The 230,686-nt window shown below is 72.7% G+C and carries 183 protein-coding genes and 6 pseudogenes (2 of these 189 cut by a window edge); 79 read left to right on the plus strand and 110 right to left on the minus strand.

Annotated features, from left to right (window positions below; translation table 11 throughout):
- From BLR33_RS00805 to BLR33_RS00815, 3 genes are all read left to right on the plus strand, one after another.
- A protein-coding gene (locus tag BLR33_RS00805; protein ID WP_093782259.1) for an IclR family transcriptional regulator domain-containing protein crosses the window boundary here: on the plus strand, positions 1-1,251 show its 3' portion. The gene continues 399 nt to the left of window position 1, outside the view; 1,251 of the gene's 1,650 nt are visible here — the last part of the coding sequence; the start codon falls outside the window, past its left edge; it ends in the stop codon at positions 1,249-1,251.
- A gap of 150 nt (positions 1,252-1,401) precedes the next feature.
- Entirely contained in the window at positions 1,402-2,049 is a 648-nt protein-coding gene (locus BLR33_RS00810) for a TetR/AcrR family transcriptional regulator (protein WP_093782260.1), read from the plus strand.
- A gap of 19 nt (positions 2,050-2,068) precedes the next feature.
- Positions 2,069-3,352: an MFS transporter gene (locus BLR33_RS00815; protein ID WP_093782261.1), complete on the plus strand. Its 1,284-nt coding sequence runs from the start codon at positions 2,069-2,071 to the stop codon at positions 3,350-3,352.
- A 102-nt stretch (positions 3,353-3,454) separates the two neighbouring features.
- Here the strand turns inward: BLR33_RS00815 and BLR33_RS00820 are convergent, their stop codons facing one another.
- Positions 3,455-4,381: a TolB family protein gene (locus tag BLR33_RS00820; protein WP_218136584.1), complete on the minus strand. Its 927-nt coding sequence runs from the start codon at positions 4,379-4,381 to the stop codon at positions 3,455-3,457.
- Positions 4,382-4,482: 101 nt separating this feature from the next.
- Positions 4,483-5,562 (minus strand): glycoside hydrolase family 19 protein, encoded by a 1,080-nt coding sequence (locus tag BLR33_RS00825; RefSeq protein ID WP_245771057.1) that lies wholly within the window; start codon positions 5,560-5,562, stop codon positions 4,483-4,485.
- Between the two features lie 209 nt (positions 5,563-5,771).
- Between BLR33_RS00825 and BLR33_RS00830 the strand changes: the two genes are divergently transcribed.
- Positions 5,772-6,338, plus strand: coding sequence for a DJ-1/PfpI/YhbO family deglycase/protease (locus tag BLR33_RS00830; protein ID WP_093782263.1), 567 nt, complete (start codon positions 5,772-5,774; stop codon positions 6,336-6,338).
- A 109-nt stretch (positions 6,339-6,447) separates the two neighbouring features.
- On the opposite strand, the gene BLR33_RS34935 is transcribed toward BLR33_RS00830, so the two are convergent.
- Both BLR33_RS34935 and BLR33_RS00835 read right to left on the minus strand, forming a co-directional pair.
- On the minus strand, positions 6,448-6,618 hold the full coding sequence (locus tag BLR33_RS34935; protein ID WP_176930059.1) for a hypothetical protein: 171 nt from the start codon (positions 6,616-6,618) through the stop codon (positions 6,448-6,450).
- Positions 6,619-6,730: 112 nt separating this feature from the next.
- On the minus strand, positions 6,731-7,696 hold the full coding sequence (locus tag BLR33_RS00835) for a GlxA family transcriptional regulator (protein ID WP_093782264.1): 966 nt from the start codon (positions 7,694-7,696) through the stop codon (positions 6,731-6,733).
- Positions 7,697-7,893: 197 nt separating this feature from the next.
- Here BLR33_RS00835 and BLR33_RS00840 point away from each other — a divergent pair, with 197 nt between their 5' ends.
- On the plus strand, positions 7,894-8,361 hold the full coding sequence (locus BLR33_RS00840) for a DUF2269 family protein (protein ID WP_093782265.1): 468 nt from the start codon (positions 7,894-7,896) through the stop codon (positions 8,359-8,361).
- Between the two features lie 66 nt (positions 8,362-8,427).
- On the opposite strand, the gene BLR33_RS00845 is transcribed toward BLR33_RS00840, so the two are convergent.
- The 7 genes from BLR33_RS00845 to BLR33_RS00875 form a co-directional block, all read right to left on the minus strand.
- A complete protein-coding gene (locus tag BLR33_RS00845) occupies positions 8,428-11,046 on the minus strand; it encodes a glycosyl hydrolase (protein ID WP_093782266.1) in 2,619 nt (872 codons plus the stop codon).
- 285 nt (positions 11,047-11,331) lie between these two features.
- Positions 11,332-13,776, minus strand: a complete 2,445-nt coding sequence (locus BLR33_RS00850) for an ATP-binding SpoIIE family protein phosphatase (protein ID WP_093782267.1) — start codon at positions 13,774-13,776, stop codon at positions 11,332-11,334.
- A gap of 174 nt (positions 13,777-13,950) precedes the next feature.
- On the minus strand, positions 13,951-15,171 hold the full coding sequence (locus BLR33_RS00855; protein ID WP_093782268.1) for a sensor histidine kinase: 1,221 nt from the start codon (positions 15,169-15,171) through the stop codon (positions 13,951-13,953).
- Positions 15,168-15,824 (minus strand): response regulator transcription factor, encoded by a 657-nt coding sequence (locus tag BLR33_RS00860; RefSeq protein WP_093782269.1) that lies wholly within the window; start codon positions 15,822-15,824, stop codon positions 15,168-15,170. Before BLR33_RS00860 ends, BLR33_RS00855 begins: the two co-directional genes overlap by 4 nt.
- 113 nt (positions 15,825-15,937) lie before the next feature.
- Complete coding sequence (locus BLR33_RS00865; RefSeq protein ID WP_143031602.1) at positions 15,938-16,720, minus strand: FAD:protein FMN transferase; 783 nt, start codon at positions 16,718-16,720, stop codon at positions 15,938-15,940.
- Positions 16,721-16,725: 5 nt separating this feature from the next.
- On the minus strand, positions 16,726-17,235 hold the full coding sequence (locus tag BLR33_RS00870) for an FMN-binding protein (RefSeq protein WP_245771058.1): 510 nt from the start codon (positions 17,233-17,235) through the stop codon (positions 16,726-16,728).
- A 28-nt stretch (positions 17,236-17,263) separates the two neighbouring features.
- Complete coding sequence (locus tag BLR33_RS00875) at positions 17,264-18,673, minus strand: ferredoxin reductase family protein (RefSeq protein WP_093782271.1); 1,410 nt, start codon at positions 18,671-18,673, stop codon at positions 17,264-17,266.
- Positions 18,674-19,035: 362 nt separating this feature from the next.
- Between BLR33_RS00875 and BLR33_RS00880 the strand changes: the two genes are divergently transcribed.
- A complete protein-coding gene (locus tag BLR33_RS00880) occupies positions 19,036-19,278 on the plus strand; it encodes a DUF6480 family protein (RefSeq protein WP_093782272.1) in 243 nt (80 codons plus the stop codon).
- A 45-nt stretch (positions 19,279-19,323) separates the two neighbouring features.
- Here BLR33_RS00880 and BLR33_RS00885 read toward each other — a convergent pair whose 3' ends face one another.
- The 5 genes from BLR33_RS00885 to BLR33_RS00905 all read right to left on the minus strand — a co-directional run bounded on the left by BLR33_RS00885 (position 19,324) and on the right by BLR33_RS00905 (position 24,216).
- Positions 19,324-20,082: a hypothetical protein gene (locus BLR33_RS00885; protein ID WP_093782273.1), complete on the minus strand. Its 759-nt coding sequence runs from the start codon at positions 20,080-20,082 to the stop codon at positions 19,324-19,326.
- A gap of 76 nt (positions 20,083-20,158) precedes the next feature.
- Complete coding sequence (locus BLR33_RS00890) at positions 20,159-20,671, minus strand: hypothetical protein (RefSeq protein ID WP_093782274.1); 513 nt, start codon at positions 20,669-20,671, stop codon at positions 20,159-20,161.
- 188 nt (positions 20,672-20,859) lie between these two features.
- The gene (locus BLR33_RS00895) at positions 20,860-22,293 is read right to left on the minus strand and encodes a glycoside hydrolase family 76 protein (RefSeq protein ID WP_093782695.1); all 1,434 of its coding nucleotides are present in this window, start codon (positions 22,291-22,293) and stop codon (positions 20,860-20,862) included.
- A 380-nt stretch (positions 22,294-22,673) separates the two neighbouring features.
- A complete protein-coding gene (locus BLR33_RS00900; RefSeq protein ID WP_093782275.1) occupies positions 22,674-23,264 on the minus strand; it encodes a GNAT family N-acetyltransferase in 591 nt (196 codons plus the stop codon).
- 76 nt (positions 23,265-23,340) lie between these two features.
- Positions 23,341-24,216 carry a sigma-70 family RNA polymerase sigma factor gene (locus tag BLR33_RS00905; protein ID WP_093782276.1) on the minus strand — a complete coding sequence of 292 codons (876 nt, stop codon included), beginning with the start codon at positions 24,214-24,216 and terminating at the stop codon, positions 23,341-23,343.
- 82 nt (positions 24,217-24,298) lie between these two features.
- Here BLR33_RS00905 and BLR33_RS00910 point away from each other — a divergent pair, with 82 nt between their 5' ends.
- Complete coding sequence (locus BLR33_RS00910) at positions 24,299-24,748, plus strand: carboxymuconolactone decarboxylase family protein (RefSeq protein ID WP_093782277.1); 450 nt, start codon at positions 24,299-24,301, stop codon at positions 24,746-24,748.
- A 144-nt stretch (positions 24,749-24,892) separates the two neighbouring features.
- Here the strand turns inward: BLR33_RS00910 and BLR33_RS00915 are convergent, their stop codons facing one another.
- Together BLR33_RS00915 and BLR33_RS00920 are read right to left on the minus strand one after the other, a co-directional pair.
- Positions 24,893-26,254, minus strand: a complete 1,362-nt coding sequence (locus BLR33_RS00915; RefSeq protein WP_093782278.1) for an amidase — start codon at positions 26,252-26,254, stop codon at positions 24,893-24,895.
- Positions 26,255-26,413: 159 nt separating this feature from the next.
- Positions 26,414-29,770: a GH92 family glycosyl hydrolase gene (locus tag BLR33_RS00920; protein WP_245771059.1), complete on the minus strand. Its 3,357-nt coding sequence runs from the start codon at positions 29,768-29,770 to the stop codon at positions 26,414-26,416.
- Positions 29,771-30,436: 666 nt separating this feature from the next.
- Here BLR33_RS00920 and pyrE point away from each other — a divergent pair.
- Both pyrE and BLR33_RS00935 read left to right on the plus strand, forming a co-directional pair.
- Entirely contained in the window at positions 30,437-30,997 is a 561-nt protein-coding gene (pyrE, locus tag BLR33_RS00930) for an orotate phosphoribosyltransferase (RefSeq protein ID WP_093782280.1), read from the plus strand.
- Positions 30,998-31,094: 97 nt separating this feature from the next.
- A pseudogene (locus BLR33_RS00935) lies at positions 31,095-31,494 on the plus strand (transposase); the annotation flags it as partial.
- Positions 31,495-31,510: 16 nt separating this feature from the next.
- Here the strand turns inward: BLR33_RS00935 and BLR33_RS34940 are convergent.
- Positions 31,511-32,233, minus strand: coding sequence for a DUF6924 domain-containing protein (locus BLR33_RS34940; protein ID WP_176930046.1), 723 nt, complete (start codon positions 32,231-32,233; stop codon positions 31,511-31,513).
- 107 nt (positions 32,234-32,340) lie between these two features.
- Here BLR33_RS34940 and BLR33_RS37260 point away from each other — a divergent pair.
- Positions 32,341-32,976: pseudogene (locus BLR33_RS37260) on the plus strand (helix-turn-helix domain-containing protein); the annotation flags it as partial.
- Between the two features lie 68 nt (positions 32,977-33,044).
- Positions 33,045-33,749 carry a hypothetical protein gene (locus BLR33_RS35740; RefSeq protein ID WP_245771130.1) on the plus strand — a complete coding sequence of 235 codons (705 nt, stop codon included), beginning with the start codon at positions 33,045-33,047 and terminating at the stop codon, positions 33,747-33,749.
- A 34-nt stretch (positions 33,750-33,783) separates the two neighbouring features.
- On the opposite strand, the gene BLR33_RS00960 is transcribed toward BLR33_RS35740, so the two are convergent.
- From BLR33_RS00960 to BLR33_RS00975, 4 genes and pseudogenes are all read right to left on the minus strand, one after another.
- Positions 33,784-34,257, minus strand: a complete 474-nt coding sequence (locus BLR33_RS00960; protein WP_093782697.1) for a hypothetical protein — start codon at positions 34,255-34,257, stop codon at positions 33,784-33,786.
- A 334-nt stretch (positions 34,258-34,591) separates the two neighbouring features.
- Entirely contained in the window at positions 34,592-35,242 is a 651-nt protein-coding gene (locus BLR33_RS00965; protein WP_093782283.1) for a uracil-DNA glycosylase, read from the minus strand.
- Between the two features lie 103 nt (positions 35,243-35,345).
- Positions 35,346-35,941: pseudogene (locus BLR33_RS00970) on the minus strand (DUF4291 domain-containing protein).
- Between the two features lie 70 nt (positions 35,942-36,011).
- Positions 36,012-36,431 (minus strand): PPOX class F420-dependent oxidoreductase, encoded by a 420-nt coding sequence (locus BLR33_RS00975; protein ID WP_093782285.1) that lies wholly within the window; start codon positions 36,429-36,431, stop codon positions 36,012-36,014.
- Between the two features lie 336 nt (positions 36,432-36,767).
- On the opposite strand from BLR33_RS00975, the gene BLR33_RS00980 reads away from it, so the two are divergent.
- Positions 36,768-37,688, plus strand: a complete 921-nt coding sequence (locus BLR33_RS00980) for a carbohydrate kinase family protein (RefSeq protein ID WP_093782286.1) — start codon at positions 36,768-36,770, stop codon at positions 37,686-37,688.
- A gap of 138 nt (positions 37,689-37,826) precedes the next feature.
- On the opposite strand, the gene BLR33_RS00985 is transcribed toward BLR33_RS00980, so the two are convergent.
- The 3 genes from BLR33_RS00985 to BLR33_RS00995 form a co-directional block, all read right to left on the minus strand.
- Positions 37,827-39,224, minus strand: a complete 1,398-nt coding sequence (locus BLR33_RS00985; protein WP_176930060.1) for an MFS transporter — start codon at positions 39,222-39,224, stop codon at positions 37,827-37,829.
- Entirely contained in the window at positions 39,221-39,751 is a 531-nt protein-coding gene (locus BLR33_RS00990) for a MarR family winged helix-turn-helix transcriptional regulator (RefSeq protein ID WP_093782288.1), read from the minus strand. Before BLR33_RS00990 ends, BLR33_RS00985 begins: the two co-directional genes overlap by 4 nt.
- Before the next feature lie 138 nt (positions 39,752-39,889).
- Positions 39,890-42,004: a SpoIIE family protein phosphatase gene (locus BLR33_RS00995; RefSeq protein WP_176930061.1), complete on the minus strand. Its 2,115-nt coding sequence runs from the start codon at positions 42,002-42,004 to the stop codon at positions 39,890-39,892.
- Positions 42,005-42,226: 222 nt separating this feature from the next.
- Here BLR33_RS00995 and BLR33_RS01000 point away from each other — a divergent pair, with 222 nt between their 5' ends.
- Positions 42,227-43,258, plus strand: coding sequence for a zinc-binding alcohol dehydrogenase family protein (locus BLR33_RS01000; protein WP_245771061.1), 1,032 nt, complete (start codon positions 42,227-42,229; stop codon positions 43,256-43,258).
- A gap of 297 nt (positions 43,259-43,555) precedes the next feature.
- On the plus strand, positions 43,556-44,107 hold the full coding sequence (locus tag BLR33_RS34945) for an Rv1733c family protein (protein WP_093782291.1): 552 nt from the start codon (positions 43,556-43,558) through the stop codon (positions 44,105-44,107).
- Positions 44,108-44,191: 84 nt separating this feature from the next.
- Here the strand turns inward: BLR33_RS34945 and BLR33_RS01010 are convergent, their stop codons facing one another.
- From BLR33_RS01010 to BLR33_RS01030, 5 genes are all read right to left on the minus strand, one after another.
- Positions 44,192-45,163 (minus strand): phosphatase PAP2 family protein, encoded by a 972-nt coding sequence (locus BLR33_RS01010; RefSeq protein ID WP_093782698.1) that lies wholly within the window; start codon positions 45,161-45,163, stop codon positions 44,192-44,194.
- Between the two features lie 363 nt (positions 45,164-45,526).
- A complete protein-coding gene (locus BLR33_RS01015) occupies positions 45,527-46,510 on the minus strand; it encodes a pyridoxal-phosphate dependent enzyme (protein WP_093782292.1) in 984 nt (327 codons plus the stop codon).
- A 253-nt stretch (positions 46,511-46,763) separates the two neighbouring features.
- The gene (locus BLR33_RS01020) at positions 46,764-47,624 is read right to left on the minus strand and encodes a transglycosylase SLT domain-containing protein (protein ID WP_093782293.1); all 861 of its coding nucleotides are present in this window, start codon (positions 47,622-47,624) and stop codon (positions 46,764-46,766) included.
- Between the two features lie 428 nt (positions 47,625-48,052).
- Complete coding sequence (locus tag BLR33_RS01025; RefSeq protein WP_093782294.1) at positions 48,053-48,271, minus strand: DUF6191 domain-containing protein; 219 nt, start codon at positions 48,269-48,271, stop codon at positions 48,053-48,055.
- A 123-nt stretch (positions 48,272-48,394) separates the two neighbouring features.
- Positions 48,395-48,670: a hypothetical protein gene (locus tag BLR33_RS01030; protein WP_093782295.1), complete on the minus strand. Its 276-nt coding sequence runs from the start codon at positions 48,668-48,670 to the stop codon at positions 48,395-48,397.
- A 397-nt stretch (positions 48,671-49,067) separates the two neighbouring features.
- On the opposite strand from BLR33_RS01030, the gene BLR33_RS01035 reads away from it, so the two are divergent.
- Positions 49,068-49,562, plus strand: a complete 495-nt coding sequence (locus BLR33_RS01035) for an FBP domain-containing protein (protein WP_093782296.1) — start codon at positions 49,068-49,070, stop codon at positions 49,560-49,562.
- Positions 49,563-49,596: 34 nt separating this feature from the next.
- Here BLR33_RS01035 and BLR33_RS01040 read toward each other — a convergent pair whose 3' ends face one another.
- From BLR33_RS01040 to BLR33_RS01060, 5 genes are read right to left on the minus strand one after another with little or no spacing between them, the layout of a single operon-like run.
- Positions 49,597-50,475: a Gfo/Idh/MocA family protein gene (locus BLR33_RS01040; protein ID WP_093782297.1), complete on the minus strand. Its 879-nt coding sequence runs from the start codon at positions 50,473-50,475 to the stop codon at positions 49,597-49,599.
- 25 nt (positions 50,476-50,500) lie between these two features.
- A complete protein-coding gene (locus BLR33_RS01045; RefSeq protein WP_093782699.1) occupies positions 50,501-51,703 on the minus strand; it encodes an ROK family transcriptional regulator in 1,203 nt (400 codons plus the stop codon).
- A gap of 31 nt (positions 51,704-51,734) precedes the next feature.
- Entirely contained in the window at positions 51,735-52,601 is an 867-nt protein-coding gene (locus tag BLR33_RS01050) for a carbohydrate ABC transporter permease (protein WP_093782298.1), read from the minus strand.
- Entirely contained in the window at positions 52,598-53,569 is a 972-nt protein-coding gene (locus BLR33_RS01055; protein ID WP_093782299.1) for a carbohydrate ABC transporter permease, read from the minus strand. Before BLR33_RS01055 ends, BLR33_RS01050 begins: the two co-directional genes overlap by 4 nt.
- A 32-nt stretch (positions 53,570-53,601) precedes the next feature.
- Positions 53,602-55,005: an ABC transporter substrate-binding protein gene (locus BLR33_RS01060; protein WP_093782300.1), complete on the minus strand. Its 1,404-nt coding sequence runs from the start codon at positions 55,003-55,005 to the stop codon at positions 53,602-53,604.
- A gap of 152 nt (positions 55,006-55,157) precedes the next feature.
- On the opposite strand from BLR33_RS01060, the gene BLR33_RS01065 reads away from it, so the two are divergent.
- The 6 genes from BLR33_RS01065 (at position 55,158) to BLR33_RS01090 (ending at position 63,311) form a co-directional block, all read left to right on the plus strand.
- Positions 55,158-56,204 carry a zinc-dependent alcohol dehydrogenase gene (locus BLR33_RS01065; RefSeq protein WP_093782301.1) on the plus strand — a complete coding sequence of 349 codons (1,047 nt, stop codon included), beginning with the start codon at positions 55,158-55,160 and terminating at the stop codon, positions 56,202-56,204.
- A 29-nt stretch (positions 56,205-56,233) separates the two neighbouring features.
- Positions 56,234-57,034, plus strand: coding sequence for a sugar phosphate isomerase/epimerase family protein (locus tag BLR33_RS01070; RefSeq protein ID WP_093782302.1), 801 nt, complete (start codon positions 56,234-56,236; stop codon positions 57,032-57,034).
- Positions 57,031-58,389, plus strand: coding sequence for an MGH1-like glycoside hydrolase domain-containing protein (locus BLR33_RS01075; RefSeq protein WP_093782303.1), 1,359 nt, complete (start codon positions 57,031-57,033; stop codon positions 58,387-58,389). Before BLR33_RS01070 ends, BLR33_RS01075 begins: the two co-directional genes overlap by 4 nt.
- Complete coding sequence (locus BLR33_RS01080) at positions 58,386-60,368, plus strand: amylo-alpha-1,6-glucosidase (protein WP_093782304.1); 1,983 nt, start codon at positions 58,386-58,388, stop codon at positions 60,366-60,368. The genes BLR33_RS01075 and BLR33_RS01080 overlap by 4 nt, the downstream gene beginning before the upstream one ends.
- A gap of 213 nt (positions 60,369-60,581) precedes the next feature.
- A complete protein-coding gene (locus tag BLR33_RS01085) occupies positions 60,582-62,294 on the plus strand; it encodes a glycoside hydrolase family 9 protein (protein WP_093782305.1) in 1,713 nt (570 codons plus the stop codon).
- Positions 62,295-62,324: 30 nt separating this feature from the next.
- Positions 62,325-63,311, plus strand: a complete 987-nt coding sequence (locus BLR33_RS01090; protein WP_176930063.1) for a BadF/BadG/BcrA/BcrD ATPase family protein — start codon at positions 62,325-62,327, stop codon at positions 63,309-63,311.
- Positions 63,312-63,403: 92 nt separating this feature from the next.
- Here BLR33_RS01090 and BLR33_RS01095 read toward each other — a convergent pair.
- The 16 genes and pseudogenes from BLR33_RS01095 to BLR33_RS01165 all read right to left on the minus strand — a co-directional run bounded on the left by BLR33_RS01095 (position 63,404) and on the right by BLR33_RS01165 (position 80,803).
- Positions 63,404-64,096, minus strand: a pseudogene (locus tag BLR33_RS01095) (SDR family NAD(P)-dependent oxidoreductase).
- A gap of 149 nt (positions 64,097-64,245) precedes the next feature.
- Positions 64,246-65,088 carry a helix-turn-helix domain-containing protein gene (locus tag BLR33_RS01100; protein ID WP_245771062.1) on the minus strand — a complete coding sequence of 281 codons (843 nt, stop codon included), beginning with the start codon at positions 65,086-65,088 and terminating at the stop codon, positions 64,246-64,248.
- A 426-nt stretch (positions 65,089-65,514) separates the two neighbouring features.
- Entirely contained in the window at positions 65,515-66,519 is a 1,005-nt protein-coding gene (locus BLR33_RS01105) for an SIS domain-containing protein (RefSeq protein WP_093782307.1), read from the minus strand.
- Complete coding sequence (locus tag BLR33_RS01110) at positions 66,516-67,664, minus strand: Gfo/Idh/MocA family protein (protein WP_093782308.1); 1,149 nt, start codon at positions 67,662-67,664, stop codon at positions 66,516-66,518. Before BLR33_RS01110 ends, BLR33_RS01105 begins: the two co-directional genes overlap by 4 nt.
- Positions 67,661-68,407 carry a sugar phosphate isomerase/epimerase family protein gene (locus BLR33_RS01115; RefSeq protein WP_093782309.1) on the minus strand — a complete coding sequence of 249 codons (747 nt, stop codon included), beginning with the start codon at positions 68,405-68,407 and terminating at the stop codon, positions 67,661-67,663. The genes BLR33_RS01110 and BLR33_RS01115 overlap by 4 nt, the downstream gene beginning before the upstream one ends.
- Entirely contained in the window at positions 68,404-70,488 is a 2,085-nt protein-coding gene (locus BLR33_RS01120; RefSeq protein WP_245771063.1) for a primary-amine oxidase, read from the minus strand. Before BLR33_RS01120 ends, BLR33_RS01115 begins: the two co-directional genes overlap by 4 nt.
- 38 nt (positions 70,489-70,526) lie before the next feature.
- Positions 70,527-71,312 (minus strand): GntR family transcriptional regulator, encoded by a 786-nt coding sequence (locus BLR33_RS01125; RefSeq protein ID WP_093782310.1) that lies wholly within the window; start codon positions 71,310-71,312, stop codon positions 70,527-70,529.
- Complete coding sequence (locus BLR33_RS01130) at positions 71,285-72,325, minus strand: Gfo/Idh/MocA family protein (RefSeq protein WP_093782311.1); 1,041 nt, start codon at positions 72,323-72,325, stop codon at positions 71,285-71,287. Before BLR33_RS01130 ends, BLR33_RS01125 begins: the two co-directional genes overlap by 28 nt.
- A complete protein-coding gene (locus BLR33_RS01135; RefSeq protein ID WP_093782312.1) occupies positions 72,322-73,302 on the minus strand; it encodes an NAD-dependent epimerase/dehydratase family protein in 981 nt (326 codons plus the stop codon). Before BLR33_RS01135 ends, BLR33_RS01130 begins: the two co-directional genes overlap by 4 nt.
- On the minus strand, positions 73,299-74,114 hold the full coding sequence (locus BLR33_RS01140; RefSeq protein ID WP_218136585.1) for a sugar phosphate isomerase/epimerase family protein: 816 nt from the start codon (positions 74,112-74,114) through the stop codon (positions 73,299-73,301). The genes BLR33_RS01135 and BLR33_RS01140 overlap by 4 nt, the downstream gene beginning before the upstream one ends.
- Positions 74,107-74,781 (minus strand): ThuA domain-containing protein, encoded by a 675-nt coding sequence (locus BLR33_RS01145; RefSeq protein WP_218136586.1) that lies wholly within the window; start codon positions 74,779-74,781, stop codon positions 74,107-74,109. Before BLR33_RS01145 ends, BLR33_RS01140 begins: the two co-directional genes overlap by 8 nt.
- 47 nt (positions 74,782-74,828) lie before the next feature.
- Positions 74,829-76,505: an ABC transporter substrate-binding protein gene (locus tag BLR33_RS01150; protein ID WP_218136587.1), complete on the minus strand. Its 1,677-nt coding sequence runs from the start codon at positions 76,503-76,505 to the stop codon at positions 74,829-74,831.
- A gap of 120 nt (positions 76,506-76,625) precedes the next feature.
- Positions 76,626-77,753 (minus strand): ABC transporter ATP-binding protein, encoded by a 1,128-nt coding sequence (locus BLR33_RS01155; protein WP_245771064.1) that lies wholly within the window; start codon positions 77,751-77,753, stop codon positions 76,626-76,628.
- On the minus strand, positions 77,750-78,850 hold the full coding sequence (locus BLR33_RS35745) for an ABC transporter ATP-binding protein (RefSeq protein ID WP_245771119.1): 1,101 nt from the start codon (positions 78,848-78,850) through the stop codon (positions 77,750-77,752). Before BLR33_RS35745 ends, BLR33_RS01155 begins: the two co-directional genes overlap by 4 nt.
- A 144-nt stretch (positions 78,851-78,994) precedes the next feature.
- Positions 78,995-79,822: pseudogene (locus tag BLR33_RS35750) on the minus strand (ABC transporter permease); the annotation flags it as partial.
- Between the two features lie 3 nt (positions 79,823-79,825).
- Positions 79,826-80,803 carry an ABC transporter permease gene (locus BLR33_RS01165; RefSeq protein ID WP_093782316.1) on the minus strand — a complete coding sequence of 326 codons (978 nt, stop codon included), beginning with the start codon at positions 80,801-80,803 and terminating at the stop codon, positions 79,826-79,828.
- Positions 80,804-81,232: 429 nt separating this feature from the next.
- On the opposite strand from BLR33_RS01165, the gene BLR33_RS01170 reads away from it, so the two are divergent.
- Both BLR33_RS01170 and BLR33_RS01175 read left to right on the plus strand, forming a co-directional pair.
- Entirely contained in the window at positions 81,233-82,177 is a 945-nt protein-coding gene (locus tag BLR33_RS01170; protein ID WP_093782317.1) for a zinc-dependent alcohol dehydrogenase, read from the plus strand.
- Between the two features lie 61 nt (positions 82,178-82,238).
- Entirely contained in the window at positions 82,239-83,084 is an 846-nt protein-coding gene (locus tag BLR33_RS01175; protein WP_245771065.1) for a GntR family transcriptional regulator, read from the plus strand.
- 105 nt (positions 83,085-83,189) lie between these two features.
- Here BLR33_RS01175 and htpG read toward each other — a convergent pair whose 3' ends face one another.
- Both htpG and BLR33_RS01185 read right to left on the minus strand, forming a co-directional pair.
- Positions 83,190-85,112: a molecular chaperone HtpG gene (gene htpG, locus BLR33_RS01180; RefSeq protein ID WP_093782318.1), complete on the minus strand. Its 1,923-nt coding sequence runs from the start codon at positions 85,110-85,112 to the stop codon at positions 83,190-83,192.
- A 179-nt stretch (positions 85,113-85,291) separates the two neighbouring features.
- Complete coding sequence (locus tag BLR33_RS01185; RefSeq protein ID WP_093782319.1) at positions 85,292-86,698, minus strand: glucose-6-phosphate dehydrogenase; 1,407 nt, start codon at positions 86,696-86,698, stop codon at positions 85,292-85,294.
- A 601-nt stretch (positions 86,699-87,299) separates the two neighbouring features.
- Between BLR33_RS01185 and BLR33_RS01190 the strand changes: the two genes are divergently transcribed.
- Complete coding sequence (locus tag BLR33_RS01190; protein ID WP_245771066.1) at positions 87,300-88,565, plus strand: MFS transporter; 1,266 nt, start codon at positions 87,300-87,302, stop codon at positions 88,563-88,565.
- A gap of 109 nt (positions 88,566-88,674) precedes the next feature.
- On the opposite strand, the gene BLR33_RS01195 is transcribed toward BLR33_RS01190, so the two are convergent.
- Positions 88,675-89,106: a DUF4259 domain-containing protein gene (locus BLR33_RS01195; RefSeq protein ID WP_176930064.1), complete on the minus strand. Its 432-nt coding sequence runs from the start codon at positions 89,104-89,106 to the stop codon at positions 88,675-88,677.
- 130 nt (positions 89,107-89,236) lie between these two features.
- Complete coding sequence (locus BLR33_RS01200) at positions 89,237-89,719, minus strand: VOC family protein (protein WP_093782322.1); 483 nt, start codon at positions 89,717-89,719, stop codon at positions 89,237-89,239.
- Positions 89,720-89,745: 26 nt separating this feature from the next.
- On the opposite strand from BLR33_RS01200, the gene BLR33_RS01205 reads away from it, so the two are divergent.
- On the plus strand, positions 89,746-90,180 hold the full coding sequence (locus BLR33_RS01205) for a MarR family winged helix-turn-helix transcriptional regulator (RefSeq protein ID WP_093782323.1): 435 nt from the start codon (positions 89,746-89,748) through the stop codon (positions 90,178-90,180).
- 229 nt (positions 90,181-90,409) lie between these two features.
- Here the strand turns inward: BLR33_RS01205 and BLR33_RS01210 are convergent, their stop codons facing one another.
- Positions 90,410-91,174, minus strand: coding sequence for an SDR family oxidoreductase (locus BLR33_RS01210; protein WP_093782324.1), 765 nt, complete (start codon positions 91,172-91,174; stop codon positions 90,410-90,412).
- A 100-nt stretch (positions 91,175-91,274) separates the two neighbouring features.
- Here BLR33_RS01210 and BLR33_RS01215 point away from each other — a divergent pair, with 100 nt between their 5' ends.
- The gene (locus tag BLR33_RS01215; RefSeq protein ID WP_093782325.1) at positions 91,275-92,123 is read left to right on the plus strand and encodes a helix-turn-helix transcriptional regulator; all 849 of its coding nucleotides are present in this window, start codon (positions 91,275-91,277) and stop codon (positions 92,121-92,123) included.
- A 99-nt stretch (positions 92,124-92,222) separates the two neighbouring features.
- Here BLR33_RS01215 and BLR33_RS01220 read toward each other — a convergent pair whose 3' ends face one another.
- The gene (locus tag BLR33_RS01220; protein ID WP_093782326.1) at positions 92,223-92,549 is read right to left on the minus strand and encodes a hypothetical protein; all 327 of its coding nucleotides are present in this window, start codon (positions 92,547-92,549) and stop codon (positions 92,223-92,225) included.
- 80 nt (positions 92,550-92,629) lie between these two features.
- Between BLR33_RS01220 and BLR33_RS01225 the strand changes: the two genes are divergently transcribed.
- Together BLR33_RS01225 and BLR33_RS01230 are read left to right on the plus strand one after the other, a co-directional pair.
- Positions 92,630-93,106, plus strand: a complete 477-nt coding sequence (locus tag BLR33_RS01225; protein ID WP_093782327.1) for a DUF6233 domain-containing protein — start codon at positions 92,630-92,632, stop codon at positions 93,104-93,106.
- Between the two features lie 387 nt (positions 93,107-93,493).
- Positions 93,494-94,411: a PfkB family carbohydrate kinase gene (locus BLR33_RS01230; RefSeq protein ID WP_093782328.1), complete on the plus strand. Its 918-nt coding sequence runs from the start codon at positions 93,494-93,496 to the stop codon at positions 94,409-94,411.
- A gap of 238 nt (positions 94,412-94,649) precedes the next feature.
- Here BLR33_RS01230 and BLR33_RS01235 read toward each other — a convergent pair whose 3' ends face one another.
- From BLR33_RS01235 to BLR33_RS01245, 3 genes are all read right to left on the minus strand, one after another.
- Positions 94,650-95,165, minus strand: coding sequence for a DinB family protein (locus BLR33_RS01235; RefSeq protein ID WP_093782329.1), 516 nt, complete (start codon positions 95,163-95,165; stop codon positions 94,650-94,652).
- A gap of 203 nt (positions 95,166-95,368) precedes the next feature.
- On the minus strand, positions 95,369-96,640 hold the full coding sequence (locus BLR33_RS01240) for a PP2C family protein-serine/threonine phosphatase (RefSeq protein WP_245771067.1): 1,272 nt from the start codon (positions 96,638-96,640) through the stop codon (positions 95,369-95,371).
- 226 nt (positions 96,641-96,866) lie between these two features.
- Complete coding sequence (locus BLR33_RS01245) at positions 96,867-99,254, minus strand: chitobiase/beta-hexosaminidase C-terminal domain-containing protein (protein ID WP_093782330.1); 2,388 nt, start codon at positions 99,252-99,254, stop codon at positions 96,867-96,869.
- A 316-nt stretch (positions 99,255-99,570) separates the two neighbouring features.
- On the opposite strand from BLR33_RS01245, the gene BLR33_RS01250 reads away from it, so the two are divergent.
- Positions 99,571-100,440, plus strand: a complete 870-nt coding sequence (locus BLR33_RS01250; protein WP_176930065.1) for an NAD(P)-dependent oxidoreductase — start codon at positions 99,571-99,573, stop codon at positions 100,438-100,440.
- A gap of 105 nt (positions 100,441-100,545) precedes the next feature.
- Here the strand turns inward: BLR33_RS01250 and BLR33_RS01255 are convergent, their stop codons facing one another.
- From BLR33_RS01255 to BLR33_RS01275, 4 genes are all read right to left on the minus strand, one after another.
- Complete coding sequence (locus BLR33_RS01255) at positions 100,546-102,003, minus strand: MFS transporter (RefSeq protein WP_093782706.1); 1,458 nt, start codon at positions 102,001-102,003, stop codon at positions 100,546-100,548.
- A gap of 258 nt (positions 102,004-102,261) precedes the next feature.
- A complete protein-coding gene (locus BLR33_RS01260; RefSeq protein ID WP_093782332.1) occupies positions 102,262-103,374 on the minus strand; it encodes an ABC transporter ATP-binding protein in 1,113 nt (370 codons plus the stop codon).
- A gap of 30 nt (positions 103,375-103,404) precedes the next feature.
- Positions 103,405-105,183, minus strand: coding sequence for an ABC transporter permease (locus tag BLR33_RS01265; protein ID WP_093782333.1), 1,779 nt, complete (start codon positions 105,181-105,183; stop codon positions 103,405-103,407).
- Positions 105,184-105,328: 145 nt separating this feature from the next.
- Entirely contained in the window at positions 105,329-106,429 is a 1,101-nt protein-coding gene (locus BLR33_RS01275) for an ABC transporter substrate-binding protein (RefSeq protein ID WP_176930066.1), read from the minus strand.
- A 286-nt stretch (positions 106,430-106,715) separates the two neighbouring features.
- Between BLR33_RS01275 and BLR33_RS01280 the strand changes: the two genes are divergently transcribed.
- Positions 106,716-107,510 (plus strand): FadR/GntR family transcriptional regulator, encoded by a 795-nt coding sequence (locus tag BLR33_RS01280; RefSeq protein WP_093782336.1) that lies wholly within the window; start codon positions 106,716-106,718, stop codon positions 107,508-107,510.
- A 188-nt stretch (positions 107,511-107,698) separates the two neighbouring features.
- Here the strand turns inward: BLR33_RS01280 and BLR33_RS01285 are convergent, their stop codons facing one another.
- Positions 107,699-108,394 carry a class I SAM-dependent methyltransferase gene (locus tag BLR33_RS01285; RefSeq protein ID WP_093782337.1) on the minus strand — a complete coding sequence of 232 codons (696 nt, stop codon included), beginning with the start codon at positions 108,392-108,394 and terminating at the stop codon, positions 107,699-107,701.
- Positions 108,395-108,475: 81 nt separating this feature from the next.
- Entirely contained in the window at positions 108,476-109,480 is a 1,005-nt protein-coding gene (locus tag BLR33_RS01290) for a cupin domain-containing protein (RefSeq protein ID WP_093782338.1), read from the minus strand.
- A gap of 163 nt (positions 109,481-109,643) precedes the next feature.
- On the opposite strand from BLR33_RS01290, the gene BLR33_RS01295 reads away from it, so the two are divergent.
- The 4 genes from BLR33_RS01295 (at position 109,644) to BLR33_RS01310 (ending at position 114,612) form a co-directional block, all read left to right on the plus strand.
- Positions 109,644-110,924 (plus strand): NAD(P)/FAD-dependent oxidoreductase, encoded by a 1,281-nt coding sequence (locus tag BLR33_RS01295; protein WP_093782339.1) that lies wholly within the window; start codon positions 109,644-109,646, stop codon positions 110,922-110,924.
- A gap of 349 nt (positions 110,925-111,273) precedes the next feature.
- Positions 111,274-112,335: a Bug family tripartite tricarboxylate transporter substrate binding protein gene (locus tag BLR33_RS01300; protein ID WP_093782340.1), complete on the plus strand. Its 1,062-nt coding sequence runs from the start codon at positions 111,274-111,276 to the stop codon at positions 112,333-112,335.
- Between the two features lie 34 nt (positions 112,336-112,369).
- Positions 112,370-114,070 carry a tripartite tricarboxylate transporter permease gene (locus tag BLR33_RS01305; RefSeq protein WP_093782341.1) on the plus strand — a complete coding sequence of 567 codons (1,701 nt, stop codon included), beginning with the start codon at positions 112,370-112,372 and terminating at the stop codon, positions 114,068-114,070.
- The gene (locus tag BLR33_RS01310) at positions 114,067-114,612 is read left to right on the plus strand and encodes a tripartite tricarboxylate transporter TctB family protein (RefSeq protein WP_093782342.1); all 546 of its coding nucleotides are present in this window, start codon (positions 114,067-114,069) and stop codon (positions 114,610-114,612) included. The genes BLR33_RS01305 and BLR33_RS01310 overlap by 4 nt, the downstream gene beginning before the upstream one ends.
- A 71-nt stretch (positions 114,613-114,683) precedes the next feature.
- Here BLR33_RS01310 and BLR33_RS01315 read toward each other — a convergent pair whose 3' ends face one another.
- Positions 114,684-116,369 (minus strand): ethanolamine ammonia-lyase reactivating factor EutA, encoded by a 1,686-nt coding sequence (locus BLR33_RS01315; RefSeq protein WP_093782343.1) that lies wholly within the window; start codon positions 116,367-116,369, stop codon positions 114,684-114,686.
- Complete coding sequence (locus tag BLR33_RS01320) at positions 116,366-117,481, minus strand: cupin domain-containing protein (RefSeq protein WP_093782344.1); 1,116 nt, start codon at positions 117,479-117,481, stop codon at positions 116,366-116,368. The genes BLR33_RS01315 and BLR33_RS01320 overlap by 4 nt, the downstream gene beginning before the upstream one ends.
- A 301-nt stretch (positions 117,482-117,782) precedes the next feature.
- Between BLR33_RS01320 and BLR33_RS01325 the strand changes: the two genes are divergently transcribed.
- The 5 genes from BLR33_RS01325 (at position 117,783) to BLR33_RS01345 (ending at position 121,843) form a co-directional block, all read left to right on the plus strand.
- Positions 117,783-118,097: a 2Fe-2S iron-sulfur cluster-binding protein gene (locus BLR33_RS01325; protein ID WP_322987086.1), complete on the plus strand. Its 315-nt coding sequence runs from the start codon at positions 117,783-117,785 to the stop codon at positions 118,095-118,097.
- A gap of 53 nt (positions 118,098-118,150) precedes the next feature.
- A complete protein-coding gene (locus BLR33_RS01330) occupies positions 118,151-119,437 on the plus strand; it encodes an aromatic ring-hydroxylating dioxygenase subunit alpha (RefSeq protein WP_093782346.1) in 1,287 nt (428 codons plus the stop codon).
- Between the two features lies 1 nt (position 119,438).
- Positions 119,439-119,987 carry a 3-methyl-2-oxobutanoate hydroxymethyltransferase gene (locus BLR33_RS01335; protein ID WP_093782347.1) on the plus strand — a complete coding sequence of 183 codons (549 nt, stop codon included), beginning with the start codon at positions 119,439-119,441 and terminating at the stop codon, positions 119,985-119,987.
- Positions 119,988-120,102: 115 nt separating this feature from the next.
- Positions 120,103-120,939, plus strand: a complete 837-nt coding sequence (locus BLR33_RS01340) for a 3-methyl-2-oxobutanoate hydroxymethyltransferase (RefSeq protein ID WP_093782348.1) — start codon at positions 120,103-120,105, stop codon at positions 120,937-120,939.
- Positions 120,940-120,994: 55 nt separating this feature from the next.
- On the plus strand, positions 120,995-121,843 hold the full coding sequence (locus BLR33_RS01345; RefSeq protein ID WP_093782349.1) for an alpha/beta fold hydrolase: 849 nt from the start codon (positions 120,995-120,997) through the stop codon (positions 121,841-121,843).
- Between the two features lie 228 nt (positions 121,844-122,071).
- Here the strand turns inward: BLR33_RS01345 and BLR33_RS01350 are convergent, their stop codons facing one another.
- Complete coding sequence (locus tag BLR33_RS01350) at positions 122,072-123,019, minus strand: ABC transporter substrate-binding protein (protein WP_093782350.1); 948 nt, start codon at positions 123,017-123,019, stop codon at positions 122,072-122,074.
- Between the two features lie 85 nt (positions 123,020-123,104).
- Between BLR33_RS01350 and BLR33_RS01355 the strand changes: the two genes are divergently transcribed.
- Genes BLR33_RS01355 through BLR33_RS01370 form a run of 4 tightly spaced genes read left to right on the plus strand, consistent with a single transcriptional unit; the run spans position 123,105 to position 126,972 of the window.
- The gene (locus BLR33_RS01355; protein ID WP_093782351.1) at positions 123,105-124,223 is read left to right on the plus strand and encodes a zinc-dependent alcohol dehydrogenase; all 1,119 of its coding nucleotides are present in this window, start codon (positions 123,105-123,107) and stop codon (positions 124,221-124,223) included.
- Positions 124,220-124,951 (plus strand): 4-carboxy-4-hydroxy-2-oxoadipate aldolase/oxaloacetate decarboxylase, encoded by a 732-nt coding sequence (locus BLR33_RS01360; protein ID WP_093782352.1) that lies wholly within the window; start codon positions 124,220-124,222, stop codon positions 124,949-124,951. The genes BLR33_RS01355 and BLR33_RS01360 overlap by 4 nt, the downstream gene beginning before the upstream one ends.
- Positions 124,948-125,973, plus strand: coding sequence for an amidohydrolase family protein (locus BLR33_RS01365; protein ID WP_093782353.1), 1,026 nt, complete (start codon positions 124,948-124,950; stop codon positions 125,971-125,973). The genes BLR33_RS01360 and BLR33_RS01365 overlap by 4 nt, the downstream gene beginning before the upstream one ends.
- Positions 125,974-125,979: 6 nt before the next feature.
- Positions 125,980-126,972 (plus strand): substrate-binding domain-containing protein, encoded by a 993-nt coding sequence (locus BLR33_RS01370; RefSeq protein WP_093782354.1) that lies wholly within the window; start codon positions 125,980-125,982, stop codon positions 126,970-126,972.
- Positions 126,973-127,054: 82 nt separating this feature from the next.
- Here the strand turns inward: BLR33_RS01370 and BLR33_RS01375 are convergent, their stop codons facing one another.
- Both BLR33_RS01375 and BLR33_RS01380 read right to left on the minus strand, forming a co-directional pair.
- Entirely contained in the window at positions 127,055-130,195 is a 3,141-nt protein-coding gene (locus BLR33_RS01375) for a GH92 family glycosyl hydrolase (protein ID WP_245771068.1), read from the minus strand.
- Between the two features lie 812 nt (positions 130,196-131,007).
- Positions 131,008-131,577 carry a DUF3885 domain-containing protein gene (locus tag BLR33_RS01380; RefSeq protein WP_093782356.1) on the minus strand — a complete coding sequence of 190 codons (570 nt, stop codon included), beginning with the start codon at positions 131,575-131,577 and terminating at the stop codon, positions 131,008-131,010.
- Between the two features lie 532 nt (positions 131,578-132,109).
- Between BLR33_RS01380 and BLR33_RS01385 the strand changes: the two genes are divergently transcribed.
- Positions 132,110-132,577 carry a hypothetical protein gene (locus BLR33_RS01385; protein WP_093782357.1) on the plus strand — a complete coding sequence of 156 codons (468 nt, stop codon included), beginning with the start codon at positions 132,110-132,112 and terminating at the stop codon, positions 132,575-132,577.
- Between the two features lie 109 nt (positions 132,578-132,686).
- On the opposite strand, the gene BLR33_RS01390 is transcribed toward BLR33_RS01385, so the two are convergent.
- From BLR33_RS01390 to BLR33_RS01400, 3 genes are all read right to left on the minus strand, one after another.
- Positions 132,687-133,007, minus strand: a complete 321-nt coding sequence (locus tag BLR33_RS01390) for a hypothetical protein (protein ID WP_093782358.1) — start codon at positions 133,005-133,007, stop codon at positions 132,687-132,689.
- Positions 133,008-133,064: 57 nt separating this feature from the next.
- Entirely contained in the window at positions 133,065-133,754 is a 690-nt protein-coding gene (locus tag BLR33_RS01395) for a DJ-1/PfpI family protein (protein WP_093782359.1), read from the minus strand.
- Between the two features lie 427 nt (positions 133,755-134,181).
- The gene (locus BLR33_RS01400) at positions 134,182-135,456 is read right to left on the minus strand and encodes a TolB-like translocation protein (RefSeq protein WP_245771069.1); all 1,275 of its coding nucleotides are present in this window, start codon (positions 135,454-135,456) and stop codon (positions 134,182-134,184) included.
- Between the two features lie 1,427 nt (positions 135,457-136,883).
- Here BLR33_RS01400 and BLR33_RS01405 point away from each other — a divergent pair.
- From BLR33_RS01405 to BLR33_RS01420, 4 genes are all read left to right on the plus strand, one after another.
- The gene (locus BLR33_RS01405) at positions 136,884-137,639 is read left to right on the plus strand and encodes a hypothetical protein (RefSeq protein ID WP_093782360.1); all 756 of its coding nucleotides are present in this window, start codon (positions 136,884-136,886) and stop codon (positions 137,637-137,639) included.
- 137 nt (positions 137,640-137,776) lie between these two features.
- Positions 137,777-138,160 carry a hypothetical protein gene (locus BLR33_RS01410; RefSeq protein WP_143031604.1) on the plus strand — a complete coding sequence of 128 codons (384 nt, stop codon included), beginning with the start codon at positions 137,777-137,779 and terminating at the stop codon, positions 138,158-138,160.
- 569 nt (positions 138,161-138,729) lie between these two features.
- Positions 138,730-139,707 (plus strand): hydroxymethylbilane synthase, encoded by a 978-nt coding sequence (hemC, locus tag BLR33_RS01415; protein ID WP_093782362.1) that lies wholly within the window; start codon positions 138,730-138,732, stop codon positions 139,705-139,707.
- A 53-nt stretch (positions 139,708-139,760) separates the two neighbouring features.
- Positions 139,761-140,168, plus strand: a complete 408-nt coding sequence (locus tag BLR33_RS01420) for a cytidine deaminase family protein (RefSeq protein ID WP_093782363.1) — start codon at positions 139,761-139,763, stop codon at positions 140,166-140,168.
- Between the two features lie 63 nt (positions 140,169-140,231).
- Here BLR33_RS01420 and BLR33_RS01425 read toward each other — a convergent pair whose 3' ends face one another.
- The 4 genes from BLR33_RS01425 to BLR33_RS01440 all read right to left on the minus strand — a co-directional run bounded on the left by BLR33_RS01425 (position 140,232) and on the right by BLR33_RS01440 (position 145,637).
- The gene (locus BLR33_RS01425) at positions 140,232-141,587 is read right to left on the minus strand and encodes a galactose-binding domain-containing protein (protein WP_093782364.1); all 1,356 of its coding nucleotides are present in this window, start codon (positions 141,585-141,587) and stop codon (positions 140,232-140,234) included.
- 139 nt (positions 141,588-141,726) lie between these two features.
- Positions 141,727-142,104, minus strand: coding sequence for a VOC family protein (locus BLR33_RS01430; RefSeq protein ID WP_093782365.1), 378 nt, complete (start codon positions 142,102-142,104; stop codon positions 141,727-141,729).
- A 27-nt stretch (positions 142,105-142,131) separates the two neighbouring features.
- Entirely contained in the window at positions 142,132-144,723 is a 2,592-nt protein-coding gene (locus tag BLR33_RS01435; protein ID WP_093782366.1) for a polysaccharide lyase family 8 super-sandwich domain-containing protein, read from the minus strand.
- 467 nt (positions 144,724-145,190) lie between these two features.
- Positions 145,191-145,637 (minus strand): cupin domain-containing protein, encoded by a 447-nt coding sequence (locus BLR33_RS01440; RefSeq protein WP_093782367.1) that lies wholly within the window; start codon positions 145,635-145,637, stop codon positions 145,191-145,193.
- Positions 145,638-146,183: 546 nt separating this feature from the next.
- Here BLR33_RS01440 and BLR33_RS01445 point away from each other — a divergent pair.
- Complete coding sequence (locus BLR33_RS01445) at positions 146,184-146,669, plus strand: hypothetical protein (protein WP_093782368.1); 486 nt, start codon at positions 146,184-146,186, stop codon at positions 146,667-146,669.
- On the opposite strand, the gene BLR33_RS01450 is transcribed toward BLR33_RS01445, so the two are convergent.
- From BLR33_RS01450 to BLR33_RS01465, 4 genes are all read right to left on the minus strand, one after another.
- Positions 146,656-149,157 carry an FUSC family protein gene (locus BLR33_RS01450; protein ID WP_245771070.1) on the minus strand — a complete coding sequence of 834 codons (2,502 nt, stop codon included), beginning with the start codon at positions 149,155-149,157 and terminating at the stop codon, positions 146,656-146,658. The two genes, BLR33_RS01445 and BLR33_RS01450, sit on opposite strands and share 14 nt — an antisense overlap.
- A gap of 138 nt (positions 149,158-149,295) precedes the next feature.
- Positions 149,296-150,168 carry a DMT family transporter gene (locus BLR33_RS01455; RefSeq protein WP_093782709.1) on the minus strand — a complete coding sequence of 291 codons (873 nt, stop codon included), beginning with the start codon at positions 150,166-150,168 and terminating at the stop codon, positions 149,296-149,298.
- Positions 150,169-151,114: 946 nt separating this feature from the next.
- Entirely contained in the window at positions 151,115-151,702 is a 588-nt protein-coding gene (locus BLR33_RS01460; protein ID WP_143031605.1) for a hypothetical protein, read from the minus strand.
- A 437-nt stretch (positions 151,703-152,139) separates the two neighbouring features.
- Positions 152,140-153,132: a LysR family transcriptional regulator gene (locus tag BLR33_RS01465; protein ID WP_093782370.1), complete on the minus strand. Its 993-nt coding sequence runs from the start codon at positions 153,130-153,132 to the stop codon at positions 152,140-152,142.
- A 95-nt stretch (positions 153,133-153,227) separates the two neighbouring features.
- Between BLR33_RS01465 and BLR33_RS01470 the strand changes: the two genes are divergently transcribed.
- The 3 genes from BLR33_RS01470 (at position 153,228) to BLR33_RS37065 (ending at position 155,760) form a co-directional block, all read left to right on the plus strand.
- Positions 153,228-154,652 (plus strand): MFS transporter, encoded by a 1,425-nt coding sequence (locus BLR33_RS01470; RefSeq protein ID WP_093782371.1) that lies wholly within the window; start codon positions 153,228-153,230, stop codon positions 154,650-154,652.
- Positions 154,653-154,753: 101 nt separating this feature from the next.
- Entirely contained in the window at positions 154,754-155,284 is a 531-nt protein-coding gene (locus BLR33_RS01475; RefSeq protein ID WP_093782710.1) for a GNAT family N-acetyltransferase, read from the plus strand.
- Positions 155,285-155,586: 302 nt separating this feature from the next.
- Positions 155,587-155,760, plus strand: a complete 174-nt coding sequence (locus BLR33_RS37065; RefSeq protein ID WP_245771071.1) for a hypothetical protein — start codon at positions 155,587-155,589, stop codon at positions 155,758-155,760.
- 104 nt (positions 155,761-155,864) lie between these two features.
- On the opposite strand, the gene BLR33_RS37070 is transcribed toward BLR33_RS37065, so the two are convergent.
- A complete protein-coding gene (locus tag BLR33_RS37070) occupies positions 155,865-156,356 on the minus strand; it encodes a transposase (RefSeq protein WP_245771072.1) in 492 nt (163 codons plus the stop codon).
- A 467-nt stretch (positions 156,357-156,823) separates the two neighbouring features.
- Here BLR33_RS37070 and BLR33_RS35765 point away from each other — a divergent pair, with 467 nt between their 5' ends.
- Entirely contained in the window at positions 156,824-157,672 is an 849-nt protein-coding gene (locus tag BLR33_RS35765) for a transposase (RefSeq protein ID WP_245771073.1), read from the plus strand.
- Positions 157,669-158,052, plus strand: a complete 384-nt coding sequence (locus BLR33_RS35770) for a transposase (RefSeq protein WP_245771074.1) — start codon at positions 157,669-157,671, stop codon at positions 158,050-158,052. The genes BLR33_RS35765 and BLR33_RS35770 overlap by 4 nt, the downstream gene beginning before the upstream one ends.
- 116 nt (positions 158,053-158,168) lie before the next feature.
- On the opposite strand, the gene BLR33_RS01490 is transcribed toward BLR33_RS35770, so the two are convergent.
- Complete coding sequence (locus BLR33_RS01490) at positions 158,169-158,672, minus strand: NUDIX hydrolase (RefSeq protein WP_245771075.1); 504 nt, start codon at positions 158,670-158,672, stop codon at positions 158,169-158,171.
- A gap of 198 nt (positions 158,673-158,870) precedes the next feature.
- Between BLR33_RS01490 and BLR33_RS01495 the strand changes: the two genes are divergently transcribed.
- The gene (locus BLR33_RS01495) at positions 158,871-159,413 is read left to right on the plus strand and encodes a GNAT family N-acetyltransferase (protein WP_093782372.1); all 543 of its coding nucleotides are present in this window, start codon (positions 158,871-158,873) and stop codon (positions 159,411-159,413) included.
- A 233-nt stretch (positions 159,414-159,646) separates the two neighbouring features.
- A pseudogene (locus tag BLR33_RS01500) lies at positions 159,647-161,123 on the plus strand (NF041680 family putative transposase).
- A gap of 11 nt (positions 161,124-161,134) precedes the next feature.
- On the opposite strand, the gene BLR33_RS01505 reads toward BLR33_RS01500, so the two are convergent.
- Complete coding sequence (locus tag BLR33_RS01505) at positions 161,135-161,557, minus strand: hypothetical protein (RefSeq protein WP_093782373.1); 423 nt, start codon at positions 161,555-161,557, stop codon at positions 161,135-161,137.
- A gap of 401 nt (positions 161,558-161,958) precedes the next feature.
- Positions 161,959-164,073 (minus strand): elongation factor G, encoded by a 2,115-nt coding sequence (fusA, locus tag BLR33_RS01510; RefSeq protein WP_093782712.1) that lies wholly within the window; start codon positions 164,071-164,073, stop codon positions 161,959-161,961.
- Between the two features lie 555 nt (positions 164,074-164,628).
- Between fusA and BLR33_RS01515 the strand changes: the two genes are divergently transcribed.
- The 3 genes from BLR33_RS01515 to BLR33_RS01525 all read left to right on the plus strand — a co-directional run bounded on the left by BLR33_RS01515 (position 164,629) and on the right by BLR33_RS01525 (position 167,552).
- Entirely contained in the window at positions 164,629-165,723 is a 1,095-nt protein-coding gene (locus tag BLR33_RS01515) for a Dyp-type peroxidase (protein WP_093782713.1), read from the plus strand.
- Entirely contained in the window at positions 165,720-166,529 is an 810-nt protein-coding gene (locus BLR33_RS01520; RefSeq protein ID WP_093782374.1) for a family 1 encapsulin nanocompartment shell protein, read from the plus strand. Before BLR33_RS01515 ends, BLR33_RS01520 begins: the two co-directional genes overlap by 4 nt.
- Positions 166,530-166,691: 162 nt before the next feature.
- Positions 166,692-167,552: an SAM-dependent methyltransferase gene (locus BLR33_RS01525; RefSeq protein ID WP_218136602.1), complete on the plus strand. Its 861-nt coding sequence runs from the start codon at positions 166,692-166,694 to the stop codon at positions 167,550-167,552.
- 34 nt (positions 167,553-167,586) lie between these two features.
- On the opposite strand, the gene BLR33_RS01530 is transcribed toward BLR33_RS01525, so the two are convergent.
- The 4 genes from BLR33_RS01530 to BLR33_RS01545 form a co-directional block, all read right to left on the minus strand.
- Positions 167,587-168,414: a helix-turn-helix domain-containing protein gene (locus tag BLR33_RS01530; RefSeq protein WP_093782376.1), complete on the minus strand. Its 828-nt coding sequence runs from the start codon at positions 168,412-168,414 to the stop codon at positions 167,587-167,589.
- Between the two features lie 190 nt (positions 168,415-168,604).
- Positions 168,605-168,859: a DUF397 domain-containing protein gene (locus BLR33_RS01535; protein ID WP_093782377.1), complete on the minus strand. Its 255-nt coding sequence runs from the start codon at positions 168,857-168,859 to the stop codon at positions 168,605-168,607.
- Between the two features lie 258 nt (positions 168,860-169,117).
- Positions 169,118-170,203 (minus strand): chitinase, encoded by a 1,086-nt coding sequence (locus tag BLR33_RS01540; RefSeq protein ID WP_093782378.1) that lies wholly within the window; start codon positions 170,201-170,203, stop codon positions 169,118-169,120.
- A gap of 373 nt (positions 170,204-170,576) precedes the next feature.
- Positions 170,577-171,293, minus strand: coding sequence for a LamG domain-containing protein (locus tag BLR33_RS01545; protein WP_107408823.1), 717 nt, complete (start codon positions 171,291-171,293; stop codon positions 170,577-170,579).
- A gap of 266 nt (positions 171,294-171,559) precedes the next feature.
- Here BLR33_RS01545 and BLR33_RS01550 point away from each other — a divergent pair, with 266 nt between their 5' ends.
- The gene (locus BLR33_RS01550; protein ID WP_093782379.1) at positions 171,560-173,533 is read left to right on the plus strand and encodes an ATP-binding SpoIIE family protein phosphatase; all 1,974 of its coding nucleotides are present in this window, start codon (positions 171,560-171,562) and stop codon (positions 173,531-173,533) included.
- A gap of 79 nt (positions 173,534-173,612) precedes the next feature.
- On the opposite strand, the gene BLR33_RS01555 is transcribed toward BLR33_RS01550, so the two are convergent.
- The 3 genes from BLR33_RS01555 to BLR33_RS01565 form a co-directional block, all read right to left on the minus strand.
- Positions 173,613-175,649 (minus strand): NPCBM/NEW2 domain-containing protein, encoded by a 2,037-nt coding sequence (locus tag BLR33_RS01555; protein ID WP_093782380.1) that lies wholly within the window; start codon positions 175,647-175,649, stop codon positions 173,613-173,615.
- 244 nt (positions 175,650-175,893) lie between these two features.
- Positions 175,894-176,715: a hypothetical protein gene (locus BLR33_RS01560; protein WP_176930067.1), complete on the minus strand. Its 822-nt coding sequence runs from the start codon at positions 176,713-176,715 to the stop codon at positions 175,894-175,896.
- A gap of 598 nt (positions 176,716-177,313) precedes the next feature.
- On the minus strand, positions 177,314-178,333 hold the full coding sequence (locus BLR33_RS01565; protein ID WP_093782382.1) for a LacI family DNA-binding transcriptional regulator: 1,020 nt from the start codon (positions 178,331-178,333) through the stop codon (positions 177,314-177,316).
- A 139-nt stretch (positions 178,334-178,472) separates the two neighbouring features.
- Here BLR33_RS01565 and BLR33_RS01570 point away from each other — a divergent pair, with 139 nt between their 5' ends.
- From BLR33_RS01570 to BLR33_RS01585, 4 genes are read left to right on the plus strand one after another with little or no spacing between them, the layout of a single operon-like run.
- Positions 178,473-179,774 carry an ABC transporter substrate-binding protein gene (locus BLR33_RS01570; RefSeq protein ID WP_093782383.1) on the plus strand — a complete coding sequence of 434 codons (1,302 nt, stop codon included), beginning with the start codon at positions 178,473-178,475 and terminating at the stop codon, positions 179,772-179,774.
- A gap of 13 nt (positions 179,775-179,787) precedes the next feature.
- Positions 179,788-180,726 (plus strand): carbohydrate ABC transporter permease, encoded by a 939-nt coding sequence (locus BLR33_RS01575; RefSeq protein ID WP_093782384.1) that lies wholly within the window; start codon positions 179,788-179,790, stop codon positions 180,724-180,726.
- Positions 180,726-181,544 carry a carbohydrate ABC transporter permease gene (locus tag BLR33_RS01580; RefSeq protein WP_093782385.1) on the plus strand — a complete coding sequence of 273 codons (819 nt, stop codon included), beginning with the start codon at positions 180,726-180,728 and terminating at the stop codon, positions 181,542-181,544. The genes BLR33_RS01575 and BLR33_RS01580 overlap by 1 nt, the downstream gene beginning before the upstream one ends.
- Complete coding sequence (locus tag BLR33_RS01585) at positions 181,541-183,919, plus strand: beta-xylosidase/alpha-l-arabinosidase (protein ID WP_456049194.1); 2,379 nt, start codon at positions 181,541-181,543, stop codon at positions 183,917-183,919. The genes BLR33_RS01580 and BLR33_RS01585 overlap by 4 nt, the downstream gene beginning before the upstream one ends.
- A gap of 229 nt (positions 183,920-184,148) precedes the next feature.
- Here BLR33_RS01585 and BLR33_RS01590 read toward each other — a convergent pair whose 3' ends face one another.
- Both BLR33_RS01590 and araB read right to left on the minus strand, forming a co-directional pair.
- Positions 184,149-185,333 carry a cation diffusion facilitator family transporter gene (locus BLR33_RS01590; protein ID WP_245771076.1) on the minus strand — a complete coding sequence of 395 codons (1,185 nt, stop codon included), beginning with the start codon at positions 185,331-185,333 and terminating at the stop codon, positions 184,149-184,151.
- A gap of 98 nt (positions 185,334-185,431) precedes the next feature.
- On the minus strand, positions 185,432-187,087 hold the full coding sequence (gene araB / locus BLR33_RS01595) for a ribulokinase (RefSeq protein ID WP_245771077.1): 1,656 nt from the start codon (positions 187,085-187,087) through the stop codon (positions 185,432-185,434).
- Positions 187,088-187,349: 262 nt separating this feature from the next.
- Here araB and BLR33_RS37075 point away from each other — a divergent pair, with 262 nt between their 5' ends.
- On the plus strand, positions 187,350-190,916 hold the full coding sequence (locus BLR33_RS37075; protein ID WP_107408825.1) for a discoidin domain-containing protein: 3,567 nt from the start codon (positions 187,350-187,352) through the stop codon (positions 190,914-190,916).
- Between the two features lie 257 nt (positions 190,917-191,173).
- A complete protein-coding gene (locus BLR33_RS01610; RefSeq protein WP_093782386.1) occupies positions 191,174-192,814 on the plus strand; it encodes an N-6 DNA methylase in 1,641 nt (546 codons plus the stop codon).
- Positions 192,815-192,823: 9 nt separating this feature from the next.
- Here the strand turns inward: BLR33_RS01610 and BLR33_RS01615 are convergent, their stop codons facing one another.
- The 3 genes from BLR33_RS01615 to BLR33_RS01625 form a co-directional block, all read right to left on the minus strand.
- Positions 192,824-193,795 (minus strand): acetylxylan esterase, encoded by a 972-nt coding sequence (locus BLR33_RS01615; protein WP_093782387.1) that lies wholly within the window; start codon positions 193,793-193,795, stop codon positions 192,824-192,826.
- Between the two features lie 245 nt (positions 193,796-194,040).
- Positions 194,041-196,218: a glycoside hydrolase family 3 N-terminal domain-containing protein gene (locus BLR33_RS01620; RefSeq protein WP_093782388.1), complete on the minus strand. Its 2,178-nt coding sequence runs from the start codon at positions 196,216-196,218 to the stop codon at positions 194,041-194,043.
- A 168-nt stretch (positions 196,219-196,386) separates the two neighbouring features.
- Positions 196,387-197,559 carry a LacI family DNA-binding transcriptional regulator gene (locus BLR33_RS01625; protein ID WP_093782389.1) on the minus strand — a complete coding sequence of 391 codons (1,173 nt, stop codon included), beginning with the start codon at positions 197,557-197,559 and terminating at the stop codon, positions 196,387-196,389.
- A 731-nt stretch (positions 197,560-198,290) separates the two neighbouring features.
- Between BLR33_RS01625 and BLR33_RS01630 the strand changes: the two genes are divergently transcribed.
- From BLR33_RS01630 to BLR33_RS01665, 8 genes are all read left to right on the plus strand, one after another.
- Positions 198,291-199,928, plus strand: coding sequence for an FAD-dependent oxidoreductase (locus BLR33_RS01630; protein ID WP_093782390.1), 1,638 nt, complete (start codon positions 198,291-198,293; stop codon positions 199,926-199,928).
- Between the two features lie 159 nt (positions 199,929-200,087).
- Positions 200,088-201,710, plus strand: a complete 1,623-nt coding sequence (locus BLR33_RS01635; RefSeq protein WP_176930069.1) for an extracellular solute-binding protein — start codon at positions 200,088-200,090, stop codon at positions 201,708-201,710.
- A 105-nt stretch (positions 201,711-201,815) separates the two neighbouring features.
- On the plus strand, positions 201,816-202,823 hold the full coding sequence (locus BLR33_RS01640) for an ABC transporter permease (protein ID WP_093782392.1): 1,008 nt from the start codon (positions 201,816-201,818) through the stop codon (positions 202,821-202,823).
- A complete protein-coding gene (locus BLR33_RS01645; RefSeq protein ID WP_093782393.1) occupies positions 202,820-203,800 on the plus strand; it encodes a carbohydrate ABC transporter permease in 981 nt (326 codons plus the stop codon). Before BLR33_RS01640 ends, BLR33_RS01645 begins: the two co-directional genes overlap by 4 nt.
- 86 nt (positions 203,801-203,886) lie before the next feature.
- Positions 203,887-205,566 (plus strand): right-handed parallel beta-helix repeat-containing protein, encoded by a 1,680-nt coding sequence (locus BLR33_RS01650; protein ID WP_093782394.1) that lies wholly within the window; start codon positions 203,887-203,889, stop codon positions 205,564-205,566.
- 152 nt (positions 205,567-205,718) lie between these two features.
- On the plus strand, positions 205,719-207,755 hold the full coding sequence (locus tag BLR33_RS01655) for a beta-galactosidase (protein WP_093782395.1): 2,037 nt from the start codon (positions 205,719-205,721) through the stop codon (positions 207,753-207,755).
- Positions 207,756-207,813: 58 nt separating this feature from the next.
- Complete coding sequence (locus BLR33_RS01660) at positions 207,814-208,305, plus strand: DUF1203 domain-containing protein (RefSeq protein WP_093782396.1); 492 nt, start codon at positions 207,814-207,816, stop codon at positions 208,303-208,305.
- 173 nt (positions 208,306-208,478) lie between these two features.
- Complete coding sequence (locus BLR33_RS01665; protein ID WP_093782397.1) at positions 208,479-209,498, plus strand: LacI family DNA-binding transcriptional regulator; 1,020 nt, start codon at positions 208,479-208,481, stop codon at positions 209,496-209,498.
- A 39-nt stretch (positions 209,499-209,537) separates the two neighbouring features.
- Here BLR33_RS01665 and BLR33_RS01670 read toward each other — a convergent pair whose 3' ends face one another.
- From BLR33_RS01670 to BLR33_RS01695, 6 genes are all read right to left on the minus strand, one after another.
- Complete coding sequence (locus tag BLR33_RS01670; protein ID WP_093782398.1) at positions 209,538-210,104, minus strand: sugar O-acetyltransferase; 567 nt, start codon at positions 210,102-210,104, stop codon at positions 209,538-209,540.
- 75 nt (positions 210,105-210,179) lie between these two features.
- A complete protein-coding gene (locus tag BLR33_RS01675) occupies positions 210,180-210,557 on the minus strand; it encodes a DUF427 domain-containing protein (protein ID WP_093782399.1) in 378 nt (125 codons plus the stop codon).
- 34 nt (positions 210,558-210,591) lie between these two features.
- The gene (locus BLR33_RS01680; RefSeq protein ID WP_093782400.1) at positions 210,592-212,610 is read right to left on the minus strand and encodes an elongation factor G; all 2,019 of its coding nucleotides are present in this window, start codon (positions 212,608-212,610) and stop codon (positions 210,592-210,594) included.
- A 213-nt stretch (positions 212,611-212,823) separates the two neighbouring features.
- Entirely contained in the window at positions 212,824-213,573 is a 750-nt protein-coding gene (locus BLR33_RS01685; RefSeq protein ID WP_093782401.1) for a succinate dehydrogenase/fumarate reductase iron-sulfur subunit, read from the minus strand.
- A complete protein-coding gene (locus tag BLR33_RS01690) occupies positions 213,570-215,519 on the minus strand; it encodes a fumarate reductase/succinate dehydrogenase flavoprotein subunit (RefSeq protein ID WP_093782402.1) in 1,950 nt (649 codons plus the stop codon). Before BLR33_RS01690 ends, BLR33_RS01685 begins: the two co-directional genes overlap by 4 nt.
- 10 nt (positions 215,520-215,529) lie before the next feature.
- Complete coding sequence (locus BLR33_RS01695) at positions 215,530-216,234, minus strand: succinate dehydrogenase cytochrome b subunit (protein WP_093782403.1); 705 nt, start codon at positions 216,232-216,234, stop codon at positions 215,530-215,532.
- Between the two features lie 94 nt (positions 216,235-216,328).
- Here BLR33_RS01695 and BLR33_RS01700 point away from each other — a divergent pair, with 94 nt between their 5' ends.
- Together BLR33_RS01700 and BLR33_RS01705 are read left to right on the plus strand one after the other, a co-directional pair.
- Positions 216,329-217,291, plus strand: a complete 963-nt coding sequence (locus BLR33_RS01700) for a LysR family transcriptional regulator (RefSeq protein ID WP_093782404.1) — start codon at positions 216,329-216,331, stop codon at positions 217,289-217,291.
- A gap of 444 nt (positions 217,292-217,735) precedes the next feature.
- Entirely contained in the window at positions 217,736-218,560 is an 825-nt protein-coding gene (locus BLR33_RS01705) for a helix-turn-helix transcriptional regulator (RefSeq protein ID WP_093782405.1), read from the plus strand.
- A gap of 375 nt (positions 218,561-218,935) precedes the next feature.
- Here the strand turns inward: BLR33_RS01705 and BLR33_RS01710 are convergent, their stop codons facing one another.
- A complete protein-coding gene (locus tag BLR33_RS01710; protein ID WP_093782406.1) occupies positions 218,936-220,990 on the minus strand; it encodes a phosphocholine-specific phospholipase C in 2,055 nt (684 codons plus the stop codon).
- 338 nt (positions 220,991-221,328) lie between these two features.
- Between BLR33_RS01710 and BLR33_RS01715 the strand changes: the two genes are divergently transcribed.
- The 3 genes from BLR33_RS01715 to BLR33_RS01730 all read left to right on the plus strand — a co-directional run bounded on the left by BLR33_RS01715 (position 221,329) and on the right by BLR33_RS01730 (position 225,931).
- Positions 221,329-222,954 carry a purple acid phosphatase family protein gene (locus BLR33_RS01715; RefSeq protein WP_093782407.1) on the plus strand — a complete coding sequence of 542 codons (1,626 nt, stop codon included), beginning with the start codon at positions 221,329-221,331 and terminating at the stop codon, positions 222,952-222,954.
- A 411-nt stretch (positions 222,955-223,365) separates the two neighbouring features.
- On the plus strand, positions 223,366-225,540 hold the full coding sequence (locus BLR33_RS01725; protein WP_093782409.1) for an MMPL family transporter: 2,175 nt from the start codon (positions 223,366-223,368) through the stop codon (positions 225,538-225,540).
- A gap of 124 nt (positions 225,541-225,664) precedes the next feature.
- Positions 225,665-225,931 (plus strand): metal-sensitive transcriptional regulator, encoded by a 267-nt coding sequence (locus BLR33_RS01730; RefSeq protein WP_093782410.1) that lies wholly within the window; start codon positions 225,665-225,667, stop codon positions 225,929-225,931.
- Between the two features lie 14 nt (positions 225,932-225,945).
- Here BLR33_RS01730 and BLR33_RS01735 read toward each other — a convergent pair whose 3' ends face one another.
- The 4 genes from BLR33_RS01735 to BLR33_RS01750 all read right to left on the minus strand — a co-directional run.
- Entirely contained in the window at positions 225,946-227,553 is a 1,608-nt protein-coding gene (locus BLR33_RS01735; RefSeq protein WP_093782411.1) for a DUF5010 domain-containing protein, read from the minus strand.
- A gap of 226 nt (positions 227,554-227,779) precedes the next feature.
- A complete protein-coding gene (locus BLR33_RS01740) occupies positions 227,780-228,520 on the minus strand; it encodes a class I SAM-dependent methyltransferase (protein WP_093782718.1) in 741 nt (246 codons plus the stop codon).
- A 140-nt stretch (positions 228,521-228,660) separates the two neighbouring features.
- Positions 228,661-229,875 (minus strand): lytic polysaccharide monooxygenase, encoded by a 1,215-nt coding sequence (locus BLR33_RS01745; protein ID WP_093782412.1) that lies wholly within the window; start codon positions 229,873-229,875, stop codon positions 228,661-228,663.
- A gap of 156 nt (positions 229,876-230,031) precedes the next feature.
- Positions 230,032-230,686, minus strand: the 3' portion of a protein-coding gene (locus tag BLR33_RS01750) for a GlxA family transcriptional regulator (protein ID WP_093782413.1). It continues 335 nt past the right edge of the window; 655 of the gene's 990 nt are visible here — the last part of the coding sequence; its start codon lies beyond the right edge, outside the window; its stop codon occupies positions 230,032-230,034.

Below are 230,686 nucleotides of genomic sequence, written 5' to 3' on the forward strand. Positions count from 1 at the left end.
CCCGCGGAGCGCTCCGCGGCCGGGACGCTCGCCGCGGTGGGCTGGAGCGAGGCGGACTTCGTCCGGTGGCGGGCGCGCCGGGAAGCCGACCCGGAGGACGCCGGGTTCCCGGCCGTGCCGCGCCCGCGTGGCGGGCGGGGCGACGAGGCGGAGTTCCGGGCCCGTGTCGCCGAGGCGGCCGCGCGCGGCTGGGCGGTGGACGACCAGCTGGTCGAGCCGGGGCTCATCGCGGTGGCCGTGCCGGTGACCGACGCGGCGGGCGCGTTCGTGTGCGCGCTCAGCGCGGTGAGCCACACGAGCCGGCACGACACGCCCGGCCTGGTGGCCGTCGCGCTGGAGCCGTTGCGGCGCGCCGCCCACGAGATGTCGGCCGCCCTGGGCGCCCGGCCGGCCCCGAACCGTAGTCCCGCCGAGCGCCGGGACCCGTCCAAAGCGGCCAAAAGCGAACTCGGCCCGGAGTACCTGCAGTCGCTCGCCCGCGGCCTCGCGGTTCTGCGCGCGCTCGGCGACACGCCGGGGGGCGGCGCCGGCGGACGGGACGACACGCCCGGTGGGATGACGCTGTCGGCCGCCGCCGAGGCCACGGGATTGCCGCGTGCGACCGCCCGCCGCTCCCTGCTCACGCTGGAGCAGCTCGGGTACGTGGCCGCCCGCGACGGCCGTTTCCGCCTGCTGCCGCGCGTGCTCGACTTGGGCTACCCCCTGCTCTCCGGGCTCACCCTCGGCGAGCTGGCCCAGCCGCACCTGTCCGCGCTGGCCGCGCGGCTGCACCACTCGGCGTCCATGGCGGTGCTCGACGGCACCGGCATCCGCTACGTGGCGCGGGCGTCGGCGGGCCGCATCATGCGCGTGTCGATCTCGGTGGGCACCCGCTTCCCCGCCCACGCCACCTCGATGGGCCGTGTGCTGCTCGCCGGGCTCGCGCCCGAGGAGCGCGCGGCCCGCCTCGCCGCCGCCGACCTCGCGCCGCTCACCGACCATACGGTCACGGACCCCTCCCACCTCGCCGCGATCCTCGACCGGGTCGCCCGGGACGGATACGCCCATGTCACCGAGGAGCTGGAGAACGGCCTGCAGTCCCTCGCGGTCCCGGTCCACGACCGCGACGGCCACGTGGTCGCCGCCGTCAACGTGGCTCTGCACGCCTCCCCTTCCGAGCCCCCTCCGGCGACCGTCCTGCCCGCCCTCCGCGACACCGCCACCCGCATCACCGCGGACACCACCGCCTCCTTCACCCCGCCCCCGGCCTGACCACCGGGCTGTCCCGGCGAAGGCGGCCCGCGGTGCCGCACGAGCGCCGCGCGGCGGCTCCGTGGCGCGTCTTCTCGCGGGCCGACCTATAATGAACGGGACGTTCAGGAATGTGACCCCTTGGGCGCCGGAGCGGGAAGCAGGGGTGCTATGGCGAGCGGGAGCGCTGCGGGGGTGCGGGTGGGGCGGCCGCGCAGCCAGGAGCGGCGGGCGGCGATCCTGGCCGCGGCGGGCGACCTGATGATGGAGGGCGGGCTGAAGGCCGCCACCATGGAGGCGATCGCCGCCCGGGCGGGCGTCGGCAAGGCCACCCTCTACAAGTGGTGGCCCTCGCGCGGCGCCGTCGCGCTCGAAGGGTTCATGCTGCGGGCGGCCGACTCGTGGACCCTGCCCGAGGACGTCTCGGCCCAGGAGGGCCTGCGGGTCCTCGCGGTCGCCGCCGTGCGGCTGTTCACCCGCACCCCGGCCGGGCCGCTGATGCGGGCCCTGGCCGCCGACGCCCAGTCCGACCCGGAGATCGCCCAGGCGCTGCGCGAGCAGTGGATGAGCCCGCGCCGGGCCGTGGCCGCCGAGGTGCTGCGCCAGGGCATGGCCAGCGGCGAACTGCGGGCCGACCTCGATGTCGAGGCGACCCTGGACCTGGTCTTCGCGCCCGTCTACTACCGGCTGCTCTTCAGCCACGAGCCGCTCGACGAGAGCTTCGCCGAGGCGTGCGTGGCGCAGGTCATGACCGGCGTGGCCGCCCCCGGGAACAACCCGGCGCCGCCGCATGCTCATACTGAACGCAATGTTCAGTAACCCGAGGCACGGAGACCCGATGACACGGCAGACCGCTCCCGGCGCCGCCCCCTCCGACCAGCCGGAAGCCGATGCCCCCGACGGCGGTCCGGGCGGTGCCCGGCAGGCGGACGTCCCCCAGCCACCCGCCCGCGCCCTGCGCTGGGTGATCCTCACCCTCGCCTTCGCGTGCGGCGCGAGCGTGGCGAACCTCTACTACGCCCAGCCCCTGCTCGGCCTGCTCAGCCGCAGCTTCGGGGTCAGCCAGAGCACCTCCACGATCGTCGTCACCGCCACCCAGATCGGCTACGCCCTGGGCCTGGCCTTCCTGCTCCCGCTCGGCGACCTCCTGGAGAACCGCCGGCTCGCCTCGCGCACTCTGCTGCTGACCGCGGCCGCGCTCGCCGTCGCCGCCTTGTCCCCCGACTTCTGGGTGTTCCTGGCCGTCTCGGCGCTGATAGGCATCACCTCGGTCGTCGCCCAGATCCTCATCCCGCTCGCCGCGCACCTGGCGCCGGCCGAGTCCCGCGGCCGGCTGGTCGGCCAGGTGATGAGCGGACTGCTGCTGGGCATCATGCTGGCGCGGTCGGTGGCGAGTTTCGCCGCCGCGGCCTGGGGCTGGCGCAGCATCTACGCGATCTCCGCCGTCGTCATGCTGCTCACCTCGCTGGCACTGCTGCGGATGCTGCCGGTGCGGCAGCCGCAGCACACCGCGCGCTACTCCTCGCTGCTCGCCTCGGTCGGCCGGCTGGCCCGCACCGAGCCGGTGCTGATCCGGCGCGCCCTGACCCAGGCCGCGATGTTCGGCGCCTTCACCGCCTACTGGACCGCGGTGCCCTACGAGTTGGTCGACCGGCACCACATGTCGCAGACCGGCGTGGCCGTCTTCGCGCTCGTGGGTGCCGCGGGCGCGGCCGCCGCTCCGGTGGCCGGGCGGCTCGGCGACCTCGGGCACGGCAAGGCGGCCCGCGCGGCCGCGCTCTGCGTCGGCCTGGTCGCGATCCTGGTCGCGGGCACCGGCATCGGCAACGTGCTGGTGCTCGCGCTCGGCGGTGTGCTGCTGGACTTCGCCGTCCAGGGCCACCAAGTGCTCAGCCAGCGCGACATCTACGCCCTGCGGCCCGAGGCGCGTGCCCGCGTCAACTCCGTCTACATGACGAGCGTGTTCCTGGGCGGCGCGGCCTCCTCGGCGGCCACCGGCAGTGTCCGCGCCGCCTGGGGCTGGACGGGCACGATGGTGATGGCCGCGGCCCTGGTGGCGGTGGCCCTCACCCTGTGGGCGGTCGAGCTGCCGGGCAAGGGGCTGAGCCGGGCGGCGGATTGACGCCGGTCCCGCGGGCGGCGGTCCACCGCCGGGGTCGAGGGTCCGCCCGCGCGCCCCGACTCGCCCCCCCCGGAAGGCGGTTCGGCCGGCTCCGCCCGCGGCCTACTCGCCCACCGGGTACTCCACATACGCGAAGTGCCTGCTGTCCGGGGCCCAGCTGTTGACGTTCAGGCTGCCCTGGCCGCCGAAGAGGGCGAGCACGTCGCGGTGGCCGCCGCCTTCGGGCGTGGTGAGCCGCAGGAGGACGTCGCGGTCGGCGGGGTGGCCCTGCGTGCCGGGCGGGAAGCTGACGTAGAGGACGTGGCGGCCGTCCGGCGACAGGTGCGGGAACCAGTTGACCCGCTCGTCAAAGGTGACCTGGGTCAGCCCGCTGCCGTCCGGCCGCATCCGGAACAGCTGGGCGTGGCCCGGGGTGGCGGCGCCGTGCTCGGAGTTGAACCAGATCCACTCGCCGTCCGGGCTGAACTCGGGCCCGTCGGCGGGGGCCGGGCTGTCGGTGAGGCGGGTGTCGGGGCCGCCGGCCGCGGGGAGGGTGAAGACGTTGCGGTAGCCCCACTCGTCGCCGTTCCACGGCTCCACACCGACGTAGGCGAGGGTGGCGCCGTCCGGCGAGACGCCGTGCAGGAAGTGCCGGAAGGGCCCGGGCCGGCGGGTGTTGGTGACGCGCCGGGCCGGGCCGCCGGCGAACGGCACGGCGTGGATGTGGCCGTCGCCCGCCGACAGGTAGAGAGTGGCGCCGTCCGGGGAGAGCACGTGGTCGTTGTTGGCGTCGGTGATCCCGCCGGTGTCGATCGGTTCGGGGCCGCGGCCGTCGCCCGGGGAGGCGTCGGCGGGGATGCGGAAGAGCAACCCGTCGTGGTTGTAGACCAGCCAGCGCCCGTCCGGTGACCAGTTGGGCGCCTCCAGCGCGCTGCCGGAGGTCTCGTGCACGAGCCGGGGCGTGCCGCCGTCGATGTCCGCCACCATCAGACGGGCCCGCTGGCCGGGGGCGAGCGGTCGGATGGCGGTGCCCTTCGCAGTGATCGTCACCAGCGCAGCCTAAGTCGTGAGGAGGCCGCGGACCAGGGGCGATCCCGACGTATGCGGCGGCGCCCCGCCCCTGCCCGGACGGGGCGCCGCACGCGGGCCGTTCAGCAGGACAGGTTCCCGCCCGGGCTGACGCCCAGGATGGCCGCGTAGCTCTCGTACTTGTTGACGCGGTCCTGGACTTCGGCGGGGTTGCCGCCGTTGCACTCGATGCTGCCGTTGATGCTGCGGATGGTCTCGCCGAAGCCGGCACCGTTGACCATCGCGTTGTGCGGGGTCATCGTGCCGGGGCCGGTCTGGGTGTTCCAGTACCACAGGCCGGTCTTCCAGGAGATCGCCGGATCGGTCTCCACCAGGCCCGGGTTGTCCAGCAGGTCCACGCCGAGGGAGTCGCCGGCCGCCTTGTAGTTGAAGTTCCAGCTCAGCTGCATCGGGCCGCGCCCGTAGTACGAGTAGGTGCCCGCCGGGCACCCGTACGGCTCGGCCGCGCAGTAGTTGCCCGACTTGTCGATCTCGGTCACGTAGACCAGACCCCCCGTCTCGTGGCTGACGTTCGCCAGGAACGCCGCCGCCTCCTGCTTCTTCACCGTGTCGCTGCCCGTGGTGGCGAAAGCCGGGTAGGCACTCAGCGCCGCGGTCAGGCCGCTGTAGGTGTAGAAGGAGTTCCGGCTCGGGAACATCTGGTCGAACTGCGCCTCACTCACGACGAACCCGCCGCTCGGGTTCGTGCCGCCCGTGCCGCCGCCGGAGCCGGAGCAGGTGTAGGGGCTCCAGTACCAGGTGCTGATGGTCGGGTCGTAGCCGGGATTGTCGTGCGTGGCGATGTACAGCAGTCCGTTGGTGTAGGTGACGACGTCGCCGGTGACGTACGAGCGGCCGGCCACCCACGACGGGTAGGAGCAGCCGCTGCCACCGGTGGTGCCGCCGCTGCCGCCGCCGGAGCCGCAGGCGCCGGAGTCGGCCCAGACGTCGGCGGCGCCGGGCGTCTCGCCCTCGGTCCACCACTTCGCCGTCCAGTTGTGCCCGTTGTAGGAGGCGCTCTGGCCGCCGGTGTAGACGGAGGACGCGTTCCAGGCCGCCGCGCAGTCCGCCGCCGAGGCGGTGGACGACAGGGGGACGAGGACCGCGAGCCCGACGGCGACGGCGAGCGCGGTGAGGAAGGCGATCAAGCGCTGTCTCGACACAGGCCACTCCTTGTGGGGGGTGGGAGAAGTGGGATCGGGAGTGCAGCCGATCATATTGGTCTGAACCTGTCAAGGTCTATACCAATACCGGCCAGTGCGGATGCCGCGGCGCACCGGGGGTACCCGACGAAGGAGAACGAAGCGCCGGGCGGTGCGCACCGCACCGGACCCGGCACAGCAAGGCACAGCACCTGGCAAGGAGGGCGACCATGGCACAAGGCGACCTGGCCGGACGGAGCGTTCTGGCGATGGTGACCAATTACGGGGTCGAGCAGGACGAGCTGGTGGTCCCCGTCGAGCACCTGCGGCGCAACGGGGCCACCGTGGACATCGCGGCGGTCTCCGGCGAGCCGGTGGTCACGCTCGTCGGCGACAAGGACCCCGGCGAGAAGGTGCAGCCCACCACGACCCTGGACCAGGTGGACACCTCCACCTACGACCTGCTGCTGGTGCCCGGCGGCACCCTGAACGCGGACACGCTGCGGCAGAACCCGATCGCGGTGGAGAACGTGCAGGCGTTCGCGAACTCCGGGCGGCCGGTGGCGGCGATCTGCCACGGCCCGTGGGCGCTCGTGGAGGCCGACGCGGTGCGCGGCAAGACGCTCACCTCGTACCCCTCGCTGCGCACGGACGTGCGCAACGCGGGCGGCAACTGGGTGGACGAGCCCGTGGTCGCCGACTCCGGCAACGGCTGGACGCTGATCACCTCGCGCACCCCGAAGGACCTCGACGACTTCCTGCGGGAGACCGAGGCGGCGCTCACCACCTCACCGTGAGCAGCGGCGCGGGAACGCTCCTCGTCCCGCGGTAGAAGCGCGCGGACCCCGTGCGGCGGCGTGGCCGTCGCACGGGGTCCGCGCGTGAAGGGCTGAGGCTGCCGGCCGGCTACTCCTCGCGCTCGAACTCGGCGTCGGCCCGCTGGACGTCCAGGTCCTTCTGGGCCGTCTCATACACCTCGTGCACCAGTTCCCTGACCTCCATGTCCCCCGAGGGGTCCCCGGAGGCGCCGTGGATCCTCCTGATGCGCTCCACCCAGATCTCGGTCGTCTCGGCCATGGCACGCTCCCAGTCGCGGCGGGAGGCCGCCGGGGCCCGTCCTCATGCCAGTGGCGGACCAGCCGCGCCGCGAACGGTGCGGCCGCATCTGCCGACGGCCTCACCTGCCAGGTTACGCCGCGTCCGGCCCGGACGCCGCGCCGCGGAAGGCGGCCCGGTACGCCTGCGGGGTGGTGCCGGCGACGCGGCGGAAGCGCTCGCGGAAGGCGGTGGGCGACCCGAAGCCGGCCTGCCGGGCGATCCGCTCCACCGAGTGGTCGCTGTTCTCCAGCAGGTACTGGGCCCGCCGGACCCGGGCCCGGAGCAGCCACTGCAGCGGCGTGGTGCCGGTCTGCTCGCGGAAGCGGCGGCTGAAGGTGCGCCCGCTGGTCCCGTAGCGGGCCGCCATGTCGGCGAGCGTCAGGTCCTGCGCGAGGTTGTCGTCGATCCACTCCAGCACCGGCTGGAGCGCCGAGCCCTGCGGCACCGGCGGCTGCCGGTGGACGATGAACTGGGCCTGGCCGCCCTCGCGTTCCAGTGGCATCACCGACATGCGGGCGCAGTCGGCGGCGACCGCGGAGCCGTAGTCGCGGCGGACCATGTGCAGGCACAGGTCGAGCCCGGCGGCCGCGCCGGCCGAGGTGAGGATCTGGCCGTTGTCGACGTAGAGGACGTCGGGCCGCACGTCGACCAGGGGGTGGCGGCGGGCGAGTTCCTCGGCGGCGGCCCAGTGCGTGGTGGCCCGCAGCCCGTCGAGCAGCCCGGCGGCGGCCAGGATGAAGGCGCCCGAGCAGACCGAGGCGATCCGGGTGCCGGCCGCGGCCGCCGCCCGCAGCGCCTCCAGCGCCTCGGCGGGCGGCGGCGGGGCGGACTCGGCGCAGCCGGGCACGACGACGGTGTCGGCGTCGGCGAGCCCTTCCAGGCCCCAGGGCGCGCGGACCGCGAAGGTCTCGCCGGCCGCCTCGGAGCCCGGCGAGCAGACCCGCAGCCGGTAGCCGGGCCTGCCGTCCGGCAGCCGGGTGCGGCCGAAGACGTCGACGGGCGCGGCGAGGTCGAGGGGCACGACGTGGTCGAGGGCGAGGACGGCGACGGTGTGCACGAAGTGGAGAATAGCCCGTGTTCGCGCCAGCCCCGTATGGGGGCCCGACAGCACCCGCTCTCACAGACGACCAGGTCAGGGGCGTTGGCGAGAATCCGTTGGAGGTTGGCATCAATGCGCATGAGGGCGGCCGCGGAGGTGGGTCTAACGTGAACGGCGATCACCCGGCCGTCCGTACGAAAGACCCGCACCCTGCGATGACGAAGCTCCTGCTGTCCCTCCATGTCCTGGCCGCGCTCATGGCCGTCGGGCCCGTCGCTGTGGCGGCGAGCATGTTCCCCGCCGCTGTCCGGCGCGCCCACGCCGAGGGGCCGGACGCCGCCGGCCGCGCCACGGTCCGGGTGCTGCACCGGGTGTGCCGCGTATACGGGGCCGTCGCGATCGCCGTGCCGGTGTTCGGCTTCGCCACCGCCGACCGGATGGGCGTGCTGGGCAGCGCCTGGCTGGTGACCTCGATCGCGCTCACCGGCGTGGCCGCCGTGCTGCTGGTGCTGCTGATCCTGCCGGCGCAGGACGACCTGGTGGACCTGCTCGACGGTGACACGGGCGCCCTGGAGCGCTCCCGTACGGCGCGGCTGGCGATGCTCACCGGCGTCTTCAACCTGCTGTGGGCGGCGGTGACGGTGCTGATGATCGTCCGCCCGGGCTCCACCACCGGGGCCTGAACAGCACGCAGGGCCCGGCCGCCAGGCGGCCGGGCCCGCGTCGTGCCTTCGTCGTGCCCTCGGGGGCTAGTGGAGCGTGATCGCGTACAGGCCGCGGCCGTGGGTGGCGGCGTAGACGCGGCCGTCGGGGCCGAGCTTGACCTGGAGGACGGCGACGGCCGGCAGGCGGCCGAGACGGCTCCAGGTGGTGCGGTGCGGGGCCCGGTAGAGGACGCCCAGGTCGGTGGCGGCGACCAGGCCGCCGTTCGGCAGGGCCAGCAGCGAGTCGGCGGGCACGTCGGGAAGGTTCGTGGAGATGTCCTTCCAGGTGGCGCCGGCGTCGTAGGACTCGAAGATGTGGCCGGTGCCGGCGCCGGGGCCCGCGGTCCAGTGCCGGGAGAAGCCGTTCACCGCGAGGTAGACGTGGTCGGCGTCGGCCGGGTCGATGGCGAAGCCGGACAGGTAGCGGTTGGGCACGGTGCCGGTGGTGGGCAGCGAGATCTGGTGCCACCCGGTGCCGTCGGCGTTCCCCACGGCGATGCCGCGGGCGAAGCCCTGGCTGTCGCAGGGGCCGCACCAGGCCGCGTAGACCTTGCCGCCCTCGGCGGCGACCGCGGTGGCCACGTGGCCGGTGCCGAGGTCGAAGGCGTCCGTCCACTCGTCGCCGCTGCGGATCGCGTAGCCGTGGGTCTGCACCCACACGTGCTGGCCGCCGGCCACCCAGGTGTCGGCGTTCTCGGTGTCGGCCGTCAGGGGCGCGGTGAAGCGGGCGGCGCCGGTCTCGTTGTCCGGCGGTGCCACGTCGTAGCTGGTGGCCTTGGACGGGTCGTCGACCCAGGAGCCGTCGTTGACCGCGCAGTTCTGCGTGACGTTGACCGCGAGGTAGACGTACTCCTGGGCGATGTCGCAGCCGTCGGCGGGGTCGGTGAGCGTGTCGCCGCCGTCGCCGCCGAAGTTGGAACCCATCACCTTGTCGCCGGAGCGCAGCACCGACTGGCCGTTGTCCTGCAGGCCGCCGCCGACCGCCAGGCCGTGGCCGGAGGGGTCGCGGCCGACGCCCACCGAGTAGTACTGCAGGGTGTCGATGGTGCCGTCGTTGGTGGACGTCCAGTCGGTGGCGTGACCGGAGGCGTCCGTCCGCCCGTTCAGCGGGCGCTTGTAGACGCCGCCGTCGTCGCCGACGTAGAGGAAGCTCTTGCCGTGCGAGCTGCCCACGGCGACCGCGTGCTGGTCGGCGTGGGTGGTGGGGCTGCAGTCGCCGGTCTGCTTGGACGGGTCGATGCTCCAGCACGGGAAGTCGAAGTTCCAGTACGGGCCGACGGCCGACCACGTGGTGCCGGCGTCCTTGGTCTCGAAGACCTCCTCCAGGCCCGCGTAGACGTGGTCGGCGTTGTTCGGGTCGACCTGGAGGAACTCGTTGTACCAGGCCTGCACGCCCGGCATGAAGCCCGGCTCGTCCAGCGCGGAACCGGCGTCGGCGAGCTTCTCGGTGTCGGCGATGCGGGTCCAGCTGCCGAACGGGTCACCGCTCTTGGAGACGTAGATCCCGTCGAGGTTGCTGTCGGGGTCGGTGTTCAGCGCGGTCGGCGACTGGTCGATGGCGTAGTAGCGCGAGCCGTCGGCGGAGCGGGCGAAGGTGATGTTGCCGATCGAGCCCGCGTCCGTGGGCAGTTGGCCGAGCGAGGTGACCCGGGTCCAGCCGCTGCCGCTCTTGCGGTACAGGCCGTTGTAGCTGTCGCCGCTGCGCCAGCCGACCGCGAGCAGCACCTTGGACGGGTCGTGGGGGTCGATCGCGACGTCGTTGGCGATGTTCTTGTACGGCGCCGCCGGGTCGTTCGCCAGCTTCCCGCCGGGCAGGTAGTCGGGGTTGGGCGCGAACTGCAGCGTCCAGGGCCCGCGCAGGTCGGTGGTGGAGTGCGACCACACGCCCCGGCTGGTGGAGGCCCACACGGTGTTCCCGCCGAACCGCAGGGTGTGGATCGTGGTGGAGTCCAGCTCGCTGCCGCCGACCCGGTCGCGGGTGGTGAAGGTGCCGTGGTGCGGGTGGGCGAGGACGTAGACGCCGCTGCCGAGGTAGGCGTCGGCGTTCGTGGTGGCCTCGCCGGTGCCGAGCCAGAGCCGGCCCTTGCCGTCCAGGGCGAGGGAGCCGGTGGCCTGGGTGGGCAGGGAGTCGCTGATCGGCTGCCAGTGGCCGCCGCCGGTGGCCGAGCGCCACACACCGCCGCCGGCGCTGCCCTCGTAGACGTAGCCCTGGTCGTCGGCGGCCAGGGCCGCGGTCCGGCCGGTCACCAGGCCGGCGCCGCCGCTGGAGTTGGAGTCGATGTCGCGGTAGCGCGGGTCGTCGGAGTTGTAGGGCAGCGTGGTCAGCGACGTCCACGAACCGCCGGTCTGCGGCAGCTTGTTCAGCTGGTCCCAGGCCGCCGAGAAGGCGCCGGGCGCGACCGTGCCGGGCGAGGTCCGCGCCTCGGCGAACTGCGCGGCGCCCTCGGCGATCTCGTGCGACTCGTCGCCGCCGTCACCGTCGCCCCCGTCGCCGTCTCCCCCGTCGTCGGCGGCCTGTGCGGCCTGGGCGTGCAGGGCGGTGACGAGGCGGGGCTTGGCGGCAGGGTGCCCTGGCGCGGCGCCCGCGGGCAGGGCGAAGAGCGCGGCCAGGGCGGTGACGGCTGAGATCGTCAGCCAGTGTCTCCTGCGGACGTGTGCGTGCACGGGGCCTCCCGGAACGGGCGCGAACAGGCGCGGAACATGCGCGGATGCGAGCAGTTCGCAGGCCAATCGATCACGTGGGCGGGCCCAACAGGGCCCGGGCACAGGAGATTTGACGGAGATTTTGACAAGATCCTGCCAATTGGGTGGTGGTGCGGGCGGGTTTGGTCGGAGGTTTGCAGCCGCGGTCGCGGGCGTGCTAAGGGGGGCGGCCCGCTCGTGGCCGATACAGGTGGCGCGTGGCCGATGCAGCCGGGCGTGGCCGGCGCAGCCGTCAGGTCGGGCCGGTCAGGAGGGCTGCGCCGTGGGGGCCGGGAACGGCTGGCCGCCGTCGGCGCCCTCGCCGCCCTCCAGCCGCTGCTCGCACCAGACCGTCTTGCCCGCGCGGGAGTGCCGCGTGCCCCACCGCCGGGTGAGCTGCGCGACGAGCAGGAGTCCGCGTCCCCCCTCGTCGGACTGGCGGGCCCGGCGCATGTGCGGCGCGGTGCTGCTGCCGTCCGACACCTCGCAGATGAGCGCCTTGTCGTTGATGAGCCGCAGTTGCAGGGGCGGGCGCCCGTATCTGATGGCGTTGGTCACCAGTTCGCTGACGACGAGTTCGGTGACGAACCCGGCATCGGCCAGGCCCCACTCGGCCAGGCGCTCGGCCGCCCAGGAACGGGCCCGGCCCACGAAGGCGTCCTCCGGCAACACGTCGAGCACGGCCGCCTGCCGCGCGTCCAGCGCGCGGGTCCGCGCCAGCAGCAGGGCCGCATCGTCCGTGGGCCTGCTGGGCAGCAGCCGGTCCAGGACGGTGTCGCACAGCTCGCCGAGCGACCGTCCGGTGGTGCGCAGCGCCTCCTCCACCTGCTGCTGCGCCCGGTCGGGGTGGCGGTGCCGGAGGTCGATCAGCCCGTCGGTGTACAGGGCTATCAGCGAGCCCTCCGGGAGGGTCAGCTCGGTGCTCTCGAACGGCAGGCCGCTGACGCCCAGCGGCGGGCCGGTGGAGAGCCGGGGGGTGGCCGCCGTGCCGTCGGGCAGGACCACCACCGGCGTCGGGTGGCCCGCCGACGCGAGGACGCACGTGCGGGAGATCGGGTCGTACACGGCGTACGCGCAGGTGGCGCCGAGGTCTCCGCCGCCGTGCGGGTCCTGCTCCTCCGCGCCCATCCGGGTCAGCATGTCGTCCAGGTGCGTCAGCAACTCGTCCGAGGGCAGGTCCACGTCCGCGAGGGTGCGTACCGCGGTGCGCAGTCTGCCCATGGTGGCCGCGGCGTTGATGCCGTGCCCGACGACGTCGCCCACCACGAGTGCGACGCGCGTGCCGGACAGGGGGATCACGTCGTACCAGTCGCCGCCGACGCCCGCGCCCGAGTCGGCGGGCAGGTAGCGGCCCGCGGTGTCGACCGCCGACTGCCGCCGGGGAGTCTGCGGCAGCAGACTGCGCTGCAGCGCGAGCGCGGTGCCGCGTTCGCGCGCGTACCGCCGGGCGTTGTCCAGGCACACCGCGGCGCGGGAGACCAGTTCCTCGGTCAGGAGCAGGTCGTCCTCGTCGAAGGGGTCCGGCCTGCTCCGCAGCAGGACGGCCCCGCCCAGGACGGTGCCGCGGGCGACGAGGGGCACCACCAGCACCGAGTGGTAGCCGTACGCGCGGAACTGCCGGGCCCGCGCCGGATCGGCCGCCAGCCAGGCCCGGATCTCCTCGCTGTCGGCCGCCAGGAGCATGGAGCTGCCGGTGGCCATGGACCGGATCGGTGGCGAGTCCGCGGGGAACAGGTCGACGCCGCCGGGTTCCCTGATCCTCTCCGGCGCCCCCTCGCGGAAGGACTTGTGTGCCGCGCGGTACAGGGCGACGCTGCCGGTGTAGAAGCCGGGCTCCTCGCCGTGCAGCACGCTCTCCAGCAGGTCGACGTGGGTCCAGTCGGCCAGCCTCGGGCACAGCACGTCGGTCAGTTCGCGGGCGGTCGCCCGCAGGTCGAGCGTGGTGCCGATGCTCGTGCTCGCCTCGTTCAGCAGCGTGAGCCGCTCCCGGGCCCGGCGGTATCCGGTGACGTCCCGGAGAGTGGAGCACAGGCCGATCCTGCGGCCCGCGGAATCGGTCAGCGGGTGGACGCCGGCGACGAACACGCTGTCGCGGTCCGGCGTCGCGGCGACCCGGCCGTGCACCTCCTGACGCTGCACCTCGGCGCCGCCGGCCAGCACCTCGCGCTGCCGCCGGCGCCACGCGGTGCTCCCCGGGCCCGTCACGGCGTCCACGGGGTCACGGCAGCCGCCCTCGCCGCTCGGCGTCCCCGTCAGCCGGGTCATGCCCCTGCTCTGACGCAGGCAGTCCAGGTCGGGCCCGTAGACGGCCAGGGCGATCGGGGACTCGTCGAGCAGCCACCGCAGCAGCGCCGTGTCGAACTCCTCCTCCTGCGGGGGCGGCAGCAGCGAGAGGACCGTTCCGGGCACGCGGTCGCCGCGGACATCGGCCGGGCAGGTCTGCACGCGCAGCGGCACCTGCGCCCCCTGCCGGGTCCGGAAGACGAGGACGCCGTTCCAGCCCGCTGCCTGCGGGGACGGCGACCGCGGCAGACCGGGAGGCGCGAGGAGGTCGTCCAGCGGCCGGCCCATGACCTCCTCGGGCCGGTGGCCCAGCAGAGCCTGCGCGAGGGAACTCCACAGGACGACGCGGCCGTCGCCGTCGGCGGCGAGCAGACCGGCGGCAGCGGGCTGCGCACCAGGACAGGCGCCGTTGTCGTTTCCCGGCTGCACGACGGAATCGTCCCTTCCCGAAGCGTGGCCCCACCATCCAGTCTGCGCCCGTGCCCGCGGAGGAGCCAGGACGCCTGCCGGCAGGTCCGCCGCTCCCCCGCGGGGCCCCGCGGGGCCGGCCGGACGGGGCCGGGGGCTCGGCGGCCGAGCCGGTACGGCACCTGCTCCCAGGGCCTACGCGGGCAGCCGCAGCGTGACCGTCAGGCCGCCTTCCGGGCGGGCCTCGGCGGTCACCTGGCCGCCGTGGGCGCGGGCGACCGCCCGCACGATGGACAGGCCCAGGCCGCTGCCCTCGGGGGCGCCCTGCGCTCTCGCCCCACGGCGGGTGTGCACGCCGCGGTGGAAGGGCTCGAAGAGGTCGCCGACGTGTCGCGGGTCCAGTACGGGGCCGTCGTTGGCGACGGTGAGCACGGCCTGCTCGCCCTCCCGCGCAGCCGCCGTCGCCACCCGCAGCAGGCCGCCGTCGCGGTTGTGGCGGACGGCGTTCTCCAGCAGGTTCGCCGCCGCGATGCCGAGCAGGGCGACGTTCGCCCGCACCGGCGCGGGGTCCAGCTCGACCCGCAGCCGCAGCCGGCGGGCCCGTACGGCGGCGGCGATCCCGTCCAGCGCTTCGGCGGCGATGTCGGCGAGGTCGTCCTCGACCGGGTCGGTGACGCGCTGCTCGGAGCGGGCGAGCACCAGCAGCGCGGCGATCAGGTGCTGGGCGCGCTCGGTGGAGTCGGCGACGTCCGCGGCCATGGCCCGCCACTGGGCCTCGGTGACGGCCGGTTTGGCGACGGTGACCTCCACCGCCGCCCGGGTCAGCGCGAGCGGGGTGCGCAGCTCGTGGCTGGCGTTGGCAACGAACCGGCGCTGGGCGGCGAAGGCGGCGTCCAGCCGCTCCAGCATGGCGTCGAAGGTGTCGCCCAGTTCCTTGAGCTCGTCGTCGGGCCCGGGCAGGCGGAGCCGCTCGTGCAGCGTGGTGTCGCCGGCCCTGCGGGCGGCCGCCGTGATCGCCGCGAGCGGGCGCAGCATCCGGCCCGCCACCCACCAGCCGGCCAGCGCGGACAGGGCCACCACGACCGCGAGCAGCACCAGCGAGATGACCAGCAGCCGGGAGGCGGCGGCGTCGCGGATCTGGTCGGACAGGCCGACGATGTGGTCGTGGTCGGGGTCGAGCCGGCTGGGCACCTCGTGGGCCGGCAGCGGCCGGAAGATCTCGTGGTAGAAGGCGGTGGTCATGGCGAGCACCAGGACGCAGCCGCCGAGGGTGAAGAGCACGGCGTAGGTGAGGGTCAGGCGGGTGCGCAGGGTCATGGCGGGCAGCCGCGGCCGCAGCCGGCGCAGGCGGGAGGACCGCGGGGTGCCGTCCTCGATGCTTCCGCGGGCTGCGCGGGGCCCGCTCCCGTCGCTCATCGCACGATCCGGTATCCGGCGCCGACCAGCGTCTCGATCACCTCGGGCGGCCCGAGCTTGCGGCGCAGCCGGTTGACGGTGACGCGGACGGTGTTGGTGAAGGGGTCGGCGTTCTCGTCCCAGGCCCGCTCCAGCAGCTCCTCGTGGCTGAGCACGGCGCCGTCCGCGGCCAGCAGCAGCCGCAGCACGGCGAACTCCTTGGCGGTCAGCGCGATCGGACGCCCGCCGCGGTGCACGGTGTGCCGCAGCGTGTCCATGCTGACGCCGCCGCCGGTGAGCGTGACGCCGTGGGCGCCCCTGCGGCGGCCGAGGGCCTGGATGCGCAGGGTCAGCTCGGCGAAGGAGAAGGGTTTGCCCAGGTAGTCGTCGGCGCCCAGGCTCAGCCCGTCGACCCGGTCGTCGGTGCCGGACAGCGCGGTGAGCATCAGGACCATGGGGCCGCCCTCGCGGCCCGCCAGCTCCGCGCACACCTCGTCGCCGGAGCGGCCGGGCAGGTCGCGGTCGAGGACGAGGACGTCATAGCCGTTGAGCGCGGCTTTCTCCAGGGCGTCCTCGCCGTCGTGGCTGACGTCGACCGCCATGCCCTGGTCGCGCAGGCCCTCCGCGATGCGGGCGGCCAGCCGCTGCTCGTCCTCGACCACCAGTACGCGCATGTCCTCATCCTCTCGCTCAGCAGCCCGTCGCGGCGTGCGACGCCCGGAACCTGTCCGCGACGTCGCCTCCGGTAACGCCCCGCGGGTGGGCGCCGCGGCTTCGCGGGCAGGCCCTAGCCGAGCAGGCCCGGCCCGCCCGTGGTGCGCACCCTGCCCGCGGGGTCCACCGTCACCGCCCGGTAGCCGCGGCCGGCCTGCCGCTCCAGCCAGGCATGGGCGGCCGCGGCCGTGCCGTGGGCCATGGCCGCGGTGGCGTAGCCGTCGGCCAGGGCCAGGTCGGGACCGGTGACGGTGACCTGGACCAGGGCGCCGGCCGGGCGGCCGGTCGCGGGCTCCCAGATGTGGGCGCCGCGTTCGGCGGTGCCGGAGGTGGCCACGGCCCCCTCGCCGACCTCGACGGCGCCCAGCAGATGCCCGGGCCGGTGCGGGTCGGCGATCCCGACCCGCCAGGGCGGTGCGGGGTCCGCGCCGGGCGGCCCGGACCGCAACCGTACGTCGCCGCCGGCGTTGAGCGCGTGCCGGGGCAGGCCGTGGACGGCGAGCAGGGCGCTCGCGCGCTCGGCGGCCCAGCCCTTCACGGCGCCGGAGGGGTCGAAGCGCGGCGGGTCGCCCACCGCCCAGGCGTCGAAGGCGCCGCCGCTGTCGCGGTGCAGGCCATCGCACAGCGCCAGCACCTCGCGCAGTTCCCGGGCGTCCGGGTGGCCGTCGAGCCGGGCCGGGTCGAGGGCGCCGTCGCGGATGCGGCTGACGGGGCTGTCCGGCCGGAAGGGCGAGAACGTCCGGTCCACATGGCGCAGGAAGGCGAAGGCCGCGTCGGCGGCGGCCTGGAAGCGGGCGCTGTCGGGAGCGGCCAGGGAGATCACGGTGCCCATGGTCTCCAGGACGGCGCTCCTCATCGCGCTCACCGGCCCGCCCGGTCCAGGGCGGCCTGCAGGGAGCGGGCGTAGCCGGTGGAGGTGTAGGTGGCGCCGGAGACGACGTCGACGTTCGCGCTCTGCTTCTTCAGCGCCTCGGACTTCAGCACCGGCAGCGCGTAGGCGTCGATGGCGGCGCTGCGGCCGCCGTCGGTCTGCTGGAGCACGACGACGTCGGTGAGCCGGCCGCCGGAGAGGACCGCCTGGACCTGCACGGTGCCGTAGGGGGTGTCCTCGGGGTCGCCGGTGAAGCGGCCGCTGGCGGGGGCGTGGGCCGTGCCCTTGGCGCCGGGCGCGCTACCGGAGCCGCCCCCGCCGGCCGTGCTCCCCGTGCTGCCGGTGGACGGCGTGCCGCTGCCGCCGCCGGTGGGGCCGGGGCGGGCCGGGGAGCTGACGCCCAGGGCGGAGCGCGGCGGCCCGGCGGACTGCGCCTTGACCCCGAGCAGCAGGGCGATGCAGCCGGCGGTTGCGGCCAGCGCCATGACGACTTTGCGCACGGTGTCCTCCTCGTGGTCCCAGCGCGGTTCAGAACGCGAACGACTCGGCGTGGATACGGCGCCGGGCCACGCCCGCGCGACGCAGCTCGCGCCGGGCGGCGGCCGTCATCCCGGCGGGGCCGCAGACGAACACCTCCCGCTCGGCGAGGTCGGGCACGGCCTGCCGCAGCCGGGCCGCCGTCAGCGGGTCGTCGCGGCCGCGCGACCCGAGCAGCGGCAGCAGCCCGAAGCCGCGCCGGGCCGCGATGGCCTGCAACTCGTGGTAGAGCACCAGGTCGGCCGGGGTGGAGGCGCGGTAGAGCAGCACGACGTCGGAGCCGCGCCCGGGCAGCGTCTCGTAGAGCGCGCGGATCGGGGTGATGCCCGCGCCGCCGGCGATCAGCAGCACCGGGCGGGGGCGGGCGCGGTCGCGGCGGCGGGCGGTGAAGGCGCCGTAGGGGCCCTCGAACCACACACGGGTGCCGGGCCTCAGCGCGGCCAGCGAGGCGCTGCCGTCGCCGAGGTCCTTCACGGTGATCCGCAGCGCGCCGCCCGCCGCCGGGGCCGACAGCGAGTAGGGGTGCGACTGCCACCAGTGGCCGCGGGCCAGGAACCGCCAGCGGGCGAACTGCCCCGGCTCGGCCCGCAGCGCGTCCAGGTCCCGCCCGGCCATGTAGAGCGAGACGACACCGGGCCCCTCGGGCACCACGTGGGTCAGGCGGAGTCCGTGCCGCAGCGAGCGCCAGGCGGGCATCAGCAGCCGGAAGACCACCACGGCGGCGCCGACGGCGATGTGCGCGGCCGACCAGATCAGGCGGTTGCGCGCGGAGGTGGAGAAGTCGGTGCCGACGGCGAACTCGTGCGCGAAGGCCAGGCCCATGGCCACGTAGACCAGCAGATGGATGTGGTACCAGGACTCGTAGGCCATGCGGCTGCGCACCGCGCGGGCCGAGACCAGGCCGACCAGCACGAGCAGCGCCAGGGCGATCGCGGCGAGCCACACATCGGCGTAGGAGGTGAGCAGGGTGCCGGTCTGGGAGACAGGGTTGGTGTGGGCCTGCCAGGCGTAGCCGAGGGTGATCAGCACCGCGTGGGCGCAGACCAGGACGACCGTGTACTCGCCGAGGGCACGGTGGTAGCGGGTGGTGACGTCGGAGCCGATGCGGTTCTCCAGCCACGGCACCCGGGCCATCAGGGCGACCAGCACGAGCAGCAGGTAGGCGGCGAGCAGGCCGGTGATGCGGCCGGCGGCCGTGACGGCGGCCGCGCCGCTGTTCAGGGAGCCGGGGATGGTGCTCTGCCACCACAGGAACAGCACGGCGGGCCCGCCGGCGCAGATCACGGCGAGCAGGCCGTGCGAGCGCCAGGTGCCCGGCGGCTTCTCCGCGACGGCAGCCGCGCGGGCGGGACCGCCGCGGTGCCGGGCCCGGCGGGCCGTGGAGGTGTCGGCCGTCGGCATGGGCCGCTCCTTTCCGCCCCCGGGGCCCGCCCTTCGGGGCCCTCGGGGTGCTGCGTACTCCGGTCGCGGGCGGCCCTTGTTCTCGCCGGGCCGCCCGGATACGCCTCACTCTCCCCGCAGGGACCTAACGCCCTCGTAACAGCAGGTCCCGGGCCCACAGGCAACGCACGGACGCCCCCGGACGACCCGGCGACCCGGGGCACCCGTGCTCGCCGGCGCCCTCCCGCGTCCTCCCCCGTCCTGCCGCCGGATCGCCGCGCTCTCCCCCGCACCCGGCATCGGCGGGCGCGGATCGGGTACCCGCAGGCTGGACGCGACCGGTAAGCGACCGGTGCACGAGCCCGACGATCGGAGCCACCCTCATGGCGACCACCCACCCTGCCGCGAACCCGCACCTTGCGGACGAGGGGCTGAGCGTCCCCGAGGACGCCGTCCAGCGGGCCGGCCAGACCCCGCCCGCCGAGTCGGGCGTCTCGGACCTCGGCGGCCCCGAGCGCGGCCCTCTCTCCCGCGGCTGGGCGGCGGCTCCCCTGACCGTGATCCTCTTCTTCGCCGCGCTCTTCGCTGCTGGGCTGCTGGGTTACGCGATCGAGCTGATGGTCTGAGCGGGGACGCCGGGCCCCCGGCGGAAGGCCGCGGCCGCCGGCGGGTCAGGAGCGGTGCTGGCCCGCCATGACCTTGCGCATCGCCCGCACCAGCGCGTCCTGGTAGCCGTCGAAGTCCGCGGGCGCCGTGGCGGCGCCGCGGGGGACGGCCGGGGCGCCGGGAGCCGTGGAGAGCGCGTTGTAGCCGGTGAGGGTGAGAGTGAAGACGGCCCCGCCGTGCCGCACCTTCAGCTCCTCGCTCTGCGCGCCCAGGGTGAGCAGGTACGCCTCGTCGCCGAGGCCGGGGACGGGCCGGGTGGCGGCGGCCGGGGTGAGGGTGTCGGAGTCGAGGCCGCGCTGGTCGTCGAACTCCGCGCGCGGGTCGGTCGTCCGGTGCAGGTCCACGGTGACGAAGATCTCGTAGCGGGCGGTGCCGGCCGGGCGGCTGGGCGCCGAGACGGCCAGGGTGCAGCGCAGCTGGTCCAGGGCGTGGCCGAGGCGGGCGGTGGCGGGCGAGACGGAGGAGACGTCGGTGGCGCCGAGCGCGGTGGTGAGCGGGGCGAGGGTCGTGCCCGCGCAGGGGCTGTCGCCGAGGACGTAGCCGTGCAGGTCGGGGCCGCCGTGGTGGTAGTGGCCGTACGCGCGCAGCGCCCCCGCCCAGACGGCGGAGGCGAGGACCGCGCCCGCCGCGCCCCAGGCCAGGGCCCGCCGCCGGCCGGCCCGGCCGCGTCCGGGGCCGGGATCGTCCTCGGGGTCGCCGCTGCCGGCGATCACGTCAGGGCCGGGGGTGTCGAAACCGCCCGTCATCTCCGGTTCGGATATCACGGCTGCACCTCCGTCGCGTCCGCCGCCCCATCCCTCCCCCGTCCGCGGCCCGCGGACGCCTCCGCGGGCCGGCGGTTCAGCCGGAGGAGACGATCGCCGAGACGTGGACCAGGCGCGCGACGCCGAACTGCAGGAAGAGCGGGAGCGTGTGGGCGGCGGTGATGCCGTGCACGGCGGTCAGCCGGATGCTGGGCCCGGTGCCGCCGAAGGTGACCGTGCTGCCCGCCGGGAGCAGGATGCCGCCGTCGGTCATGGCCCCGTTGTCGCCCTTGGCGGCGCCGGACAGGGCTCCGCGGCCGGCGTCGGGGGTCGCCACCATGTCCAGGTGCTCGGGGACGGCGGCCCCGTTGTGGACGGTCATGGTGAGCGTGCCGGTGCCGGCCGGGTCGAGGTGGGCGACGGCCTTGGTGATGGTCAGGTCGCTGCCGCCGGCCTGGACGTCGGCCCGGCCGGGCACGTCGGGCGCCGAGGTGGTGGGGGCGGGCGGCCCGGAGGCGGCGGAGTGCGAGGAGCAGCCCGCGAGGAGGGCGGCCGCGGCCAGGGCGGTGCCTGCGGCCCGCGCGCCCCGCGCGGTGGGGTTTCGGCTCATACCCGGATCATTCCAAAGCCGCGGTCCCGCCCGGTGGGCGCCCCCCTCGCGGACGCCGGCGCCCGGGCACGGCGGGGGCCGCCGCCCGGCTCGGACGGCGGCCCCGTGCGGGCACGGCCGGGGTTTTGCTGCGCGTCCCCTCACGGGTGCGTGCGGTCCCGCCCGCGGCCGCGCGGCGAACTTCCCTGTCAGCCGGCCGCGTTGAGCAGGTCGAGCGCGCTCTGCTGGCAGCCGTAGTCGCTGCTGCCGGCGCCGCCGGCCCAGTGTGGGCCGTACTGGTCGAGGGCGTTGCGGTCGTGCGCGTAGGCGGAGTTCGCCCAAGTGGTGAGGACGCTGCTGTAGGGGTGGTCGGAGAGCTGGGCGTTGAGGTGGCCGAGGCCGCGGACGTAGGCGCCCTTGAAGCTGGGGCCGTCGCCGGTGCACGAGTCGCCCTCGCCGGGCTCGCGCAGCACGCCGTTGCTCGACAGGTTGACGGTGGAGGCGTCGGCGAGGGTGCGGGCGGTGGTGAGCAGGCTCTGGTCGCCGGTGGCCTTGGACAGCTCGGTGAGCCCGGCGAGGACGACGCCCTGGTTGTAGGTCCAGGTGGGCTGGCCGTTGTTGGCGCACGAGTCGTTGAGGCCGTCGTTGATCATGTGGCTGCTGTTGATCATGCCGCTGCTCTGGAACCAGCTCCACTCCGCCTTCGCCCGGTTCAGGTAGGCGGTGTCGCCGGAGATGCGGTTGTGCAGGGCCGCGTTGAGGTAGAGGAACAGCTCGTTGGTGATGGCGTTCTTGTAGGTGCTGGTCTCGTTCCACACCACGCCGCCGCCGCAGGTGCCGTTCCAGTACGCCTGCATGTGGTCGGCGTCCGCGCGGGCGGTGTTGAGGTAGCGGCTGTCGCCGGTGATGTCGTAGGCGTCCACCCAGGCCAGACCCCACCACCCGGTGTCGTCGAGGTAGTTGTTCTCGAAGTTGCCCTCCTGGGCGTTGATGTTCTTGTCGTACGTGGAGCTGATCGCGTACTCGTAGCTCGGCATGCCGCTGGTGCGGGCGTTGTCGATGATCGCGGTGAGCGCGTTGGCGGCCGTCCACCAGCCGTTGCCGCCGAACAGGCCGGTGCCGCGGTCGAAGGACATCATCAGCGCGGTGGCGGCTGCGGTGCTGCGGCTCCAGGCGTTCCAGGTGGTGCGGGCCCAGGCGGTGCAGGCGATGTCGGGGCGGTCGCCGGCCTTGCCGCAGGCGCGCACCGCGCCGACGCCGTCGTTGTTCCAGTCGTCGACGTTCTGCATCAGGGTGCGCCAGCCGCGCTGCCCGGTGGGCGTGGTGGTGTCGCCGAGCTTGCTACCCGAGCCCCAGGTCCTGCCGCCGTCGAAGGAGCGGTCGATCCAGACCTCGTCGCCGGGGTTGCCGTTGTCGATCGAGGCCCAGGCCATCGCGTCGGCGTCGTCGAAGTGCAGCACGATCGAGCGGGAGAAGATGCTCGCGGTCACCGGCTGGCGGTCGCCGCCGCTGAGCGCGGGGTCGCGGCCGTCGCAGTACTTGTTGCAGATGGTCGCGTTGGCGGCGGGCGCGACCGTCGCCGGGGCCGTGGTGGCGTGGGCGGTGGAGGAGTCGGTGAGGCCGAGGGCCAGGAGTGCTGACATCGTTATCAGAGCGGCGAAGGCCGCGGAGAGGCGGCGGCGCAGCGAGCGGGGGTACGGCGGGGTGGGCCGTGGGAGCGGGGTGGGGGGCATCGGGGCTCCTGGTGGGGGCGCGAGTGGGGGGCGGCCTCCGGTGGGCGCGGCGGTTCGCCCGGGGCGTGGACGGCGGAGCGGTGCTCAAGGGGCGCGGGTGCGCAGGATGTGTCCTCAGGTGAAGCTAGCCACGGCCTGACACGGGGTCAATGGTCCGGACAAATGGTCGGATCATCACGCACCGGATTTCGCCGCACCGCCTCGGTGTACGGGGACGCTCGCGCGGAGGCGTCCGCTGGGCGGCGGGCCCCGGGTGCGGTGGCGGCCGCCGGGCCTACGGCGAGGTGGCGTCAGGGGCGGCGGTCGGGGCCGGGTCCGCTTCCCGGGTCCGTTGCCGCGCTCGTCCTCGCATGGGTTGCCGCACTCGTCGTCTCTGTTGCCGCGTCCGTTGCCGGAGGCGCTGTCAGCGCGAGGTGATACGTCAGGGCCGGGGTGCCGGAGAGGAGGACCGTGCCCGTCGGGGTGAAGCCGGTGCGGGTCAGGACCGCGCGGGAGGCCGCGTTGTCCACTTTGGCCCGGGCGCGCAGGGAGGTGAGGGCGTAGCGGGTGGCGGCCAGGGCGCAGACGCGGTGGACGGCCCAGGTGGCGAGGCCCCGGCCGGCGGCCCGTTCGGCGATGCGGTAGCCCAGTTCGGCGGAACCCTCGGCGATGTCCACCAGGTTGATCCGGCCCAGCACCTCGCCCTCCTCGCCCAGCACGACGTGGAAGCGGCAGACGCCGGCGTCCTGTTCGGCGAGCAGCGCGCGGTGCCGCTCGTCGAAGCGGGCGAAGTAGTCGTCCCCGCGGTCGGGGATGGTCGCGGCGAAGTACGCCCGGTTCTCGCGTTCGAAGGCGAGGACGGCGGGCCCGTGGTCGGCACGCAGCAACTCCAGTTCCGGCACGGGGAGGACTCTAGGCCCGCGCGGCGCTCCGCGCCCCTGGATTTCGCGCGGGCGGCGCCGCGCGCCCGTACACCCCTCATTCCGGCGGCGGAAGCCGGGTCGCCGCCAGCCGCGCCGGGTCCGAGAGCGCCTCGATCGCCGTGATGCGGGTGCCGGTCACCGTGAAGGCGATCAGTGCGGCCGGGGTGCCGTCCGCGCGCCAGGTGAGCACACCGGGACGGCCGTTCACCCGTACCGCGCGGGCCCGCAGCGCGGCGGCCGCCCCCAGCCGGGCGCCCGCGGCGACAGCGGTGGCGCCGAGGGTGACGACCACACCGCCGGGCGTGTCCGACGTCAGCCGCACCTCGGGGTCGAGGACGCGCAGCAGCCCCTCGAAGTCACCGTGCCGGGCCGCCGTCAGGAAGGCGTCGACCACCGCGCGCTGCTCGCGCCCGGCGGCGGCCGGCCGCTCCCCCGCCTGCACCTTCCGGCGGGCGCGGCTGGCGAGCATCTTGGTGGCGTCGGCGGACCGGCCGAGGATGCGGCCGATCTCCTCGAAGGGCACCGCGAACAGGTCGTGCAGCACGAAGGCGAGCCGCTCGCTGGGCCGCAGCGAGTCCAGGACGACCAGCAGGGCGATCCCGACCGCGTCGGCGAGCGCCGCGTCCTCCTCGGGTGCGGCGGCGTCGTCGGCGGTGACGACGAGTTCGGGCACGTCGTCGTAGGACGCCTCGGGGTGGGCCCGGCGGGAGCGCAGGACGTCCAGGCTGATCCGGCCGACCACGGTGGTCAGCCAGCCGGCGAGGTTGCGGATCCCGGCGGGGTCCTGGCGGGACAGCCGCAGCCATGCCTCCTGGACGGCGTCCTCGGCGTCGGCGTGCGAGCCGAGCAGGCGGTGGGCGACCGCGCGCAGCCGGTCCCGCTCGGCTTCGAACGCCTCGGCCAGGGGGTCCGTCGGGGTGGTCTCGGACATGCTGTTACCTTCCTCGGCTCTGCTCCGTCACAGGGATGACGGGCCCGGACGGGCACAGGTAACCGATGAGGGAGCAGGACCGATGGAAGCACGGCTGAAGAACGCGGCGAACCCCGAGGTGATCGCGGCGATCCAGCAGCTGAACAAGGCGATCTACGGCAGCGGGGCCGACCCGCTGGTGCTGGAGCTGGTCCACCTGCGGGCGAGCCAGATCAACGGCTGCAGCCCGTGCGTGTACGCCGGGGTGCGCTCGGCGAAGCAGCGCGGGGAGAGCGAGGAGCGGCTGCACAACGTGGTCACCTGGCGCGAGACGCCCTTCTTCAGCGAGGCGGAGCGGGCGGCGCTGGCGCTGACCGAGGCGGCCACCCGGCTGCAGGACGGCGCGCCGGGCGTGACGGACGAGATCTGGGCGGAGGCCGCCGAGCACTTCGACGACGAGCAGCTCTCCGGGATCGTCCTGAACATCGCGATCACCAACTTCTTCAACCGGATCAACCGCACGATCCGCGAGCAGGCCGGCAAGACCTGGTGATCCGCCCGCGGCCCGCCGGCCCGCCCGGGCGGCGACCGCTTGCCGCGTACGGCCCCGTCCAACGGCCGTACGCGGCGCCGAACGGCCGTACGGAGCACTCAACCGCTGTACACAGCAAGCGCGTTGGCAGGGCTTCCGGGCGGTTCAGGCCGCCCTGTACGCCGGGGCGTGCCGCAACCAGGGCCGGGCCTGCTCCAGTTGGGCCGCCAGTTCCAGGAGCAGCTTCTCCCGGCCGGGGCGGGCGACGAGCTGGACGCCGATCGGGGTGCCGTCGGGGCGCGGGACGGCGGGGATGCTCATCGCGGGCCAGCCCGCGATGTTCCAGGCCGCGAAGAGCCCGTAGGTCCGCACGCTGAGCACGGTGTTGCGTACCGCGCCGCGCTCGCTCCAGCGTTCGGCCCGCGGCGGCGGCGTGGTGAGGGCGGGCAGGGCGAGGACGTCGAGGTCGCCGAAGAACTCCGCGGCCCCGGTGTGCCGCCAGCGGGCCCTGCTGCCCGCGGCTCCCAGGTGCGCGGCCTCCAGCGCCCGCCCGACGGCGACCAGTCCGCGGGTGTTGCGCTGCAGGCGGGAGGCGTCCACCCGCTCGGCCGACATCCGGGCGCTGGCGTACCAGGTCCGCAGCGCGCCCAGGCCCAGCCAGTTGGGGTAGGGGCGGTCGTGCACGACCGCTTCGTGCCCGAGCCGGGTGAGCAGCGGTGCCAGGTCGTGCACGGCGGCGGCCGCGCGGCGGTCGACGGGGAGCCCGGCGAGCAGCGGCCGTACGCTCATGCCGACCCGCAGCGGGGCCGGTTCGCCGAGCCGGGCGAGGTCCGGGTCGCCGGCCATCACGGCGAGGCCGGTCGCGGCGTCCTGGACGGTGGCGGCCAGGGGTCCGTTCTCCGACAGGCCGAACCACGTCGGCTCGGTCGCGGGCACCACGTCGGTGCCGGGCTTGAAGCCCACCAGGCCGCAGCAGGCGGCGGGGATGCGCAGGGAGCCGAAGCCGTCGTTGCCGTGTGCGAGGGGCACCAGCGCGCTCGCGACGGCGGCCGCGCTGCCGCCGGAGGAGCCACCGGGGGTGAGAGCGAGGTCCCACGGGTTGCGGGCGATGCCGTAGGGGCTGTCGCAGACGCCGGTCAGGCACAGCTCCGGCACGTTGGTGAGCCCGACGACGATCGCGCCGGCCGCCCGCAGCCGGGCGACGACCTCGGCGTCGGCGTCGTTCAGTTCCTCGCCGGAGCCGGCGGAGCCGTTGCGGGTCTGCTCGCCGGCGACGTCCACGTTGTCCTTGACCGCCACCGGCACGCCGGCCAGCGGCAGTTCGGCGAGGTCGGGGCGCGCGGCCAGCTCCTCGGCCTCGGCCAGCGCCTCGTGCCCGCGCACCCGCCGGAAGGCGCCGAGCGGCCCGGCCAGCTCCTGGATGCGTTCGATGTGTTCGGCGACGACCTCGCGCGGGTCCGCCGTACCGCCGCGGACGGCTTCGGCGATCTCCACGGCACTGCGCCCGGTCCACTTCGCGCCACTCATACCGCGGATTGAAGCCCAGCCGCCCCTCGGCGGGCAACCCCGCCTGCGTGCACGGACGTTGGCGAACGGCGCACCGCCCCGGGCCTGTTCCGCTCGGCCCGGGGCGGCGCTGGTGCCAATTGCGCGGCGTGCTCGCCGCCTTGATGTGCCCGGCGCGTCCTACGCCGTGGCGATGGCGAACAGGTGCATGTCGCCGCCCTGGACCGTGGCCGGCAGGGTGACGGACTTCAGCTGCTTGCCGGACTGCAGGGTGATCGGCGCGGTGGCGAACACGTCGGTGCCCACCGGGTCGACGCCGCCGCCCATGACATCGCGGTAGGGGGTGTGCACCGCGATGGTGTTGCCGAAGGACGGGGTGCCCCCGCCGCCGCCCAGGGTCCAGTCGCTGAAGCCGACGGTGGCCTGCTGGGTGCTGCCGTCGGTGTAGGTGAGGGTGACGGTGCCGCTGGTGTCGCCGAAGGCGGCGCTGCCCAGCAGGCTCAGCTCGGTGGCGCCGGCGGACGTCTTCGACACGTCGAGGACCTGGTCGCCGCCGCCGACGACGATGTTGTCGGGGGCGCCGGGCGCGACGTCGGGCCAGGTGAAGTCGAAGCCGTTCACCGAGACCGTGCCGCCCGGGGTGACCCCGGCGTCGGCGAGTGCCTTGCCCGAGTAACTCCAGCCACCGCCGTCGAAGTTGGCGGTGGGGTTGTCGTCGTCGTAGGAGATGCCGTTGCTGTTGACGTACCAGGTGACGCTGCCGTTGACGCCGACGGTGACGCTCAGCCACACCGTCGGGACCTTCGTGCCGTGGTCGGCGGTGAGCGTCAGCGGCACGCTGTAGACACCGGACTTGGTGCCGGCGGCGACGTCGACGTCGAGCTTCGCGGTGGCCGCGCCGTCCTTGGGGACGGTGACGGTGCCGTGCGACGGCGACAGGGTGATCCCGGCCGGCGCGTCGGCGCTCCAGGAGACCTTCGTCTTCTTGTCCGCGATGGTGGACAGCTTCAGCGAGGTGGTCGCGGAGCTGCCGGGCTCGATCTTCACCGACGCCGGGGAGGCGGCGGCGAAGAACGGTGCCTCGCCGTCACGGAAGGACGGCGGGGCGTCCTTGGCGGCGCTGCCCCAGCGGGTGTCGGCGGTGGCGCCCAGGGTGTAGTCCAGGGTGCCGCCGTGGGTGGTGAAGGAGGCGGGCACCCAGGGCTTGTCGGAGCTGTGGCCGTCGACCTTCAGGCCCTGGATGTAGATGTTGCCGGCCGACGCCTTGGGGGCGTTGACGGTGATGGTGCGGCCGAGGCCGGTGTGGATGACGGCCTTGGGGAAGATCGGCGCGCTGAGCACGAGGTCGGCGCGGCTGGGCACCTGCGGGTAGAGGCCGAGCGCGGAGAAGACATACCAGGAGGACATGGTGCCGGCGTCGTCGTTGCCGGGGATGCCGCCGGGGGTGTTCGTCCACAGCTGGTCGGTCTCGGCCCGCACGGTTGCCTGCGTCTTGTAGGGGGCGCCGAAGTAGTCGTACAGGTAGGGCGCGTTGATGTCGGGCTCGTTCGTCGGGTCGTACTTGGTCTGGTCGTTCGCCGAGAAGTCGAAGCTGCCGTCGGGGGCGTGGAAGAAGGCGTCGAGCCGGTCGACGGCGGTCTGGTCGCCGCCCATCGCCTGGGCGAGGCCGGCGGCGTCGGAGTAGACCATCCACGTGTAGCGGGCGCTGCTGCCCTCGACGAAGCCGTTGCCTGTGCTGGGGCTGAACGTGGCCCCGGCCCACGACCCGTTGGAGTTCCGGTCGCGCATGTAGCCGCCCTGCGCGGTGGCGTTGGGGTCGAAGACGTTCGTCCAGTTGCCGCTGCGGTCGGCGAAGGTCTTCTGGACGGACTTCTGGCCCGCGTCACCGGCGAGTTCGGACAGGCCGAAGTCGGCCGCCGCGTCCTCCAGGGTCTCGGCGGCGCCGCCCCAGCAGTGGCAGTTGTCCGAGGGGACGTAGCCGTTCTTCAGGTACTGGTCCAGGGCGGGCCGCTGGCCGACGCACTCGACGTTGCAGCCGGCGCTGGAGGAGTCGTCGGCGGTGGGCACGGTGGCCGCTTTGACCAGCGAGGCAAGGGCGCCCTTGACGTCGAAGTCGTGGCCGCCGAAGGCGTAGATGCCGGCGAGGGCCGCGTCGGAGGGGTCGCCGGACATGATGCTGGTCTTGCCGTTCTCCAGCAGCCAGCGGTCCCATTCGCCGCCGCGCTGGGTGGCGTAGTTGAACAGGGACTGGGCGTAGTCGCTGCCGATCCTCGGTTGCAGGAGCGTCAGCAGCTGGACCTGGGCGCGGTACTGGTCCCAGCCGGAGAAGGTGCCGTACTGCGCCTGCTGGCCCTTGGCGAGCTGGTGGACGGCCCGGTCGCCGCCGAGGTAGCGCCCGTCCACGTCGCTGGTGAGGGTGGGCTCCAGCATCGAGTGGTAGAGCGCGGTGTAGAAGGTGCTCAGCTGGTCGGCGCTGCCGCCGGAGACCGCGATGCGGCGCAGGGCGGTGTTCCAGGCGGACTTCGCGGCCGCGCGCACGGAGTCGAAGGAACGCGACGGCGGGTTCTCGGCGCGCAGGTTCGCCTCGGCGCCGGCCGCGCCGACGTAGGAGACGGCGACCTTGACCTGCACCTGGTCGGTGCCGGCAGGGAAGGTGACGTAGGCGCCGGAGCCCTTGCCCGCGGCCGCGTTGCCGTTGGCGTCGTAGCCGGTGCCGCCGGTGGCGGAGGTGGAGCCGGGCGCCACGGTGCCGTCGGTCCAGGTGCCGACCTTGGCGAACGGCGTGTCGAAGTGGGCCGTGAAGTGCAGGGTGTAGACGTCGTGCCGGTTGTTGGCGCTCTGCGGGCCGCAGAAGTTGCCGGCGTCCACCGAGCCGGTGACGGTGCGGGTGGCCGCGTCCACGTTCACCGTGGCGCCGGTGCTGCCGCTCTCGGAGTTGGAGGTGCGCAGCAGCATGGTGGCGGGCTTGTCGGCCGGGAAGCCGAACTCGCCGGTGCCGGTGCGGGCGGTGGTGGTCAGTTGCGCGGTGGCGCCGCTGTCGAGGGCGACCTTGTAGTAACCGGCCTCGGCGGTCTCGTTGGCGTGCGAGAAGGTGCTCGCGTAGACCGCGTCCTTGGTGTCGGAGCTGGGCGAGGTGGTCACGTCGCCGACGTACGGCATGATCGGGATGTCGCCGTTCGCGCCCGAACAGCCCACGCCGTTCAGGTGGGTGAGGCTGAAGCCGCGGATCTTGGTGGCGTCGTAGCGGTAGCCGCCCGGGGCCGGGGTGGAGAACTGGTTGCCCGTCGAGTTCTGCGGGCTCCAGGCGAGCATGCCGAACGGGGTGACGGCACCGGGGTAGGTGTTGCCGGCGTTCGAGCTGCCGATCAGCGGGTTGACGTAGGAGGCCGGGTCGGCGGTGGCCGTGCCGGGGGCCGCGGCCGCTGCGGACTGCGCGCCCAGGCCGAGGCCCAGCAGGGCGGCTGCCGCGGTGACGGCGACAACGGCGCGGTGCCGCAGGCGCGTTCTGCCGCCGGAGTGGGTGGGTCTGGCTGACACTTTCCTGCCCTTCGGGTGTGCGGGGAGGAGACCGGCAGGGGCGCGGGCGGCCCCGCCGGTCGGACGGGGACGGCCGGCGCCCCGCGAGGTGGGGTCGGGGAGCCGCCGAGGTGGACAACGTTGTCATGAAGTCGGAAAGTGATGTTCCTCTGGGCTTCACGAGGTGTCAAGGGCGCCCCGCTCCGCGGGGGTTGGCGGGGTTCCTGACGGGGACGGGACAAGTCCGCACAAGCTTCCGCGAGTCGCGTGGGGCGGGTGGGGTGGGCTTCTGGCTGGGGTGCGGGTTGTGCGGCTGCCGCTGCGGCGGGGTGGGGTGCGGGTTGTGCGGCTGCCGCTGCCGCGGGGTGGGGCGGAATGGCGAGGTACGCGACGACTGAGGTTGTCACGAGGACGGGCCCCGCGTCGGCTCTGCCGCGTGCCGGGGCCGGTTGTCATGCCGACGGGGTGCGCCCCGTCTCCTGTCGGGGGTCTGCGAGCCCTCTGCGCTGCCGGCTGTCGAGCGGTCCCGGAATCGCCAGGGCCCCTCCGGGCCGTCGTTTCCCGGAGAGCCGGTGTGCCGGGCGGCTGGCGGCTGGCGACCGGCGGCTGGCGGCTGGCGGCTGGCGGCTGGCGGCTGGCGGCTGGCGGCTGGCGGCTGGCGGCTGGCGGCTGGGAGACTAGTTGCCTGTGACCCACTCCGATCTCGCTCTCCGCATCCATGCCGCCTCTCACCTGACGGGGCAGTTCACGCTCCGGTCGGGACGTACGGCCACGGAGTACTTCGACAAGTACCGGTTCGAGGCGGACCCCGTCCTGCTGGATGAGATCGCCCGGCGGATGGTCCCTCTGGTGCCCGCCGGCACGCAGGTGCTGGCCGGCCTGGAAATGGGCGGCATCCCAGTGGTGACCGCACTCGGCCGGCACACCGGCCTTCCGTGCGCGTTCGTCCGCAAGCAGGCCAAGCCGTACGGCACCTGCCGGCAGGCCGAGGGCGCAGAGGTGGCGGGCCGGAAAGTGCTGGTCGTCGAGGACGTGGTGACCAGTGGCGGACAGATCGCGCTGTCGGCCGCGGACCTGCGAAACCTGGGCGCGCAGGTCGATGAGGCGCTGTGCGTGATCGACCGGGAGCAAGGCGGTGGCGAAGCCCTCAAGGCAGCGGGCATCAGCCTGTTGTCACTGCTGACGGCCGAAGACCTGCGGGCCGCTGCCGCCGGGCCGACCGGGACATCTCGGTGGACTCCGCGGTGACGCGGGCTCCCCTGCACGCCGCCGGAGCAGGTCGGAGGCGCCTTCGTCTGATCATGTGCTCCGGCCAAGGTGCACGTGACCACGATGAAGGCTGACGATGAGTTTGCTGCCTGATGCTGTCCGGAGGGAGGCGCTCGCGGAAGCGTCACGCTTCCGGGGCGAGTCCCATGAGTGTCTGGGCGCTCGGCGCGACGAGTTGTTCGAACTGCTCGGGGCCGTGTGCGGACGGTGCGGTGAAGTCCCTGGTGGATCTGATGTTGCTGCCGGAGCATCGTCGTGGGCTCGGAGCGATGTGCGGCGGTCTGAATCACGGCTGGATCGACGTCGGTCGGCTGCGTACCGTGCTGGCGGGATTATCGCTGCCGCGGTCCGACGGCGGGCGCCTGGTGCCGGCTGTGGATGTGTCGCCGTGGCTCCGCTCGGACGCGCCGTGCCCGGCGGACCGTCCGTACTGCCACGTCCAAGGACGGCCGAAGACAGCCGCGCAGGTGCCGGGGCCCCGACAGCCGGGGGTCAGCCAGCGGTCGAGGAGAAGGAGCGGAAAACTCCGTCCGAGTCCTCGTGCGCCCTCGACGAGAAGTCCTGGAAGTCCATGTTGGCCAGTTCAAGATTGGCATGGATCGAGTGGACCTCCCTCGGCAGCGTGCGGAATTCACGTCCGAACTCGACCATGGCCTCGTACTCATCATCCTCCTCGTCGTCGTCAAAGTCCTCCCGAGTCATGGTGGTGACCGCAAGCAGGGCGTGGTGGTCGGCACGCATCGTCGTGCTGTCGGCGACGAACACCACAGGAAGCTGGTCCCACAGCTCCTCGTGGGCCGATATCGCCGCCAGGATCGCGTCTGTGTCCGCGCCGTCCAGCTCCGGCGCGTCGACCACGTCATAGGATTCCGCGGGGTCGCCGTCGTAGTGGGAGGACCTCTCCAGCTCCGCCGTCATCTCCCGCCACGCAGCCTCGTCCGTAAAGTCGGTCCTGATGATCAGGGCTGAGAACGCGTTGCGCTCCGACAGTCCGGACAACGCCACCATCATCACCACTCCTCGAACAACCCTGTACTCCTGATCAAGGACCAGAAGACAGCGAACGGCACCGACATCGCCTCCGGCACACACAATCCCTCGGGAGGACAGGAAAGCCGTGAGGGAAGGTGACACAGCGACGCATGATGCCGTCGAGTGTAAGTACCTCGTCTTCTCGCATCCGCTCCAGCCGGCGAGAACTGCCTTGGCGGGCACAAACGGCAGTTCCGAAGGGCAACCCATCATTGCGCTACTGAACTTGATCGGGTGATGTCGGGGCTGTTCGCCAGAAAACGACCGGACGGCTCCGGTAGCTCTGTGGCGTGAGATACGCGCAGGGCGGTCGGCTGAACGAGGCCGAGAGGGCCGTCCGGGAGCGGATCCGGATGCAGGCCGTGGACCGCTTCCAATGTGGGGACAACAACCGCGAGATCGCTGCCGCGCTGCGGGTGAGCGAGCGGTCGGTGGAGCGCCGGCGTCGGGCCTGGCGCGCGAGCGCTGCGGATCCGGTGTCCTGTCGAAGGGCTCGCCAGGTCGGCCTCGGCTCAGCGAAGCCGAGATCACCACGCCGGAAGGAGAGTTGGAGCGTGGCCCGCTGGCCCACGGCTGGGTGGACCAGCGATGGACGCTGTCGAGGATCAGGACGCTGATCGGTCGGCTTTCCCACGTCTCCTACACCGTCGAGGGCACCTGGCGGCTGCTGAAGCGGCACGGCTGGAGCCGGCAGCAGCCCGACCGGAGGGCCATCGAGCGCAACGACGATGCGGTCGAGGTGTGGAAGAAGGAGACCCGGCCGCGGGTAAGAGCACGGCGGCGGACCTCGGCGCCTGGATCCCCTTCGAGGACGAGGCGGGTCAGTCGATGACTCCGCCACGCGCCAGAACCTGGGGCCGAATCGGCCGGACCCCGGTCGTCCGAGAGGCCGGGGCTCCGGACGGGTGTCGATGGCAGGCTGGCCGAACCAAGCCGGTATCGTCACGCTGCTTGCCGTCCAGGCTGAAGTGCTCAACTGACCGGAGGTTGATCGGTGGCAACGGACGTCTGGGTCGTGCTGGACGAGAGGCAACGCCTGCGATGGATGTTCGCGCCGTTCGAATGCGTGGGACCTCTGGAATTCGGCATGACGCACGAGCAGGCAGAGGCGGCAGTCGATGGCATGCTGCAGGCCGCTCTTCGTGAGGGTCCTTCCGGAAACGAGGTACGGGCTGACTACTGGCTGGCGCAGCGCCCTGATGCAGGGTTCTCCGGGCCGGCGGTAACCGTCTACTACGACCGGGCGATCGGCTTGGCAGGCATCGCGGTCAACGCGCTGCGGGGTCCGCAGGTGACCCTGGACGGGATGGGCCTCGTGGGTCAGGTGCCATCACGCCTGGAGGATCAGTTCACCGACTACCTCGAGACGCACAACAAGGACCTCCGGTACTCGCAGTGCGCCGATCCGTGCTCGGCCCAGCTTGGTTTGGTACTCCGGGCCCAGCGGGCCGGCGACCTCGTATTGAGCCGCCCGGTGATGGTGGCCGAAGGATGGGCCGACCGTTGCTGGGACACCACGGGGGCTGCATCCCCCAACAGGAGTGGAAGACCTTCGAGTGGTGAGTGCCAGCCGATACCGTCGGACTGTCTGGCCAGAGGCTCGCCTCTCTGCCCACAGCGGCCCTCCATTTCTTCGATATCACCCTTTCAATTTCACTGGTGCCGTATCCCGACGACGTTCGCCTGCTGGGGGCGATGAGGTTGCGCTGCTGGTCGTAGCAGGAGGGTTGGTGTCAGGTGAGGTTGTCTTGGGCCCAACGGGCGAAGCCGGCGAGCTTGGCAGCGGCGGCTTCGATGTCGCCGACCGCGATGGGCTGTTCGGTTTGCCCGTCGAAGCCTTCGAGCCCGGTTGCTTCCTCGACTATGCCTGCGACGCGGTACGCCTCCGCGATGATCGGCAATGCCGCCTTTCCCGGGTAGCGGTAAGGGATCTCGATGTCGGCCGAGTCCCCGGCGTAGTCCAGCTGGAGGTGGCCGGCAGGGCCGTCCCGCCACAAGGTCAGGCTGTAGAGGTACTCCTGTGACGTAACGGGCCCGACCTCCGCAGTGACCCGCCGCAGGATCAGCTCCCATGCGGCGCGCTGGGCCGTGGTCAAAAGGAGAGGTACCGGTTCGGCGTCCGGGTCGTGCTCCGCTGCGCGATCCTCCAATGTCTCCAGGAGGGTGAGGCCAGGACGCCGGCGCGCGAAGATGATGTCGTAGGTCACCGTCCCCAAAGTAGAGCCCTCACCTCGATGGCCTCCAAGCCGTGGCCGAGCGAGCTTCCCCACCTGGAGCCTGGCCGAGCCGACCGACTTCCTGGTCGCCGAGGGGTGGTCGACAACATCAGCCTCGGGACCTGCGCATCCTGCTCCGCGAGGAAGGCGGCACCTTTCAACGCGTGAGGCCTGGAAGACTTCCAACGACCCGAGTACGCGACCAGGAAAGCCCGCCACCCTGCCGTCGTACGCGCGTCGGTGACGTGCCGTCGGCTGCCCGCACGCGCATCTCGACCGCCGCCCGGCTGACAATCGAGCGGCTGGGCTACGAGATTGGGCCGCTTCAGCTCGGACGAGGGTGCTGCTGGGCCTCGTTCAGAGCTGCCAGCTGGGTGGTGAAGATGCGGGCGCCGCCTTGGGCGGGGTGGCGGATCGGGGTGGCCGGGATGCCGTTGCGGGACAGGGCGGCCTCGGCTTTGCGGCCCACCGCCGCGAAGGTCGTGATGCCGAAGGCCTCGGCCAGGGCGAGGGCCACCGGGGTGCCCGCGGCGATCTCCGCGGCGCGCGGGGTGCGGTTGGTGGCGGGGCGGCCCGGCTCGTGGGGGTGCAGCGGATAGACCCCCCAGAACAGGGGCAGCGGTCCGCGCCAGTCGGCCATCGCGCTCCATACGGTGTCCGAGGACGACTCCCAGGTCGCCGCCGGGGCCTCCGGCGGCGTGAAGCCGTCGCCCTCGGGCCGCCCGGTGATCAGGCCCGGCCGGGCGCCCACTTGCCGCATGCTCATGAAGGGCACCCCGGTCACGGTGTGGCCGCGGTACCCGGGGGCCTCGCCGACGAGCATCACCCGCGGCCCGATGTCCGCCAGCAGCTCTAAGTAGTGCCGCAGGTTCGCCTCCCGCAGCCGCCCGTGCGGGTCGTCCCCGTAGAGGTACTCCGCGTCCTGCGGCACGGGCAGCGCCCGCAGCAGCTCCCAGAACCGCCCGGTGTCGACCACGGCTCTCCTTCCGTCGAGGGCCCAGCCTGCCACGCTTGCGGGCCGGTGCCGGACAGCGCCGTTCCGCACCGCGACGTCCCTTCGGGCCCTGACGGGCCGCTGCTCAGGCCCGCAGGTGCGCGAGGTCCGCGTCGGGGACGGGGTAGGGTCGCTCGTCGGGCAGCAGGGCGCGGGCGCCGTCCAGGTCGCCGGCCCGGACCCGGGCGTGCACCGCGTGCGCCAGCGGGGTGACGTCCGTGATGCCCGTGATCCACTCGTCGGCGTACGCGCGGGCCGCCTCGCCCGCGAGGCCGAGTTGCAGCGAGCGGTAGGGCAACGGGCGCAGGTGCAGGTCGCGTTCGGGGTCCCATTGGACGCGGGCCGGGGAGCGCTTCATCTGCTCCTTCCAGGCCGCATGGTCGCCGTGCAGCGCCGGCTCGTAGTGGGCGAGGCAGGCGTGCGCGAGGGCCCACGCCAGTCCCTCGCGGGTGATCTCCACCGCGACCACGGTCTCCTGGCCCGGCTTGGTCGCCCAGCCGCAGCGGTACATCATCCACAGGAACGACGGCTTGATCCACGTCATACGGTCCCGCTGCCACGTGCCCGGGAATCGGCCCGCCCTCGCCGCGGGCAGCCCGATACCGGGGCTGTACGCCTGGTAGACCGTCACGGTGGTGTGGCGGTGTGGGCCGCGCGGATGCGGTGCTCCGGTTCTTCCACGCGGCCAGGGTGGCGCGGCGGCGGTGGGGCGGGCCAGCGGTTTTCCGTGGGGCGCGGGCGGGATGGCGGCTCAGCCCGGCTGGTCGTTGTCCTTCATGGCGCCCCAGCCGTGCCAGCGGTCGATCTCGATCCAGGCGCTGAAGCGCTGGCGGTCGCGGACGGGGTACGGCTTGCCGATGTAGTGCTGGGCGATGCGGTCGATGTCGACGAGCCCGGCGTCCTCCTGGATGGCGCCGATGTGGCCGACGATGCTGACGTGGGTGTACCAGTCGTCGCCCGCGAGCACGGTCAGGGAGACCCGGGGGTCGTTGCGCATGTGCTTGAGGCGGGCGCGGACATGGTCCAGGTTCACCAGCACGCGGCCCTCGTCCCACAGGTACCAGGTCGCGGTCGACACGGGCTGGCCGTCGGGCCGCAGGGTGGTGATGACGGCGGGGTTCGCCTTCTTGAGCAGTTCGACGGCCTCTGCGGTGAGCGGGGGTTTCGACATGTCACGCCTTTCCTGGGTCACGGCTTGAGTCACGGTTCCCGAAGATCACTCTTCCACACCGCGCGGGATCTTCGCGGGGGCCCACCGGGCGTCCGCCGAAAACGCACCGAGCCGGCTGCTCGGGGGCGGGCGAAGCGTACGGGGGTCACCGTGTGGGCGAGGGAGCGTCCGCGACCGCCGGGGGTTCGGCGCGGACCCGATCGGCCCCCTTCGGCCCGGGGGCGCCCCGCGGCGCCGTAGCGGGAGAGTGCGCACCAGGCGCCCCTGGCGATCCCGCAGGGCCGGCTGCGGTGGGGCGCCGCGTACAGGGTGGGGGCGATCCGGGAAACTGAGGGGATGACGGAATTTCTGGTGATCGGCGAGTGCGTCGCCGATATCGTCCGCGTACCGGGGCGGCCGGACGTGCCCCATCCCGGCGGGAGCCCCGCGAACGTGGCGTACGGGCTGGCACGGCTGGAGCGGCGGACCGCGCTGCTGACGCAACTGGGCGAGGACGCGGCCGGCGAGCTGATCGGGGACCACCTGCGCAAGGCCGGCGTGGACCTGCTGGACGACGGGCAGCGCGGGGTCGCCACCCCGACCGCCGTGGTCACGCTGGACGGCGACGGCAGCGCCTCGTACGACTTCTCGGTCGGCTGGACGCTGCGGCCCGTGCTGCTGCCGGTCGCGCCCCGGCATGTGCACCTCGGTTCGATCGGTGCCGTGTGCGCCCCCGGCGCGGCCGCGGTGCTCGCGATGGCCGAGCGCCTGCGGCCGTACGCCACCGTCAGCTACGACCCGAACGTGCGCCCCGCGCTGTTCGGCGAGCACGACGACGCCGTCGCCCGCGTCGAGGAGTGCGTGGCGCTGGCCGATGTCGTCAAGGCGAGCGACGAGGACCTGGCCTGGCTCTACCCGCACGCCTCCGTCGCGGACGTCGCCGCGCGCTGGCTGGAGATGGGACCCGCCGCGGTGTTCGTGACCCTCGGCGCCAAGGGGGCCGTCGCCCACACCCGCACCCACGCGGTCACGGGCACGCCCGTCGCCACCCAGGTGGCCGATACGGTGGGCGCGGGCGATTCCTTCATGTCCGCCGCCCTGGACGCGCTCGCCGACCTCGGCCTGACCGGCGGCGACGCCCGTACCGCACTGGGCGAACTGGACGAGGCGGCCCTCGCCCGTGTCCTGCGCCAGGCGGGCACCGCAGCCGCGCTCACTGTCTCCCGCCCGGGCGCGAACCCGCCGGACCGCGCCGAGTTGGCCGTCGCCTTGGCCTGACCGACCACCGGGCCCGCCCTCACCGACGGGCCCGCTCCTCCCCCGCTTGCCAACCCGGGGCGCCGGGCTCGACCGCCGCCGCGTGGACCTCGCTCGACCAACAGCCCGGCGCCTCCCCACAGGTGAGAGACCGCCGTCTCAACTGCCGTGGGGCGTACGCGCATCCGCCGGCGCCGGCGGCACCTCCGCAGCCGCCGCCTCCGGCCGCGTCGGCTCAACGGCAGCCGTGGCACCCGTCGTCGGGCTGCCGGAGGCGGACGCGGGCTCGGAGGTGCTCCCCCGCTCGGAAGTGACTTCATCGGGTGGCGGCACTGTCCGGCGCATCACCGGGTACATCAGCAGGCCCAGCGCCAGCGTGGGTGCGCCGCCGGCGATCAGGGACCAGCGGCTGCCGAAGGTCTGGCCGATCCAGCCGACCAGGGGGCCGCCGACGACCGTGGTGCCGCCCCACGCCATCGCCCACAGGGCCATGACACGTCCCCGCATCGAGGGGGCGGCGGCGAGCTGCATGGCCGTCTTGGACAGGGAGTTGAAGGTGATGCTGCCGTAGCCGACGAAGGGCAGGACGGCCAGCTCGACGGCGAGGTCGGGCGCGAGGGCGGCGGCGAGGATGGCCAGGCCCCAGCCGATGCCCGCGACGGCCAGCGCTCCCGGGCGCCTCGGGGCGCCCCTCGCGGCGACGATGAGCCCGCCGACAACCGCGCCGACCGCCATCACGGTGACCATCGCGCCGAAGGTGCCCGCCCCGCCGTGGAAGGCGCCGCGGGCGACCAGCGGGAGAGTGAGGGGGAACTCGTAGGCGAGCATGCCGGTGACGGTGAGCATCAGCAGCGGCAGGAGCAGCGCGGGGGTGCGGCGGGTGTAGCGCAGGCCGTCGCGGATCTGGCCCTTCTGCCGCGGCGGACGGTCCACCGGGGCCATCTCGGAGCGCCGCATCCGGGCGAGGCTGACGATCACGGCGCCGAAGGAGACCGCGTTGAGCGCGAAGCACGTGGTGAGCCCCAAGGCGGCGACGATCGCGCCGCCCGCCGCCGAGCCGATCACCCGCGCCATGTTCACCGACACGGAGTTGAGGGTGACGGCGTTGGCGAGCCGCTCGCGCGGGACGAGTTCGCCGATCAGGCTCTGCCGGGCGGGGTTGTCGAAGACGGTGAGCGAGCCGAGCAGCAGCGAAAGGCCGATCACCAGGCCGACATTGATGGCGTCCAGGGCGGTGAGCACGGCGAAGAGGACCGCGATGCCGGCCGAGGCGGACTGCGTCAGGTAGAGCAGCCGGCGCTTGTCGTAGCGGTCGGCGACGAGTCCGCCGACCGGGCCGAGGACGACAAACGGCAGGAAGCGGGCGGCGGTCGCGATGCCGAGGTCGCTGCCGCTGCCGGTCAGGCGCAGCACGAGCAGGGCGAGCGCGAGCGACTGCATCCATGTGCCGGCCACCGATACCGAGTAACCCCAGAAGTACAGCCGGTAGTTGCGCACGGACAGTGAGGACAGGGCGCGGGCGAGGGGGCCGGGGGCGGCCGCGGCACCGGCCGTCACGAGGCCCGCCCGCCGGTCCCGGTCCCGCCGGTGGATGCGGCCGGTGTTCCCGCGGCCGGCACCGCGGCAGGGCTGCCGGAAAGTGCCGGCGCGGGCTCCGGCTCGAACTCCGCGAGCCGCTGCATCAGTTCGCCCGCCGCCAGCAGCAGCCGCTGCTCCCGCGGGTCGAGCAGGGTCTCCACCGCGCGGCCGAGCCAGCTGTCCCGGTCGTTGCGCACCCCGGCGACCACGGCCTCGCCCTGCTCGGTGGCGAGCACGAGCACCCGCCGGGCGTCCGCGGCGTCCTTGCGCCGCCGCACATGCCCGGCCGCCTCCAACTCGCGCAGCGCGGCGGCCACGTTGGAGCTGGTCATCATCAGCTCCTCGGCCAAGTGCCGGGGTTGCGGGGTGCCGGGGAAGCGCACGGTGGCGGCGAGCACCTGCAGGGCGGTGCGCGACAACCCGTGCTCGGGGAAGGTCTCGCGCCGCAGCCGCCGCTGGAGCAGCTTGATCTGCGTACGGAGCCGGCGCACTTCTTCTTCGTCCACATAGCTATCTTACATAGCTATTCGACATAGCCACATATCGAGGGGCACGCAGGCACGAGGCGCCGCCGCACAGGCACGAGGTGCAGCCGCGCAGGCACGGGGCATCGCCGATCAGCACCGGATACCCGGCCATGCCCCTCAGGGCGTCGGCAGCCGCAGCGCGTTCCGCGTGGCCGCCTCCTCCGCGCCCAGCACTCGCGTACGGGCCAGCAGCAGCGCGATGTCGTCCTCCGGCCGGAGGATCGGCAGGCGCGAGCCCGGCGGGCGCTGCGGGCGGTGGGCGACGTTCGGCGCCATCGCGCCGATGATGTGCGTGCACAGGTCGTCCAGCGAGGTGCCGGTGCGGGCCATCGCCCGGCGCAGCCGCTCCAGCCCGACGTCGATGTCGTCCTTCCTGGTCTCCACCAGGCCGTCGGTGTAGAGGGCGATGACCGTGCCCTCGGGCAGCTCCATGGTCACCGACTCGTACGACATGGTGCCCAGGCCGATCGGCGGGCCGGACGGCAGGTCGGCGAAGGACACGGTGCCGTCCGGGGTGAGCACCGCGGGCGGCGGATGGCCGGCGCTCGCCATGGTGCAGCGCCGGGTGACCGGGTCGTACACCGCGTACACGCAGGTGCAGCTCATGACGGGGCCGCCGGGCGGCTCGGCGTCGTCCTGGTCGCCCATGAGCAGCACCCGGCGGTCGAGCCGGGCGAGCAGGTCGTGCGGGGGCAGGTCGAGGTCGGCGAGCGTGCCCATGACCGTGCGCAGCTGGCCCATCAGGGCGGCCGCGTTGATCCCGTGCCCGACGACGTCGCCGACCGCCAGGCCGACCCGGTGCCCCGGCAGGTGGATCACGTCGAACCAGTCGCCGCCGACGCCCTCGTGGGTGTGCGCGGGCAGGTAGCGCGAGGCGACGTCCACGGCCTTGCCGCCCGACAGGTTGCGCGGCAGCAGGTTGCGCTGGAGGGCGACGGCCGAGGCGCGCTCACGCGTGTAGCGGCGGGCGTTGTCCAGGCTGAGCGCGGCCCGCCCGGTCAGCTCCTCGATCAGCAGCACGTCGTCGCGCGAGAAGGGCAGGCGGGTGTCGCTGCGGATGAAGACGGCCACGCCGAGGACGGTGCCGCGAGCCTTGAGCGGGACGACCACCAGCGAGTGCATGCCCGTCTCGGCGATCACCCGGGCGCGGTCGGGGTCCTGGTCCAGCCAGGTGCCGGGCGAGGTGTCCAGCACCGGTTCGTAGTGCGTGCGGCCGGAGAACAGGGCGTGGGTGAACGGTGAGGACGGCGGGACGAACACCGGCTCGCCCACCTTCCACAGCGCCTCGGGCATCCCCTCGTGCACCGAGGCGAGGCCCGCCCGGCGGAAGACGGGGATGGCGCCCGGGGTGGACGGCAGGCGCTGCAGCGGCTCCTCGCCCAGCGGCACGCTCTCGGCGAGGTCGACGGTGACGTAGTCGGCGAGCAGCGGCACCGCGGCGTCGGCGAGCTCCTGCGCGGTGCGGATGACGTCGAGCGTGGTGCCGATGCGGTTGCCGACCTGGCCGAGGGTGAGCAGGTGCTGGCGGGCGAGCGAGGTCTCGATGTCGGTGGCCATGTTGCACAGGCCGAGCGGGCGGCCGTCCGGGCCGTCCAGCCGGAAGTACGAGGCGGACAGGATGCGGTCCTGGTCCTCGCCTGGGACCCGCCAGGTGTACTCGCGCTCGATGACCGGCTCCCCCGTCTCCAGCACCTGGCGCATCGCGGCGGTGATCGCGCGGCCGTTGGCGCCGGGCTGCACCTCGCTCATCAGGCGGCCGATCCGGTGGCGGCGCAGGACGCCGTCCTGGCGTTCGGCGGCGGCGTTCGCCCAGATGCAGCGCAGGTCGGTGTCCCACAGGGTCAGGCCGACCGGGGAGCGGGCGAGCAGCGCGGCGCTCACGGTGGAGCCCGCGGGCGGCCACGCGGTCAGGCCCGAGCGGTCGGCTGCCGTCAGCAGCCACGTGTCGTCCCCGGCGCCGTCCAGAGGCCAGGCCTGGACGTCCATCACGACGCCGCTGCCGTCCTTCCGGCGGAGCTGGGTGCGGGCCGTCCACGGCTCCCCCGTGCGGTTGTGGGCCCGCAGCCCGGCGACCTGGGCGGCCGCCGTCCGCTCCGGCAGCAGGTCGGCCACCGGGCGGCCGAGCACGTCCTGGGCGCGGTACCCCAGCGCGTCCTGGGCGGGCGCGGTCCACCCCCGGATCGTCCCGGCGCCGTCGAGCACGGCGGTGGCCGGCGTGCTGTTGTGCGCCATGCGTGCACCTGCCGTTTTGTACTGGATCGGATAGGTACGGTCCATTGTCCGTGAACCGCTGCCGCGGGCACTTTTTGCGTCCCTGGGCCGCTTGGCCTCGCACGGGGGCCGGGCGGTCCTGTGGAACCCGCTGCTTGCGGGGCCCGGCGGCCGCCACGCGGAGCCCCCGGGGGCTCTCCGGGGTGGGGTTGCTGTTCCGGGGGGAGGGCGGATGCTGGGGGTATGGGGAAAATGGGCGAGATCACCGGGTGGGGGGTGGGACGGCCCGGAAAGATGGACACCCGGCCGCTGGTGAGGGTGCGGCGGGAGCTGCGCGCGCCCCAGGCGGGGGAGCTGGTGGTGGAGGTGGAGGCCTGCGGGGTCTGCCGTACGGACCTGCACCTGGCCGAGGGGGACCTGGAGCCCCATCTGCCGGGGACGATCCCCGGGCACGAGATCGTCGGCCGGGTCGTGGCCGCAGGCCCGGGTGCCGAGGGGATCGAGGGCATGGCCGTCGGGGACCGCGTCGGCGGCGCGTGGCTGCGGTACACGTGCGGCACGTGCGCGTACTGCCGGCGCGGCCAGGAGAACCTGTGCCCCTTTTCGCGGTACACCGGGTGGGACGCCGACGGCGGCTTCGCCGACCGTACGCTGCTGCCAGCCGCCTACGCCTATCCGCTGCCCGGGGACGCGGACCCCGCCGAACTCGCCCCGCTGCTGTGCGCGGGCATCATCGGCTTCCGGGCGCTGCGCCGCAGCGCCCTGCCCGAGGGCGGCCGCCTCGGCATCTACGGCTTCGGCGCGTCGGCCCACCTCGCCCTGCAGGTCGCGCTCGCCGACGGCGCCACCGTCCACGTCCTGACCCGCTCCCCGCAGGCGCAGGCGCTCGCCCTGGAGCTGGGCGCGGCCTCCGCGCGGGGCGGCTACGACGCGCCCCCCGACGCGCTGGACTCGGCGATCCTGTTCGCCCCGGTCGGCGACCTGGTGCCGGTGGCGCTGGCGGCGTTGGACCGCGGCGGCACCCTCGCCATCGCCGGCATCCACCTCACCGACATCCCGGTCCTGAACTACCAGGACCACCTCTTCCAGGAGCGGGACCTGCGCAGTGTCACGTCGAACACGCGCGAGGACGGCCGCGACTTCCTGGCCGCCGCCCACCGCATCGGCATCCGGCCCACGATCACCCGGTACCCGATGGACCTGGCCGACGAGGCCCTCGCCGACCTCGCGGCCGACCGCGTCAACGGCGCCGCCGTCCTGGTCCCGGAGCACTGACCCGCCCGTCCCGAGCGCCGGGCCGCCCCTGCACAGGACGGCCCCCTCCCCCGTGCACATGCAGACCGCGCGCCGCCGGCGCCCCCGCGCTGCCGTGCCGCGCCCGGCGGGTCATCCTGGAGGAGGAGAGCGGGTCGCGTCCGCTCCGCCCGCGGCACCGGGTCCGTACGACCGGGGTACCGCGGCCGAACGGCCCTTTCGGCGGGCCGCCCGGCGCGAAAGGGTGGACGGCAAGGGGTACGGGGGCGGACGGGGGCCACCGCTCCGGCGTGGATGCTGCCGAAGGAGCCCGCACTCATGCGTACGACCAGGAGGTTCTGGCGCTGGCGGCGCAACCCGCTCAAGCGCGGTACGGACCGCGTGGAGGCGTGGGTGCTGCTGGCCACGGGAGCGGCGCTCGTCCTGGGCGCCCCCGCGGCGGGCGCGGCCGTGGGGGTCCACACGGCCGCCGACGCCGAGGCGGCGACGACCGGGCTGCACCAGGTGGCCGCGACCGTCACCGAGCAGGCGCCCCCGGCGACGGGGACGCAGAGCAGGGTGCACGCCACCGTCACCTGGCACACCCCGCACGGCGCCGAGGTGGCCACCGCCGAGGTCGCGCCGGACAGCCCCGCGGGCAGCCGGACGGTGATCTGGCTGGACGCCAAGGGGGCGGTGCACCGGCCGCCGCCGGACCCCGCGCTGACCCAGTCCCGGGCCGTCGCCTACGGCGCCATCACCGCCAGCGGCGCTGCCTGCGTGATCAGCTGCGGCAGCATCGCCGTCCAGCACTCGATCGACCGCCGCCGCTCGGAGCGGCTGACCCGCGAGTGGGCGCTGGTGGGCCCGCAGTGGAGCCGCCGCACCTGAGCACGGCGGCCCCGGCCGGAATGCCACACACCGCGGGTCCGCGCGTGCGCTGCGTGCGGACCGGCGGCCGGCTGTCCGTACGGGCTACGTTGACTTGCCGGTCAGCTCGCCCGGGCCCGGGCTCTCGCCCGGTGTGCGGCCCGCGGCCGGGCCGGTGCCCTCCCCCTCCGGGACCGGCGCCGTCTGCTCCTTCGGCTCGCGCCTGCGCCACCAGCGGGCGGACTGCGGGCCGTAGCGCACCTCGGCGTCGGGGAGTGCGTAGGCGGGGCGGCCGGACAGGGCGCGCTGGAAGAGGAAGCCGATCGTGAGGGTGGCCGCGCCGGCGACCGCGTCGGCCAGGAAGTGGTTGGCCGTGGAGAGGATCACCACGAAGGTGGCGAGCGGGTAGCAGGCGCCGAGCACCCGCACCCAGGTGCGGCGGGCGAGGTAGGCCAGGGTGAGCCCGCACCAGGCGGACCACACGATGTGCACCGACGGCATGGCCGCGTACTGGTTGGACACGGCGCTGACGTGCCCGGAGTCCCACGACCCCCACGTGTGGTGGGTGACGACGGTGTCCACGAAGCCCTGCGACTTCAGGAACCGCGGCGGGGCCAGGGCGAAGAAGGTGAAGCCGATCAGGGCGAGCAGGGTCGCGCTGTACAGGGCGGTGCGGCCGGCCCGGTAGTAGGCGGGGCGGCAGGCGTACAGCCAGATGAGGACGGTGGGGGTCACCACGAAGTGGAGCGTGGCGTAGTAGTAGTTCATCCCGACGATCAGCCAGTCGACCCGGTTGACCGCGTGGTTGAGCACCAGCTCGGGATTGAGGTGCACTATGCGCTCGAAGTGCAGCACCTCGCGGGCGCGGTGCATGGCCGCGGTCTCGTGCCGGGGCACGTACCTGCGGGTGCGGCTGTAGGCGAGGTAGAGCGCGACGGTGAAGCCCAGCTCCAGGGCGAGCCGGGGGCGGGTCCGGGTGCGCATCCGCTCGGGCAGCAGCGGGCGGGGCCGCAGGCGCCGCCGGGGCTCCCCGGCCCGGGCGGCGTCATCGGCGGTGGCGGCGGTCTTCTGCGTCATCGGCAGCCGCCCGGACGTCGGCCCGGACCGCTGCCGCCGGGGCACCCCGGCGGGGCTCCTCCCCCGGCGCGCGCGAGCCGTCCGCGGCCTGCGGACCCCACCCCCGCGTGCCGTACGCTCCTGGAAGGGCTCGAACGGTACACCTGCAGCATTCGGTCGGCCTTTCTCGCCGTACGGTTACCGGCCGCCGGCCGGGAGACTCGCCGACAGTACAACGATCACAGAACCTTATGCCCCGCGTTACCCGAGGGACGCCTCCGGGTACCGGTTGCCGGGCAGCGGCTGCCGGAGTGGCACAAAGGTGGCACCGCGGATCGTACCCGGAGACACCAGGCAACCCTGGGCATCTCGGGCAGCCGTGCCTCAGGCGACGGCGGGGGCCTGCGCGCACAGCTCGGCGAAGCGCTTGGTGTCGATGTTCCCGCCCGACAGCACCACGCCCACCCGCGCGGGCAGCCTGCCCGCCTTCCCGGCCAGCAGCGCGGCGAGCACACTGGCGCCGCTGGGCTCGAGGACGATTTTCAGCCGCTCGAAGGCGAACCGCATGGCCGCGCGGATCTCGTCCTCGGAGACGGCGACGACCTCGTCCACGAGCCGCCGGTTGATCGAGAAGGTCAGCTCGCCGGGAGTCTCGGCGGCCAGGCCGTCGGCGATGGTGCGCGGCACCGGGATGGTGACGCGCTCGCCGGCCGCCAGGGAGCGCCGGGTGTCGTCGCCCGCCTCGGGCTCCACGCCGACCACGCGGATGCCGCCGTCCAGGCCCTTGGCAGCCGTGGCGCTGCCCGCGATCAGGCCGCCGCCGCCCACCGGGGTCAGCAGCGCGCCCAGCTCGCCCGCCTCCTCCAGCAACTCCAGGGCGGCGGTGCCCTGGCCGGCGATGACGTGCGGGTGCTCGTAGGGCGGGATGAGGGCCAGGCCGCGCTCGGCGGCCAGCGCCCCACCGATGGCGACCCGGTCGCCGGTGTAGCGGTCGTAGGTGACGATCTCGGCGCCGTAGCCGGCTGTGGCGGCCATCTTGGAGGCGGGGGTGTCCTCCGGCATGACGATCACGGCGCTGCTGCCCAGCTCGCGGGCGGCCAGCGCGACGGCCTGGGCGTGGTTGCCGGAGGAGTAGGCGGCGATGCCGCGGGAGAGCTGCTCGGGCGACAGGCGGGAGGCGGCGTTGTAGGCGCCGCGGAACTTGAAGGCGCCGATCCGCTGGAAGTTCTCGCACTTCAGCAGCACCTCGGCGCCGGCGATCCGGTCCAGGGTGCGCGAGCGCAGCACCGGGGTGCGGTGGGCGACACCCTTGATCCGCTCCGCGGCGTCGCGGACGTCGTCCAGGGTGACCGGGCCTGCCTGTGTCATCTGCGCGTACTCCCTTGCGGCGCGGTGGTCGCGGTGCGGCCGGGCGGGCCGCCCGGCCGGCGCGGCCGCCCCCACCGCAGCGCCGAAGGGCGGGCCCGCACGCCGACGGTAGTACGCGGCCCTGCCGCTCCCCCGGCCGGGTGGCCGATCCGGTGCCCGCGCGGGAACCGCACATGGCCGCAGGGCGGCGGGGCCGGGTCTCGGTCCCGCCGCCCTGCGGCGGTGGTGCGGTACGGACGCGGCCGGGGGCCGGTCAGTACGCGGAGTTGACGTTGTCCATCGAGCCGTAGCGGTCGGCGGCGTAGTTGCAGGCCGCGGTGATGTTGGCGACCGGGTTGTAGATGTTCCACGAGGTGCCGGCGACGTGGTAGCGGTCGAACGTCGGGTTGATCACCTGCAGCAGGCCCTTGGAGGGGATGCCGTTGCGGGCGTTGATGTCCCACAGGTTGATCGCCTTCGGGTTGCCGCTGGACTCGCGGATGATGTTGCGGTGGATGCCCTCGTACGTGCCCGGGATGTGGTGGGCGTGCATGATCGCCAGGGACTGGCGGATCCAGCCGTCGAGGTTGTTCGGGTAGGTGGCGGCCACCGGCTTGGCGGCGGGCTTGGCGGGCTTGGCCGCGTGCGCCTTGGCGTGGTGCACCGCGGGCCGGGCGGCCGAGCGCGAGGCCGGCTTGGCGGCCGTGTGCTCCTTGGCGGCGGCCGCCTTCTTCGCGGCTGCCTTCTTGGCTGCCGCCTTCTCGGCGGCTGCCTTCTCGGCGGCTGCCTTCTTGGCGGCGTTCTGCTGGGCCACCTGCGCGGCGTGCTTCTTGGCTGCCGCGGTCAGGTCGACCTTGGGCTGGGCGCTCGGCTTGGCCGCGGGGGCGGCCTTCGGCGCGGCGAAGCCCGTGGTGGCGCCCATTTCCTTCACGTGCTGACCGGTGGAGACGCTGAACCCGGTGGCGTCGCCCGCCGCGGTCGCCGATCCGGCCCCGGCGGTCGCTTCCAGGCCGACCACTGCCAGCACGACCGCGGCTGCGGCGCCTGCGCCGGCAGCGGTGATCTTGTGCTTCTTCGACAGGCGGTTGAACTTGGCAACGGCGGGGAGCTTCTTCGGGATCGTGGGGAGCTGCATGCGGGATGAACCTCTTCCGTTTGGGGACTCGTGAATTGTTAGAGGTTCCGAATTCAAGGGTCAAAGGGGACATCTACGGACAATCCCGTAGATGGTTCCGGAAGTGGTTCGCGGCACCCGCACTGCCGCTGGACTGCGGCGGAAGCGGTGGGAGAACGGCTACTAATCCCGTTCGTAAGTGAGCTGCGTTACGTCGAGGGAATCACACAGGGGCCCTTTTCCGCGCGCGGCACGTGGTCGCACGAGTGCGGGGTGTAGCCGAATTCGGGCCCATTTACCGGGCGGTTCCGCGGCGCTTTTCCAGGAGTTCGGGGCGGCCTTTTCCGGGGGCTGTCGCACGCGGTGTCGCAAGGTGGTCGGCCGGACACACGAAGAGGGCGGGTCCGTGGTGCCGGACCCGCCCTCTTCGACGCTCTGTGTGCCGCCTGTTACCCGCCTTGTGCTTCGTCGCCCTCCTGCGGCGAGGACTCCTCCTCGTCGGGGTCGCGCCGGGGCGCGCGCACGACCACCGCGCCGGAGTCCAGATCTATGGGACCGCGCGAGGGGTCGGAGCTGCCCTCCTCGTCCCGGGTCAGCTCCAGCCGATTGTGCTCGTCCTCGGTGTGCTGGCGGCCGGGGTTGAACAGCTGCTCAAAGACGTTGAACACCGTGACCTCCCTGGGCCGCGCACGCGGCACACCCCCAGCGTAAGTCGCCGCCGCCGAAAGCCTCCCACCTGTGAGGCAGGAGTCACTTCCCGTGAGCTGCGAGGTGTCGGAGGCGCGTGGGGTTCACGGCGACGGCGGGCGCCAGTCGGGGGCGAGCTGGCACTTCATGTAGTGGACCTGGGCCCAGCGTTGCCAGACGTCGGCCCGCACCGACGCCTCGCCGGTGGCGAACCGGTCGCACTCGGTGCAGTCGGGGCGGGGGGACGGGACCGTCTTGTGGTCGTCGAGGTGGTGGGTGGCCCAGGCGTAGAGGAGCGCGCCGGGACTGGGCGTGGCCGGATCGCGGAACCGCGCCCGTAAATCCCGGCACCGCACACACGCCACACCCGCATCCCCCATGACACCGATCACATCAACCAGACTAGGACGTGCGGCGGGGCCGTGTACGCGGGTCGCCCGAAAGAATCAGAGCGCGACCGTGAGCCCCTGGCCGGCGGGCCCGCCGCAGGGCCGCTCCCGGACTGCCCGAACAGGCGGCGCGGCCTGGGCCGTACGGGCAGCGGCGGCCGTCCCGCACCGGAAGTGAAGGCTCCGTGAAGAGCCCCGACCGGTCGGCGCGGGCCGTCAACGGCCGTATTCCGCGCCCCCGTTCGGGGGTGGGCAGCCGACTGTGCCAGAGCCGTTGCCAGAGCACGCACGCGAGCCCGGGGTTCCCGGGACCCCGCGGCCGCGGGTTCGGACCGCGCCCACCGGATATCCCTTTGCCCGGGCGCCCGGGACATGTTTGGCTCGCTGCGTGAAGCCGTTGACCGAGCAGCAGATCCGCGCGTCCTTCGTCAACTGCTCCCGGGGCGAGGCCAAGCGGCTGCCCGTCCCGCGCGAGCTGGCCGATGTCCCCTGGGAGCACCTCGACTTCCTCGGCTGGCACGACCTGGGCGCCCCCGACCGCACCTACCTGGTGGCCGAACGCGAGGGCGACCCGGTGGGGATCACCCTGCGGTTCGCCTCCCAGCAGCGCGGCTACCGGCACCGCAGCATGTGCGCGCTGTGCCTGACCACGCACCCGGGCGACGGCGTCTCCCTGATGGCGGCCGCGAAGACCGGGGCGGCGGGCCGCCAGGGCAACACGGTGGGCACCTACATCTGCACGGACCTCGCCTGCTCCCTCTACGTCCGGGGCAGGAAGCCGGTGGCCCCGGGCGGCCGCATGGAGGAGTCGCTGACACTGGACGAGCAGATCGCCCGCACCCGCACCAACCTCTTCGCCTTCATCGACCGCCTGAGCGCGTGACCGCCCGGGTCCCCAACCTCACAAGGCACTACGCCTAGGGCGTGGCCATCGCGATCAGTTCTTGCAGGCGCAGGCCGTGGGCGGCGGTGAGGGGGCCGGGGACGCCGCTGCGGACGGCCGCGGCGAACTCCTCGCGCAGCAGGGGCCAGCTCTCCTGGTGGCCGGCGCCCGCGCTGTCCCAGACCACCTCCTCGCTCTCGCCGAGCAGTTCGATCCGGGTGCGGGGGCGGGGCAGCCGGACGGCGCCGGACAGCGAGGCCTGGCTGACGGCGCCGTTCTCGTGCCGGCAGCTCAGCTCGACCCAGCGCCGGGGGTCGCCGGTGGCCCGCACCGAGACGATCGGGCCGACCGCCGCGTCGAGCAGGTCGAGCAGGTGCGGGCCGAGGTCGAGCAGCGCGCCCTCCTTCAGCCGCCAGCCGGTCGCCATCTCGCCGTCGAGGAAGGCCCCGTGCAGGTAGCACGAGCGGGCTCCGGTGACCTTCGTCTGCCGGGCGCGGGCCAGGAAGGCCCTGGTGGCCGGGTGGTAGCGCTTGGTGAGGACCATCTGCGAGACGACGCCGCTCTCGGCGACGGCCTGCGCGACCGCCCGGGCGCCTGCGAGGTCGGCGCCGAGCGGCTTGTCCAGCAGCAGGGCCTTGCCGGCGCGGGCCGCCCGGACGGCCAGCGGCGCCTGCACGGCCGGCGGCACCGCGAAAGCGACGGCCTCGCAGCGCTCGAAGAGCTCCTCCACATCTGCCACGGCGACCGCCCCGTGGGCGCCTGCCAGGGCGGCGGCGGCCTCGGACCGCCGGGCCCAGACGGCAGTCAGGTGCGTCTGGGGCCCGGCGGCGAGCATGGGGGCGTGCATGGCGCGCGCCCAGGGTCCGGCGCCGATCAGTCCGACGCGGACAGGTGCCGAGGCGTTGCTGGTCACAGGGGGTGCTCCGGGAGACGGGGGGTCAGGCGGTGGCGGTGGCAAGGGAGTCCAGGCGCCGGTCGGCCTGCTCGGGTGCGTACAGGTGCTCGACGACCATGGCGGTCGCTCCGGCCAGGGCGGCGCGGTCGCCGAGTCGCGAGGTGACGATCTGCAGGCTGCGGGTGGCCCGCGGCAGCGCCCGCTGGTACATCAACTCGCGGACGCCGGTGAGGAACTGGGTCTCGGCCAGGTCCCCGGCGATCATCAGCACGCCGGGGTTGAGCAGGGTGACGGCGGTGGCCAGCACCTCGCCGCAACGCTGGCCCGCCTCGCGGGCGAGCCGTACGGCGTCGGGCTGACCGTCGTCCAGCAGGGCGCGCACGTCGGTGCCGGACTCGGCCGGCACGCCCGCCGCGGCGAGCTGGCCGGCCACCGCCCGGCCGCTGGCGACGGCGGCGAGGCAGCCGTAGGAGCCGCACATGCAGCGGGCGTCGGAGCGGTCGTGCAGGCGGATGTGGCCGAGGTCGCCGGCTCCGCCGTCGATCCCGCGGAAGACCTGACCGCCGATCACCACACCGGCGCCGATCCCGGTGGAGACCTTGACGAGCATGAACGTCGAGCAGTCCGGCCAGCCGCCGCGCTGCTCACCCAGCGCCATCAGGTTGGCGTCGTTGTCGATGAGGACGGGCAGCGACTGCGGGGTGCCGGCCTGCTCGGCCAGGGCGGCCCGCAGCCGGTCGCGGATCGGGTAGCCGTCCCAACCGGGCATGATGGGCGGGCGGATGACCAGACCGGAGTCGAACTCGACCGGCCCCGGCACCGACAGGCCCGCCCCGCAGACCGCGGCGGCGGTCCGGCCGCTCTCGGCGAGCAGGCCGGCGAACCAGCCGGCGAGTGCCGTGAGGACGCTCTCGGGCCCGTCGGCGACCCGCAGTTCGCCGCGCCGCTCGGCAAGGACGGTGCCCGCCAGATCGAGGACCGCGGCGTGGCCGTGGGTGGTGTCGAGGTCGGCGGCGAGCACCACGGCGTGGCCGGTGTCGAACGTCAGGCGTACCGAGGGGCGGCCGCCGGTGGACAGCTGGCCCGGGGTGGAGGCGAGCCAGCCGGCGGCGAAGAGCTGGTCGAGCCGGTGTCCGACGGTGGAGCGGGACAGCCCGGTGAGGGCCTGCAGTTCGCCCCGGGTGCCGGCCTGGCCGGTGCGGATCAGCTCCAGCAAGTGCCCGGCGGTACTGCGCGACGCTGCCATCGGGGCCATCGGCTCGGTTCTCCTCATGGTCTCAGCTCTTGTCCGCACCGGTGGTCAGCCCCTCGGTGAGGAACCGCTCGGCGGCGTAGAACAGGACTATCACGGGGATGGTCAGCACCACCGATCCCGCCATGAGGACCGTCGTCGGCACCTCGATGGCGTTGTCCATCTGGGAAAGCCCCAGTGAGACCGTCCACTTGGACGGGGTGGCGGCCAGGAAGAGCAGCGCGAAGAGGAATTCGTTCCAGGCGATCATGAACACGTACAGCCCGGTCGCCATGAGCGAGGGCGCCGCGAGCGGCAGCACGACCCGCCACAGGATCTGCAGCCGCGAGCAGCCGTCGAGCGCGGCCGCCTCCTCGATGCTGACCGGCACCGTGCTGAAGTAGTTGCGCAGCATGTAGATCGACACCGGCACGGTCTGCGCGATGTAGACGACGGCGAGGCCGACCAGGCTGCCCTGCAGCCCGATCCTGGAGAACATCACGAACAGCGGGACGGCGAGCAGCGTGGCCGGGAAGAGGTAGACGGCCAGGAACAGCGCGCTGATCTGCCGGCTGCCGACGAACTTCAGCCGGCTGATCGCCCAGGCTCCCGGCACGGAAGCGGCGAGCGTGAGGACCACCGTGCCGAGCGAGACCAGCGCGGAGTTGCGCAGCATGCCGAGCAGTCCCTGGCCGCCCTTGGACGTCGGTTCCAGGATCGTCCGGTAGGTGCTGACGGTGATCTCGTGCAGCGGCACCCACAGCGAGCCGGGGTGCAGCAGCAGCTGCCCGGTGGGCCGGAAGGAGAGCATCACCATGTAGTAGAAGGGGAAGAGCGTGGCGATCAGCAGGGCCGCGATGACGACCCAGCGCAGGGTGCCGAAGAGCCGCTCCTCGAACTGTGCCCGGCTCATGCCTCCTCCTCCTGCACGCGCTTGGCGAAGAATCCGAAGTAGACGCCGAGCAGCACCATGAGGATCACGGCGAGGACGAGGGCCTGCGCGGCGGCGGCGCCGACGTCGTAGCTGGCGGTCAGGAAGTTGTAGACCCGTACCGAGACGACCTCGGTGCCGGAGTCGCCGCCGGTGAGCAGGTAGACGTCGTCGAACTTGTTGAAGGTCATGATGAAGCGCAGCACCGACAGCAGCGCGATGACCGGCATCAGCTGCGGCAGCAGGATGTAGCGGAAGCGCTGGGTGAGCGTGGCGCCGTCGACCTCGGCCGCCTCCTCGATGCCGGCCGGGACCGCCTGGAGGCGGGCGAGCAGGAAGAGGAAGGCGAAGGGGAAGTAGCGCCAGATCTCGAAGGCGACGACGGTGAGCAGCGCCAGCGGCAGGTGGACGTGCCAGCCCAGCAGGTCGGCCCGGTAGCTGCTGGTGGACAGGAACGCGATCGGCTTGTGCCAGCCGAGCAGGTGGGCGCCCCAGTTGTTGATGATGCCGGTCTGCGGGCTCAGCGCGGTCTCCCACACGAAGGTGACCGCGACGACCGGCGCCACGTAGGGCAGCAGCATGGTGCTGCGGACGATGCCGCGGCCGCGGAACGGGCGGCGCAGCGCGAGTGCGGCCACCAGGCCGAGCGCGATGGAGCCGACGGTGCCGCCCACGGTGTAGACGAGGGTGGTGCCGAGCGAGCTCCAGAAGCCGGGAGCGGTGAAGACCTGCCGGAAGTTGGCGGTGGTCCAGTTGCCGAACAGCCCCATGCCCTGCAGGTCGATGAGCTTGGCATGCTGGAAGGCGAGCAGCACCGTCCACAGGATCGGCAGGATGACGATCACCAGGACCACCAGCAAGGTGGGCGAGACGAAGGCCAGTCCGGCCCGGTTCTGGGCGCGCTGGGTCGGGGAGGGCCGGCGGCGGGTGCCGCCGGTGGCTGTGCTCATGGGTGTTTCCTCGGGTGCGAGGGTGCCGCTGGTCACCGCAGCGTCTTCTGCAGGGCGGAGACCGCGTCATTCGCCTGCTGGGCGGCGGACTGCGGGGCCAGGTGGTCGCCGCCGGTCATGGCGCCGATGGCCTTGGGCACCGGCAGGGAGCCCTCGGTGGCGCCGACGAGCGCGCCCTGGCCCTGGGTGATGCCCCAGCGCTGCATGTTGGTGACGCCGGCGAGGATCTGGTCCAGGAAGGAGGCGGGGAAGAGCTTGTCCATCGGCTCGAAGCTGCTGACGCCGATCTTCATGGACCGCCAGTCGGTGACGTACTTCTTCGGGTCGGCGGCGGTGCCGTTGCGGACCGGGATCTTGCCCTCGGGCTCCATGCCGAGCCAGCCCTCGTAGCCGCTGGACATCATGAAGGAGACGAACTTCTCGGCGGCGGCGGTGTGGGCGGTCTTGGTGATGGTCCACGAGGAGATCTCGCCGAACTGGGCGGGCGCGGCGCCGTCGGGGCCCTTGACGGCGGTGACGATGCCGGAGTTCTTCGACAGGAAGCTCTTGTCGGCCTTGCACTGGGGGCAGTTGGGCAGGACGTCGTCGCGCAGCCCGGCCAGGGAGTCCAGCAGGTAGGTGGACCAGACCACCATGGCGGACTGGCCGGCCTGGTAGGTGGCGCGGGTGGTGTCGACGGTCTGGGTGCCGGCCGGGCCGGTCTTGGCGAGGTCGTCGTAGGTCTTGAACGCCTGGACGCAGCTCGGGCTGGTCAGTGCGACCTTGCCCGCGGCGGTGGCCATCTGGCAGCCGTTGGCGACCGCGAAGTCCTCGAAGCTCTGCTGGGTGAAGACGTCCTTGGGATCGGTGGCCAGCGAGATGCCGGTCATCGAGCCCTTGTCCAGGGTCCGCGCCGCCTGGGTGATGGCCTGGTAGGTGTCGGGCACGGGCAGGTGGGCCTTGGCGAACAGGTCCTTGCGGTAGACGAGGATCTGCTGCCAGGAGTCGCTGGGCACCGCGAGCGGCTTGGCACCGTCGCTGGTGAGCTTCAGCGCGTTGGCGTTGAACGTCGAACGGCCCAGGCCCGCCAGGACCTTGGCGGTGGCGTCGGTGTCCAGCAGCCCGTTGCTGTACATCTGCCAGACCGGGGCGAGCGGGATGCCGCCCATCACGTCGGGGAGCTTGCCCGCGGCCGCGGCGGACTCGACCAGCTGCGGCAGCTGGCCCTCGTCGACGCCGACCAGCTTGACCTTGACACCGGTCTGCTTCTCGAAGGTGTCGACGAGCTTCTGCGTCACGGCCATCCGGGCCGGCAGGTTCTCCTCGCTCCACACCGTGAGCGTGTTGCCGGAGCGCGGGCCGGAGCCCTGCCCGCCGCACGCGGCCAGCAGTCCGATGCCGACCGCGGCCGCGGTACCCGCCGCCAAGCTTCTGCCTCTGAGCGACCACATGAGCATGAACCGTCCTCACTTGCACGCCTTGCGTAAACGTCGTGTTGCATAACAGCACCACTTTTGCTTGTTGACAAGACTTAAGTCTGAGATATCTTCGACACAAGTCAGCAGCATCTGACTGTTCATGACCCGCAACCCGTAGCTCCGGAGTCATCGTGGAACGCATCGTCCAGTTCACCGGTCCGCGCACCGTGGAGGTCGCGAGCATCGCCCCGGAGCCGCTGCCGCCGGGCCATCTGCGGGTGCGCACCCGCTACTCGGGGATCTCGGCCGGCACCGAGCTGACGGCGTACCGCGGCACCAACCCGTACCTGACCCGCACCTGGGACCCGGTCGAGCGGCTCTTCCACGACGACGTCGCGGGCATCAGCTATCCGGTCGCCGGGTGGGGCTACTCCGAGGTGGGCGAGGTCGTCGAGGTCTCCCCCGAACTCGCGGGAACCGAGGGTCTGCCGGTGCCGGGCGACCTGGTCTGGGGCATCTGGGGCCACCGCAGCGAGGGCATCGTGCCCGCCGAGCGGATGGTGGGCCACCGACTGCCCGCCGGGCTCGAACCGCTCGCCGGCGCATTCGCCCGGGTCGGCGCGATCGCGTACAACGCCGTCCTCGCCGCGGACATCCACCTCGGTGAGGACGTCGCCGTCTTCGGCCAGGGCGTCATCGGCCTGCTCACCACCCGGCTGGCCCGGCTCAGCGGCGCCGCCGTCACCGCGGTCGACGCCCTGGAGACGCGGCTGGCCGCCGCCCGCGGCTTCGGCGCCGCGCACACCCTCGACGCCCGGCGGGGCAAGGTCGCAGAGGCCCTGCGCGGCCTGACCGGTGGCCGGGGCGCGGACCTCGCCATCGAGATCAGCGGCGCCTACCCGGCCCTGCACGAGGCGCTGCGCTCGGTCGCGCCCGGCGGGCGGGTCGTCGCCTCCGGCTTCTACCAGGGCGAGGGCGTCGGGCTGCGCCTCGGCGACGAGTTCCACCACAACCGGGTCCAGCTGGTCTGCTCCCAGATCGGCGGGGTGCCGCCGCAGGTCGCGCACCGCTGGAGCGTGAAGCGGCTGCAGCGCACCTTCCTGGAGCTGGTGGCCCGCGGCGAGGTCGACACCGCCGCCCTGGTCAGCCACCGGGTCCCGGTCGCCGAGGCGGCCGGCGCGTACGCGCTGCTCGACGAGCACCCCGCCGACGCGCTCCAGGTCGTCCTGGAATTCTGAGCCGCCCCGCCGATCCGAAAGGCCCTTCCATGCTCAAACTCGCCTGCCAGGAGCAACTGCTGCCCGGCGACACCCTCCAGGCCAAGTGGGACTTCGCCCAGGCCGCCGGCTACGACGGCATCGAACTGCGCGGCAAGGGCGACCTGCACTTCCGCGACCGGCTGCCCGAACTGCGCCGGGCGCTCGCCGACGGAGTGGTCATGCCGACGGTGTGCGTGGACATGCTGCACTTCTTCGGCGCCTTCGACGCCGAGCAGCGCCGCGACGCGATCGAGCAGATGAAGTCCCAGCTGAGTGTCATCGCCGAGATCGGCGGCCTCGGCGCCCAGACCCCCGCCTCGTACGGGATGTTCTCGCGCCGGCTGCCGCCCTTCGAACCGCCCAGATCCGAGGCCGAGGACCGCGAGGTGCTGCTGGCCGGACTCGCCGAACTCGGCGAGCACGCCCGGGCCGAGGGCGTCAGCCTCTTCCTGGAGCCGCTCAACCGCTACGAGGACCACATGGTCAACCGGCTTGAGCAGGCCGTCGACCTGATCCGCGAGGCAGGATCGGACGCGGTGCGGATCGGCATCGACAGCTACCACATGAACATCGAGGAGGCCGATCCGGCTGCCGCGATCCTGGCCGCCGCCCCGTGGATCGGGCACGCGCAGGTGAGCGACTCCAACCGGTTCCAGCCCGGTGCGGGGCACCTGGACTGGCCGGCGTGGCTGGGCGCGCTGGACGCCGTCGGCTACAGCGGCTGGCTGGCGGCCGAGTGCCGGCTGACCGGCGACCCGCGCGACGCGGTGCGCTCGGTGCCCGGCTTCCTGCGGCGGGCGGCGGGATGACCACCCTTCTGCAGAGCGGCGCCCGGGACACCGGGTGCGACCACGGACGGCTGCGGGCCGCGGCCGCATCCGTGCTGCTGGGCAACTGGAACGGGACGGGCACCGTGCCCTCCCGCTCCCTCTACCCGCACCAGTGGAGCTGGGACTCCGCCTTCGTCGCCATCGGGCTGCGCCACCTGTCGCCGCGACGGGCCCAGCAGGAACTCGAGTGGCTGCTGGGCGCCCAGTGGGCCGACGGCCGCATCCCGCACATCGTCTTCAACCCCGCCGTACCCGCCGGGGCGTACTTCCCCGGCCCCGACTTCTGGCGCTCCTCGGCCGCCGGAGGGCACCGCGGCGCCCCCGCGTTCGCCGAGACCTCGGGGATCGTGCAGCCGCCGGTGCACGCGCTGGCCGCGTGGCTGGTGCACCGGGCGGACCCGCACGAGTCGGTCCGCCGCGGCTTCCTGCCGCGCCTGGCGCCCAAGCTGGACGCCTGGCACCGTTACCTGGCCGGCCACCGCGACCTGGGCGGTCACGGCCTGGCCGCGATCATCCACCCCTGGGAGCCGGGCCTGGACAACAGCCCCTGCTGGGACGCCCCGCTGGCCCGCGTCACCCCCGCAGCCGAGGACTCCTACCGCAGGGTCGACCTCGACCACAGCGTGGCCGCGGACCGCCCCACCGACCTGGACTACGCCCGCTACGTCCGGCTCGCCCGCGACTACCGCGACAGCGGCTACGACGACGCGGCCCCGCACGCCTTCCGGGTCGAGGACCCAGGCTTCAACTCCCTGCTGATCGCCGCCGAGTACGCCCTGGCCGACATCCTGCGGGCCGTGGGCGGCGACCCCGCCCCCGCGCTGGAGCGCGCCGAGCGGCTGACCGCGGCGCTGACCACCCGGCTGTGGGACGCAGGCCGCGGCATCTTCGCGCCGCGCGACCTCGGCAGCGACCGCCTGCTCCCGGTCGCCGGCGTGAACGGACTGCTCCCGCTCGCCGTACCCGGTCTGCCGAGCGCCTTCACCGACGCCCTCGTCACCACCGCGACCGGCGAGCGCTTCGGCCTGGGCCGCACGCACATGGTGCCCAGCTACGACCTGACCGGCGCCGCGTTCGACGCCAACCGCTACTGGCGTGGGCCCAGTTGGTTCAACACCGCCTGGCTCGTCCACCGCGGCCTGCAGGCGGCCGGCACCCCCGTGACCCGCCGGCTGGCCGACGACCTGCGGGCGGGCGTGCTGCGTGACGCCTGGCGCAGCGGCTTCGCGGAGTACGTCAACCCGCACACCGGGGCCGGGCGCGGCATCAAGGACTTCAGCTGGACCGCGGCACTCGCCCTGGACCTGCTCGCCGGGCAACAGGAGGACCTTTGAGCACCGACGGCACCACCCGCGTCCTCGTCGACCAGGGCACTTTCGCCGTTCTCGCCCCCGACGGCGACATCCGTGACGCCGCCGGGACCTCACCCGAGGGGCTGTTCCTGCGCGACGCCCGGCACCTGAGCCGCTGGCGGCTGACCGCGGGCGGCCGGGCGCTCACCGTGCTGACCGGCGGGGCCGGCACGGCCGTCCTGGTCCTGCCCGGCACCCGGGACGAGCCCTCGCCCTTCACGGTGCTGCGCGCCCAGGCCGTCACCGCCGGCGCCCTCGTCGAACGCCTGACGGTGCTCAACAACCTGCCGCGCCCGGTCACCGCCGAACTGGAGCTGCTCGCCGACGCCGACTTCGCCGACCAGTTCGAGCTGCGCTCCGACCGCCGCCGCTACGACAAGCCCGGTGGAGTACGTCAGGCGGCGCCGCACCCGGCGGGCGTCTCCTTCCGCTACCGGCGCCCGCCGGACTGGTCGGCCGGGACGACGGTGACGGCCGACCCGCCGCCGGACACGGTGGCACCCGAGGCGGGCGCCGCGACGGCCCACCGGCTCTCCTGGCGGCTGCGGCTGCCCCCGCACGGCAGCGCCCGGATCCGCGTCACCGCCCGCGCCCTGGCCGGGGGCCTACTGGCCGTCGAGGACACCGCGGCCGGCGGCGCCGTGCTCGACCCCGACGCCGTGCGCGCGCACCAGGCCCGCGAGACGGCGGAGTTCGTCGGTGCCGCACCCGGCCCGGCCGACCGCGCCGACCGTACCGGCCTGCCGGGCCTCGCCCACGCCGTCCGGCAGGGACTCACCGACCTGGCCGGGCTGCGGGTGCCCGCCACCGGACCGGACGGCGAGCCGCTGCGGGTGCCGGGCGCCGGAACGCCGTGGTTCCTCACCCTGTTCGGACGGGACTCGCTGCTCACCTCCCTCTTCTGCCTGCCCTACCGCCCCGGGCAGGCCGCGCACACCCTGGCCGCGCTCGCCGCCGCGCAGGGCACCCGCGAGGACCCCGCCCGCCTCGAACAGCCCGGCCGCATCCCGCACGAGTTGCGGTACGGGGAGCTGGCACACTTCGGCCAGGTGCCCTACGGCCGCTACTACGGCTCGGTGGACGCCACCCCGCTCTTCCTCGTCCTGCTCCAGGCGTACACCGAGCAGACCGGGGACACCGCGACGGCCCGGCGGCTGGAGCCGCACGCCCGCGCGGCGGTGGAGTGGATGTTCCGCGACGGCGGGCTGCGGGACCGCGGCTGGCTGGTCTACCGCTCCGACGAGCAGGCCGGCGGCCTGGCCAACCAGAACTGGAAGGACTCCGCCGGCGCGGTCTGCTTCGCCGACGGCACCCAGGCCACCGGCGCCATCGCGGTCGCCGAGGCCCAGGGGTACGCCTACGACGCGCTGCGCCGCACCGCGCACCTGGCCGCCACGGTGTGGGGGGACCCCGCCTGGGCGCGGTCGTTGGACCAGGCCGCGGCCGACCTGCGCCGGCGCTTCCCGCAGGAGTTCTGGCTCGCGGAGGCCGACTTCCCCGCGCTCGCCCTCGACGGCGAGGGGCGCAGGGTCGACGCCCTGGCCTCCGACGCCGGCCACCTGCTGTGGTCGCGCCTGCTCGACCAAGGGCGCGCCGAGCGGGTCGCCCGGCGGCTGCTCGCGCCGGACTTCTTCTCCGGCTGGGGCATCCGCACCCTCGCGTCGGGCCAGGCGCCCTACCACCCGCTCTCCTACCACCGCGGCGCCATCTGGCCGCACGACAACGCGGTGATCGCTCTCGGCATGGCCGTGCACGGCCTGGCAGCCGAGGCCCGCGAGGTCGCCGAGGCGCTGCTGTCCGCCGCCCGCCCCCACGGCTGGCGCCTGCCCGAGGTCATCTCCGGCTACGGACGCGACGTCCACCCCGACCCGGTGCCCTACCCCCACGCCTGCTCCCCCCAGGCATGGGCGGCAGCAACCCCCCTGGCCCTGCTCACGGCAACGAGCCCGCCAGGGCGGTAGGGAAGGATGCGTGGAGCCTCGAGCGCCTCCATGCGGGACGTTGTGCGGGACGTTGTGCGGTGGGACCAGGTCCGTGGAGTCCGACCGCCCGGGCACCACCGAGGAGCCCAAGGCGTACCACTATTGACCACTCACAGTCCACTGCATACCTTTACGGTCAACGCAGGCCGGCGATCCGCGCCGGCCGCTTCACCGGGCGGGGTACAGCGGCTGATGACGGTCCGGACGAGGGACGGCGCGCCCCGGGTGCTCACCGCGCACCTGGGATGGAGCGCCGGCGCCGACAAGGCACTGGTCGCCGAGGTGCCGGACGGGCTCGCCCCGCGCAGCGCCGTGCTCGAAGGGCCGGACGGCACCCGCGAGTTGACCGCCGGGCCGGTGCAGGCGGTGCCGGGCTGGCACACCGGGCCCTACGTCCGCATCCCGCTGCCGCCGGACCTGCCGCCGGGCCGCCACACGCTGCGCCTCACCGACGGCAGCGGGCGCACCTGCGCCGCCGAGCCGTTCGAGATCGGCCCCGACCGGCTGCAGCGCCAGACGATGTCCGACGTGCTCGCCTACTTCAAGGCCATGCGCTCCAGCGGCGAGATCGACCGCAAGGACCGGCACGCGCACCTGTGGGGCGACGAGTCGGGCCGGACGGTCGACGCACGCGGCGGCTGGCTCGACGCCAGCGGCGACACCAGCAAGTTCCTCAGCCACCTCACCTACACCCGCACCATGAGCCCGCAGCAGACACCGCTGTGCGCCTGGGCGATGGCCGCCGCCCGCGACGCCGTCGCCCGGCGGCACCCGGCGCTGCTGCGCTCGCTCGGCACGCGCCTTCGCGACGAGGCGCTGTGGGGCGCGGACTTCCTGGTCCGCTTTCAGGCGCCCGAGGGCTACTTCTACACCGGCATCTTCGACGCGCTCACCAAGCAGCTGGACGAGCGCGTCATCACCGCGCCGCTCGCCGAGTGCGTGCGCACCGACCGCTACCAGGCCGCCTACCGCCAGGGCGGCGGCCTCGCCATCGCCGCCCTGGCCCGAGCCTCTACCCTGGACGACACCGGGGAGTTCGGCCGCGAGCGGTACCTGCGGGCCGCCCTCACCGGCTTCGCGCACCTGGAGGCGCACAACACCGCGTACCTCGACGACGGCACCGAGACCGTCCTCGACGACTACGCGGCCCTGCTCGCGGCGAGCGAACTCGTCGGCGCCGGGGCGCCGGTGCAGGCCGCCGCCCGGCGCCGGGCCCGCTCGCTGATCGGCCGCTACGTCCGCCCCGGCGACGGGCCCGGGTGGTTCCGCGCCGATGAGGAGGGCCGGCCCTTCTTCCACGCCGCCGAGCCCGGGCTGCCCGTGGTGGCCCTGGTCCGCTTCGCCGAGGTCCTGGCCGACGCGCCCGAGGCCCCCGTCGCCCGCGCGCTCGCCGTCGAGGCGATGGAGGACACGCTGCGGCGGACCGCGGCCGTGCCGAACCCTTTCGGGTACCCGAGGCAGCGCGTGCAGCCCCTCGGCGGCACACCCCGTGACGCCTTCTTCTTCCCGCACGCGAATGAGACGGGCTACTGGTGGCAGGGCGAGAACGCCGGCATCGCCTCCTTCGCGGCCGCGGCCGCGCTCACCGCGGGGCTCGACGGCGTCGGCGCCGCCACCGCGGCACGGCTGCTCGCCTTCGCCGACGACCAGCTCGCCTGGATCACCGGCCGCAACCCGTACGACATGTCGATGCTCCAGGGGCGCGGACGCAACAACCCCGAGTACGAGTCGGACTTCCCGAACCTGCCGGGCGGCATCGTCAACGGGATCACCTCCGGGTGGACCGACGAGGAGGACGTCGCCTTCCTGCCGCCGGACGCGCCCGCGGGCGAGAGCTGGCGGTGGGCCGAGCAGTGGATTCCCCACACCGGATGGTTCCTCCTGGCCGTGGCCACGGCCCGCTGACCTTTGCTCCCCCTCGAAAGGAGGGTCTCCGTGACCCCACCGCCCGCAGCCGCCCGGGTCGTCGTCGGCATCGACATAGGGGGCACGAAGACGCATGTCCTCGCAGACGGCTCAAGGGGTGCGGCTGCCCGCCGCGAAGGGTCCCTCACGACGCCGGGTGCCGCCGGGACCTCGGCCGAGGGCGCAGCCCCCAACTCCCCTGCTGAGGTGGACGTGGTGGTGCCGTCGGAAGGGTGGTCGGCCACGCCAGTCGAAGGGGCCGCGCAGTGGATCACCGAGGTACTGGCGCGGGCCGGGGTCGGGAAGGTCGATGCGCTGGCTGTCGGCGCGCAGGGGTGCGAGGAGCCCGCACACGCCGAGGAGTTGCGGGACGCCCTGCGGGAACGGCTGGGCGGGGTACCGGTCCTGGTCGTGAACGATGCCGAACTGCTGCTGCCCGCCGCCGGGTTGGAGCGGGGGATCGCCCTGATCGGGGGTACGGGGGCGATCGCCGTACGGTCCGACGGCGCCGGGACGACGTGGCGGGCCGGTGGTTGGGGCTGGGTGCTCTCCGACGACGGCAGCGCCTCCGCGCTGGTGCGGGACGCGGCTCGGGCCGTACTTGCCGCGGCCGACCTCGGTGGCCCGCCGGGGCTGCTGGCGAGGCGGCTCCTCGAAGCGGTGGGGGTGCCCGGAATCCCGGAGCTGGCGCTCGCTTTGAGCTGGGGGGAGGCGCCGGAGCACTGGGGGCGGTACGCGCCCGCGGTGGTGGGGGCCGCGGAGGAGGGCGACGAGACCGCGCGAACTGTTCTTGCCGCGGGGGCCCGTGCGCTCGCGCGTCTGGTCGATGTCCTCACCGCCCGTACGGGCGGTACCCCCGAACCGGTCGTGGCGGCGGGCGGCTTGCTGACAGGGGTCCCCTCCTACTGGGCCGCGGTCGAGTCCCACCTCCGTACGGCCCACCCCGCCCGCGACATCCGCCTCCTCACGTCCCCGCCGGCCACCGGGGCGCTCGCGCTGGCGTACGGCCTGCTCTGAGACCGACCGGCAAAGCGATCACTTGAGGCGGCGGCTGGTGGGTCGGCCGTCCCAGCGGTAGCGGCCGTGGGCCTGCCGGATCAGCGGCGAGTTCACCACGGGAGATTCCCGAACCGGTCGATGAACTGTCCCGTCGGCCCGTCCGGGCCGATCGTCGCCAGGGTCACGATGGACTCCGCGCCGTCGGCGACGCTGTGTCCCAGGCCGCCGGTGAAGTCGGTCGCGGTCTGCCCGGGGTCCGCGGCGTTCACCTTCACGTCCTTCAGTTCCTTGGCGTACTGCGTCGTGAGCATCGTGACCGCGGCCTTCGAGGCGCAGTAGAGGGGCAGGGCTTACTGCGACTCGATCCGCGCCGGGTCCTGCGTCATACCGAAGGAGCCCATCCCGCTGGACACGTTGACGATGACGGGGTTCGGCGACTTGCGCAGCAGCGGGAGGAAGGCGTGCGTGACGCGCACGATCCCGACGACGTTCACGTCGAGCACAGCGCTCATGTCGGCCGCGGTGTACTCCTCGACGGGGCCGACCTTGCCGAGGACGCCGGCGTTGTTGACCAGGACGTCGATCGTTCCCTCATGCGCGGCGACATCCGCGGCCGCGGCCCGGACCGAGGCGTCGTCGGTCACGTCGATCTGAACGAACCGGGCGCCGAGCGACTCGGCCGCGGCCCGACCGCGCTCACGGTGACGGGCACCGAGGAGGACGGTGTGCCCCGCCTCCACAAGGCGACGAGCGGTTTCAAAACCGAGGGACTTGTTGGCCCCGGTGATGAACGTGGTGGTCATGGCTCCTCCTGGTCCGAGCAGCACGGTCGTGCGCTGTTCACGCACTCCATGCTGGGTTCCCGGGAGGGTCGGCGGGAGCTACGGGACTTCCTGGTACCGCGCGTACCCCCCAGCAGCCCGGTCCGCCGGGCGAAGCAGAACGCGGGCCTTCATCCCTGAGGAGACATCGTCTGAACCCCGATGGCCGCAAGGAATTCGAGTTTGCCGCGGGCGTCGGTGTCAGGCTGCGGCGTGTAGACCACGAGGCGGAGGTCCGTGTCCTGGGTGTTGAGGATGTCGGAGTTCATGGCGATGTCTCCGACATCCGGGTGCCGGACGAGTTTGTGCGCACTCCGGTGACCGCCCACCGCTCGGCGGCTCCACAACTCGCAGAACCGGGGGCTGAGGTTCAGCCTCGACACCAACGCCGCGAGGTCGGGGTCGCCGGGGTACCGGCTCGTCGTCGCGCGCAGGTCGGCGACGAGGGACTCCTCGAACGCCGCCCGCTCGGCCGCCGTCTGCCGAACCCGGGGCAGCTCACCGAGGAACTGCCAGACCAGGACGTTGCGGTCTCCCGCGCCGCGGACCGTGGGATCGCCGAACGTGGCCGCGAACAGCGGATTCCAGTGCAGCAGCTGCCAGGTGGCGTCGTAGACGGCCAGCGGGTTGCCGACGAGCTGGTCCACGATCCGGTACAGGCTCTCTGGGATCATTCGCGGAACCCGGCTCGGATCCGTTGCGTGACCCGCCATGCGCAAAAGGTGGGCATACTCGTCGTCGGACAGATGCAGGGCTCGCGCCAGGGCCGAGCAGACCTGCGCCGAGGGTGTCGCCACCCGTCCCTGCTCCAGCCGGACCACGTACTCGACCGAGATGCCGGCCAGCGCCGCCAGCTCCGCGCGTCGCAGGCCGGGGACCCTGCGGGGTGAGCCGTGTGCGAAGCCCACCGTCGCGGGGTCCAGCCGGTCCCGCCACGCCCGCAGCGCGGCACCGAGTTGATCCATGCGCACCATCTTCCCGCACACCCCGCCCCGCCGGGTGGTACGCGCTGTACCACGAAGTCCCGGCTGCCCGCCGCGGGGGTTCCTGTCTCGTCGCGGCCCGCACCTCGCCTTGGGCTGGTGGGGGTGCCCCCTCTGGGGGAGCAGTTCCCCGCGCCCCCAAGAAACGGCAACCCGCCGTAGGAGCTGCCCACGTTCCCAGCCGCAGGCCGGTGGCCCGCTGAGCGCGCATTTCCTCCCCCAGAGCTTCGCCTGGGACGTACCCCAGCGCCCCCTGGGTGGTACGGCCTCGCCCTGCGCCAAAGGGCAAGGTTTTCAGGGGCGCTGGGGGTACCCCCACGCGAAGCTGTGGGGGAGGAACTGCGCGCACAACCGGCCACCGGGCGGCAGGCGGCGACGGCGGCGAACCCCAGCGGCGAGATTCCGCCCCCGCCCCTCTTACGGCACCTTCGTGTCCGCGTTGTGGAAGACGAACTCCTCGATGTCGACGCCGCGGAGTTCCGCGACCGCGGCCACCAGGATCTGGGTGACGAGGATCTCGATCACCGCCCGCTGGGACGCGGGGAGCGCGGGGACGCGCAAGGGGTGGAGGTGGGGGCGGGGATCGACGGGCTGGGCCGTGACGAGGATGACGGGGTGGCCCGCGTCGGCGAGGGCGGCCGCCGCCGCGTGCTCGCGGGCGTCGCCGAAGATGACGTGGACCCCGCCCCCGGCGGACTCCATGGCCCCGTGGAGGTACTGCCGCGTGCTCATGCCCGTGGAGGGGATGCGCGCGACCTCGCGGAAGAGCAGCGCGCTCTCCTCGGCGGAGCCCACCGCGGGGCCGGCCCCGACGAAGTCCGCCGAGGTCGCCTCGGCGAAGAGCGGCGCCAGCGCCCGTACCGGCTCGTCCAGTTCCTTCTCGGCGGTGGCGAACACCGATCCCAGCTCCGCCCAGCCGGGGTCCACCGTTCCGCCGTCCCAGGCGTCGGCGAGCAGCCCGAGGGCGGCGACGGTCGCCGTGTAGCCGATCGTCGAGGCGTAGCTGTCGGCGATGCTGCCCAGGTGCAGCAGCCCCTCGCTGGCGTCGGCGATCGGCGAGGGCACCATGTTGACCACGGCGAACCGCCGCTCGCGCGGCACGGATTCGAGCACGGCCAGCGTCTCGGCGCTGCGCCCGCTCTGCGAGACGCCGACGATCGGGTGGGAGCTGGCGGGGAACGGCAGCGGGTGGTCCCCCGCGCCGAGCCGCCACGCGTGCACGCCGCGGGCCCGCAGCTCCCAGACGGGCGCGCACGCGGCGGCAAGGCTCGCGCCTATCGCGACGAAGACGGGACCGGGGCCACGCAGCCCGCCGGCCGCGGCGAGGTCGCTCACCGAAGCGGTCAGCCGGGCGACGGCCGCCTCCAGTTCCTCGGCCTGGGTGGCACGGGCGGCCGTGTAGGCGAGGTGTCCGTGGCTCATGACTGCTCCGTAGCGTCGTGGATGGCGTCGTGGGTCCGCGTGGTCGGGTCCCACAGTGGGGGGATCGGGGGCACGGCCGGGGCGGTGCTCTCCACCCGTACCGGCGCCGCGCGGGCGATGGACTCCTCGACGGCGAGCATGACGTCGAGTACGTGGTAGGCCAGCTCCCCGCCGGCCCGCGGCCGCGTCCCGGCCCGGATCGCGCGGGCCATCTCCAGGACGCCGACGCCCCGCCCGCACGGCACGCCCTCGGCCGGGACGGTCCGCCAGGGGGCGTCGCGTTCGGTGCTGGTGAGCAGCCGGGTCGGGCCGTCGAAGCCGCTGACGGGGACCTCCAGGACGCCGCCGCTGCCGGTGATCTCGAACAGCTGGCGCCGCACGGCGGAGTCGAAGCTGTAGACGGAGGTGCCGACGACCCCGGAGGCGAAGGTGGTCACGACGCTGACGTGCGTGGGCACCTCGACCGGGAAGCGGGTGCCCGCGTCGGGCCCGGCCGCGATGGTGCGCACGGCCTGCGCGGTGTGCCCCTGGGCGCTCACCGACACCACGGGGCCGAGGAGCTGGACAAGCGCGGTGACGTAGTAGGGGCCGATGTCGAGCAGCGGTCCGGCGCCCTTGGCGAAGAGGAACTGCGGCCGCGGGTGCCACAGGTCGGGTCCCGGCCCCTGCATCAGGGTCAGGACGGTCTGCGGGGTGCCGACGGCTCCGGCGGCCAGCAGCCGGTGGGAGGTCTGGATCGCCGGGCCGAGCACGGTGTCGGGCGCGTTGCCGACGGCGACCCCGCGGGCGGCGGCCGCGTCCAGGACGGCGCGGGCGCTCTCGCGGCCGAGCGCGAGCGGCTTCTCGCTCCACACGTGCTTGCCGGCCTCGATGGCGGCGAGCGCCACCTCGGTGTGAGCGGCGGGCACGGTCAGGTTGACCACGAGGTCGACGTCGTCGCGGCGCAGCACCTCCTGCGGGCTGCCCCAGACCGGCACGCCGAACTCCTCCGCGCGCGCCCGGGCCCGTTCGGGCAGCAGGTCGGCGACGGCGGTCACGGCGAGGTCGGGGAAGCCGGCCAGGGTGGTCAGGTACTCCCCCGCGATGTCGCCCGCGCCGATCAGCGCGACCCGGGTGGGCCCCCCGGCGGGGGCGGCGGGGCTCACGCGGCCGCCCCGGCGAGGAAGTAGCGGGCGTTGGACTCCACCAGCGGCCACACATCGCTGTGGTGGGCGACGACCTCCACGACGGGCAGCTCCAGCGCGGGCGCGGCCAGCGCCAGCACCTCGTCCATCCGCCCGGTGGCGTCGACCCCGAGCACGGGCCGGTCGTTGCCGGGTTCGCGGTCGCGCACGACGTGCAGCAGCCGGACCCGCTCGCCGAGCCGCGGCAGCAGCTCGAAGACGTCCGCGCCGCCGACCCCGGCCCAGTAGACGTCGAGTTCGAGGACGACGCGGGGGTCGAGGAGCGAGACCAGCAGCTCGTAGGCGGGGACGCCGTCGATGTGCTGGGCGAACTCGAAGTCGTGGTTGTGGTAGCCGATGCGCAGGTCCCGCCCGGCGGCGAGTTCGGCGGCGCTGTTGAGGGCGTCGGCGAGGCGCTGCACGCCGGAGCGGTCGGCGATGCTCTCCGGCGGCACGTAAGGGGTGATCACGGTCCGGGCACCGAGTTCGGCGGCGGCGTCCAGGACGGTCGCGGCGGGCTGCCGCAGCACCGAGGAGTGCGCGGTGGTGGCCTCGAGTCCGGCGTCCCGCAGGGCCGTTGCGAGCCCGGCGGGGTCGGTGAGGATGTCGAAGGGCTCGGCGTGGCTGAACCCCGCGGCCTTCAGCCGGGCGAGGGTGCCGCCGAGCCGCGCGGGTCCGATGTCGTCGCGCACGCTGTAGAGCTGGATGCCCAGCGGGGCTGTCATGCGTCGGCCTTTCCGTGGTCGGAGTGCGGGTCGTGGTGCTCGTGGTGCCGGCCTGCGTGCTGGCCTGCGTGCTGGTCGGGGTGCTGGTCTGCGTGCTGGTCGCAGGTCCCCCCGCAGCCGCAGCCGCCCGTGGCGCCGCCGGCCGGCCCGGGCCCGCAGTGGTCCGCGTGCGAGGGCGGGATGTCGAGGGTGGGGTTGCGGTCGAAGAAGCCGTAGGGCTTCAGGACGAACCCGGCGGAGTCGACCGGCATCACCGGCCAGTCCTCCGGCCGCGGGAAGTGGGTGAGCCCGAAGGTGTGCCAGAGCACGATGTCGGTGGTGTCGACGTTGCGGTCGGCCGCGGTCCATGCGGGCAGCCCGGCGCCGCCGGAGTGCATGTTGACCAGGTCGCCGGCCGGGTACGCCTCGTCCGGGGCGTACGGGGTGACCCACAGGTGCTTGGTGCCGAAGGTGGCGCGGGCGTGGATGTCGGACTGCTCGTCGGCGAGCAGCACCGGCCGCCCCTCGGGGTGCAGCATGTAGCCGACGGGCTGCCCGAGCCGGTTGCGCACGGCGGGGTTGGTCACCAGCCAGGAGCGGTTGCGGGTGTTGTCGGCCAGGCGCTGCGCCTGCGACTCGGTGCGCAGCCGGACGCTGCTCTGGGTGAAGCCGCTGCCGGTCGGGTTGTCCGGGCCGCGGGGTACGAGCACGGCCTCCACCTCGTCCACGGCGTTGTCGGTGCCGTCGACGGCCATGTCCAACCGGGCGCTGAACAGGTGCTGGTGGTAGGGGGCGCCGAGGCCGGGGGCGAGTTCGGAGGCGTAGGCGTAGCCGGGTCCGGGCAGCGCGGAGGTGAAGACGACCCCGGTGGCCTTGACCTCCAGGGCGATGGAGCCGTCGAGCGAGAGGTACCAGTAGAAGCCGTAGTCGTAGTTGCCGACGGTGACGAAGAAGGAGATCACCAGGCGGCGGTTGCGGCGCGAGTCGCTGTGGCCGTTCCAGTTGTCGGTGTGCTTCCACAGGATGCCGGTGTCCTCCTCATGGATGCAGATCGCCTGGGGAACGGTGCGCGGGGCGCCGGTGGGGTCGGCGAGCTGCACGTCGAGGTAGGTGATGTCGCCGACGCAGTCGCAGCCGAGTTCCAGGGAGTTGGCGAAGCCGCCGAGCAGGTATTCACCGCAGTCGAAGAAGTTCTGGAACCAGCGCTGCGGGCTGGGGTCGCCGTAGGGCACGGTCATCTCCGCGATGGAGGCGCGGTAGAGCACGGATCGGCTCCGGCCGGCGTCGTCCAGGCAGATGTTGCGCAGCACCAGGCCCTCGCGCTGGTCGAAGCCGATCTGCAGGGTCCAGCCGAGCCACTCCAGCACCCCGTCGGCGTCGACGGTGAAGCTCGGGCCCTGCGGCTGGGTGATCTCGATGGGCTTGACGCCCGCGCGCGGCGGCAGCCCGACCCAGGCCGGGTCGTGGTAGTTGCCGTCCTCCTGCGGTACGGGCAGGTCGGCGTGGTCGGAGACGTCCAGGACCTCGCGGGTGACGACGTCCACGACGACGGTGACGCCGTCCACCGGGTGCGCCCAGCCGAGGTCGTCGGGGTCCTTCTGCACGAAGGTGAAGCAGCGCTGCAGCCGCCGCCCGGCCTCGCCCTCGCCGGCCACGCCGGCCGACAGGGGGTTCACCCGCAGCTGGGAGAGGTCGGTCAGGCCGCGTCTGCGCATGGCGGCCAGCCAGCGCTCGTCGCGGTGCACGATCTCCTCGACGAGGCCGAACTCGGCGAGGACCACCGGCACATGGCCCTCGGTGGCGACGTCGATGACCCGCGCCGAGACGATCCGGTCCTCCTGCGGGCAGGCCGTGACGTCGTGGGACACGCCGGTGCGCAGGTCCACCAGGAGCGCGCGGAAGCGGCGGGCGCCCTGGACGCCTGCGAGCAGGTCGTGCTTGTCGGGTTCGGCCAGGCCGAAGAAGGACACGTGCGTGTCGGGGCCGAGCAGCCCTTCGCGCGCCATGAGGTCGCGGCAGGCGGTGATCTCCGCCGCGCTCGGGGAGGCCAGGGCGGCGGCCATGGCGCGGGTGCCGTAGCGGTGGGTGGGTGCAGTGGTCACGAGGGCTCCGCTGGTGCGAGGAGGGGCGGGCATCGCGGTCAGTCGCCCAGCGCCCGCGCGAAGGAGGTGCGCAGCCGGTAGCGGTCGCCGGCGTAGGCGATCACCGAGGACAGCAGCGGCACCTGCGTGCGGTCGCGGACGATCTGCCGCATCTCGAGGACGGGGGTGCCGGCCGCGGTACCCAGATGGCCGGCGAGCGCCACGTCGGCGGGGCGCGCCTCGATCGTGGTGTCGGCCTGGGCGAGCTGGTGGCCCAGGCCGGTGAGCGTGTCGTAGAGGGAGCGGGCGGTGAAGTCCACGGCGTCGAAGCCGACGGCGATGCCGGCGGGGACCAGGGAGCGGTCCACGGCGATGGGGACGCCGTCGAGCATCCGCACCCGGTCGAGCCGGTAGAGCGGGGTGCCGGGGGCGATGCGGAACGCCTCGGCCTCGTCGAAGCCGGCCGGGCCGGTCTCGCGGCGCAGCACCTTCGAGGTGGCGGACAGGCCGAGGCGGCGGGCGGTCTCGGTGAAGGACTCCAGGGTGTTGGGCCACTCCTGGCGGCCGGGCTCGCCGACGTACCAGCCGCGGCCCTGGGCCGGGTGCAGCACGCCGTCCTCGACCAGCGCGGCCAGTGCCCGGCGCAGGGTGACCCGGGAGATGCCGAGCAGCCGGCACAGCTCGCGCTCGGGCGGCAGCCGGGCGCCGGCGGCGACCTCGCCGCCGGCGATCCGGTCCCGCAGCGCGGCCTTGGCCTGCAGCCACAGCGGCTCGGGGTGGTCCGCGGCGAGCACGTCGCCGGCCGCGCGGCCGGCGCTCACGCCGGGGTCCGGACCCGCTCCCATGTGCCGGAGCGCATGGAGGCGTAGGCGGCGTCGAGGACGTGGTTGACGACCACGCCGTCCTCGAAGGTCTCCCGGGGCGTCTCGCCGCGCGCGAAGCACTCGGCGAAGTGGCGCATCTGCTGGCTGAAGCCGTAGGCGCGGGCCTCCTCGGGCACCGGGTAGACCCAGCCGGTCTCGGCGTCGGCCTTCTCCACCAGGTAGCCGGCCGGGTGCTCGATGAAGCCCCACACCGGGGTGGCGGAGGTGTCGGTGACCAGGCGGCCGGCGCTGCCGACGAGTTCGTGCCGCAGCTGCATGCCGCCCTTCTCGATCCAGGAGGACTCCACGGTGGCGAGCTGGCCGCCGGCGAACTTCAGCAGCGCGATGGCGGTGTCCTCGCCGGTGGTGCGCTCGCCGTGGGCGAGGGTGGCGCCCCAGGCGAAGACCTCGGTGATGGGGTTGTCCTTGCCGAAGAAGTGCCGGGCGGACTCCACGGTGTGGCAGCCCATGTCGAGCAGGGCGCCGCCACCTGCGGTCTCGGCGTCCCAGAAGTGGGGCGCGTGCGGGCCGGAGTGGGCCTCGCGGGCGCGCATGGTGAGCAGGTCGCCGATGGCGCCCGCGGCGACCATCTCGTGCGCCTTGGCGATGTTGGGCGAGAACACCGAGCTCTCGGCGTAGCCGTGCCAGATACCGGCGGCGCGCACCACGTCGAGGATGGCGCTCGCCTCGGGCCCGGTGCGCGCGAGCGGCTTGGTGCACACCACGCCCTTGCCCGCGGCGGCGACCGCCTGCACGGCTGCCAGGTGGGCCTCGTTGGGCACGGCGACGACGACGAGGTCGACGGCCGGGTCGGCGCACAGCGCGGCCATGTCGTCGTAGGCGCGTGCTGCGGGGGCCCATTTGCGGGTCAGGGCCTCGGCTCGGGTGATGTCGCGCGAGCAGGCGGCCACCAGCTCCGCGGTGCGCACGTCCTGGAGGGCGTCGGCGTAGGTGTCGCCGATGAACCCCGAGCCGATCAGGCCGATGCCGATCACGTGGTCTCTCCTTGCAGCAGGGCGTCGAAGGCGCGGTCGAGGGCCTCGTCCGCCGCGCGCAGTTCGGGGTGGGCGTCGTAGTGGGCGATCACCTCGCGGGCGCCCTCGGCCAGCGAGACGCGGGGGGCGAAGCCGGGCACGAGGGTGCGCAGCCGGGTGGTGTCGAAGAGCATCGAGTGCCGGAAGTCGTGCTCCAGGACGTCGGCCCAGCCGGAGATGTGGCGGGCGATGTCCTCGCTGGAGCGGTGCCGCAGCAGCGGCGCCCGCACCCCGGCCGCGTTCGCGAGCGCGAGGTGGATCTGGTCCCAGGTGAGGATGTCGCCGCTGACCACGTTGACGCTCTCGCCGATGGCGTGCCCGTTGCCGAGCAGGGGGACGAAGGCGCGGGCGAAGTCGCTCGCGTGCATCAGGGACCACAGCGAGGTGCCGTCGCCGTGCACGACGACGGGCTTGCCGGCCCGCATCCGCTCGATCGCGGTCCAGCCGGACAGCAGCGGCACGGCCGTGCGGTCGTAGGTGTGGAAGGGCCGCACGATCGTCAGCGGCAGGCCGCTGGTGCGGTAGGCGTCCTCCAGCAGCAGTTCGCAGGCGACCTTGTCGCGGGCGTAGCCGAAGACGGGCTGGCGGCGCGGGCTGGACTCGGTGATGGGCAGTTGCGGCACGGGGCGGCCGAAGACCGAGCAGGTGCTGATGAAGACGTACTGGCCGGTGCGGCCGGTGAACAGCGCCGGGTGGTCGCGGATGTCGTCGGGGGTGAAGCCGACCCAGTCGACGACCGCATCGAACTCCTCGCCGCGCAGGGCGGCGCGCAGGGCCGCGGTGTCGCGGACGTCGGCGCGGATCTGCCGGACGGCGTCCGACGGCGGGCGTTTGGGCGCGGAGCGGGTCACGATGGTCAGGTCCGTGCCCTGCTCCACGGCGTACGCGCCCGCCGCCGAGCCGATCATCCCGGCGCCGCCGAGGAACAGCACCCTCATGCCTGCTCCTCGGTCGGCGCCGGGACGTCTCCGCCGCGGGTGAGGCCGCGGCCGGTCAGGTGGTCGTGGGAGCGGCGCAGCGCCTCGAAGGTGTCGAGGTGCAGGCGTTCCAGCTCCACGATGTGCCACTGGAGTCCGGACGGTGTGGTGAGCGTGCGCTCCCAGTCGATCCGGCCCTCGCCGATGGGCACCATGACGTCCTCCTCGTAGGAGACGGCGGGGCCGTCCTTGACGTGCAGCAGCCGGGCGCGGCTGCCGAGGCGGGCGAGCACCTCCGCGGGGTCGGCGCCGCCCATCACCGCCCAGTAGGCGTCGAGTTCGACGACGACGCGCTCGTCGAGCGCGTCCAGCAGCAGGTCGTAGGCCTGCCGGCCGTCGAAGGTGTTCGCGAACTCGGCGAAGTGGTTGTGGTAGGCGATGGCCATGCCGCGGGCGGCGGCGTTCTCGGCGGCCTCGTTGACCCGCTGGACGCCGCGGCGGATGGCCTCGGGCGAGTCGAACTCCTCGCGCTCCATGCTCCACACCAGGGTGCGGGCGCCCAGTTCCTCGTTCTCGTCCAGCAGGCGCTCGGCGTCCTTGCCGGCCGGGAAGGGGGTGTGGGCGCTGGTCAGGGTGAGCCCGGCGGCGGCGATGGCGTCGCGGACCCGGGCCGGGCCGAAGTGCTCGACCAGGCCGTAGGTTTCGATGCCGAGGTAGCCGAGGGCGGCCAGGCGGGCGAGGGTGCCCTCCAGGTCGGCGCGGGCCTGGGCGAGGACGGTGTACATCATGACGCCGAGCGCGGGGCGGGCGTCCTGTGTCGCGGTCTCAGTCACGGCCGGCCGCCCACAGCATCGCCTGCCGGATCAGGGTGCGCACCGGCGGCTCGCCCCAGGACCGCATGTCGTGGCCGAGGGCGAGGTAGACCACCCGCCCGGCGCCGTACTCCTTGGCGTACAGCACCGGGATGGCGACGCCGTCCGCGCGGTGGCGCTGCGCGAGGATCTGCACCTCGCCCTCGGCGAACTCGAACTCGTAGTACTCGTCGAAGAGTTCGAAGTCGTCCACGCCCTTGGTGATCGGGTGGTCGGCGATGATCTCGATGGTGTGCCGCCCCTCGTGGTGGCCGGGGCCGTGCGAGAGGTAGCGGTTGCCGAGCAGCTCGAACAGGGGGCGGTCGGCGGGGTCCAGGCCCTCGCCCTGCCAGCCCATGATGTTGGCGCCGTGCACCCCGACCAGGCCCTTGCCGGCGCGCACGGCGTCGGCGAGCGCCTGCTGCTGGGCCGTCGCGAAGTGGCCGCCCGCGGTGTAGAAGAGGTAGACCTCCGCCTCGGCCGTCTCCGGTCGGGGGTCGGCGAAGCGGTTGGTGCCCATGGCCGCGCGGGTGCTGAACCCGGCCTCGGTGCCCAGCTGCCGGAAGACTCCGGCGGCGCTGAGCAGGTCGTGGTGGATGTCGTCGCCGTTGACGACGACCATGGCTCTGGGCGTCGAGAGGTGGGGCATGGCTCTCCTGACGGGGTGGTGGGGCGGGCGGCCGGACGTGCGCGGGATCAGGCCGGCTTGAGCCGCAGGGCGACGACGGGGTTGGGCACGGGGCTGAAGTAGGGGTTGTCCGGGCTCGGGAAGCCGGTGGCCTTCGCGGTGCTCCAGTTGCCGTAGGTGCCCCAGTAGAACATCGGGATCCAGGGCAGGTTCTCCACGAAGATCTTCTCGATGCCGTCGAGGATCTGCTGCCGCTGGGCGTCCGTGGTCGCCTTCGGGTACTCCTTGAACAGCTGGGCGGCCTCGTCGTTCTTGAACCGCTCGATGTTCTGGTACGTCGGGGTGGCCTTGCCGATCGGGTAGTACAGGTTGGGGTTGATCGTGTCGTTGTAGTACGAGAAGGCGCGCGGCGCGGAGTCGACCGGGTAGCCCATCGTGGAGTCGAAGTCGCCCTTGGCGGTCAGGGTGTTGATGTCGGTGACCGTCGTGGTGTCGATGGTGAGCTTGATGCCGATGTCCTTCAGCTGCGAGACCAGCACCTGCACCCGGGAGGCGATGTCGGTGTACGCCGAGGGGAAGGTGATGGAGAACTCCAGCCGCTTGCCGCCCTTGTGGTAGTAGCCGTCGCCGCCCTTGGTGTAGCCGGCGTCCTCCAGGGTCTGGCGGGCCTTGGCGACGTCCTGGGTGAAGTCGACGCCCTTGTAGGCGGGGGCGATCGAGGAGGTGTACGCCGGCATCGGCAGGCCGGTGACGGAGGTGGCCGGCGGCGAGCCGGTGGCCCCGCCGACCTGCTTGCGGTTGACACCGAGGCTGATCGCCCGGCGTACCGCCAGGTCGCTGAGCGGCCAGCGCTCCAGGTTGGGGATGAGGCCGTCGGTGCCGGCCAGCGGCGCCCAGTAGTGGTAGTCCTTGCTGCGGCTGAGGTAGGTCTTCTCGGCGTTGGCGATGTAGGTGCCGCCCCAGTCCGCCTGGCCCTGCACCAGGGCGTTGGTCATGCCCTCGTTGTCCTTGTAGGCCACGAACCGCAGCTGCTTGATCTGCGCCTTGGCCTGCCAGTAGTTCTCGTTGCGGACCAGCAGCAGGCTCTGCGCGGAGAACTGCTTGAGCTGGTAGGGCCCGGTGCCGACCGGGTCGGAGTCGACGTACTTCGTGGGGTCCTTGACGGTGGACCAGATGTGCTTGGGCACGATCGCCGAGGAGACGATGTTGGTGAAGAACTGCTCGGAGGGCGTGGCGAAGGTGAAGACGACCTGGGTGGGGCTGGGCGCGGTCACCGTGGTGAATTCGATGCCGAGCATGTTCAGCGCGGGGAACTTCTTCAGCATGGTGTAGGTGAACACCACGTCGTCGGCGGAGAAGGCCGTGCCGTCGGTCCACTTCACGCCGGACTGCAGGTCGCAGGTGAGCGTCTTGTTGCCGTCGCTCCACCGCCACGCCTTGGCCAGCCAGGGGATGTCGTGGCCGATGTCCACGGTGTTGATCTGCACCAGCGGCTCGTAGATGAAGTTGCCCTGGCCCGGGGAGGCGTAGGTCAGGCCCTGGGCGGTGTTGGGCAGGAAGGGGTTGAAGGTGCGGGCGAGGTTGTCGGACTGGCCGGCGACGGTGAGCGTGTCGCTGCCGCCGCTGGAGCCGCCGGCGGAGGGCTGGCAGCCGTAGAGGGCGAGGCTGCCCGCGCCCGCCAGGGCACCGGCGAGGAGGCCGCGTCTGGTCATGCCCGACGCGAGGGGCGACTGCGAAGTGGTCACGGGCGTCTGCTCCTTGGGGATGGGACGAGCGAAGGGCGGGGCACAGCTGGGGTGTTCGGGGGGATCGGAGCGGGGGGATCGCGGGCGATGTCGGGGGGCCGGGCGGCGAACGGCCCAGGCTCAGGCGGGAGTCGGCGGCGGATCGGCGGGGCCGGTGCCCCCGGCGGTACCTGCCTTTCCGGTGGCCGCGGCGTTCTCGGCCCGCTTGGCGCGGGCCTCGGCGTCGTCGGCGTACAGCCAGCAGCGGGTGGTGTGACCGGGTGAGATCTCGTGGCTGTCCGGCACGGTGGTCGCGCAGCGCTCCATGGCGAACGGGCAGCGCGGGTGGAAACGGCAGCCGGCCGGCGGGTCGATCAGGCTGGGCGGCTGGCCGATGTCGCGGACCCGGCTGCCGGCCGGGCGCGAGGGGTCGGGCGCGGAGGAGATCAGCAGCTGGGTGTAGGGGTGGGCAGCCTGCTGGGTGACGGCCTCGGAGGGTCCCTGCTCGACCAGTTGCCCGGCGTACATCACGGCGGTGTCGGCAGCGAAGTAGCGGGCGGAGGCGATGTCGTGGGTGACGTAGAGCATCGCCGCGTTGCGTTCCTCGGTGAGGCGGCGCAGCAGGTTGAGCACGCCGAGCCGGATGGAGACGTCGAGGCTGGAGACGGGTTCGTCGGCCAGGAACACCTCGGGTTCTGCGGCCAGCGCGCGGGCGATGGAGATGCGCTGGAGCTGCCCGCCGGACAGTTCGTGCGGGAACTTCTCGGCGAACTGCCGGGGCGGGGTGAGGTTGATCTGTGTGAGCAGGTCCTCCACCAGGGCGGCCCGCTCCTTGCCCTTGCGCTCCGGGTGGTGCAGCGCGACCGCGCGGCCCAGGGTGCCGGCGATGGTGGCCACCGGGTTGAAGGAGCCGAACGGGTCCTGGAGGATCAGCTGGACCGCCCGGACGTGCTCGCGGAAGGCCCGCCCGCGCTGGGCCCTGACCGGCTTGCCGTGCAGCAGCACCTCGCCGGAGGTGACCGGGTGCAGCTGGGCGAGCAGCCGGGCCAGCGTCGACTTGCCGGAGCCCGACTCGCCGACCAGCGCGGTGATGCGGCCCGCGTACAGGTCGAGGGAGACGTCCTCGACCGCGTGCACGACCCGGCGGGCGACGCCCCGGCGCGGCAGCCCGCCGCGGGCCGGGAAGTGCTTGGTGACGTGGACCGCCTGGAGCACCGGGGGCCCGCCGGCCGGTGCGGTGGCCGGGGCCGTCATGGTCTGCTCGCTCATCGGGCCTCACCTGTGGCCAACTCGTCGGTGCTCTGGCTCTGTTCGCCCGTCAGGCCGTTGGGTGCTCCCGGTTCGTGCAGCAGGCAGGCCGCCTGGGCGGTGCCGCCGCCGGGGGCGGGGACCGGCACGAGCTGCGGAACCCTGGTGGTGCAGGCGTCGAAGGCCGCCGGGCAGCGCGGGGCGAAGGCGCAGCCCGCGGGCAGCCGGCGCAGGTCGGGCGGGGAGCCGGGGATGCCGGTCAGCTCCCGTCGCGGCCCGCCGAGGGTCGGGAAGGAGGCCAGCAGCCCGCGGCTGTAGGGGTGCTGGGGGCGCCGGTAGAAGTCCTCGGCGGCCGCCTGCTCGACGATCCGCCCGCCGTACATCACCGCGATGGTGTCCGACAGTTCGATCAGCAGCGACAGGTCGTGGGTGATGAAGACCACCGAGAAGCCGAGCCGGTCCTTCAGCTCCATGATCTTCTCGACGATCTGCCGCTGGATGACGACGTCGAGGGCGGTGGTGGGCTCGTCCATGACGATGATCTCGGGGTCCAGGGCGAGCCCGACGGCGATCATCGCGCGCTGCCGCATGCCGCCGGACAGCTCGTGCGGGTAGGAGTCGGCGCGGTCGGCGGGGATGCCGACGATGCCGAGCAGTTCGACCACCCGGGCGGCCCGCTCCTGCGCCGTCATCCGCGGCCGGTGGGCGACGATCACGTCCTCGATCTGGGCGCCGATCCGCAGCACGGGGTTGAGGGCGTGCATCGCGGACTGGAAGACGATGGACAGCTCCTCCCAGCGGAAGTCCCGCAGTTCGGCGTCGTCCAGGCCGAGGACGTCCACGGTGGAGCCGTCGGGCCGGGTGTAGTGGATCTCGCCGTGGGAGATCTCGGCCGGCGGCTTGTGCAGCCGGGTGATGGCGTAGGCGAGGGTGGACTTGCCGGAGCCGGACTCGCCGGCGATGCCGAGCACCTCGCCGCGGCGCAGGGTGAAGGAGACGTCGTCCACCGCGGGGGTGCGGCCGCCGCCGTCGCCGACGTAGTCCACCTTCAGGTGGCGCACGTCGAGGATGACGTCGGTGCTGTCCTGGGTGAAGGGCGCGGCCGCCGGGCGGCGCACGGCCGGGGCGCCCTTGCGCACCCGGGGCCTGCGGCGGGCGGTGACCTGGGCGCGCTGGGCCTTCTTGGTGCCGATGCCGGCCTGCCGCAGCCGCGGGTTGATGAACTCGTCGATGCCGAAGTTGACCAGCGCGAGCGCGGTGCCGACCACGGCGATGGCGAGCCCGGCGGGGACGAACCACCACCAGGCGCCGGTGAGCAGGGCGCTGCCGGTCTGCGCCCAGTAGAGGATGGTGCCCCAGGACCACTGCGTGACGTCGGCCAGACCGAGGAACGCCAGGCTCGCCTGGGTGAGGATGGCGAAGGTGACGGTGCTCAGGAACGAGGCGGCGATCACCGCGACCTGGTTGGGCAGGATGTCGCGGACGATGATCCGCCAGGTCGGCTCGCCGGTGGCCCGGGCGGCCTCCACGAAGTCGCGTTTGCGCAGGGAGAGGGTCTGCGCCCGCAGCACCCGGGCGCCCCAGGCCCAGCTGGTCACCGTGATCACCAGGATGATGCCGAGCGAGCCGCTGTGCGGCAGGTAGGCGGCCAGGATGATGGTCAGCGGCAGGCTGGGCAGGACCAGGAAGACGTTGGCGAGCAGGGAGAGCACCTCGTCGCCGATGCCGCCGAGGTAGCCGGCGGTCACCCCGACCAGGACCGACAGGGCGGTGGTGAGCACCGCGGCACCGAAGCCGACCGCCATGGAGGCGCGGGCCCCGTAGAGCATCTGGGACAGCACGTCCTGGCCGTTCTGGGTGGTGCCGAGCCAGTGGGCGCCGGACGGCCCGGCCAGGGTGGTGTCGCTGACCGCCGAGGGGTCGTAGGGCGAGATCCAGGGGGCCAGGACCGCGAGGACGAGGAAGGCCAGGGTGATCACGAGGCCGGTGACGGTCAGCGGGGAGCGCAGCAGGCGGCGCCACAGGCGGGCGGCGCCCTGTGCCGGGTCGGCGGCGGCCTCGGGTTCGGCGAGTGCGGCGTGCACGGCCATGGTTCAGCTCTCCCTTGTCCGCGGGTCGAGGAAGACGTAGGCGATGTCGGCGGCCAGGTTCGCCAGCAGCACCAGCACGGTGATGAGCAGGAAGATCGCGGACATCAGCGGGTAGTCGGCGGCTTGGGCGGCCTTGAAGAGCACCGAGCCGATGCCGGGGTAGTTGAAGACCACCTCGGTGACGATGGAGCCGCCGACGACGAAGCCCAGCGACATCGCGAAGCCGGACAGTGAGGGCAGCATCGCGTTGCGGGCAGCGTAGCTGTACATCACCCGGCGCTTGGGCAGGCCCTTGGCCTCGGCCAGCCGGACGTAGTCCTCGCTGAGGGTGGTGACCATCATGTTGCGCATGCCGATCAGCCAGCCGCCGACCGAGGCCGCGGTGATGGTGGCGGCGGGCAGGATCGCGTAGTTGACGGCGCTCTCGATGAAGCCGGCGTTCAGCCCGATGGTCTGGTCGACGGCGTAACCGCCGGACAGCGGGAACCACTTGAGGGTGATCGCGAAGAGGTAGACGACGATGATCGCGAACCAGAAGTACGGGATGGACGACAGGAACGTGGTCACCGGGACCAGCGTGGAGTCCAGCCAGGAGCCGCGCTTCCAGCCGGCGAGCATGCCCAGCGCGGTGCCGAGGACGAAGCCGAGCACGGTGGAGACGGTGACCAGGATCAGCGTCCAGAACATGCTCTGGCCGAGCACGCTGCTGACCGAGGAGGGGTAGTAGGCGTAGCTGATGCCGAAGTCGCCGGTGAAGATCGAGTGCCAGTAGCCGATGTACTGCTGCCACAGGTTCTGGCCGGACTGCCCGAACAGCACCCGCAGCGCGTGCACGGCCTGCGGGCTGAGCTTGCCGTGGAACTGGTTGATCAGGTTGTCGGCCGGGTTGCCCGGCATGATCCGCGGGATCACGAAGTTGAGGCTGATCGCCGCCCAGGCGGTGAGCAGGTAGAAGGCGGCCTTCCGCAGGATGACGCGCACCTATCGGTCCCCCTCTTCGCGGGGGTGTTCCTGGGGCTGTTCCGCGATCTGCTCGGTGATCTGTCCCGGGAGCGGGGACGGCTGGGGTATCCGCATGCGGCGGCTCGATTCAGTAGATGGCGCGTCCTCGAACGGACCGACAGTGTTCCACTTGCATACCACTTGCGGACATCGTAGTCAGGAAAGCGACCATGTCCAGAGGGTGCGCACGATGTAACCAGCCGGAAATCGCGGCTTGTTCAGCCGATGTTTCCACCGTTATGCGAACGAAAGCGGACATCACGCGCTTGAATTCAGCCATGCTCACAGCGCACCACTACTTACCACTGTGGACCACTTGACTACACTGGTCCCGTCGCTGTCCCCCACCGGTTCCGCGACCGGCCCCGGTGGTCCGCCCCTTTCCACGGCAGCAGGCAGGAGACGTACGTGAAGATCAGTCAGCTGGTCGGCCCCCGCACCTCCGAGGTGGTCGACGTCGCCGACCCCGTCCCCGGCGAGCGGCAGGTGCTCGTCGAGGTCGTGGCCTCGGGCGTGTGCACCTCCGACATCGGTCCGTGGCTGGCGCGGGACCCGGCCGCGGGGCCGCTGCGGCTCGGCCACGAGATCGTCGGCCGCGTGGTGGACACCGGCCGTGACGCCGGCCGCTGGCGCCCCGGCGACCTGGTCACCGGGCTCGGCGGCGAGGGCTTCGCGACGCTCGCGGTGATGGACGCCGACGCGGTGCTGCCGGTGCCGCCCGGGATCGAGCCCGCGCACGCCATCGGCGAGCCGGTGGCCGACCTGGAGGAGGCCCTGTCCCGTACGGGTATACGACCCGGGCACCGCGTCTCGGTGGTCGGCCTCGGCTTCATGGGTCTCGGCCTGGTGCAGCTCGCCAAGCGGCACGCACCCGGGCTGCTCGTCGGCGTGGACCCCGACCCGGCCCGCCGCGAGCGCGCCCTCGCCCTCGGCGCCGATCTCGCCTTCGCCCCCGACGAGTTGCCCGAGGAGTACCGCGCCGACACCGGCCGCCGCGGCGAGGGGCGGATGGACATCGTCCTGGAGGCGACCGGCCGCACCGCGGGCCTGGCCACCGCCGCCAGCATGGCCCGCCCGTTCGGCACCCTGTGCGTCGTCGGCTACCACCACAGCGGCGACGCTCCGATGGACATGGACCTCTGGTACAAGGCGGTCACGATCGTCAACGGCTTCTGCCCGGACCGCACCCGGCTGATGACCGCGATGAGCACCGCGCTGCGGCTCGTCGCCGAGCGGCGGTTCAGCTACGCGCCCCTGGTCACCCACCGGTTCGCCCTCCACGAGGTGGACCGGGCGTTCGCGGCCATGGAGGCGGCGGGACCGGACTTCGTCAAGGGTGTGCTGCTGCCGTGACCGGTCCCCACCCGGCGGCCCCCACGTCGCTGGCACCCCGACGGCAGGTAAAGCTATGGTGATGCGCGCAGGACGACGACTGCCTGCTGTCCATGTCGGCACCGAGCGTGACGCCGCGGACGTCCGGAACACCATGGGGGCCCTGGCCGAGATGAACGACAGTCCGGAGACCACCGGCGCGGTGCTGCCCGGTTATCCCGAGCCGCTGTGGGTCCAGGCCGCCGACGTCATCCGCGGCCAGGTGGAGCAGGGTCTGGTCAAGCCCGGTGGCCGGCTGCCGCCGGAGCGCGAGCTGTGCCGCCAACTCGGCATCAGCCGCGTCACGTTGCGCAAGGCCCTGGGCAGCCTGGTCGAGACCGGGGTGCTCAGCGCCTCGCACGGCCGCGGCTGGTACGTCTCGCGCGGCGCGCAGAAGAAGGAGTGGCCCAACAGCCTGGAGTCCTTCAGCGAGACCGCGTCCCGGATGGGCCTGACCCCGCACTCCACCGTCCTCACCTGCGAGGTCAGCGCCTCCACCATCGACGAGGCCGAGGAGCTGGCGATCGCGCCCGGCACCCCGCTGTTCCGGCTGGAGCGGGTCCGTTTCCTCGGCGAGGTCGCCATAGCGGTGGACCAGACCCGGCTGCGGCAGTCCCTGGTGCCCGGCATCGAGTCCGTCGACTTCACCTCCCGCTCGCTGTTCACCACGCTGGAGGAGGCGGGGGTCGAACCGGTGCGCGCGGACAGCACCATCGAGGCGACCCGGGCCGACGAGCAGGTGGCCGGCCAACTCGGCCTGGAGGCCGGCGCACCCGTGCTCGTCATGCGCCAACTCGCCTTCGGCGCCCAGCAGGAGCCGCTGTTCGTCTCGGTCATCCGCTACGCCGGGGACCGCTACCGGCTGCGGACGTCCTTCGCCCGCTCCTGAACGGGCCCTGACCGCCTGCCGCCAGGGCCCGCCCGGCACATCCGGCGCCGGGGCCGAGGAGGTTCCGTTGCGGAGTCCGCCCGTCCGCGCCCGGAGCGGCCGTCGCTAGAGCGTGTGCTCCAGCCGGTCGGCCACCAGGCGCACGAAGCGCGCCGGGTCGGCCAGTTCGCCGCCCTCGGCCAGCAGGGCCATACCGTGCAGGAGTTCGGCGCTCTCCTTCAGCGCGGGGTCGTCCGGCCGCTCGGCGTGGGCGGTGCGCAGACCGGCCACCAGGGCGTGGTCCGGGTTGAGTTCGAGGATGCGCTTGACCGGCGGCAGCTCCTGGCCCATCGCCCGGTAGAGGTTCTCCAGCGCCGGGGTGGCGTCATGGGTGTCGGAGACGACACAGGCCGGCGAGGAGGTCAGCCGCGAGGACAGCCGCACGTCCTTGACCTGCTCGGCCAACTCGCCCTTCAGCCACTCCAGCAGGCCCGCGTACTCCTCCTGCCGCTGCTCGCGCGCGGTCTCGGCCTCCTTCTTCTCCTCCTCGGTGCCGAGTTCGACCTCGCCCTTGGCGATCGACCGCAGCTCCTTGCCCTCGAAGGAGGGCACCGCGTCCACCCACACCTCGTCCACCGGGTCGGTGAGCAGCAGCACCTCCACCCCGCGGGCCCGGAACGCCTCCATGTGCGGGGAGTTCTCCAGCGCCTGCCGCGACTCGCCGGTGGCGTAGTAGACGAACTCCTGGCCCTCCTTCATGCGTTCGACGTAGGAGGCGAGCGTCGTGGGCTGCTCGGGGTCGTGCGTCGTGGCGAAGGAAGAGATCGCGAGCAGGGTGTCGCGGTTCTCGGTGTCGCCGATCAGGCCCTCCTTGAGCACGCGGCCGAACTCCCGCCACAGGACGGCGTACTTCTCCGGCTCGGCCGTCATCATCTCCTTGATGGTGGAGAGCACCTTCTTGGCCAGCCGGCGGTGCATCAGCTGGATCTGCCGGTCCTGCTGGAGGATCTCGCGCGAGACGTTCAGCGACAGGTCGGCGGCGTCCACCACGCCCTTGACGAAGCGCAGGTAGGGCGGCATGAGCGCTTCGCAGTCGTCCATGATGAACACGCGCTTGACGTACAGCTGGACGCCGCGCTTGTAGCCCTGCATGAACAGGTCGTGGGGGGCGTGCGCGGGGATGAAGAGCAGCGCCTGGTACTCGAAGGTGCCCTCGGCCTGGAGCCGGATGGTCTCCAGCGGGTCGTTCCAGTCGTGGCTGATGTGCTTGTAAAGCTCGTGGTACTCGTCCTCGCCGACGTCCTCGCGGGAACGGGCCCACAGCGCCTTCATCGAGTTGAGCGTCTCGGGTGCCGCGGCCTCCTCCTTCTCCCCTTCCGCGCCCGCCGATCGGTTGACCATCCGGATCGGCCAGGTGATGAAGTCGGAGTAGCGCTTGACGATCTCGCGGATCTTCCACGGCGAGGTGTAGTCGTAGAGCCGGTCCTCGTCGTCGGCGGGCTTGAGCTTCAGCGTGACGGCGGTGCCCTGCGGGGCGTCCTCGACCGTCTCGACGGTGTACGTGGACTCGCCCTTGGAGGTCCACCGCGTGCCGTGGCCCTCGCCGGCCCGCCGGGTGAGCAGCACCACCTCGTCGGCCACCATGAAGGTGGCGTAGAACCCGACGCCGAACTGCCCGATCAGCCCCTCGGTCGCGGCGCTGTCCTGCGCCTCGCGGGCCTCCTGCAGCTCCTTGAGGAAGGCGGCGGTACCGGAGTTGGCGATGGTGCCGATGAGCCCGACGACCTCGTCGTGCGACATGCCGATGCCGTTGTCCCGCACGGTGAGGGTACGGGCCTCGGGGTCGGCCTCGATCTCGATGTGCAGGTCGGACACGTCGGCGTCCAGCGTGTCGTCGCGCAGCTTCGCCAGGCGCAGCTTGTCCAGCGCGTCGGAGGAGTTGGAGACGAGTTCCCGCAGGAAGACGTCCTTGTTCGAGTAGATCGAGTGGATCATCATCTGCAGAAGCCGCTGGGCTTCCACCTGAAACTCGAACGTCTCGGTCGGCATAATCCGTGGTTCCTTCTCGGTTCGCCAGGTGACAGGTCTGACCTGGGCACTCTAAAGGAAGCACGGCGGTGCGGGGCCCGGTGCGGGCGGTCCCTGCCACTGGGGCGCCGGGGCGCGGATGGTGGGTCGCGTTCAGCGCGGCCGGGAGGCCGTTCCCGGTGAGGTCCTCGCGGTCGTCTTCAGGGCGCCGTCGCGGGCGTCGGCAACCAGGGGATCTGCCAGGGCAGGTGTCCTTCGACCAGGCGGTCGGCGGCGGCCGGTCCCCACGAGCCGCGGGCGTAGGGCTCGCAGTCCGGCGGGTGGTCCAGCAGCGGCTGCAGGATGCGCCAGCTCTCCTCGACCGCGTCCTCGCGGGTGAACAGCGAGCGGTCGCCGGTCAGGGCGTCGTGCAGCAGCCGCTCGTAGGGGGTGGGCGGCTTGCCGAGTTCCAGGGCGAACGGCAGGTCGAGGTGGACGTCGCGGGTGCCGGTGCCCTCGGCGTTGCGGGAGAGCAGGTGGGTGCGCAGGCCCGGTTCGGGGTCGACCCGCAGCACGATCTGGTTCGGCGGGCCGGCCGGTGCGACCGGGCCCCCGGCCTGCTCGGGTGCGGCGAAGACCACCCGGACCTCGGTCGCGGTGGCCGCGAGCGCCTTGCCGGCGCGGATGAAGAAGGGCACGCCGGCCCACCGCGGGTTGTCCACCTGCAGCCGCAGGGCGACGTATGTCTCGGTGGTGGTGCCGGGCCGCACTCCGGGCACCTGCTCGTAGCCGTCGTACCGGCCGCGCACGCACATCGCGGGGTCGGCGTCGGCGACCGACCGGAACAGCTCGGCCCGCCGGTCCCACAGGGCGTCGGGGCCTTGTGCCTCGGGCGGTTCCATGGCGACGAGGGCGAGCACCTGGAGCAGATGGTTCTGCACGACGTCGCGCAGCGCGCCCACGTCGTCGTAGAAGCGGCCGCGGTCCTCCACGCCGAAGTCCTCGGCCATGGTGATCTCGACGGCGGTGATGTACTCGCGGCTCCACAGCGGCTCGATCAGGGTGTTGGCGAAGCGCAGGCAGGTCAGGTCGAGCACGGGCTGCTTGCCGAGGAAGTGGTCGATGCGCAGGATCTGCGGCTCGGCGAGCACCCGGTGCAGGTCGCGGTCCAGGGCGCGGGCCGTCTCCAGGTCGTGCCCGAAGGGCTTCTCGACCAGCACCCGCGCTCCCCCGGTGAGCCCCGCCCCGCCCAGGCCCTGCACGACGCGGGCGAACAGGGCGGGCGGGATCTCCAGGTAGAACAGCGGCCGCTTCCGCCCGCGCAGCTCCGCGGCCAGCCGCTCGTACGTCCCCGGGTCACCGAAATCGCCCGCCACGTAGGAGATGCGGCGGGTCAGCCGGGCGAGCACATCGCGATCGGCCGTGGGGTCGGCGGCGTGGACGGCGTCCTCCACCAGGGCGCGGAGCCGGTCCGCGGAGTAGTCCTCCAGGGCCACCCCAACGATCGGGCAGTCCAGCCGCCCGGCCGCCTCCAGCAGGTACAGCGAGTTCAGCGTCATCTTGCGCGCGAGGTCCCCGGTGATCCCGAAGATCACGAGCACGTCGGCCGCGTCCTGCTTCCCGCTCATAGCGCGCTCATCCCGCCTCCTGGGCTCGCCCTGCGCCGCCCTACGGCTCTCCGGGTAACCCGGAATCGGCGCCGGTAACGCGGTGGGGGGCATTTGAGCGGGGTGGCGAGCGTGTGGGGCCCTGGGCCGGGCAGCACCGTGGAGGTCCCCTCCCTGAACCGGACGGCACCGTGATCGCCCGCGCCCGGGGCGGGCGGCGCCATGGGCGGTGCTGAACCAGCGATGGCACGGTGGCCCGCGCCTTGAGCCGGACAGCACCGCGGTCGGCCAGGGCGTGCCGGCGCCACGGGCGGCCCGGAACCGGGCGATGCCGCGGTGGGCCGCACCATAAGGCGGACGGTGCCGTGGTCCGCCCTGGACTGGAGAACGCCATGGTCGGCCGGGCCCTGAGCCGGACAGCATCGCGGCCGGCCAGGGCGTGCCTGCGCCACAATCGATCCTGGACCAGGCGATGCCGCGGAGAGCCGCCCCCGGGGCCGGGCGTATCCGGCTGAGCCGTACCCGTGCTCGCGATACGGCCCCGGCCGCAGCCGCCCGACGTACGCGGGGCTCAGCGATCTGCCCCGGTGGATGTCAGTGGCCGCGCCTAGCGTCTGCGTCCGTGGCCTCACACCTCGACACCGCCAGGGCGGCTCCGGCGCGGCCGGCGCTCCCCCGCTCGTACCTCGTCTGGCTCGCCGGAACCCGCGCCTCGCTCCTTGGCGACGCGGCCATGTACTTCGCGCTCGGCTGGGCGGCGAGCGCGCACGGCGGGGCGACGGCCGCGCTGGTGCTGAGCGCGGTCAACCTGCCGCGTACGGTGCTGCTGCTCCTGGGCGGTGCGGTCGGCGACCGTTTCGGTGCCCGCCGGGTGCTGGTCGCCGGGGACGCCGTGATGCTCGCGGCCGTGCTCGCGCTCGCGGCGGTGAGCAGCCAGTTGGGCACGCCGCCCTGGCTGCTGGTGGCGACCGCAGCGGTGATCGGCACGGTGGACGCGTTCTACCTGCCCGCGACGGGCTCGATGCCGCGCCGCCTGGTGGGCAAGGAGCAGTTGCCCCGGGCGCTGGCCGTGCGGCAGGCGGGCGGGCAGGTCGCCTCGCTGCTGGGCGCACCGCTCGGCGGCGTCCTGGTCGCCTCCGCCGGGCTGCCGGGCGCGGCCCTCGTGGACGCGGCCACGTTCGCCGTCGTGCTCGTGGTGCTCCTCCGTGTCCGGCCCGCCTTCGACGTGGAGCGCTCCCCGCGGGGCGAGAGCCTTCTGGCGGGTGCGGCGGGCGGTGTACGGCTCGCGGTGACGGACCCCGTGCTGCGACCCGCCCTGCTGCTGACGGCTGCCGCCGCGGCGTTCCTGCTGCCGGTGGTCTCACTGCTGAACCCGTTGCTGGCCAGGGAGCACGGCTGGGGCGCGGGGGCGGCGGGCCTGATGGCGGCGGGGCAAGGCGCGGGCATGATCGCGGTGTCCCTCGCGGTCACGAGGCGGGGGGCGATGCGGCGCATCGGTGTCGGCGCGGCGGCCGGCCTCTTCGCCGCCGCCCTGGGCATCGCCGCGGTGGCCGCGGCGCCCACTCCGGCCGCGGCGGCGGGCGGCGGTCTGCTCCTGGGCGCGGGCTCGGGCATGTTCGCCTGCCACATCGGCCCTCTGGTCCTGACGGGCATCCCGGAGACGCACCTCTCCCGGATGCAGTCCCTGCTCACCCTGGTCCAGAGCGTGTCGCTCCTCGCGGCGAACCCCCTCCTCGGCACGCTCGCCGACACGACCAGCCCTCGCGTGACCACCGGGCTCTGCGCGGCAGCCGTCAGCACGGCCGCGCTCACCGCCCTCACCTCGCACCCCCTCCGCACCCTCCGCACCCTCCACGGCGGGCAGCCGGGGCCTGGGCGGAGGGAGTGAGCACCAACTGCCGACGGCACGCGGCCGCTGCCAGTGCGAGGCACCACAGCCGGACCGCCTCGTTCATCCCGCTGGCTCTGGCTCAACTGTCGTGCTGAGCGACGCTCGGTTACGGCTCGACATCGAGGAGAGCAACGGAAGGGGGTGGCGGGGCAAGCACTGCGCGAAGGCGCGTCAGTATGGCTCGTCTCTGCTTCCAGTCCTCCGGGTCGACCCAGTTCGAGGCCGATCCATCATCGTCGCCGACGATGCGGGCGAGGGCTTCGTCGGCGAGTGCCCGGAGGTCGAAAGGGAACACGGGCATCGGTGTTTCCGGACCGTAGGCCATGTCGATGGGTTCGCCTCCCGGGCATTGCGCCGCGATCAAGGCGGCGGCGGCCACCGCCTCTTCCGCTTCCGCAAGATAGCCAGTTGCGTCGATCGTCCGGACGAGGACGCCTCGGATCAGGGCTTCACGCGCTGCGGGCTCGGCGTCGTCGAGCGCGTCGGCGAAGTCCGCGGCTGTGTCGTTGTCGAAGGGACCGGTATCCCAGGTGCCCATGCTGATCTCCCTCGCGTAGCGTCGCCTCGCCCGGATCTTCGCATCGAAGACCGACAACATGACTACGGGGCGAGCATGACCCGTATGCGCAGAAGACCGAAGCATGCGCGGCGGAAACATCTGCCGCTTGCTACTTCGCAGGTGCGGTCTCCCCCGTGTCGGCGGTCGGTTCGCTGGTGATCAGGACCACGTTGCCGTCCGGATCCTCGACCATCGTCGCGTAGGGCCCGAGGAGGTGTCCGGGAGCCGTGGTGCCCTTGTAACCGGCTGAGGTCAGCCGCTCCCACGCAGCGTCGACGGCCGGGTCGCCGTCGACGAAAAACTCGACGACCTGCTGGTAGCCGCCCCGTGCGGGGCGGACCCAGGCGGGATCGAAGCGCTGCGCGACGGGGTCGGTGGTGATGATCATCCTCGTGGCGCCGCCTTCCGCGTAGGCCGCGACCGGGCGCTCGGGCTCGGGATCGGGCACGTCGAGCCCGAGGAGGCGGTAGAACGCGATCGATGCCTGAAGATCGCGGACGTAGAGCACGACCATCGCGAAACGCGGGCGGCTGGGTGTGGTGTCCTGTTCGGTGGCGTCGGAAGTGGTTCCGACCGTGATTTCGTTTGTCATGGTAGATAATCTACGTGGGTGTACGAATGTCAGCAAGAGATGACGAGCCCGGCGAGGAACTCGGCGCGCTGCTCAGTGGGCTGCTGAACGTCGTCGTCGCGCGCGAGGCGCCGATCCTGAAGGCTCACGGCCTCACCATGTGGGAGTACGTGATCCTGAGCCGCCTCATGGGCGAGTCCGGGCTGACGCAGAAGGAGCTGGCCCGCCGTAGCCGCCGGGACCCCACCCGTCTGATCGGCCACCTGGACGCCCTCGATGACCGCCACCTGATCGCCCGCGAAGTCGACGGGTCGGACCGCCGGCGGCGCACCGTGCGGCTCACCGCGGAGGGCCGCGATCTGGTGCTGGCCACCCACCGCGACATCCGGCAGATGGAAACCGACCTCCTCGGCGGGCTCTCCGCGGAGGCGCAGAATGAGCTGCGCAACGCTCTCGCCACGGTCCTGCGCCGCAACTCCTGACATGCCCGGCCATCGCAGGGCCGCAGCCGGGCGTACGGTCAGCGGGTCTCCCCGCCCAGGATGTCGCCGAACCCCATGCGCCGCACGTACGCGCGCTGCGGGGCCGGAGCCAGGTCGTCGACCTTCTCGACGCCGACGAGCCGGTCGTCGTGCAGCCCGAAGGTGATCGGGCCGGCGCCGTCGTGGTCGGTGCGGGTCGCGCGGAGCGTGACGAGGGTGGCTGTTCCGTTCAGTTTCCGTGCGGGTCGAGGTGGTTCACCGCGGCGACGGTCTCGTCGTAGTCGCCGCGGGCCTCTCCGTAGCGGAGGAATTTCACCCGCTCGACCTGGATCTCCCTGGCGTCCGGCTCGGCCTCGATGAGGGCGATCACCTCGGCGACGAACTCCTCCAGCGGCATCGCGAACGAGCTTTCGCGCTGCCCGGGGAGGAGATCGGTGGCCACCGACGGCGGCTCCAGCTCCGACACCTTCACCGTCGTGCCCGCCAGTTGGAGCCGCAGCGTCTCGCTGAGCATGTGGATCGCGGCCTTGGTCGCGTTGTAGCTCGGCGTGATCCGCAGCGGTGTGAACGCGAGCCCCGAGGAGACGGTCATGATCGTCGCGTCCGGCCTGGACCGGAGGTGCTCGATGAACGCGGCGATGAGGCGGATCGGGCCGAGGAGGTTGGTCGTGACGGTCTCCTCCGCGGAGGCGAGGAACCCCTCCGGCTTGGTCCAGTCCTCGATGCGCATGATCCCCGCCATCGTGATGAGCACGTTGAGCTCGGGGTGCTCCGCGATCACCTGGCCGGCCGCCCGCTGGACGCTCTCCGGGCTGGTGGTGTCGATCTCGACGGCGTGGATGCCGGGGTGCTCAGCCGTGATCTGCGCGAGCAGGTCGGTGCGACGGCCGCCGACGACGACCTCGTTGCCCTTCGCGTGCAGGGCGAGAGCGAGGTCGAGACCGATGCCGCTGGTCGCGCCGGGGATGAAGACGGTGTTTCCGGTGATGTTCATGCTTCGAGTGTTCGGCCGCGTCGCGGCGCGTGCCAGAGTCCGCTTATCGGGGGAAGGCCGGTCTCTGGTTGAGGGTTTGCGGACCGCCGATACTGTGCCCATGGATCGCGACGCACTCGGCACTTTCCTGACCCGGCACCGGGCCGGCCTGCAACCGTCCGACGTCGGTCTCACGGTCGGGCCCCGACGCCGCGCCGCGGGCCTGCGCCGGGAGGAAGTCGCGCAGCTCGCGGGAATGTCGACCGACTACTACACCCGGCTGGAGCAAGGCCGCAGCCCTCAGCCGAGCGCCCAGATCCTCGGCTCCGTGGCCCGCGCCCTGCGGCTGACCCCGGACGAACACGACTACCTGTTCCGTGTCGCAGGGCTCAGCGCCCCGGACCGTCACCACCGCGGGGACTACGTACCCCCCGCCCTGCTCCGCGTGTTCGACCGCCTTTCCGACACCCCCGCGCTCATCATCTCCGTCCTCGGCGAGACCCTCGTCCAGAACGAGCCGGCCAAGGCCCTCTTCGGGGACGCCAGCCGCTTCACCGGCATGGAGCGCAGCGAGATCTACCGCTGGTTCGTCCGCCCCGGGACCGAACGCCTCCGCTACCCCGAACACGACCACGAACGGCAGAGCCGGGCTCAGGTCGCGACGCTGCGCGCCGCCCTCGGCGCGATGGGACCGAACTCGCGCGCCGCGGAGCTCGTCCGCGAACTCACCCGGCGGAGCCCCGAGTTCACCGCGCTCTGGGACGAGCAACAAGTGCACCGGCGGTTCGCGGACCACAAGACCCTTCTCCACCCCGAACTCGGCCCGATCGAAGTCGACTGCCAAGTCCTCTTCACCGAGGACCAGTTCCACGCGCTCCTCGTCCTCACCGCATCGCCGGGCACCGAAGCCGCGAGCAAACTCGAACTCCTCGCCGTCCTCGGCAACCAGCGATTCGCCACCGAGCGATAGCGACGTCGGCTCGACCGTCACAGAGCGGGAAAGCGGGTGACTGGCGCAGCGGGCTTCGTCCGGTGTCCGGCGAACCCGGTGACGGCCGGCGCTCCCTTCCTACTCAGGCGGAGGCGGAGGGGCAGGGGGCTTCACGGGGCCGAACTCCGTGTCGAGGCGGGTCGGCCAGTCCTCGTCGGCCAGGTCGGCTCCCACGAGGGAGTCGCGCCAGTCCTCCACGGCAAGCCGGACGGCAGCGCGGAAGCGACTGAAGCTGCCCCGGGCGGACAGGACGATCGCCGCGTGCAGCCGCTCGCTGCCGAACATCGCGCCACTGGACCCCGCGATCTCGGGGAGTTCGCCGAGTATCCGCAGGATCTCCGGCGCGGAGCCCGGTTCGGGGAAGTCGCGCCGCACCCGCCGCGCCACGCGTTCACTGACCGCCACCCCGCCATCATCCCCGCCTCCCGGTGCCCGGCCAAGGGCTCGGTGAGCAGGGACGAAGGGAATCGAACTAAAATAGAACAGTGAGCGAGGGTGAGAAGCTGCCGCAGGCCGACGGGCCGCTGGTGGGGGTGAGGCTGCCGGACGGGCAACGGGTGTACGCCGTGGTGCGCGGGCGGCGCCGGGAGCGGGACGGCACCTGGTGGTACGACCTGCGCATCCACCTGCCCTCGCAGATCGACATCCGCGGCCAGTTGCAGACGCACCCCGCGCCCGTCGACTTCCGCGTGCCCGCCACCCTGTGCGAACCCGTCCCCGGACAGCCGTACGACGCCGTCCCCACCAAGCGGCACGGCGTCGCCCCGAAGTGGCGCATCGAGGAGCCCGTCTACATCGGCCGCGCCCCGGGCCCGGCCCGCATCGTCCACCGCGGCACCTGCCACGCGGTCCACGACGTCTCCCACCCCGCCGGCACCGAAGAAGCCCGCGCCGCCCTCCGCCGCCCCGACACGGTCCCCTGCGACATCTGCCGCCCCGACCGCCCCCTCCTCGCCACCTAGAGAAACCCACGACCACGAAGGGTTCCGGCGGGGTGCCCATGAGCGGGAGGGTTCCTGGTGGGGGTGCCGTTGAGTGTGAGGGTCCCCGGCGGGGGTGCCCGTGAGCATGGAGCAGCGGGAGGTGAAAAGCCCTGGAGCCGAAGGGCGCGTCGCTGTCGAAAAGGAGAACACGCGCAGGTTTCCGAGGAACGAGGAAACCGAGCATGATCGACTGTCGACAGTGACTCCAGCGCCCGGAGGCGGAAGGGCGTCTCAAAAAAGGGGGAAATGGTCACCGAACACAAAAGACGGCCACCCCCGGCGGCGCCCGTAAGAACAACGGCTCCCCCGGCCCCAACCCCCGCCCACCCCTACCCTGGAGCCGCACCCCCACCCCAGGAGCCCCATATGCCCGTCCCGCCTCGGCCTCGTGCCAGGATCGCCGTGCTCGGCAGCGCCAACATGGATCTGGTCGCCTACACCCGGCGTGCGCCCGCGCGGGGGGAGACCGTCACCGGCGAGGCGTTCCGGACCGGGGCCGGCGGCAAGGGGGCCAATCAGGCGATCGCCGCGGCCCGCGCGGGCGGGGCCGTGGTGATGCTGGGTGCCGTCGGCGACGACGACTTCGGGCCCCGGCTGCGCGGCGCCCTCGACAGCGCGGGCGTCGACACCGCGCGGCTGCGGACGGTGCCGGGTGCGAGCGGCACCGCCCACATCGTGGTGGACGGCGACGGCGGCAACGCCATCGTGGTCGTCCCCGGCGCCAACGGTACGGTGACCGAACTGGCGGACGCCGACCTGCACGCCGTCGCCGCCGCGGACACACTGCTGCTCCAGCTCGAACTCCCGCTCGCGGGCGTGCTCGCGGGCGCGCTGGCCGCCCGGCGCCACGGCGTCCGTACGGTCCTCACCCCGGCGCCGGTGGTGCCGCTGCCGGACGAACTCCTCGCCGCCACCGACCTGTTGCTGCCCAACGAGCACGAGGCCGAGGCTTTGACCGGCCGCGCCGACCCGCACACGGCGGCCCGCGCCCTGCTGGACGCCGTACCGGACGTCGTGGTCACCCTGGGTGCGAAGGGCTGCCTGTGGGCAGCGCGCGGCAAGGAACCGCTGACCGTGCCCGCCCCGGCGGCGGCAGCCGTCGACACCACCGCGGCCGGCGACACGTTCGCGGGCGCCCTGGCGGTGGCCCTGGCCGAGAACCGCCCCATGCCGGACGCCCTGACCTGGGCGAGCGCGGCGGCCGCCCTGTCCGTGGAACGCGAGGGCGCGGCAGCCTCGATGCCGGAGCGCGCCGAGATCGACGCGCGAGCGGCCAAGAGCTGACCCGTGCCGGGCCCCCGACCTGACTGGCCGGGCCCAGCGGCTCGTCGGCGGCGTTGCACAGCATGCCGAAGGGGCCGCGCAGGCGCCAGGTACACACGAGCGCCGACGAGCCGCCGCTCCGAACAGGCCCGCTCCGAACCGCCCGCACCGGACCACCCGCCCGTCGTACGACCGCACCCGACCGCACCCGGCCGCACCTGCCCAGGCGCCGGCGCCCCTCAGACCCGGCCCACCGCCCTCACGTCAGCACCAGCCACTGCTTCCCGTCCATCTGCTCCCGCACCGCGTCCAGGTGACCCGCGTGGCAGGACGTCTCCGTGATCACGTGGAGGAGCACGTCCCGCAGCGTGTGCAGGTGAGGGTCGCCGAACGCGGGGGGCCACCAGGCGAGGGGAGCGTCCGCGGAGCCGGCGGCTATGACGGCCGCGTCGGCCAGGGCGCACTCGCGGCGGTAGCCGGCCAGCACCTGGGCCGAGGGTGTGTCCGCCGGCACCTGCCACGCGTCCTCGATGGTGTCGAAGCCCGCTATGACCTCCGCGTCGCCGGGCAGCACCGCGCGGAACCAGAACCGCTCGACGTCGAGGGCGAGGTGCTGGAGCAGGCCCACGCAGTTCCACCCCGAGGGCAGCACCCGCCGGTGCAGCGCCTCCTCGTCCAGCCCCTCGATCGCGCCCAGGACGTGCCGCCGCTGGCCCTCCAGCCAGCGCAGCAGCCTCTCCACCTCGGGGTCCGCTCCCCCGTGCCGCTCCACCATCACCGCTCCCCCGTCGCCTCCAGGTCCGCGCGCCGCCCGGACACGGCCCGCACCCCCATGTCTACTACGAGCCACTGACAACGGCGCCGAAGGAAGCGGCCGGCCACCTCATCGCGGCCCGTGACAGCCCGATCCGCCGAGGCCCGAACCGCGTCAGCCCCGTACCAGGTCCGTCAGCTCGCACCACCCCACCCCCGGCCCCCTCAGCCCGGATCGCGCAGCCCCCGCGTCGGCGCCGCGTGCCGGGCGGCCCACCCCTTCGGCTCGGGCTCGGGCTCCCGCTCCTCCTCCGCCGGCTGCGCACCCGCCCGCGGACCCGCGTCGGCCGGCAGCTCCCGCACGCCCGTGCCCGCCGCATCCTCCTCCCGCGGCCGGCGGGCGACCGCGACCAGCGCCGCGTCGTCGCCCAGCAGGCCGCCGGTGTACGCGTGCAGGTCCTCGCGGACGTGCTCGACCAGGTCGCGCGGGCCCTGGAGGCCGGGGAAGGCGGCGACGCGATCGGCGAGCGGGTAGAAGGCGCCGGAGTCGTCGCGGGCCTCGGTGGCGCCGTCGGTGTAGAGGAGCAGCAGGTCACCGGGGCCGAAGGGGTGGCTGTCGACGCGGGCCGGCGTGGTCCTCGGCGGGCAGACGCCCAGCGGCGGGGCGGACTCCCCCGGGTCGAGGGCGGTGACCCGGCCGCGGCTGAGCCGCAGTGGCGGCGGGTGCCCGCGGTTGAGGATGTGCACCTCGGAGCCGTGGTCGGGGACGTCGACCAGGGCGGCGGTGATGAACGCCTCGCCTGCCTCCTCGTCGTCCCTGGCCGGCTGGGACAGGCCCCACCACACGATGGCCTCCAGCTCGGCGAACAGGGCCGGGAGCGACAGCCCGCGGTGGGCCGCGCTGCGGAAGGCGCCCAGGAGCAGGGCGGCGTCGTCCACGGCGGCCAGGCCCTTGCCGCGTACGTCGCCGATGAGCAGCCGGGTGCCCTCGGGGGTGCGCACGGCCGCGTAGAGGTCGCCGCCGATGCGGGCCTGGTCGGCGGCTGCCTGGTAGGTGAAGGCGATCCGGACCGGGCCCATCGTCTCGGGCAGTGGCTGGAGCACCACCTGCTGTGCGGTCTCGGCCACGGTGCGCACCTGTCTGAGCTCGGCGCTGTGCCGTTCGCGCACGCGGGTGAAGACGACGGTGAAACCGGAGACGAGGACGAGCGCGATGAGCTGCGTCTCGTGGTTGGAGGTGGTGATGCTGCTGCGGATCTCGGAGATCGCCAGCAGGGCGCCCACGGCGAGCAGGCCGATCAGCGCGGTGAGCCGGGAGCCGCCGAAGGACGCGGTGAGCGCGGGGGCGACCACGAGGAGGGGTCCGAGGTGGATGTTCGCCGGCGAGAAGATGTCCGCGAGGGTGATCACCACGATCAGCGCCAAGGGCACCCAGACCAGGCCCCGGTTCTGCTGCCGGGCCCGGCCGCCACTGCCGCCGTGGGGCTTCCAGCGCACCCTTCATGGATACACCCGCGGGGCTGCGGGTGCGCGGCAGGACCGCACCGGGACGCGAGCGGAACACGCGGGTGCCCGGGGACCGGCGGACCGGCCCCCGGGCACGGGGTGGTGCTGTGCGGTAGGGCTCCCCGCGGGAGGCGGGCTGCTCACGGGAGCAGCGGGCCCTCGCGGAACCTCCTTACGGGAAGGCGCGGATCATCTCCTTACCGGGCGGATCATCCCCTTACGGATAGGAGGTGACGTTGCTCGGGGTCGTGTTCGACGCGGTGACGGCCCCGGTGTCGTTGATGACGTGGGTGATGGTGCCCACGCCGCCGAGCGAGACGGTCAGCACGTCGTGGAACTTCACGCCGGAGGTGTTCGGTACCTCGAAGGCGTGGTAGTTGTTCACGGCCGGGTTGACGTTGAAGTAGCAGTAGCTGCCCAGGCCCCAGGCCTCGTGGGTGGTGACGTTGTCGCCCACCTTGTAGGCCGCGTAGCCGTTCTGGCCTGCCGGGTTCTTCCAGGCCGCCTGGTTGGGCGGGTCGTAGGGGTTCTCGTTCTGGAAGAAGATCGTCTTGCCGTTCTGGCCGTTCCAGACGACTTCGTACTTCTGGTAGTGCTCGACGAAGAGGCCGTCGGCCAGGACGTTGTTGCCGTTGACGGTCAGGCCGTTGTCGGCGGTGTTGGTGGTCCAGCCGACGGTGCCGCTGTTGCCGTGGTCGGCGCGCCAGGCCCAGATGTGGTCGATGATCGTGTTGTTGCTGTTGACCACGAGGCTGTCGGTGGCCTTGCCGGCGATCCGGAAGAAGACGTCCTGGATCGTCGTCGGGTCGGCGGAGTGGTCGGCCGAGGAGCCCGAGGGGCCGACGGTCAGCAGCGCCTGGGAGTTGGTGGTGCCGGCGTCGAAGAGCAGGCCCTTCAGCCGGACCCCGCTGACGTCGGCGACCTGCATGGCGTTGACGCCGTTGTCCGGGACGAAGGTCGGGTAGCCGATGCCGAGCACGGTGGTGTCGGGCTTGGTGATGTTGAGCGTCTGGTTCAGGTGGTAGACGCCCGGGGTGACGAAGAGGTTGCAGCCCTCGGCGAGCGCGGCGTTGATGGTGGCGGCCGTGTCGCCGGCCTTGACCACGTAGAACGCGCTCATCGGCAGGGAGGTGCCGGGGGTGCTGCCGTTCGCCCAGCTGGGGCCGGAGGAGTTGGTGCGCAGCGAGGGCAGGAAGACCCGGTACTTGCCGGTGCTGTCCACGTACAGGTACGGGACGTCGCGGGAGACGGGGGTGGTGGCCAGGGTGGTCTCCGGCGGGTTGGGGAAGGTGTTCGCCGGGGCGCCGTTGACGCCGGAGAAGACCATGTTCCACACGCCGCCGGCCCAGCTGCCCAGCGTGCTGTCGCGGGTGTACCACTGCTGCTGGGAGACCGAGGCGGCCTGGCCGCTGACCTTGGTGTCCGCGATGAAGCCGCCGCTGGCGTAGCCGTAGCTGGCCGGGTAGAGCGCGAGGCCGCCGTGGACGTCGATCCGGCGGAAGGGCGCGGCCTGGGCGACGGCCCAGCGGTCGGTGCCGCTGGAGGGGTTGATCGCCAGGTTCTCCGCGGAGCGCCAGAAGTTCTGGGTGGCGTTGCCCGCGTCGGAGGCGTTGAAGGCGTCCACGGTGACGTCGCCGTTGATGGTGACGTCGTCGGGGTTCTGGCCGAGGCCGGCCACCGAGGTGTAGAAGCCGACGTTGTCCTCGACGTTGTAGGTGCCGGGCTTGAAGAGGTCGGCCACCCGGTTCTCGCTGAACTGCGCGGTCTGGGTGTCCTTCATCTGGTTGAACTGCGCGTCCAGTTGGGACTGGATGGCGGCGTTGCCCATGGACGGGTCGAAGATGTGGACGTTCGGCCCGAAGTCGGGGGTGTCGGACTGCGCGGGGCAGGCCGCGGGGGTGGTCCCGATGGTGAAGGTGGCGCTGGCGACGGCGGAGTCGGTGGAGCCGGACTTCACCGCGATGGCCTTGACCGTGGTGGTGGCCGAGATGGTCAGCGCGCTGCTGTAGGTGGCCGAACTCGCGGTCGGTGTGGAGCCGTTGGTGGTGTAGTGGATGGCCGCGCCGGAGGTGGCGTCGGAGATGGTGACGGTCTGCGCGGTGCTGAAGGTGCCGCCGGCCGGGCTGAAGGTGGGGGTGGCCACAGTGCCTGGCGGTGGTGTGGTGCCGCCCCCGCCCTGGGTGTAGGTGAACTGCGGGGTGTCGTACTGCGGCCCGTTCTTGGTGTATGTGAACGAGTACGTCAGCACGGTGCCGTTGGACAGCCCGCCGACGGTGTAGGTCCACGAGGAGCCGGCGGCGGCCATCTGGACGTTCTGCTGGCCGGTCCCGTTCACCAGGTAGTGGACGATGACGTAGCTGGACGGGCTGGTGGGTGTGAACGTCAGCTGCGCCTGGGTGCTGCTGGTCTGGGTGGCGGACTGGGTGTAGTCCGAGGAGTCCGCGACGGCGGAGCCGGCGGTCCCGGTCAGCGCGGCCAGGCCCGCGAGCAGCACGGCGAGGACGCCGAGCACGGCGGCGGCGCCCCGGCGGCGGGTACCGGTCCGGCGGGCGGGGGATGCCGCCGGGGCGGCAACTGCGGGCGGTGCGGGGGAAGTTCTGCGCATGCGTGGGGTCCTCTCGCCCGGCGTTCACGAAGTGAACACCGGGTCGGCGCGGGATTGTGGGGGTGGATCGCGCGTAATGCCGTTGTTTCCTGGACCGGTACCCTCGCTTTACCTTTGATTGGTGATGCAGAGAACGCTCTCACTCTGCGGATCGGGGGTGCTCCGGTCCGATAGGCAGTGTCAAGTGGGGGCGGGCGCGCGTCAAGGAGTCGGACGGGATTCTTCATCCGACGGCGTCCATTGTGAATGGTATGACCATAAGCTAGCCTGTCGGGACGCACGGAATGCCGGATCGAGCGACGGGCGGTGGGCGGCCATGGCGGCAGCGGTCGAAGGTCAACAGGCGGACGGGGCGGCGTCGTTGGGGCGCCCCTTCCATACGGTGGGCGTGATCGGGCTCGGCGCGATGGGACGGCCCGCCGCCGTGCACCTCGCCCGCGCGGGGGTGCCCACACTTGCCTACGACACCGACCACGCCACCCGTGACGCGCTCGCCGCGGACGGCGTGCGGCCCGCCGGCTCGGTCGCCGAACTGGCCGCCGCATGCGGGGTGGTGGCCGTGGTGGTGCCCTCCGACCAGGACGTGCTCTCGGTGTGCTCCCCCGAGGACGGCGTGCTGTCGGCCGCGCGCCCCGGCACCGTCCTGCTGATCTGCGCCTCCGTCACCCCCGACACCTGCCGCGATGTCGCCGCGCTGGCCCGGCCGTTGGGGGTGGAGGTGCTGGACGCCGCGCTCACCGGCGGGGTGCGCGCGGCCGAGGCGGGCGAGCTGAACCTCCTGGTCGGCGGCGACGAGGACGTACTCGCCGCGATCGCACCGGAGTTGGCGCCCTGGACCCGGACGGTCCACCACCTGGGCCCCCTTGGCTCGGGTCAGGTCGGCAAGACCGTCAACAACCTCTGCCACTGGGGCCAGTTGGCGGCGATCGTGGAGGCGCTGCGGCTCGGCCGCGACCTGGGCGTCTCCCCCACCAAGCTGCGCGCCGCCCTGCTGGACGGCCCAGCGGCCAGCCGCACGCTCGCCGAGATGCACCTGATGCGGCTGACCTGGCACCGCAAGGACCTCGCCAACGCCCTGCTGATGGCCCGCGCCGCGCACAGGGAGATGCCGGTGGCGGCCACGACCCGCGAGGCGATGGAGCACCTGACGGTCGCGGACATCGCGGAGCTCTACGCGCAGGAGTGAACGCCGCACCGCCTGCCGGCGGTTACGGGTGCGACAGTCGGTAGGGATCGACCGGTACGGGCGGGCGCGGCAGACGCGGCGGCCGCGGTGACCAGGCAGGGGAGTTCAGCGGCTCACGGGCTCGGCCTGCTTGCCCTCCTCGGCCGCCTCGGCGCCGATCCGGCCCAGCGAGCGGTCGGCGAGGGTGAGCACCAGGAACAGCGCGGAGACCCCGAGCAGGAAGAGGGTCAGGTGGTGCAGGCCCGGGGTGTCGGCCCGGTGCGGGAAGACGGCGCCGTTGGCCGCCGAGGCCACGATGGCGCCCAGGTAGCCGAAAGTGCGCAGCAGTCCGGCCGAGGAGCCCATCCGCTCGGCGTCGGCCTGGTGGTAGACGGCGTTCTGCAGCGCGAGGCTGTTCAGGCCCTGCGGGATGCCGAAGAGGAAGGTGACGGCGAGCAGCAGCAGGATCGGGCTGCGGGGCGCGAGCGCCAGCATCAGCGCGCCCGCGGCGAGCTGGCCGGTGGCGCCGACGATGAGCTTGCCGCGGATCTCCGGGCGCCGCCCGGTGGTCGTGGAGACGAGGATCGCCGTGGCGAACAGTGGGAGCTGGACGAGTCCGGCCTGCGAGGCGGACAGGCCGCGGCCCTCCTCGGCCCACTGGGTGAAGCCGTAGAGCAGCGCGTAGGAGACCACGTAGGCGAGCAGCGCGCGGGCGTAGGTGAGCAGCAGCGGGCGGTTGCCGCCGAGGACCCGAAGGTCGATGAAGGCGCGCTCGGCGCGCAATTCGCGCCAGGTGAAGGCGGCGCCCGCGGCCACGGTGATCACCGGCAGGTACCAGGCGGCCGCGTGCGGGTGCATCAGGAAGAGCAGCAGGCTGACCAGCATGGCCGCGAACAGGCCCATGCCCGGCAGGTCGAGGCCGGCCACGGCGGCGCGCCGGCCGCCGTCGGGACGTGGGGGCGCCGTACGGGGCAGCCGGAGCAGGCCGAGCAGTATCCCGGCCACCGCCAGCGGGATGTTGACCGCCAAGGTGGCCCGCCAGCCGCCGACGGCGATCAGCACGCCGCCCAGGCTCGGGCCGATGACGGCAATGGTCTGGTTGGTGACCGCGAGCGCGGTGAGCACGCCGGCCGGGCTCTGGTGGCCGGTGCGGCGGGCCTCGCTGCGGATCAGGTACATCGAGGCGGGGTAGCCGGCGCAGGTGCCGAAGCCGAGGATGACGCGGGCGGCGATCAGGGTGCCCAGATTGGGCGCGAGCATGCCGATGACACCGGCCACGCCGGTCAGGGCGGTGCCGATCAGGAAGAGGCGGCGCGGCCCGAACAGGTCGATGAGCCGCCCCACCACGGGCTGCCCGATGGCGGTGGCCAGGTACAGCGCGGAGATCAGCCACGCGGTGCCGGAGGGCGGCGCCCCGAAGGCGGCACCGATGGGCACCAGCGAGACGGAGATGATCGAGGAGTTGACCGGGTTGAGCACCGACCCGAGCATCATCGGGGCCAGCAGGCGGCGGTCGAACGCGTCCGCGGGGGTGGCCGCGCCGCCGCGGCGACCCAGGCGTCCTGGGCGCAGGCCGCGTGCCATCCGCACGAGGGCGGTGCCGTTCGCGCTGCGTGCGGGCTCGGGGGGTCGGTTCGGTGTCTCCGGCATGAGTCCAGGGTAATTAGACAGTCCAGACTGCGCAAGTGAACCTGTTCAGTTATAGCTGTCTAATTCTCGCCCGCGCCTGAAGACCTTGCCCCTTGCGCGAAGGGCGAGGTCTTCAGGGGCGCGGGGAGGTGCGCGGGAAGAGGGCCGTCGGCCTTGCCGCGGCACACGGTCCCGTGGGGCAGACCTGGACCGTCAGCTCGCGGCAGCGGAAGCCGCGGGGATGGCGATGGCTGTCTCCTCCTCGGGGACGACGAAGACGGGGTCGCCGTGGGAGAGTCCGACCTTCTCGCGGTACATGCGCGAGCGCAGCAGGGTGTCGCCCACGCGGACGTGGTAGTCCCAGCAGTCGCCGTGGTAGATGCTGAACTCCACCGTGCCCTTCCAGCCCCGCCCGGAGGGGTCCTTGCGGGAGAGCACCAGGCTCTCGGGCCGGATGAAGACGTTCACCGGGCTGCCCACGGTGGTCTCCCCGCTGGTCAGGCAGCGCAGCCTGCCGTGCGCGAGGGTGATCTCCGCGGTCTCCTCCGCTCCCCCGCCGGCTTCGACGGTGCCCGGCAGGCTGTTGGAGATGCCCATGAAGCGCGCGGTGAACTCCTCGCGCGGGCAGCGGTAGATGTCCTGCGCCTGGCCGCGCTCGACGATGCGCCCCTGGTCCATGACGATCACCTCGTCGGAGACGGCCAGTGCCTCGTCCTGGTCGTGCGTGACGAACACCGTGGTGATGCCGAGCCGCTGCTGCACCGCGCGGATCTCGTCGCGCACCCGGTCGCGCAGGCCGGCGTCCAGGTTGCTCAGCGGCTCGTCCAGCAGCAGCACCTCCGGCTCGCGGGTCAGCGCGCGGGCGAGCGAGACGCGCTGCTGCTGGCCACCGGACAGGGCAGGGGCGGGCCGGTCGGCGAACTCGGCCAGGCCCACCATCTCCAGCGCCTCCATCGCGCGCCGCCGGGCCTCGGCGCGGTTCACCTTCTTCTGGCCGGACTGGAGCGGGAACATCACGTTCTGCACAGCGGTCATGTGCGGCCACACCGCGTAGGACTGGAAGACAACCCCGATCGGCCGGTGGTGCACGCCGACGTAGACGTTGTCGGCCGGCGCGCACATCAGCCGGCCGCCGATCCGGATCTCACCGGCGTCGGGGCGCTCCAGGCCGGCGATCAGCCGCAGGGTGGTGGTCTTGCCGCAGCCGCTGGGGCCGAGCAGGGTGACCAGTTTCCCCTCCGGGATGTCCAGGTCGATGCCGTCCACGGCGTTCCGCGACACGGTGCGGCCCGGGTAGCGCTTGGTCAGTCCGCGTACCTCGATCACGAGACTCTCCTTCGAGTGCTCAACTGCGGTTCAGCCCTGGCGGTTCAGCCCGAATCTCCTGGTGAGGAGGCGGACGATGGCGACGATGACGGCGAGGAAGACCACGATGACCACGCCGAGCGCGGCCACGATCGGGTAGCTGCCGTTGGACCACTGCTGGTAGATCGTCACCGACACCACTTGGGTGCCCTGGGTGTAGAGGAAGATCGCCGCCGAGATCTCACGGAAGGCGACGATGACGGTGTAGAGGAAGGCGGCGGCCAGCGACGGCACCAGCAGCGGTACGTAGATCCGCCAGAAGGTGCGCGGCCAGGACGCCCCGCTCGCGGCGGCCGCCTCCTCCAGCTCGTCCTTGATCTGCGCCATGCCCGGCACGATGTAGCGCAGCCCGTACGGCAGGCCGATGGTGACGAAGGCGATGACCAGGATGGTCAGGGTGCCGTACAGGTGCAGCGGGATGGGGGCGGTCAGGTACCAGTAGAGGATGCCGACGCCCATCACGACGCTGGGGACCGCGAGCGGGATGGTGGCCAGGCCGTCCAGCAGGCCGCGGCCGCGGGCCTTGGTCTTCACCGTGATGTAGGCGACGAGCGCGCTGATCACGGTGACGACCGCGCCGGCCAGCACCGCGGTGATCAGGCTGTTGCGCACGGAGGCCACCAGGCCCGGGGTGTGCCAGATCTCGCGGTAGTTGGACAGCGTCAGGTGGTGCAGGGCCGAGACGGAAGGGGGCTCGTAGCCCGGCAGCAGCGAGGACCACACCAGCATCAGCAGCGGCAGGGCCACCGCGACCACGAAGAAGAGCACGAAGCAGGCCAGGCCGGCCCAGCGCCAGCGGCCGAGTTCGGTGACGGTGGGGCGGAATCCCTTGCCGGAGATGGTCTGTGCCGCGGCCCCCGCGCCGCTCAGCCGGCGCGAGAGCCACAGCCCGAGCGTCGCCACGGCGAGGATGAACACGCCGATGACGCCGACGGTGCCGTAGTCGGTGGGGAAGGCCTGCAGTGCGTTGTAGATCTTGCTGACGAAGACGAACTTCCGCCCGGGCACGCCGATCAGCTGCGGCACCTCGAAGGTGGAGATGGTCTGGACGAACATCAGCAGGAAGGCCGACATGATCGCCGGGCGGATCAGCCGCGCGGTGATGGTGCGGAAGACCCGCAGCGGCGGGGCGCCCGAGGCGAGCGCGGCCTCCTCCAGCGAGGAGTCCATCTGGCTGAAGGCGGCCGTGCCCATGAGGAAGGCCACCGGCGTGACGTGCATGGACTGCACCAGCACCATGCCGGCCAGCGAGTAGATGTCGAAGGCGGGCAGGTGCACGTCGCGCAGCAGCACGTTGAGCGCGCCGGTGTGCGGGGCGAACAGCAGCGCCCAGGCGACGGTGTTGAGGATGCCGGGGATGATCAGCGGCACCATGGCCGCGATCTGGGCGAAGAACTTCGCGGGCGTGTCGGTGCGCGAGACCAGGTAGGCCAGGCCGAAGCCGATCACGGTGCTGATGACGGCGGTGGCGCCGGCGTAGGCGAAGGAGTTGCCGACCAGCGTCCAGAAGTCGGAGGTGCCGAGTGTCTCGGTGTAGTGGCGGAAGGTCCACGTCACCGGTCCTGTGCTCAGGAACTGGGACTGCAGGGAGGCGACCGCCATGGTGGCGGCGGGCACGATCGCCAGGTAGGCGACGACGAGGGCGACCAGGGCGAGCAGGATGTTGCGCGGGTCGCGGAACCATCCGCGGATGCCGGCGGTCGAACGGGGCGGCCGGGGGCGGGCGAGGGTGGGTGGTGGCGCTGGGCGGGACCGGCTGAGCAGGCTCATTGCAGTGGCCGTTCTCGGGTCGGGTGGATGGCGGTGCGGGCGGGCAGCGGGTGGCGGGACCCGTGGGGTGGCGGCCCGGCGGCGGAGGGCAGCGCCCGTGGGGTGGCGGCTCGGAGGCGGGTGCGGCAGGCGCGGGCGGCGGGGGTCACACCGCGTGCAGTGCCTTCTGGTACTCGGCCAGGTAGCGGTCGTAGGTGTCCGCGGTGATCACCGGCATCGACCAGGCGGGCTTCCACTTCGCCGGGTTCCAGACGCTGGTGTCGTTGACGGCCGACGGGCTCAGCGAGGTGTGGTTGGTGATCTTGACGACGCTGTCCTGGCCCTGGGCGGACATGATCCAGTCCATGAAGAGCTTGGCCGCGGCCGGGTGGGGCGCGTTGCGGGCGATCTCGGCGAGCGCGGCGGCGGCCGGCTGCGGGTCGGTGTTGGTGAACGCCATCCGCGTCGGGGTCTTCTTCGCCAGCGACGCCGCCTTGTAGGCGTAGGCGTTGACCGAGGCGAGCGGCTCGCCGGACTGCACCTCGGTGAGCGACTGGGTGTGGCTCTCCACCAGCCGGGGCGAGTTGTCGCCCAGTTCCTTGACCAGCTGCAGGGCCTTGTCGTGGCCCATCGACGAGATCAGGCTCTCGTACCAGTTGACCGCCGAGGGGTCGATCGAGAAGCGGCCCTTCCACTGCGGCTCGGTGAGGTCCTGGATGCTGGTCGGCGGCTGCAGGTGCTGCGCCTTGACGCCCGAGGGGTTGTAGGCGATGGCGCTGGTGAGGATGTAGACCGCGTTGCCGTACCCGGCGGGCAGGTTGCGCAGCTGCGCGGGCAGCGGCGGGGCCTGCGGCACCTGGTAGGGCACCAGGGTGTTGACCTTGATCAGCTGGTAGACCGGCTCGGAGTCGGCGGAGATCACGTCCGCGTTGAACTTGCGGCCGCGCTGCTCGGTGACCAGCCGGGAGGGCAGCTTGTCGGCGCTCAGGCGCAGTGCCTCGACCTTGATGCCCGGGTACGCCTTGTTGAAGGCGGAGATCATGTCGTCGACGTCGGAGTCGGCGAAGGTGGTGTACCAGACGACCTTGCCCTCCTGCCGGGCCTGCGGCAGCAGCTCCTGGGGCTGCTGGGCCGGCTCGAGCTTGCTGACGGTGCCGAGGCCGGCACTGCCGCAGGCGGTGAGGGTCACGGCCAGCAGCAGCGCGGCCGCGGCCACCAGCGGCGGGCGGGTCGTCCGTACCGCCCGGCGGTGTCTTTCTGCTTGCATACGGTCATCCTCCTGTCGAGGGCCCCGAAAAGCGCCGGCCAGCAGGCACTTTTCGCGGGGTGCCCCCTGGAAAACAGTGCTCATTGTGGGCTGTCGGTATGACCATTGCAATAGATAGAACATAATTGGGGTCATCCACAGGGAGCGCGCACCCGCGATGACGGTGCGTCAGCCGATCGGATACGGTCGTGCCGGGCGGGAGTGGTCCACACCGCACAACCTGGGCCTATTGGTCATACCCTAAGGCGGTAGACTGGGAGGCTCAACGACTACGGAGGGAACCCCCATGCCGCCTCGCCGTACGGCAGCCAGGTCCGAGGAGGGGCAGTCCGGCGGGCTGCTCAGCCCCGTGACCGACCGCCGGATCTCCGCCCTGATCGTCGACCAGGTGCGGTCCCTCATCCACGAGGGCAAGCTCACCCCGGGCGACCGCCTGCCCCCCGAGCGCGAGATGTGCGAGCGGTTCGGCGTGAGCCGGGTGACCGTGCGCGAGGCCCTGCGGGTCCTGGAGGCCGGCGGCCTGGTGGAGATCCGGGTGGGCGCGCACGGCGGCGCCTTCGTCACGCAGCCGACCAGCGACCGGGTCGGTGCGAGCATCACCGACCTGCTCACCCTGTCCTCGGTCTCGGCCGCCGACGTCACCGAGGTCCGCCTCGTGCTGGAGGTCGGCCTGGTGCCGCTGCTGTGCGAGCACGCCGACGCCGAGGACATCGCGGCCCTGGAGGAGGTGTGCGACCGCCAGGAGGCGGCGCTGTCCACCGGGCACTACGACGTGGCGCTCTCCGCCGAGTTCCACACCCGTCTCGCGGCCGCCAGCCACAACACGGCCTTCGAGATGCTCGTCCACTCCTTCCACGGACCGCTGCTGATGTCGCTGACCAAGGCGCAGAAGATCGCCCCGGAGATGGGTCGGCGGGGTGTGGAGGAGCACCGCGCGCTCATCGAGGCGGTCCGCTCGCACGACATCGAGGCGGGCGAGCGCATCATGCGCGAGCATCTGAGCCGCACCGCCTCGCGGCTGTGCCTGGACGAGCCGCACACCAAGGCCCCCCGCAAGCCGGCCGCCCCGGCGCACGCCTGAGGCGCGCCCGCAGGACGGGCCCGGACATGCGGTGGGGGCGCCCCAGGGGAGTGAGGGGCGCCCCCACCGCTTTCAGGAAGGCTCGTGGCCTGAACGTGGCCTGAACGCCCGGCCGGCCGCGGTGTCCCGTCGCCGGAACGGCGCGGCAGGTCCGCCGGGCGGGCCGTCGCGGCCGGGGGGCGGTCCGGTCAGTCCTGGCGGCCGTCGCGGCCCATGAACAGGCAGCTGTAGAAGGCCCGCCAGGCGATGTCGACCTCCGGCACGCCCGCGACCCGGTAGCCGTCGAGGTGGTCCTCGGCGGTGGGCAGCGGCTTGTCGTGGTGGTGGGTGGCCGCGGAGTTGCGGGGCGCGCCGAACGCCTTGCGGGCGGTGCGGAACCGCCGGTTCCAGACCTCGGCCGGTGCCACGTGGTCGAGGTTGACCAGCCAGCCGCCCGGCGCCAGCAGCCCGGCCGCCTCACGGTAGAAGCCGTGCAGCTCGGCGCGGTCCAGGTGGTGGCTGGCCCGGGAGCTGGCCAGGACGTCCACGTTGCCGGGAATGCCTGCAGCGCGCAGCGCCGTCATGTCGCCGGGGCGGAAGTCGACCCGGTCGCCGAACCGGGACAGGTCCAGCCTGGCCCGCTCCAGCATGCTCGGCGAGGCGTCCAGCCAGATCCCGCGGGCGCCGGGGAACCGGTCCAGCAGCACCGCGAGGAACTTGCCCGCTCCCCCGGCCACGTCCACGATCAGCCGCGGCTCGGGCGTCTCCACCGCGATCACCTCGGCGGCGATCTGCCGCGGCAGGGCGAGCAGGTCGCCCTGCCCCTGCGGGTCGGCCGCCAGCCACGCCGCGGCGAACTCCGGGTTGCTCCACACGGCCGCGGCCGCGCTGCTCTGCTGTGCCATCAGCTCTCCTTGCTCCGGCGGCGGCACCGCCGCGGCGCTGCCGCCGCCGGGTACGGCGGTCGAACAGGTGGGAGCGGGGCGTCAGTTCGCCGCGTCGTACTCGGGGGCGTTCTCCAGGTAGGCGACCTGGTCGTAGCCGAGCTGCTTGAACAGCCGGTTCTGGGCGGAGATGAGCACCAGCGGCTCGCCGTCGGCCGAGAAGTGCTGGGCGACGGTGTTGTGCGGCACGTAGAGGGTGTCGCCGGCCTTGAACTCGTGCCGGGTGGGCTCCTTGGCGATCCGCGCGTAGTACTTCTCGGCGATCTCGGCCTCCACCTCCCAGTGCAGGCTGTAGCCGGAGCCGGAGCGGACGTAGAGCACCTCGTCGGCCATGTGCCAGCGCTTGCCGGAGCGGCTGCCGGCGGGGATGTCGAGCACGAAGGCGTCGACGCTGAAGGTGCGCACGTCGTCGCCGGGCGCGGACAGGGTGCGGACCTTGCCGAGCGGGGTGATCTCCCACTTGGTGTCGGCGACCTTGACGACCTTGCGCAGCTTGTCCACGCCGGGGGTCCACACCTGCGACCAGTCCTCGCGCGGGCCGAAGCGGTCCTCGTCCTCCACCGGGGCGCTGCGGCCCTGCTGGACCAGGCCGAGGTACATCCACATCGACTTGGCCTTGAAGATCAGGCAGCGGGCCGTCTCGTCGTAGGGGTTGAAGTGCCGGTGGACGGAGTCGGTGTGGACGATCACCAGGTCGTCCTTGGCCCAGTCGTAGCGCTGGTCGTCGTGGATCTCGTAGCCGGCGCCCTCCAGGATGTAGAAGGCGGCCTCGTTCTGGTGGCCGTGGCCGTGGTTGGAGGAGTGCGGGGGCAGTTCGACGAAGTGCACCTGCAGGCTCTGGGTGAGGAAGGGGTCGTCGCCGGGGCCGATCCGCCACCAGGTGCGGGACTTCTCCGAGTCGCCGGAGTGGGCCACCTTCGCGTCGTCCACCACGACCGAGTCGTCCCGGACCCGGGGCGCGTCGAGCTGCTGCCGGCGGAACTCCTTCAGCCCGTAGGTCTCCGAGGTGATTCCCCGGAGAAAGACCCGGCCCTTCTTGTCGCTCATGCGGCTCTCCTCATGGTTCGGCTCCGACCGCAGTCTCAATGGCCTAACCGTTATATCAACCGACCTAAAGAGCGTCAACGGATCCGATCGTTATGGTTTAATGGTATGACGTTAACGGTTCAGGCCCCCTGCGGGCCCCCGGGGACAGTCGAGAGGAGCTGCGGTGGGCAGCAATGGGACCCTGATCGTCGGCGCCAGCCAGGCCGGCCTCCAACTGGCAGTTTCCCTACGGCAGTTCGGCGACACCGCGCCCATCACCCTGGTGGGCGCCGAACCTCTTCCGCCCTATCAGCGCCCGCCGCTGTCCAAGGAGTTCCTCACCGGGACCGCGGACGCCGACGCGCTCCTGCTGCGCACCCCCGCCTTCTACGCCGACGCCGGGATCACCCTGGTCTGCGGCGAGCGCGTCACCGAAGCCGCGCTCGCCGCGCCGGGATCGGGCCGCGGCGAGGGTACCGCGGTGACCTCCGCCGGGCGCCGCCTCGCCTTCGACCGCCTCGCGCTCACCGTGGGCGCCCGGCCGCGCCGGCTGCGCCTGCCCGGCGCCGCGCTCGACGGGGTGGGTGTGCTGCGCAGCCACGCCGACGCCGAGCAGTTCAAGCACCGGCTGGGAACGGCCCGGCACGTCGTGGTGGTCGGCGGCGGCTTCATCGGGCTGGAGGCCGCGGCCGCCGCCCGCGCACTCGGCTGCCCCTCGGTGACCGTGGTCGAGGCCGCCGACCGGCTGATGGCCCGCGCGGTGGCGCCGGTGGTCTCCCGCTTCTACCGGGCCGCGCACGAGCGGCGCGGCACAAAGGTGCTGCTGGGCGCCGCGGTCACCGCCTTCGAGGGCGACGCAGCCGGGCGGGTCACCGGGGTGCGCCTGGGCGACGGCACCCTGCTCCCGGCCGACCTGGTGCTGGTCGGCGCCGGGGTGGTCCCGCGCACCGAACTCGCCGAGCAACTGGGCCTGGTGTGCGAGGGCGGGATCGTGGTGGACGCGCAGGCGCGCACCAGCGACCCCGGCGTGGTCGCGGCCGGCGACTGCACGGTGCGGCCCGATCCGCTCACCGGCAGCGGCCGGGTCCGACTGGAGTCGGTGCAGAACGCCCAGGCGCAGGCCCAGACCGCGGCCGCCACACTGCTCGGCCGGCCGGCGCAGACCCGTACGGTGCCTTGGTTCTGGTCCTACCAGGGCGACCTGAAGCTGCAGACCGCGGGCCTTTCGGCCGGCCACGACGGTTACGTGCTGCGCGGCGAGCCCGACCGCGAGCGGTTCAGCGTCCTGTACTACCGCGGCGGGCGGCTGCTGGCCGTCGACGCCGTCAACAGCCCGGCCGACTACATGGCCGTCCGCAAGGCGCTGGGCGAGGGCGCCACCATCGACCCCGACCTCGCCCGCGACCCGGGCACCTCGCTCAAGTCCCTGATCCGCGAGGAGATCCGGGTGGCCCCCGCGGTCTGACCACCCACCCCCAACGCGGTCCCACCACCAGGGGGCCTGACGCGGTGCCGATCCCCGCGCCAGGCCCCCTCCCACGTGTGCGCCCGGCCCCTCACACACCTGGGCCGCACGCGCAACTCACGCCTCCATCGCCCCACTTCGCACCGCCCGCACCACCCCTCACCGCCCGGCCCGCTCCTCCCCCGCTGCCGCGGCAGGTGAGTGGACACCATCTGTGCACGAAGTCTTGTTCCATCGGTCATATGGACATACCTTTTGCGTCCTGCGGCGCCCCGGTGCCATCGCCCGGGCGTCGGCGCGTGCTGCCGTCGCGCCCGCAGACCGCCATCCGACCGAGAGGACCTCGACGATGCCGTCCCCTACCCTCATCCGCTCACGACGGGCCGCCGCGGCGTGCGCCGCCGTGATCGCCCTGCTCGGCTCCGCCGCCGCGTGCGGCCCGCACAAGAGCGGCGGCTCCTCCGCCGCCGACGACGGCAGCGGCAACTTCTTCGCCGGCAAGACCCTGCAGATCATCGTCCCCTACGGCCCCGGCGGCGGGTACGACCAGTGGGCGCGCGTCATCACCCCGTACATGAAGAAGTACCTGGGCGCCGGGCAGGTCAAGGTGGTCAACACCCCCGGCGGCGGCGGGCTGATCGGCACCCAGGCGATCTACCAGGCCAAGGCCGACGGGCTGACCATCGGCGACACCAACGCCGGCGGCGACGTCTTCGACCAGATCGACCACAGCTCCGGCTTCACCATCGACATGACGAAGGTCGACTGGCTCGGCCGGCCCGACAACGACCCGCACATCATCGCCACCCATGCCAAGGGCCCCTACCAGACCTTCGACAAGCTGCTCGCGGGCAGCGGCACCATCTCGGCACTGGCCACCGGCAAGGGCAGCTCGGACTACAACTCCGCGGTGATCGTCTACAACGCCTTCAAGGCGCACTTCAAGATGGTCGCCGCCTTCTCCGGCAGCAGCGAGGAGAAGGCCGCGTTCATGAGCGGCGAGGGCACCACCGCCTCCCTGTCCTCCTCCGACATCGCGCACATCTCGTCCGACGCCACCAGCGTCGTCCTGGTCTCCGCGCGGCCCTTCGCCAAGCTCCCCAACGTGCCCACCATCATCCAGGAGGCCCAGCGGCACGGCCTGGACGCGCGGACGGTGCAGGCCCTGCAGGCGCTCAGCGGCGTGATGGACCTCGGCCACGCCTTCTTCGCCCCGCCCGGTGTGCCCGCCGACCGGCTTGCCGCCCTGCGCACGGCGTTCACCAAGTCGCTCGCCGACCCGGCCTTCCAGAAGGACGCCGAGAAGGCCGGGCTCTACCTCGGCCCGGAGTCGGCCACCGACCTGTCCGCCGCGGTCACCAAGGCGCTCGGCCAGGGCGCGCTGTTCACCGACCTGCTCAAGACCGGCTGAGCGGGCGCGTCGTGGCCAGACCCAAGGAGGTGGCATGTTCCACGGCCTGATATCCGGTTTCTCCGGGCTGTTCGCCCCCTACGCCCTGCTGATGCTCCTGGTGGGCACCCTCGTGGGCACACTGGTGGGCGCGATCCCGGGGCTCGGCGGCGCCGTACTGCTCACGCTGCTGCTGCCGTTCGTCTACGGCATGCCGATCGTGCCGGCGCTGGCGCTGCTGCTCGCGGCCCACACCGGCATCTACTTCAGCGGCTCGGTGACCGCGATCCTCTTCAACACCCCGGGCGCGCCGGAGTCGGCGGCGACCACGTTCGACGGCTACGCGATGACACGGGCCGGGCAGCCGGCCCGCGCGCTGGGCATCTCGGCGGCGGCGACCACGGTCGGCGGCTGGATCGGGGTGGCGCTGCTCTTCGTGCTGATCCCGTTCATGAGCAAGCTCGCCACGCTCTTCCACGCCTCGGAGTACCTGGCGCTGGCGGTGCTGGCGATCGTGCTCATCGGGCAGATGCGGGCGGCCTCGGTCACCAAGGGCCTGCTGTCGGGGGCGATCGGGCTGATGACGTCGTTCGTCGGCTACGACCCGATCACCGGCGTGCAGCGCTTCACCAGCGGCTACCAGCCGCTCTACAGCGGCTTCAACATCACGGCGGCGGCACTCGGCCTGTTCGCCCTCTCGGAGATGTTCCGCATCTACGCCGCCGGGCGCGACCCGGTGGCCGCGGAGGCCGCCGCCCGCACCCGCGGCGCGAAGGACCCGGGGAACCGGGTGCTCACCGGCGTGCGCGACCTGCGCCACCACCCGTGGCTGACCGTCCGCTCCGCGGTGCTCGGCACCGTGCTCGGCATCATCCCCGGCATCGGCGGCATCGCGGCGAACTTCATCTCCTACGGGCAGGCGATGAAGACCTCCAAGCACCCCGAGCGCTTCGGCACCGGCACCCCGGAGGGCATCATCGCGCCCGAGGCGTCCTCGATCTCCAAGGAGGCCGGCAACCTGCTGCCCACGGTGGCGCTCGGCGTGCCCGGCGGCGTCGGTATGGCGGTGCTGCTCAGCGGATTCACCATCCTCGGCATCGTGCCGGGCCCGGCGATGCTCAAGGACCACGTCAACGCGGTATGGGCGATGGCCCTGGTGATCGGTGTGGGCAGCCTGCTGGCGAGCCTGACCGGCCTCGGCCTCGCGCCGCTGCTGGCCCGGCTCGCGAAGGTGCCGGGCCGCACGCTGGTGCCCTTCGTGGTCGCGCTCGGCTTCCTCGGCGTCTTCGCGGCCGCCGACGAACTCGCCCAGGTGACCGTGATGGTGGCCTTCGGCGTCGTCGGCTACCTGATGACGCGCTTCGGGTACTCGCTGCCCGCCGCGATGATCGGCTTCATCCTCGGCAAGGTGGTGGAGAACAACCTCTACCTGGTCTCGCAACTGCAGGGCTGGGGCGCGCTGAAGCGGCCGCTCACCGACGTCATGGTGGCGATCACCGTGCTCAGCCTGTTCGGGCCGCTGTTCAAGCGCGCCTTCCGGCTGCTCGTCCCGCGCCGGGACCCGCTGCCGCCGGCGCTGCGCACGGCAGGGGCGGCCGGTGGCCAGGGCGATCCGGACGCAGCCGCCGCGCCCGGCCGCACCGATGGACCCGCCGCACCCGAGGGGGAGCCGGCCGGACCGTCCGGTACGCCCGCCGGGGAGTCCCCCGTCACGACACCGTCCGGCGGCGCCGGCGAGAGCGGAGAGAACCGATGAGCCGTCCGATCCCCCGCCCCCGCCACGCCGGCGAGCTCCTCATCGACCTCGCCGTCGTCATCGGCTCGCTGCTCTATGTGCGGGCGGCGAGCCACTACCCGCCGCAGGGGCGGCAGATCCCGAACCTCGTCGGCTGGATCGCCGCCGGGATCGGCGCCCTGCACCTGGTCGCCCACGCGGTGCCGCGGCTGTGGACGCTCACCCATGGCGCCGACCCCGCGGACAAGGCCGCCGCCACCGAGGCCGGGCCGGAGCCGTCCGGGGAGGACCTTCCGGCGGCCCCCCGCACGGCCCCGGTCGCCCTGGAGGTCTCCCCCGGCAACCCGCGCCAGGTGGTCCTCGCGATGGCGTGGACGGCCGGGCTGCTGCTGGCGGTCTACGTGTTCGGCTTCGTCGTCGCCGTCCCGGTGTTCTTCCTGGCCTACTTCCTCACCCTGCGGGCCTGGCGGACGGCCGTGGCCAGCGCGGTGGTGATGTGGGCGGTCACCCAGTTCCTGTTCGTCGACGCGCTCGCCGTGCCGCTGCCGCACGGCCTGGTGTGAGGGGGGAGGCGATGACCGACGCCCGCGCCCGCCGTCTGCACGGCGGGCGCGGGCGCTGTCCGGTGCCGGGGTCAGGTCGCCGGCACCGGCTCGGGCTCGTCGGCGAACACCAGGGACTTGATGGTCACCGGGACGGTGCGCGAGGGGTGCCGGATCCGGCCGAGGTCGACGTAGTCGAAGTCGCGCAGGGTCACCCCGTCCAGCACCAGCAGGTCCACGGGGACGCCGAGTTCCTCGCGCAGCAGCCGGCCCAGCGTCATGGCGACATCGCCGTCGAGGACCACGTAGACCGGCAGGCCGCGGGCGGTGCGGGCGGCCAGGCCGTCGCGGATGCCGCGGGCGAAGGCGATGAGCCGGCCGTGGAGCGGGCGGCCGCGCCAGGTGAGGGCCAGCACGATGTCGCCATCCCCGCGGTCGGCGTCGAGGGCGGCGAGGTGGCGGCGCACGGAGGCCGCCAGTTCGCCGGCGTCCACCGGCTCCTCGGCGGCGCCGACGGTGTGGGAGGGCCGGACGACCTGGAGGTTGCGGCGGGGCAGCAGCCGGTCCGGATCGGTGACGCAGCCGGTGTTGCCGCTGAGCTGCACGCTGTACTCCGAGGCGCCCAGCGCGGTGGCGCGGATGCACTCGCCGGCCGGCAGCAGCGGCACCGGCAGGGCGCCGGCGTCCACCCGGCGCCGGATCGCCCGGCCGAGCGGCCGGCCGAGGTCGCCGAAGTCGCGCGGCTCGCGGTCGTAGACGTACTCGGCGACGCCGCCGGAGAACACCACCGCGTCCAGCGCGCCGAGGTCGCCCAGCGGCTCGGTGAGCCACAGCGGGTCGGCGCCGCCCGGCGCCCCGGTGACGGCGGCGAGCAGCGTGTCGGCCATGGCGCAGGCCAGCCGGTCGGCCTGGTGCGGGGCGAGCACCTCGCCCGGGCGCAGGTCGAGGCCGGCCGCTGCCGCGTGGGTGCGGGCGGCCGGCTCCAGGCGGACCAGGCGGCGCCGCTCGTCGTAGGCGAGCAGGCGGCCGCCGATGTGGAGGGCGGCGGTGCGCACGATGCGGCCGTGGTCGACCAGGGCGAGCTTGGTGGTGCCGCCGCCGATGTCGATGGTCAGCACGCGGCTGCCGGCGTCGTGCGAGGTGCGGGCGGCGCCGGAGCCGTAGGCGGCGAGCATCGCCTCCATGTGGTGGCCGGCGGTGGCCGTGACGAGCTGGCCGCCGCGTTCGGCGAGGATGCTCGCGATGGCCTCGGAGTTGCGGCGGCGCAGCGCCTCGCCGGTGAGGATGACCACGCCGGTGTCGATCTCCTCCGGGGCGAGGCCGGCGGTGCCGTAGGCGCGGTCGATGATCGTGCCGAGCGCCTCGGCGTCGATCCGCTCGGCGCCGGCGTAGGGGGTCAGCGCCACCGGCGAGCGGTACAGGTTCTCCCGGCGCACCACGACGTAGCGGCTGGTCAGCTGCTCGCCGATGCGGCGCAGGTGCAGCCGGGAGAAGACCACCTGGGTGCCGGAGGAGCCGATGTCCATGCCGACGCTGTGCAGCAGCACGTTGTCCTGCTGCCAGATCGGGTTGTCCTCGATGGGCCCGAGCGGGGCGTCGTCGTGGTCGTGGTGGTGGTCGGGCACGTGGGCGGCGTGGACGGTGCGGGCGGTGTGCGAGTGCTTCTGCTGCCCGTGGTGCGTGTGCCCCTCCGGCGCGGAGTGGTCGTGCGGGTGCGCCCGGCCGGCGCCGGACGGGGGGACGCCTGATGCGTCGTCCCCCGGTGCGGCGGCGGTCACTGCTTGGGCGGCAGCGTCGCGAGCTCGGCCTCGTAGGCCGCGTCCATCTCGGGCTCCTGGCCGGTCTCGGCGAGCGCCTTGCGGAAGGTCTCGCGCACGATCGGCGACTCGTCGGCGTAGTCGATCTGGTCGCCGCCGATGCGCCGGCTGATCCACGCCTTGGGCACGCCCTGGTTGTTGCGCAGCGAGACCGCCTCGTGCTTGAAGGCGAGGTAGCGGCCGGGCTCGGTGCCGGTGTTGAAGTGCTGGTGGAACCACATGTTGGGCGGGACGATGAGGGTGCCCGGGCCCCAGTCGTAGCGCTTGGGCTCCTCGCCGTCGGGCCACATCATGCTGTAGCCGGTGCCGGAGAGGATGATCACGTGGGCGCCGGGGCCGTGCCGGTGGCCCTTCTTGTAGGTGCGGGTCGGGAACTGCGAGATGTGGCTGTTCATCGAGCCCTTGGCCATGGCGAACCGGATGTGGCCGCCGCCCGCGCCGCGCTCCTTGGCCTCGATCAGCGGCAGGTTGACCGCGTCGGCGACGAAGTTGGTGTCCAGCAGCAGGCCCTTCTGCTCGCCGCCCGCGGCGAAGTAGTCGGGCTCGCCGTTGAAGCGGCCGGGGAAGTCGCGCGCGGTGCCGAAGACGAAGTCGACGTCGTCGTACAGGTTGATCACCGGCGGCATGTTGGTGGAGGCGACGTAGCGGGCGGCCTTCTGGCCGGAGCCGTTGAAGTGCTGGTGGTGGGCGTTGAGCGGGATCGCGAAGAGCGAGCCGGGGCCCCACTCGAAGGTGACCTCGCCGCCGGCGTCGTTCCACACCCGGGTCGAGCCGTGGCCGTCGAGGACCAGGATCATCTCCTCGAACAGCTGCCGCTGCGGGGCGAGGGCGCCGCCGGCCGGGATCTCGCACACGTAGCAGTCGTTGGAGGTGCGGGTGGCCTCGTGGTTGATGAACACGCCGCGGCCGCCGCGCCGCTCCCACGGCTTGAGGTCCACCTTGCGCAGGTCGGGCACGTAGTGGGCGGCGATGATGTCCAGCCCCTCGGCGGCCACCCAGCGGGTGTAGGGCGAGTCCTTCTCGGTGGCGAACTTCGCCGCGAGGGAGTCGTTGACGGTCGCGTCACTGGACATGGCGGAGCCCTTCCTGCCTGGCAATGATTGGTAGGACCCTAAGGCCAAACATTTTGGCCTGTCAACGGCCCGGTCGCGCCCGCGCGGCGATCCGAACGGCCGCCGCCGTGCCACTGCCGCGCCCCCGCCGGCCGGCTCCGGGCCGGAGGGCGGCGGCCGGCCGGAAGGGACGTGCGGGGCGCTTGTGCCGCCGCCGCGCGCTCTGGTCTAATGGACATACCAACGGACGTCGGTCCCGGAACGTGCTGTCCACCGCCGCCGGGACGACCAACCGCGAAAGGGCTGAGGGGCCTTGGCCAAAGTGATCTATGTCGGCAGCGCCGGCGACGAGTACGCCGTCGAGGCCGCGGTCGGCGACACCGTGATGGGGGCCGCGGTCAGGAACGGCGTCCCGGGGATCGTCGCGGAGTGCGGCGGCAACTGCTCGTGCGCCACCTGCCACGTGTGGGTGGACCCGCAGTTCGCCGACCGGACCGGCCCCGTGCAGGAGATGGAAGAGGACCTGCTCGACATGGCCGTCTCCGAGCGGCGCGCCACCAGCCGGCTGGCGTGCCAGATCCGCATCACCGAGGAACTGGACGGCCTGACCGTCGAGATCCCGCCGGAGCAGCCCTGACCCCGCGCATCGCACGCGGACGGTGACGGGCTTCATGTGAAAGGGAAACGGCCGTGCTTAGACGAGACATCAACGAGCTGCTCACCCAGACCGGCCCGGGGACCCCGATGGGGGAACTCTTCCGCCAGTACTGGATACCGGCGCTGCTCGCCGAGGAGCTGCCGGAGAACGACGCGCCGCCGGTGCGGGTGAAGCTGCTCTCCGAGCGGCTGCTCGCCTTCCGCGACAGCGACGGCCGCTACGGGCTGGTCGACGAGTTCTGCGCGCACCGCGGGGCGTCCTTGTGGTTCGGCCGCAACGAGGGCTCGGGGCTGCGCTGCCCCTACCACGGCTGGAAGTACGACGTCACCGGCCAGTGCATCGAGGTGCCCTCCGAGGCCGACAACAGCAGCTTCTGCCAGAACGTCCAGCTGACGTCCTACCCGCTGGTGAAGATCGGCGACGTGCTGTGGACGTACATGGGCGACGCGGCACACCAGCCGCCGCTGCCGGAGTTCGAGTTCGTGCACGTGCCCGCCGAGCAGACCTACACCTCCAAGCGCTGGCAGCAGTGCAACTGGCTGCAGGCGTTCGAGGGCGGCATCGACTCCAGCCACGTGACCTTCCTGCACTCCGGCGGCCTGAAGACCGACCCGCTCTTCAAGGGCGCCAAGGGCAACGAGTACAACATGAAGGACACCAAGCCCTTCTTCGAGGTCGCCGACAGCGAGGGCGGCCTGTTCGTCGGCGCCCGCCGCAACGCCGAGCCCGGCACGTACTACTGGCGGATCACCCCGTGGGTGATGCCGTCCTTCACGATGGTGCCGCCGCGCGGCGACCACCCGGTGCACGGCCACTTCTGGGTGCCGATCGACGACGAGAACTGCTGGACCTACAGCTTCGACTACCACCCGGTGCGGGCGCTGACCGACGCCGAGCGGCAGGCGATGATCGACGGCCACGGCGTGCACAGCAAGAACATCCCCGGCACCTACCGGCCGGAGGCGAACATGGACAACGACTACCTGATCGACCGCGAGGCCCAAAAGCGCGGCGACACGTACTCGGGAGTCGCCGGCATCGCCATGCAGGACGCCTCGCTGCAGGAGAGCATGGGCCCGATCGTGGACCGCACCAAGGAGCGCCTCGTGCCGGCCGACAGCGGGATCATCAAGGCCCGGCAGAAGCTGCGCAAGGCCGCGATCGCGCTGCGCGACGAGGGCGTGCGCCCGCCGGGGGTGGACCCGGCGCACCACCGGGTGCGCTCGGCGGCGGTGGTGCTGCCGCAGGCGGAGTCCTTCCTGGACTCCTGCCGGGACGCGGTCACCGCCACCCCCGGCGTCGCCCAGTCGTCGGTGTGACATGGCGGTGCCAGCCGCGTCCCGTGTGACGCCCACCGCCGCCGTGCCGGCCGCCCCGGGCTACCCGAGCCAGTCCGCCCGGGCGGCCTCGGCCGCCGAGTCCCGCTTTCGGATCACGGTGCCCATCGCGCCCGCGCGCAACGCCCGCGTGGTGGCGCTGGACCCCGCGGCCGCCGCCGTCGCCCGGTCGGTGGCCGGGCGGCCCTGGGCGCACGCCCGCTTCTACACCTGCGGGCCGGTGCCGCCCGGTGTGCCCGAGGGCCTGGCGCTGACCGAACTCCAGGGCAGCGGCGCCCCGGTGCCGCTGCCGGAGCTGCTGGAGGGCACCGACGTGGTGATGGTGCTGGCCACCGAGGACTCCGGGCGCGAGCAGGCCGCCGCCATCGGCGGCGCCTGCTGGGCGCGGGCGGTCACCACCGCGGGCGTCGTCCTCGGCGACGGCTTCGAGGCCGACGAGGCCGTGGCCGCGCTGCGCCCCTACGCCCGGGTGCTGCTGCTGTCGGCGGACGAGGGCGACGTGGTCGACCTCCTCACCGCCCTTCGGGTGTAGGGGGCTTCGGCCCCCGCACCCGCCCCCACCGAGTAACCCGAGCTGCACCGAGTTGCACTGGGTTCCCCCGAGCCGCGCGCGGCCGCCCGCCGGCAGCGCGCAGAACGAAGGCGAGATGTCCGGCAGGATCACCCCCCAGACGCTGCAGCGCATGAAGGACGACGGCCGCAAGATCGTCGGCGTCGTGGCCTGGGACTACCAGATCGCCCGCATCGTGGACCGGGCCGGCGTCGAGGTCGTCTCGGTCGGCGACACGGTGGGGGTGAACCTGTGGGGCCACGCCAACCCCTTCGAGATCACCATGGACGAGATGGTCGTGGTGGCCAGGGCCGTGCGGCGCGGTGTCGAACGCGCCCTGGTCAGCGTGGACTTCCCGTTCGGGCCGCTCCAGGAGGGCACCGCGAGCGCGCTGGCGGCGGCGGTGCGGTTCGTCAAGGAGGCGGGGGTGGACATGGTCAAACTCGACGCCGCCGCCGACCACTTGGCGGCGGTGGAGGCGATCAGCGCCGCCGGCATCCCGGTGTTCGCGCAGTTCGGCATCACCCCGCAGACCGCGCTGCGCTACGGCGTGGAGTACCGCGCGATCCCCTCCGGCGCCGACCAGGTGCCGGTGGAGATGCAGGACGCGATGGTCGAGGAGGCCAAGCAGCTGGAGGAGGCCGGCGCGGTGCTGCTGAACTTCACCAACTCCGGCCCCGTGGTGGGCGCGGCGGTCGCCGCCGCGGTCTCGGTGCCGGTGGTCGGCGGCTTCGGCGGCGGCCCCTGGCTCGACGGCCGGATGCGGATGGCGCACGCCGCCATCGGCTACGCGGCCGACGCGCTGGACAACCCGCCGGCGACCTACGCCAACGTCGCCCGCACCACCCTGGAGGCGATCAGCGCCTACGCCGAGGATGTCCGCTCGGCCCGCCAGATCGCCGGCGGCATCCCGGTGCCGCCGCCCGCGGGGTGAGCCCCGCTTCGCCTTTGTCGAGGGTCCGCCCACCGTCCCGGTACCGAGGAGCGCCATGCCCACCGCAGTGATCGACGGGATCACCACCCGCTACGAGACGGCGGGTTCGGGCCCGCCGCTGCTGATGTTCTCCCCCGGCGGCTTCGACTCCACCCTGGAGAGCTGGCGCACGGTCGGCGTCTACAAGCGGCTCAACCTCCTTGCGCACCTGACCCGTTCGCACACGTGCATCACCTTCGACCGGCGCGAGTCCGGGCACTCCGGCGGCCGCGTCGAGCGGATCGGCTGGGCCGACTACGTCCGCCAGGGCCTCGGCCTGCTGGACCATCTCGGCATCGAGCGGGCCTGGTTGATGGGCGGCTGCGTCGGCTGCTCCACCGTGGCCGCGACCGCCGTCGCCCGCCCCGAGCGCGTGGCGGGCATGGTGCTCTACTCGCCGGCCGGCGGGGTCAAGTACCGCATGAAGCAGCACACCCGCTTCACCGCACACCTGGCCTACGCGGCCGAACACGGGCTCGCGCAGGTCGCGGAGTTGGCGCGTACGACGGACGCGGGGTTCTCCGCGGACCCGCGGGTGGGCCCGTGGGCGAGCGTGCTGCGCCGGGACGAGGAGTTCGCCAAGGCGTACGCGGCCGGCGACCTGGGGCGCTATCTGACGGCGGTCACCGGGACCGCGCGGCTGCTCTTCGACCGCGACACGGTGCCGGGGCCCGAGCCGGAGGACCTGCTGGCGCTCGACGTGCCGGCGCTGATCGTGCCCGGTCAGGACGACTCCCACGCGCCCTCGGCCGCGCGCTACCTCCAGGAGTGCCTGCCGCGCAACGAGTTCTGGGACGTGCCGGTGGCCGAGCAGACGGAGGAGACGGCGCCGCGGCGGATCCTGGAGTTCCTGGGCTCGGCGTGACGGCGCCGGTGAGGTCGCGTGTGTGAGCGGGCCGGGTCCGCGCGCGCCCGGCAGGGGCACGGTGCTGTGACCGGCCCCGGCTGCCCGGGGCCCGGCATCCCGCGAGGCGGGCACCCGCCGGGGGTGCCCGCCTCGTCGTCGTGCGCTGTTCGCCTTCCGGGCCCGGGGGCTGGCCCGCGGCCCGTGCCCGGTCCCGCTTCGGGCCTCCCGCGAGCCTCGGACCTGCCCTCACACCTCCAGGGTGCGGGTGCCCTCCGCGAACAGCTCCTCGAGCGGGATCGGTTCGCGCAGGATGTGCTGCTCGACCGCGTAACCCATCAGCTCCTGGAGGACCTCCCGGTTGGGCGGCAGCCCGTAGGGCAGCGGGTCCTTGCCGGTGGCCTCCAGGACGGCGAGGTTGGCCAGGTCGGCGGGGGTGGGTTTGTCGATGGCGCCGGTGCCGAGCTGGTGGACGTACTCCTGCTTGGCGCGGGCGAAGGCGGCGAAGACCTCGGGGGCGAGCCGGGGGTGTTCGCGCAGCAGGTCGTCGCGGACGACGACCAGGTGGTTGATCGGGTAGGTGCCGCGCTCGGCGAGCGCGGCCATCGCGGCCGCCTCGGGGTCGGCGATGAGCGGCCGCAGCCGGGTGGAGTGCGCGTTCAGGCCCACGACGGCGGCGAGTTCGCCGCGCAGGACCATGTCCTCCAGCGAGTCGCCCTCCGGCATCGGCACCACGTTCGCCGGCGGCCGGTAGTCCGCCACGTGCTCGTCGCCGGACAGCACCCAGGTGACGCGGTCGAGGTCGACACCGTGCTCGCGGGCGAGCACCGAGCGCGCCCACACCCCGGTGGTCACGGTGTAGCCGCGGTTGACCCCGACCTTGCGGCCCTCCAGGTCCTTCGGGCCGGTGATGCCGGACTCGGGGTCGTAGAGGATCGCGCCGTGGTGGAAGCCGCGGACGAGGAAGGCGGGCAGGGCGGTGAAGCGCGCGCCGTGTTCCTTGGCCACCAGGTAGGTGGTCAGCGCCATCTCGCAGACGTCGAACTCCAGGCCCCGCACCATCCGGCGGAAGGCGTGCACGAGCACCGGCACTTCCTGGAAGGCGAGGTCGAAGCCGTGCGGCTGCACGCTTCCGTTCTTCAGCGCCGCGTTGGCGCCCTGGGTGCGGGTCACTGTGGTGAGCTTCGGAGCGGCCATGACCCGAAAGGTAGCATGGTCAGTCCATAAGGCCATAGAGTGAGGACGAGGACCAGCACCGGACCAGGACGAGGAGAAGCACCCCATGGCAGAACAGGTACTGGCGGCGGTGCGGACCGCGCCGGGCACCACCGAGCTGCGCGAGTTCCCGATGCCGGACGTGCCCGACGACGGCGCCCTGCTGAAGGTCGAAGTGGCCGGGATCTGCGGCACCGACGTGAAGATGTACGCCAAGCCGCCGTTCACCGACCCGGTGATCATGGGCCACGAGAACGTCGGGGTGATCGCGAAGGCGGGCCGCACCTTCCGCGAGCGCAAGGGCCTGGCCGAGGGCGACCGGGTCTTCGTCGAGCACTACGTGGGCTGCTACCGCTGCGAGTGGTGCCACGCCGGCGAGTACCGCCACTGCGAGGCCACCGACTGGCGCACCAACCCCGACGCCCGCCGCTACGGCTACACCTCCTCCGACAACCCGGGCCGGCTGTGGGGCGGCTTCTCGCAGTACCTCTACCTGCCCTGGAACAGCGTCACCCACCGCGTCCCCGACGGGGTCTCCCCCGAACTGGCGGGCCTGGTCACCCCGTTGTCCAACGGCATCGAGTGGGCGCTGGTGACCGCGGGCGTCGGCTACGCGGCCACCGTGCTCATCCAGGGCCCGGGCCAGCAGGGCCTGTCCCAGGTCGTGGCGTGCAAGCAGGCCGGTGCCTCGCGGATCATCGTCACCGGCACCACCCGCGACGCGGCCCGCCTGGCGCTGGCCCTCGAACTCGGCGCCGACGACGTCGTGGACGTCACCCGCGAGGACCCGCTGGCCCGGGTCATGGAGATCACCGGCGGCCGCGGCGTGGACGTGGTGCTGGACTGCACCGCGGGCGCCGGCACCGCGCCGCTGCTGCTGGGCGTGGACGCCCTCAAGCGGCGTGAGGGCGTGATCGTGGTGCAGGGCGAGCTGGCCGCCTTCCCCGACTTCCCGCTGAAGAAGATCACCGAGAAGTCGATCAGCGTCAAGAGCGCCCGCGGCCACAGCTACCGCAGCTGCGAACTGGCCCTGGAGCAGCTGGCGTCGGGCCGCTTCCCGCTGGAGAAGCTGGGCACCCACACCTTCGGGCTCGCCGACGCCGACCGGGCGATCCGCACCGTGGGCGGGGAGTTCGGCGGCGACGCGGTGCACGTGTCCCTGCTGCCCTGGGAGTCGGCCGCATGAGCGTCGTGGTGAGGAACCCGCCGCGGGCGGAGCGGGCGGCCGTCGAGGGGCTGTCGGGCTACGGGGTGGCCACCGTGCACGAGGCACAGGGCCGCACGGGGCTGCTGGACCCGCGGCTGCGCCCGGTGTGGCAGGGCGCGCGGGTGGCCGGCACCGCGGTGACGGTGAGCGTGCCGCCGGCCGACAACTGGATGATCCATGTGGCCGTCGAGCAGTGCCGTGAGGGCGACGTGCTGGTGGTGGCGCCCACCTCGCCCTCCGAGGCGGGCTACTTCGGCGACCTGCTCGCCACCACGGTGGCCGCGCACGGGGTGCGCGCCCTGGTGATCGACGCCGGCTGCCGGGATGTCGCCGAGCTGCGCGCGATGGGCTTCCCGGTGTGGGCGCGCCATGTGTCCGCCTTCGGCACCGTCAAGGAGACGCTCGGTGACGTCAACATCCCCGTGGTGTGCGGCGGTCAGCTGATCGAGCCGGGCGACGTGGTGGTCGCCGACGACGACGGCGTGGTGCGCGTCCCGCGCCGTGAGGCCGCCGCCGTGCTGGCCGCCTCGAAGGCCCGCGAGGAGCGCGAGGCCGCGCTGCGGGAGCGGTACGCGAAGGGCGAACTCGGCCTGGACATCCACCAGATGCGCACCCGTCTCGCCGCCAAGGGCCTGACCTGGGTGGACCACCCCGAGGGCGCGCAGGAGCCGGACGGGGAATCCGGCACGGCGGGGGCCGCCTCGTGATCATCGACTGCCACGGCCACTACACGACCACGCCGCCGCAGCACCAGGCCTTCCGCGACGCCCAGTTGGCGCGCCTGGCCGACCCCTCGCTGCCGGTCCCGCGCCCGGAGCGCATCAGCGACGACGAGATCCGCGACAGCGTGGAGAACCACCAGCTGAAGGTGCTGCGCCGGCGCGGCGGCGACTTCATGCTCTTCTCCCCCAAGGCGTCCGGCATGGAGCACCACGTCACCGACCCGGCCACGGCCCGCGCCTGGGCGACGGCGGGCAACGACCTGGTGCACCGGGTCGCCACGCTCTTCCCCGCCCATTTCGCCGCGGTCTGCCAGCTCCCCCAGACCCCCGGCGGCGACCTCGCCGGATCGGTCGCCGAACTGCGGCGCTGCGTCGAGGAGCTGGGCTTCGTGGGGTGCAACCTCAACCCGGACCCCTCGGGCGGCCACTGGACCTCGCCGCCGCTCACCGACCCGTACTGGTTCCCGCTCTACGAGGCGATGAGCGAGCTGGGGGTGCCCGCGATGGTGCACGTCTCCTCCTCGTGCAACCCCGCCTTCCACACCCTGGGCGCGCACTACCTCAACGCCGACACCTCCGTCTTCGCCCAACTCATGGGCGGCGCCGAGCTGTTCGCGCGGTTCCCGGCACTGCGGTTCGTCATCCCGCACGGCGGCGGCGCGGTCCCGTACCACTGGGGCCGCTACCGGGGCCTGGCGATGCGGGAGGGCCGCCCGGACCCGGCCGAACTCCTGCGCGAGAACGTCTTCTTCGACACCTGCGTCTACCACCAGCCGGGCATCGACCTGCTGCACCGGGTGATCGGCGCCGACAACCTGCTCTTCGCCTCCGAGATGCTCGGCGCGGTGCGCGGCGCCGACCCCGCGACCGGCATCGAGTGGGACGACACCAAGGCTTACGTCGACGGGCTGAAGCTCACCGACGAGGAGTACGCCAAGGTCTTCGAGGGCAACGCCCGACGGGTCTACCCGCGCCTGGACGCGCGGCTCACCGCGGAAGGAAGGTGACCGGCGGTGGCTCCCCTGCACCTCACGTTCGCCTGCGGCGACTACGACCGCACCCGCGCCCTGGCCGAGGGCACGGTCAGGGCCGACGGCATCGACCTCACCTACCTGCGGCTGCCGGTCGAGGAGACCTTCTTCCGGATGCTGCGGCACCGGGAGTTCGAGGTCGCCGAGATGTCCCTGTCCTCCTACGTGGTCTCGCTGCGCGAGGACCCCTCGCCCTTCGTGGCACTGCCGGTCTACACCTCGCGGATGTTCCGGCACAGCTCCCTCTACTGCCACGCCGACTCCGGCATCGAGAAGCCGGAGGACCTGCGCGGCAAGCTGGTGGGCACGCCCGAGTACCAGTTGACCGCCTGCGTGTGGATGCGCGGCATCCTCGGCGACCGGCACGACGTGCCGTTCGACTCCGTCCGCTACGTGACGGGTGGTCAGGAGACCGCGGGCCGGATCGAGAAGGCCGACCTGCACCTGCCCGACTCGGTGCGCATCGAGCGCATCCCCGAGGACGCCACCCTTGCGGAGATGCTCGCCACGGGTGAGATCGACGCGCTGTGCACCCCGCGCGTGCCGAGCCCGTTCGCGGCCGGCGACCCGCGGGTGCGGCGGGTCTTCCCCGACGTGGTCGGCGCCGAGAAGGAGTACTACGCGGCGACCGGCATCTTCCCGATCATGCACGTGGTCGTCATCCGCCGCGACGTCTACGAGCGGCACCCCTGGGTGGCCCAGTCGCTGAACAAGGCGCTGGTCACCGCCCGCGACCAGGCGTACGCGAGCCTGTACGACACTTCCGCGCTGCGCTTCATGCTGCCCTGGCTCACCCCCCAACTGGAGGAGGCGCGCGCGCTGTTGGGCAGCGACTACTGGTCCTACGGCGTGGATGGCAACCGCGCGGCCCTTGAGGCGTTCCTGCGCTACCACCACGAACAGGGCCTGTCGGCACGGCGGTTCGCCCCCGAGGAGCTGTTCGCCCCGGAGGCGCTGGAGGCCGCGGTCATCTGAGGCCACGTCAGGCGGCGAACGCGGAGGCGCCCGGACGGCTCATCGCCGTCCGGGCGCCTGGCGTTTCAGCGGGCTGCCGCGGTCAGTTGTCGTCCGGGCACAGGTGCAGCGCGAGCACGTTGCCGCCGCTCACGGCGACGTGCACCTTCCCGAGCGTGCCGACGTCACCCCCGTTGGCGACGCGGAAGTCGGTGCCCGCGTTCTCCCCGTTGTGGAAGGCCGCGTCGTCCACCGTGAAGGTGGCCGTCTTCCAGGTGTCGGTGCCGGTCTTCACCACCGGCGCGGTGTTCTTGTAGGTGTTGCCCACGGCGTCGTACTGCAGTGTCCAGCTGCCGGTGCCGTGGTCGTAGTAGTCGATGGTGACGGTCGCGTGGTACGGGCCGCCGCCGGGCACCACCGTGTTGTCGATGTCGAAGTACTCGTACGGCGAACCGTCCGTCGTGGAGCGGCCGCTGCGGCCGTCGAGGGTGACCGGCACGGTGTGGCCGTCGCCGTTGTCCCGCAGCCGCAGGCCGCACTCGGTGTCGGTGCTGCCGAGGGTGTCGCAGGCGGTGGCGTCGCCGTCGGCCGCGGGCACGGTCAGCACCGCCGCGCCGCCGGGCAGCGCCTGGCCCGTCGCCGTGGTGAACGCCATCTGCACCGGGTGGTACCCGGACGGCGTGCCGTCGGCGACCTTGATGGTCACCGGGGTCGTGGCGGTGCGCGCGTGGCTGAGGTCGAGGGTGCCGGAGGACGGGGTCACCGTCACCCCGGGCACGTCCGCGCTCGCCGTCCAGTGCACCCGGCCGGCGCTCCCGGCGAGGACCGAGGCGCCCACCGTGCCGGGCAGGCTGGTGCCGCCGGGGGTGACCTGCGTGCCGGTGGGGGTCAGGTAGCCGACCGCGGGGACCTCGTGGGCCCGGTACGAGGGCGGCGCGTCCTTCGCGGCGGTGGCCCGGTGGGTGTCGGGCCGGGTGGACAGGTCCACCTGCAGCTCGCCGCCGCGGGTGGCGAAGTCGGCGGGCAGCGCGTTCGACGTGTAGCCGCGGCCGTCCAGCCGCAGCGAGGTCACGTAGGGCGCGTCGGCGGCGGCCTTCGGCGCCTGGATGCCGATGTGGCGGCCGTTGCCGAGGCTGATCTCGGCGCGCTTGACCAGCGGGCTGTTCAGGGCGAGCGTCGGCGTGCCCGGGGTGGCCGGGATCATGCCGAGCGCGGCCCACACGTACTCCGAGGACAGGGCGCCGTTGTCGTCGTTGCCCGGCAGGCCGTCGGGCGCGGTGGTGAACAGCTGCGTCTCGAAGCGGCGGGTCACCTCCTGGGTCTTCCACGGCTGGCCGACGTAGTCGTAGACCCAGGGCGCGGTGGTGTCGATCTCGTTGCCCGCCCAGTCGTAGGGGGCGTTGCCGCCGGCGTTGAGCTGGGAGAAGAAGTCGTCCAGCCGCGGGACGACGGCCTGGGCGCCGCCCATCGCGGCCACCAGCCCGGCGAGGTCCTGCTGCACCGAGAAGTTGTACTGCGCGGCGTTGCCCTCGTCGTAGCCGTCCTGGCCGAACGCGCCGGCCGGCGGGGTCTGGAAGCCGGGTCCGGCCGGGAAGGCGCCGTTGTCGTCTCGCGGACGCAGGTAGCCGGTGGCCGGGTCGAAGATGTTCTGCCAGTTCTGGCCGCGCTTCGCGTACGTGTCGGCGGCGGCGTGATCGCCGACCGCCGCGGCCAGTTGCGAGATGGCGAAGTCGTCGGTGGCCCACTCCAGGGTCTCCGAGGCGCCCTGCAGGCCGTGGTCGCCCTGCGAGACCGCGTCGTTGGGCGCGTAGCCGCGCTTGACGTACTCCTCGACGCCGGGACGCTCCACCCAGCCCCAGCCGACCTTCTCCGAGTGGTTGGCGGCCTTCTCCATGATCGGCAGCGCGCCGCGGATGTCCACGCCCGTGGCGCCGAAGGCGACGTACTGGGCGAACAGCGGGACGCCGTTGTCGCCGTTCATCACGTTGCCGGTCATGTTCTGCGAGGGCCACTTGGGCCACCAGCCGCCCTGCTGCTGGGCGTCGCGGAGCAGGGAGTCGGCCATGTCGCCGGCCCGCTGCGGGTAGAGCATGGTCTGCAGCGGCGCGAGCGAGCGGTAGATGTCCCAGTCGGAGAACGTCGCGTACTGGGTATGGCCCGCGGGCACGCGGTGGATCGCGTCGTCGAAGCCGATGTAGCGGCCGTCCACGTCGTTGAAGACGCTCGGCGACTGGAAGCAGCGGTACAACGAGGTGTAGAAGACGGTGAGTTCGTCCTTGCTCGCGCCGCCCACGTCCACCTTGCGCAGTACGTCGCGCCAGTCCTTGCGGGTCTGCGCCTGCACCTTGCCGGTGTCCCAACCGGGGATCTCCGCGGCCCGGTTGGCGGCCGCGCCGGCCTCGCTGACGTAGCTCATCCCGATCTTGGCGGTCACCGAGGTGCTGGTGGCGGTGTCGAAGGTCAGGTAGGCGCCGGAGCCGGAGCCGGTCGCGTGGTCGGAGCCGGGGGTGACGGTGCCGCCCTGCCAGGTGCCGTGCGCGGTGAACGGCCGGTCGAAGACGATGTCGAAGTACATCGTGTACTGGCTGTTGTTGCACAGGCCGTGCGGGGTGGTGGTGCCGGCCAATTCGTGGTCGTTGACGATGTGGACGTCGGCGGAGAGGTCACCGCCCAGGCTGGTACCGGACTTGACCAGCACCTGGGCCGTACTGCCCGCCGGGTAGCGGAAGTCGGCGATGCCGGTGCGGGTGGTGGCGCCCAACCGCACGTCCACGCCGCTGTCCTGGAGCCTGACGTCGTAGGAGCCGGGGGCGGCCTGCTCGTCCTCGTGCGAGAAGTGCTCGGTGCGGGCGGCGGGGTCGCTGCCGACGTCGCCGGTCACCGGAAGGATCGGGATGTCGCCGAAGGAGGAGCAGCCGCCGGAGAAGTGGTCGAGGCTGAAGCCGCGGATGGCGTCCGAGGAGTAGTCGTAGCCGGTGGGGCCCGAGGCGGTGTCGGGGCTGAACTGCATCATCCCGAAGGGCGCGGTGACGCCGGGGAAGGTGTTCTCCCAGTCGGTGCCCTTCTGGGTGCCGATGAAGGGGTCCACGTAGGCGGTGGGGTCCTTGACGAGTTCGGTCGCCCCGCTGCCCGCGGCGGCGGCCTCGGGTGCCGTGGCGAGCGTCGCCGCGCCCACGGCGAGCACGGCGGCGGCCGCGGCGAGGGCCGCCCATCTCCTGCGGAATCGGGGTTCTGTGCGTGTCACGCGGTCACAGCCCTTCGGTTCGTGCGGGTGGGTAGGGGTGTGGATGAAAAGTCTCTTGACATCGTTGTCATGTGCGCGATTCGGAGTGTGCGGGTGGGGGTGAGGGTGCGTCAAGGGGGCGGTGGGGGCTGGCGTTTTCCCGACAGACGGGTGCGGTTGGGGGGCGGGGAGGGGTTCGCCTTCTTACGGGGGGCGCTGCTCCCGTTTACGGGGGGGGTGCGTGCTGCTCCCGTACGGACGGTGCCGCTTCTCTCGGAGAGAGGGGTGGGGCTCCTCCCGACAGGGGCCCTTGGGCGGGGGCGGTTCGGTGCGGCTCCTCCCGACAGGGAGCCCTTGAGCAGGGCGGCGGGGTGCGGCCTTTAGCGACACGGGGCCTTGAACTGGGCGGCGGAGTTCGGCTCTTCGTGACACGGGGGCCCTTGAACGGGGCACATGCATGCGGCTGTCTCGGGGCGAGGCTTTGGAGCATTGGGGGGCTACGCCCCCAGATACGTACGGCAACCGTTGCGCCCAGCGGCAAGGTGACACCTGCCGACAGGGCGCCCTCTTCGCCCAAGGGACAGGCCCACCGCTGGTCGGTTCACGCCGAATTCGACGTCCCGGGCGCACTGCGTATCAGCTGGCCCTCCAGGGCACCCTCTTCGTCCTACGTACCCGAATCCCGCGCAACGCCGGTTAGCTGATCGCGCGTTGCTCCCGCCCGCGCCGGCTCCCCCGCCTGCCCATCAGCGGTGAGATCCGGGACGGCGTCCACGCACGCCTCCCCCTCCCCCGGTGAAGACCATTCTGAGCCGAGCGGCGATCCGGGCCGGTCAGAGACCCGAGGGGTGACGGGAAAGCCAGTCGGCGTGCCGATTGCGCATCCGGACGCGTTCTCCGGGTGTGGCGAGGAAGACGTCGGCACCACCGTCGTAGGGGTGGTGGATGCGCTGCATGCGAATGTCGGTGATGAGGATTCCCGCCACCTTGTCGTCGGCGGTATCCCGGAGCAAGTCGTCGATGCAGCCGCGCTGCCAGGGCCGGCGTGCGGCGAAGAGGTGGCAGTACGTGCGGAGCTCAGGGTCGGGATCGTCCGCCACCAGCAGGCTCTGCCAATACCCCGTTCTGGGTCCCGCTGGCGGAACCTCGGCTTCGGTCGTCCACAGCGGACTGATGACGTACACGTCCGCGCCGGCGAACAACTCGTCAAGGACGGTGTTGTAACGCTCCAGGACGACGGCGTACTCGCTCTCGTCCTCCGCGTACCGCTTCGACTCCGGCAGGCTGTGGAAACGTACCCAGACATCCTGGTACGGGCCCCGGAGCTTGTACCCAACCGGCGGGCATCTGGGCCAACGCTGCTGCCACAGCCCCGTCAGATCCGCCTGCCCGTCTCCGGACACCCGTCTCACTCGCCCTCTCGCGCAGGAACCTGCCGACGACCATGATGCCGATGCTTACGAACGAGCGACACCGACTTCTTGGCTGTCGCTTCGCCGGCTGCCGTAGCCGGTCCAGTCCACGTTTGACGAAGTTTGTCCAGTGCGTTGTCGATGCTGGTCCCTGTGAGAGCGGGAAGGACCGAGGCAGGAACGTCGGGTGGCAGCGCAAGGCGGGCAGCGTTGCGGCCGGCAAGGCCGCCGAGCCCGAGACTCCCGAGCTTCAGGTAGATGTACTGCGGCTGGTTGAGGCGGGCTGGGTTCAGCCTTGCGGCATCACGTCGCGCAGGGCGGCGAGGGATCCCTTGCGTCCACGCTTGCGGATCTTGCCGATCCTGTCGTCGGCAGCGTCGAAGTTTCGACCCCAGGTGATCGACGGATGTCTCGCCTGCTGAACCTCGCCGGCTGATCAGCTGGATGACGGTGGACCGAACGTACGCTCGATAACATCGATTCGCCAAGGAGTGAGCTTCCGCCGACGAATCGAGAGAGCCCTGTGAGCGAGGACGTCCTGTCGGTAATACCCACCGACCCGCATTGGCAGCCCGGCCGTGCCGCGGCCGACCGCACCGCGATGATCGTCGCCGAGATGGCACCGAGGCTGCCTGGCGGGGTAGATGTCGAGATCGACGTCACCTGGCACGACAAGCTCACTGTCGTCGATTGTGGGGCGAACCTGGAACGGATCAATTGCCCTCTATGCGGCGACTCGATTGACACCGAGTGGTGGGCGGACCTCCTCGAAGCCTACTCCGAAGACGGCTTCGCAACCCTCGCAATCGAAGCTCCCTGCTGCGGCGGCGCAACGTCGCTGGACGCACTGAACTACGACTGGCCGTGCGGCTTCGCGCGCTTCGAGATCGCCATCTGGAACCCCGAACGAGCCTGGTTCAGCGACGAGGAACTCGGCGCCCTCGCCAAGGCCCTCGGCCACCCCGTCAAGCAAGTCAGGGCCCACATCTGACGCACCAGCAGACCTCCCGACATCACGGGTTCAAGTTCAGTTGCGTGCGGTGCACCGCCACCCGGAGACGGGCACGGGCCGATTGGTCGGTCGCGGCGGGATCGCTTGGTCAGTGGGGTGTGTCGGCCTGACGCGGGCGGCGCTCTCCGGTGACCTTCGAGGCCGGGAGGCGGCCGGCCTTGGAGGTCCCCGTCAGCGTGTCGCCGTGGATCGTCACGGCGAAGGCGAGGTTCAGCCGCATGGGCTTGGTGACGGCCTGCTTCCACGTGAGCCGGTCACCGTCGAGGACGACATCGCTGAGCGGGACCTCCTCTCCCGCTCCGCGTGCGGTCCCGATGAGGGCACCGTCCTCGCGCCGGAACTCGGCCACGGCCGTGATCCTTCCGATGGGGGTGGAGATGGACAGGTCCCAGGTGCCTTCGGCGGACATGCTGCTGTTCTTCCTCACGGTGCGGTGCGAGTGGGCGGTGGAGGGGGAGACCTCGGGTCACAGGCGCGCGGGCGCCGGGCCCGTGGCGCGCCAGACGGTGCCGCGGCGCTCGTGGGCGAACAGCCCTTCGACGGCATGGGCGATCCGAGGGCCCAGCTCGCGCTCGAGGAGGTACAGGCCCAGGTCGAGTCCGGACGTGACACCAGCCCCGGTGACGAGGTCGCCGTCGTCGACGACGCGGGCGTTCACCGCGTGGGCACCGGTGGCGTCCAGCATGTCCAGGCCCATGTGGTGGGTGGTGGCGTGGCGTCCCTCCAGCAGTCCGGCCATGGCCAGGACGAGTGAGCCGCCGCACACGGCAGTGACCGTCACCTCGGGGTTCTCCATCGCCGCCGTCAACAGGGCGGGCAGTCCGGTGGTCAGGGTGCGGCCCAGCAGTACGGGGATGAATTCGTCCTGCTGCCACTCACCGGCCCCCGCGTCGTGGTCGGGCACCTCGCCCGGTTCCCCCACCCGGCCCGAGGCGCCGGGGACCAGGATCAATCCGGCACGCGCGGGGTCGAGGGCAGCGGTGGCACGCAGCATCAGCCCGCCGGTGCCGCTGATCACCTCGCGCGGCCCTTCGGCGGAGACCAGTTCGACGCTCACGGCACCCGCGGAGGCAGTGCCGCCCGCGTACAGCACCTCGTAGGGGGCGATGACATCGAACGGGTCGAAGCCGTCGAACAGGACGATCTGGGCGTGCATCAAGGGTCCTTCAGATGGGAGGAAGTACGGCCCGCGCCGGGTACGCACCCGAACCTATGGGCCTGCAACCACCTCTCCCAGTGGCATGAGTGACACTCTTCAACGGGTTGTCGCCAAGGTGACGGGAGGCCCCGAAGTGCCGTCTCCCCCGGGGCGGCTCACATGCGTACACGGGGCGACGACTTGTCGATATGTCGGCCCTGCCGAGCTGAGGGCCGCGGCCCGGACCTGCGGGGCGGGTGCCCGATGCCCATTGAATCGCCCCACAATCCGCGGCCGACGTGCCCGAACCCTCTACCTTCGTGGTGGTCGGCACCGACGGCGTGCTCCGGCTGGCGCAGCGGGCATTGTTGCGTGTGACGAGGCGGAAGCGGTGCTGAGTGCCGGCAAAGATCAGCTTCGTCCACGAGGCGCGCGGGTGGGCCGGTCATGTCCCCGCGTCGAACATGGGATTTTGGGTTGCTCTGAGTTGGAGCCAGACAGGGTCTTGTGCCGTTGCGGTGTGGACGGTTGCCAGGTCAACCGGATTCCAGACGCGGTCTCCGTCGGTGAGGACGAGGTGCTCTTGCCACTCGTCGCCGTCGGGGACTTCGGATGTGGCGTCGAGGAACGCCGAGACCGCCGATGCCGCGGCTGCGGATGTGTCACCGTCGTCCGCGGCGCTTGACTCCTCGGGGTCGGACCGTACGGACACGACGACGAGTTCGGCGCTGCCGTTCGCGAGGACCAGTTCGCCGCCGGCCATGGCCGCAAGGGCGGACACGGGAGATCCGACCAAGATGTCGTGCTCGACGGCACGCGAGGTTTGGACATCGATCTCGATCAGCGTCCCGGTGGGTGTTCCGACCCAGAGCAAACCGGGCCGGCCTGCGAACGCGAGATTGTGCCGCGACCAGGCGTGCATCTGGTCGAGCCATTCCTTCGGACGAGGGTAGGCGCGAGGGTCGGGCTCGCCGAGAGTGGTCGCCAGAACGCGCTGCAGCGATGGGAACGCGAAGACGTCAAGGGTGTTGTCGTACGAGTTGCCTCGAATCGCGAAGTGACGTCCGTCCGGGCTGAACAGGGGCGTTTCGTAGTCATCGACGTCCAGGATCAGAGCCCGCCGCAGCAGACGCATCGCACCGGACCCGGCCTCCGGATCGACCCGCGCGAACAGGCAGTGCGTCGCGGCCTGGTCGCTGTTCAGCGTGGCCACCAGACCGCCGCCGGGGTGGTGGGCCACGCCGGTGTCCCACGGCGGGCCCGAGACGACGGTCCCCGAAGCCAGGTCGACGGCGTCCGAGCCGCCCCACCCCCGGTCCGAGGACGGCGTAGCCCACAGCGTCCTGCCGTCCGGGCTGAACGCCGCGTCGCGGTAGTCGGCGGCAGGGGGAAGACCGTCCATCGCGGAAAGCCCGGCAGGGGACCACCGCACCACGCCATATTCGCCGCCGACCACCACGAGTTGTCGCTCGTAGGGATGCCAGGCCACTGCGGGCGTCCGCTCGATCCGCTCCCAGCCGAAGGCATCGCCGTAGTCGTCCGACTCCGCACCCGCACATCCGAGTTCGCGCAGTTGCCCGGCCTCGCAGCCCCATACACGAACCGCGGGACGCTCCCCGTCCAGGGCGGCTATCAAAGGAAGGCGCGGGTGGCACACCAGGCGCTCGACGAGGGATCCGCTGCTGACGCGCACACGTGCCACGGCCTCAAGATCGGTCACATCGACACCGTAGCCGCGGGTACTGACACATGAGCCGGCGCGCGGGTCTCTGGCACAGGCCCGCCTCGCCTGCTCCGAAGCCGGCTCGGCGTTGGTATCCACGGCCCTGGAGCGTCAGTTGCGACCTCGGCGTCCTTGGTCCGCAGCGGGCCGCAGAGGTCGGCGAGGGACGCCGGCGCGGTACGCAGCGCGCCGTCGGATTCCGCACGCTCGCGGGCGGCGAGCCGGTCACGGTGCAGCAGGTGGCGGCCGATGCCGCTGAGACCGGTGAGGACATCGACGACCGTACGATACCTGGGCACCCCCGCGTCCCGTTTCGCGATGTGCAGAGCAGCGAGGCGGCAAGCAGAGGCAGCATGAGGGGTCGGTCCGCCGCAGCGGCGACGCGACTTCTCCGTCCCGGCGGCGGCCAGCGCCCCGAGGTCGGTGAAGGCCTCCTCCATGGGGCGGTGCTCGGTCGCCGCGGCGGCCAGGCCGAGGTAGCGGTGTGCGGTCGCCGGTGGGGCTCGCCATCGTCGCTTCCGCCCAACAGGCCAGCGGGCCGGCCGAACTCGGCGTGCAGCAGCGTCAAGGCATGAGCGGGCGCGGTTGAGCGAGCCAGGCTCCCAGCGGGCGGAGCCCTCCGCGGGCCGGGCTGCCGCGGTCGCCGGGAACGGGGCCTCCGGTTCCTTGCGCAGTGCGGGCACGAAGATGAATCGCGGGTGATGTTCTTCGCCCCGGTCCTGCCTCCGCGGGTGCGGCACGCGCTGCCTGCTGCTCGGGCTCCGCACATCGGAGGTCATTTCGTTCTCCCGCGTTTGCGGCGTGATCGGGCATCAGGTTCGCCCCGCGCTGTCTCAGAATTTTCCTGCCCAAGACGCGTATTGCGAGAGGTTCTGCGCATGGCGGACTGCGGGAACGCAGTCCGCGCGGGGCGTCTCGAAGAAACTCGCTCGACCCGTCGTTCATGAAAGCCATGGAGGCAGGCCCGGGTGCGCATTTCGGCACCGCCCCTTCTCTCTGCTCTCCCTGCCTGCCGAAAAGGATCCATTCCCGACAGTCCCAGCCGCCGCAATGGCTCGGAAAGCGCCGGCACGGCAGGCAGCCCGCGCTCCGCTCGCAGCGGATCACCCTGCGCATGCCGGGCGCCGGCTGAGATTTTCCGGGCAACAGGTCTGCCCACCCGGCTCCTGAAAAACACCGAACATGAGCGAACGCATCGAAATGCGGTTTGAGCCTCAAATGATCATATACCGCCCCACCGGGGAGAGAAATCGAGCCCGAATGCGGCAAAATGTGGCGGTATTCAAGATTTTCGACTTCTCGCAGAACTTGACTACCGTGCATGCGCAACGATCCAGGGAGGTTCACAGGTGTCGGATGACCAGAGGGTTTCGAGGTCTCGCCATTCTTCGCGCGGAGCCCACAGCGGCGACATTGAAAGACTGGTGGATGTCGACCTCGCGGCTTTCCGTTCCGTCTACAAGGAATACGAAGCCACAGAGACGGAGCTGCGAAACAGGCTGACCGATATTTTCGCCATGCGTCTCGACAAGGTCGGCCCCGACTGGTTCCGAGTGGCCGAGAAGGACGGCTCAATAGAAGGGTTCCTTGTCAGCTGCCCCACCAGGAAAACACCGGATGAATTCAAATCGTGGGAGGAAACCACTGACGGTGGAACGCTGATGAGCACGTATGATCCGTCGGGGCCGAATGTTTACGTGGTGAGCCTCAGCATGCTGCCCAAAGCCGGTGAAGGCGCACGGAACATGCTCATCCTCCACACCATGGGAAAGGTCGTCGAGGGTGGGTATGATCAATTCTTCTTCGAGTCCAGGCTGCCTGGCCTGCTGTCATGGTCCCGTCGACGCTGCCGCGACAAGGGGCGGACCGTGGAGTCGCTGACCGAAGCGGAGCGCTACGATTTCGCTGAATCGTATTTTCACTCCACGCGGGACGTGAAGGGGAAACAGGTTCCCCTCGATCCACTGCTGCGTATCTACGACCAGATAGGGTGCACGTTTCTTCGCGTCTTCCCGGACGCCTACGAAGACGCCAAGTCGATGAACTTCGGCGTGGTCGGCGTGTGGCGCAATCCGGTTCCCCGAGCCCTGCGTAAGAACTTCCTGGTGCGAAAGGTCGTCGGTGGAGCATTTTGCACCCTGTCCCGGTCCCATCGCTTGACCGGAAAAGCTTTCTCATGAGTTCCTGTACACTGCCACCTTCGGGGCGGGACGCGAGGCCGCCTCGAAAACGGCCGGGAAGCCTCGCTCTGCTCGGACGGAAGAAGCACTCCGTTGTCGTTGCGCTGGCGCTTTTCAGCACGGCGCTCACTCTTGCCATGAATCCGTTCGGCGAACTGAAGCGGCGCTTGATCGACGTTGCCCCGTGCGCAGGCGCAGGATTCATAGTCAGTGAAACCATGTTCATCGGCGGAATAATGATCATGGCCGCGGCCGTCGGGCTCGGCTGGGGCAACCCCTTGAAGATCAGAAAGACGCTGGCGGAAATTTACAGCAAAGCGAATGGAAGCCGGACCTTCTGGCTCGGCTTTTGGATCAATTCACTGGGGTCGGTCGGCAGCTCGGCGATACTATCGATCGGCTTGATCCTGTATCTGCCGCCGGAATCCTACGGCCTCCTTGGTGTTGCGGTTCTCGACCTGGCGGCAACCGTTGTGGTTCGTAAGGCGATATGGAGTGGGGCAAGAAAGGCGGTGACGTGATTTTTTGCCGACGCCTACTCTCGCCGCGTGCGACCGTGTCGGATACGGAGAACCACTCCGCCGAGCGTCGCCGCCACGGTGTGCGCGTACGGGCCGGCTCACGGCCGGAGGCGGCGTCGGCGAGGGTGGTAGCGGCGTAGGGGGCGGCACGGGCGAGCTTGCCGAACCGCGCGGCGCCGGCCTTGTCCGTGCGTTCCCGCAAGTCCGGGGCGGCAGGCCGGTGGGACCGCAGCGTCAGGCTGCAGGCGCGGTCGCGAAGGCCGCGCGGACCAGGTCCACGGCCCGATCGAAGACGACCATGGACTTCACCGTCCCATCGGCAAAGGTGAGGTCGAACCGCGTGCCGCACTCCGCTGGGGACCAGCCCGCGACCCGGCCGCGACGAGGAATGATGAGGAATACCGCCGACGCGCTGCCTGGACGAGAACCCCGCCGGGGATGCCGGTCCGCGAGGACAACAGCGTGGCACCCGCCCTCCGAATCACCCGCGCTCGTAGTCAGGGGGGTGCGCACGGTGAGGGGAGGGGCGATCCCTTACCTTGGGGGCGGAACGAGAGGACCCCCGTCGCATGAGCACCTTCCCCAACGGCCGCACCCTGCGGATCGGCACCCGCAGCTCCCCGATGGCTCTCGCCCAGGCGAACACGGTGGCCGATCTGCTGCGTAAGGAGCGGCCGGAGCTGCGGGTCGAGCTGATGCCCGTCACCACGCAGGCCGACCTGTGGCAGGGGGATCTGCAACAGCTCGGCGGCAAGGGGCTGTTCGTCAAGCAGATCGACGCCATGCTGCAGCGCGGCGAGGCCGACGTCGCGGTGCACTGCGTGAAGGACGTCCCCGGCGACACACCGCTCCCCGAGGGCCTGGTCTTCGCCGCCTTCCTCCCCCGCGACGACGTACGGGACGTGCTGCTCTTCCCCGAGGGCTCCGAGCGGCGGACCCTCGGCGACCTGCCGCCCGGCGCCATCGTGGCCACCTCCTCCGTACGGCGCGCCGCGCAGCTCAAGCGGCTCCGCCCGGACCTGACGATCACCCGCGCGCGGGGCGCGGTCGGCACCCGGATCGAGAAGCTCGACGGCAGGAGGGAGCCCGACGGCGGCACCGCCCCGGACGCCATGGTCCTGGCCACCTCCGGGCTGGAGCGGCTCGGGCTCACCCACCGCGGGCGGCAGGTCTTCACCGTGGACGAGGTGCTGCCCGCCGTCGGGTCGGGAGCCCTCGGCCTGGAGTGCCGCCACGACGACGGGCCGGTAGCGGACCTGCTCGCCCGGCTGAACCACGAGCCCACCATGACCGAGGTGAGCGCCGAGCGCGAGATGCTGCACGGCCTGCGGGGCCACTGCAACAGCCCCATCGCCGGGCACTGCACCACCGACCCGGACGGGCGCCTGTCCCTGCGCGGCATGGTCTTCTCCCCCGACGGCTCGGCCGTCGTCCGTGCCCATCTGCGGGACGAGAGCGGCGACGGCCCCGCCGACCTCGGTGCCCGTGTCTGCGCCGAACTCCTGCGCCAGGGCGCCCGGGACATCATCGAGGACATCCCGCACTGAGGCCCGCCGAAATCCCCTTGCGCGCCGGGCCCCGGCCGCGACACCTTCGACGCATGACCGTCACCGCCGAGGACACCGCGCTCGTGGACGCCGCCCAAGCTCTCGTACGGGCCCGCGCCCGTGGGGACAACCACACGGTGGCGGCGGCCGGGCGGGCGCCCGACGGGCGGGTGGTCACCGCGATGAACGCCTACCACTTCACCGGCGGGCCCTGCGCGGAGCTGGTGCTGATCGGCACCGCGGCCGCGCAGGGCATTGATGAGCTGACCACCGTCGTGGCCGTGGGCGACCGGGAGCGCGGGGTGCTGCCGCCGTGCGGGCGCTGCCGGCAGGTCATGCTCGACTACTTCCCCGGCGTGCGGGTGGTCGTGGGCAACGGGGAGCAGCGCCGCACGGTGCCGGTCGCCGCACTGCTCCCCGAGACCTACGTGTGGTCGGACCACCAACTCCCCGACGCGTAAGGGCGCCTGGCTGAGCCGCCCGGCCATGAATCGCGGCCGAAGAAGACCCCGGCCCCCGAGGACTCAGCCGAAGACCTTCACCTCGTAGATCCGTGTCGCCGGGTCCGTCGTCTGCGTCGGCGTGGTGACGTTCAGCCGGACATAGCGGGCGGAGGTGCCGGTGAGCGCATGGGTCGTGGTGTCGGCGGTGTTGGCGGTGGCCTGGGCCGCGGTGGTCCAGGTGGTGCCGTCGGTGGAGACCTGGAGGGTGTAGGCGCGGGTGTCCCAGGACGCCGACTCCCCGCCCGCGCCCGCGTGGTCGATCTCCACCGAGGAGAGGGCGTGGGTGGCTCCGAGGTCGATGGTGAGCTGGGCCGGTGAGGCGAGCGAGCAGAACTTGTCGCTGGTGCCGCCGCTCACGCTGCCGTTGACGGCCTTGTCGGGCGTCTCGTTGGCGTTGCAGGGTGTGCTGCCGGTGGCGGGGCGTCCGAGGGCGAGGTCGGTGGCGCCCGAACTTCCGCCGTTCATCGCGGCGTTGACGGTGGCGGCCCACTGCCAGGGCGCCGCGGTGCCGCCGGGCTCGGAGTTGAAGTACTCCCAGCCCGCGACGCCGCCGAAGTCCGCGTACTTGGCGCTGAGGGTGCCGAGCGTGCTGGTGAGCGTGGCCGGATCGACGTAGCCGCTGCCGCAGTTGGCGGGGTTGGTCAGGGTGCCGGCGACGACCTTGGAGGCGGGGACGACGCCGTGGTTGATGATGGCGTCGTATCCGCTGGTGTTCGCGAGCGAGCCCCAGCCGCAGTAGAACTGGGCGTTGAACCAGGAGATGGACGAGGCACGGTCGCGGTAGAGCTGGTCGTAGCTGAAGCCGGAGAGGTTGCCGCCGCCGTCGAGGGCGGTGGCCACGGGCGCGAGGGTGACGATGAAGCCGGAGCCGAAGTCGGTGTGCAGCTGGTCGATCAGCCGCTCGATGCCGGCCAGCGACATGGACTCCTCGACGTCGAGGTCGAGTCCGTCGAGGTGGTAGGTGGAGACCACGTTCTTCAACAGCGGGTAATACGTGGCGAATTGCGTGTCCAGGCGCTGGAAGCTGCCCTGCGCGGCGCCGCCCACCATGCCGAGGGCGTGCACCCCGTGGGCCTGCATGGTGGCCACGTCGCTCCACATCTGGGTGAACTTCGGGTCGCCGGGCGGGTCGTCGTTGAGGTGCACCGAGCCGTCGCTGTTGAGGTGGAAGGCGCCGATGAGCAGGTCGGTGGCCCCGGTGCCGTGGTCGGTGAGGCCGAGCGGCGAGACATAGCTGCCGTTGCTGTACTGCGTCTGGTAGTAGACGACGACGCGGCGGCCGGTGGCGGCCTGCGCGGGGGCCGTCGTCCCCAGCAGGGCGGCCGCCGCGGCGACGAGCGCGGCCACCAAGACGGCGAGTGCTCTCCTGACGGTCATGTACAACGGGCCTCCTCGGCCTGCCGAAGCAACCCCCCTCATGTCCCTGACAATGTTGTCAGCGTTGCGGCTGAGACACCAGACACCAACCCGCCACTGTGCTCGCGGAGTTGGAGGCGGCCGCGGCGGACCCGCCCGCCTACGCCTTCGGGTTGCGGGTCAGGCAGAAGGGGTGGCCCGCCGGGTCGGCGAGGACCACCCAGTTCACGCCGTCCGGCTGGAAGTCCGGCCGGGTGGCGCCGAGTGCGAGCAGCCGCGCCTCGGCCGCGGCCACGTCGGGCACGCCGAAGTCGAGGTGGGACTGCTGCGGCGCCTCCTGGCCCGGCCAGTCCGGCGGGCGGTAGCCCTCGACCCGCTGGAACCCGAGCAGGAGGCCGTCCTCCCAGGTGAGCCCGGCGAACTCCGCGTCGGACTTGGGGTGGGGTGCGAGGCCGGTGGCGGCCTCGTAGAAGGCCGCGAGCGCGAGCGGGTCCGCGCAGTCCAGGGTGATCGCGCGCAGCGTCATCAGCGGGGGCATGCCGGCTCCTTGTCGGGTGCGGGGACGTCAGCGCAGGAGTGCCGACAGGGTGGCACCGTACAAGTGGCGGGTTGTGGCGCGCACTCGGGTTCCGCCGGGGGTTCGGGAGACGCGCAGGCCCGGGGCGGTCGAGACGGCGCGCAGGGGGCGGCCGCGCAGCAGCACGGTGACGGTGTCCCGGGTCGTCGTTGGGTCGGCGATCGCCACCTCGACGCCGCCGTCCGGGTGTTCGCGCACCAGCACGGAGGCCGGGCCGTCGGTCTCCACCGTACCCGCGCGGTGCGTACCGCGGGCGAAGGCGTTCAGCGCGGTGATCCGCAGGGCGGGGTGGTGGACGGCCTGCAGGGCGGTGGAGTTGGCGAGGACGAGCGGGGTCCTGCCGTGGCGGCCGTAGCCGGCCAGGGCGCTGTCGGTGGCCCCGGGCACGATCGCGTACGCGAACGCCGTGGGCGGGGCGCCGGCCGGCTGGGCGTGGCCGACGGAGAAGACCTGCTTGGTCACCGCCGTGTCGGGGTTGGACGTGCGCACGGTGCGACGGCTGCGCGTCACCGTCTCCACCGCCACGGTCACCTGCGGCGGCCGCTGCCCGCCGGGCCCGTCGAGGAAGACGTAGCCGACGACGGTGTCCTGCGCCGGGTCGGCGCACCGCAGCCAGGCGAGCCGGGCGGTGCCGGGGCCGGTGAGCGCGCTGCCGTTCAGCAGCCGCCCGGTCAGGGCCAGTTGGGTGGAGGGGGCGGCGATGCGGGTGTCGAGGGTCGTGGTCACCGCGCGGCCCGCGCCGTCGCCGACGCCCGCTGCGAGCACCACGACCTCGTCGTCGAAGAAGTACCAGGACTTGGTGGCCTGCGCGTTGCGGTACGCGACGAAGTCCGGCGGCAACTGCCCCGCCTGCACAGCCGCGTAGGCCGCGTCGTCGGAGAGCACCAGGCCGCAGGTGCCGTACGCCCCGCAACTGGTCCCGCCGGAGTGGGTGTTGGTGGACAGCGGGAAGTAGACGTAGGTGTTCTGCGACTCGGAGGAAGACGTGAAGCCGGCCGCCGGGTTGTCGTACCAGGCCGTGCCGTACAGCTCCGGCACCGACTCGCGCTCCTCGACCGGCGCGGTGACGCCCGCCAGCGCGTAGGGCGACACGGTGGTGAAGTAGTCCACGCCGTACGCCTGCGTCTGGTCCTGCCCGGACAGGTACAGGTAGTGCGCGCCGGCGCCCTGGAACCACGGCAGCAGGTTCTCACCGCTCATGTACTCGTAGCCGCTGATCCGGGTGGAGCTGCGGGCGAGGGTGAAGGTGTAGCCGGGGCGGCGGTGCACCACGCGGTCCATCGCGTTGAACGCGCTGTGCCGGGCGGCCGGGTTGAGGTCGGCGGCGGGTACGGAGGTGTCGGCGAGGATGTCGGCGTAGCGGCCCACGCTCACCGGGGAGACGAAGCCCGCCGGATTGAGCGCCGCCCGCGACTCCTGCCGCACGTACTTCACATAGCCCGCAAGTGCCGCCGCCTGCGCACCCGTCGAGTACGCCGCCAGGTCCACCACGGACTCCACGACGGTGCCCACGTCCGCGTACCCGGTGCCGGTCCTGGACACCGCGCGGCCCTTGACCGCCTCCATCATCCAGCCCTCGTGGATCAGCGGCGCGAAGCTGTTCGCGACCCAACTGCCCGCCGCCGCCACCGGATCCGCGCCCGCGAGGTACCCGGTCCCGTCGAGCACCTTCACGGTCTGCACGATCCGCGTCAGCAGACCCGTGCCGTAGGAGCCGGTGTACGCCACCGACGCGTGCTGGATGAAGGAGCCGTCGGCGTAGAAGCCGTCGGTGACGCCGTGCTGCAGCGCGTACGGGTCGATGACGGCGAGCACGGTGAGCTGGTCCGCGACCGCCTTGGTGATGCGGGCGTCGTCGCCGAGCAGGGCGCCCTGCAGGATGCGGTCGGTGGTGATGTCGGCGAGGTTGGCACCGGTGTGGAAGCGGGAGTTCAGGTCGACGTCGCCGTCCTTGCCGTTGCGCAGGTAGCCGTCCATGGCGGCGACGTACGCGGGCGTCAGGTCGGGGCGACTCGCCGCCAAGGCGTCCTTGAGCAGGATCAGCGTCTTGGTGGCGTACTGCGAGATGCCGATCTCCCAGTTGAACCAGTTGCCGTAGTAGCCGGCCGACTGGTCGCCGTAGTAGCCGTCGTAGAGGAACGCGAGCCCGTCGACGACGCGTTGCTGCACCTCGGGGCTGTCGAGCAGGTCGGCAGGGGCGCCGGGGGCGCGGGTGGCCAGGGCGATCTCGTAGAGGTACTGGAAGGACGAGGTGAGGTTGGCGTCGTTCGTGCCGAGGGTGAGGCCGGCGAAGACCTGGCCGCCGCCCGCGCTGTCCATCGCGGTCAGGTGCGAGCGGGCGGTGGACACGATGGCGGCGAGCTTCGCCGCGACCTCGGGCCGGCTGTTCGCCTCCGGGGTGCCGGCGAACACGGCGAGGGTGTTGGCCAGGACCAGGGCTTGGCCGGCGGCGCCGGTCCCTCCGGGGGTTCCCTCGCCGGTCCGGCCGGCGCTGTCGGCCGACGCGCGGAGTGGCTGGGCCGCGGCCAGCAGGGCGCCTGTCGGTACGGCGGCGATCAGGGCACGACGGGATATCCGCACGGTTCCCTCCGGGGGGAGCGGGGTGATGTAAGCGGTTTCCGTATTGAACCGCTCGGGGTCCGGCGTGTCACGTGTTTCCACGCAACGGCTCCGCTCAACGGCTCCGCCGGCCTACGGGGTGCCTACCGTGCCGGCCCGAAGGGTCGGCCCCCTCCACGGCCCCTTGAGCACGTACGGCGTGCCGCCCGCGCACGAGGCTCGCTCCCCGCCTGACGGCCGACCCGGAGGGGCGGTCGCCCGCCGCGCCGGACCTGACGGTCCGCAGGTGGCTGGGCGCGCAGTTCCCCGCGCCCCTCAGCTACGAACCCCTCACCGCCCACGCACAAAGCTCGCCCACTGCCTGACGGCCGACCCGGAGGGGCGGTCGCCCGCCGCGCCGGACCCGCCGGTCGGTCCTTGGCTGGGCGCCCAGTTCCCCGCGCCCCTTCGGGGGCGGGCCGCTTGGTTCGCGGCTGGGGCGGGGGTGGTCAGTCGTGGAGGAGGGTGAAGTCGGCGAAGTCGAAGCCTGGGGTGACCATGCAGGCGACCAGGACGGGCGTGGAGGTGGTGGGGCGGGCACGTTGCCAGTGGCCCGCGGGGACGACTGCGTGGAAGGGGCCGTCCGGGCCCGGCGCCAGGTGGTGGTCGGTGAGGGGGCCGGGAGCGGGGCCGGGCGGGCTGGTCTGGAGGAGCAGGGGGCCACCCTGCTGCCAGAGCCAGACCTCGTCGGAAGCGACGGTATGCCACGCCGATTCCTCGCCGGGCCCGAGCAGGTAGTGGATGAGGGTGGCCGAGGAGCGCAGGGCGCGTTCGGGATCCGTACCGCTGTACGCGGGGTGCGCCAGCGTGACGGGCGAGGTGTAGATCCGCCGGTACCACCCGCCCTCCAGGTGAGGGGCAAGGCCGAGCGCACGAGCGAGGGGCGGTGGGGTCATCGACGGTCCTACTGCTCCGGGGACGGGTTCCCATTGTGCGCGGCCAGCACCACCACCGCCCCTCACACCGCCACCTCGCGCACCCAGCCCGTACACCCCCTCGCGCACCCACCCCGTACACCCGTCCCCGCAGCCGTCCGTCCGCTCGTCCCACCGCCTGACCCGAGACCCAGTTGCCCCCGACCCGCGCCCCTCCGCCCATCCCTGCGACCGCGCTACTCGTCCGAACGGCCCGGCCCTCCGTGCCCCCAACCTGTCCAGGCGGCACGCCCCGGATGGCCCATCCGCACCCTCGTCAACATCCGGCACCCGGTGGAGTGCGCGGCCGGGGTTGTTCGCGCGGTTTAACACTGGTGATACACAGTGTTGATGTCATGTGACGGGCGCACGAGTCGGCTGCGGCGGTGCGGGACGTCGGTGCGCCGGAAGGAGGGTGCGCCGATGGACACCGGTGCGGGGGACCCGGCAGGGGTGTCGCCGGAGGGCGCGGCAAGTGGTGGGGCGGATGGCGGGCCCGGCGGGGAGCCGCATGCCGTACGCGCTTACGTGAGCGTCGAGTTGCTGGCCGGGACGGGCGAGGCCGAGCAGCGTGCCGTACCCGATCCGGCCACCGTCCTGGAGCTGTCCGTCGACCTCGCCCGGGCCCGTACGGCGTTACGGGCGACCGCCGGGCCCGCCGAGCCCGGTGGCCGTACCGTGCTGGACGAGCACTTCGTGGTGGGCGCGGACGGCGGGCACGAACCGCGCTGGCTGGACCTCGCGGACGTCCTCTACGCCAGCCGGCCGCGTACGCAGGAGGCCGCTGTCGCCTGGCTGCGCACGATAGCGGCCCGGCACGGGTCCTGCCGGATCGCGGTCGCGCCGCTGCACGGGGGCGGCTCGGCGGTGCTGGACCCCGAGAAGGGCCACGTGGCGGTGCTCCCGGTCGCGGCACCGGGGCGCCAGTGGCTGCTGGCGTCCTGCCTGCTCGGCTGGCTCACCGCCGGCGGCACTCTGCAGGAGCTGTCCGGCGCCCGACTCACCTGCCGCTGACGGCTCGTTCCCCACTGGCCGGCCGCTCGCCGACCGAGCGTGCGGCGTCGGTGGGCACCCCGAGCGGCCGGGCGAGCGCCGTCACGCTCTCGTCCAGCCGCTGGAAGTGCCGCAGCACCCGGAAGGCGACCGACCCCGACCGTGGCCCCTCCCGCGTACCTGAGTCGGCACCGTCCGGGCCAGGGCCCCCGCCCGTACCGGGAAGCGCGGGCTCCGGACCCGGCCGGGGCTCCTCGGACGCACCCGGCTCCGCACCGGACGACGAACCCGTACCAGTACCGGCACCCGCGCCCTCCGGCGTACCCGCGCGGCCGGGCCCGCCCGATGCCCTGCCGGCGGCAGCACCGCCCGGGCCCTCCGTCAGGCCGGAGCCCTCCAGGAGCGAGGCGATGCTCGGGCCCGTACGGATCACCTCGGGGGCCGACTCCTCCTTCAGGTGGCCCACGAGGGCGTCGATGTTGTGGGCCAGACGCGGGCCGAGCGGGGCCAGGCGCGGCTCGGGGGCCACGTTCGCGCTGCTGGGGACGAGTTCGGAGATCGCCGCGAGCGAGCGCGCGTGATAGGCGCAGGTCTCCAGGATCGCCAGGATGTAGCGGGCGTTGCGGCGGCGCATCCGCAGCGGACTCATCGGGTAGGTGAGCGGGTCGGCGGAGCGGCGGAAGGCGTCGAGCGCGGTGTCCAGGTCCCGGGCCATGTCGACCAGGTCGGTGGCCGGGCCGCCGCTGAGCTGGTCCACGGCGGCCAGTGAGACCTCGCGCAGCTTGCCGAGGACGGTCACCAACTGCTCGTCGGTGTGCTCGTCGGTGCGGATCGGCAGCACGAAGACGGCCGCGATGAAGCCGCAGACGGCGCCGAGCGCGGTCTCCTCGATCCGCAGCACCAGCACCGAGAGGCTGTAGGTGTGCAGGAGGGTGTAGAGCAGGCCCAGCATCGCGGTGACGAAGAACGACATCAGGGCGTAGGAGACCGGCGCGGTGAAGAACATCGCGAAGATGAGGACGAGGATCAGCGCGAAGGCGGTCCACGTGTGGTGGCCGACCAGTCCGGCGAGCAGCACACCGGCGATCACGCCGGCGACGGTGCCGATCAGCCGCCGGTAGCCCTTGACGAGGATCTCCGCGGTGGAGGTCGTGTTGAGGAAGACCACCCAGCAGGTGAGCACCGCCCAGTACCAGCGCTGGGAGGACAGGAACTCGCCGCCGACCACGGCGAGCGCGGAGCCCGTGGCGACCTGGAAGGCGGCGCGGGTGGTCCGGCGCTCCAGGCCGGTCCGCGGCGCGGTCGCCTCGGCCCCGCCGACCGCGAGGTCCTCGGCCTCGAACTCCTCACGGGAGCGCACGGTCTCGGGCGTCTCGTCGGATTCGTCGGATTCTTCGCCGGGGCCGTCGAGCGCCAGGCGCAGGCCGAGCAGGGCGCGGGTGGCCTCGCCGATGCCGCGGAAGGCGTCCTGGACGGCGGGGGTGGCCCGCGGCACGTTCGCCTCGTCGCGGTAGCCGAGCAGCCGGTTGCGCAAATTGCGGACCACCGCACCGCGCTCGTCCTGGGAGAGCCGGGCCACCAGCACCTGCAGGGCGCGCATCTCGCGGCGCAGGGCGCGCTCGGCGGCGTCCTCGGTGTCGGGGGCGCGGGTGAAACGGGGCAGTGACGCGTTCGGCAGGTGCAGGGTGAGGGTGTCGGCGCGGCCGGCGCTGCGGGTGGCGAGCAGCAGGACGCCGAGGCGCTCGGTGGCGGTCTCGGCATCGACGATGCGGCGCTCCAGCAGGTCGGCGGCGGCCGGGTCGCGCAGCCCGTCGTCCAGCCGGCCCTGGATCATCAAGGCGGTCTCGTGCAGGCGGGCGGTGTCGCGGCGCAGGTCGGCGACGACGCCCTCGAGCCGGTCGGGCTCGGCCTCCAGCACCGCGCGCTGGGTGGCGACGAGCTGCCCCGCGCGGGCCCGGAACGCCTGCCGCAGCCGGTGCAGGATGCGCTCGGGCGACTCGGGGACGAGGGCGAAGCGGCTGAGCGCGCTGCAGACGAAGGCGAGCACGACGGTCAGCAGGAGCCGCCCGAGCTGTCCGGGGGTGGCGTGGACGAAGAGCGAGAGGAAGTAGACCTGGAAGCTGATCAGGCCGAGGGCGTTGTAGCGGTCGCCGAAGCGGCGTACGTAGGCGGCGGCGAAGATCAGCAGCAGGAAGAAGATGTCGCCCAGGACGACGTGCGGGTTGAGCACCGCGCCCAGGGCGACAGAGGCCAGCGCGATGGGCAGGCCGAGCGCGAGGGTGATCGCCTGGGCGCCGACCTGCCGGTCGCGGATGGCGAAGGTGGACACCATGGCGGCCAGGCCGCCGGCGACGAGCTGGGTGACGGGGGCGCCGATCAGGGCGAGCACCAGCAGGGTGAGCCCGATGGAGCCGACCGTCCGCAGTCCGGCCATCAGGCGCAGCAGTCCGGGGTCGGATGCCGAGTAGCGGTCCCAGAGGTCGGCCAGTGCCCTTTTGGTTCCTGTCATCGCCACTGCGTGTTCCCTCGGCAAGATCGATGCCGCCAGCATGTCATGGCGTGGCCGCGGCCGGTACGCAGGGGGGCGGGTCGCCGCAGGTGGCGCGGCAGGACCCGTACTGCGTCCGTGCCCGCGGGGCGGTGCCGCTCAGTGGTCGCCCGCGGCCAGTTCGCGGGTGAGGGAGACCGCCTGCGAGAGGTAGAAGGTGCCGCCGGCCACGAACGCGACGCCGATCAGCTCGGGCAGCACCCACCAGCCGGTGCGGATGTGCTCGGCGTAGATCGTCAGGCCCAGGGCAAGACTGATGCCGGCGTCGCCGAGGGTGAGGGCGGGCTGGGAGGCCGCGATGGAGCCGGCCTGCAGGGAGTTCTCCAGCAGGAAGACGGCGGTGATGCCGCACACCACGAAGCCGTAGGTCTGCCAGGCGGCGAGGAAGGCGCCGGCGCCGTGGTCGGAGAAGGTGTTGGCGGCCGACTTCATCATGGCGGCGGTCAGCGCGTTGGCGGCCGCGGCGCCCAGGCCGAGCAGGGCGGCGCGGGCGGCTCCCGAGTGGCGGCGCAGGGACATGGCGACGGTGGCCGCGACCAGGCCGCCGACCGCGGCGACGGCCGGCACCCAGCGGGTGAGCGGGGCCTGTACGGTGCCGCCGCCGGGTGCGGCGCTGCCGAGGGCGAGGGCGAGGCCGAGGACCATGCAGCCCACAGCGATCCAGCCGGAAGGCGCCATGGTCCGGTGCAGCACCGGCATGGCGATCAGCAGGGCGAAGGGCAACTCCAGGACGAAGACCGGCTGGGCGAGGGCGAGCGGTCCGGTGACCAGGGCGAGTGCCTGGAAGAGTGCGGCGCCGGCGACCGCGCAGATGCCGAGCAGCCAGACCGACTGGTGCACCATGTCGACCAGGAGCCGCAGTTTCATGGCGTCGTCCGGCGGGACCCGCAGCGCCGCCTTGCGCTGGAGCACGGTCCCGGTCGCGTTGCTGGCCGCACCGCACAGCGCGAAGAACACACACAGCGCCAGCAGGACGGGCCTCCCCACCTCGGTTGGTCCCGGTGGGCCTCCGTGGGCCCCGGCGTCCCGGTGGACCTCCGCACGTCCGGGAAGCCCCCGGAAATCCGACACTACCCGCAGATCGGCGGCGCCGCCGACCGGCCACGGCTCCCCGCCGGGTTCCGCCGGGTCCCGACGAGGACGGGCGGGGGCGGTCGACAGCAGGGCGCCGGGCTGAGCCTTGCGGGGACGGGACGGGACAGGGCGGGGACAGGCGGGGGCCGGGGGCGCGCGAAATTCTCTCGCGGGCGGCGAGCGGTTGACCGGCGCGGGGCCCGAATAGCACACCGGCCGCCCGTACAGGCACAAGATCGGGAATTGCCGTACCGGAATCCGGTATTCGCACGGGGCGCCGATGCGGGCTAGTACGCTTTCGGGTGGGATCGGGCGCTTGCGGGCGTCCTCCTCAAGGCTGCGCCGGGCCCTGGTTTGCCTCCGGATGGCCCGGCGCGGTCCGTAGGAAACCTTTCTTAGCACTCCGCTGCTGCCATGGCCATGGGTGAGCGGCATATGCCCCCCGTTCGGGTGGCTGTCCGGCGATCAACTCGTCGGCGATCTCGTGGAGGTAGCGGCCGAGCGTGGGGGCGTCGACCGCGCGGCTGATCCGTACGACGCCCTGGCGGTCCATTCCGACCAGGAACATCTCCCCCGCGGTCGCCCGGATGCTGCGGTGTTTTCTCGTTTTCCGGCGTACGTGCATTCGAGGGCTCGCTCGCTTTCGCTTCGCGGTGCGGTACGGGTGCGCCACGGGTGGAGTACCGGTGGAGTACGGATGGATTGCGGCTGGACGGAGAAGCAGAGGCGCAAGCAGAAAGGACCCGTTCGCACACGGGTCCGTAAAGCGGGACAAGGTGCCCCGGCGGTCGGCCGGGGCACCTCGAAGCAGGGGTGCTCGCGGGTGGCGGGGTATTCCGCCGGCTCAGCGCGAGGTCATCGGCTGCAGGGTGCCCTGCATGATCAGCCCGCGCTCGATCTGGATCGCCGAGCGGCACAGGGCGCGGTCCTCCACCAGGAAGGTGGGCTCCACGTCGGCACCCTTTCCGGGGCCTTTCACGATCAGCGAGAAACCCACGAACGGATAGACGACGGTGATGTCGCCCGAGGTCGACACGAAGCGCCCGCTGCGGTAGCGGGTGTCGGCGACGAAGCCGATCACCATGGGCTGCACCTCGGGAGAGGGGACGTTCTCGCTGAGCATCGACAGCACGTCCACCGCGGACATGGTGCCGTCCAGCGACTGCTGCGCCGCCGAGCGCAGCCGGCCCAGCAATTGCGCCTGATGCGTGATCGTGGCGGACATCGCCACCCCCGCGGCGAGTTCGCGGCTGGTCACATTGGCGGCGTGGCCGAGCATCTCGACGCGGCGGCGCAGTTCGGCCGACATCTGCGACGCCTCGGCCTGCGTCCCCCGCCAGCGCGCGTCCCATGCGCTGCGCTCGCTCTCGTGCGCCTCGGCGATCCTCTTCGCCGCCGCCTCGGGGTCCTGTTCCCCTTTGATGGCCGTCACGGCCAGTTTGTAGAACGCGTCCGCCCGCGGCCGCGGAAGCCGCTGCGCAGCGTCAGTCGTAGTCATCGGTTTGCCTCCGGATTCTGACTTGGCGCGACGATAGCCCACATTTCATGATCATTGACCGCGTTCGGAAAGAACACCCAATTCGGGAGAGTAAAAAAGCGCGGCATGCGTGTTCGCCGCGTGGACGGCATCGCGTGCGAATTAACGTTTACGCAGGCCGGCGGGCCTCTTTTCGCAAGCGTGCGCGAATACGCGGACGGCGGATCACGGCGCTCGGCGCGCGCCCCCCGATGTCACCAGTGGGACGAATGAGATGCGCCGGTGAGATTGGTGGATAATCCGTCCACCGTGTTCCCCGAGAGCGGCGAAAATTTCCCGAAGAGAGGAAATACGGCCCCTTGCGCGGGCGGCCGTGGGTACTGCGGCCGAGGTCAGCGCGGCAGCAGCCGGCCCTTGCGGCCCAGCAGGAAGCGCTTGAACGCCGCCACCGGCGCGGTGTCCTGCTGGCCGTCGAGCCAGGCGACGCCGATCGCCCGCACCGCGCGGCCCCCCGTCAGGTCGAGTTCGGCGACCCCCGGGCGCGGCACGGCCGGCGGCGGCAGCAGCGCGACGCCCAGCCCCGCGGCGACCAGGCCGCGCAGCGTCTCGGCCTCCTCCCCCTCGAAGGCGATCCGCGGGGTGAAGCCGGCCTCCGCGCACAGGGCGTCGGTGATGCGGCGCAGGCCGTAGCCCGGCTCCAGGGTGACGAAGGGGTCGGCCGCGGCCTCCGCGAGCCGCACCCGGCGGCGCCCGGCCAGCCGGTGCGCGGCCGGCACCACCAGACGCAGCCGCTGCTCGTCCAGCCGCCGCACCACCAGGTCGGGGTCGTCGGGCAGCGGGGAGGTCAGGCACAGGTCGAGTGCGCCCGCGCGCAGCCGCTCCAGCATGGCCTCGCCGTATGTCTGCACGAGCTGGAAGCGGACCCTGGGGTGGTCGGCGCGGAACGCCCGCAGCAGCGCGGGCACCGTCTCGGGGCCGAGGGTGTGCAGGAAGCCGAAGGCGATGCGGCCGCTGCCGGGGTCGGCGTCCAGGCGTACGGACTCCGCCGAGCGCTCCACCTCGGCCAGCGCGCGCTCGGCGGCCTGCTGGAAGGTGCGGCCTGCCCGGGTGAGCCGCAGGGTGCGGCCCTGCCGGGCGAAGAGGGTGACGCCGAGGTCGGCCTCCAGCCGGGCCACCGCCCGGCTCAGCGTGGACTGCGGCACCCCGAGCTGCAGGGCTGCGCGCGTCATGTGCTCGTGCCGGGCCACGGCGGCGAACTGGGCGAGCCGGGGCGCGAGCACCGCCGCCCAGGCGCCCGCGTCGAGCTCGGCGGCGCCTCGGGGCACCGCCTGCGGGCCCTCCGGGGGCAGCAGCGCGGAGAGATCCGTGGGCCGTTCCTCGTCCATGTCCGCCCCTCTTCGTGTAGTGATGCAACAGTGGATCGATCATGCCGCTTTCACGCATTGGACGCATGAAAGCGGCGCGGCCTAGCGTCGCAGACATGCGCCCCGCCTCTTCTCCCCGCCGCCCGGAACCGACACCGCCGCCCGCAGCGACAGCGCCCTCGGGGACGGCGAGCCGGGGGAAGCCGGCGGACAGGGCGGCCACGGCTCGGCAGGCCACGGACGGCTCCCCGCCGGCCGTCCCCGACGCGGCGCGTACGGCGACGGCTCCGCCGGCCGGCGCTCACCCCGACGCGACTGTCCCAGCCACCGCCCGCCCGGCCGCCGCCCCCGCCGACGGGGCCCGCCCCGACACCCGGCTGCGGACCGGGACGCGGGCCTACCGGCGGGCCAACCTCGCGCTCTTCGCCGCGGGCCTGGCCACCTTCGCACTGCTCTACTCCACGCAGGCGCTGCTGCCCGCGCTCTCCTCGGGGCTGCACCTGTCGCCCGCGCAGGCGAGCCTGACCGTCTCGGCGTCCACCGGTGCCCTGGCCGTCGCCCTGCTGCCGGTGAGCGCGCTCAGCGAGAAGTACGGCCGTACGACGGTGATGACCGCGTCGGTCTTCGCCGCCTCCCTGCTCGCCCTCGCCGTGCCCTTCGCCCCCGACCTCGCCGTCCTCGTCGCGCTGCGAGCCGCGCAGGGTGTCGCGCTGGCCGGGCTGCCCGCGACCGCCATGGCCTACCTCGCCGAGGAGGTGCACCCCTCGGCGGTGCCCTCCGCGATCGGCCTGTACGTGGCGGGCAACTCGATCGGCGGTATGAGCAGCCGGGTCGCCGGCGGGGCGCTGGCCCAGGCGTACGGCTGGCGGACCGCCCTGCTCGCGGTCGGCCTGAGCGCTTTGGCCTGCGCGGTCGCCTTCCGCCTGCTGGCGCCGCCCGCTCGGCACTTCGCCCCGGCGCCGGTGCACCCGGCCGCGCTGCGCCGCACCGTCACCGGCCACCTGGGCGACCCGCGGCTGCGCCGCCTGTACGCCCTCGGGATGCTCTTCATGGCGGTCTTCGGCGCCGTCTACACGGTGCTGGGCTACCGCCTGACCGCCGCGCCCTACGGCCTGTCGCAGGCGGCGATCGGCGCCGTCTTCCTGGTCTACCTCGTCGGCACCGGCACCTCCGCGGCCTCCGGGGCGCTCACCGCCCGGGCCGGCCGCCGCGGCGCCTTCGCGGTGGCGCTCGCCCTGTGCGCGGCCGGGCTGCTGCTCACCCTCGCGGGCCCGCTGCCCGCGGTCCTGGCCGGGCTGGTCCTGGTCACCGGGGGCTTCTTCATCGGCCACGCGGTCGCCTCCGGCGCGGTCAGCCGTACGGCCGTCTCGGGCCGCGCCCAGGCGTCCGCCCTGTACCTGACGTCCTATTACATCGGCAACAGCCTCGGCGGCACCCTGGGCGCCGCCGCCTACCACCGCGCCGGCTGGACCGCGACGGCCGCCCTCAGCCTCGCCTTCCTCGCCCTGGCGGTCCCGCCGGCTTTGCGCCGCGCGTCCTGAGCGAGCGTGCCGCGCGGGCGCGCAGGCTCTGGCGGGGCCTCGGATTGTGGTGAAGGTGCAGGTCGGGGCGATTGTCAGTGGGGCGCCCTAGGGTCTTGCGCATGGACGCAGAGAGTGGGGCGGCGGGGGACGTCGCGTTGGTGGGGTGGTCCGAGGGCGACCTCTGGCTGCTGCGGCGGACGAACGCGCCGGAGATGACCGCGCACCTGGGCGGGCCGGAGAGCGAGGAGCAGCTCGCGATACGGCACCGCAGGTACGTGCAGTTGGACGGGACCGGGCGGATGTTCCGCGTGGTGGCCGGCGGGGAGACGGTCGGCTCGATCGGGTACTGGGAGCGCGAGTGGCGCGGGGAGAAGGTGTGGGAGACCGGCTGGGGGGTGTTGCCGGAGTTCCAGGGCCGCGGCCTGGCCACCCGTGCGGCCGTCGCGGTGGCCGCCGAAGCGCGCGCGGCCGGTCGGCACCGCTTCCTGCACGCCTTTCCCCGCGTGGAGAACCCGCCCTCCAACGCGGTGTGCCGCAGGGCCGGTTTCACCCTGCTCGGCCCGGTCGAAATGGAGTACCCGAAGGGCACTTGGATGACCTCGAACGACTGGCGCCTGGACCTGACGGAGCCGATACCCGGCGACCGCTGACGGGTTCCCGGCACGGGGGCCGGTTCACGGGGGCACGGGGAGCCCCGGGGGCGGGACCACCGGTGGGGGGTGGTCCCGCCGCCGGGACAGGGCGAGCGAATCCCTCGCCGACCGTGGGCCGGGGTGAGCTTGTGCGACGGGGCGGACTTCTCCCACAGTCCCCGAAGGTCGGTGACGAGGGGGCGGGCAAGGCGGAGTTGGATGTGGGTGGCGATGATCAGCCAGGTCCCGCGGCCGGCGGCTGCGGAGTCGCGCAGGCGGGGCCGGATCCAGCCGAGGGTCTGCGTGGGCATGCAGAAGGTGTGCTCGATGTCGATGCGCCGCAGGAACGCCTGCCAGCAGCGGTCGATGTCGGCTTCGGCGGCGCCGGTGCCGACCACCACAGCCAGACCGGCTTGTTGACCCTGTCAGACGGCAGGTACTCGACGTCCAGGCGGATGACGGTCTCCTCGAAGACCGGCAGCGGGCCGTCGTAGTCGAGCCATGCGGCCAGCTGGGTCAACCTGGGATGCAGCCGGTCCCAGGCCCGCGCGGTGGCCTTGCCGTAGGGCCGGGTGTCGGCGACCGTGACGGCCTGCTCCTATCCCCAGGCGGCGGGGTCACCGAAGACGAACGCCCCGCCGTGCTTCGGCGGACGGCCACCCTTGGGGTCGTAGATCCGCGGCGGGGTTGCCCGGCGCACCACCCGGTACGAGCGCAGGCGCCCGAGGACCTGGACCGGCAGACCGTACAGCAGGTGAGCGGTCGGCGGGGCGTCGTAGCCGGCGTCGAGCACGATCAGGATCTCCGGATCGCCCTCGGCCCGCCGGCCCGCGCCGATGAGCCGTTCGATGATCTCGCGAACCTGGGCAGTGGTGGCGGCCGTATCGGCGGAAGGAGTGAGCCGGACCGCGTCCAAGAGCGCGGACCAGGAGGTGCGGCCACTTTCCAGGTCGACAACGACCGAGTACGGCCGGCCGGGCATCATCTGGTGCTTGGCGTTGGCGCGGCCGTAGGTGGGGCAGAACGAGCGGTCCGGCATGGTCCCGGCGTCCAGCCGCAACCACGACGAGACGTCCACAGCCAGGACCACCCGACCACCGGCCGCCCGCGGGAGCTTCAAGAAGCCGACGAGACCCAACTCCCCTTCTGCGCAGCGACGTTAAACAACAGTGCCTGACGCTGTTGGCGATCTTGGTTTCCGTGGCTCTCGATCATGATGAAGGCGCCGGGCGAGCGGTCCGTTTCCGCTGTTCAGCGGGATAGCGCATCGGCTGGCGGTTCGACGGAGAACGTGGCGGCGGCTTGGTGACCATTGGGCGAACGCATCGTTCGTGCTCTCTGGTGTTGGAGTTGCTGTCGTGACTGGCGGGTCGAGGACGTTCACCCGCTCGTGGTAGCCGCTCCAGGAACTGCGGTCTTCGTGATCCGGGCGGGTGGGACGGTTGGCGCCCGCGATTTCGGAGGTCCGAGATGTGTGTCCGCTCCCGTACCGGCTGCGTGGTTCCGGAACTGACCGTTCGGGTGGCGCGGGCGTGCAACCCGCAGGGCACCACGGCCATGGCCATCCGTGACCACCTCAACGGCCTGTGGAGCGATGAGGACTTCGAGGAGTGGTACCCGCGGGACGGCAGGCCGGGCCTGTCACCTGCCCAGTTGGCCACCGTGTCGGTCCTGCAGTTCCTGCTGGAGCTGTCGGACCGGCAGGCGGCTGAGTCCGTGCGCAACCGCATTGACTTCAAGTACGCCCTCGCCATGGATCTGGAGGACCCCGGCTTCCACCACGGCGTGCTGGCCGACTTCCGCGACGGCGAGCAGCTCCAGGCCCTGCGGCAGATCTTCGTGCAGAACTACCACCTTGACGCCGACGACCGCCCGAAGTGGCGCGAGCCCGAGGACGCCGGCCTGCCGCACTCGGCCATCGCCATCGTCTCGCCCTACGACATCAGCGCCCGCTACGCACGCCGCGGCGAGACCCGCTGGAAGGGCTGCCTCGCGCACGTCACCGAGACCTGCGACCAGGACAGCCCCAACGTGATCACCGACGTCACGACCACCAAGGCCCCCGTCCACGACACCAACGCCCTGCCCGGCATCCTGACCAACCTGGAGGATCGGAACCTGCTGTCGAAGGAGCACTTCGTCGACGGCGGCTACCTCTCGGTCGCGCTCAAGCAGCAGGTCGCCCGCGAGCACGGCGTCGGCCTGGTCGGACCGATCCTGGCCAGAAGCACCCGCCAGTCCCGCAAGGGCACCGTCTTCCACCGCGAAGCGTTCACCATCGACTGGGACGCCCAGCAGGTCACCTGCCCCAGGGCAAGGTCAGCCGCCGGTGGTCGACACCGCCCTCGCTCGCCCCCTACGTCAACGCCGAGTTCTCCCCGGACGACTGCCGCCAGTGTCCCGTGAAGGCTTCCTGCAGCCGCACTGACGCCCGGAAGGTCTCCTTCCTGCCTCGCGATCTTCATGCCATCCAGTCCGAGTCGCGGGCCGAGCAGCAGACCCAGGAGTGGCTCTCGCGCTACACGGTGCGGGCCGCCCTCGAGAGCACTGTCAGCGAGTTCGTCAACGGCCACGGCATGCGCCAGTGCCGCTACCGCAGCCAGGACAAGGCCCACGTCCAGCACATCCTGACCGCCATCGCGGTCAACCTCGAACGCATCGACGTCCACCTGCCACCGACACCCGCTCGCCGGCCCCGGAACCCCACCGCACTCCAGGGCTTCCTCGACTGGCAGCACATCCCCCGGCCCCGGTCCTGGCGCGCCGCAACCCACCCCGCAAGATGACATGATCGTTCTCAAGACGGCGACCGCCGTCTTGCCCCGGACCCCGCCGAAGCCAGGCTCCAAGCCCAACGACCACCCGCCAGGTTGCGACTTTCCAGGCCATCGAGTCGGCCACTTCAGCCCGGGTGAGGCGATCTGCTGGGCAAGCGCGTGAGCTCGGCAAGATAGGCGTCCAGGCACTGAACATACCCTGGCAATGTTTCGAGAAGATCCCACCAGTGAATGCCTGCGGTCTCCTCGTTGGCCTCAAAGTCGCGAACTCCAGCAGAGTGACCTGCGAACACGGCCAGATACTCGACTCGCTGGTCGGGCGCCAGTACGAACTTCGCATAGCCGACGAACCACAACGGTCCCTCGGGCTCTTGCCCGCTCTCCTCCGACAGTTCACGCAGAGCCGCCTGACGAGGCGATTCACCTTGCTCGATGCGCCCGCCAGGAAGTTCCCAGGACTGACGGTACCGATCGAAGACCATGAGGACCCGGCCAGCACGCCAGAGGGCGACGAGCGCCGCCGGCAGTGGCGCGTCTCCCGGTGGCGTTGCCTCGTCTTCCCATGTGAACGCGAGCAAGGCGTTGCCACGGTCATCGGTTAATAGCGGTCTGTCCTCGGATCTATCCACGTTCGGACTCTTCCCAGCCCACTGCCTCCGAAAGCCCGCCGCTTGAAGGCGCTGCTGCTCTGCCCTTGTGCGAATCCTGGGCTGGTCACCCGAATTCCAAGATCCCCAACAGCGTCAACAGTGCCTGCTTTTGATCCCGAGGTCTTGTTCGTGCCCTTCCTGTGTCAGCAGGGAGGAGGTGCGATCTAAGATCGACTCATGGTGCGTTCTACTCCGATCAGGCCGCTGCCTGTGCCGCTCCCGGATGGAGTTATCGTTTTGCGCCTCCGGCGTGTATCTGATCTGGGCGCCATCGCGGCAGCGAGCTACGACCCCGAAACTCGTCGTTGGCTCGACGACGCACCGATGGACGAAGCGGCTCGCAATACGAGCATGGCCCGCGTCGAGGAAGCATGGCGGAGTGGACAAGCAGCTCCGCTAGTGATCGCAGACGCGGAAACAGACGAGCCCGTAGGGATCATTAATCTGCAATTCCGGGATGATGATGTTGCGACCATTGCGTACAGCGTCTTCCCTGCCAGCCGCGGCCGTGGCATCGCGCCGCGGGCCGTCCGGCTGCTGACGGGATGGGCCTTGGGTGATCTTGGATTGACCCGACTCCTACTTGAGGCGGATGAGGCCAACGCCGCATCACTGAGGGTGGCCGAGAAGTGCCAGTTTCAGCGGATCAGCAGCCGTACCAAGGCGAACGCAGCAGGTGTTCAACACACGACCATTGTCTTCGCTCGCGGCCGGTCGTGAGCATTTCTGCAGTTCAGGTTGCTCCCGTGGGCGTGGTCGTGGGCGAGGAGGTGGTGCAGCAGCCATCTGAAGGTCCGCTCCACGACCCACCGTCGCGGGATGACTTTTAACGACTGCGTCAGTTCGGCGAGTTGAGAGCCTGCAGACCAGCGAGGGCCGGGACGAGCGTGGTGCGGTCCTGGTGTGATCACGCGCGTTGTCGAGACGCTGTTGATCATTCCAAGGCCCCGAGGGTGAGTCTGCTGCACGCTGTTGTCCGGGTCGAGTCCCTGGCCGTGTCGTCCCGGTTCCGAACCGACTTCTACGACTGCCTGACCGCCCGCGCCGAGGCGCTGTTCGAGCTGACCGACGCGGTGCTGTGCACCGACGGACAGGTGCGGTCGCTTGTCGGCCTCGCCCTGGCGCCCGAGCACCGCCGGGGTCACGGTTCCCTCTACGCCGGCCTGAACCGCGGCGGGCTCGATGTCGCCCGGCTGCGGCGGGCGCTGGCCGGGGTGCCCCTGCCCCGGGCGGCCGGTGGTCGGGTGGTCCTGGCTGTGGACGTCTCGTCGTGGTTGCGGCTGGACGCCGGGACCGTGCCAGACCGCTCGTTCTGCCCCACCTACGGCCGCGCCAACGCCAAGCACCAGATGATGCCCGGCCGGCCGTACTCGGTCGTTGTCGACCTGGAAAGTGGCCGCACCTCCTGGTCCGCGTTCCCGGACGCGGTCCGCCTCGCCCCCCCGGCACCGACCTGGCCGCGGTCACCGCGGGCCAGGTCCGCGAGGTGGTCGAACGGCTCGCTGCGGCGGGCAGCGGGCCGAAGGCGACGCGGACATCCTGATCGTGCTGGACGCCGGACACGACGCCCCGCGCATCGCCTACCTGCTGTCCGGACTGCCGGTCGAGATTCTGGGCAGGACCCGGTCGGACGGGGCGATGCGCCGCCCGGCACCCTCTCGGGAAGAGTTCTTCCGGGCCCATCCGAGGGACGGCCGCCCGCCGAAGCACGGCGCGGCGTTCGTCTTCTGTGACCCCGCCGCCTGGGGATAGGAGCAGGCCGTCACGGTCACCGACACCCGGCCCTACGGCAAGGCCACCGCGCGGGCCTGGGACCGGCTGGCCCCGAGGCTGACCCGCCGGGCCGCATGGCTCGACTACGACGGCCCGCCGCCGGTCTTCGAGGAGACCGTCGTCCGCCTGGACGTCGAGTACCTGCCGTCTGACGGGGTCAACAAGCCGGTCTGGCTGTGGTGGTCGCGCACCGGCGCCACCCCGGCCGACGTCGACCGCTGCTGGCAGGCATTCCTCCGAAGATTCGACATCGAGCACACCTTCCGCATGCCCACGCAGACCCTCGGCTGGATCCGGCCCCGCCTGCGCGACTCCGCAGCCGCCGACCGCTGAACCTGGCTGATCATCGCCCCCCACACCCAACTCCGCCTCGCCCGCCCCCTCGCCACCGACCTACGCCGGCCATGGAAGAAACCGGTGCCACCGCCCAAGCTCGGCCCGACCCGGGTCCGGCGCGGGTTTCGGCACCTCCGCATGACGACAGGTTCTCCGGCCAGTGCATCGAAACCCACCACACCCGACCCCGGACGCCCTCCGGGCTCGAAGAACCGGCGAGCCGCAATCCGCCACGACGTGAGACAAGTCCTCACTACCTGCGAGGCATGCCAGCGACCAGCCCACCATAAGACCGGCACCAAACCTCGGCGCATACAGTGACGGGCGGCCGTTCATGGCGCTGGCGCTCGCTCGCCCAGTACACGATCGCGATATGCGCGCCAGGCGTCCAAGGCGGACCGGGCCGAGTCAGCGGTGAGGAAGTCTCCCGAACCGGTCTCGAAGGCTCGCGCCTTCAGGGCATCCGCGACCGCGAGAGCCGCAGGGGCTGCTGCTTCGCTGTCGCCATGAACGAACAGGCTCACCCCGGTGACCGGCGAGTCGTCAGCTTCACTGACCGGCATGCTGATCGAGAAGCCCGGCCCTTCGTAGTCGACCCACCCGTCCGGTGAGAACCCGACGCCTGGCAGCACCTTCGAAAGGACACCGCGAACATCCCGGCCCGTGCCCAGACTCGCCGGACCCCAGTCGTCGGGGATCTCGTCGATGGCACCAGCCTCGGGTGGAAACTGCATGATGAAGACGTCCCAGCTCACCCGCTCAAGCTACGCGTCAGCACGGACACTCAACCCGTCGCCCAACCGGCCACCTGGCTAAAAACAAGCTCACGGCTGCGCCCCACCGGCCGGCACGCCGGCGCTGCCCGGCGGTTCGGCCTCCCGCCCGGCTGGCCGCGCGCCTGCGCGGAACACGGGGCCGGCCCTGCCGCACGGCCTTGCGGCTCGGTCCGGCTGCCCGGCCTCGCCGTACGGCAGTGCGCGGCCCCGATCGCGCTCCGACCTCGCGGCTGGGCTTCGCTCAGCCCCGCTCCCAACTAACCGGGCAAACAGGCGCGGCTTCCTCGCCGCGGGGCCCGAGCATGTTGTCCAGCCCCTGTCCGGCGGCGGGGCTCGGCCGTACTCAGTGCCGGGCCTCGCCGCCGGAGGGCGCCCTCGGGCTACGCGGGCGTGGGGGCCTGGGCGTAGCCGGCGGGGCGGGTGGTGAAGGTGCCGCGGCCCTGGGTGCGGCTGCGCAGGCGGGTCGCGTAGCCGAACAGTTCGGCGAGCGGGACCGTGGCCGTCACGGCGGTGCTGCCCGACCTGGCGGTCGAGCCCGTGACGCGGCCGCGGCGGGAGGCGAGGTCGCCGAGGACACCGCCGATCGCCTCGTCCGGCGCCGTGGCGGTGACCTCGACCACCGGCTCGAGCAGCACCATCGCGCTCGCCCGCAGCGCCTCGCGCAGGGCAAGGCGCCCGGCGGTGCGGAACGCCGTCTCCGAGGAGTCCTTGGCGTGCGTCGCCCCGTCGGTGAGCACGACGTGCAGCCCGGTGACGGGGTGGCCGCCGAGCGGTCCCGCCGCGAGCGCGTCCCGGCAGCCGGCCTCGACCGCCCGCACGTACTCCTGCGGCACCCGCCCGCCAACCACGGTGGACTCGAAGACGAGGTCGACCAGGCCGCCCTCGCCGTCCACGGCCGCGCCCGGGACGTCGGCCAGCGGCCGCACATCGAGCACGACGTGGGCGAACTGCCCGGCGCCGCCGTCCTGTTTGACGTGCCGGTACACCAGGCCGGTCACCCCGCGTACGGCGGTCTCCCGGTAGGCGACCTGCGGGCGGCCCGCCGCGACCTCCAGCCCGTGGTCGCGGCGGACCTTCTCCACCGCGACCTCCAGGTGGAGCTCGCCCATGCCGGACAGCACCGTCTGGCCGGTCTCGGCGTCGGTCCGCACCACCAGGGAGGGGTCCTCGTCGGCGAGCCGGGCCAGCGCCGCGACCAGCTTGTCGGTGTCGGTGTTCCGCCGGGCCTCGACCGCCACGGAGACCACCGGGTCGGCGGCCACCGGCGGTTCGAGCACCAGCGGAGCGTGCGGCGCGCAGAGCGTGGCGCCCGCGCGGGCACCCTTGATGCCCACCAGGGCGACGATGTCGCCGGCCGCGGCCTGCGGCACCTCGATGTGCCGGTCGGCCTGCACCCGCAGGATGCGGGCCACCCGCTCGGTACGGCCGCGGCCGGTATCCAGCACGGTGTCCCCCTTCCGGAGTGTTCCCGAGTAGATGCGGACGAAGGTCAGGCGGCCGGTCGCGGTGGCGGTCACCTTGAAGGCGAGGGCGGCAAGGGGCGCCGCGGGGTCGGCCGGCCGCTCCTGCTGCGCGCCGTCGAAGGTGCCGCGCACGGGCGGCACGTCACCGGGCGAGGGCAGGTAGGCGACCACGGCGTCCAGCAGCGGTTCGACCCCGCGGTTGCGGTAGGCCGAGCCGCACAGCACCACCACGCCGTCACCGCTGCGGGTGAGGTCGCGCAGCGCTGCGGTCAAGGTGCCGGCGGCCAGCCGCCCCTGGGTGCAGAACTCCTCGAACGCGCCCGGGTGCAGCTCGGCCACCGCCTCCTCCAGCAGCCGGCGCCGCCGTCCGGCTTCCTCCGCCAACTCCGGCGGCACCGGCCGCTGTTCGGCCTCCCCCGCGCCCTCCGCGCCGGACCACACCAGGGCGCGCATCGCGACCAGGTCGACCACACCGGTGAAGCCTTCCTCGTGCCCGATCGGCAGCTGGACGACGAGCGGCGCCGGATGCAGCCGCGCACGGATCGAGGCGACCGCGGCGTCGAGGTCGGCGCCCGCCCGGTCCAGCTTGTTGACGAAGGCGATCCGCGGCACACCGTGCCGGTCCGCCTGCCGCCACACCGACTCGCTCTGCGGTTCCACGCCCGCGACGGCGTCGAAGACGGCGACGGCCCCGTCGAGCACCCGCAGCGAGCGCTCGACCTCGTCGGCGAAGTCGATGTGGCCTGGGGTGTCGATCAGGTTGAGCCGGTGGCCCTGCCAGTCGCAGCCGACCGCGGCGGCGAAGATGGTGATGCCGCGGTCGCGCTCCTGGGGGTCGAAGTCGGTGACGGTGGTGCCGTCGTGCACCTCGCCGCGCTTGTGGGTGGCACCGGCGGCGTAGAGGATCCGCTCGGTGAGGGTGGTCTTGCCGGCGTCCACGTGCGCGAGGATGCCGAGGTTGCGGACAGTGCCGAGGGTGCCGGCGGCGCCTCTCGCGGTACGGGCGGGTGTGGTGAAAGGGGTGGTGGGCAGGTCGCTGCGCACGGCCGTGGCCTTTCGGTACGGGCGGGTTCAGGGCAGCGCGATCGGCGGGACGTGGCGTACGGGCGCCCGGCACCCCTCGGACGACGCCGGGCGCGCCCGGTGCGGGACCGGGCGGTCGGGTCGTACGGGAGGAGAGCCGGGCCCGGTCGGGGCAGCAGGGCTCACCGGGAATCGGTGGGCGGCGCCGAGCACACGTCTCGCGGCTCCGGGGACGGCCGCGCAGCCGTCACCGGGAGGGCGAAGACACCAGGATCACCTCGTGCCGCGACGGGGGGACAACGGCGGCGGTACTGCGTCGCACGGCACGGCTCCCCTCAACTGGTCACGGCATGGGCCCCGTTGGGCCCGGGGCAGGTGATGCGTACGCGAGTGTAGCCAGCTCTCGGTCCCGCGCGCCTTCTTTTTCCCGACCGCCGGGCACTCCGGACGTCCGCCGCGGCACACCCCCCACCTGCCCGGACACACCGCCCCGCTTCGCAGTAAGGTCCCAGGTGATTCACCGTGATCGCCGGCCGCGAGGCCGCCAAGCACCGGGAGTACGCCGTGGCCACCGAGCCCCAGCACACCGTCGGCCCCGAGCCGCAGGCCGTGCTCGAACCGCTGACCGGCGCCGCGATCTTCCTCGTCCTCACCGTCGACGAGGGCGGCGAGGACGAGGTCCGCGACCTGCTCACCGACCTGCCGGGCCTGGTGCGCGCCTACGGCTTCGGCGCCCCCGACGCCCGGCTCAGCTGCATCGCCGGCATCGGCGCCGAGGTGTGGGGGCGCCTCTTCGACGCCCCCCTCCCCCTGCAACTGCACCCCTTCCAGCCCCTCCAAGGGCCGCGCCACCGCGCCCCCGCCACCCCCGGCGACCTCCTCTTCCACATCCGCGCCGCCCGCCACGACCTGTGCTTCGCGCTGGCCGGCGAGATCATGGGCCGGCTGCGCGGCGCGGTGACCGTCCAGGACGAGGTGCAGGGCTTCAAGTACCTCGACGTGCGCGACCTGCTGGGCTTCGTGGACGGCACCGAGAACCCGGTGGGCCCCGACGCCCGGGACGCGGTGGTGATCGGCGAGGAGGACCCGGAGCACGCGGGCGGCTCCTATGTGATCGTGCAGAAGTACCTGCACGACCTGGACGCCTGGAACGCGCTGCCCGTCGAGGCGCAGGAGCGGATCATCGGCCGCACCAAGGCGACCAACATCGAGCTCGACCAGGACGACTCGCACGTCGCGCTGAACACCGTCACGGGGCCGGACGGCGAGGAGCGCGACATCCTCCGCGACAACATGCCCTTCGGCAGCCCCGGCCGCGGCGAGTTCGGCACGTACTTCATCGGGTACGCGCGCACCCCGGAGGTGACCGAGCAGATGCTGCGGAACATGTTCCTGGGCACCGCGGCCGCCTCGCACGACCGCATCCTCGACTTCTCCACGGCGGTGACGGGCACGCTCTTCTACGCGCCCCCCGCCGGCTTCCTCGACGACCTGCCGCCGGCGCCCGGCGCGCCGGGTGCCGCCGAGGTCCCCGCACCCGCGGCGGCGGTCCCGGCCGCCGCCGTCCCCGACCGGTCCCCCGCCGGTGCCGCGGCCGTCCCCGTCCGGGCGGACGGCAGCCTCGGCATCGGCAACCTGAACAGGAGCACGCCCTCGTGAACAACCTGCACCGCGAACTGGCTCCGATCTCCGACGCCGCGTGGGCGGACCTGGAGGCCGAGGCCCGGCGCACCTTCAAGCGCAATGTGGCGGCCCGCCGCATCGTGGACGTGCCCGAGCCGGCCGGCTCCGAGCTGTCCGCCGTGGCCACCGGCCACCTGGCCGAGGCCGCCCCGCCGGCGGCCGGCGTGATCGCCCGCACCCGGGTCTCGCAGCCCGTGGTGGAGCTGCGGGTGCCCTTCACCGTCGACCGCGCCCAGGTGGACGACGTGGAGCGGGGCGCGAAGGACGCCGACTGGCAGCCGGTCAAGGATGCCGCCCGGCAGCTGGCGTACGCGGAGGACCGGGCGGTCTTCGAGGGCTACCCGGCGGCCGGCATCACCGGTATCCGGGCCTCCTCCTCCAACCCGGAGCTGACGCTGCCGGCCGACGTGCGCGACTACCCGGACGCCATCAGCCACGCGGTGACCGCGCTGCGCCTGGCGGGTGTGGACGGGGCGTACACGCTGGCGCTGAGCGCGGACGCGTACACGGCGGTCAGCGAGACCTCCGACCACGGCTACCCGATCCACCAGCACCTGGCGCGGCTGCTGGACGGCGACATCGTGTGGGCGCCGGCGATCGACGGGGCTTTCCTGCTGGCCACCCGCGGCGGCGACTTCGAGCTGGTGCTGGGCCAGGACGTGTCGATCGGCTACCTCGGGCACACGGCCACCACCATCGACCTGTACTTCCAGGAGACGCTCACCTTCCTGGTGCACACCTCCGAGGCGAGTGTCGCCCTCAAGCCCGCCGCCGGGGCGTGACCCGGCCGTGACGGGCGCGTGACCGGCGCGGGCGCCGGGCCGGCCGGGCGCCCCGCACGCCCCAAATCAGGGGTGGCGCGCGGGCGCCCGGCCGGATAAGACAGTGTGTCGCGGGGTAACCACTGAGCACAGCGTGAGGGATGGGGGGCCGGTATGGACCGGATGGACGAGCGGGAGACGGCCGGGAGCGAGGCGGCCGAACCGCTGGACGAGCCGGCGGCCGGTGCGGACCGGTTACGTCAGGACCGCCCGCACAGCGCCCGGATGTACGACTACTACCTGGGCGGCAAGACCAACTACGCGGTGGACCGGGCAGCGGCCGAGGCCGTGATCCGGCAGTTCCCCGCGATCCGCACCACTGCCCGGGTGAACCGGGCCTTCGTGCACCGCTCGGCGCGCTTCCTGGCCCGTGAGCGCGGCATCACCCAGTTCCTGGACATCGGCACCGGCATCCCCACCGCGCCGAACCTGCACGAGGTCGTGCAGCGCGAGGTGCCGCAGGCACGTGTCGCCTACGCGGACAACGACCCGATCGTGCTGGTCTACGCCGACAGCCTGCTGGGCAGTTCCCCGGAGGGCCGCACCGACTACGTCGAGGCCGACGTGAGCGAGCCCGATGCGCTGATGGCCGCGGTGGAGGCCACCGGCTGCCTGGACTTCAAGCGGCCGGTGGGCCTGAGCATGAACGCGCTGCTGCACTTCCTGCCCGACGACCGCGACCCCTACGGCGTGGTGGCCGCGCTCACCGACCGGCTGGCGCCGGGTTCCTACCTGTCGCTGTCGCACTGCACACCGGACTTCGCGCCTGAGGTGTGGGCGCAGATCGTGGACATCTACGTCAAGGGCGGCACGCCGACGCAGGTGCGCACCCGTGAGGAGGTCGTGCGCTTCTTCGACGGGCTGGTCCTGGAGGAGCCGGGGGTGGTGGTGGCCCACCAGTGGCGGCCGGAGCCGGCCAGCGGCCCGAGCCTGGTCACGGACGCCGAGGTGTCCCTGTACGCGGGGGTGGCCCGCAAGGAGTAGCGGCAGTGCCGGGCCGGCCGCCGGGGCGGCCGGCTCATCGCAGCTTCTTCAGGTGGTCGTGCATGCGCCGCACGGTGGCGTGGTGGCCGAGGGAGGCGAACAGCAGCCGGTCGAAGCCCTTGACGTGCTCGTCCACCTCGGACTCGTCGTGCAGGTAGAGGCCGCCGTTGGGGCGCTCTATGTAGACGATGTCGGGCAACCGGCCGTCCTCGAAGTCGAAGATGGTCGTGGTGCCGATCTGCACGGGCAGGTTCAGCCGGGTCAGTTCGACCAGGCTGAAACCGATGTCGGGGTGGTCGGCCAGGGCTATCAGGTGCTCCAGCTGGCGGCGCATGGTCTGCCGGGAGCCGTAGCCGCGCACGAGGGTGACCTCGTCCAGCACGCAGAGCAGCTTCTTGCCCGGCGACTCGCGCAGCCGCTGCTGGCGCATGGCCCGCAGTTCCACGATCCGGTCGATGCCCTGCTGGTCCTTCTCCGGGGTGTTGGCCCGGATGAGGGCCCGGGTGTAGTCGGGGGTCTGCACCAGGCCCGGGAGTTGGCCGATTTCGTAGGACCGGATCCGCTGGGCCATGTCCTCCAGGCTGACCAGCGTCTGCAGGGTCTTGGTGGAGACATCGCTCCAGGCGTCCCACCAGCCGCGCTCGTTGGCCTTGCGGGCCAGTTCCAGCAGCCGCTCGCGCTCGGCGGGGTCGTTCACGCCGTAGATGCCGAACAGCCGCTGCAGGTCGGATTCCTTGAAGTCGTGCCGGCCGTTCTCCATCCGGCTGACCTTCGAGGCCGACTGGCCGATCCGGCGGCCCACGTCCTCGGCGGTCAGGCCCTGCGCCTCGCGGCGCTGCCGGAGCGTCTCGCCGAAGATCATGCGCTGTGCGGTCGGCGGACGTCCGGAGAGGTCATGCACGTTACGGGCCCCACGCTGGCTGCGTGACGGTTGAGCTGGCACGGAGGTTCTCCTTCACCGGGGGGTGGTCACGGCCCCCGTCCATGGCTCACCTATCGTGCCGCAGCCGTCACGCAGCGGAGGTTGCTCCCGGACATCTGGCCGGAACTCGTCACTCGGCGGCGAAGTCGCCCCGTGCGATGCCGGCGATGAACGCCTCGGCCTCCCCGCGAGTGAAGACCAGAACAGGTCCCTGACGGTCCTTCGAGTCCCGGAAACCGACCGAATTCCGGTCGAGTTCGGCTATTTCGACGCAGTTGCTCTGGTGGTTGCTGTGCGAGCTTTTGCGCCACCTCGGCTCGGCTCCGGCCGCGTCCGCGCCGTGCGGAACGGCGAGATGCGCGGTGTCGTACGGTATGTCGCCCATACCTTTCCCTCTCTTGTGCCCTCGTGTCCCAGAAGGACTACCGGTGTTCGGACTCCCGCCATGTGCAATTGCACCTTCGCGGGACCCTCCTAATCATCGCCACCTCGCACGGGTTTCATGCGCCCCTTTCATGCACACGCGCCCCAAGGCACCGGATCGGGCCATTCCGGATGCGGCGTGAAACCGGGGCGGGAAAAGCTCCGGCCGCCGCCCCGGGTGGGGCGGCGGCCGGAGGCGGGAAGGAACCGGAGCGGGGGCTCAGCGGTGCTGGAGGGACTTCACGTTGTCGCCGAAGGTCCAGCCCTTCGAGCCGTCCCAGTTGAGGGACCAGGTCATCAGGCCCTTCAGGGCGCCGCCGTAGGAGTTCCACGCCTGGGAGACGAGGTTCGGCGCCATGTAGCCGCCGCCGGCGCCGGGTTGGGCCGGCAGGCCGGGGACCTGCTTGTCGTAGGGGACCTTGATGGTGGCGCCCTGGACGGTCAGGCCGTTGTTGAGGCAGGTGGTCTGAGCGGTGAAGCCCGCCACCGTGCCGGCCTCGTAGGAGTCACCGGAGCAGCCGTACATCGACCCGTTGTAGTACTGCATGTTCAGCCACCACAGGCGGCCGTTGTCGGCGTACTTCTTGATGATCGGCAGGTAGGCGCCCCAGATGGAGCCGTAGGTGATGCTGCCGCCGGTGACGTAGGCGGTCTCGGGGGCCATGGTGAGGCCGAAGCCGGCGGGCATCTGGGCGAGGATGCCGTCGATGATGCGCTCGAGGTTGGCCTGGGAGGTGGACAGGGTGCCGATGCTGCCGCTGCCGACCAGGCCGGTCTCGATGTCGATGTCGATGCCGTCGAAGTTGTTCGCCTTCAGGATCGGCACGATGGTGGACACGAAGCGGTCGGCGACGGCGCTGGAGCTGAGGTCGATGCCGGCGGTGGCGCCGCCGATCGACATCAGGACGGTCGCGCCGGCCGCCTTGGCCTGGCACATCTCGGCGGGGGTGGGCACCTTGACGCCGGTGTCCATGCCGTCCTGCCACTCGGCGGTGCCGTCGGAGAGGATCACCGGGAAGGCGGCGTTGATGACGTTGTAGCCGTGCTGGGCGATGCGGCTGTCGGTGATCGGTATCCAGCCGAGGCCGGGGTGGACGCCGTTGGCGGCTCCGTCCCAGTTCTCCCAGTAGCCCTGCAGGACCTTGCCGGACGGGCGGGGCTTGGTGGCGCAGGTGGTGGCGGCGGGCGCGGCCGACCCGACCGACACGGCCGCGTGGGCGGGGAGTTGGGCGGGCAGTTGCGCGAGGGCGGCCAGGGCCAGGCCCGCTCCGAGCAGCCGCAGCCGCCGGCCGATCGCTGTTCTCATGGCTGTGCTCCCTTCTCGCCGTGGGCCGCGGGCCACCGAGCCGGTGGGGGGTGGCCGTGACGGCCCGGCTCCGGGTGAGGTGGAGGGTGCTTCGGTTTCCGGTGGACTTCCGTGCGGTAGGGCGTCACCTGCTGCGGGTTTCACGCAGGGTGATGGAGCGGAGCGTAAAGTGGTCTCGACCACTCGTCAATAGGTCTGGACCACAGGGGCGTTGGCGTCGGGCGCCCGGCAACAGGCCGGATCTCACCTGCGTGCGGAGCCTGCTCAGTGCCGGCCACGGCGCAAAGGCCACCGCCGATGAGGGCGTACTGCGCGGCGGGAGGTGCGGGCGGCGGCACGGTGGTGCCCGTGGCGTCCGTCCGGGCGAGGGGTGTCAGCCGCGGGGGCGGCGCACCTGGAGGTCCGTGCAGCGCCACTGCAGTTCGCGCACGCCCGGCCGCGGTGCGGCGTGGCCGTACCCGCCGGCGGACACGCTCATCGAGACGACCAGCCAGGCCCGCCAGGAGGGCCCGACCCCGCGGCCGTCGGAGAAGAGTACGGTGCCGTCGACCCGCCAGACGACGCTGTCCGCGCCGAGGGAGACCTCCAGAGCGAAGGGGCGGCCGGGGGTGACGGCGCCGTCCGCGTAGTGGCCCGCCTCGCGCACGTGGTTGCTCAGCTCCAGGATGTGCGGGTTGCCGCCGTGGTACTCGAAGGCGTCGATCTCGCCGTGCCCGGGCTGGGGGCGGCCGCCGGCCGAGTCGCGGCCCCAGGTCCACAGCGACGGCCAGGCGCCCTGCTCGTCCTGGACGGTGCAGGTGGCGCTGAGCACATCGCCGGGCAGCAGTTCGAAGCCGCCGGACGCGTACTCGGTGGAGACCAGGTCGGTGTGCCACAGGGCGGTCGAGGCGCGGCGGGCGCGGAAGACGCCGTCGGGCGTGGGGCCGTAGCCGGGGCCGATCTGGTCCAGCTTGTTGTCGCCGGGGTTGCGTCCACTGCCGGGGTAGGCCGAGGTGCGGCCGACCGCCCAGGCCGAGCGGTCGGTGAAGGGGGCGTCGAAGACGATCGGGGCCGCGGCTGCCTGCTGCGGCTCGGTCCGGTCCGTGGTCATGGTGGGCTCCCCTCGGCGGCTGCCTGCCGTCACCTCCAGTCAAGGGCCCCGGGCCGCCCCCCGGACAGGGCGTGCGGAGGCACCCGCGGGGCGCGCCGCGCCGGCTGCCGCCCTGCTGGGCGCCGGTCGGTGCGCCGGGCGGTGCGGCGGGCAGCCGGGCGGGCGGCGGGGCGCGGCGGCGTGCGAGGTGCGCGGGACCGGCGGAGCATGGACACAAGCGGACGATCACGGCATGACAGCGCACGCAGGGCGACGGAAGGGTGCGGATGGGCGGTGGACGCGGGGAGCCGGCTCCCGAGCCGAACGACGACGCCGAACTGCGGCAGATCGAAGCACTCAACCGGCTGGACACCCGCCTGGGCGAGGAGGGCACACCGGAGCGCGAGCCGGTGCGCCCGCGTACGGCCCCGCCCGGCGGCGAACAGGCCGAGGGGGGCGGGGAGCCGCAGCGGGAGACCGCGGGCGTCGCCCGAACGGACCAGCCGCCCGCCCCCGCCGGCGGCGAAGGGCCGGCCGCCGGCTCGGCCACCGCCTCCCGCCGCCGCGACGCCCTGCTCATCGAGGCGGGCAACGACCTGGTCGACGCCGACACCCTCGACGACGCGCTGCGCTGCCTCACCGCCTTGTACGCACCCGACTTCACCCTGGACGGCCAGGTCGTCTTCGGCATCGACGGGGACTTCCTGACCGCCGAGGGCGCCTACGGCTTCCGGGCCGGCAGCGCGTCCGACCGCTCCTTCCGGATGCCGATGACCACCGGTTACCCGGCGGTGGAGGTGGTCCGCACCGGCCGCCCGGTGTTCCTGTCCACGCCCGAGGAGTACCGGCGCCGGTTCCCGGTCACCTTTCCGCTGGCGGTGCGCAAGGACCGCAGGTCGTGGGCGTTCCTGCCGCTGGTGACCGCCGGGCGGGTCAGCGGGGTGTGGCTGGCGGCCTTCCGCACCCCGGTGGACTTCACCGCCGACGAGCGGGCGCTGCTGACCGTCACCTCCCGCCTGGTGGCGCGCGCCCTGGAGCGCACCCGCACCGGTGAGGCGGAGCTGGCCCTCTCCCGCGGCCTGCGCAGCTCGATGGGCCGGGCCGGGCCGCAGGTCGCGGGGATGACGGTGGCCACCCGCTACGTACCGACCGGCGGCGGCCTCGTCGTCGGCGGCGACTGGTTCGACAGCATCGAGCTGCCCAACGGCCGCCTCGCCCTGGTCATCGGCGACGTGCAGGGCCACGACGTGCACGCAGCGGGCCTGATGACGCAGCTGCGCACGGCCGTGCACGCCTACGCCGCCGAGGGCCACGGCCCCGACGCGGTGCTCGCCCGCGCCTCGCGCTTCCTCGCCGTCCTGGACGAGGACCGCTTCGCCACCTGCATCTACATGGAGGCCGACCCGCACACCGGCCTGCTCCAGGTGGCGCGCGCCGGCCACCCGCACCCGGTGCTGCGCCTGCCGGACGGCACCTGCATGATCAAGCACGTCCGCGGCGGCCTGCCGCTCGGCATGATCCCGGGCGCCAAGGAGTACGACGACTACCCGGTCAGCACCGTGGAGCTGCACGACGGCGAGATTCTCATGCTCTGCACCGACGGCCTGATCGAGACCGGCGGCCACGACATGTACAGCGGCTGGGTCCGGGTGCGCGACGCGATGGCGCCGGGGCCCGGCGACGACCTGGAGGGGATGGCCGAGCGGCTGATCCGCGCGGTCACCGGGCCGGCCGCGGAGGAGGAGGCGCCGCCCAGCACCGATTTGCGGCGCGACTACCGGCCGCGCAACGAGGACGACATCGCCATGTTGCTGGTCCGGCGCGACGCCGGGTTCCTCCCGCCGGACCTGCACCGGCGCCGCCTGGTGCTCACCATCGAGCAGGACCGGGCCGAGGCGCTCGCCGAGGCGCGCACCGAACTGCGCTCCATGCTGCACGACTGGACGCGGCCGGACCAGGTGGACACCGCGGTGCTGCTCACCTCCGAGCTGCTGGGCAACGTGCTGGTGCACACCGACCAGGCCGCGGCCCTGACCGCCACGGTGACCGGCGATGTCGGCCGGCGCAGCCTGCGGGTGGAGGTCACCGACCGCGGCGACGAACTCCCCCACCAGCGCACCCCGGGCGAACTCGCTTCCTCCGGCCGCGGGTTGGTGCTGCTCGACCTGCTCTCCCACCAATGGGGCGTGCGGCCGGAGTCGGAGGGCAAGACAGTGTGGTTCGCGCTGTTCGAGGCGACACCGGCCCCGTCGGCGGAGTGAGCGTCGCACCGGCAGCGCGGACGACGACGGCCGGCGCGGAACCCCCACGCCGGCCGCCGTGCGGTGCCGCCGGCTGCCGCTATCCGCAGGTGATCTGCGCGTCCGCCCAGTCGGCGTGGTCGCTGTCGTTGCCGTCGCCGCCGTCGGTGACGACGAGCTGGACCGTGGAGGCGCCGGTGACGTTCGCGGTCAGCGGCTTGGGCCCGTCGGAGTTGCGCAGCACCCCGCTGTCGGCGACCTGTGTGCCGTCGGCGTCCACCAGGAACTCCACGCTGCCCTTGCCGTTCTTCTCGTCGTCCACCCCGACCGTGGCGGTCAGGGTGGAGCAGGCGCCGCCGAGGAAGTAGGTGATGGTGCTCGGCGCGTTCGTGCCCAGGCCCTTGGCGAAGACGGTGCCGCCGATGGTGATCGGGTTGCCGTCGCCCGCGGCGGTCTCACCGTTGCTGGTGTCCTTCTCGACCGGGCCCCAGCCGTTCGTCGCCGAGACCCACGACAGGTCGCTGAGGTAGCTGGTGCCGGCCGGCGGCGGCACCTGCACGGTCACGCTGCCGGTCAGCGGGAAGGTGGTCGTGCCGCCGGTGGGCCGGGCGTAGCTGACGGTGCCGGTCAGCGGGTAGCTGCCCAGGCTCGTGCCCGGCGGCACCGTGACCTGCCAAGGGGCGCTGAGGGTGCGGCCCTTGGGCAGGATGGCCGCGCTGCCGCCGCCCTCGGGCTTCAGCGTCCAGCCGTCGGGGCCCTTCAGCGAGATCGAGACGCGGGTCGCGGGCAGGGCGCCGAGGTTGGTGGCGTAGGCGTTCACCGTGGCGGTCCGGCCGGGCTCGATGTGGTCCGGGCCGGTCACGCCGGTGTCCAGCAGCTGGGGGGCGAGCAGCGCCGCGGCGCCCTTGACCGGGTCGGCGCTCACCCGCAGCAGCACGGTGCCGTGGGCGGGGACGGTGGCCGCCAACTGCCCGGCGGTGTCGTAGTCCTGGTGCGCCCACAGGTCGCGCACGGCGTAGCTGCCGCGCCGGGGCAGCCCGGCCGCGGTGGCGGTGGTGGCGATCCGCTGCGCTTGGTCGCCGGAGTTGAACAGGGCCACGGCCCGGTCGCCGTTGGCGAGCTTCTTGGTGATGACGTAGGCGCCGCCCGCGTCGGAGAGCACGGTGGCCTGGGCGCCCAGCGGGTCCTGGTCGAGCGCGATGACGTCCTTGTTGCCCAGGATCGCCAGCGTCGCCGGGGTGGCCTTGCGCAGGTCGGTGCCGATGAGCAGCGGGGCGTCCATCATCGACCACAGCGAGAAGTGGCTGCGGTACTCGGTGTCGGTCATGCCGCCGTTGCCCACCTCCAGCATGTCCGGGTCGTTCCAGTGCCCGGGACCCGCCGCGGAGGCGAGCGGCAGGTTGTCCTTGGCGATGCCCAGCATGCTCGCCCAGTTGTCGCTGATGTCGCCGGTGGTGCGCCAGGAGTTGCCGATGTCGCCGGCCCACTCCCAGGGGTTCTGCACGCCCCACTCGCACAGCGAGAAGACGATCGGGCGGCCGGTCGCGGCCAGCGCGTCGCGCATGGCGGTGTAGCGGTTGACGTAGTCGGCGCGGGTGCCGTCGCTGTTGTTGTTGCAGTTGTCGTACTTGAGGTAGTCCACGCCCCAGTCGGCGAACGTCCGGGCGTCGGTGGTCTCGTGGCCGAGGCTGCCGGGGTAGCCGGCGCAGGTGGCGGTGCCGGCGTCCTCGTAGATGCCGAGCTTGAGGCCCTTGGCGTGCACGTAGTCCGCGGTGCCCTTGATGCCGTCGGGGAACTTCGCCGGGTCCGGCACCAGGCGGCCCTGGGCGTCGCGGGTGTGCGTCATCCAGCAGTCGTCGATGTTGACGTACGTGTAGCCGTCGGCCTTCAGCCCCGAGCTGACCAGGTAGTCCGCGGTCTGCTCGATCAGCTGCTCGCTGACGTTGCAGCCGAAGGCGTTCCAGTCGTTGAAGCCCATCGGCGGGGTCAGGGCGAGGCCGTTGTCGAGCGCCGCGGCGGGGGCGGCGGTGACGGCGACGTCGGCCGTCACCACCGCCACTCCCGCCGCGCCGAGTGCGCCCGCCCACAGCGCCCCGGCGGTCGCGCAGGCGAGCAGCCTGCGCACGGTTCCTGGCATGTCGGTCCTCTGTTCTCGTAGCTGACATACGGACAGAAGTGCGCGGACGAGCGGCCGTCCGCGCGGGAACGCGTGCCTACGTGTGCGCTTGGTGCCCGGTTTTTGCTTCCCTGGCGGCCCAAGCGCACGGAAGACAACAGAGTCGAGCATTTTCCGTCGCCGCCACACGGTAGGAGGCGTGGCGTGACTCTGACAACCCCCGTGCACGGGGCCGGCGGACGCGCGCGATGCCGCGCGAAGCGGCTCAGGAAAGGTCGAGTTCGGTGTCGCACAGGGCGAGCGACGGCGAGGGGGCGCCCTTGAGCGTGCCGGTGGCCAGCAGCCGGAAGTCGGCGCGGGTGGCGGACGCGGGCAGGCCGTCGGTGGCCGCGATGCGCAGGTGGACGGTGCGGGAGGCGCCCGCGGGCAGCGGGACGCTGACGACGGCGCCGGTCGCGGGGGCGGCGCCCTTGGCACGGTCGACGCCGACCCAGTCGCCGCCGTCGCGCACGGCGATCCGGAAGTCGTCGGCGAGGTCGTCGCGGCCGGTGCCCTGGCAGGTGCCCGACGCCGGGCAGGTGTCGTACGCCGGCCGCACGTCGACCTGGGGGATGTCCAGCCGCGAGGGGTTGCGCAGGGTCAGCGCGACCTCGGTCCACCGGCCGTCGCGGTGCACGGCCAGCTTGTGCGGGCCGTCCTTCCAGGTGGCGAGCAGGGTGGCGAGGGTTGCGTCGGCCGAGCCGATCGCGATCGGGGCGCCGCGGTCGGCGAGGACGACGTGGACGGGCAGCTTCTCGTCGAAGGTGGCGGGGGCGTAGTGCGGGCGCAGCCGGAAGTGCAGCGTGCGGGTGCCCTCGGGCAGGGCGGTGGTCCAGCTGCCGTTGAGTGAAGAACCGTTCCTGCTCAGCGGTACGGCCGGCCACTTGCCCTTCCCGGCCTGCCGCGCCACGCTCACCGTGTGCCCTCGGGCCACCGTGAACTGCAGCGTCACGGTCACCTTCGCGAGGGCGGGCCCGTGGTTGCGCACCTCGATCCCGACATCGCCGTCACGGTCGGCCGCGTACTGCTGCACGGGCTGCACGCTCACCGCCACGGGCGCCGCGGCCGCCGTACTGGGCGCGGGCCCGGGCGCCCCGCCCCCGCACCCCGCCAGAACGGCTCCCCCGACCGCCACCACGGCCCCCACCTGCGCTCTTCGCCCAAAGCTCCACCCCATGCCGCGCATCTTACGGTTCGCCCCGCCGTAGGGCCCCCCGCCGTGTCCGCCCGCCGCCCCGTCCAGGCTGGTCGCGCAGTTCCCCGCGCCCCCAAGAACGGCAACCCGTCTGCCCCACGGGGTCCGATGCCGTCCCGAGGCCGGCGGCCTCTTCTGGGGGTACCCCCTCTGGGGGAGCCGTTCCCCGCGCCCCTATTGAGCTTGCCCTTTGCGCGCACAGCGAGCCCCCTACCACCCAGGGGCGCTGGGGGTACCTCCCAGGCGAAGCTCTGGGGGAGGAACTGCGCGACCAGCCCAAAGCCGGCCTGCGGCCGGGAACGCACAGAAGCCCCTACGGCGGGTTTCCGCTTTCAGGGGCGCTGGGGGTACCCCCAGGCGAAGCTCTGGGGGAGGAACTGCGCGAGCAACCCAAAGCCGGCCTGGCGGCCGGGCGCGGCGGCGAACCCCCACGGCGGGGAGCCGTACCCCCCTAAGCCCCCGGCGGGGCAGCGGTGCTGCTCCGCACCACCAGGCTCGTCGCCAGTTCCATCCGCGTCGTGGTGGACTCCCCCGCCCGCATGCGCAGCAGCATCTCCGCCCCCGCCTCCGCCATCTTCCGCAGGGGCTGGTGGATCGTAGTGAGGGCGGGGCGGGCGAAGCGGGCGACGGCGACGTCGTCGTAGCCGACGACGGAGAGGTCCTCGGGGGTGCGCAGCCCGAGCGCGCTCGCCGCTTCGAGGACGCCGATCGCCTGCAGGTCGGAGCCGGCGAAGATCGCGGTGGGCCGGTCCGGCCGGTCCAGCAGCCGCGTGCCCCGGGAGAAGCCGCCCTCGACGTGGAAGTCGCCGAAGGCGACAAGGTCGGGGTCGAGCGGCAGCCCCGCCGTCGTCATCGCCGAGCGGTAGCCGTCGAGCCGGGCGAGCGAGCACATCATGTCCTCGGGCCCGGTGATGATCCCGATCCGGCGGTGGCCGCATTCGATGAGGTGGCGGGTGGCGGCGAGCCCACCGGACCAGTTGGCCGAGCCGACCGAGGGCACGTCGGGGTCGGGGTCGCCGGCCGGGTCGATGATGACGAACGGGATGGAGCGCGACCGCAGTTGGTGCTTGAACTCCTGCGGCAGCGCGGAGAAGACCAGCACCACGCCGAGCGGCCGGCGCCGCATCACGCCCTCGATCCAGTCCGCGCCGGGCGAGTGGCGGGTGCCGGACTGGGTGAGCACCACGCTGGCGCCGTGCTCCTTGGCGACCTTCTCCACCCCGAGGATCAGCTCCATCGCCCAGATCGCGTCGAGTTCGTGGAAGACGATCTCGATCAGCGGCGCCTCGGGGGCGGATCGGGCGCCGCGCCGATAGCCGTGCTCCTCCAGCAGGCGCTCGACCCGGTGCCGGGTGGTCGGCGAGACGTCCTGCCGGCCGTTGAGCACCTTCGAAACTGTCGATACCGACACCCCGGCAGTTTCGGCGATCTGCGCCAGTGTCACCCGGTCGCGCTCCACCTGATCCTCCATGTCCGGCAGCGTACGGTACGCACCGGTAACGCTTTGATAACCCGAGACCCGAGGGTTGACCCCCCAGGGAGCACACCTTAGCGTCACAGCGCGCAGCAAATTTCGGCGACGAAGCCGAAACTTTTCGAAAGGCTACCCGATGAAGAAGCGCGCTTGGCTCCCTCGCGCCGTCGCCGGCGGTGTGACTCTCGTGCTCGGACTGACCCTTGCCGCGTGCGGCGGCGGCAGCGGTTCGAGCAACGGCTCGGGCACGTTCCATGTGCTCGTCTACGGCGACGCCAGCAACAAGGTCGAGAAGCAGATCGTGGACACCTTCAACAAGACCTCGAAGGTCAAGGCGGTCATGGACACCATTCCCGGTGCCGACTACCAGCAGAAGCTCCAGACGATCATCAACACCAAGCAGGCCCCGGACGTCTTCTTCAACTGGGGCGGCGGCAGCATCCAGCCGTTCGTCAAGGCCAACCTGCTGATGCCGCTCGACGGCTTCATCGCCAAGGACCCCGCGCTGAAGTCCGACTTCCTGCCGTCGGTCTTCAACGGCGCCGTGGTGGACGGCAAGTCGTACGGCATACCGATGCGCGGCACCCAGCCGGTGCTGCTCTTCAACAACCAGAAGGTGCTCAAGGACGCGGGGATCACTCCCCCGCAGACCTGGGACGACCTGATCGCCGACGTCAAGGTGCTCAAGTCCAAGGGCATCACGCCGATCGCGCTCGGCGGCGGCGACAAGTGGCCGACCCAGATGTGGTACGAGTACCTCTACGACCGGGTGGCCGGCCCCGGCCTGTTCGAGAAGGCGCTCAGCGGCGACAAGAGCGCCTGGAACAGCGCGGACAGCCGCAAGGCGCTGTCGATGCTCAAGCAGCTGGTGGACGCGGGCGCGTTCGGCTCCAACTACGACTCGGTGAAGTACACCGACGGCGGCTCGGTCGCCCTGGTGGCCACCGGCAAGGCCGGCTTCGAGCTGATGGGCTCCTGGTACTACTCGCAGCAGCAGCAGGACCACCCGGACTTCGCCAAGAACGGCCTGGGCTACTCCGCCTTCCCGGCCGTCGCCGGCGGCAAGGGCGACCCGAACGACGTGGTGGGCAACACCAACAACTACTACTCGGTGCTGAAGAAGACCAAGTACCCCGACGCCGTCGCCCAGTTCCTGAAGCTGATGTACTCCGACGAGTTCGTCAAGGCGCAGCTGGCGATCGGCAACCTGCCGACCACCACCAACACCCCGCAGTTCCTGAGCACTTCGGCGAACCCGGCGTACTCGCAGTACCAGTACGACCTGGTGAAGAAGGCGCCCTCGTTCCAGCTCTCCTGGGACCAGGCGTACCCGCCGGCCGCGATGACCCAGATCTACACCGCCGTCCAGGAGTTCGTCGACGGCAAGGAGAACGCGGACGGCTTCATCAAGGCCATGCAGGCCCTGCCGACGGCCTGAGGATTCGGACCAGATGACCACCACCATCCCCCGGGTGGCGAGGCGCCGGACCACGAGCCGGTCCACCGGCCGGTCCGGCGCCGCGGTGATCCGTCCCAGTTTCGCCTGGGCGGTCCCCGCCACCTTGTTCTTCGTCCTGTTCGCCGTCCTGCCGCTGGTCCTGGTCGCGGTGCTCTCCTTCACCTCCTGGGACGGCATCAGTTCGCCCGAGTTCGTGGGCGTGGACAACTGGAAGGCGCTGATCCACGACCACACGATGATCCAGAGCCTGTGGCTCAGCGTCGTGATCACCGTGCTCGGCGTGGTCGTGCAGACCCCGCTGAGCATCCTGCTGGGCGTGTGGGCGGCCGGGAAGCAGCGCAACCGCGCGGTGCTGTCCGCCGTCTACTTCGTGCCGCTGCTGCTGTCGGCCACCGCCGTCTCGGTGCTGTGGCGGGCGCTGCTCGACCCGAACTTCGGCGTGCCCGCGCAGGCCAAGTGGCTCTTCGGCGACGGCAACCTGCTCGGCATGCAGAAGAGCGCCATCGGTGTGCTCGTCTTCGTCGGCGCCTGGCAGTACACCCCGTTCCACACGCTGATCTACCAGGGCGCCACCAGGGCCATCCCGCAGGTGCTCTACCAGGCGGCGGCGATCGACGGGGCCGGCACGGTACGGCAGTTCTTCCACATCACGCTGCCGCAGCTGCGCAACACCATGATCACCTCGATGATCCTGATGGTCGTCGGGGGCCTGACCACGTTCGACACCGTGCTGATCCTCACCCAGGGCGGCCCGGGCACCGACACCACCATCAGCGCCTACTACATGTACCAGCGGGCGTTCAAGTCCTTCGACTTCGGCGGCGGTTCGGCGATCGCGCTGGTGCTGGTCCTGGTGGCCACGATCATCTCGCTGATCGTCGTGCGCGTGTCCGGCTACGACAAGATGCGCAGCACGTCGGAGGGTCTGTGATGAGGCGCCGTCCCAACTACCTGGCCGGCCTCGGCTCGCTGGTCTGGCTCTTCCTGGTCGGCCTGCCGCTGTACGTGATGCTGGCGGCGACCCTGCAGAGCCAGAGCGACTACAGCGAGAACGGCCCGCTGTCCTTCCCCAAGCACTTCACCTTCTCCAACTACAGCCAGGACTTCCACAACGGCTTCGGCCACTACTTCCTCAACACCCTGCTGGTCACCCTCGCCGTGGTGGCGATCGTGCTGGCGCTGGTGCCGCCGCTGTCGTACGCGATCGTGCGCAGCCGCGGCCGGCTCACCGGCGCGGCCTTCCGGGTCTTCCTGCTGGGCCTGGCGATCCCCGCGCAGGCGGTGATCGTGCCGATGTTCTACGTCATCTCCAAGGCCGGCCTGTACGACAACCTCATCGGCGTGATCCTGCCGACGGCGGCGTTCTCCATGCCGGTGTGCGCGCTGGTGCTCACCGGCGTGATGCGCGACATCACCCCGGACCTGTACGAGGCGATGGCCATGGACGGCGCGCCGCCGTGGCGGGTGTTCTTCCAGCTGGTGCTGCCGCTGTCCAAGGGCGGGCTGTCCACCATCGTGGTCTTTTCCGCGCTCCAGGCGTGGAACGGCTTCCTGTTCCCGCTGGTGCTCACCCAGTCCGACTCGTCCAAGGTCGTCACGCTGGGCCTCTACAACTTCCAGACCGAGCACGGGATCGACATCCCCGGCCTGCTGGCCGCGGTGGTGCTGTCCATGCTGCCGATCTTCATCGTCTACCTGTTCGCCCGCCGGGCCCTGGTCCAGGGACTCATGGGCGTCGGAGGAAAGTGACCGACACCGTGGTCGAAGAGACACAACCCGATACGCCCCCGTGGGCCGACCCCGCCCTGTCCCCGCAGGACCGGGCCGACGCGCTGATCGCCGCGATGACCCTGCCGGAGAAGGTGGCGCAGCTGTACGGCGTGTGGGTGGGCGCCTCCGACGAGGGCGGCGAGGTCGCCCCCTATCAGCACGAGATGGAAGAAGCCGTCGCCCTGGAGGAGCTGCTGCCGCAGGGCCTCGGCCAGCTGACCCGGCCGTTCGGCACCGCGCCGGTCGACCCCGCGCTCGGCGCCCTGTCGCTGCTGCGCACGCAGCGCCGGATCACCGCGGCCAACCGCTTCGGCATCCCCGCCCTGGCGCACGAGGAGTGCCTGGCCGGCTTCGCCGCCTGGGGCGCCACCGCCTACCCGGTGCCGCTGTCCTGGGGCGCCACCTTCGACCCGGAGCTGGTGCGGGAGATGTCCGAGGGGATCGGGCGCGACATGCGCGCGGTCGGCGTCCACCAGGGCCTGGCCCCGGTGCTCGACGTGGTGCGCGACGCCCGCTGGGGCCGGGTCGAGGAGACCATCGGCGAGGACCCCTACCTGGTGGGAACGGTCGGCACCGCCTACATCCGCGGCCTGGAGTCGGCCGGGATCATCGCCACCCTCAAGCACTTCGCCGGCTACTCCGCCTCCCGCGCCGGGCGCAACCTCGCACCCGTCGGCATGGGGGTACGGGAGCGGGCCGATGTGATCCTGCCGCCCTTCGAGATGGCCGTGCGCGAGAGCGGGGTGCGCTCGGTGATGCACGCCTACACCGACACCGACGGCGTCCCCTCCGCGGCCGACGAGGCGCTGCTGACCGGGCTGCTCCGCGACACCTGGGGCTTTTCCGGCACGGTGGTCGCCGACTACTTCGGTGTCGCCTTCCTCAAGACCCTGCACGGCGTGGCCGGCACCCTCGGCGAGGCGGCCGGCGCCGCGCTGGCCGCGGGCGTGGACGTCGAGCTGCCGACCGTCAAGGCGTACGGCGAGCCGCTGCTCAAGGCGGTCGCCGAGGGTGTGGTGAGCGAGGATCTGGTGGACCGGGCGTTGCGCCGGGTGCTGGCGCAGAAGGCCGAACTCGGCCTGCTCGACGCCGACTGGGACCCGGTGCCCGCGGTGCTGGCCGGCGCCGACCTCGCCGACCCGCAGAAGCTGCGCGGCACCGTGGACCTCGACAGCCCCGCCAACCAGGAGACGGCCCGGCGGGTCGCCGAGGAGAGCGTGGTGCTGCTGCGCAACACCGGCACCCTGCCGCTGGACCGCCCGGCGCGCATCGCGCTCGTCGGCCCGAACGCGGACACGCCCACCGCGGTGCTCGGCTGCTACGCCTTCCCGATGCACGTCGGCGTGCAGCACCCGGAGGTGCCGCTCGGCATCGACCTGCCCACGCTGCGCGAGACGCTGGCCGCGGAGTTCCCCGACAGCGAGATCACCTGGGCGGCGGGCTGCACGGTGGACGGGCCGGGCACCGAGGGCTTCGAGCAGGCCGCTCGGATCGCCGCGGCGGCCGATGTCGTGGTGGTCGCGCTCGGTGACCGGGCCGGGCTGTTCGGCCGCGGCACCAGCGGAGAGGGGTGCGACGCGGAGTCGCTGGCCCTGCCGGGTGTCCAGCAGCAGCTGCTCGACACCCTGCTCGACACGGGCACGCCCGTGGTCGTCACGCTGCTGGCAGGCCGCCCGTACGCGCTCGGCCGCGCGGTCACCGAGTCCGCGGCGATCGTGCAGTCCTTCTTCCCCGGTGAAGGCGGCACGGCGGCGCTGGCCGGCGTGCTCAGCGGCCGCGTCGGCCCCTCCGGGCGGCTGCCGGTGAGCATCCCGGCCGGGCCCGGCTCGCAACCCTCCACCTACCTGGCCGCCAGGCTCGGCCAGGCCAGCGAGGTCTCCAGCGTGGACCCGACGGCGGCCTACGCCTTCGGCCACGGCCTCACCTACACCTCCTTCCAGTGGACCGACCTGCAGGTCGAGGAGTTGCAGGCGCCCACCGACGGCGAGGTGCGGTTCGCCTTCACGGTGCGCAACACCGGTGGGCGCGAGGGCACCGAGGTCGTCCAGCTCTACCTGCACGACCCGGTCGCCTCCGTCGTGCAGCCGGTCCAGCGGCTCGTCGGCTACCGGCGGGTGCGGCTCGCGCCGGGCGCCTCCGCGCGGGTCGAGGTCGCCGTGCCCGCGGACCTCGCTGCCTTCACCGGCCGGGACGGCCACCGGGTGGTCGAACCCGGCGCGCTGGAACTGCGGTTGGGCGCCTCCAGCACGGATCTGCGCCTCACCGTGGTGTGCACGCTGACCGGCGAGGTCCGCAGGGTGGACCACACCCGGCGGCTGCACCCCGACATCGCTGTCACGGCGAACGGGGAGTGAGCGGCCGGTAGTCGGCGGCGGGCGAACTACGGCCGGGGGCGGGCGGGCTGCCTCCGGCGGGCTGAACGGCCGCAACGGTTGGGCTGATTGACGGCGAGGCCCGGGGCGCCCTTCGTACGAAGGGGGCCCCGGGCCTCGCCGTTCGTCGGATCACCGGGCGCGTACGCACGGAGAGTTGGGGTTCCGCCGGGGGCCGGGGCGGTCCGGACGCGCGAACCGCCGTCCCCCGTCAGTGCGCGTGGTGATGGGCCAGGGCCGCGTGCGGGTCACCTGTGTGGGGCGGGTGGTCGGTGTGGACGGTGGCCGCGGTCAGCCGCGGCACCGCGTGGATCAGGGCGTGCTCCGCCCGTACGGCCAGGGCGTGCGCCTCCACCACCGTCAGGTCGGGGCGGACGACGATCTCGGCCTCCGCCCGCAGCGCGTGACCGATCCACCGCAGCCGCACCGTGCCGACGCCGAGCAGGCCGTCCACCCCGCGCAGGGCGGTCTCGGCGGTGTCCACCAGGCGCGGGTCCACCGAGTCCATCAGCCGCCGCCACACCTCGCGGACCGCGCCGCGCAGGACGGCGAGGATCGCCACGGTGATCAGCAGCCCCACCACGGGGTCGGCCCAGCGCAGGCCGAGCGCGGCTCCCGCGGCGCCCAGCAGAACGGCAAGGGAGGTGAAACCGTCGGTACGCGCGTGCAGCCCGTCGGCGACGAGGGCGGCCGAGCCGATCCTGCGGCCGGTGACGATACGGCGCCTGGCCACCCACTCGTTGCCGAGGAACCCGGCACCGGCCGCGGCCGCCACGGCCCACGGATGCGCGATGCCCTGCGGGTGCAGCAGCCGGTCGACGGCCTCGTAGCCGGCCAGCGCCGAGGACGCGGCGATGGTCAGCACGATCGCCACGCCCGCGAGGTCCTCCGCACGGCCGTAACCGTAGGTGTAGCGGCGGGTGGCCGCGCGGCGGCCGAGGACGAAGGCGATCCCGAGCGGCACCGCGGTCAGGGCGTCTGCGGCGTTGTGCACGGTGTCGCCGAGCAGCGCGACCGAGCCGGACACGGCGACGACGACGGCCTGCACGAGGGTGGTCAGACCGAGGACGCCGAACGAGACCCACAGGGTGCGCAGGCCCTCGCGCGAGGTCTCCAGCGCCGGGTCCACCTTGTCCATGGCCTCGTGGCTGTGCGGGGTGAGCAGGTGGGCGAGGCGGTGGCGCAGCCGGGCGCGGCGACCGGGGGCGTGGGTGTGCGGGCCCGCGTGCGCGTGGGTGCCGGCGTGGTCGTGGCCGTACGGTTCGGGGGCGTGGGCCTCCCCGTGGGGGTGCGGGTGCGTGTGCCGGTGGTCCCGCCGGTGGTCCCCGGGGCCGCCGTGCGCGTGGCCGCGGGGCTCTTCGTGCGCGTGGCCGTGGGTGTGCTCGCTGCCGTCCATGGTCCCACCGTGCCAGCTGCGGCCGATTGCAGCCATCACCGTCATACGCACGCTGACCAGGTGCGATGCTCTCGCAACAGCGCGGGCGGGGCACTTGGTCAGCCGGCGCGGCGGCGCAGCGTGCGCAGCCGGTGCATGAGGTCGCTGCCGCCGCGCCCGAAGTGGTCGTGCAACTCGGTGTAGGCGGCGTGGAGTTCGGCGTACGCGGCGGCCCGTGCGGGGTCGGGCAGGTAGGCGGAGCGGTGGGTGCGGGCCATGGCCGCGGAGGCGGTGCGCAGGTCCGGGTGGGCACCTGCGGCCACGGCGGCGTGGATCGCCGCGCCGAGCGCGGGGCCCTGGTCGGAGACGGTCACGTGCAGCGGGCGGTCCAACACGTCGGCATAGGTCTGCATCAGGAACCGGTTCTTCAACAGGCCCCCGGCGGCGGTGACTTCCTCGACGGGGACGCCCGCTTCCTCGTAGGCGGTCACGATCGTGCGGGTGCCGAAGGCGGTCGCCTCCACCAGGGCCCGGTAGATGTCCTCGGGGCGGGTGTCCAGGGTGAGGCCGACGATGAGACCGGACAGGTGGTGGTCGACCAGCACCGAGCGGTTGCCGCTGTGCCAGTCCAGCGCCAGCAGGCCGTGCCCGCCGACCGGTTGGCCCGCCGCCAGCTCCGTCAGCAGCTCGTGCACCTCGATGCCGCGCTCGCGCGCCTGCCGGGCGTACGGCTCGGGCACGGCCGTGCGGGCGGCCCAGGCGAAGATGTCGCCGACGCCGGACTGCCCCGCCTCGTAGCCCCACAGCCCGGGCACCACGCCGTCGCGCACCGCCCCGCACATGCCCGGGACGTCCGCGGGTGCCTCGGAGTTGACGATCAGGCAGGTCGAGGTGCCCATGATGGCGAGCAGGTGGCCGGGGTCCAGGGTGCCGGCGGCCGCGGCGGTGACATGGGCGTCGATGTGCCCGGCGGCGACCGGCAGCCCTTCGGGCAGGCCCGTGGCGGCGGCCGCCTGTGCGGTGAGCGCACCCGCGCGGGTGCCGGGGCGGGCGAGCGGCCCGGCCACCTTGGCGGTGATGTCGGCGAAGTCCGGGTGCACGGCGGAAAGGAAGGCGGGCGAGGGGTGATCGTCCTGGACCAGGCCCTTGTAGCCGGCGGTGCTCAGGCTGCGGTGCTCCTCGCCGGTCAGCCGCCACACGATCCAGTCGGCCGCCTCGATCCACCGCTCGGCGGCCGCGTAGACCTCGGGGTCCTCGCGCAGCACCTGCAGCGCCTTGGGGTGCTGCCACTCGCTGGACACCTTGCCGCCGTAGCGCGGCAGCCAGGGCTCCTTGCGCTCGGCGGCGACCGCCGTGATCAGGTCGGCCTCGGGCTGGGCCGCGTGGTGCCGCCACAACTTGGGGTAGGCGTGCGGGCGTTCGGCGAAGCGGGGCAGCTCGCAGAGCGGGGTGCCGCCGACGGTGGCGGGCAGCACCGTGCAGGAGGTGAAGTCGGTGCCGAGGCCCACGAGTTGGCCTGGCACCGCGTCGGCCCGCGCCAGCGCCTCACGGACCGCCCCGCCCAGCGCCTCCCACCAGTCCCCGGGCACCTGCAGGGCCCAGTCCGCGCCCAGCGCCGCCCCGCCGGCGGGCAGCCGCTCCGTCACGACGCCGTGCCGGTAGGCCCGTACCGCGCTCCCCCGCTCGCGCCCGTCGGCCACCGAGACGACGACGGCCCGCGCCGACAGCGTCCCGAAGTCCACCCCGACCACGACCTCGCCCCGCCTGTCCACCACGCCGCCTCCCGTTCTTCCCCGACCGAACCCCTCACCTTCACCACCGCGTCCCCCACAGGTCAACTTCGGCTCCGCCACAAGGGGTGCCCACCGGCGAACGAGCCGAAGGGCGCGGCCGGCGTCCGGAGGGCACCTCCGGAGAGCCCCCGTGTCCGCACCCGCGGCCGCGACCCCGTGCCTACGCCTTGACACTGACAGCGCCCTCACAGAGACTCCGGGAGAGCGCTCTCCCAATGCGCAACCCCCCACCCTGGAGTCGCAGATGACCCTCCTCCCCCGCGTCATGCGCGCCCTGCGCAGACGCCGACCACTCGTGGCCCTCGCCGCCGTCCTCGCCCTGGCGGTGGGCGGGCTGGTCGGCACCGGCACCGGCTCGGCCCAGGCGGCCGGCAGCCTGCTGTCGCAGGGCAAGACCGCCGTCGCCTCCTCCACCGAGAACGCCGGGACGCCGGCCTCGGCCGCCGTGGACGGCAACACCACCACCCGCTGGTCCAGCGCCGCTTCGGACCCCCAGTGGCTCCAGGTCGACCTCGGCGCCACCGACACGATCACCTCGGTCACCCTGAACTGGGAGACCGCCTACGCGACGGCGTTCAAAATCCAGGTCTCCACGGACGCGCAGAACTGGACGGACGTCTACTCCACGACCACCGGGCCCGGCGGCAACCAGACGCTGTCCGTAAACGGTTCCGGGCGGTACGTCCGGATGTACGGCACCGCCCGCGCCACCGGATACGGCTACTCCCTGTGGGAGTTCCAGGTCTACGGCTCGACCGGCACCTCGGGGTCCGGCTGCGGCACCACGGACGTGGCCCAGGGCAAGACGGCCACCGCCTCCTCCACCGAGAGCGGCGGCACCCCGGCCTCGGCCGCCGTGGACGGCGACGCCACCACCCGCTGGTCCAGCGCCGCTTCGGACCCGCAGTGGCTCCAAGTGGACCTGGGTGGCACCGCCGCGGTCTGCAAGGTCGCGCTGCAGTGGGAGACCGCGTACGCGACCGGCTTCAGGATCCAGGTCTCCGGTGACGGCCAGAACTGGACGGACATCTACTCCACGACCGCCGGGACGGGCGGCAACCAGACGCTCAACGTCACGGGCTCCGGCCGCTACATCCGGATGTACGGCACCGCCCGCGCCACCGGATACGGCTACTCCCTGTGGGAGTTCCAGGTCTACACCTCCGACGGCAGCGTCGGCGGGGGTGGCAACGGGGGCGGCACGGACGGCGGCACGACCGGCGGGGGCGGCAACCCCGGCGGCGGCGACTTCTCCGGCACCGTGATCTCCGCCTTCAAGCCGGTCACCGCCTCCTCCTACGAGGGCGGCAACGCGCCCGCCGCCGCCCTGGACGGCCGCACCACCACCCGCTGGTCCAGCCTCTACACCGACAACCAGTGGCTCCAGGTGGACCTCGGCAACGTCGGCACGATCTCCGGGGTGGTGCTCAACTGGGAGTCCGCGTACGGCAGCGGCTACCACATCGACGTCTCCGACAACGGCACCGCCTGGCAGACGCTCTACACCACGACCACCGGCAAGGGCGGCATCGAGAAGCTCCCGATCACCGGCACCGGCCGCTACGTGCGGCTGACCGGCACCGCCCGGGCCACCGGATACGGCTACTCGCTGTGGGAGTTCCAGGTCTACGGCACGGTGGACACCTCGGCCTCCACCCCGCCACTGCTGTCCGGCCCGACCAAACCGCCCGCCACCACCGGGCAGTTCGCGCTCAGCGCGCCCGCCGACAAGGCGATGGTCACCAACACCCGCCGCCCGCAGCTGTCCTGGGCGGCCGTATCGGGCGCGGCCCACTACGAGGTGTGGATCAACGTCAGCCGCACCGACTACGACTGGTCCGCCTCGGGCAGCCTGCTCGACCTCTACACGAAGGTCGCCGAGCCCACCGGCACCAGCTACACGCCCAGTTGGGACATCTCCGACCGCTGGACGTACAAGTGGTACGTGGTCGCGGTGACCGGCTCGGGCACCCGCACCACCTCCAACATCCGCCAGTTCAGCGTCTACCTGCCCGACATCGAGCAGGTGGACGACGGGGTGAACATCGTCAACGGGGCCCGGGACCTGAACAAGGACGGCACGATCGAGCCCTACGAGGACTGGCGGCTGCCGGTCGACACGCGGGTGAGCGACCTCCTCGGGCGGATGACGCTGGAGGAGAAGGCGTACCAGATGTTCTACAACGTGCAGCAGTACCCCATGTCCGGCTGGCACTTCGGGCCCGCGCAGCCGGGCGACCTGAACAATGTGCTGCTCTCCACCGCCGCCACCCGGCTGGGCATCCCGCCGGTCTCGGCGGGCGACACCACCGCCGGCTACCAGACCACCTATCCGCTGCAGAGCACCCTGGCGGCCGGCAAGGACTACCCGCTCGACTACCAACTGGGCAACATGCAGCGCAAGGAGGAGCTGGAGGTCGGCGCGCGCGGCACCCTCTCCCCGCTCGCCGAGGTCGGCACCAAGGTGCTCTACCCGCGCATCCAGGAGGGCGGCGGTGAGAACGCCGACGTGGCCGCGGCCCAACTCAAGGCGCTGGTCGCGGGTTTGCAGGGCGGTCCGGAGCTGAACCCGTCCTCGGTGCTGGCCACGGTGAAGCACTGGCCGGGCGAGGGCGCGGGCGGCGAGGCCGGCATCGTCTACGACGGGGTGACGATCAAGTACCACATGATCCCGTTCAAGGCGGCGATCGACGCCGGCGCGGTGAACATCATGCCGGGCTACGCGGGCAGTTCGTATCTCGACCCGGGCGGCCCCGGCGCGGGCGACAGCGCGAAGATCATCGCCTACCTGCGGCAGAACATCGGCTACACCGGGCTGATCACCACCGACTGGCTGCCCTCGGGCTCGTGGATCAACGCGGCGAACGCCGGCTCGGACGTGATGGGCGGCGCCGACCCGGGCGCCACCGGATTCACCATGGCGAGCTTCGAGCAGCAGGTGCCCCAGTCGCGGATCGACGACGCGGTCGGGCGCATCCTGAAGCTCAAGTTCGAGCTGGGGATCTTCGACCACCCCTACGGCGACCCGGTCAACGGCCCGTTCCGCTTCCACCAGCCGAGCTACGTCGCGCTCGCCAACCAGGCCGCGCGCGAGTCGGACACGCTGCTGAAGAACGACGGCGTGCTGCCGGTCAAGCTCACTGCGGGCGACAACATCGTGGTGACCGGCGACCGGGCGACCGACGGCGCGTCCTGCTGCATCTGGTCCAGCTACTTCCACCCGGACTACGGCTCGCTGGACATGCTGGACGCGATCAAGCAGAGAGCGGCGACGGCCGGGGTCAACGTGTACCAGGACACCGGGCCGAACCCGAAGCTGGCGATCGTGAACGTGGGCGAGCCGTCGTACACCCACGCCACCGCCTGGCCGGACACCCAGCCGTACCTGCCGGCCGACCAGGAGGCGCTGATCCAGAAGTTCAAGAGTCAGGGCATCCCGGTGGTCGTCGTGCTCACCCTGCCCAGGCCGATCGTGATCAGCGACTGGAACTCGCTGGCGGACGCGATCGTGGTGACCTACCGGGGCGGCGAGGAGGTGGGCCCGGCCACGGCGAGCCTGCTCTTCGGCGACTACACCCCGCACGGCCATCTGCCCTGGCAGCTGCCGCGCAGCCTGGACCAGGTGCTCAAGCCGGGCGGCGGCGACACCCCGGCCGACGCGAACGAGGCGTGGGACCTGCCGTACGACCTGGGCGCGACCGACGCCGAACGGGCCGACATCCGCGCGAAGATCGACGCGGGGCAGACGGTGCCGACGACGTACGGCAACCCGCTGTACGCCTACGGGGCCGGCATCACGAGCTGGAGCTGACGCCGCTCGCCGATGCCGTCCGCAGGACCGGGCCCGGCCGCCTGACCGGCCGGCCCGTGTGAAGGGCGCCGCCCGCCTCCGGCTGCCGTGCCGGGGCGTGCGGCGCCCCTTCGTCTGCGATGGACCGCTTGCGCGCCGGTCCCGCCCGGCTCCCGATTCCCGGGCGTACACGGGCAACTCGGGTGATGGCGGTCTGTGTACGACGCCAACACACCGAACACTGGAGCCCGATCGCATGGGCGTGTACGGTGGCGGGCATGAGCGTCGACGCACACGCGGCCGGGGAGCCACTGGTCACGGGTGCGGAGATCGCCCGGCTGGCGGGGGTGACACGGGCGGCGGTGTCCAACTGGCGGCGCCGCCACGACGACTTCCCGGCGCCCGCGGGCGGCCGCGCCAACAGCCCGCTGTTCCTGCTGTCGGAGGTGCGCGCCTGGCTCGCCCGGCAGGACAAGGTGCAGGAGGTCTCCGCCGAGGCGCGGCTGTGGCAGCTGATCGGCGCGGAGTACGGCGACGACGTCGTGCAGGGCCTGGCCGCGGTGGCGCGGCTGCTCGCCGACGGATGCCCGCCGCCGGGCCTGAGCCCCGAGCTGGTCGACCACACCCGGCGCACCGCCGAACTGGCGCCCGCCGCCGAGGTGGTGGCCGGGCTCACCGAGCGGTTCCTGGACTCCTCGCGCCGCTCGGGCACCGACCACATCACCTCGGCCCGGATCGTGGCCGCCGTACGGCACTTCACCGAGCCGGTCGCACCGGACGCCGTCCTCTTCGACCCGGCCTGCGGTATCGGCACCCTGCTGCTGGCGCTCGGCCCCGCGTCGGGCCCGGCCCGCTTCGGCCAGGAGGTCGACCCCGCGATGGCCGAGTTCGCCGCGCTGCGGGCCGGGCTCACCGGGCGCGAGCCGACCCGTATCCGCTCGGGCGACTCGCTGCGGGCCGACCGCTGGCCGGAGTTGACGGCAGACCTGGTGGTGTGCGATCCGCCGGTCGCCTGGCCGGACTGGGGCCGCGAGGAGCTGCTGCTGGACGGGCGCTGGGAGTTGGGCATCCCCTCGCGGGCCGAGGGCGAACTGGCCTGGCTCCAGCACGCGTACGCGCACACCGCGCCCGGCGGGCGGACGGTGGTGGTGATGCCGGCGTCGGTCGCCTACCGCAAGGCGGGCCGGCGGATCCGCGCGGAGCTGGTGCGGCGCGGCATCCTCACCCAGGTGGTGGGGCTGCCGCCGGGCACGGCCACCGGCCACTCGCTGCCGGTGCACCTGTGGTTCCTGGTGCGGCCGGTCGCCGAGGGCGCGCAGGCGGTGCGCATGGTGGACCTGAGCGCGAACCGCCCGGAGGACCCGTTCGACCCGCAGCCGGCGCAGGTGGTGGAGGTGCCGCTGATCGACCTGCTGGACGACGTGGTCGACCTCACCCCGGCCTCCCACGTGGCGGGCGTCCACCGCGACTACGCCGCCGAGTACGCGGCGCTGCGGGCCGCGGCGCTGGCCCGGCTCGCCGCTCTCGGCGACGCGCTGCCGCCGCTCGCCCGGGGCGCCGGCGCGGGCAGCCTGGAGAGCGCGTCGGTGGGGGTCGCCGACCTCGCCCGGGCGGGCCTGGTGGAGTTCGCGGAGGGCTCGCCCGTCTCGACGAGCGACCAGCTCGACACCGACTTCCTCCACGGCTTCCTGCTGGGCGCGGCGGCCAGACGCCGCGCCACGGCGACCACGTCCCGCCTCGATGTGCGCGGCGCCCGCGTCCCCCAGATGCCGCTGCCCGAGCAGCGCCGCTACGGCACGGCGTTCCGTGCCCTGCTCGCCGCCGAGGAGGCCGCCCGCGACCTGGCGGCCCTCTACGCGGACGCGGCCGCCTTGGCCCGCGAGGCGCTGGCGAACGGCTCGCTGGTCCCGCCGGAGTAGCCCGGGCGCTCAGCCCAGCGCCTTCTCCAGGAACCGTATCTGCTCGTCCGTCTGGTAGGCCCCGCCCTGCTCGTGGCCGTTGAACTTCCACACCCGGATGTCCTTGTGCGGCCCGCCCCAGCGGTTGTAGGCGGCGAAGACCGTGGAGGGCGGGCAGACGGCGTCCATCAGGGCGACGGAGAACAGCGCGGGGGCTGTCGCGCGGGCGGCGAGGTTGACGCCGTCGAAGTAGTCGAGGGTGGCGAACGCCTCCTGCTCGCGGTGGCGTTGGGTCCGCACGAAGGTGACCAGTTCGGAGTACGGCCCGGCGTCGGTGATCTCCGCCGCCCGCCGGAAGTGGCACAGGAACGGCACGTCGAGCAGCGCGGCCGCCACCGGGCCGCCGAGCGCGGCCGCTGCGAGGGCGATGCCGCCGCCCTGGCTGCCGCCGTAGACGGCGATCCGTTCCGGGTCGATCCGCGGGTGGGCGCGGGCGGTGTCCACGGCCCGCACGGCGTCGGTGAACAGCCGCCGGTAGTAGGAGGTCTGCGGGGACTCGATGCCGCGGGTGAGGTAGCCGGGGGTGTGCGGGGCGCCGGCGGGCGCGGGGTCGGGTGTCACCGCGTGGGTGTGGCCGCCGCTGCCCTGGCCCCGGTTGTCCATCACGAGGTTGGCGTACCCGGCCGCGGACCAGGTCAGGTACTCGTGCGGGAAGCCGCGGCCGCCCTGGTAGCCGATGAACTCCACTACGCAGGGCAGCGGGCCCTCGGTGTGCCGGGGCAGCAGCAGCCAGGCGCGCACCGGTTGGCCCGCGTAACCGGTGAAGGTGACGTCGAAGACGTCCACTGTGCGCAGGCCGCTCGCGTAGGGCGCGAACTGCGCGGGGGCCGCCTGGGCGCGGGCGTCGGCGAGCGTGCGCTGCCAGAAGTCGTCGAAGTCGGCGGGCTCGCTGGGCTCGGGGCGGTAGGAGCGCAGCTCGGCCAGGGGCATGTCGATGAGCATGGTGGGCCTGTTCGGTGCGGGCCGCGGGGTGCGGACGCGGCGGGCGGGCAAGGGGGTCGGGGTGGCGCGAGCCGTTCGGGTCGGGCGCGCGAGCGGTTCGGTGGCAGGGGCGGTCGGGTGACGGCCGGCCGGGCGGGGTCCGGCTTCGTGCGCTCCCGGCCTCCTCCGGTGCCGGCCGCGCCGGGCCCGGTTTCGTGCGGTCGGGCGTCGTACGGCCGGGCTCGTACGGGTCGGCTTCGCGCGTCTCAGCCGGTGAGCGTCAGGTCGAGCCGTGCCGTCGCCCGCGAGTCGGCTCCCACGTACACCTCGATCCGGCCCGGCTCCAGGACCGGTTCCGTGCTGTTCGCCGTGTGGAAGCCCAAGTCCTCGGCGCCCAGCGGGAAGCGGACCTCCGCCGATTCGCCCGGGCGCAGTGTCACCCGCTCGAATCCGCGCAGCCTGCGCACCGGTTGGACCTGGGACGCCACCGGATCGTGCACGTAGAGCTGGACGACCTCGTCGCCGCTGCGGGTACCGGTGTTCGTCACTTCGGCGGTGATCTCGATCCGCCGCCCCGCGGCGAGGTCGGCGACCGCGATCCCGGGCGAGGCGCACCGCGGTGCGGAGATCGCGAACTCCGTGTAGCTCAGGCCGTGTCCGAAGGGGAAGCGCGGTCCGTGCGGCAGGTCGAGGTAGCCGGAGGTGAAGGGGCGGTCCGGGTGGTCGGGGTCGGCGGGCCGGCCGGTGCGCTCGTGGTCGTAGGACAGCGGGAGTTGGCCCACCGAGCGCGGCAGGGTCGCGGGCAGCTTCCCGCCGGGCGGCACGTCGCCGAGGAGGACGTCGGCGAGTGCGGGCCCGGCTTCGATGCCGCCGTGCCAGGCGAGCAGCACCGCGGGCGCCCGGTCGATCCACTCCTCGACGACCAGCGGCCGCCCCGCGACGACCACGACCGCGAACGGCCGCCCGGTGTCGGCCACCTGGGCGATCAGCCGCTCCTGCTCCGGCGGCAGCCGCAGGTCCGCCCGCGAGGACGCCTCACCGCTCAGCGCGGAGGGTTCGCCGACCACGACCAGGACGGCCTCGGCGCCCTCGGCCGCAGCCACCGCCTCCTCGCCGCATCCGGCGTACCGGATGTCGAGGCCGGGAGCGGCCTCGCTCAGCGACTCCAGCACGCTGCGGGCCGGGAAGCGGGACTCGCCGGGGCCTGCCCAGGTGCCGTGCAGGTCGGGCGAGTCCGCGTACGGGCCGACCACCGCGAGGGAGCCGCCCGTACGGCGCAGTGGCAGCACTCCGCCGTCGTTCTTCAGCAGCACCGCGCAGCGGGCGGCGGCCCGGCGCGCTGCCGCGCGGGTGGCCGCGGTGGGACCGCTCGGCGCCGCGCGCTCCTCGACGTACGGCCGCTCGAACAGCCCCAGCCGGGACTTGAGCCGCAGCACCCGCACCACCGCCTCGTCCAGGCGCTCCTCGCTGATCAGCCCGGCGTCGAGCAGGCGCGGGCCGTTCTCCGCGAGGTGGGTGCCGGCCATCTCCATGTCCAGACCAGCGGTGAAGGCGAGCCGGGCCGCGTCGGCGCCGTCGGCGGCCAGGCCGTGCACCATCAGCTCGTGCACCCCGCCCCAGTCGCTCACCACCACGCCGTCGAACCCCCACTCGCCGCGCAGCACCCCGTCCAGCAGCTCGCGATGGGCGTGAGCGGGCACGCCGTTGACGGTGGTGAACGCCGCCATCACCGTGGCCGCGCCCGCCTCGACTGCGGCGCGGAAGGGGGGCAGGTACACGTTGCGCAGCCGCTGCCAGGAAACATCGACGGTGTTGTAGTCCCGGCCGCCCTCCACGGCTCCGTAGGCGGCGAAGTGCTTGGCGCAGGCCGCCAGCCGGTCGGGCGCGGCGGGCCCGTTGGGGCCCTGGTAACCGCGGACCTTGGCGGCGGTGAGCACGGAGGTCAGGTACACGTCCTCGCCGCTGCTCTCGGCGATGCGGCCCCAGCGCGGCTCGCGGGTGACGTCGGCCATGGGGGCGAACGTCCAGTGCACGCCGTGGGCCCGGGCTTCCGCGGCCGACACCTCGGCGTCGGCGGCGGCCACCGCGGGGTCGAAACTCGCCGCCTGCGCGAGGGGGATGGGGAAGGTGGTCCAGAAGCCGTGGACGACGTCGAGGCCGAAGACGAGCGGGATGCCGAGGGGGGACTCCTCGACGGCGATCCGCTGCAGCGCGTTGGTCTCCCTGGCCCCGTGCAGGTTGAGCACGGACCCGAGCCGGCCCGCGCGAGCGGCGCCGGCGACCAGCGCGTTCTGCCCGCCGCCGGGCCCGGTCTCCCCGTTCCACGCGAGCTGCTGCAGCTGCCCGAACTTCTCGGCGACGCTCATCCGCCCCACCAGCTCGGCGATCCGCGCCTCGTCCTTCCCGCGGTCGCCCCGCTGGCTGTCGTCCGGTCCGTACGGCATGGCTGTCAAGCCCCCCAAAGATGTGCGCTGGCGGATGCGACCCCCGACGATAATGCGCTTTATTAACCACCGCAACGGCTCCCGCCCCCACCGGTCCGGCCCGCTGCTCACTGGGAACGGTGACGGCTGCGTCCTGCGGTGCGGCCCGCCGGGCGCCGCAGCGGACGGCTACGGGCCCAGGGTGACGCCCGTGCGGAGACCGCAGTCCAGGGTCGAGCGGAGGGGAGCCTCCACGGGGGTGGCCAGCAGGCGGAGGAGAAGGCGGACCGCCTCCTGGCCCATCTCCCGGCGGGGGATGTGGAGTTCGGCGAGGTCGGAGACCTGGGGCTGCTCGGGGGTGCCGCTCAGGCCGACCAGGGCGAGGTCGGCGGGCACCGCGAGGCCCGCGGCAAGAGCGGCCGCGCGGATCGCCGCCGCGTCCGTGCTCACCTCCACCACCAGGGCCGTGGTGCCGTGCGCCGCCGTCCACCGGAGCAGGTCGGCGATGCCCGGCAGGGTGGCGTCGGCCTCGGGTTCGGCGCCCGGCGCCGGGGTGCCCAGGGTGAGCACCGGCGTCTCCTCGGCGGTCAGGCCGAGTTCGGCCCGCGAGGCGCGAAATCCCGCCCGCCGCCCGGGGATTCCCTCGAAGCCGCCCGCGCTCTGCACGAAGCCGATCCGGCGGTGGCCGCGCGCGACCAGGTCGGCGACGATCGCCACGGTGCCACCGAAGTAGTCGGCCGCGACGTACGACAGGTCCACGCCGGGGATCTCGCGGTGCCCGACGAAGACGAACGGATACGACTCGTCGGTGAGCCGGGACAGCTCCTGCGCCGACTCGTTGACCCCGATGAGCACCGAACCGTCCGCCAGTTGCAGGCTGTTGACCCCGTCGGCGTAGATCGACCGCTCGCTCCTGCGGTCCTTGGAGCCCGTCACCAGCAGCAGGTTGTAGCCCGCCCGCTCGGCCTCCTCCTCGATGCCGATCAGGAACTCGTAGTAGAAGTCCCGGCTCTCCAGCGGGAAGATCGGCTGGTAGGTGAAGACGCCGATCAGGCGGTTGCTGCCGCGGGCGAGGTTGCGGGCGGCGATGTTCGGCACGTAGCCGAGTTCGCGGATGGAGCGGCGCACCCGGTCGCGGGTGGCGTCGCTGACCCGGATCGAACCGTAGTCGCGGCCGTTGATCACCGAGGACACGATGCCGGTCGACACGCCGGCGTGCCGCGCCACGTCCGACTGGGTGATCTTCTTGCGGGCACCGCTCTCGGCCCCGCCGCTCGTACCGCCGGTACGGCTGCCGCGGCCCGCGCGCGACGCCTTCCGGCCCTCGCCCGCGCCCTCCGCGGCACTCTCCTTCGCCACCATGCCTCCCTCACCGCTGCCTCACCACTGCCCGCGAACCCGTACGGCCCGAAGCGTCACCGGGCCCCCACGGCACCGGAAACCTACCGCGCCCCGCGCCTGCCCCACCGCCCCGCGCGCCGCCGACCCGGTACACGCCGCGGCACCGTGTACGAAGACGAAGCCCCGCAGTGCCGGACCCGCTTCTCGCCAGCCCCACGCGTGGCGCCGGCCCGGGACCACCGCCGGCACCGTGTACGAAGGCGGCGGCACCGAACCCCCGCCCCGGCCGCCCGGGGGACCCGCCCGGGAGACGCCCCCGGCACGGCACACGAAGGCGAAGCCCAAGAGCCCGGCCCCGACACCCCCGCGAAGCGGAGGCCGAGGCGCCCGCACGGGCCCGGCGGCCCGGAGTGCGCCCGCTCCGGAGCCCCGCGAGCGGGGCACCCCCGAGTCGAAGGGCACCGTGGAACACCCCCTGAGCCGCGCAGCGAAATTTCTTCGGTCCACTCGTTGACACCCTAACGCGGCGAGCCTAGGTTAACCGCATTGGTTGATGCGCTTTATCACCCGGAAACACAGGCCAGGGAGCACAAGGCCGCCGCCCCCGCCACCGCCCTTGCCCGCAGGGGCGGTTGACCGCCGGCAGCGTCTCCGCGGCCCCCGCATCGACCCCCACATCGCGTTCTGCGGACGGGCCGGGCCCTGCCCTCGGGCAGCCCCCGGCCGGAAGTCCCCCGGCGGAAAGGTTCCCCATGACGGTGCAGGAGACGGCGCAGGAGACCGACGTCCTCGTGGTCGGCGGCGGGCTCGGCGGCGTGGCGGCCGCGCTCGCGGCCGCCCGGCTCGGCCGCCGGGTCGTGCTGACCGAGGAGTCGCCCTGGCTCGGCGGCCAGATGACCTCGCAGGCCGTGCCGCCGGACGAGCACCCCTGGATCGAGACCGAGGGCGCCACCCGCAGCTACCGGCGGCTGCGCCGGAACATCCGCGACTACTACCGCCGCAACTACGACCTCAACGACGACGCCCTGGTCACCTCGGTGCTCAACCCCGGCGGCGGCGGGGTCAGCCCCATCTGCCACGAGCCCGCCGTGGGCGTCACCGCCATCGCCGAACTGCTCGCTCCTTTCCGTTCCGACGCCCAGCTCACCGTGCTCACCGAGCACGAGCCGGTCGCCGCGGAGACCGAGGGCGACCAGGTCGTCTCCGTCACCCTGCGCGCCCGCCGGACCGGCGAGCAGGTCACCCTCACCGCCCCGTACATCCTGGACGCCACCGAGCTCGGCGACCTGCTGGAGCTGGCCGGGGTGGAGCACGTGACCGGCGCCGAGAGCCGCGACGAGACCGGCGAGCCGCACGCCCTGGACGGGCCGGCCGACCCGCTGGACCAGCAGTCCTTCACCTGGTGCTTCGCCGTGGACTACCACCCGGAGGCGGACTTCACCATCGACCGCCCCGCGGACTACGACTTCTGGCGCGCCTACCGGCCGGACTTCTGGCCGGCGCCGCTGCTGTCGTGGGAGGACGTCATCCCGCAGACGCTCGCGCCGCGCCGGGAGGCGATCTTCGAGCACCCCGACTCCCCGCGCGGCCACGTCACCGCCGACCGGTGGAACTTCCGCCGGATCTTCTCGGCCGCCAACTACCGCCCCGGGCGCTACGGGAGCGATGTCACGCTCGTCAACTGGCCGCAGATCGACTACATGGAGGGCCCTCTCATCGGCGTGGACGACGCCACCCGCGAGCGGCACCTGGAGGCGTCCCGCCGGCAGAGCCTGTCCTTCCTGTACTGGATGCAGACCGAGGCGCCCCGGCTCGACGGCGGCACCGGGTACAAGGGCCTGCGGCTGCGCGGCGATGTGCTCGGCACCGACGACGGCCTCGCCATGCGCCCCTACATCCGCGAATCGCGGCGCATCCGCGCGGAGTTCACGGTGCTGGAGCAGCACGTGGGGGTGCAGGCGCGGGCCGAGGCGGGGCTGCCGGCCGGCGCGGAGCCGTTCGCCGACACGGTGGGCACCGGCTCGTACCGGATCGACCTGCACCCCAGTTCCGGCGGCCGCAGCGGGCCGCGCACGTACATCGACATCGCCGACCACCCGTTCCAGATACCGCTGGGCGCGCTGATCCCGCAGCGGGTGGAGAACCTGCTGCCGGCGAACAAGAACATCGGCACCACGCACATCACCAACGGCTGCTACCGGCTGCACCCGGTGGAGTGGACGATCGGCGAGGCCGCGGGCGCGCTGGCCGCGCACTGCCTGAACTCCGGCAGCACCCCGCGCAAGGTCCGCAACGATCCGGCGCTGCTGGCCGACTTCCAGCGGCTGCTGCGGACCCGGCTGGGCTTCCAGCTGACCTGGCCCGAGCACCTGCGGACCGCACAGCGCTGACACCGCCCGCGGCCCCCACTCGCCCCGTACCCGCGCAGGGGCGCGCCGCCCGAACCTCGCCCGCACCGCGTCGCGATGGGCGCGTTGCCCCTGCGAACTCCCCCGCACCGCATCCAGATGATCAGTACGACTCACCACCCGCACGGAAGGTCCGCCGCCATGGCTCCTGTTACAGGCCCCTCCCGCCGCACGTTCCTGGCCGCCGGTTCGCTGGCCGCCGCGGGCGCCGCGGTGCCGCTGCTGTCGTCGTGTTCGACCAGCCCGGCCACCAAGGACACCGCCGCGGCCAACGCGCGGGCGAAGCTGCCGGTGTACGCGCCGGTCACCGTGGTCCGCCCGGACCTGCCGGGGACGGCGGCCGGCGCCATGCCCGGCTACTTCAGCTACCCCAGACACCCCAAGCAGGCGTTCGCCACGCCCCCGCTGGCCGGGATCGGCGAGGTCAGCATCATCTACCCGACCTACAGCGCGGTGCCGCCCCAGCAGGGCGACAACGCCTTCTGGCAGCAGCTGGACAAGGGCGCGGGCGCCAAGCTGAACATCACGCTGGCCACCGGCGGCGACTACCCGACGAAGTTCCAGACGCTGATCGCGGGCGGCGACCTGCCCGACATCGCCGGCTTCCCGGTGCCGACCCCGGACCAGCCGCAGGTGATGGAGAAGCTCTTCGCGGACCTGGGCCCCTATCTGTCCGGCGACGCGGCCAAGGAGTACCCGTACCTGGCGAACATCCCGACCGAGTCGTGGAAGACGGCCGTGGCCAACGGGACGATCTACGCCGTGCCGCAGCCGCGGGCGCTGCCCTCCAACCCGCTGTTCCTGCGCGCCGACATCATCCGCCAGGTGGGGGCGAACCCGGAGCCGAAGAGCTACCAGGAGTTCCTGCAGCTGATGAAGGACGTCACGGACGCGAGGAAGAGCCGCTGGGCGTGCGCGGACGTGTGGGGCATGGTCACGCACCTGCAGATGATGCTGGGCGTGCCCAACACCTGGGACAGCACCGGCGGCAAGTTCACCAGCTTCTGGCTGAGCGAGGGCACCAAGCAGGCGCTCGGCATGGTCCGGGACATGGTCAAGCAGGGGCTGTTCCACCCCGACTCCGCCTCCGCGACCGCCCAGTTCACCCCGCTGCGGGACTACTTCGCCAGCGGCCGCACGGTGATGACCAGCGACGGCTACGCGGCCTGGGACATCTTCGGCAAGGAGATCGGCTACGACAAGGTCACCGCGCTGGTGGAGCCGAAGTACGACGGCGGCGGTGACGCCAAGCACTACGCCGGCACCGGCAGCCAGGGCCTCACCGTGATCCGCAAGGGCCTGGGCGAGAAGAAGACGAAGGCGCTGCTGAACTTCCTCAACTGGCTGTGCGCGCCCATCGGCACCGCCGAGCACCTGCAGCGCAAGTTCGGCGTCGAGGGCGTGGACTACACCTGGAAGGACGGGCTGCCGACTCCCACCGCGCGCGGCGCCCGCGAGCTGGTCGACGTGCAGTACATCACCGACGCGCCGACCATCCTGGGCCCGGGGCCCAAGGCCGAGGTGACCACCCAGCACACCTGGCACGTGCGGATCTCGGAGAACCTGATCGCCAACCCGGCGGTGGGCCGCTACTCCGACACCAACAGCCGCAAGGGCGCCCAGCTGAAGAAGATCACCGACGACGCGCAGCTGGACATCGCCTTCGGCCGCCAGCCGCTCTCGCACTGGGACGACGTGATGCGGCAGTGGCGGTCGGCCGGCGGCGACCGGATGTCCGCGGAGTACGCGGAGTCCGCGAGCTGAGCTCCGGCCGGGCGGGCGCCGCAGGGGGCGCCCACCCGGCGGGACGTACGGTTCGCAAGCGCGGGCGGGGACCCGCAACGAGGCACACGAGGTCCAGGAGGAGAGATGGCTGTCGAGGCGACGCGGCGGCTGCGGCCGGGCAAGGCCCGCGGCCCGCGGCCGCGCGGGGACGGCGGGGGTCGCGGCGGGGGGCCCGCGGCAGGGCGGGGCCGGCTCGCCCGGCTGCGGCGGGACCGGTTCCTGCTGCTGCTCGCGCTGCCGGGCATCGCGGTGGTGCTGCTGTTCTGCTACCTGCCGCTGCTCGGCAACGTCATCGCGTTCAAGGACTACCAGCCCTTCCTGGGCATCTCCGGCTCGCCGTGGGTGGGACTGTCGAACTTCGACGTGATCTTCAACGGCGACCCGGAGTTCGTCACCGCCCTGAAGAACACGCTGATCGTGGCCCTGGCGCAGGTCGTCTTCGTCTTCCCGGTGCCGATCGCGGTGGCGCTGCTGCTCAACTCGCTGCTCTCGGAGCGGATCAAGCGGATCGTGCAGTCGGTGCTCTACCTGCCGCACTTCATGTCCTGGGTGATCGTGGTCGCCCTGTTCCAGTCGATGCTGGGCAACGCCGGGATGCTCAACACCTGGCTGGCGCACCACGGTTCGGGCGGCTTCCACATCATCGGCGACCCGGGCCTGTTCAAGGTGCTGATCACCTCGCAGGTGGTCTGGAAGGACTCCGGCTGGGGCACGATCCTCTTCCTGGCCGCGCTGTCCCGCATCGACACCAGCCTGTACGAGGCGGCGGCCGTGGACGGCGCGAGCAAGACGCGCCAGCTGTGGCACGTGACGCTGCCCGGCATCCGGGGCGTCGTGGTGCTGATGTTCATCCTCAAGCTGGGCGACGCGCTGAACACCGGCTTCGAGCAGATCCTGCTCCAGCAGGCCCCGGTGGGCACCGACGCCTCGGAGGTGCTGGACACCTACGTCTACAACCACGGCGTGATCAACGGCGACTGGGGTGTGTCCGCCGCGGTCGGCCTGGTCAAGGGCGTGGTCAGCGTGGCCCTGGTCCTGGGCGCGAACAAGGTCGCCCACATCTTCGGAGAGCGCGGGGTGTACGAGTCGTGAGCACCGCAGTCACCAACAGGCCGGCGCGCAGGCGCAGTCCGATCACCAGGGCGGCCGGCCGCCGTTCCCCCGCCCCGCCCGGCCGCCGCGGCACCACCGGGCCCGGTACGGGCGGCGCCTCGCTGCCGGTGCGCGGCCTGAAGGGCCTGGTGCTGCTGGTGTGCTGCGCGGTGGTGGTGGTCCCCTTCGTCGCGGTCATCTCCACCTCGCTGGCGGACAAGGACCAGGTCACGAAGGCCGGCGGGTTCGTGCTGTGGCCCGACCACCCGTCGCTGTACGCCTACCGGGCGGTGCTGTCGGGCGGGGTGGTGACCCGGGCGCTGCTGGTGTCGGTCGGCATCACCGTGGTGGGCACGGTGCTGGCGCTGGCCTGCACCGCCGCGCTCGCCTACGCGCTGTCCCGGCCGGGCACCTTCGCGCACAAGCCGCTGCTGCTGACGGTGCTGTTCACCTTGATGTTCAGCCCCGGCATCATCCCGAGCTACCTGGTGGTCAAGGAGTTCGGGCTGCTGAACTCGTACTGGTCGCTGATCGTGCCGGTGATGGTCAACGGGTTCAACGTCATCGTCATGCGGTCGTTCTTCATGGACCTGCCGCAGGACATCCTGGACTCCGCCCGCATCGACGGGGCCGGCGAGTTCCGGGTGCTGACCCGGATCGTGCTGCCCCTGTCGAAGGCGGTGCTCGCCGTGGTCGGCCTGTTCTACGCGGTCGGCTTCTGGAACAGCTTCTTCACCGCGATGCTCTACATCAACGACACCGCGAAGTGGCCGCTGCAGCTGGTGCTGCGCACCTATGTGGTCAACAACGCGCCGCTGGGCGCGGACAACATCGCGGCCCTGGGCACCACGCCGCCGCCGCAGCAGTCGCTGCAGATGGCGATCCTCGTCATCAGCCTGGTGCCGATCCTCCTGGTCTACCCCTTCCTGCAGAAGCACTTCTCGAAGGGGGTGATGGTGGGCGCGGTCAAGGGCTGAGCGCGCCGCACCGTCCGCACCACCGCACGAACGCTCCACACGGCAGTCACGCAACGTCTCCTCGGACGAAGGGACATCGATCCGCCATGCCCGAAAACATCCGGCCGGGGCGCGCCCGCGCCCGTACCGCCGCCGCCGCGCTCGGGGCGGTCGCGGCCCTGACCGGCGCGCTCGCCCTCACCGGCGCACCGGCCGCCTCGGCCGCCACCGCGCCGGCCACCTACTACGTGGACTGCCAGGCCGCCGGCAGCACCCAGACCGGCAGCCAGGCAGAGCCGTTCACCAGCCTGGCCAAGGCGTCCAGCCACCACTTCCTGGCGGGCGAGAGCCTGCTCTTCAAGTACGGCACGGTGTGCGACGGGTCCCTCGACATCCAGGGCTCGGGCACCTCCACCGCGTGGAACACCATCGGCGCCTACGGCGACTCCTCGCAGCCGCTGCCGGTGATCGACGGCGGCCAGGACATCGACGACATGTCGAACCCGAGCGCGGTGGCCCTGAAGAACGTCTCCTACTGGAACGTGCGGGACCTCGACATCGTCGGCGGCTACTGGCGCGGCCTGTGGATCGAGGCCGACCAGCCGGGCGTCACCCAGCAGGGCTTCACGCTCACCGGCCTGAAGGTGCACGACCAGGCCAACCGGCCGCGCGTCACGGTGGATCCGACGACGGGCAAGATCACCGCCTCGGACTGGATCTCCTCCACCGGCGGCGTCATCGTCGAGCCCTGCCAGGAGACGGCGAAGATCGCCGATGTGACGATCGACGACGTGGACGCCTACAACTCCCACGAGGTCGGCTTCCAGATCGGCCACGCCGAGAAGGCGGTGTACGACGCGACCAAGCCGGGCGGCTACAACACGCCCGACTGCCACATGGGCCTGACGGGCAGCACCCTGCCGCCCAAGGACGGCGTCTCGGACGTGACGATCGAGAACTCCGGCTCGGCGTTCAACGACGCCTCCGGCATCTGGGGTTCGGGGGTCACCGGACTGCACATCTACCAGAACGACCTGCACAACAACGGCAACGGGCTGTCCGCCGACGGGCACAACCCCTCGCTGCTCAACGGCGAGGGCGCCTGGTGGTCCAACTCCTACGACGTGCGGGCGACCTACAACCACTCCTACGCCAACAAGCGCGGCGGCGGTGACGGCGGCGGTATCGACGCCGACACCTACTCCACCAAGAGCCTGATCGACCACAACACGATCGAGGGCAACGACGCCTACTGCGTCGCGGTCTTCGGCGGCCGCGACCTGCTCACCTCCGATGTCACGGTCACCAACAACACCTGCACCGACAACGGGCAGAACCCCAGCTCCCAGTCGCAGGGCGACATCTTCACCTGGACGGCGGGCCGCAACACCACCGACCCGTCGAACATCCAGGACATCACCGTCAACCACAACACCATCGACCGCACGCAGCCGGGCCCCTGGCTGATGTCGCAGTCCAGCTACCTGCCGGGCGAGACGTCCTTCTGGGGCAACACGATCACCCACGCCGTGCCGAGCAAGCTGGTCCACATCGAGCAGTGCGGCACGGACAGCACCTGGGCACAGTGCGGCACCACGCAGCCGGCCCTCAATCTCAACACCTACAAGGTGACCGGGACCGGGGCCGTGACCTTCCTCGTCGCGCCGTACGGGTCCACGGGGCCGGGCAGCGACAGCGCGCCGTACACGCCGTTCTCGACCTACCAGGCCAAGACCGGGCAGGACCCGCAGTCCACCTGCACGTCGGCGTCCAGCACCACCTGCTGAATCCCGCCGAGACCCGTCCGCCCCGCGCGCCGGCCCCGCCCTGACACGCGGCCGGCGCCGGGCGGGCCGACCGAGCGGGGCCGGGAGGTGCCTCCCCCGGCCCCGCTCACCCATGCCCGCCCCGCCTTTTCCGATGTTCCGAGGACCCCGCCATGCCCCATCCGGATCGCCCGCGCCCCTTCTGGGGTCGGGTCCCCCGCCCCGCCTACGGGGCCGACTACAACCCCGAGCAGTGGCCGCCGCAGGTGTGGCGCGAGGACGTGGCGCTGATGCGCGAGGCCGGGGTGAACCTCGTCTCGCTCGGCATCTTCGCCTGGTCCTGGATCGAACCCGAGCCCGGGCGGCTGGACTTCACCGGCATGGACGAGGTGCTGGGCCTGCTGCACGAGGGCGGCATCGCGGTGGACCTCGCCACGCCGACCGCGGCACCGCCGCTGTGGTTCTCCCACGCCCACCCCGAGTCGCTGCCGGTCACCGCCGACGGTGTGCGCCTGGCCCCGGGTTCCCGGCAGGCATTCTGCCCCTCCTCGCCCGCCTACCGCGCGCACGCCAGCCGCATCACCACGGCGCTGGCCGAACGCTACGGCGACCACCCCGCGGTGGTGATGTGGCACGTCAACAACGAGTACGGCAACACCAACGCCCTCTGCTACTGCGACACTTCGGCCGCCGCCTTCCGCGACTGGCTGCGGCGCGCCCACGGCGACGACCTGGACGCCCTCAACTCCCGCTGGGGCACCGCCTTCTGGGGCATGCGCTTCAGCGACTGGTCGCAGGTGACGCCGCCGCGCACCAGCACGGGCAGCCTGCCGCCGGGGCTGCTGCTGGACTTCCGGCGGTTCGGCGACGCCGAGCAGCTGGCCTGCTTCACCGCGGAGCGCGACGCGATCCGGCCGCACTCGCCCGGCCGCCCGATCACCACGAACCTCATGACGGGCACCTTCGGCCTCGCCGATTACTGGCGGTGGGCGCGGGAGGTCGACATCGTCGCCAACGACCACTACCTGACCGCCGAGGACCCGCACCGCACCGCCGAACTCGCCTTCGCCGCCGACCTCACCCGGGGCCTGGCCGGCGGCAAGCCCTGGCTGCTGATGGAGCACTCGACCTCGGCGGTGCAGTGGCAGCCGCGCAACCTCGCCAAGGCGCCGGGTGAGATGACCCGCAACAGCCTGACCCACCTCGCGCGCGGCGCCGACGGCGTGCTGTTCTTCCAGTGGCGCCAGTCGGCCGCGGGCGCCGAGAAGTGGCACTCGGCGATGGTCCCGCACGGCGGCACCGGCACGCGCATCTGGCGCGAGGCATCGGCGCTGGGCGCGGCCGTGGCCCGGCTCGCCGAGACCGCCGGCAGCCGCTGCGAGCCCGCGCAGGCGGCGCTGGTGTGGGACTACGACGCCTGGTGGGCGCTGGAGCTGCCGGACCGGCCCAGCCGGGACATGGTCCACCGCGAGGAGCTGCGGGCCTGGCACCGGGCGCTGTGGACGGCGGGCCTGGGCTGCGACCTGATCCCCGTACCCGGCGGTGAGCACGCGGCCGAACCTGGACCGTACCGGCTGCTGCTGGTGCCCTCGCTCTACACGGCGCCGCCCGGTGCGGCCGAGGCGCTGGCCGCCTTCGCCGAGGCGGGCGGCCATGTCGTGGTGGGGCCCTTCAGCGGGGTGGCCGACCGCGACGACCGGGTGCCCGCGGGGCCGTACCCGGCTCTGCTCGGCGGACTTTTGGGGCTGCACGTGGACGAGTTCCTGCCGCTGGCCGCCGGCGAGGAGGTCGCCCTGGACGACGGGTCGGCCGGCCGGGTGTGGGCCGAGCGGGTCGTCCCCGGGCCGGGCACCGAGGTCGAGGCCCGCTTCACCACCGGCCCGGCCGCGGGCGGACCGGCCGTGCTGCGCCGCCGGCTCGGCCGCGGCAGCGTCCGCTACGCGGCCACCCGCTTCGACGGCGCCTCGCTCGCCCGGCTGCTCCCCCGCTGGTCCGCCGAGGCGGGCTGCCGGCCCGCCCCGCAGGGCGCGGGCAACGGCGTGGAGGTCACCCGCCGCCGCTCCCCCGAGGGCTCCTGGCTCTTCGCCGTCAACCACACCGCCGCCCCGGCCGCCCTCGCCGCCACAGGACACGACCTGCTCACCGACCGCCCGGTCCGCGGCACGCTGCTGCTGCCCCCGGGCGAGGTGGCGGTGCTGCGCGAGGGGTAGCGAGGACGACGTCCGCAAACCGCCGGAAGCGCGCGCGGCCGGGCGGCAGGGTGGGCGCATGACGACGCAGGCGGCCGCATCGGCCGCGTTCCAGGTGCACGAGTTGCCCGCCGAGCTGCTGGAGCGGGTGCGGGCCGCCGGGGTGGACGACTTCGGGACGCCCGTGGTGCGGCTGACGGCGGAGGGCGGCAATCCCTTGCGGTGCTGCCTGCGCGACGCCCGGCCCGGTGAGGAGCTGATCCTGTTCGGCCATCGCCCGCCGCTGCCGGAGAGCCCCTACCGCGAGACCGGTGCCGTCCTCGCGCACGCCCACCGCTGCCCCGGCCCGGCCGTCCCCGGCGGCTACCCGGCCGGCTGGATCGGCCGCCCGCAGGTGCTGCGCGCCTACGACGCGCGCGGCTGGATCCACGACGCCACCACCGTTCACGACGGCCGCGACCCCGAGCAGGCCATCGCCCGCGTCCTCGCCGACCCCACGGTCGCCCAGGTGCACAGCCGCAACATCGCCTGGGGCTGCTACATGTTCACCGCCACCCGCGTCACCGGGTAGCCGCCGCCAGGGGGCACACCGCCGGCATGCGTCGAGGGGCTCCGCTCACCGCGCAGCCCGCGCGGTGAAACAGCCTGAAACGTCCGCGTGACGCTCCTTCGCGGTGGGGGCGGCCTGGTGCGGGCGCGTGAGGGCGCGCTAGCATGCCCGGATGAAACGGGGAGATGTAACGCGTGCCCAGGGCTGACGGCACCCGGGCGACGGTGCGGGCGATCGCGGCCGAGGCGGGCGTGTCGATCGCGACGGTGTCGCGGGTGATGAACGGGCACGAGCACGTGGCGCCCGACACCCAGGAGCGGGTCCGCCTGGCGGTGGCCCGGCTGGGCGCCCCGCCGCCCGCCCGCCCGGGGACCGCCGCCGGGGCGATCTACGTGCGCTGCCCGTACGTGCTCACCGACTACTTCGGGGTGATCGTCTCCTCGATCGCCGAGACGCTGGACCTGCACGGCAGGCGGCTGGTGCTGAGCGCGGGGGACGCCGCCCGCGAGGCCCAGGTGCTCGCCGGGCTGCCGCGCGACCCCGGGATCGCGGGCGCGGTGCTCATCGTGCCGCCCGAGCCGGAGCGGGAGCTGGAGGCGCTGCGGGCGGCGGACTTCCCGTTCGTGGTGGTCGATCCGCGTACCCCGCTGCCGCGCGACATCGCGTCGGTGTCGGCGGCGAACCTCACCGGCGCGCGCAGCCTCACCGGGCACCTGGTGGGCCTGGGCCACCGCAGGATCGGGGTGATCGGCGGCCCGAGCGACTGGCTGGCCAGCCAGCACCGGCTGGCGGGGCACACCGCGGCTCTGGCCGAGGCGGGCGTGCTGCCCTCGGCGGAGCTGCTGCGCAGCATCGAGCCGACCGCCGAGTGGGGCTACGGCGCCGCGTGCGAGCTGCTGGACCTGCCGCAGCGGCCCACCGCCCTGGTGGCCTTCAACGACAAGGCGGCGGTGGGCGCGTTGCGCGCGGCCTACGAGCGGGGGCTGCGGGTGCCGCACGACCTGTCGATCACCGGCTTCGACGACATCGACCTCAGCCGCAGCACCGTCCCCCAACTCACCACGGTCCGCCAGCCGTTGGAGGAGATGGGCCGCATGGCGGTGTCCCTGCTGGTGCGGCTGCTGGACCGGCACACCGTGGACACCCTCCACGTGGAGCTGTCCACCCACCTGGTGCTGCGCGGCTCGACCGGACCGGTGCCGAACACGGCGTGAACGGGGGCGGGTTCGCGCCGGGGCCGCAACGCCGCACGTTCACGCCTGGAGCGTGCGCTCCAGGCGCCGGACCACCCGCGCCGGATTCCCCACCGCGAGCACCCCCGCGGGCAGGTCCTTGGTGACCACCGACCCGGCGCCGACCACCGTGTCCGGCCCGATCGTCACCCCGGGGCAGACGATGGCGCCGCCGCCGATCCACACGTTGTCGCCGATCGTCACCGGCAGCGCCCGCTCCCAGCCGGCCCGCCGCCGCTCGGGGTCCAACTCGTGGGTGGGCGTGAGCAGTTGGACGTTCGGGCCGATCTGCACGTCGGCGCCGATCGTGATGGGGGCCGCGTCGAGGAAGACCGCGCCGAAGTTGACGAAGGTGCGCGGGCCGATGGTGATGTAGGTGCCGTAGTCGCAGCGGAAGGGCGCCCTGATGCCGACGCCTTCGCCCACGGAGCCGAGCAACTGCTCCAGCACCGCCCTGCGTTCGGCCTGGTCGGTCGCCCGGTCGTAGGCCCGGCACAGTTCCTCGCGGCGGACCGAGTCGGCCGCCAGCTCCTCGTCGTCGGGGATGTACCACTCGCCGGCCAGCATGCGCTGCTTGTTCTCACCCATCGCACCAGTGTGCCGCCTTGGACGAGGCGGAGGGGCCGCGGGTGACCGCGGCCCCTCCTGTGCTCCGCGTGCGCGTCAGGCCGCGGCCTCGACCGCGATGTCCACGTGCTGCGGGTAGAAGGCGACGTGGCCGGCGATGGTGCCGACCGCGTCGTAGGGCTCCTCGTAGACCCAGACGGCGTCGGCGATCTCGGTGCCGTCGCCGACCAGGCTGTAGTAGGAGGCCTCGCCCTTGTACGGGCAGTACGTGTGGCTGTCGGTGCGGCGCAGCGCCTCGGGTGCCACATCGGCGAGCGGGATGTACTGGACTGCCGGGTAGTCCGCCTCCTGCAGGGTGAGGGCCGCGGTGGTGTCGGCGATCACCCGCCCGCCCGCGCGCACCACCACCCGCGCGCCGGTGGGCTGCACGGTGATGGGGTGGTCGGGTCCCGGCGTCTTTCCGGTGCGTGCCATGGCATCTCCAGGTGGTAGACCGATCTGTCCAAGACTAACTCCGTCCGCCGGACCCGGACAGCCTGCGCTGCACCTGGAGCAGGTACTCCCTGCGGTGCAGCGGGTCGGGGCCGGTGCGCGGCCGCGCGGGCGCCGGCCCGCGCACCGGGCGGTAGTGGTCGAAGGCGCTCTCCAGGACGCCTTCGCCGCTGGTCAGGGTGGGCAGCTGCTGCTCCAGTCCGTGCACGCGGGCGGCGGGGATGTCACCCTCCAGCACATGGGTCCCACCGCTCACCTGCTGGGTGCGCGGCACCGCGCCGAGCCGGGCGAGCACGGGGAGCACCGCGCCGAGCGCGTTCTCCGGCAGGTCGAGCCGGAAGTGGTGCACCGGCTCGTGCACCACCGTGCCCGCCCGGCGCAGTGCGGCCATGAGCACCAGCGGGGTCAGACCGCGGAAGTCGGCGCCCGTGCTGGACATCGACTTGTCGAAGACCGCGTGGGCGTGGCTCTGCCGGGCGCTGTAGCCGGAGTGCGTCATCTCCACCGCGCAGTCGGTCACCCGCCAGCCGTGCAGGCCCTGTGCGAGGGTGCGGTGCACGGTCTCCTCCACCGCGGCGAAGAACGCGTAGGGCATGGAGCCGAGTTCGACGCCGAGCCGGAAGGAGACGCCGCTGCCGGCGGGTGCGGGCGCGACCCGCAGCCCGACGGTGGCGAGGAACGGGTTGCCGTCCTGCTTGTTGAACTCCACCGCGGCGCCGGTGCCGGCGGGCCGCTCGATGTGCAGGGTGGTCGTCTCGCGGAAGCCGACCTCGATGCCGAACTCCTCGGCGAGCGTTGCCTGGATGACCTCCTTCTGCACCTCGCCGTAGAGCGAGACGGCGATCTCGCCGCGGGTCTCGTCCTGCCGCACATCGATCAGCGGGTCCTGCTCGGCGAGCCGGGTGAGCGCGGCGAACAGGGCGGTGCGGCCGCCCGGCCGGCACGCGGTGACCACGGTCTCCAGGGTGGGCGGCGCGAAGTGGCGGCCGTCCCGCTGCTCGCCCGCCTCCCCGATCGTGTCGCCGACGCGGATGTCGGCCGGCCCCCACACGCGGGCGATGCGGCCCGCGGCGACGGCGTCGGTCCGTACGTCCTCGCCCGCCTCGAAGACCCGCAGCGCGGTGACCTTCGCCTCGCCGGCGCGGGCGCCCCCGCGGTGGACGGGCAGCCGGTCGCGGACGCGGACGGTGCCGGAGAACATCCGCAGGTAGCCGATGCGCTCGCCGGCGGGCCCGCGTTCCACCTTGAACACGGTGCCGGACACGGGCCCCTCGGGGTCGCCGGCGGTCGCGGGCAGCAGGTGTGCGATGCCGTCCACCAGGGCCTCGATGCCCGCGCCCGTGACGGCCGAGCCGGCGTAGACGGGGTGCACCAGCGCCCGCCCGGTCTGTTCGGCGAGCGCGGCCGCCAGCCGGGGGTACGGCAGCGCCTGCTCGTCGGTGACATAGGCGGCCAGCAACCGGTCGTCGTGGCCGGCGAGCACTTCGGCCAGGCGGGCGGTGAAGGCGGGATCGGCCCCGTCGCACGGGAGCGCCGCGGCCCTTCGGGTGCCCTGCCCGGTGGCCCGGACCATGGCGACGGCGTCGGCGGTCAGGCGGGTGGTGATGCCGGCCAGGGTGCGCTCCAGGTCGGCGCCGGAGCGATCGATCTTGTTGACGAACACCAGGGTCGGGATGCGCAGCCTGCGCAGGGTCCGCATGAGGACCAGGGTCTGCGGCTGGACGCCCTCGACGGCGGAGACCACCAGCACGGCCCCGTCCAGGACGCCGAGCACCCGCTCCACCTCGGCGATGAAGTCGGGGTGGCCGGGGGTGTCGATGAGGTTGACGGCGGTGCCGCCGAGGGTGAAGGAGACCACCGCGGAGCGGATGGTGATGCCGCGCTGCTTCTCCAGCGCGAGCGTGTCGGTGCGGGTGCTGCCGGTGTCCACGCTGCCGACGGTGTCGATCACGCCGGCGGTGAAGAGCAGCCGCTCGGTCAGGCTGGTCTTACCGGCGTCGACGTGCGCGAGGATGCCGAGGTTGAGTGTGTGCACGAAGCGTCATGTCCTCAAGGTCGTGGGTCCTTCCTTCGGGGGCGGGCATGACGGGACCGCGCATCGCAGGGCTCCTTGGTCGGGGGACGCGTACCGCCCGACTACAGCAGGGGGCTGTGCCGGGCGGCAACGTGTTTTCCGTCGTTTTCCGTTGTTTTCCGTGGAGCCGGAGCGTGCTTGCGTACGGCCGGAGGGGGCGGGTGGGCCGGGGTCTCAGCGGCGGCCGGACTTGCGGGTGGCGCGCAGCCACTCGCGGTTCATCGAGGTGATCGAGGTCAGCGGGATGCCCTTGGGGCAGGCGGTGGCGCATTCGCCGGTCAGGGTGCAGCCGCCGAAGCCCTCGGCGTCCATCTGGGCGACCATGTCCAGCACCCGGGTCTCCCGTTCGGGCGCGCCCTGCGGGAGGGCGCCCAGGTGGTTGACCTTCGCGGAGGTGAAGAGCATCGCCGAGCCGTTGGGGCAGGCGGCCACGCAGGCTCCGCAGCCGATGCACTCGGCGTGCTCGAAGGCCCGGTCGGCGTCGGCCTTGGGCACCGGGGTGGCGTGTGCCTCGGGCGCGGAGCCGGTGGGCACGCTGACGTAGCCGCCGGCCTGGATGATGCGGTCGAAGGCGCCGCGGTCGACCACGAGGTCGCGCACGACGGGGAAGGCGGCCGCCCGCCACGGCTCGACGTCGATGGTGTCGCCGTCGCGGAAGGAGCGCATGTGCAGCTGGCAGCTGGTGGTGCGCTCCGGGCCGTGCGCCTGCCCGTCGATGACGAGGCTGCAGGCGCCGCAGATGCCCTCGCGGCAGTCGTGGTCGAAGGCGACGGGGTCCTCGCCCTCCAGGGTGAGCTTCTCGTTGAGGGTGTCGAGGACCTCCAGGAACGACATGTCCGGGGAGACGCCGTCGATGTCGTAGGCCTTCATGGCGCCGGGCGCGGTGGCGTTCTTCTGCCGCCAGATCCGCAGGGTGAGCCTCATGCGTAGCTCCGCTGGGTGGGGTGGACGTACTCGAAGGCGAGCTCTTCGCGGTGCAGGACGGGCGCCCGGCCGGTGCCGGTGAACTCCCAGGCGGCCGCGTAGGAGAACTCGTCGTCCTTGCGCGCGGCCTCGCCGTCGGGGGTCTGCGACTCCTCACGGAAGTGGCCGCCGCAGGACTCGGCGCGGTGCAGGGCGTCCAGGCACATCAGCTCGGCGAGCTCCAGGTAGTCCACGACGCGGTTGGCCCGCTCCAGGGACTGGTTGAACTCCGCTTCCGTGCCGGGCACCTTGATCCGGCGCCAGAACTCCTCGCGGATCTGCGGGATGCGCTCCAGCGCCTTGCGCAGCCCCTCCTCGGAGCGCGCCATGCCGCACAACTCCCACATCAGCTCGCCGAGTTCGCGGTGGAAGGAGTCGGCGGTGCGGTCGCCGTCCACGCTGACCAGGCGGTGCAGCCGCTCCTTGGTGGCGCCCACGGCCTCGACCACGGCGGGGTGGTCGGCCGGGACGGGGGCGGCCGCGGGGTGGCGGGCGAGGTAGTCGTTGAGGGTGGCCGGCAGCACGAAGTAGCCGTCGGCCAGGCCCTGCATGAGCGCGGAGGCGCCGAGCCGGTTGGCGCCGTGGTCGGAGAAGTTGGCCTCGCCGATCGCGAACAGGCCCGGGATCGTGGTCTGCAGGTCGTAGTCCACCCACAGTCCGCCCATCGTGTAGTGCACGGCCGGGTAGATCCGCATCGGCACCTCGTAGGGGTTCTCCGCGGTGATCCGCTCGTACATCTCGAAGAGGTTGCCGTACTTCTCGGCGACCTTCTCCCGGCCCATGCGGGCGATGGCGTCGGCGAAGTCGAGGTAGACGCCCTGGCCGCCGGGGCCGACGCCGCGGCCCTCGTCGCAGACGTTCTTGGCCGCGCGCGAGGCGATGTCGCGCGGGACGAGGTTGCCGAAGGAGGGGTAGATCCGCTCCAGGTAGTAGTCCCGCTCGTCCTCGGGGATCTGCGCGGGCGGGCGGGTGTCGCCCTTGGCCTTGGGCACCCAGATGCGGCCGTCGTTGCGCAGCGACTCGCTCATCAAGGTGAGCTTGGACTGGTGGTCGCCGGTGCGCGGGATGCAGGTGGGGTGGATCTGGGTGAAGCAGGGGTTGGCGAAGTAGGCGCCGCGCCGGTGGGCCCGCCAGATCGCGGTGGCGTTGGAGTTCATCGCGTTGGTGGACAGGTAGAAGACGTTGCCGTAGCCGCCGGAGGCGAGCACGACCGCGTCGGCCAGGTGCGTGGAGATCTCACCGGTGACCAGGTCGCGGGCGACGATGCCGCGGGCCCGGCCGTCGACCACGACCAGGTCAAGCATCTCGGTGCGCGGGTGGATCTCCACGTTCCCGGCGGCGATCTGCCGGGACAGCGCCTGGTAGGCGCCGAGCAGGAGCTGCTGGCCGGTCTGGCCGCGGGCGTAGAAGGTGCGCGAGACCTGGACGCCGCCGAAGGAGCGGGTGTCGAGCAGGCCGCCGTACTCGCGGGCGAAGGGCACGCCCTGGGCGACGCACTGGTCGATGATCTCCACTGAGATCTGCGCGAGGCGGTGCACGTTGGACTCCCGCGCCCGGAAGTCGCCGCCCTTGACGGTGTCGTAGAAGAGGCGGTGGATGGAGTCGCCGTCGTTGCGGTAGTTCTTGGCGGCGTTGATGCCGCCCTGGGCGGCGATGGAGTGCGCCCGGCGCGGGGAGTCCTGGTAGCAGAACTGGACGACGTGGTAGCCCTGTTCGGCGAGTGTGGCGCCGGCCGAGCCGCCGGCCAGGCCGGTGCCGACGACGATCACGGTGTGCTTGCGGCGGTTGGCCGGGTTGACCAGCTTGGCGGTGAAGCGGCGGGTGTCCCAGCGCTCGGCGATCGGCCCCTGCGGCGCCTTGGTGTCGGCAATCGGGTCGCCGGTGGCGTACTCGGTGTAGGCGGTCAACTCGGCTCCCTCAGTGGACGGTTCCGGTCATGACGCCGACGGGCACGGCGATGAAGCCGCCCGCCAGCACCACGGCGACGACGGTGGCGACGGTCTTCAGCGCGCGGTCGCGGCTGCGGCTGCCGACGCCGAGGGTCTGCGCGGCGCTCCACAGCCCGTGCCGGACGTGCAGGCCGAGGGCGAGCATCGCCACGATGTAGATCACGTCGCCGTACCAGGTGTGGAAGGTCGCCTCGACGTTCTGGTACGGGTGGCCGGGCTGCGCGTTGCGGTTGACGGTCAGCGTGGTGAGGTCCAGCAGGTGCCAGACGATGAACAGGGCGAGGATCACTCCGCCCCAGCGCATGGTCCGTGTCGCGTACGTGGCGCGGGCCCGGCGGTGGACGTAGCCGACCGGGCGGGCCCTGATGTCGCGGCGGCTGAGCTGGTAGGCGGTCACGATGTGCGCGACGACCGAGGCGACCAGCACGACACGGATGATCCACAGCGCCCACTCGTAGTGGAGCGCGGGCTCGCCGAGGGTGCGCAGCCAGTGCGCGTAGCCGTTGTAGTCGCTCGGGCCGAAGAAGATCTTCAGATTGCCGAGCATGTGGACGAGCAGGTAGAGCAGCATCACCAGGCCGCTCACCGCCATCACCGTCTTCTTGCCGACGGTGGAGTCCCACACGTTGCGCGCCATGGAGGGCCGTCGGGCCGGCCGCGTTGCCAGTGCCATGGACACGACGGTAGGACCCGCGGACAGCAGTGGTCCAAGACATGATCGGGCTCGTCTCCATAGCCACCGCCTATCAAGCGTTATCGTGGGGGCCATGCAGTTCCAGCAGCTGGCGTACTTCGTGGCGGTCGCCGACACCCGGCACTTCACGCGGGCCGCCGAGGCGGTGCACGTCTCGCAGCCGTCGCTGTCGCAGCAGATCCGGGCGCTGGAGAAGGAGCTGGGCTCGCCGCTGTTCAGCCGGGCCCGGGGCAACATCGCGCTCACCGACGCCGGCGAGGCGCTGCTGCCGCTGGCCCGGCGCATCCTCGCCGACGCCGACACCGCCCGCCAAGAGGTGCTGGAGCTGGCCCGGCTCACCCGCGGCCGGGTCCGCCTGGGCGCCACGCCGAGCCTGTGCACCGGCCTGCTCCCCGATGTGCTGCGCGCCTTCCACGACCGCCACCCCGGCATCCGGCTGCAGATCGAGGAGGGCGGCTCGCACGACCTGGTCCGCGAGCTGGCCCGCGGCGCGCTGGACCTGGCCCTGGTGGTCCTGCCGCTGCCCAGCCCCTCCCCCGCGCTGACCACGATCGAGCTCTTCCAGGAGGACCTGGTGGTCGTCTCGGCCGACCCGGCCCCCGCACCGGCCGACGCCGCCGGTGCGGGTAAGGCCGGGAGGCCGCTGCCCTCGCCGCTGCGGATCGCCGACCTGGAGGGGCGGCCGATGGTGATGTTCCGGCATGGCTACGACCTGCGCGACCTCACCTTGTCCGCGTGCCGCGCGGCGGGCTTCGAGCCCTATCTGACCGTGGAGGGCGGCGAGATGGACGCGGTGATGGGCTTCGTACGGGCCGGGCTCGGCATCGGCGTGGTGCCCACGATGGTCGCCGCCCGGGCCGGCCCGGGCCTGCGCGTCACCCCGCTCGCCCGGCCCGGCCTGCGCCGCACCGTCGCCCTCGCCCACCGCAGCGACGTGGCCCCGCCCCGGGCCGCCCGCGTCCTTCAGGACGTCCTGCTCGCCGCCGCCCGCCAGGCCATCCCGGGCCCCGGCCTGCACCCGCCGCAGGTGAGCTGAGCACGACCGCAGCCGAGCCCGCCACCCGCGACCTGCACGACACGCAGCCCGCCCGCCGCCCGGCACCCCCCACCACCGCGGGTCCGCAGGTCCGCTGGGCAGCGTGGCGCCATCAGGGCCCGCCCGCGTCCTGCCGGAGGCGCAGCCCGCCCGCCGAGCCGTTCCCCCGGCACCCCCGCACCCCCGCACCCCCGCGGAGCAGCGTGGCGCCATCAGCGCCCGCCATCCGTGTCCGGCCGGAGGCGCAGCCCGCCCGCCACCTGCCGGGCCGTCCCGCGCCCCCGCCTGCACCTGTCACAGGCCCGCTGAACGTCGGCGCCCCCGGCCGCGCCCGGGCCTTTCCGGGAGCCGGCCTGCGAGACAGGCCGGACGCGACCGCTTCGGGCCGCCCGTGGCAGGCTTGACCTGCGCGCTCGGGCTCACGACGCAAGGGAGGTGGCGCACGTGGGCGACGGTCCCGACCACCCGCCGCACGTCCACGAGGTGGACGCCTGGCGGCCGGGGGTCGCCGGCATCTCAGAGGTGCTGCACGCGCACTTCACCGACCACGCCTATCCCGTGCACACCCATGAGACGTGGGACCTGATGCTGCTGGACGACGGCGCCGTGGACTTCGCCCTCGACCGGCGGCGGCACGACGCCACCGACGCCAGCCGGGTGGTCCTGCTGCCGCCGGGCGTCCCGCACGACGGCCGTACGGTCAACGCGCTCGGCTTCCGCAAGCGCGTGGTCTACCTCACCACGGACATCCTGCCCGCGCGGCTGGCCGGGCCCGCCGTCGACCGCGGGCCGATCCTCGGCGACGTCGCGCTGCGCCGCCGTGTCCACCGGCTGCACACCGCGCTGCGGCACGAGGGCGACGCCTTCGAGGCGCAGTCACGCCTGGCCTTCGTGCGCGAGCGGCTGCTGGCGCACCTCGAAGGGCGGCGGGTACGGCCGCCGGGGCGCGAGGGCGACCGCCTGGCCGCGCGGCTGCGCGAACTGCTGGACGCCCACACCACCGACGGGCTGACCCTCGAACAGGCCACGGCGGTCCTGCACGCCCACCCCACGCACCTGATCCGCGCGTTCTCCCGTGCCTACGGGTTGCCGCCGCACGCCTACCTCACCGGCCGCCGCATCGACCTTGCCCGCCGCCTCCTGCTCTCCGGCGCCCGCCCCGTCGACGTCGCCCCCGCGGTCGGCTTCTACGACCAGTCCCACCTGGCCCGCCACTTCACCCGTCACCTGGGCGTCCCCCCTTCCCGCTTCGCCACCAGCCACCGCTAGTTCTTACGGGTACGGCTCCCGTCTGCGCCAAGACGGCCGGTTGGCCGCCGCCTGCACCCCGCCATGGGCGGGTCGCGCAGTTCCCCCAGAGCTTCGCCTGGGGGTACCCAGCGCCCCCTCAGGCGATACGCCTCACCCTTCGCGCAAAGGGCAAGCCCTACAGGGGCACTGGGGGTACCCCCAGGCGAAGCTCTGGGGGAGGAACTGCGCGCGCAACCGCCCACCGGGCGGCAGGCGGCGACGAGACGGAAACCCCCGCGGCGGGGAGCCACCCTCGCCACAACGCCGCAGGCGGCGACGGCGACGAACCCCGACGGCGAGTTGCCGCCCTCGCCAACACCGTGCGGCCGCCCCCGCCAACAGCGAGCGGCCGCCCTAAACAGTGGCGATCGCCGGATCCGTCACCCCGGGGCGCCCCGTCTCGACGTGGCCGGCGAAGCGCCGCTCGAAGGAAGGGTCGTGGTCGGTGAGGACGGTCACGTCGTACCAGCGGGAGCCCACCGTGAGGTCCACCTGGAAGGACTCGCGGCGCCCGGCGCGGACCACGAGGGTCCGCCGCGCACCCCCGTACGCGTTCGTGAGGGTGAAGCGGATGTCGGAGTGCCCGGAATTGGTCAGTGTGAGGTCGAGCCGGCCGGCGGTGTCGTGCCGGGCGGTCACCTCCGCGCCGACGCGGAAGGCGGAGCCCTTGAAGCCGCGCAGGAAGCCGTTGGGCCCGTGCACGGTGAGGTCGTACTCCCCGCCGGTGGCCCCACTGTCCCAGGTGCCGGAGATCTTCCGGCCGGCCTCGGTGGTGTACGTCCAGGGGCCGTCCGTGCGGTTCGCCGAGGTGACGTGGAAGCAGGCGCCCGCGGCCGGGCCGCCGCCGAAGGTGAGCGTGACCTTCCGGTCCGAGCCGGTCACGGCCGCGTCGGTCAGCGGCGCGTAGGGCAGCGGCCGGGTGGGCCGGTGGCCGCGTTCCTGTCGCGGCACCGCCTGGTGGGCGGGCGGCACGGGGACGTAGGAGTCGTGCCGGTCGGAGTCCGGCGGCTGGTAGCCGTCGGTGCCGGGCAGCCGGGCCGGCTCGTCGCGGGTGAGCGAGAAGTCGAACGCGGAGGTGAGGTCGCCGCACACGGCTCGCCGCCAGGGCGAGATCTGCGGCTCGTGCACCCCGAACCGCCGCTCGATGAAGCGGATGATCGAGGTGTGGTCGAAGGTCTCGGAGCAGACGTAGCCGCCGGTACTCCAGGGCGAGACGACCAGCATCGGCACTCGCTGCCCGAGGCCGTAGGGGCCGGGCGCGTAGGTGGAGTTGCCGCCGAAGTGCTCCAGCGAGGTGTCCGCGGTGGAGGCGCCGCCGCCGGCCGCGGCGGGCATCGGCGGGACCACGTGGTCGAAGTAGCCGTCGTTCTCGTCATAGGTGATGAACAGCGCCGTCCTCGCCCACACCTCGGGGTCGGAGGTGAGCGCGTCGAGCACCTGCGAGATGTACCAGGCGCCGTAGTTCGCGGGCCAGTTGGGGTGCTCGGAGAACGCCTCGGGGGCCACGATCCAGGACACCTGCGGCAGCCGCCCGGCCGTCACGTCGGCGCGCAGCACGTCGAAGAACCCGTCGCCGGCCTTGGCGTCGGTGCCGGTGCGGGCCTTGTCGTAGAGCGGGTCGCCGGGCGCCGCGTTGCGGTACTGGTCGAAGTAGAGCAGGGAGTTGTCGCCGAAGTTGCCGCGGTAGGCGTCCTCGATCCAGCCCCAGCCGCCGGCCGCGTCGAGCCCGTCGCCGGCGTCCTGGTAGATCTTCCAGGAGACCCCGGCCTGTTCCAGCCGTTCGGGGTAGGTCGTCCAGGCGTAGCCCAGCTCGGAGTTGTCGACGACGGGGCCGCCGCCCTTGCCGTCGTTGCCGCACCAACCGGTCCACATGTAGTAGCGGTTGGGGTCGGTGCCGCCGATCAGCGAGCAGTGGTAGGCGTCGCAGATGGTGAAGGCGTCGGCGAGCGCGTAGTGGAACGGGATGTCCGCGCGGGTCAGATGGGCCATCGTGGCCGCGGACTTGGCCGGGATCCACTGGTCGTAGCGGCCCTGAGCGACGGCCGCGTGGCTGCCGGTCCACTCGTGGTTGAGGCCCTCGAGGAACTGCAGGCCCAGGTTCTCGGCGTCCGGGTGGTAGGGCAGCACCTCGCCGCCGCTGCCGTCGGGCTGGTACCAGACCGGCTCGCCGCCGGGCAGGGCGACCGGGCGCGGGTCGCCGAACCCGCGCACCCCGCGCAGGGAGCCGAAGTAGTGGTCGAAGGAGCGGTTCTCCTGCATCAGGACGACGATGTGCTCCACGTCCTTGATGGTGCCGGTGCGCCGGCCGGCCGGGATGGCGGCGGCCCGGGTGATGCTGCCGGACAGCGCCGTGAAGCCGGCGGTGGCGCCCGCTATCTGGAGGAAGCGGCGCCGGTTGAGTTCGCTCATCGAGACCTCTTTGGCTCGGGTGGGGGGCTCGGGGGTGCGGCCCTTCGGAGGCGGTCCCACACCAGCGAGCGCGGGCGAAGGACCGGTGTCCGCCGGGTGTCACCGGACGGTACGCGACGCGAACAGCGCCCGCCAGGGTGGGCGGTGGTACGCCCGGGACGAGGGAGGACACGGGTGGGTGACCGCCGGTCACTGTGGGTTTGGTCGTCGCCGCGCAAGCAGGAGTTCAACTCCCCGTCGCCGGAGGGCGCGAGTCTGCACGTCGTTCGCACGCCCGGGTCCCCCACAGCCCGTCACCCCGCCCCAGATCCGCGCACGATCCGCGCCAAGGAGCAAAGATGGCAGCACAGTTGGACGCGTCGGAGCCTTCCGGCGAACGCATCGGCCGCCGCACGGCGGTCGGCCTGCTCGGCACCGTGGGCGCCGCCGCGGTCGCCGCGCCGCTGCTCACCGCGACGCCCGCCGCCGCGGCGCCGTCGTCTTCCGCGTCTTCCGTGTCTTCGGCGTCTTCCACGGCCTTCCACCCCTCCCCCGACACCGGTGGGGCGCCGCCCGTGCAGGGCCTGCACCTGACCTTCGGCAAGGACCCGTCCACGCAGATGGTGGTGTCGTGGCTGACCGACTCCCCGGTCAAGCGGCCGCGGGTGCTCTACGGCACGATCGAGCACGGCCTCGGGCAGGGCGCGAACGCGCAGACCCGCAGCTACAGCGACGGCAAGTCGGGCCGCACGGTCTACGTCCACCACGCGCTGCTGAGCAAGCTCACCCCGGGCAAGGACTACCTGTACGTCGTCTCGCACGACGGCGCCACCCCGGACAGCGGCACCTTCACCACCGCCCCGCGCGGCCGGCAGCCGCTGACCTTCACCAGCTTCGGCGACCAGTCGGCGCCGCAGGTGACCTGGAACACCGACGGCACGGTGACGCTGGACGCGAACTCCACGCCGGCCACCAAGGACATCGTCACCGGCATCGAGCAGGTCGCGCCGCTCTTCCACCTGCTCAACGGCGACCTGTGCTACGCCAACCTGGACCTGGACCGGGTGCGCACCTGGAACAACTTCTTCACCAACAACACCCGTTCGGCCCGGTTCCGGCCGTGGATGCCGGCCGCCGGCAACCACGAGATCGAGTCCGGCAACGGCGCGATCGGCCTGGACGCCTTCCAGACCTACTTCCAGCTGCCGTCCACCGAGACCGACCCCGAACTGCAGGGCCTGTGGTACTCCTTCACCGCCGGCTCGGTGCGGGTGATCGTGCTGCAGAACGACGAGGTGTGCCTGCAGGACGGCGGCGACCTCTACATCAACGGCTACTCCGGCGGCCGCCAGATGGCGTTCCTGGAGCGGGAGTTGAAGGCCGCCCGGGCCGACCGCGACATCGACTGGGTGGTCGTGGCGATGCACCAGGTGATGATCAGCTCCTCGGACGCCAACGGCGCCGACCTCGGGCTGCGCGCCGCCTACGGACCGCTCTTCGACCGCTACCAGGTGGACCTGGTGGTCTGCGGCCACGAGCACAACTACGAGCGCTCGCTCGCGGTGCGCGGCGTGGTGGGCGGCAGCGAGACCCTGACCCCGAACCCGGTCTCCACCCGCACCGACGACATCGACACCGGCCTCGGCACCGTGCACATGGTGCTGGGCGGCGGCGGTGTGTCGGGCACCACCAACCAGTCGTTCTTCAAGGACGGTACGGCCAAGGTGATCACGGCCGTGTCGGCCACCCGCCCGGCCGGCGGCAAGCGCGCGGCCACGTACGTCAAGGAGGAAGCGGTCTGGACGGGCGTGCGCGACCTGGACCACCCCTACGGCTTCGCGGCCTTCACGGTGGACCCGGGCCGCTTCCCCGGTGACACCACACGGCTGCACGTGACGTACTACAACGTCAACAAGCCGCACGGCGACCTGTCGGTCTTCGAGCAGTTCACGCTGCACCGCAAGCGCTCCGACGGCAACCGCTGACGCCCGCCCGGGCGTGAGGGCCGACCCTCACGCCCGTCCCGCGCCGGCCGCTCCCGCACCGGGGAGCGGTCGGCGCCGGCGTTTTCGGGGTCGGGGTCGGGGTCGGGGTCGGGGTCGGGGTCGGGGTCGGGGTCGGGGTCGGGTCCAGCGTTCTCCGGGCCGGGTTCCGGGTGCTCCCGGCGGAGGCGCCAGCGGGTGACGGGCGCGTGCGGCGGCGGGTGTCCGGGAAGGCGCGGGCGTACGGAAGGGCAGCGCCGCGGCTTCGCCCTGCGGATACCCCCCGGTGTATTTGCGCGCGGCCCGCCGCGCCCTTTACCGTGGGGCTTCGGATACCCCCTGGGGTATCCACCCGCGAGAACTCCGCGACCCCGCAGTACGGCCCCGCAGGGCCTCATCGGAAGGGCTGGTCCCATGACGTCCGCGCCATCGCAGCACGCCGCACCCTCCGGCGAGCGCGCCCCCGCCCCGCAACCGCCGCCCGCGCCGGGGCCGTTCGGCCGGCTCGGGGTCTGGTCGGCCACCCACGCCAGAGCGGTCTTCGTACTGTGGATCGCCGTGGTCGCCGGGCTCGGCGCCTTCGCGCCCAAGGTGGACTCCGCCCTGTCGGGCGCGGGCTGGCAGGCGAACGGCTCGCAATCGGTGGCCGTGCGGCAGATCGCCCAGGACCACTTCGGCGGCAACGCCTCGACCGCCCTCCAGGTCGTCGTCCACGCCGACCGGCCGGTGGCCGACCCGGCGGTGCGCAAGGTGATCGCGAGGGCCGAGAGCCTGGTGCGGGCCGACCCCCGCGTCGCCCAGGTGCTGCCGCCGCAGCCCGGCGCGACCGTCAGCCCCGACGGCCGCACCGCGATCGTCCTGGCCGGCGCCGGGACGGACCCGAACACGATGGTGCGCGCCGCCGACGACCTCAAGGGCCCGCTCGCGGCGCTGTCCGGCGGCGGCATCACCGTGCACGCCACCGGCGCCTCGGTGCTGTGGAGCGACTTCAACACCGCCAACCACGACGCGATGATGCACTCGGAGATCCTGTCCTGGCCGGTGACCCTGGTCATCCTGGTGCTGGCCTTCGGCTCGCTGGTGGCCGCGGGCCTGCCGCTGCTGCTCACCATGGCCGGGCTCGGCGCCTCGGCCGGCTCGCTGGTGCTTCTGACGCACCTGACGCCGGTGTCCATCTGGGCGATGAACTTCGCCATGATGTTCGCCCTCGCCCTGGGCATCGACTACGCGCTCTTCCTCGTGATGCGCTTCCGCGCCGCCCGCGCGGGCGGAACGCGCGGCACCCTGGCGGCGGTCGCCGAGACCATGGACACCGCCGGCAAGGCCGTGGCGCTGTCCGGTGCCACCGTGCTGGTGAGCCTGTCGGCGGTGATGCTGGTGCCCTCGCCGGCCTTCCGCTCGATGGCCGGCGGCATCATGCTCGCGGTCGTCTTCGTCCTGGCCGCCACTTTGACGCTGCTGCCCGCGGTGCTCGCCAAGCTCGGCCCGCGCGTGGACGCCGCCGCCCTGCCGTGGGCGAAGGCCGGCGGCGCGGGATCGCCGCGGTTCGCCGCCTGGGGCGAGCAACTGTGGCGCCGGCCGCTGCTCTACGGCGGCGCCGCCCTGGCGGTGCTGCTGGTGCTGGCCGCGCCCGTGCTCGGCCTGCGCACCGCGATGCCGTCCATCGCCGTACTGCCCAAGGACGCCTCCGCCCGCGCCGGCTACACCGCCGTGCAGGACGCCTTCGGCCCCGGCACCCCGGGCACCCTGCAGATCGCCGTGCCCTCGGCCGCGGCCGCCAGGGCCGCCGAGGTCGCCCGGCACACCCACGGGGTCGCCGCGGTGTTGCCGCCGCAGCAGGCGGACGACCGCTCGGGCTGGTCGATGGTGCAGGCGGTGCCCTCCGTCGACCCCTCGGACCCGGCGCTGTCCGGCACCGTGCACACGCTGCGGGCGGACCTGCCGCCCGGCAGCCTCGTCGGCGGCGCCTCGGTGGAGAACCTCGACCTGCAGCGCGTCCTGACCCAGAAGACCCCGCTGGTGATCGGCGTCGTCCTCGCCCTGGGCTTCCTGCTGGTGCTCTTCGCGCTCCAGGCGCCGCTGGTGGCCGCCCTGGGCACGGCCGCGAGCCTGCTGTCCACGGGCGCCGCTTTCGGTGTCGCGCGCCTGGTCTTCCAGGACGGGCACGGCGCCGGGCTGCTCGGCTTCACTTCGCAGGGCTTCCTCGACGGCTGGGCACCGGTGTTCTTCTTCGCGATGATCTTCGCCATCGCCATGGACTACACCGTCTTCCTGCTCGCCGCAGCCAAGGAGCACCACGAGCGCACCGGCGACCCCAAAGCGGCGATGACCGGCGCCATGGCGCACTCCGGCCGCGTCGTCTTCGCCGCGGCCGCGGTGATGGTCGCGGTGTTCTTCACCTTCGCGCTGTCCGGGCCGCTGCCGCCCAAGGAGATGGGCATCGTGCTGGGCGCGGCCGTCCTGCTGGACGCGGCCCTGGTGCGCCTGGTGCTGCTGCCCGTGCTGCTCCGCCTCACCGGCCGGGCCGCCTGGTGGAGCCCGGCCTGGCTGCGCCGGGTGCTGCCGGACGTGCGCTTCTCCCACGGCTGACGGGTTCGGCGGGGTTTGGCGGGGGTATGGCGGCCGGCTTCGCGCGAAGCCGGCCGCCATACCCCCTGGGGTACGCTGAAGCAGGCGGCAACCGGCCACCGGAGAGGAAGGTGCGGTCGTGGGAATGGCAGTGGACGACGACGCGATGCAGGCGGTGCTCAACCGGCTCAGGCGCGCCCAGGGCCAGTTGTCCGGCGTCATCGCCATGATCGAGGCCGGACGGGACTGCAAGGACGTCGTCACGCAGCTCGCCGCCGTCTCCCGCGCGCTGGACCGGGCCGGCTTCAAGATCGTCGCCAGTAGCATGCGGCAGTGCCTGGCGGCCGCAGACGGCACGCAGCCGCCCATGACCGAGGCCGAGTTGGAGAAGCTCTTCCTCGCCCTGGCCTGAACCGCCCCGGCTGCCTAGGAGGCGGTCGCGCGCCACCAGTTCACGTTCAGGCCGCCGTTGGGGTACTCGATGCGGACGGTGTGATAAGTGCCGGGCTGGAACTGGAAGGTGCCGGCGTCGATGGTCTGCCAGGTCTGCCAGCCCCCGGTGTTCGGCACGGTGACGGTGGATCCGGCGACGCCGTCCACCACGAAGCGCAGCTGCGTGCCCGGGTTGGGGGTGGCCACCCGGACGGTGAGGTCCTCGGTGTTCTGCAGCGGCACTTCGTTCCACTGCTCCGACTCGCCCGTGGCGATGAGGCCGACGTTCCAGCCGCCGCCGGTGTCCGTCGTCGTCTGCACATCGAGGCTGTCGGCGCGGTAGACGCCGAAGTCGTTGCCCGCGGTGGTGTCGGTGGCGGAGTCGGCGGTCTCGGCCTGCACGGTGAGCGTGCCGGGGAAGGGCGCCTTGGAGTAGCGGCGCAGGATGTTGAGGTCCTGGCCCGGGTAGTCGCGCTGGGTGGTGGCGTAGGGCGCGTTCTCCGTGCGCCACAGGGCCGCGTTCTCCAGCCAGTCGGTGAAGCCCTCCACGAGCGTGAGGTCGTCGCCCTTGCCGACGGTGTTCGCCAGGTCGCCGACCAGCGTCTGGCCGTGGTTCGGGTCGATCACCATGTTCGAGCTGCCGGTCACGAAGTGGAAGCCGGGCACGGTGGCGCCGAAGGCGTGGCCGTTCAGCGTGTCGTTGGTGTACGTCGGGCTCGGCACGCCGAACCACGCGTCCTGGCCGTCTGCGACGGAGGCGACCGCGGGGTCGTTGGCGATCCAGGACTGGTCGGTGACGAAGTAGGGGTTCTCGCCGAACTGCGCCTGCGCCTGCGAGCGGACGTAGGAGAGCATCGCCGCGGAGTGGCCCCCGCCCTGGTTGCCGAAGGCGAAGGAGTTGTCGGACCACAGGTAGACCAGCGGGCGGCCGCCGACCTTGTAGAGCAGGTTGTCGGGTACGGCCTGGAAGAACGCCTTCAGGTCGTTGTCCCACAGGTACTGGTAGCCGCCTTCGCCCGCGCCGGTGGTGTCGCCCATGTCGAAGACCGGGTCGTAGCCGCCGGTGTGGTGCTTGACCTGGTTCTTCTTGTCGGTCATCGAGGCGGGCGTGTCGTCGAAGGCGGCGATCTTCAGCTTGTCGGCGGCGCCGGCCTGGTTGATGGCCGCCACCAGCTGGGTCAGCTCGCGCGGGTCGCCGCCGCCGTTGGGCACGGCGGAGCCGGGGACGTAGCCGCGGGTGTCCACGGCGACGAAGTCCACGCCGGCGGTGACCAGTTGCTCCACCGCGTCCAGCCAGAACTGCGAGCTCGGCTGCCCGGCCGCCTGGTAGAGCGGCAGGTTGTAGATGGTGTTGCCCTGGTTGGTGTACGGGCCGCCGGCGATGGTGGAGGTCTCGAAGCCGAAAGTCACTCCGAGGGCGCCGGTGACGTTGGCGGCGCGGTGGCTGAGCTGGGTGCCGCCGTTGTCCACGACGGCGGCGGTTGCCGCGGGTGCGGCCGAGGCGGTGCCGTCGAGGGCGGCCGGGGTGGCGACGGCCGCCGCGAGAGCGCCGCAGACCAGCAGGACGCGGGAGGTGTGCCAGGGTCCGGTGCGGTGGCGCATGGGCGTCACGGTCCCTTCGTGGCCGCTCGCGTGGGGGCGGGCGGCGTGCAGACAGTGGGGGAAGCGGGGCGCGTGGTCACGGTGAGACCTCTGATGAATCCGCGCCGAGCCCTCACAAGATCGGGCCTGGGGCCGGTGGTGTCAAGGGGCGCACGGGTCAACTGGCCGTACTGATCGGACGTTTGGGGCAGACGGGTCCGGCAGGCCCGCGGGGGTGGGCGCCCACTCAGACGCGGCGGGCCAGCACCAGACGGCAGTTCGGAGCACCGTCGGGTCGGAACCCGAAGCCGGCCAGCGGCACGGTGGTGACGTCGAAGCCCGCCCGGGTGAGGTCGCGGCGCACCGGGCCCAGCGGGAAAGTGCGGTAGTACATCACGAACGGCGGCCGCCACAGCGCGTTGCGCACCCGCATGGCCGCGTCGAAACCGGCCATCGCCCACCACCACGGGGTGCCCACGCGCGGTGGCGCCGGGACCGGGAAGGCGAACAGGCCGCCGGGCGCCAGGGCCCGGTGGACGCCCGCGAAGAGCGCGGGCCGCTCGGCGGGCAGGAAGTGGCCGAACGCGCCGAAGCTGACCGCCAGTGCGAACTCCCCACGGAAGGGCAGCGCCCGCGCGTCGGCCCGCACCAGCCGGGCCCGCGGGTGCGCCGCGTGGGCCCGGGCGAGCATCCCCGCACTGAAGTCCACCCCCGTGACCGGGCCTTCGCACAGCTCCGCCAGCAGCCCGAGCCCGGCGCCGGTCCCGCAGCACACATCGAGCCCGGCCGCGAAGGGCCCGAACGCCCGCAGCGCCTCCCCCGTCGCCGTCAGGAACCGCTCCGGCGTCCGGAACGGCGTCCGGTCGAACTTCGGCGCCAGCAGGTCGTACCCGTGCTCCACTGAGGACAGCGCCTGCACGGCCAGCTCCCGCAGCGTGGGCCGCCCGTCCGCGCGGGCGGCGGCGCCGGATGCCGGCTCGGAGGTCAGGGCGGAAGCCGGGTCGGACGTGGGGCCGGACGTCGGGTGGGCGGAGGTCACGGCCCCAGCCTAGGACGAAGGGTGGCCGCGCGGCCCGCCGCCACGGTGGGGGGATGGGAGGCGGCGGCGGGCCGGGCGGCCGAGAGGCGTCAGCCGGGTTGGCAGCTGAACGCGGGGGGTGAGGAAGGTGCCGTGCCGTTGGCCACGTAACCGAAGGTGGTGCTGGCGCCCACCGCCAACCGGCCGTTCCAGTCGGCGTTCTCGGCCATCTGCTGGCCGTTCATCGTGCTGAAGGTGGCGCTCCAGGAGCTGGCGATGGTGGTGCCGGCCGGCTCGGACCACATCACCATCCAGCCCAGCAGCGGCACGGTGCCGTTGTTGGCCACGGTGACCTGGGCCTGGTAGCCGCCGCTCCAGGAGTTGGTCACCGAGAAGGTCGCCGAGCAGGACGTGCCGGTCGGCGGGGTGCCGCCGGTGGAACCGGCCGACGTGCCGGACGAGGTGCCCGACGAGGTGCCGGACGTAGTGCCCGAGGACGTACCGCTCGTCGTACCGGACGACGAGCCCGCGCTCGTACCCGAGGACGTGCCGGACGTCGTGCCCGACGTCGTGCCGCCCGAGGTGGTCCCGCCGTTCACCCCGGTCACCTGCCCGTTGCCGCCGTCGAAGACGACGTCGGAGCAGCTGTAGAAGGTCTCCGTGCTGTCCGAGCGGGCCCACACCGTGTAGATGATCGCCGGGCCGGTCTTGCCGGAGGGCAGCTGGGCCGTCCAGTCGTAGTGGCCGTCGAGCGTGCCGACCGGGCCGGTCTCCGGCGGGTGGTCGGCGGTGGCGAAGGGCGTGGACTCCAGGTCCGACCAGGCCAGCGGCTTGGTCGGGTCGTAGCCGTTCTTGGTGACGTACATGTAGAAGGTGCCGGGGTGGGCGGCCCAGGCGTTGTAGCGGAAGGCGTAGGTCGCCCCGGACGTCAGGTGCGTGACCGGCCAGTCGTTGCGCGGCAGGTCGAAGCCGGCGAACGTCGGGTTGCCGCCGCTGCACAGCGAGCCGTCCGGGATGAAGCCTGAGGTGCGGCCCGCGCCGTCCGAGCGCAGCACGCTGAACCAGTTGTAGAAGGGCGTGGTGCCGCCCTGCGCGGCGGCCGCGGCGCAGGCCGGGTTCTTCGGGACGATCTCCCCGGTGCTGGTCAGGCCGTCCTCGTAGCACAGGAAGGTGCGGCTGCCGGGGTTCATGGGGGCGCCGTGCGCGGTCGCGGTGTGGCCGGTCAGCAGCACCGTGGTGAAGGCGGCCAGGGTCGCCACGATCGTGAGCAGTGCGAGTCTGAGCGGCCGCGGCGCTCCGGGAAGGGTCAAGGGTCGGAACGTCATCGCATGGGGGTCCCTTCGCATGTGGGGGGATGGTGGGAGCGCTCCCATTCGCTCCCCTTCGGACCGTAGCGCGGCACGCCGTATCTGTAAACGCTCCTGCACCGACCGTTGCGGGGCCCGCCGGAACGGGACCCCGGCACCGAGGAGGAACGGCTGTCAACCCGCCCCCGGCCCGAACCTGCGCCGGTACGCCGACGGCGTGATGCCGGTCTCGCGGCGCATCAGGGTGCGCAGATTGGCGGCGGTGCCGAGCCCGCTGCGCCGGGCGACCACCTCGAAGCGCGACTCGCCCCGCTCGATCAGCCGGCACGCCAGGGCGAGGCGCTCCCCCGTCAGCCACGCCAGCGGCGTCGTACCCAGTTGGGCCTGGAAGCGGCGGTGCAGCGTCGCCGGGCTGACCGCCGCGCGGGCCGCGAGGTCGGCCACGGCGAGCGGTGCGTCCAGCCGCTCCTGGGCCCAGGCCAGGACGGGCGCGAGGGACTCGTCCGGCACGTCCGGCATGGGGCGCTCCACGAACTGCCGCTGCCCGCCGTCCCGGTGCGCCGCGAAGACCAGCCGCCGGCTCACGGCGTTGGCGACCTCCGCGCCGTGGTCGCGGCTGACCACGTGCAGCCCGAGGTCGAGCGCGGCCGCGCTGCCCGCGGCGGTGAGGATGTCGCCGTCGTCCACGAACAGCACGTCCGGTTCGAGCCGGACGGAGGGGAAGCGGGCCCGGAAGTCGTCCGCCCACTGCCAGTGGGCGGTGGCCCGGCGCCCGTCGAGGACCCCAGCCTCGGCCAGGGTGAAGGCACCGCTGCAGAAGCCGACCAGG

It is taken from the genome of Actinacidiphila guanduensis (genome assembly GCF_900103985.1).
GTDB classification, from domain to species: Bacteria; Actinomycetota; Actinomycetes; order Streptomycetales; family Streptomycetaceae; genus Actinacidiphila; species Actinacidiphila guanduensis.

Bases quoted from the DNA above. Each gene is read 5' to 3' on its own strand.
- BLR33_RS01125 (WP_093782310.1), bottom strand. From the start codon at position 71,312: ATGGGAGCGGGTCCGGACCCCGGCGTGAGCGCCGGCCGCGCGGCCGGC.
- BLR33_RS01215 (WP_093782325.1), top strand. From the start codon at position 91,275: ATGGATCGCGACGCACTCGGCACTTTCCTGACCCGGCACCGGGCCGGC.
- BLR33_RS00980 (WP_093782286.1), top strand. From the start codon at position 36,768: ATGACGGAATTTCTGGTGATCGGCGAGTGCGTCGCCGATATCGTCCGC.
- BLR33_RS01420 (WP_093782363.1), top strand. From the start codon at position 139,761: ATGACCGTCACCGCCGAGGACACCGCGCTCGTGGACGCCGCCCAAGCT.
- BLR33_RS01590 (WP_245771076.1), bottom strand. From the start codon at position 185,333: ATGGACGGCAGCGAGCACACCCACGGCCACGCGCACGAAGAGCCCCGC.
- BLR33_RS01650 (WP_093782394.1), top strand. From the start codon at position 203,887: ATGCCCGAAAACATCCGGCCGGGGCGCGCCCGCGCCCGTACCGCCGCC.
- BLR33_RS01055 (WP_093782299.1), bottom strand. From the start codon at position 53,569: ATGAGCACAGCCACCGGCGGCACCCGCCGCCGGCCCTCCCCGACCCAG.
- BLR33_RS01245 (WP_093782330.1), bottom strand. From the start codon at position 99,254: ATGCGCAGAACTTCCCCCGCACCGCCCGCAGTTGCCGCCCCGGCGGCA.
- BLR33_RS01465 (WP_093782370.1), bottom strand. From the start codon at position 153,132: ATGGACGAGGAACGGCCCACGGATCTCTCCGCGCTGCTGCCCCCGGAG.
- BLR33_RS01085 (WP_093782305.1), top strand. From the start codon at position 60,582: ATGACGGTCCGGACGAGGGACGGCGCGCCCCGGGTGCTCACCGCGCAC.
- BLR33_RS01700 (WP_093782404.1), top strand. From the start codon at position 216,329: ATGCAGTTCCAGCAGCTGGCGTACTTCGTGGCGGTCGCCGACACCCGG.
- BLR33_RS01235 (WP_093782329.1), bottom strand. From the start codon at position 95,165: ATGGTGGAGCGGCACGGGGGAGCGGACCCCGAGGTGGAGAGGCTGCTG.
- BLR33_RS01255 (WP_093782706.1), bottom strand. From the start codon at position 102,003: ATGGCACGCGGCCTGCGCCCAGGACGCCTGGGTCGCCGCGGCGGCGCG.
- BLR33_RS01350 (WP_093782350.1), bottom strand. From the start codon at position 123,019: ATGGCCGCTCCGAAGCTCACCACAGTGACCCGCACCCAGGGCGCCAAC.
- BLR33_RS01300 (WP_093782340.1), top strand. From the start codon at position 111,274: ATGCCGTCCCCTACCCTCATCCGCTCACGACGGGCCGCCGCGGCGTGC.
- BLR33_RS00910 (WP_093782277.1), top strand. From the start codon at position 24,299: ATGGAAGCACGGCTGAAGAACGCGGCGAACCCCGAGGTGATCGCGGCG.
- BLR33_RS01575 (WP_093782384.1), top strand. From the start codon at position 179,788: ATGACCACCACCATCCCCCGGGTGGCGAGGCGCCGGACCACGAGCCGG.
- BLR33_RS00815 (WP_093782261.1), top strand. From the start codon at position 2,069: ATGACACGGCAGACCGCTCCCGGCGCCGCCCCCTCCGACCAGCCGGAA.
- BLR33_RS00830 (WP_093782263.1), top strand. From the start codon at position 5,772: ATGGCACAAGGCGACCTGGCCGGACGGAGCGTTCTGGCGATGGTGACC.
- BLR33_RS35765 (WP_245771073.1), top strand. From the start codon at position 156,824: ATGGCCATCCGTGACCACCTCAACGGCCTGTGGAGCGATGAGGACTTC.
- BLR33_RS01725 (WP_093782409.1), top strand. From the start codon at position 223,366: ATGACGTCCGCGCCATCGCAGCACGCCGCACCCTCCGGCGAGCGCGCC.
- BLR33_RS01345 (WP_093782349.1), top strand. From the start codon at position 120,995: ATGCCCACCGCAGTGATCGACGGGATCACCACCCGCTACGAGACGGCG.
- BLR33_RS01735 (WP_093782411.1), bottom strand. From the start codon at position 227,553: ATGCGCCACCGCACCGGACCCTGGCACACCTCCCGCGTCCTGCTGGTC.
- BLR33_RS01470 (WP_093782371.1), top strand. From the start codon at position 153,228: ATGCGCCCCGCCTCTTCTCCCCGCCGCCCGGAACCGACACCGCCGCCC.
- BLR33_RS01320 (WP_093782344.1), bottom strand. From the start codon at position 117,481: ATGTCCAGTGACGCGACCGTCAACGACTCCCTCGCGGCGAAGTTCGCC.
- BLR33_RS34945 (WP_093782291.1), top strand. From the start codon at position 43,556: ATGCGTACGACCAGGAGGTTCTGGCGCTGGCGGCGCAACCCGCTCAAG.
- BLR33_RS01570 (WP_093782383.1), top strand. From the start codon at position 178,473: ATGAAGAAGCGCGCTTGGCTCCCTCGCGCCGTCGCCGGCGGTGTGACT.
- BLR33_RS01155 (WP_245771064.1), bottom strand. From the start codon at position 77,753: ATGAGCGAGCAGACCATGACGGCCCCGGCCACCGCACCGGCCGGCGGG.
- BLR33_RS01000 (WP_245771061.1), top strand. From the start codon at position 42,227: ATGGGGAAAATGGGCGAGATCACCGGGTGGGGGGTGGGACGGCCCGGA.
- BLR33_RS00860 (WP_093782269.1), bottom strand. From the start codon at position 15,824: ATGCGCGTACTGGTGGTCGAGGACGAGCAGCGGCTGGCCGCCCGCATC.
- BLR33_RS00915 (WP_093782278.1), bottom strand. From the start codon at position 26,254: ATGAGTGGCGCGAAGTGGACCGGGCGCAGTGCCGTGGAGATCGCCGAA.
- BLR33_RS01205 (WP_093782323.1), top strand. From the start codon at position 89,746: ATGTCAGCAAGAGATGACGAGCCCGGCGAGGAACTCGGCGCGCTGCTC.
- BLR33_RS00840 (WP_093782265.1), top strand. From the start codon at position 7,894: ATGACGAAGCTCCTGCTGTCCCTCCATGTCCTGGCCGCGCTCATGGCC.
- BLR33_RS01580 (WP_093782385.1), top strand. From the start codon at position 180,726: ATGAGGCGCCGTCCCAACTACCTGGCCGGCCTCGGCTCGCTGGTCTGG.
- BLR33_RS01210 (WP_093782324.1), bottom strand. From the start codon at position 91,174: ATGAACATCACCGGAAACACCGTCTTCATCCCCGGCGCGACCAGCGGC.
- BLR33_RS01550 (WP_093782379.1), top strand. From the start codon at position 171,560: ATGGGCGGTGGACGCGGGGAGCCGGCTCCCGAGCCGAACGACGACGCC.
- BLR33_RS01175 (WP_245771065.1), top strand. From the start codon at position 82,239: ATGCGCGCAGGACGACGACTGCCTGCTGTCCATGTCGGCACCGAGCGT.
- BLR33_RS01640 (WP_093782392.1), top strand. From the start codon at position 201,816: ATGGCTGTCGAGGCGACGCGGCGGCTGCGGCCGGGCAAGGCCCGCGGC.
- BLR33_RS01525 (WP_218136602.1), top strand. From the start codon at position 166,692: ATGGACGAGCGGGAGACGGCCGGGAGCGAGGCGGCCGAACCGCTGGAC.
- BLR33_RS00855 (WP_093782268.1), bottom strand. From the start codon at position 15,171: ATGAGCGACGGGAGCGGGCCCCGCGCAGCCCGCGGAAGCATCGAGGAC.
- BLR33_RS01020 (WP_093782293.1), bottom strand. From the start codon at position 47,624: ATGCAGCTCCCCACGATCCCGAAGAAGCTCCCCGCCGTTGCCAAGTTC.
- BLR33_RS01660 (WP_093782396.1), top strand. From the start codon at position 207,814: ATGACGACGCAGGCGGCCGCATCGGCCGCGTTCCAGGTGCACGAGTTG.
- BLR33_RS01565 (WP_093782382.1), bottom strand. From the start codon at position 178,333: ATGGAGGATCAGGTGGAGCGCGACCGGGTGACACTGGCGCAGATCGCC.
- BLR33_RS01685 (WP_093782401.1), bottom strand. From the start codon at position 213,573: ATGAGGCTCACCCTGCGGATCTGGCGGCAGAAGAACGCCACCGCGCCC.
- BLR33_RS00880 (WP_093782272.1), top strand. From the start codon at position 19,036: ATGGCGACCACCCACCCTGCCGCGAACCCGCACCTTGCGGACGAGGGG.
- BLR33_RS01050 (WP_093782298.1), bottom strand. From the start codon at position 52,601: ATGAGCCGGGCACAGTTCGAGGAGCGGCTCTTCGGCACCCTGCGCTGG.
- BLR33_RS01440 (WP_093782367.1), bottom strand. From the start codon at position 145,637: ATGACCCCACCGCCCCTCGCTCGTGCGCTCGGCCTTGCCCCTCACCTG.
- BLR33_RS01100 (WP_245771062.1), bottom strand. From the start codon at position 65,088: ATGGTGCGCATGGATCAACTCGGTGCCGCGCTGCGGGCGTGGCGGGAC.
- BLR33_RS01695 (WP_093782403.1), bottom strand. From the start codon at position 216,234: ATGGCACTGGCAACGCGGCCGGCCCGACGGCCCTCCATGGCGCGCAAC.
- BLR33_RS01060 (WP_093782300.1), bottom strand. From the start codon at position 55,005: ATGCTCATGTGGTCGCTCAGAGGCAGAAGCTTGGCGGCGGGTACCGCG.
- BLR33_RS01250 (WP_176930065.1), top strand. From the start codon at position 99,571: ATGGCGGCAGCGGTCGAAGGTCAACAGGCGGACGGGGCGGCGTCGTTG.
- BLR33_RS01290 (WP_093782338.1), bottom strand. From the start codon at position 109,480: ATGAGCGACAAGAAGGGCCGGGTCTTTCTCCGGGGAATCACCTCGGAG.
- BLR33_RS01045 (WP_093782699.1), bottom strand. From the start codon at position 51,703: ATGGCAGCGTCGCGCAGTACCGCCGGGCACTTGCTGGAGCTGATCCGC.
- BLR33_RS01655 (WP_093782395.1), top strand. From the start codon at position 205,719: ATGCCCCATCCGGATCGCCCGCGCCCCTTCTGGGGTCGGGTCCCCCGC.
- BLR33_RS01115 (WP_093782309.1), bottom strand. From the start codon at position 68,407: ATGACAGCCCCGCTGGGCATCCAGCTCTACAGCGTGCGCGACGACATC.
- BLR33_RS01360 (WP_093782352.1), top strand. From the start codon at position 124,220: ATGAGCGTCGTGGTGAGGAACCCGCCGCGGGCGGAGCGGGCGGCCGTC.
- BLR33_RS01145 (WP_218136586.1), bottom strand. From the start codon at position 74,781: ATGCCCCACCTCTCGACGCCCAGAGCCATGGTCGTCGTCAACGGCGAC.
- BLR33_RS01395 (WP_093782359.1), bottom strand. From the start codon at position 133,754: ATGCACGCCCAGATCGTCCTGTTCGACGGCTTCGACCCGTTCGATGTC.
- BLR33_RS01195 (WP_176930064.1), bottom strand. From the start codon at position 89,106: ATGGGCACCTGGGATACCGGTCCCTTCGACAACGACACAGCCGCGGAC.
- BLR33_RS00890 (WP_093782274.1), bottom strand. From the start codon at position 20,671: ATGAGCCGAAACCCCACCGCGCGGGGCGCGCGGGCCGCAGGCACCGCC.
- BLR33_RS01530 (WP_093782376.1), bottom strand. From the start codon at position 168,414: ATGATCTTCGGCGAGACGCTCCGGCAGCGCCGCGAGGCGCAGGGCCTG.
- BLR33_RS01745 (WP_093782412.1), bottom strand. From the start codon at position 229,875: ATGACGTTCCGACCCTTGACCCTTCCCGGAGCGCCGCGGCCGCTCAGA.
- BLR33_RS01070 (WP_093782302.1), top strand. From the start codon at position 56,234: ATGCTCAAACTCGCCTGCCAGGAGCAACTGCTGCCCGGCGACACCCTC.
- BLR33_RS01475 (WP_093782710.1), top strand. From the start codon at position 154,754: ATGGACGCAGAGAGTGGGGCGGCGGGGGACGTCGCGTTGGTGGGGTGG.
- BLR33_RS01495 (WP_093782372.1), top strand. From the start codon at position 158,871: ATGGTGCGTTCTACTCCGATCAGGCCGCTGCCTGTGCCGCTCCCGGAT.
- BLR33_RS00975 (WP_093782285.1), bottom strand. From the start codon at position 36,431: ATGTCGAAACCCCCGCTCACCGCAGAGGCCGTCGAACTGCTCAAGAAG.
- BLR33_RS01340 (WP_093782348.1), top strand. From the start codon at position 120,103: ATGTCCGGCAGGATCACCCCCCAGACGCTGCAGCGCATGAAGGACGAC.
- htpG (WP_093782318.1), bottom strand. From the start codon at position 85,112: ATGCCGACCGAGACGTTCGAGTTTCAGGTGGAAGCCCAGCGGCTTCTG.
- BLR33_RS01555 (WP_093782380.1), bottom strand. From the start codon at position 175,649: ATGCCAGGAACCGTGCGCAGGCTGCTCGCCTGCGCGACCGCCGGGGCG.
- BLR33_RS01355 (WP_093782351.1), top strand. From the start codon at position 123,105: ATGGCAGAACAGGTACTGGCGGCGGTGCGGACCGCGCCGGGCACCACC.
- BLR33_RS01200 (WP_093782322.1), bottom strand. From the start codon at position 89,719: ATGACAAACGAAATCACGGTCGGAACCACTTCCGACGCCACCGAACAG.
- BLR33_RS01230 (WP_093782328.1), top strand. From the start codon at position 93,494: ATGCCCGTCCCGCCTCGGCCTCGTGCCAGGATCGCCGTGCTCGGCAGC.
- BLR33_RS01625 (WP_093782389.1), bottom strand. From the start codon at position 197,559: ATGGTGGCGAAGGAGAGTGCCGCGGAGGGCGCGGGCGAGGGCCGGAAG.
- BLR33_RS00875 (WP_093782271.1), bottom strand. From the start codon at position 18,673: ATGCCGACGGCCGACACCTCCACGGCCCGCCGGGCCCGGCACCGCGGC.
- hemC (WP_093782362.1), top strand. From the start codon at position 138,730: ATGAGCACCTTCCCCAACGGCCGCACCCTGCGGATCGGCACCCGCAGC.
- BLR33_RS01710 (WP_093782406.1), bottom strand. From the start codon at position 220,990: ATGAGCGAACTCAACCGGCGCCGCTTCCTCCAGATAGCGGGCGCCACC.
- BLR33_RS34935 (WP_176930059.1), bottom strand. From the start codon at position 6,618: ATGGCCGAGACGACCGAGATCTGGGTGGAGCGCATCAGGAGGATCCAC.
- BLR33_RS00995 (WP_176930061.1), bottom strand. From the start codon at position 42,004: ATGGCGCACAACAGCACGCCGGCCACCGCCGTGCTCGACGGCGCCGGG.
- BLR33_RS01670 (WP_093782398.1), bottom strand. From the start codon at position 210,104: ATGGGTGAGAACAAGCAGCGCATGCTGGCCGGCGAGTGGTACATCCCC.
- BLR33_RS01310 (WP_093782342.1), top strand. From the start codon at position 114,067: ATGAGCCGTCCGATCCCCCGCCCCCGCCACGCCGGCGAGCTCCTCATC.
- BLR33_RS00895 (WP_093782695.1), bottom strand. From the start codon at position 22,293: ATGTCAGCACTCCTGGCCCTCGGCCTCACCGACTCCTCCACCGCCCAC.
- BLR33_RS01430 (WP_093782365.1), bottom strand. From the start codon at position 142,104: ATGCCCCCGCTGATGACGCTGCGCGCGATCACCCTGGACTGCGCGGAC.
- BLR33_RS01610 (WP_093782386.1), top strand. From the start codon at position 191,174: ATGAGCGTCGACGCACACGCGGCCGGGGAGCCACTGGTCACGGGTGCG.
- BLR33_RS37075 (WP_107408825.1), top strand. From the start codon at position 187,350: ATGACCCTCCTCCCCCGCGTCATGCGCGCCCTGCGCAGACGCCGACCA.
- BLR33_RS01540 (WP_093782378.1), bottom strand. From the start codon at position 170,203: ATGAGAACAGCGATCGGCCGGCGGCTGCGGCTGCTCGGAGCGGGCCTG.
- BLR33_RS01450 (WP_245771070.1), bottom strand. From the start codon at position 149,157: ATGACAGGAACCAAAAGGGCACTGGCCGACCTCTGGGACCGCTACTCG.
- BLR33_RS01620 (WP_093782388.1), bottom strand. From the start codon at position 196,218: ATGCCGTACGGACCGGACGACAGCCAGCGGGGCGACCGCGGGAAGGAC.
- BLR33_RS01675 (WP_093782399.1), bottom strand. From the start codon at position 210,557: ATGGCACGCACCGGAAAGACGCCGGGACCCGACCACCCCATCACCGTG.
- BLR33_RS01285 (WP_093782337.1), bottom strand. From the start codon at position 108,394: ATGGCACAGCAGAGCAGCGCGGCCGCGGCCGTGTGGAGCAACCCGGAG.
- BLR33_RS01635 (WP_176930069.1), top strand. From the start codon at position 200,088: ATGGCTCCTGTTACAGGCCCCTCCCGCCGCACGTTCCTGGCCGCCGGT.
- BLR33_RS01335 (WP_093782347.1), top strand. From the start codon at position 119,439: ATGGCGGTGCCAGCCGCGTCCCGTGTGACGCCCACCGCCGCCGTGCCG.
- BLR33_RS01015 (WP_093782292.1), bottom strand. From the start codon at position 46,510: ATGACACAGGCAGGCCCGGTCACCCTGGACGACGTCCGCGACGCCGCG.
- BLR33_RS01280 (WP_093782336.1), top strand. From the start codon at position 106,716: ATGCCGCCTCGCCGTACGGCAGCCAGGTCCGAGGAGGGGCAGTCCGGC.
- BLR33_RS01030 (WP_093782295.1), bottom strand. From the start codon at position 48,670: ATGGGGGATGCGGGTGTGGCGTGTGTGCGGTGCCGGGATTTACGGGCG.
- BLR33_RS01730 (WP_093782410.1), top strand. From the start codon at position 225,665: ATGGCAGTGGACGACGACGCGATGCAGGCGGTGCTCAACCGGCTCAGG.
- BLR33_RS01265 (WP_093782333.1), bottom strand. From the start codon at position 105,183: ATGAGCCTGCTCAGCCGGTCCCGCCCAGCGCCACCACCCACCCTCGCC.
- BLR33_RS01535 (WP_093782377.1), bottom strand. From the start codon at position 168,859: ATGGGCGACATACCGTACGACACCGCGCATCTCGCCGTTCCGCACGGC.
- BLR33_RS01185 (WP_093782319.1), bottom strand. From the start codon at position 86,698: ATGAGCGGGAAGCAGGACGCGGCCGACGTGCTCGTGATCTTCGGGATC.
- BLR33_RS00865 (WP_143031602.1), bottom strand. From the start codon at position 16,720: ATGAGGAGCGCCGTCCTGGAGACCATGGGCACCGTGATCTCCCTGGCC.
- BLR33_RS01630 (WP_093782390.1), top strand. From the start codon at position 198,291: ATGACGGTGCAGGAGACGGCGCAGGAGACCGACGTCCTCGTGGTCGGC.
- BLR33_RS01410 (WP_143031604.1), top strand. From the start codon at position 137,777: ATGAATCCGTTCGGCGAACTGAAGCGGCGCTTGATCGACGTTGCCCCG.
- BLR33_RS01390 (WP_093782358.1), bottom strand. From the start codon at position 133,007: ATGTCCGCCGAAGGCACCTGGGACCTGTCCATCTCCACCCCCATCGGA.
- BLR33_RS01715 (WP_093782407.1), top strand. From the start codon at position 221,329: ATGGCAGCACAGTTGGACGCGTCGGAGCCTTCCGGCGAACGCATCGGC.
- BLR33_RS01305 (WP_093782341.1), top strand. From the start codon at position 112,370: ATGTTCCACGGCCTGATATCCGGTTTCTCCGGGCTGTTCGCCCCCTAC.
- BLR33_RS01615 (WP_093782387.1), bottom strand. From the start codon at position 193,795: ATGCTCATCGACATGCCCCTGGCCGAGCTGCGCTCCTACCGCCCCGAG.
- BLR33_RS01135 (WP_093782312.1), bottom strand. From the start codon at position 73,302: ATGAGGGTGCTGTTCCTCGGCGGCGCCGGGATGATCGGCTCGGCGGCG.
- BLR33_RS01075 (WP_093782303.1), top strand. From the start codon at position 57,031: ATGACCACCCTTCTGCAGAGCGGCGCCCGGGACACCGGGTGCGACCAC.
- BLR33_RS01105 (WP_093782307.1), bottom strand. From the start codon at position 66,519: ATGAGCCACGGACACCTCGCCTACACGGCCGCCCGTGCCACCCAGGCC.
- BLR33_RS01010 (WP_093782698.1), bottom strand. From the start codon at position 45,163: ATGACGCAGAAGACCGCCGCCACCGCCGATGACGCCGCCCGGGCCGGG.
- BLR33_RS01275 (WP_176930066.1), bottom strand. From the start codon at position 106,429: ATGCAAGCAGAAAGACACCGCCGGGCGGTACGGACGACCCGCCCGCCG.
- BLR33_RS00905 (WP_093782276.1), bottom strand. From the start codon at position 24,216: ATGTCCGAGACCACCCCGACGGACCCCCTGGCCGAGGCGTTCGAAGCC.
- BLR33_RS00810 (WP_093782260.1), top strand. From the start codon at position 1,402: ATGGCGAGCGGGAGCGCTGCGGGGGTGCGGGTGGGGCGGCCGCGCAGC.
- BLR33_RS01425 (WP_093782364.1), bottom strand. From the start codon at position 141,587: ATGACCGTCAGGAGAGCACTCGCCGTCTTGGTGGCCGCGCTCGTCGCC.
- BLR33_RS01545 (WP_107408823.1), bottom strand. From the start codon at position 171,293: ATGACCACGGACCGGACCGAGCCGCAGCAGGCAGCCGCGGCCCCGATC.